The sequence below is a fragment of the Pseudomonas ekonensis genome (assembly GCF_019145435.1).
In the GTDB taxonomy this organism is placed as follows: Bacteria; Pseudomonadota; Gammaproteobacteria; order Pseudomonadales; family Pseudomonadaceae; genus Aquipseudomonas; species Aquipseudomonas ekonensis.
On sequence record NZ_JAHSTS010000002.1, the window covers coordinates 1,068,233 to 1,289,248 of the forward strand.

General features: G+C 64.9%; 230 protein-coding genes and 3 tRNA genes (2 of these 233 only partly in view). 94 read left to right on the forward strand and 139 right to left on the reverse strand.

What is annotated here, in order from left to right; all coding sequences use genetic code 11:
* Positions 1-321, forward strand: partial view of an HDOD domain-containing protein gene (locus tag KVG96_RS17855; protein WP_085585139.1) — the end only. Its footprint begins 501 nt before the window's first position; 321 of the gene's 822 nt are visible here — the last part of the coding sequence; the start codon falls outside the window, past its left edge; it ends in the stop codon at positions 319-321.
* Positions 322-389: 68 nt separating this feature from the next.
* On the opposite strand, the gene KVG96_RS17860 is transcribed toward KVG96_RS17855, so the two are convergent.
* Positions 390-1,775: a sensor histidine kinase gene (locus KVG96_RS17860; protein ID WP_217893271.1), complete on the reverse strand. Its 1,386-nt coding sequence runs from the start codon at positions 1,773-1,775 to the stop codon at positions 390-392.
* Positions 1,768-2,439, reverse strand: coding sequence for a response regulator (locus KVG96_RS17865; protein WP_217893272.1), 672 nt, complete (start codon positions 2,437-2,439; stop codon positions 1,768-1,770). Before KVG96_RS17865 ends, KVG96_RS17860 begins: the two co-directional genes overlap by 8 nt.
* A gap of 237 nt (positions 2,440-2,676) precedes the next feature.
* Here KVG96_RS17865 and KVG96_RS17870 point away from each other — a divergent pair, with 237 nt between their 5' ends.
* Genes KVG96_RS17870 through KVG96_RS17890 form a run of 5 tightly spaced genes read left to right on the forward strand, consistent with a single transcriptional unit; the run spans position 2,677 to position 8,047 of the window.
* Positions 2,677-3,969: an OprD family porin gene (locus KVG96_RS17870; RefSeq protein WP_217893273.1), complete on the forward strand. Its 1,293-nt coding sequence runs from the start codon at positions 2,677-2,679 to the stop codon at positions 3,967-3,969.
* Between the two features lie 39 nt (positions 3,970-4,008).
* Positions 4,009-4,986 (forward strand): Bug family tripartite tricarboxylate transporter substrate binding protein, encoded by a 978-nt coding sequence (locus KVG96_RS17875; protein WP_217893274.1) that lies wholly within the window; start codon positions 4,009-4,011, stop codon positions 4,984-4,986.
* Positions 4,987-5,045: 59 nt separating this feature from the next.
* Complete coding sequence (locus KVG96_RS17880; RefSeq protein WP_217893275.1) at positions 5,046-5,504, forward strand: tripartite tricarboxylate transporter TctB family protein; 459 nt, start codon at positions 5,046-5,048, stop codon at positions 5,502-5,504.
* Between the two features lies 1 nt (position 5,505).
* Complete coding sequence (locus tag KVG96_RS17885) at positions 5,506-7,020, forward strand: tripartite tricarboxylate transporter permease (protein WP_217893276.1); 1,515 nt, start codon at positions 5,506-5,508, stop codon at positions 7,018-7,020.
* A complete protein-coding gene (locus tag KVG96_RS17890) occupies positions 7,013-8,047 on the forward strand; it encodes an AbrB family transcriptional regulator (RefSeq protein ID WP_217893277.1) in 1,035 nt (344 codons plus the stop codon). The genes KVG96_RS17885 and KVG96_RS17890 overlap by 8 nt, the downstream gene beginning before the upstream one ends.
* Positions 8,048-8,062: 15 nt before the next feature.
* On the opposite strand, the gene ung is transcribed toward KVG96_RS17890, so the two are convergent.
* Complete coding sequence (ung, locus tag KVG96_RS17895; RefSeq protein ID WP_217893278.1) at positions 8,063-8,755, reverse strand: uracil-DNA glycosylase; 693 nt, start codon at positions 8,753-8,755, stop codon at positions 8,063-8,065.
* 132 nt (positions 8,756-8,887) lie between these two features.
* Between ung and dspII the strand changes: the two genes are divergently transcribed.
* Positions 8,888-10,000, forward strand: coding sequence for an enoyl-CoA hydratase/isomerase DspII (dspII, locus tag KVG96_RS17900; RefSeq protein WP_217893279.1), 1,113 nt, complete (start codon positions 8,888-8,890; stop codon positions 9,998-10,000).
* A gap of 65 nt (positions 10,001-10,065) precedes the next feature.
* Here the strand turns inward: dspII and KVG96_RS17905 are convergent, their stop codons facing one another.
* Both KVG96_RS17905 and KVG96_RS17910 read right to left on the reverse strand, forming a co-directional pair.
* Positions 10,066-10,476: a hypothetical protein gene (locus KVG96_RS17905; RefSeq protein WP_217893280.1), complete on the reverse strand. Its 411-nt coding sequence runs from the start codon at positions 10,474-10,476 to the stop codon at positions 10,066-10,068.
* Positions 10,477-10,654: 178 nt separating this feature from the next.
* Positions 10,655-10,888: a hypothetical protein gene (locus KVG96_RS17910; protein WP_085633022.1), complete on the reverse strand. Its 234-nt coding sequence runs from the start codon at positions 10,886-10,888 to the stop codon at positions 10,655-10,657.
* Positions 10,889-11,129: 241 nt separating this feature from the next.
* On the opposite strand from KVG96_RS17910, the gene KVG96_RS17915 reads away from it, so the two are divergent.
* The 7 genes from KVG96_RS17915 to KVG96_RS17945 all read left to right on the forward strand — a co-directional run bounded on the left by KVG96_RS17915 (position 11,130) and on the right by KVG96_RS17945 (position 16,826).
* Positions 11,130-12,617 (forward strand): sensor domain-containing diguanylate cyclase, encoded by a 1,488-nt coding sequence (locus KVG96_RS17915; protein WP_217893281.1) that lies wholly within the window; start codon positions 11,130-11,132, stop codon positions 12,615-12,617.
* A complete protein-coding gene (locus tag KVG96_RS17920; protein WP_217893282.1) occupies positions 12,610-12,837 on the forward strand; it encodes a cysteine-rich CWC family protein in 228 nt (75 codons plus the stop codon). The genes KVG96_RS17915 and KVG96_RS17920 overlap by 8 nt, the downstream gene beginning before the upstream one ends.
* 33 nt (positions 12,838-12,870) lie before the next feature.
* Complete coding sequence (locus tag KVG96_RS17925; protein WP_217893283.1) at positions 12,871-13,563, forward strand: pseudouridine synthase; 693 nt, start codon at positions 12,871-12,873, stop codon at positions 13,561-13,563.
* Positions 13,564-13,872: 309 nt separating this feature from the next.
* The gene (locus KVG96_RS17930) at positions 13,873-14,757 is read left to right on the forward strand and encodes an alpha/beta fold hydrolase (RefSeq protein WP_217893284.1); all 885 of its coding nucleotides are present in this window, start codon (positions 13,873-13,875) and stop codon (positions 14,755-14,757) included.
* A 171-nt stretch (positions 14,758-14,928) separates the two neighbouring features.
* A tRNA-Gly gene (locus KVG96_RS17935) sits at positions 14,929-15,002 on the forward strand.
* Between the two features lie 254 nt (positions 15,003-15,256).
* Positions 15,257-15,574, forward strand: coding sequence for a helix-turn-helix domain-containing protein (locus tag KVG96_RS17940; RefSeq protein WP_085585184.1), 318 nt, complete (start codon positions 15,257-15,259; stop codon positions 15,572-15,574).
* Positions 15,567-16,826: a type II toxin-antitoxin system HipA family toxin gene (locus KVG96_RS17945; protein WP_217893285.1), complete on the forward strand. Its 1,260-nt coding sequence runs from the start codon at positions 15,567-15,569 to the stop codon at positions 16,824-16,826. Before KVG96_RS17940 ends, KVG96_RS17945 begins: the two co-directional genes overlap by 8 nt.
* A gap of 85 nt (positions 16,827-16,911) precedes the next feature.
* Here KVG96_RS17945 and KVG96_RS17950 read toward each other — a convergent pair whose 3' ends face one another.
* Together KVG96_RS17950 and tam are read right to left on the reverse strand one after the other, a co-directional pair.
* Positions 16,912-17,280, reverse strand: coding sequence for a DUF6124 family protein (locus tag KVG96_RS17950; RefSeq protein WP_085585190.1), 369 nt, complete (start codon positions 17,278-17,280; stop codon positions 16,912-16,914).
* A 391-nt stretch (positions 17,281-17,671) separates the two neighbouring features.
* The gene (tam, locus tag KVG96_RS17955; protein ID WP_217893286.1) at positions 17,672-18,442 is read right to left on the reverse strand and encodes a trans-aconitate 2-methyltransferase; all 771 of its coding nucleotides are present in this window, start codon (positions 18,440-18,442) and stop codon (positions 17,672-17,674) included.
* A gap of 394 nt (positions 18,443-18,836) precedes the next feature.
* Here tam and KVG96_RS17960 point away from each other — a divergent pair, with 394 nt between their 5' ends.
* From KVG96_RS17960 to KVG96_RS17970, 3 genes are all read left to right on the forward strand, one after another.
* Positions 18,837-19,340, forward strand: coding sequence for an inclusion body family protein (locus tag KVG96_RS17960; protein ID WP_217893287.1), 504 nt, complete (start codon positions 18,837-18,839; stop codon positions 19,338-19,340).
* A gap of 121 nt (positions 19,341-19,461) precedes the next feature.
* On the forward strand, positions 19,462-20,001 hold the full coding sequence (locus KVG96_RS17965; RefSeq protein ID WP_217893288.1) for an AidA/PixA family protein: 540 nt from the start codon (positions 19,462-19,464) through the stop codon (positions 19,999-20,001).
* 112 nt (positions 20,002-20,113) lie between these two features.
* Entirely contained in the window at positions 20,114-20,524 is a 411-nt protein-coding gene (locus KVG96_RS17970; protein WP_217893289.1) for a low affinity iron permease family protein, read from the forward strand.
* 95 nt (positions 20,525-20,619) lie between these two features.
* On the opposite strand, the gene KVG96_RS17975 is transcribed toward KVG96_RS17970, so the two are convergent.
* The 7 genes from KVG96_RS17975 to KVG96_RS18005 form a co-directional block, all read right to left on the reverse strand.
* Complete coding sequence (locus KVG96_RS17975) at positions 20,620-21,123, reverse strand: DUF4142 domain-containing protein (protein WP_217893290.1); 504 nt, start codon at positions 21,121-21,123, stop codon at positions 20,620-20,622.
* A gap of 65 nt (positions 21,124-21,188) precedes the next feature.
* The gene (locus KVG96_RS17980; RefSeq protein ID WP_085585200.1) at positions 21,189-21,347 is read right to left on the reverse strand and encodes a KGG domain-containing protein; all 159 of its coding nucleotides are present in this window, start codon (positions 21,345-21,347) and stop codon (positions 21,189-21,191) included.
* Between the two features lie 116 nt (positions 21,348-21,463).
* A complete protein-coding gene (locus KVG96_RS17985) occupies positions 21,464-22,813 on the reverse strand; it encodes a sensor domain-containing protein (protein WP_217893291.1) in 1,350 nt (449 codons plus the stop codon).
* Between the two features lie 79 nt (positions 22,814-22,892).
* Positions 22,893-23,531 carry a LysE family translocator gene (locus tag KVG96_RS17990; RefSeq protein ID WP_085585204.1) on the reverse strand — a complete coding sequence of 213 codons (639 nt, stop codon included), beginning with the start codon at positions 23,529-23,531 and terminating at the stop codon, positions 22,893-22,895.
* Between the two features lie 60 nt (positions 23,532-23,591).
* Positions 23,592-24,008: a fosfomycin resistance glutathione transferase gene (fos, locus tag KVG96_RS17995; protein WP_217893292.1), complete on the reverse strand. Its 417-nt coding sequence runs from the start codon at positions 24,006-24,008 to the stop codon at positions 23,592-23,594.
* Between the two features lie 4 nt (positions 24,009-24,012).
* Positions 24,013-24,729 carry a PA3715 family protein gene (locus tag KVG96_RS18000; protein ID WP_217893293.1) on the reverse strand — a complete coding sequence of 239 codons (717 nt, stop codon included), beginning with the start codon at positions 24,727-24,729 and terminating at the stop codon, positions 24,013-24,015.
* Positions 24,730-24,915: 186 nt separating this feature from the next.
* On the reverse strand, positions 24,916-25,845 hold the full coding sequence (locus KVG96_RS18005) for a LysR family transcriptional regulator (RefSeq protein ID WP_217893294.1): 930 nt from the start codon (positions 25,843-25,845) through the stop codon (positions 24,916-24,918).
* Between the two features lie 78 nt (positions 25,846-25,923).
* On the opposite strand from KVG96_RS18005, the gene KVG96_RS18010 reads away from it, so the two are divergent.
* Positions 25,924-26,412: a DMT family transporter gene (locus tag KVG96_RS18010; protein WP_217893295.1), complete on the forward strand. Its 489-nt coding sequence runs from the start codon at positions 25,924-25,926 to the stop codon at positions 26,410-26,412.
* Positions 26,413-26,607: 195 nt separating this feature from the next.
* Here KVG96_RS18010 and yiaY read toward each other — a convergent pair whose 3' ends face one another.
* The gene (gene yiaY / locus KVG96_RS18015) at positions 26,608-27,756 is read right to left on the reverse strand and encodes an L-threonine dehydrogenase (RefSeq protein ID WP_217893296.1); all 1,149 of its coding nucleotides are present in this window, start codon (positions 27,754-27,756) and stop codon (positions 26,608-26,610) included.
* 155 nt (positions 27,757-27,911) lie between these two features.
* On the opposite strand from yiaY, the gene KVG96_RS18020 reads away from it, so the two are divergent.
* Positions 27,912-28,931: a DUF4917 family protein gene (locus tag KVG96_RS18020; protein WP_217893297.1), complete on the forward strand. Its 1,020-nt coding sequence runs from the start codon at positions 27,912-27,914 to the stop codon at positions 28,929-28,931.
* A gap of 39 nt (positions 28,932-28,970) precedes the next feature.
* On the opposite strand, the gene KVG96_RS18025 is transcribed toward KVG96_RS18020, so the two are convergent.
* Positions 28,971-29,513 (reverse strand): helix-turn-helix domain-containing protein, encoded by a 543-nt coding sequence (locus KVG96_RS18025; protein ID WP_217893298.1) that lies wholly within the window; start codon positions 29,511-29,513, stop codon positions 28,971-28,973.
* Between the two features lie 159 nt (positions 29,514-29,672).
* Between KVG96_RS18025 and KVG96_RS18030 the strand changes: the two genes are divergently transcribed.
* Together KVG96_RS18030 and KVG96_RS18035 are read left to right on the forward strand one after the other, a co-directional pair.
* The gene (locus KVG96_RS18030; RefSeq protein WP_217893299.1) at positions 29,673-30,455 is read left to right on the forward strand and encodes an aldolase; all 783 of its coding nucleotides are present in this window, start codon (positions 29,673-29,675) and stop codon (positions 30,453-30,455) included.
* Positions 30,456-30,481: 26 nt separating this feature from the next.
* Complete coding sequence (locus KVG96_RS18035) at positions 30,482-31,369, forward strand: dihydrodipicolinate synthase family protein (protein WP_217893300.1); 888 nt, start codon at positions 30,482-30,484, stop codon at positions 31,367-31,369.
* A gap of 97 nt (positions 31,370-31,466) precedes the next feature.
* Here the strand turns inward: KVG96_RS18035 and KVG96_RS18040 are convergent, their stop codons facing one another.
* Positions 31,467-31,811: a YegP family protein gene (locus tag KVG96_RS18040; RefSeq protein WP_217893301.1), complete on the reverse strand. Its 345-nt coding sequence runs from the start codon at positions 31,809-31,811 to the stop codon at positions 31,467-31,469.
* Between the two features lie 155 nt (positions 31,812-31,966).
* Between KVG96_RS18040 and KVG96_RS18045 the strand changes: the two genes are divergently transcribed.
* The 3 genes from KVG96_RS18045 (at position 31,967) to KVG96_RS18055 (ending at position 36,140) form a co-directional block, all read left to right on the forward strand.
* Positions 31,967-32,503, forward strand: a complete 537-nt coding sequence (locus KVG96_RS18045) for an RNA polymerase sigma factor (protein WP_217893302.1) — start codon at positions 31,967-31,969, stop codon at positions 32,501-32,503.
* Positions 32,500-33,459 carry a FecR family protein gene (locus tag KVG96_RS18050; protein WP_217893303.1) on the forward strand — a complete coding sequence of 320 codons (960 nt, stop codon included), beginning with the start codon at positions 32,500-32,502 and terminating at the stop codon, positions 33,457-33,459. Before KVG96_RS18045 ends, KVG96_RS18050 begins: the two co-directional genes overlap by 4 nt.
* A gap of 122 nt (positions 33,460-33,581) precedes the next feature.
* Positions 33,582-36,140 (forward strand): TonB-dependent receptor, encoded by a 2,559-nt coding sequence (locus KVG96_RS18055; RefSeq protein ID WP_217893304.1) that lies wholly within the window; start codon positions 33,582-33,584, stop codon positions 36,138-36,140.
* Positions 36,141-36,203: 63 nt separating this feature from the next.
* Here the strand turns inward: KVG96_RS18055 and KVG96_RS18060 are convergent, their stop codons facing one another.
* A complete protein-coding gene (locus tag KVG96_RS18060; RefSeq protein ID WP_217893305.1) occupies positions 36,204-36,785 on the reverse strand; it encodes a DJ-1/PfpI family protein in 582 nt (193 codons plus the stop codon).
* A 260-nt stretch (positions 36,786-37,045) separates the two neighbouring features.
* Here KVG96_RS18060 and KVG96_RS18065 point away from each other — a divergent pair, with 260 nt between their 5' ends.
* Entirely contained in the window at positions 37,046-37,936 is an 891-nt protein-coding gene (locus KVG96_RS18065) for a DMT family transporter (protein ID WP_217893306.1), read from the forward strand.
* A gap of 79 nt (positions 37,937-38,015) precedes the next feature.
* On the opposite strand, the gene KVG96_RS18070 is transcribed toward KVG96_RS18065, so the two are convergent.
* The 4 genes from KVG96_RS18070 to KVG96_RS18085 form a co-directional block, all read right to left on the reverse strand.
* Positions 38,016-39,224, reverse strand: a complete 1,209-nt coding sequence (locus tag KVG96_RS18070) for a class I SAM-dependent methyltransferase (protein ID WP_217893307.1) — start codon at positions 39,222-39,224, stop codon at positions 38,016-38,018.
* 124 nt (positions 39,225-39,348) lie between these two features.
* Positions 39,349-39,966: a TPM domain-containing protein gene (locus tag KVG96_RS18075; protein WP_217893308.1), complete on the reverse strand. Its 618-nt coding sequence runs from the start codon at positions 39,964-39,966 to the stop codon at positions 39,349-39,351.
* A gap of 29 nt (positions 39,967-39,995) precedes the next feature.
* On the reverse strand, positions 39,996-40,748 hold the full coding sequence (locus tag KVG96_RS18080) for a TPM domain-containing protein (RefSeq protein WP_217893309.1): 753 nt from the start codon (positions 40,746-40,748) through the stop codon (positions 39,996-39,998).
* Positions 40,749-40,761: 13 nt separating this feature from the next.
* Positions 40,762-41,370, reverse strand: coding sequence for a LemA family protein (locus tag KVG96_RS18085; RefSeq protein ID WP_217893310.1), 609 nt, complete (start codon positions 41,368-41,370; stop codon positions 40,762-40,764).
* Positions 41,371-41,631: 261 nt separating this feature from the next.
* Between KVG96_RS18085 and bglX the strand changes: the two genes are divergently transcribed.
* Entirely contained in the window at positions 41,632-43,923 is a 2,292-nt protein-coding gene (gene bglX, locus KVG96_RS18090; RefSeq protein ID WP_217893311.1) for a beta-glucosidase BglX, read from the forward strand.
* An 82-nt stretch (positions 43,924-44,005) separates the two neighbouring features.
* Here bglX and KVG96_RS18095 read toward each other — a convergent pair whose 3' ends face one another.
* The 5 genes from KVG96_RS18095 to KVG96_RS18115 form a co-directional block, all read right to left on the reverse strand.
* Entirely contained in the window at positions 44,006-45,163 is a 1,158-nt protein-coding gene (locus tag KVG96_RS18095) for a phospholipase D-like domain-containing protein (RefSeq protein ID WP_217893312.1), read from the reverse strand.
* Between the two features lies 1 nt (position 45,164).
* A complete protein-coding gene (locus KVG96_RS18100; RefSeq protein ID WP_217893313.1) occupies positions 45,165-45,752 on the reverse strand; it encodes a YceI family protein in 588 nt (195 codons plus the stop codon).
* Between the two features lie 259 nt (positions 45,753-46,011).
* The gene (locus tag KVG96_RS18105; RefSeq protein WP_217893314.1) at positions 46,012-46,317 is read right to left on the reverse strand and encodes an amidase; all 306 of its coding nucleotides are present in this window, start codon (positions 46,315-46,317) and stop codon (positions 46,012-46,014) included.
* Positions 46,314-47,390 (reverse strand): serine hydrolase domain-containing protein, encoded by a 1,077-nt coding sequence (locus KVG96_RS18110; RefSeq protein ID WP_217893315.1) that lies wholly within the window; start codon positions 47,388-47,390, stop codon positions 46,314-46,316. Before KVG96_RS18110 ends, KVG96_RS18105 begins: the two co-directional genes overlap by 4 nt.
* Before the next feature lie 210 nt (positions 47,391-47,600).
* Positions 47,601-48,479, reverse strand: coding sequence for an acyl-CoA dehydrogenase family protein (locus KVG96_RS18115; protein WP_217893316.1), 879 nt, complete (start codon positions 48,477-48,479; stop codon positions 47,601-47,603).
* A gap of 153 nt (positions 48,480-48,632) precedes the next feature.
* Here KVG96_RS18115 and olsB point away from each other — a divergent pair, with 153 nt between their 5' ends.
* On the forward strand, positions 48,633-49,388 hold the full coding sequence (gene olsB, locus KVG96_RS18120; protein WP_217893317.1) for an L-ornithine N(alpha)-acyltransferase: 756 nt from the start codon (positions 48,633-48,635) through the stop codon (positions 49,386-49,388).
* The gene (locus KVG96_RS18125; RefSeq protein WP_217893318.1) at positions 49,388-50,182 is read left to right on the forward strand and encodes a lysophospholipid acyltransferase family protein; all 795 of its coding nucleotides are present in this window, start codon (positions 49,388-49,390) and stop codon (positions 50,180-50,182) included. The genes olsB and KVG96_RS18125 overlap by 1 nt, the downstream gene beginning before the upstream one ends.
* A 108-nt stretch (positions 50,183-50,290) precedes the next feature.
* Here the strand turns inward: KVG96_RS18125 and KVG96_RS18130 are convergent, their stop codons facing one another.
* Positions 50,291-50,869, reverse strand: coding sequence for an acyl carrier protein phosphodiesterase (locus KVG96_RS18130; RefSeq protein ID WP_217893319.1), 579 nt, complete (start codon positions 50,867-50,869; stop codon positions 50,291-50,293).
* A 169-nt stretch (positions 50,870-51,038) separates the two neighbouring features.
* On the opposite strand from KVG96_RS18130, the gene KVG96_RS18135 reads away from it, so the two are divergent.
* The 3 genes from KVG96_RS18135 to KVG96_RS18145 are packed head-to-tail and all read left to right on the forward strand — an operon-like array spanning position 51,039 to position 53,623.
* A complete protein-coding gene (locus KVG96_RS18135) occupies positions 51,039-51,341 on the forward strand; it encodes an ArsR/SmtB family transcription factor (RefSeq protein ID WP_085581727.1) in 303 nt (100 codons plus the stop codon).
* Between the two features lie 34 nt (positions 51,342-51,375).
* A complete protein-coding gene (locus KVG96_RS18140; protein WP_217893320.1) occupies positions 51,376-52,542 on the forward strand; it encodes an MFS transporter in 1,167 nt (388 codons plus the stop codon).
* Positions 52,543-52,573: 31 nt separating this feature from the next.
* Positions 52,574-53,623 carry an alkene reductase gene (locus KVG96_RS18145; protein WP_085581723.1) on the forward strand — a complete coding sequence of 350 codons (1,050 nt, stop codon included), beginning with the start codon at positions 52,574-52,576 and terminating at the stop codon, positions 53,621-53,623.
* A gap of 243 nt (positions 53,624-53,866) precedes the next feature.
* Here KVG96_RS18145 and KVG96_RS18150 read toward each other — a convergent pair whose 3' ends face one another.
* Entirely contained in the window at positions 53,867-54,499 is a 633-nt protein-coding gene (locus KVG96_RS18150; protein WP_217893321.1) for a TetR family transcriptional regulator, read from the reverse strand.
* 267 nt (positions 54,500-54,766) lie between these two features.
* On the opposite strand from KVG96_RS18150, the gene emhA reads away from it, so the two are divergent.
* Genes emhA through emhC form a run of 3 tightly spaced genes read left to right on the forward strand, consistent with a single transcriptional unit; the run spans position 54,767 to position 60,549 of the window.
* Entirely contained in the window at positions 54,767-55,924 is a 1,158-nt protein-coding gene (gene emhA / locus KVG96_RS18155; RefSeq protein ID WP_085581719.1) for an efflux RND transporter periplasmic adaptor subunit EmhA, read from the forward strand.
* Between the two features lie 3 nt (positions 55,925-55,927).
* Entirely contained in the window at positions 55,928-59,092 is a 3,165-nt protein-coding gene (emhB, locus tag KVG96_RS18160) for an efflux RND transporter permease subunit EmhB (RefSeq protein WP_085581717.1), read from the forward strand.
* Entirely contained in the window at positions 59,089-60,549 is a 1,461-nt protein-coding gene (emhC, locus tag KVG96_RS18165; protein ID WP_085581715.1) for an efflux RND transporter outer membrane subunit EmhC, read from the forward strand. Before emhB ends, emhC begins: the two co-directional genes overlap by 4 nt.
* A 60-nt stretch (positions 60,550-60,609) precedes the next feature.
* On the opposite strand, the gene KVG96_RS18170 is transcribed toward emhC, so the two are convergent.
* The 4 genes from KVG96_RS18170 to KVG96_RS18185 all read right to left on the reverse strand — a co-directional run bounded on the left by KVG96_RS18170 (position 60,610) and on the right by KVG96_RS18185 (position 64,587).
* Entirely contained in the window at positions 60,610-62,559 is a 1,950-nt protein-coding gene (locus KVG96_RS18170) for a multinuclear nonheme iron-dependent oxidase (RefSeq protein ID WP_217893322.1), read from the reverse strand.
* 16 nt (positions 62,560-62,575) lie between these two features.
* Complete coding sequence (locus KVG96_RS18175; protein WP_367617492.1) at positions 62,576-63,559, reverse strand: aKG-HExxH-type peptide beta-hydroxylase; 984 nt, start codon at positions 63,557-63,559, stop codon at positions 62,576-62,578.
* Positions 63,560-63,751: 192 nt separating this feature from the next.
* The gene (locus KVG96_RS18180; protein ID WP_217893324.1) at positions 63,752-64,228 is read right to left on the reverse strand and encodes a GNAT family N-acetyltransferase; all 477 of its coding nucleotides are present in this window, start codon (positions 64,226-64,228) and stop codon (positions 63,752-63,754) included.
* Between the two features lie 98 nt (positions 64,229-64,326).
* A complete protein-coding gene (locus tag KVG96_RS18185) occupies positions 64,327-64,587 on the reverse strand; it encodes an Os1348 family RiPP precursor (RefSeq protein ID WP_085581707.1) in 261 nt (86 codons plus the stop codon).
* A 585-nt stretch (positions 64,588-65,172) separates the two neighbouring features.
* Here KVG96_RS18185 and KVG96_RS18190 point away from each other — a divergent pair.
* Positions 65,173-66,432: an OprD family porin gene (locus KVG96_RS18190; RefSeq protein ID WP_217893325.1), complete on the forward strand. Its 1,260-nt coding sequence runs from the start codon at positions 65,173-65,175 to the stop codon at positions 66,430-66,432.
* Positions 66,433-66,606: 174 nt separating this feature from the next.
* Positions 66,607-67,413 (forward strand): methyltransferase domain-containing protein, encoded by an 807-nt coding sequence (locus KVG96_RS18195; RefSeq protein ID WP_217893326.1) that lies wholly within the window; start codon positions 66,607-66,609, stop codon positions 67,411-67,413.
* Positions 67,414-67,522: 109 nt separating this feature from the next.
* Here KVG96_RS18195 and pcaC read toward each other — a convergent pair whose 3' ends face one another.
* The 11 genes from pcaC to pcaR all read right to left on the reverse strand — a co-directional run bounded on the left by pcaC (position 67,523) and on the right by pcaR (position 78,493).
* Positions 67,523-67,915: a 4-carboxymuconolactone decarboxylase gene (gene pcaC / locus KVG96_RS18200; RefSeq protein WP_085581700.1), complete on the reverse strand. Its 393-nt coding sequence runs from the start codon at positions 67,913-67,915 to the stop codon at positions 67,523-67,525.
* Between the two features lie 10 nt (positions 67,916-67,925).
* Positions 67,926-68,717 (reverse strand): 3-oxoadipate enol-lactonase, encoded by a 792-nt coding sequence (gene pcaD / locus KVG96_RS18205; protein WP_217893327.1) that lies wholly within the window; start codon positions 68,715-68,717, stop codon positions 67,926-67,928.
* An 11-nt stretch (positions 68,718-68,728) separates the two neighbouring features.
* Positions 68,729-70,093 carry a 3-carboxy-cis,cis-muconate cycloisomerase gene (locus tag KVG96_RS18210; protein WP_217893328.1) on the reverse strand — a complete coding sequence of 455 codons (1,365 nt, stop codon included), beginning with the start codon at positions 70,091-70,093 and terminating at the stop codon, positions 68,729-68,731.
* 46 nt (positions 70,094-70,139) lie between these two features.
* Positions 70,140-71,435 carry an MFS family transporter gene (locus tag KVG96_RS18215; RefSeq protein ID WP_217893329.1) on the reverse strand — a complete coding sequence of 432 codons (1,296 nt, stop codon included), beginning with the start codon at positions 71,433-71,435 and terminating at the stop codon, positions 70,140-70,142.
* Positions 71,436-71,606: 171 nt separating this feature from the next.
* Complete coding sequence (gene pcaG, locus KVG96_RS18220) at positions 71,607-72,173, reverse strand: protocatechuate 3,4-dioxygenase subunit alpha (protein ID WP_217893330.1); 567 nt, start codon at positions 72,171-72,173, stop codon at positions 71,607-71,609.
* 1 nt (position 72,174) lies between these two features.
* The gene (pcaH, locus tag KVG96_RS18225) at positions 72,175-72,879 is read right to left on the reverse strand and encodes a protocatechuate 3,4-dioxygenase subunit beta (RefSeq protein ID WP_217893331.1); all 705 of its coding nucleotides are present in this window, start codon (positions 72,877-72,879) and stop codon (positions 72,175-72,177) included.
* Between the two features lie 37 nt (positions 72,880-72,916).
* Entirely contained in the window at positions 72,917-74,122 is a 1,206-nt protein-coding gene (pcaF, locus tag KVG96_RS18230) for a 3-oxoadipyl-CoA thiolase (protein WP_217893332.1), read from the reverse strand.
* Positions 74,119-74,898 carry a CoA-transferase subunit beta gene (locus tag KVG96_RS18235; RefSeq protein WP_217893333.1) on the reverse strand — a complete coding sequence of 260 codons (780 nt, stop codon included), beginning with the start codon at positions 74,896-74,898 and terminating at the stop codon, positions 74,119-74,121. The genes pcaF and KVG96_RS18235 overlap by 4 nt, the downstream gene beginning before the upstream one ends.
* On the reverse strand, positions 74,895-75,755 hold the full coding sequence (locus tag KVG96_RS18240; RefSeq protein WP_217893334.1) for a CoA transferase subunit A: 861 nt from the start codon (positions 75,753-75,755) through the stop codon (positions 74,895-74,897). Before KVG96_RS18240 ends, KVG96_RS18235 begins: the two co-directional genes overlap by 4 nt.
* Positions 75,756-76,009: 254 nt before the next feature.
* Positions 76,010-77,356 carry a 4-hydroxybenzoate transporter PcaK gene (gene pcaK, locus KVG96_RS18245; protein ID WP_217893335.1) on the reverse strand — a complete coding sequence of 449 codons (1,347 nt, stop codon included), beginning with the start codon at positions 77,354-77,356 and terminating at the stop codon, positions 76,010-76,012.
* A gap of 294 nt (positions 77,357-77,650) precedes the next feature.
* Positions 77,651-78,493, reverse strand: a complete 843-nt coding sequence (gene pcaR / locus KVG96_RS18250) for a pca regulon transcriptional regulator PcaR (RefSeq protein WP_217893336.1) — start codon at positions 78,491-78,493, stop codon at positions 77,651-77,653.
* A gap of 640 nt (positions 78,494-79,133) precedes the next feature.
* On the opposite strand from pcaR, the gene KVG96_RS18255 reads away from it, so the two are divergent.
* Both KVG96_RS18255 and KVG96_RS18260 read left to right on the forward strand, forming a co-directional pair.
* Positions 79,134-79,334 carry a hypothetical protein gene (locus KVG96_RS18255; RefSeq protein ID WP_007986337.1) on the forward strand — a complete coding sequence of 67 codons (201 nt, stop codon included), beginning with the start codon at positions 79,134-79,136 and terminating at the stop codon, positions 79,332-79,334.
* Positions 79,335-79,709: 375 nt separating this feature from the next.
* Positions 79,710-81,185 carry an inorganic phosphate transporter gene (locus KVG96_RS18260; protein ID WP_217893337.1) on the forward strand — a complete coding sequence of 492 codons (1,476 nt, stop codon included), beginning with the start codon at positions 79,710-79,712 and terminating at the stop codon, positions 81,183-81,185.
* A 245-nt stretch (positions 81,186-81,430) separates the two neighbouring features.
* On the opposite strand, the gene ccoM is transcribed toward KVG96_RS18260, so the two are convergent.
* The 3 genes from ccoM to KVG96_RS18270 all read right to left on the reverse strand — a co-directional run bounded on the left by ccoM (position 81,431) and on the right by KVG96_RS18270 (position 82,329).
* Positions 81,431-81,547 carry a cytochrome c oxidase subunit CcoM gene (gene ccoM, locus KVG96_RS27685; RefSeq protein WP_302471303.1) on the reverse strand — a complete coding sequence of 39 codons (117 nt, stop codon included), beginning with the start codon at positions 81,545-81,547 and terminating at the stop codon, positions 81,431-81,433.
* A gap of 147 nt (positions 81,548-81,694) precedes the next feature.
* Positions 81,695-81,856, reverse strand: coding sequence for a hypothetical protein (locus KVG96_RS18265; protein WP_008016476.1), 162 nt, complete (start codon positions 81,854-81,856; stop codon positions 81,695-81,697).
* 131 nt (positions 81,857-81,987) lie between these two features.
* A complete protein-coding gene (locus KVG96_RS18270; RefSeq protein WP_085581675.1) occupies positions 81,988-82,329 on the reverse strand; it encodes an aspartate-semialdehyde dehydrogenase in 342 nt (113 codons plus the stop codon).
* 241 nt (positions 82,330-82,570) lie between these two features.
* On the opposite strand from KVG96_RS18270, the gene rapA reads away from it, so the two are divergent.
* Positions 82,571-85,417: an RNA polymerase-associated protein RapA gene (gene rapA / locus KVG96_RS18275; protein WP_217893338.1), complete on the forward strand. Its 2,847-nt coding sequence runs from the start codon at positions 82,571-82,573 to the stop codon at positions 85,415-85,417.
* A 108-nt stretch (positions 85,418-85,525) separates the two neighbouring features.
* Here rapA and KVG96_RS18280 read toward each other — a convergent pair whose 3' ends face one another.
* Positions 85,526-86,875, reverse strand: a complete 1,350-nt coding sequence (locus KVG96_RS18280) for a spinster family MFS transporter (RefSeq protein WP_217893339.1) — start codon at positions 86,873-86,875, stop codon at positions 85,526-85,528.
* 301 nt (positions 86,876-87,176) lie between these two features.
* Here KVG96_RS18280 and KVG96_RS18285 point away from each other — a divergent pair, with 301 nt between their 5' ends.
* Together KVG96_RS18285 and KVG96_RS18290 are read left to right on the forward strand one after the other, a co-directional pair.
* Positions 87,177-87,545: a YkgJ family cysteine cluster protein gene (locus KVG96_RS18285; protein ID WP_085581668.1), complete on the forward strand. Its 369-nt coding sequence runs from the start codon at positions 87,177-87,179 to the stop codon at positions 87,543-87,545.
* A 204-nt stretch (positions 87,546-87,749) separates the two neighbouring features.
* A complete protein-coding gene (locus KVG96_RS18290; protein WP_217893340.1) occupies positions 87,750-90,032 on the forward strand; it encodes a putative bifunctional diguanylate cyclase/phosphodiesterase in 2,283 nt (760 codons plus the stop codon).
* Here the strand turns inward: KVG96_RS18290 and KVG96_RS18295 are convergent.
* Positions 89,923-90,819, reverse strand: a complete 897-nt coding sequence (locus KVG96_RS18295) for an NAD(P)-dependent oxidoreductase (protein ID WP_217893341.1) — start codon at positions 90,817-90,819, stop codon at positions 89,923-89,925. The two genes, KVG96_RS18290 and KVG96_RS18295, sit on opposite strands and share 110 nt — an antisense overlap.
* A gap of 196 nt (positions 90,820-91,015) precedes the next feature.
* Here KVG96_RS18295 and KVG96_RS18300 point away from each other — a divergent pair, with 196 nt between their 5' ends.
* A complete protein-coding gene (locus KVG96_RS18300) occupies positions 91,016-93,220 on the forward strand; it encodes a hypothetical protein (RefSeq protein WP_217893342.1) in 2,205 nt (734 codons plus the stop codon).
* A gap of 318 nt (positions 93,221-93,538) precedes the next feature.
* Here KVG96_RS18300 and KVG96_RS18305 read toward each other — a convergent pair whose 3' ends face one another.
* Positions 93,539-93,844 carry a DUF2288 domain-containing protein gene (locus KVG96_RS18305; RefSeq protein WP_217893343.1) on the reverse strand — a complete coding sequence of 102 codons (306 nt, stop codon included), beginning with the start codon at positions 93,842-93,844 and terminating at the stop codon, positions 93,539-93,541.
* Between the two features lie 351 nt (positions 93,845-94,195).
* Here KVG96_RS18305 and KVG96_RS18310 point away from each other — a divergent pair, with 351 nt between their 5' ends.
* The 5 genes from KVG96_RS18310 (at position 94,196) to KVG96_RS18330 (ending at position 99,191) form a co-directional block, all read left to right on the forward strand.
* On the forward strand, positions 94,196-95,323 hold the full coding sequence (locus tag KVG96_RS18310; RefSeq protein ID WP_217834657.1) for a branched-chain amino acid ABC transporter substrate-binding protein: 1,128 nt from the start codon (positions 94,196-94,198) through the stop codon (positions 95,321-95,323).
* 228 nt (positions 95,324-95,551) lie between these two features.
* Positions 95,552-96,475 carry a high-affinity branched-chain amino acid ABC transporter permease LivH gene (gene livH / locus KVG96_RS18315; protein WP_085581658.1) on the forward strand — a complete coding sequence of 308 codons (924 nt, stop codon included), beginning with the start codon at positions 95,552-95,554 and terminating at the stop codon, positions 96,473-96,475.
* Positions 96,472-97,725, forward strand: coding sequence for a high-affinity branched-chain amino acid ABC transporter permease LivM (locus tag KVG96_RS18320; RefSeq protein ID WP_217893344.1), 1,254 nt, complete (start codon positions 96,472-96,474; stop codon positions 97,723-97,725). The genes livH and KVG96_RS18320 overlap by 4 nt, the downstream gene beginning before the upstream one ends.
* A complete protein-coding gene (livG, locus tag KVG96_RS18325; protein WP_217893345.1) occupies positions 97,722-98,489 on the forward strand; it encodes a high-affinity branched-chain amino acid ABC transporter ATP-binding protein LivG in 768 nt (255 codons plus the stop codon). Before KVG96_RS18320 ends, livG begins: the two co-directional genes overlap by 4 nt.
* Positions 98,490-99,191, forward strand: coding sequence for an ABC transporter ATP-binding protein (locus KVG96_RS18330; RefSeq protein WP_085581652.1), 702 nt, complete (start codon positions 98,490-98,492; stop codon positions 99,189-99,191).
* A 51-nt stretch (positions 99,192-99,242) separates the two neighbouring features.
* Here KVG96_RS18330 and acpP read toward each other — a convergent pair whose 3' ends face one another.
* Positions 99,243-99,482 carry an acyl carrier protein gene (acpP, locus tag KVG96_RS18335; RefSeq protein ID WP_217893346.1) on the reverse strand — a complete coding sequence of 80 codons (240 nt, stop codon included), beginning with the start codon at positions 99,480-99,482 and terminating at the stop codon, positions 99,243-99,245.
* A 10-nt stretch (positions 99,483-99,492) separates the two neighbouring features.
* Positions 99,493-99,774 carry a hypothetical protein gene (locus KVG96_RS18340; protein WP_217893347.1) on the reverse strand — a complete coding sequence of 94 codons (282 nt, stop codon included), beginning with the start codon at positions 99,772-99,774 and terminating at the stop codon, positions 99,493-99,495.
* Between the two features lie 359 nt (positions 99,775-100,133).
* Here KVG96_RS18340 and KVG96_RS18345 point away from each other — a divergent pair, with 359 nt between their 5' ends.
* The 4 genes from KVG96_RS18345 to KVG96_RS18360 are packed head-to-tail and all read left to right on the forward strand — an operon-like array spanning position 100,134 to position 102,577.
* Entirely contained in the window at positions 100,134-100,439 is a 306-nt protein-coding gene (locus KVG96_RS18345) for a BufA1 family periplasmic bufferin-type metallophore (RefSeq protein WP_217893348.1), read from the forward strand.
* A 25-nt stretch (positions 100,440-100,464) separates the two neighbouring features.
* Positions 100,465-101,352 (forward strand): MNIO family bufferin maturase, encoded by an 888-nt coding sequence (bufB, locus tag KVG96_RS18350; RefSeq protein WP_217893349.1) that lies wholly within the window; start codon positions 100,465-100,467, stop codon positions 101,350-101,352.
* Positions 101,349-102,107, forward strand: coding sequence for an HvfC/BufC N-terminal domain-containing protein (locus KVG96_RS18355; protein ID WP_217893350.1), 759 nt, complete (start codon positions 101,349-101,351; stop codon positions 102,105-102,107). The genes bufB and KVG96_RS18355 overlap by 4 nt, the downstream gene beginning before the upstream one ends.
* On the forward strand, positions 102,104-102,577 hold the full coding sequence (locus tag KVG96_RS18360) for a DoxX family protein (protein WP_217893351.1): 474 nt from the start codon (positions 102,104-102,106) through the stop codon (positions 102,575-102,577). The genes KVG96_RS18355 and KVG96_RS18360 overlap by 4 nt, the downstream gene beginning before the upstream one ends.
* 38 nt (positions 102,578-102,615) lie before the next feature.
* Here KVG96_RS18360 and KVG96_RS18365 read toward each other — a convergent pair whose 3' ends face one another.
* Positions 102,616-103,524 (reverse strand): LysR family transcriptional regulator, encoded by a 909-nt coding sequence (locus tag KVG96_RS18365; RefSeq protein WP_217893352.1) that lies wholly within the window; start codon positions 103,522-103,524, stop codon positions 102,616-102,618.
* Between the two features lie 104 nt (positions 103,525-103,628).
* Between KVG96_RS18365 and KVG96_RS18370 the strand changes: the two genes are divergently transcribed.
* From KVG96_RS18370 to KVG96_RS18380, 3 genes are all read left to right on the forward strand, one after another.
* Positions 103,629-104,228, forward strand: a complete 600-nt coding sequence (locus tag KVG96_RS18370; protein WP_217893353.1) for a short chain dehydrogenase — start codon at positions 103,629-103,631, stop codon at positions 104,226-104,228.
* Positions 104,229-104,287: 59 nt separating this feature from the next.
* Positions 104,288-104,941, forward strand: coding sequence for a COG3650 family protein (locus KVG96_RS18375; RefSeq protein ID WP_217893354.1), 654 nt, complete (start codon positions 104,288-104,290; stop codon positions 104,939-104,941).
* 94 nt (positions 104,942-105,035) lie between these two features.
* Complete coding sequence (locus tag KVG96_RS18380) at positions 105,036-106,649, forward strand: NAD(P)/FAD-dependent oxidoreductase (RefSeq protein ID WP_217893355.1); 1,614 nt, start codon at positions 105,036-105,038, stop codon at positions 106,647-106,649.
* 64 nt (positions 106,650-106,713) lie between these two features.
* Here KVG96_RS18380 and KVG96_RS18385 read toward each other — a convergent pair whose 3' ends face one another.
* Positions 106,714-107,808 carry a PLP-dependent cysteine synthase family protein gene (locus KVG96_RS18385; RefSeq protein ID WP_217893356.1) on the reverse strand — a complete coding sequence of 365 codons (1,095 nt, stop codon included), beginning with the start codon at positions 107,806-107,808 and terminating at the stop codon, positions 106,714-106,716.
* Between the two features lie 247 nt (positions 107,809-108,055).
* Here KVG96_RS18385 and nhaA point away from each other — a divergent pair, with 247 nt between their 5' ends.
* The 3 genes from nhaA (at position 108,056) to KVG96_RS18400 (ending at position 110,851) form a co-directional block, all read left to right on the forward strand.
* Positions 108,056-109,237, forward strand: a complete 1,182-nt coding sequence (gene nhaA / locus KVG96_RS18390; protein ID WP_217893357.1) for a Na+/H+ antiporter NhaA — start codon at positions 108,056-108,058, stop codon at positions 109,235-109,237.
* Between the two features lie 158 nt (positions 109,238-109,395).
* Positions 109,396-110,589 carry an S-type pyocin domain-containing protein gene (locus KVG96_RS18395; RefSeq protein ID WP_217893358.1) on the forward strand — a complete coding sequence of 398 codons (1,194 nt, stop codon included), beginning with the start codon at positions 109,396-109,398 and terminating at the stop codon, positions 110,587-110,589.
* Positions 110,590-110,599: 10 nt separating this feature from the next.
* Positions 110,600-110,851, forward strand: a complete 252-nt coding sequence (locus KVG96_RS18400; protein ID WP_217893359.1) for a pyocin S6 family toxin immunity protein — start codon at positions 110,600-110,602, stop codon at positions 110,849-110,851.
* 72 nt (positions 110,852-110,923) lie between these two features.
* Here KVG96_RS18400 and KVG96_RS18405 read toward each other — a convergent pair whose 3' ends face one another.
* Positions 110,924-111,388 (reverse strand): outer membrane lipoprotein, encoded by a 465-nt coding sequence (locus KVG96_RS18405; RefSeq protein WP_085581628.1) that lies wholly within the window; start codon positions 111,386-111,388, stop codon positions 110,924-110,926.
* 168 nt (positions 111,389-111,556) lie between these two features.
* On the opposite strand from KVG96_RS18405, the gene KVG96_RS18410 reads away from it, so the two are divergent.
* Entirely contained in the window at positions 111,557-111,793 is a 237-nt protein-coding gene (locus tag KVG96_RS18410; protein ID WP_085581626.1) for a hypothetical protein, read from the forward strand.
* A 5-nt stretch (positions 111,794-111,798) separates the two neighbouring features.
* Here the strand turns inward: KVG96_RS18410 and pdxH are convergent, their stop codons facing one another.
* The 5 genes from pdxH to dinG form a co-directional block, all read right to left on the reverse strand.
* Positions 111,799-112,446 carry a pyridoxamine 5'-phosphate oxidase gene (gene pdxH / locus KVG96_RS18415; RefSeq protein WP_217893360.1) on the reverse strand — a complete coding sequence of 216 codons (648 nt, stop codon included), beginning with the start codon at positions 112,444-112,446 and terminating at the stop codon, positions 111,799-111,801.
* A 24-nt stretch (positions 112,447-112,470) separates the two neighbouring features.
* Positions 112,471-113,571, reverse strand: a complete 1,101-nt coding sequence (locus KVG96_RS18420; RefSeq protein ID WP_217893361.1) for an OmpA family protein — start codon at positions 113,569-113,571, stop codon at positions 112,471-112,473.
* Between the two features lie 113 nt (positions 113,572-113,684).
* The gene (locus KVG96_RS18425; RefSeq protein WP_217893362.1) at positions 113,685-114,830 is read right to left on the reverse strand and encodes a serine hydrolase domain-containing protein; all 1,146 of its coding nucleotides are present in this window, start codon (positions 114,828-114,830) and stop codon (positions 113,685-113,687) included.
* Between the two features lie 145 nt (positions 114,831-114,975).
* Positions 114,976-117,330 carry a beta-galactosidase gene (locus tag KVG96_RS18430; protein ID WP_217893363.1) on the reverse strand — a complete coding sequence of 785 codons (2,355 nt, stop codon included), beginning with the start codon at positions 117,328-117,330 and terminating at the stop codon, positions 114,976-114,978.
* Between the two features lie 95 nt (positions 117,331-117,425).
* On the reverse strand, positions 117,426-119,570 hold the full coding sequence (gene dinG / locus KVG96_RS18435) for an ATP-dependent DNA helicase DinG (RefSeq protein WP_217893364.1): 2,145 nt from the start codon (positions 119,568-119,570) through the stop codon (positions 117,426-117,428).
* A gap of 99 nt (positions 119,571-119,669) precedes the next feature.
* Between dinG and KVG96_RS18440 the strand changes: the two genes are divergently transcribed.
* Positions 119,670-120,134, forward strand: a complete 465-nt coding sequence (locus KVG96_RS18440; RefSeq protein ID WP_217893365.1) for a CopD family protein — start codon at positions 119,670-119,672, stop codon at positions 120,132-120,134.
* A gap of 57 nt (positions 120,135-120,191) precedes the next feature.
* Here the strand turns inward: KVG96_RS18440 and KVG96_RS18445 are convergent, their stop codons facing one another.
* From KVG96_RS18445 to KVG96_RS18460, 4 genes are all read right to left on the reverse strand, one after another.
* On the reverse strand, positions 120,192-120,950 hold the full coding sequence (locus KVG96_RS18445; RefSeq protein WP_217893366.1) for a collagen-like domain-containing protein: 759 nt from the start codon (positions 120,948-120,950) through the stop codon (positions 120,192-120,194).
* Positions 120,943-121,221 (reverse strand): DUF1145 domain-containing protein, encoded by a 279-nt coding sequence (locus tag KVG96_RS18450; protein WP_085581610.1) that lies wholly within the window; start codon positions 121,219-121,221, stop codon positions 120,943-120,945. Before KVG96_RS18450 ends, KVG96_RS18445 begins: the two co-directional genes overlap by 8 nt.
* A gap of 161 nt (positions 121,222-121,382) precedes the next feature.
* The gene (locus KVG96_RS18455; protein WP_217893367.1) at positions 121,383-122,096 is read right to left on the reverse strand and encodes a PA1041 family peptidoglycan-binding anchor lipoprotein; all 714 of its coding nucleotides are present in this window, start codon (positions 122,094-122,096) and stop codon (positions 121,383-121,385) included.
* 90 nt (positions 122,097-122,186) lie between these two features.
* On the reverse strand, positions 122,187-122,882 hold the full coding sequence (locus KVG96_RS18460) for a PA1041 family peptidoglycan-binding anchor lipoprotein (protein ID WP_085581606.1): 696 nt from the start codon (positions 122,880-122,882) through the stop codon (positions 122,187-122,189).
* A gap of 199 nt (positions 122,883-123,081) precedes the next feature.
* Between KVG96_RS18460 and KVG96_RS18465 the strand changes: the two genes are divergently transcribed.
* The 5 genes from KVG96_RS18465 (at position 123,082) to KVG96_RS18485 (ending at position 125,932) form a co-directional block, all read left to right on the forward strand.
* Entirely contained in the window at positions 123,082-123,579 is a 498-nt protein-coding gene (locus tag KVG96_RS18465) for a DUF6231 family protein (protein ID WP_217893368.1), read from the forward strand.
* Between the two features lie 4 nt (positions 123,580-123,583).
* Positions 123,584-124,057 (forward strand): YchJ family protein, encoded by a 474-nt coding sequence (locus KVG96_RS18470; protein ID WP_217893369.1) that lies wholly within the window; start codon positions 123,584-123,586, stop codon positions 124,055-124,057.
* 19 nt (positions 124,058-124,076) lie between these two features.
* Positions 124,077-125,156 (forward strand): GTP pyrophosphokinase, encoded by a 1,080-nt coding sequence (locus KVG96_RS18475; protein ID WP_217893370.1) that lies wholly within the window; start codon positions 124,077-124,079, stop codon positions 125,154-125,156.
* 84 nt (positions 125,157-125,240) lie between these two features.
* Positions 125,241-125,726, forward strand: a complete 486-nt coding sequence (locus KVG96_RS18480; protein ID WP_217893371.1) for an LEA/WHy family protein — start codon at positions 125,241-125,243, stop codon at positions 125,724-125,726.
* A 5-nt stretch (positions 125,727-125,731) separates the two neighbouring features.
* Positions 125,732-125,932, forward strand: a complete 201-nt coding sequence (locus KVG96_RS18485) for an SEC-C metal-binding domain-containing protein (RefSeq protein WP_085581598.1) — start codon at positions 125,732-125,734, stop codon at positions 125,930-125,932.
* 254 nt (positions 125,933-126,186) lie between these two features.
* Here KVG96_RS18485 and KVG96_RS18490 read toward each other — a convergent pair whose 3' ends face one another.
* Positions 126,187-126,744, reverse strand: coding sequence for a cysteine hydrolase family protein (locus KVG96_RS18490; RefSeq protein ID WP_217893372.1), 558 nt, complete (start codon positions 126,742-126,744; stop codon positions 126,187-126,189).
* Between the two features lie 189 nt (positions 126,745-126,933).
* On the opposite strand from KVG96_RS18490, the gene KVG96_RS18495 reads away from it, so the two are divergent.
* The 8 genes from KVG96_RS18495 (at position 126,934) to KVG96_RS18530 (ending at position 136,680) form a co-directional block, all read left to right on the forward strand.
* On the forward strand, positions 126,934-129,384 hold the full coding sequence (locus KVG96_RS18495) for a penicillin acylase family protein (RefSeq protein ID WP_217893373.1): 2,451 nt from the start codon (positions 126,934-126,936) through the stop codon (positions 129,382-129,384).
* A 222-nt stretch (positions 129,385-129,606) separates the two neighbouring features.
* Positions 129,607-130,629 carry a ligase-associated DNA damage response exonuclease gene (locus KVG96_RS18500; protein WP_217893374.1) on the forward strand — a complete coding sequence of 341 codons (1,023 nt, stop codon included), beginning with the start codon at positions 129,607-129,609 and terminating at the stop codon, positions 130,627-130,629.
* Positions 130,626-132,278, forward strand: a complete 1,653-nt coding sequence (locus KVG96_RS18505) for an ATP-dependent DNA ligase (protein ID WP_217893375.1) — start codon at positions 130,626-130,628, stop codon at positions 132,276-132,278. The genes KVG96_RS18500 and KVG96_RS18505 overlap by 4 nt, the downstream gene beginning before the upstream one ends.
* A 218-nt stretch (positions 132,279-132,496) precedes the next feature.
* Complete coding sequence (locus KVG96_RS18510; protein ID WP_217893376.1) at positions 132,497-133,279, forward strand: transporter substrate-binding domain-containing protein; 783 nt, start codon at positions 132,497-132,499, stop codon at positions 133,277-133,279.
* Between the two features lie 56 nt (positions 133,280-133,335).
* A complete protein-coding gene (locus KVG96_RS18515) occupies positions 133,336-134,064 on the forward strand; it encodes an ABC transporter permease (protein WP_217893377.1) in 729 nt (242 codons plus the stop codon).
* Positions 134,061-134,771 (forward strand): ABC transporter permease, encoded by a 711-nt coding sequence (locus KVG96_RS18520; protein WP_217893378.1) that lies wholly within the window; start codon positions 134,061-134,063, stop codon positions 134,769-134,771. Before KVG96_RS18515 ends, KVG96_RS18520 begins: the two co-directional genes overlap by 4 nt.
* A gap of 12 nt (positions 134,772-134,783) precedes the next feature.
* The gene (locus tag KVG96_RS18525) at positions 134,784-135,902 is read left to right on the forward strand and encodes a succinylglutamate desuccinylase/aspartoacylase family protein (protein ID WP_217893379.1); all 1,119 of its coding nucleotides are present in this window, start codon (positions 134,784-134,786) and stop codon (positions 135,900-135,902) included.
* Between the two features lie 13 nt (positions 135,903-135,915).
* Positions 135,916-136,680, forward strand: coding sequence for an ABC transporter ATP-binding protein (locus KVG96_RS18530; protein ID WP_217893380.1), 765 nt, complete (start codon positions 135,916-135,918; stop codon positions 136,678-136,680).
* Between the two features lie 79 nt (positions 136,681-136,759).
* On the opposite strand, the gene KVG96_RS18535 is transcribed toward KVG96_RS18530, so the two are convergent.
* Positions 136,760-136,969, reverse strand: coding sequence for a hypothetical protein (locus KVG96_RS18535; protein ID WP_217893381.1), 210 nt, complete (start codon positions 136,967-136,969; stop codon positions 136,760-136,762).
* Positions 136,970-137,074: 105 nt separating this feature from the next.
* The gene (dcd, locus tag KVG96_RS18540) at positions 137,075-137,641 is read right to left on the reverse strand and encodes a dCTP deaminase (protein ID WP_085581574.1); all 567 of its coding nucleotides are present in this window, start codon (positions 137,639-137,641) and stop codon (positions 137,075-137,077) included.
* A 353-nt stretch (positions 137,642-137,994) separates the two neighbouring features.
* On the opposite strand from dcd, the gene KVG96_RS18545 reads away from it, so the two are divergent.
* Positions 137,995-138,204: a cold-shock protein gene (locus tag KVG96_RS18545; protein ID WP_017902777.1), complete on the forward strand. Its 210-nt coding sequence runs from the start codon at positions 137,995-137,997 to the stop codon at positions 138,202-138,204.
* A gap of 116 nt (positions 138,205-138,320) precedes the next feature.
* Here the strand turns inward: KVG96_RS18545 and KVG96_RS18550 are convergent, their stop codons facing one another.
* Entirely contained in the window at positions 138,321-139,328 is a 1,008-nt protein-coding gene (locus tag KVG96_RS18550; protein WP_217893382.1) for a DUF481 domain-containing protein, read from the reverse strand.
* Positions 139,329-139,473: 145 nt separating this feature from the next.
* Between KVG96_RS18550 and KVG96_RS18555 the strand changes: the two genes are divergently transcribed.
* From KVG96_RS18555 to KVG96_RS18570, 4 genes are all read left to right on the forward strand, one after another.
* Positions 139,474-139,860 carry an MGMT family protein gene (locus KVG96_RS18555; RefSeq protein WP_437180522.1) on the forward strand — a complete coding sequence of 129 codons (387 nt, stop codon included), beginning with the start codon at positions 139,474-139,476 and terminating at the stop codon, positions 139,858-139,860.
* A 43-nt stretch (positions 139,861-139,903) separates the two neighbouring features.
* Complete coding sequence (locus KVG96_RS18560) at positions 139,904-141,463, forward strand: AmpG family muropeptide MFS transporter (protein ID WP_217893384.1); 1,560 nt, start codon at positions 139,904-139,906, stop codon at positions 141,461-141,463.
* 130 nt (positions 141,464-141,593) lie between these two features.
* Positions 141,594-143,309 carry a proline--tRNA ligase gene (locus KVG96_RS18565; RefSeq protein ID WP_085581566.1) on the forward strand — a complete coding sequence of 572 codons (1,716 nt, stop codon included), beginning with the start codon at positions 141,594-141,596 and terminating at the stop codon, positions 143,307-143,309.
* Between the two features lie 17 nt (positions 143,310-143,326).
* Positions 143,327-144,280 carry a hypothetical protein gene (locus KVG96_RS18570; RefSeq protein ID WP_217893385.1) on the forward strand — a complete coding sequence of 318 codons (954 nt, stop codon included), beginning with the start codon at positions 143,327-143,329 and terminating at the stop codon, positions 144,278-144,280.
* A 67-nt stretch (positions 144,281-144,347) separates the two neighbouring features.
* On the opposite strand, the gene dinB is transcribed toward KVG96_RS18570, so the two are convergent.
* The gene (dinB, locus tag KVG96_RS18575; protein ID WP_217893386.1) at positions 144,348-145,409 is read right to left on the reverse strand and encodes a DNA polymerase IV; all 1,062 of its coding nucleotides are present in this window, start codon (positions 145,407-145,409) and stop codon (positions 144,348-144,350) included.
* A 281-nt stretch (positions 145,410-145,690) separates the two neighbouring features.
* Here dinB and KVG96_RS18580 point away from each other — a divergent pair.
* The 4 genes from KVG96_RS18580 (at position 145,691) to KVG96_RS18595 (ending at position 150,251) form a co-directional block, all read left to right on the forward strand.
* A tRNA-Met gene (locus tag KVG96_RS18580) sits at positions 145,691-145,767 on the forward strand.
* A 194-nt stretch (positions 145,768-145,961) separates the two neighbouring features.
* Positions 145,962-146,038 (forward strand) — tRNA-Met (locus tag KVG96_RS18585).
* 278 nt (positions 146,039-146,316) lie between these two features.
* Positions 146,317-148,956: a bifunctional lysylphosphatidylglycerol flippase/synthetase MprF gene (gene mprF / locus KVG96_RS18590; protein WP_217893387.1), complete on the forward strand. Its 2,640-nt coding sequence runs from the start codon at positions 146,317-146,319 to the stop codon at positions 148,954-148,956.
* The gene (locus KVG96_RS18595) at positions 148,956-150,251 is read left to right on the forward strand and encodes a virulence factor family protein (protein WP_217893388.1); all 1,296 of its coding nucleotides are present in this window, start codon (positions 148,956-148,958) and stop codon (positions 150,249-150,251) included. The genes mprF and KVG96_RS18595 overlap by 1 nt, the downstream gene beginning before the upstream one ends.
* Positions 150,252-150,510: 259 nt before the next feature.
* On the opposite strand, the gene KVG96_RS18600 is transcribed toward KVG96_RS18595, so the two are convergent.
* On the reverse strand, positions 150,511-152,352 hold the full coding sequence (locus KVG96_RS18600) for a potassium transporter Kup (RefSeq protein WP_437180523.1): 1,842 nt from the start codon (positions 152,350-152,352) through the stop codon (positions 150,511-150,513).
* Between the two features lie 347 nt (positions 152,353-152,699).
* On the opposite strand from KVG96_RS18600, the gene rimO reads away from it, so the two are divergent.
* From rimO to tsaA, 5 genes are all read left to right on the forward strand, one after another.
* Positions 152,700-154,037, forward strand: coding sequence for a 30S ribosomal protein S12 methylthiotransferase RimO (gene rimO, locus KVG96_RS18605; RefSeq protein WP_085632127.1), 1,338 nt, complete (start codon positions 152,700-152,702; stop codon positions 154,035-154,037).
* Between the two features lie 208 nt (positions 154,038-154,245).
* Positions 154,246-154,719, forward strand: coding sequence for a GNAT family N-acetyltransferase (locus KVG96_RS18610; protein ID WP_217893390.1), 474 nt, complete (start codon positions 154,246-154,248; stop codon positions 154,717-154,719).
* Positions 154,720-154,910: 191 nt separating this feature from the next.
* Positions 154,911-155,621, forward strand: a complete 711-nt coding sequence (locus KVG96_RS18615; RefSeq protein WP_217893391.1) for an rRNA pseudouridine synthase — start codon at positions 154,911-154,913, stop codon at positions 155,619-155,621.
* Between the two features lie 70 nt (positions 155,622-155,691).
* Positions 155,692-156,159 (forward strand): YehS family protein, encoded by a 468-nt coding sequence (locus KVG96_RS18620; protein WP_217893392.1) that lies wholly within the window; start codon positions 155,692-155,694, stop codon positions 156,157-156,159.
* A 3-nt stretch (positions 156,160-156,162) separates the two neighbouring features.
* Positions 156,163-156,861 carry a tRNA (N6-threonylcarbamoyladenosine(37)-N6)-methyltransferase TrmO gene (tsaA, locus tag KVG96_RS18625; protein ID WP_217893393.1) on the forward strand — a complete coding sequence of 233 codons (699 nt, stop codon included), beginning with the start codon at positions 156,163-156,165 and terminating at the stop codon, positions 156,859-156,861.
* A gap of 92 nt (positions 156,862-156,953) precedes the next feature.
* Here tsaA and fpr read toward each other — a convergent pair whose 3' ends face one another.
* Positions 156,954-157,733: a ferredoxin-NADP reductase gene (gene fpr / locus KVG96_RS18630; protein ID WP_217893394.1), complete on the reverse strand. Its 780-nt coding sequence runs from the start codon at positions 157,731-157,733 to the stop codon at positions 156,954-156,956.
* 147 nt (positions 157,734-157,880) lie between these two features.
* Between fpr and KVG96_RS18635 the strand changes: the two genes are divergently transcribed.
* Positions 157,881-158,807, forward strand: a complete 927-nt coding sequence (locus tag KVG96_RS18635; RefSeq protein WP_217893395.1) for a LysR family transcriptional regulator — start codon at positions 157,881-157,883, stop codon at positions 158,805-158,807.
* Here KVG96_RS18635 and KVG96_RS18640 read toward each other — a convergent pair.
* From KVG96_RS18640 to KVG96_RS18650, 3 genes are all read right to left on the reverse strand, one after another.
* Complete coding sequence (locus KVG96_RS18640; RefSeq protein ID WP_085581538.1) at positions 158,804-159,166, reverse strand: diacylglycerol kinase; 363 nt, start codon at positions 159,164-159,166, stop codon at positions 158,804-158,806. The two genes, KVG96_RS18635 and KVG96_RS18640, sit on opposite strands and share 4 nt — an antisense overlap.
* Before the next feature lie 75 nt (positions 159,167-159,241).
* Positions 159,242-159,892, reverse strand: a complete 651-nt coding sequence (gene erdR, locus KVG96_RS18645) for a response regulator transcription factor ErdR (protein WP_217893396.1) — start codon at positions 159,890-159,892, stop codon at positions 159,242-159,244.
* Positions 159,893-160,116: 224 nt separating this feature from the next.
* Positions 160,117-160,860: a tRNA-uridine aminocarboxypropyltransferase gene (locus tag KVG96_RS18650; protein ID WP_217893397.1), complete on the reverse strand. Its 744-nt coding sequence runs from the start codon at positions 160,858-160,860 to the stop codon at positions 160,117-160,119.
* 190 nt (positions 160,861-161,050) lie between these two features.
* On the opposite strand from KVG96_RS18650, the gene KVG96_RS18655 reads away from it, so the two are divergent.
* The gene (locus tag KVG96_RS18655) at positions 161,051-161,476 is read left to right on the forward strand and encodes a PA3611 family quorum-sensing-regulated virulence factor (protein ID WP_217893398.1); all 426 of its coding nucleotides are present in this window, start codon (positions 161,051-161,053) and stop codon (positions 161,474-161,476) included.
* Here the strand turns inward: KVG96_RS18655 and KVG96_RS18660 are convergent, their stop codons facing one another.
* Positions 161,477-161,671 carry a hypothetical protein gene (locus tag KVG96_RS18660; protein WP_085581529.1) on the reverse strand — a complete coding sequence of 65 codons (195 nt, stop codon included), beginning with the start codon at positions 161,669-161,671 and terminating at the stop codon, positions 161,477-161,479.
* Positions 161,672-162,021: 350 nt separating this feature from the next.
* Here KVG96_RS18660 and KVG96_RS18665 point away from each other — a divergent pair, with 350 nt between their 5' ends.
* On the forward strand, positions 162,022-163,140 hold the full coding sequence (locus tag KVG96_RS18665; RefSeq protein ID WP_217893399.1) for an LOG family protein: 1,119 nt from the start codon (positions 162,022-162,024) through the stop codon (positions 163,138-163,140).
* 46 nt (positions 163,141-163,186) lie between these two features.
* On the opposite strand, the gene recX is transcribed toward KVG96_RS18665, so the two are convergent.
* The 48 genes from recX to KVG96_RS18905 all read right to left on the reverse strand — a co-directional run bounded on the left by recX (position 163,187) and on the right by KVG96_RS18905 (position 198,214).
* The gene (gene recX, locus KVG96_RS18670; protein WP_217893400.1) at positions 163,187-163,657 is read right to left on the reverse strand and encodes a recombination regulator RecX; all 471 of its coding nucleotides are present in this window, start codon (positions 163,655-163,657) and stop codon (positions 163,187-163,189) included.
* A gap of 8 nt (positions 163,658-163,665) precedes the next feature.
* Complete coding sequence (gene recA, locus KVG96_RS18675) at positions 163,666-164,727, reverse strand: recombinase RecA (RefSeq protein WP_085581524.1); 1,062 nt, start codon at positions 164,725-164,727, stop codon at positions 163,666-163,668.
* Between the two features lie 83 nt (positions 164,728-164,810).
* Positions 164,811-165,311, reverse strand: coding sequence for a CinA family protein (locus KVG96_RS18680; protein ID WP_496197699.1), 501 nt, complete (start codon positions 165,309-165,311; stop codon positions 164,811-164,813).
* Between the two features lie 68 nt (positions 165,312-165,379).
* A complete protein-coding gene (locus tag KVG96_RS18685; protein ID WP_217893402.1) occupies positions 165,380-165,916 on the reverse strand; it encodes a lysis system spanin subunit in 537 nt (178 codons plus the stop codon).
* On the reverse strand, positions 165,898-166,461 hold the full coding sequence (locus tag KVG96_RS18690; RefSeq protein ID WP_217893403.1) for a glycoside hydrolase family 19 protein: 564 nt from the start codon (positions 166,459-166,461) through the stop codon (positions 165,898-165,900). The genes KVG96_RS18685 and KVG96_RS18690 overlap by 19 nt, the downstream gene beginning before the upstream one ends.
* 104 nt (positions 166,462-166,565) lie before the next feature.
* The gene (locus KVG96_RS18695; protein WP_217893404.1) at positions 166,566-166,763 is read right to left on the reverse strand and encodes a hypothetical protein; all 198 of its coding nucleotides are present in this window, start codon (positions 166,761-166,763) and stop codon (positions 166,566-166,568) included.
* Positions 166,764-166,771: 8 nt separating this feature from the next.
* Complete coding sequence (locus KVG96_RS18700) at positions 166,772-167,974, reverse strand: carbohydrate binding domain-containing protein (RefSeq protein ID WP_217893405.1); 1,203 nt, start codon at positions 167,972-167,974, stop codon at positions 166,772-166,774.
* Between the two features lie 14 nt (positions 167,975-167,988).
* Entirely contained in the window at positions 167,989-168,435 is a 447-nt protein-coding gene (locus KVG96_RS18705; protein ID WP_217893406.1) for a phage tail assembly chaperone, read from the reverse strand.
* On the reverse strand, positions 168,436-169,332 hold the full coding sequence (locus KVG96_RS18710) for a gp53-like domain-containing protein (RefSeq protein WP_217893407.1): 897 nt from the start codon (positions 169,330-169,332) through the stop codon (positions 168,436-168,438).
* Positions 169,333-169,373: 41 nt separating this feature from the next.
* Positions 169,374-169,826, reverse strand: coding sequence for a hypothetical protein (locus tag KVG96_RS18715; protein WP_217893408.1), 453 nt, complete (start codon positions 169,824-169,826; stop codon positions 169,374-169,376).
* The gene (locus KVG96_RS18720) at positions 169,826-170,752 is read right to left on the reverse strand and encodes a glycine-rich domain-containing protein (protein WP_217893409.1); all 927 of its coding nucleotides are present in this window, start codon (positions 170,750-170,752) and stop codon (positions 169,826-169,828) included. Before KVG96_RS18720 ends, KVG96_RS18715 begins: the two co-directional genes overlap by 1 nt.
* 82 nt (positions 170,753-170,834) lie before the next feature.
* Positions 170,835-171,416 (reverse strand): tail fiber assembly protein, encoded by a 582-nt coding sequence (locus KVG96_RS18725; protein WP_217893410.1) that lies wholly within the window; start codon positions 171,414-171,416, stop codon positions 170,835-170,837.
* Between the two features lie 7 nt (positions 171,417-171,423).
* Complete coding sequence (locus KVG96_RS18730) at positions 171,424-172,464, reverse strand: phage tail protein (protein WP_217893411.1); 1,041 nt, start codon at positions 172,462-172,464, stop codon at positions 171,424-171,426.
* Between the two features lie 114 nt (positions 172,465-172,578).
* Positions 172,579-172,971 carry a tail fiber assembly protein gene (locus KVG96_RS18735; protein WP_217893412.1) on the reverse strand — a complete coding sequence of 131 codons (393 nt, stop codon included), beginning with the start codon at positions 172,969-172,971 and terminating at the stop codon, positions 172,579-172,581.
* Positions 172,972-172,973: 2 nt separating this feature from the next.
* Entirely contained in the window at positions 172,974-173,909 is a 936-nt protein-coding gene (locus KVG96_RS27575) for a P1/P2 acidic ribosomal protein (protein ID WP_225927425.1), read from the reverse strand.
* 14 nt (positions 173,910-173,923) lie between these two features.
* Complete coding sequence (locus KVG96_RS18745) at positions 173,924-174,523, reverse strand: YmfQ family protein (protein ID WP_217893413.1); 600 nt, start codon at positions 174,521-174,523, stop codon at positions 173,924-173,926.
* Complete coding sequence (locus KVG96_RS18750) at positions 174,514-175,554, reverse strand: baseplate J/gp47 family protein (protein ID WP_217893414.1); 1,041 nt, start codon at positions 175,552-175,554, stop codon at positions 174,514-174,516. The genes KVG96_RS18745 and KVG96_RS18750 overlap by 10 nt, the downstream gene beginning before the upstream one ends.
* The gene (locus KVG96_RS18755) at positions 175,544-175,942 is read right to left on the reverse strand and encodes a phage GP46 family protein (protein ID WP_217893415.1); all 399 of its coding nucleotides are present in this window, start codon (positions 175,940-175,942) and stop codon (positions 175,544-175,546) included. The genes KVG96_RS18750 and KVG96_RS18755 overlap by 11 nt, the downstream gene beginning before the upstream one ends.
* Positions 175,942-176,451, reverse strand: coding sequence for a phage baseplate assembly protein V (locus KVG96_RS18760; protein WP_217893416.1), 510 nt, complete (start codon positions 176,449-176,451; stop codon positions 175,942-175,944). Before KVG96_RS18760 ends, KVG96_RS18755 begins: the two co-directional genes overlap by 1 nt.
* Before the next feature lie 154 nt (positions 176,452-176,605).
* Positions 176,606-177,649: a phage baseplate assembly protein gene (locus KVG96_RS18765; RefSeq protein ID WP_217893417.1), complete on the reverse strand. Its 1,044-nt coding sequence runs from the start codon at positions 177,647-177,649 to the stop codon at positions 176,606-176,608.
* Between the two features lie 3 nt (positions 177,650-177,652).
* The gene (locus tag KVG96_RS18770) at positions 177,653-178,888 is read right to left on the reverse strand and encodes a DNA circularization protein (RefSeq protein WP_217893418.1); all 1,236 of its coding nucleotides are present in this window, start codon (positions 178,886-178,888) and stop codon (positions 177,653-177,655) included.
* Positions 178,875-180,647, reverse strand: coding sequence for a phage tail protein (locus tag KVG96_RS18775; protein ID WP_217893419.1), 1,773 nt, complete (start codon positions 180,645-180,647; stop codon positions 178,875-178,877). Before KVG96_RS18775 ends, KVG96_RS18770 begins: the two co-directional genes overlap by 14 nt.
* A 130-nt stretch (positions 180,648-180,777) precedes the next feature.
* Positions 180,778-181,074 (reverse strand): phage tail assembly protein, encoded by a 297-nt coding sequence (locus tag KVG96_RS18780; protein WP_003222226.1) that lies wholly within the window; start codon positions 181,072-181,074, stop codon positions 180,778-180,780.
* Positions 181,071-181,418, reverse strand: a complete 348-nt coding sequence (locus tag KVG96_RS18785) for a phage tail tube protein (RefSeq protein ID WP_085581482.1) — start codon at positions 181,416-181,418, stop codon at positions 181,071-181,073. Before KVG96_RS18785 ends, KVG96_RS18780 begins: the two co-directional genes overlap by 4 nt.
* 66 nt (positions 181,419-181,484) lie before the next feature.
* Positions 181,485-182,984: a phage tail sheath subtilisin-like domain-containing protein gene (locus KVG96_RS18790; protein ID WP_217893420.1), complete on the reverse strand. Its 1,500-nt coding sequence runs from the start codon at positions 182,982-182,984 to the stop codon at positions 181,485-181,487.
* A complete protein-coding gene (locus tag KVG96_RS18795; protein ID WP_085581478.1) occupies positions 182,984-183,166 on the reverse strand; it encodes a DUF2635 domain-containing protein in 183 nt (60 codons plus the stop codon). Before KVG96_RS18795 ends, KVG96_RS18790 begins: the two co-directional genes overlap by 1 nt.
* On the reverse strand, positions 183,163-183,735 hold the full coding sequence (locus KVG96_RS18800) for a phage tail terminator protein (protein ID WP_217893421.1): 573 nt from the start codon (positions 183,733-183,735) through the stop codon (positions 183,163-183,165). Before KVG96_RS18800 ends, KVG96_RS18795 begins: the two co-directional genes overlap by 4 nt.
* 131 nt (positions 183,736-183,866) lie before the next feature.
* Entirely contained in the window at positions 183,867-184,895 is a 1,029-nt protein-coding gene (locus KVG96_RS18805; protein WP_217893422.1) for a phage late control D family protein, read from the reverse strand.
* 9 nt (positions 184,896-184,904) lie between these two features.
* A complete protein-coding gene (locus KVG96_RS18810; protein ID WP_217893423.1) occupies positions 184,905-185,117 on the reverse strand; it encodes a tail protein X in 213 nt (70 codons plus the stop codon).
* Positions 185,110-185,493, reverse strand: coding sequence for a phage tail protein (locus KVG96_RS18815; protein ID WP_217893424.1), 384 nt, complete (start codon positions 185,491-185,493; stop codon positions 185,110-185,112). The genes KVG96_RS18810 and KVG96_RS18815 overlap by 8 nt, the downstream gene beginning before the upstream one ends.
* A complete protein-coding gene (locus tag KVG96_RS18820; protein ID WP_217893425.1) occupies positions 185,490-187,700 on the reverse strand; it encodes a phage tail tape measure protein in 2,211 nt (736 codons plus the stop codon). The genes KVG96_RS18815 and KVG96_RS18820 overlap by 4 nt, the downstream gene beginning before the upstream one ends.
* Before the next feature lie 128 nt (positions 187,701-187,828).
* Complete coding sequence (locus KVG96_RS18825; protein WP_217893426.1) at positions 187,829-188,410, reverse strand: phage tail assembly protein; 582 nt, start codon at positions 188,408-188,410, stop codon at positions 187,829-187,831.
* Positions 188,411-188,587: 177 nt separating this feature from the next.
* On the reverse strand, positions 188,588-189,094 hold the full coding sequence (locus KVG96_RS18830; protein ID WP_217893427.1) for a phage major tail tube protein: 507 nt from the start codon (positions 189,092-189,094) through the stop codon (positions 188,588-188,590).
* Positions 189,094-190,260: a phage tail sheath protein gene (locus KVG96_RS18835; RefSeq protein ID WP_085581461.1), complete on the reverse strand. Its 1,167-nt coding sequence runs from the start codon at positions 190,258-190,260 to the stop codon at positions 189,094-189,096. The genes KVG96_RS18830 and KVG96_RS18835 overlap by 1 nt, the downstream gene beginning before the upstream one ends.
* Before the next feature lie 2 nt (positions 190,261-190,262).
* A complete protein-coding gene (locus KVG96_RS18840; protein ID WP_217893428.1) occupies positions 190,263-190,448 on the reverse strand; it encodes a hypothetical protein in 186 nt (61 codons plus the stop codon).
* Between the two features lie 82 nt (positions 190,449-190,530).
* Positions 190,531-190,788, reverse strand: coding sequence for a tail fiber assembly protein (locus KVG96_RS18845; RefSeq protein ID WP_225927426.1), 258 nt, complete (start codon positions 190,786-190,788; stop codon positions 190,531-190,533).
* A gap of 9 nt (positions 190,789-190,797) precedes the next feature.
* Positions 190,798-191,418: a hypothetical protein gene (locus KVG96_RS18850; protein WP_217893429.1), complete on the reverse strand. Its 621-nt coding sequence runs from the start codon at positions 191,416-191,418 to the stop codon at positions 190,798-190,800.
* A gap of 49 nt (positions 191,419-191,467) precedes the next feature.
* Positions 191,468-192,001: a phage tail protein gene (locus KVG96_RS18855; protein ID WP_217893430.1), complete on the reverse strand. Its 534-nt coding sequence runs from the start codon at positions 191,999-192,001 to the stop codon at positions 191,468-191,470.
* Positions 191,998-192,732 carry a phage tail protein I gene (locus tag KVG96_RS18860; RefSeq protein WP_217893431.1) on the reverse strand — a complete coding sequence of 245 codons (735 nt, stop codon included), beginning with the start codon at positions 192,730-192,732 and terminating at the stop codon, positions 191,998-192,000. Before KVG96_RS18860 ends, KVG96_RS18855 begins: the two co-directional genes overlap by 4 nt.
* Positions 192,729-193,724 carry a baseplate J/gp47 family protein gene (locus KVG96_RS18865; protein WP_217893432.1) on the reverse strand — a complete coding sequence of 332 codons (996 nt, stop codon included), beginning with the start codon at positions 193,722-193,724 and terminating at the stop codon, positions 192,729-192,731. Before KVG96_RS18865 ends, KVG96_RS18860 begins: the two co-directional genes overlap by 4 nt.
* The gene (locus KVG96_RS18870) at positions 193,721-194,053 is read right to left on the reverse strand and encodes a phage baseplate protein (RefSeq protein WP_085581448.1); all 333 of its coding nucleotides are present in this window, start codon (positions 194,051-194,053) and stop codon (positions 193,721-193,723) included. Before KVG96_RS18870 ends, KVG96_RS18865 begins: the two co-directional genes overlap by 4 nt.
* 14 nt (positions 194,054-194,067) lie before the next feature.
* On the reverse strand, positions 194,068-194,676 hold the full coding sequence (locus KVG96_RS18875) for a phage baseplate assembly protein V (RefSeq protein WP_217893433.1): 609 nt from the start codon (positions 194,674-194,676) through the stop codon (positions 194,068-194,070).
* Positions 194,677-194,679: 3 nt separating this feature from the next.
* A complete protein-coding gene (locus KVG96_RS18880; RefSeq protein WP_217893434.1) occupies positions 194,680-195,201 on the reverse strand; it encodes a hypothetical protein in 522 nt (173 codons plus the stop codon).
* Positions 195,202-195,272: 71 nt separating this feature from the next.
* Positions 195,273-195,611 carry a phage holin family protein gene (locus tag KVG96_RS18885; RefSeq protein ID WP_085632075.1) on the reverse strand — a complete coding sequence of 113 codons (339 nt, stop codon included), beginning with the start codon at positions 195,609-195,611 and terminating at the stop codon, positions 195,273-195,275.
* An 83-nt stretch (positions 195,612-195,694) separates the two neighbouring features.
* Positions 195,695-196,276, reverse strand: coding sequence for a DUF642 domain-containing protein (locus KVG96_RS18890; protein WP_217893435.1), 582 nt, complete (start codon positions 196,274-196,276; stop codon positions 195,695-195,697).
* Entirely contained in the window at positions 196,273-196,473 is a 201-nt protein-coding gene (locus KVG96_RS18895; RefSeq protein ID WP_217894247.1) for a Com family DNA-binding transcriptional regulator, read from the reverse strand. The genes KVG96_RS18890 and KVG96_RS18895 overlap by 4 nt, the downstream gene beginning before the upstream one ends.
* Positions 196,474-196,532: 59 nt before the next feature.
* Positions 196,533-196,958 carry a tail fiber assembly protein gene (locus KVG96_RS18900; RefSeq protein ID WP_225927427.1) on the reverse strand — a complete coding sequence of 142 codons (426 nt, stop codon included), beginning with the start codon at positions 196,956-196,958 and terminating at the stop codon, positions 196,533-196,535.
* 521 nt (positions 196,959-197,479) lie between these two features.
* Positions 197,480-198,214, reverse strand: coding sequence for a LexA family transcriptional regulator (locus KVG96_RS18905; RefSeq protein WP_217893436.1), 735 nt, complete (start codon positions 198,212-198,214; stop codon positions 197,480-197,482).
* 207 nt (positions 198,215-198,421) lie between these two features.
* Here KVG96_RS18905 and KVG96_RS18910 point away from each other — a divergent pair, with 207 nt between their 5' ends.
* The 4 genes from KVG96_RS18910 to fdxA all read left to right on the forward strand — a co-directional run bounded on the left by KVG96_RS18910 (position 198,422) and on the right by fdxA (position 202,570).
* A complete protein-coding gene (locus KVG96_RS18910; RefSeq protein ID WP_217894249.1) occupies positions 198,422-199,126 on the forward strand; it encodes a zeta toxin family protein in 705 nt (234 codons plus the stop codon).
* A gap of 17 nt (positions 199,127-199,143) precedes the next feature.
* Positions 199,144-199,311, forward strand: coding sequence for a hypothetical protein (locus tag KVG96_RS18915; protein WP_217893437.1), 168 nt, complete (start codon positions 199,144-199,146; stop codon positions 199,309-199,311).
* Between the two features lie 192 nt (positions 199,312-199,503).
* Positions 199,504-202,083, forward strand: coding sequence for a DNA mismatch repair protein MutS (gene mutS / locus KVG96_RS18920; RefSeq protein ID WP_085581434.1), 2,580 nt, complete (start codon positions 199,504-199,506; stop codon positions 202,081-202,083).
* A 163-nt stretch (positions 202,084-202,246) separates the two neighbouring features.
* A complete protein-coding gene (gene fdxA, locus KVG96_RS18925) occupies positions 202,247-202,570 on the forward strand; it encodes a ferredoxin FdxA (protein ID WP_007924025.1) in 324 nt (107 codons plus the stop codon).
* 489 nt (positions 202,571-203,059) lie between these two features.
* On the opposite strand, the gene rpoS is transcribed toward fdxA, so the two are convergent.
* The 8 genes from rpoS to KVG96_RS18965 all read right to left on the reverse strand — a co-directional run bounded on the left by rpoS (position 203,060) and on the right by KVG96_RS18965 (position 210,304).
* Positions 203,060-204,067, reverse strand: coding sequence for an RNA polymerase sigma factor RpoS (gene rpoS, locus KVG96_RS18930; protein WP_085581432.1), 1,008 nt, complete (start codon positions 204,065-204,067; stop codon positions 203,060-203,062).
* 105 nt (positions 204,068-204,172) lie between these two features.
* A complete protein-coding gene (locus KVG96_RS18935; protein ID WP_085581430.1) occupies positions 204,173-205,054 on the reverse strand; it encodes a peptidoglycan DD-metalloendopeptidase family protein in 882 nt (293 codons plus the stop codon).
* A gap of 211 nt (positions 205,055-205,265) precedes the next feature.
* Complete coding sequence (locus KVG96_RS18940) at positions 205,266-205,901, reverse strand: protein-L-isoaspartate(D-aspartate) O-methyltransferase (RefSeq protein WP_217894250.1); 636 nt, start codon at positions 205,899-205,901, stop codon at positions 205,266-205,268.
* 41 nt (positions 205,902-205,942) lie between these two features.
* The gene (gene surE / locus KVG96_RS18945) at positions 205,943-206,692 is read right to left on the reverse strand and encodes a 5'/3'-nucleotidase SurE (protein WP_217893438.1); all 750 of its coding nucleotides are present in this window, start codon (positions 206,690-206,692) and stop codon (positions 205,943-205,945) included.
* Positions 206,680-207,738, reverse strand: a complete 1,059-nt coding sequence (truD, locus tag KVG96_RS18950; protein ID WP_217893439.1) for a tRNA pseudouridine(13) synthase TruD — start codon at positions 207,736-207,738, stop codon at positions 206,680-206,682. The genes surE and truD overlap by 13 nt, the downstream gene beginning before the upstream one ends.
* Complete coding sequence (gene ispF / locus KVG96_RS18955) at positions 207,735-208,208, reverse strand: 2-C-methyl-D-erythritol 2,4-cyclodiphosphate synthase (RefSeq protein ID WP_217893440.1); 474 nt, start codon at positions 208,206-208,208, stop codon at positions 207,735-207,737. Before ispF ends, truD begins: the two co-directional genes overlap by 4 nt.
* 53 nt (positions 208,209-208,261) lie before the next feature.
* Positions 208,262-209,107: an S-formylglutathione hydrolase gene (gene fghA, locus KVG96_RS18960; RefSeq protein ID WP_217893441.1), complete on the reverse strand. Its 846-nt coding sequence runs from the start codon at positions 209,105-209,107 to the stop codon at positions 208,262-208,264.
* An 84-nt stretch (positions 209,108-209,191) separates the two neighbouring features.
* Complete coding sequence (locus KVG96_RS18965; RefSeq protein ID WP_217893442.1) at positions 209,192-210,304, reverse strand: S-(hydroxymethyl)glutathione dehydrogenase/class III alcohol dehydrogenase; 1,113 nt, start codon at positions 210,302-210,304, stop codon at positions 209,192-209,194.
* A 106-nt stretch (positions 210,305-210,410) separates the two neighbouring features.
* Here KVG96_RS18965 and KVG96_RS18970 point away from each other — a divergent pair, with 106 nt between their 5' ends.
* Complete coding sequence (locus KVG96_RS18970) at positions 210,411-211,307, forward strand: LysR substrate-binding domain-containing protein (RefSeq protein WP_217893443.1); 897 nt, start codon at positions 210,411-210,413, stop codon at positions 211,305-211,307.
* A 142-nt stretch (positions 211,308-211,449) separates the two neighbouring features.
* Here KVG96_RS18970 and ispD read toward each other — a convergent pair whose 3' ends face one another.
* The 8 genes from ispD to dnaE all read right to left on the reverse strand — a co-directional run.
* A complete protein-coding gene (gene ispD / locus KVG96_RS18975; RefSeq protein ID WP_217893444.1) occupies positions 211,450-212,157 on the reverse strand; it encodes a 2-C-methyl-D-erythritol 4-phosphate cytidylyltransferase in 708 nt (235 codons plus the stop codon).
* The gene (gene ftsB / locus KVG96_RS18980) at positions 212,154-212,432 is read right to left on the reverse strand and encodes a cell division protein FtsB (RefSeq protein ID WP_085581413.1); all 279 of its coding nucleotides are present in this window, start codon (positions 212,430-212,432) and stop codon (positions 212,154-212,156) included. The genes ispD and ftsB overlap by 4 nt, the downstream gene beginning before the upstream one ends.
* Positions 212,433-212,601: 169 nt before the next feature.
* The gene (gene eno / locus KVG96_RS18985; protein WP_085581411.1) at positions 212,602-213,891 is read right to left on the reverse strand and encodes a phosphopyruvate hydratase; all 1,290 of its coding nucleotides are present in this window, start codon (positions 213,889-213,891) and stop codon (positions 212,602-212,604) included.
* 156 nt (positions 213,892-214,047) lie between these two features.
* Entirely contained in the window at positions 214,048-214,893 is an 846-nt protein-coding gene (gene kdsA, locus KVG96_RS18990) for a 3-deoxy-8-phosphooctulonate synthase (protein WP_217893445.1), read from the reverse strand.
* 4 nt (positions 214,894-214,897) lie between these two features.
* A complete protein-coding gene (gene pyrG, locus KVG96_RS18995) occupies positions 214,898-216,529 on the reverse strand; it encodes a CTP synthase (RefSeq protein WP_217893446.1) in 1,632 nt (543 codons plus the stop codon).
* A gap of 274 nt (positions 216,530-216,803) precedes the next feature.
* Positions 216,804-218,126: a tRNA lysidine(34) synthetase TilS gene (gene tilS / locus KVG96_RS19000; RefSeq protein ID WP_217893447.1), complete on the reverse strand. Its 1,323-nt coding sequence runs from the start codon at positions 218,124-218,126 to the stop codon at positions 216,804-216,806.
* A gap of 131 nt (positions 218,127-218,257) precedes the next feature.
* Positions 218,258-219,205, reverse strand: coding sequence for an acetyl-CoA carboxylase carboxyltransferase subunit alpha (locus KVG96_RS19005; protein WP_217893448.1), 948 nt, complete (start codon positions 219,203-219,205; stop codon positions 218,258-218,260).
* A gap of 138 nt (positions 219,206-219,343) precedes the next feature.
* A protein-coding gene (gene dnaE, locus KVG96_RS19010) for a DNA polymerase III subunit alpha (protein ID WP_085581401.1) crosses the window boundary here: on the reverse strand, positions 219,344-221,016 show its final stretch. Its footprint extends 1,849 nt past the window's final position; the window shows 1,673 of its 3,522 coding nt (coding positions 1,850-3,522); its start codon lies beyond the right edge, outside the window; the stop codon is at positions 219,344-219,346.

Genomic DNA, 221,016 nt, shown 5'->3' on the forward strand with positions numbered 1-221,016 from the left:
CTGCTGTCGGATCCGGTCAGCCTCAACCACGTGATCGACCACATTCACCCGCTGCTCGGCGACAAGCTGTTGCGTGTCTGGGAGTTTCCGGAACGCTTGGTGGAACTGCCGGGGCTGTACCAAGACTTCAAGCGGGAGTCGGCCGAGATCGACTACGTCGATCTGGTGCAGGTGGCCAGCCTGTACTGCCACAAGGACACCGAGCACCCGTTCGCGCGCATCGACCCGTTCAGCGTTCCGGCGTTCCGCAAACTGGGGATCGACACGGAGAACAAAGAGATGTGCGCGGATCTGGAAGAATCACGCTCGATGTTCTACTGACGCCCTGTGGCGCGGGAGCTTGCTCCCGCCGGGTTGCGAAGCAGCTCCGATGCCATGCCACAACAGCCTTATCCGGCGATGAAGCTGACCCTGACCTTCAACCCCCCGTGCTCGCCATCATGCAGCGAGATCTGCGCCAGGTGCGCCCGGCAGATCTCGCCGACGATCGCCAGCCCCAAGCCCGATCCTGCCACCTGCTGGTTGCGCCGGTAGAAACGCTCGAACACCCGGTCGCGCTCGTGCAGCGGAATCCCCGGACCGTCGTCCTCGACCTCCAGCACCGCCGGCGCCGTGACCCGCAGGATCACGTTGCCGCCCGGCGGCGTGTGCGCCAGCGCGTTGTCCACCAGGTTGCTCAGCAGTTCGTTGAGCAGCGTCGGCTCGCCACGCAGCCACACCGGCTGATCCGCCTCCAGCGCCAGCGCGACGCCTCTGGCGTGGGCCAGCGGCGCCATGGCCATGCCCAGCTCCCGGGCCAACTGGCTCAGGTCGAGCAGCTCGGCGCCGCCCTCGGCGATGGCCCGGGCGCCGTTTTCCACCCGTGCCAGCGACAGCAGTTGGTTGGCCAGGTGGGTCAACCGGTCGGTGCTTTGCGCCGAGGACTGCAAGGTGTCGTGCCAGACCTGCGGCTCGTTCGAGCGCAGGCCCAGCTCGAGCCGCGCCTTGAGCGCCGCCAGCGGCGTGCGCAATTCGTGCGCCGCGTCGGCGATGAACTGCGCCTGTCGCTCGAACTGCCCGCGCAAGCGCTCGGTGAAATGGTTGAGCGCCCGCACCAGCGGCCACAGCTCACGCTGCACCTGCACCAACGGCAGGGGCCGCAGGTCGTCGGGCTGACGTTCCTCCACCGCCGTACGCAAGCGCTCCAGCGGCCGCAACGCGGCGCTCACCGCGAACCACACCAGCAGCAACGCGCCGCCGGCCAGCATGCCCAGGCGCAGCAGCGTGTCGGCCGCCAGGCTCTGGGCCATGCTGACCCGCGCTTCGTCGGTCTCGGCGACGCGGATTTCCGCCATGCCGTTCATGTTCGGTTCGCTGACCGCCTTGAGCAGGCTCACCACCCGCACGTTCTGCCCGCGGTAGGTGGCGTCGTAGAACCGCGCCAGGGCCGGGTAGCTGTCGGTGCGCGGCGTGCCGGGCGGCGGACCGGGGAGGTTCTCGTAGCCGGAGATCAGCTTTTGGTGGATGTCGTTGACCTGGTAGTAGATGCGCCCGGCGCTGTCGTAGGCGAAGGTGTCGAGGGCCACGTAAGGCACGTCGGCGCTGAGGCTGCCGTCACGCTGCGAAAGGCCGGCGGCGATGGTGCGGGCCGACGCCAGCAGCGTGCGGTCGTAGGCGGTGTCGGCCGCTTCACGCCCGTTCCAGTAGGCGCTCAGACCGCTGGCGAGCATCAGTACCACCAGCAGCAGCGCCAGGTTCCACAGCAACCGCCAGCGCAGACTGCCGGGCTTATGCATCACGGCTTTCCAAGAGGTAACCCAGCCCACGGAAGGTCACGATCGCCACCGCTTGCCCGTCGAGCTTCTTGCGCAGGCGGTGCACGTAGATTTCGATGGCGTCAGGGCTCGCCTCCTCGTCCAGGCCGAACACCTGCGCCGCCAGTTGCTCCTTGCTCATCACCCGCCCCGGCCGCGCAATCAGCGCTTCGAGCACGGCTTGTTCGCGGGAGGTCAGCGTGAGCAGCTCTTCGCCGAGGGTGAAACGCCGGGTGTCGAGATCGTAGGCCAGCACGCCGCAGCGCTGTTGGCGTTCGCCGCCGAGCACGCTGCGGCGCAGCAGGGCCTTGACCCGCGCCTCCAGCTCGGTGAGTTCGAACGGCTTGGCCAGGTAATCGTCGGCGCCGAGATTGAGGCCGTGCACCCGATCCTTGACGTCGCTGCGGGCCGTCAGCATCAGCACCGGCAGGTTCTTGCCGCGTGCGCGCAGGCGCGCCAGCACCTCGAAACCGTCCATGCGCGGCAAGCCCACGTCGAGGATCGCCATGGCGTATTCCTCGCTGCCCAGCGCCAGGTCGGCGGCCACGCCGTCGTGCAGCACATCCACGGTCAGACCGGTGCCCTTGAGCGCCTGCGCCACGCTTTCGGCGAGCGGCAAATGGTCTTCGACGAGCAGAACACGCATGGAACCTCACCTCATTCAGGGGGTGGCCGACGCCACTCTTTGGCGCGGAGTTTACCGCCGCCACCGCCGCTGTGAAGCCCGAAAACCGTGAAAGTCAACTGAAAGGTTAGCGAAAGGTTGGGCCGTTAGAGTCGGGCAACGGAATGTTTCGACTTCCGTCGCTGCCGCACACAGCGCTGCGAAAAACGCCACGAAGCGTTTTCGACCAATAAGAACAATAAACGGAGTACAGCACCCATGCAGTCCTTGCAGAGCCGGGCCTTCGCGCCTGTCCGCCCTTCCCGCTTCAGCCGCACCGCCCTCGCCGGCGCCGCCGCCCTTGCCGGTTTTTCCCCGCTGAGCCATGCCGACTTCATCAAAGACAGCAGCGCCACCTTCGAAACCCGCAACATGTATTTCAACCGCGACTTCCGCGACGGCACCAGCGCCCAGCAATCCAAGCGGGACGAATGGGCCCAGGGCTTCATGCTCAATCTGCAGTCGGGCTACACCGACGGCACCGTGGGGTTCGGTGTCGATGCGCTGGGCATGCTGGGGGTCAAGCTCGACTCGAGCCCGGACCGCACCGGCACCGGCCTGCTGCCGACCCACGATGACGGACGCGCGGCGGACGAGTACGCCAAGCTCGGCCTGACCGGCAAGGTCAAGATCTCCGCCACCGAACTTAAGATCGGCAGCCTGATCCCGGAACTGCCGGTCCTCAAGCCCAACGACGGGCGCATCCTGCCGCAGACCTTCGAAGGCGGCCTGCTGACCTCCAAGGAGATCAAGAACCTGACCTTCACCGGCGGGCGCCTGGAGAAGGCCAAGGACCGCGACAGCACCGATTTCGAGGACATCGCCCTCAACAACAAGAACGGCCGTTTCGCCGGCACCGTCGCCGGCAAGCACTTCGACTTCGGCGGCCTGGACTACAAGTTCACCGACAAGATCACCGGCAGCTACCACTTCGCCCAGCTCGCCGAGGTCTACAACCAGCACTTCCTCGGCCTGGTCGCCTCGCAGCCGATGGGCCCCGGCACCTTCGCCACCGACCTGCGGTTCGCCCTCAGCGACGACCAGGGCGCGGCCCGCGGCGGCAAGATCGACAACCGCTCGCTCAACGGCCTGGTCAGCTACGCCCTGAGCGGCCACAAGTTCACCGCCGGCTACCAGCACATGTCCGGCGACAGCGCGTTCCCTTACGTCGACGGCAGCGACCCGTACCTGGTCAACTTCGTGCAGATCAACGACTTCGCCGGCGCCGAAGAACGCTCCTGGCAAGCCCGCTACGACTTCGACTTCGCCAGGCTCGGCATCCCCGGCCTGAGCTTCATGACCCGTTACCTGAGCGGCGACAACATCCAGCTCAAGAACGGCGACGAAGGCAAGGAGTGGGAGCGCAACACCGAGATCAAATATGTAGTACAAAGCGGCGCCCTCAAGGACGTCGCCGTGCGCCTGCGCAATGCCACCTACCGTTCCGACTACTCCGCCCGCGACGCCGATGAAGTGCGTCTGCTGGTGAGCTACAGCGTTGCCCTTTGGTAATTCAGTACGTCCATAACAACAACTCCCAAGGAGACATAGATGAACTTATCACTGCGTAAAATCGCTCTGGCCGCCGGCCTCATGGTGTTCGCCGGCCAGTTGATGGCCGAACCCAAACGCCCGGAATGCATCGCGCCGGCCTCCCCCGGCGGCGGTTTCGACCTGACCTGCAAACTGGCGCAGAGCGCGCTGGTGAACGAAAAGCTGCTGACCAAACCGATGCGCGTGACCTACATGCCCGGCGGCGTCGGCGCGGTGGCGTACAACGCGGTGGTCGCCCAGCGTCCGGCCGATGCCGGCACGCTGGTGGCCTGGTCGAGCGGTTCGCTGCTGAACCTGGCCCAGGGCAAGTTCGGCCGTTTCGATGAGACCAACGTGCGCTGGCTGGCGGCGGTCGGCACCAGCTACGGCGCCATCGCGGTGAAAAGCGATTCGCCCTACAAGACCCTCGACGACCTGGTCAAGGCGCTGAAGAAAGACCCGAGCGCCGTGGTGATCGGCTCCGGCGGCACCGTCGGCAGCCAGGACTGGATGCAGACCGCCCTGATCGCCAAGGCCGCCGGGATCAACCCGCGCGACCTGCGCTATGTCGCCCTCGAAGGCGGCGGCGAGATCGCCACCGCCCTGCTCGGCGGCCACATCCAGGTCGGCAGCACCGACATCTCCGACTCCATGCCGCACATCCTCAGCGGCGACATGCGCCTGCTGGCGGTGTTCGCCGAGAACCGCCTCGACGAGCCGGAAATGAAAGACATCCCGACCGCCCGCGAGCAAGGCTACGACATCGTCTGGCCGGTGGTGCGCGGCTTCTACCTGGGGCCGAAGGTCAGCGACGAAGACTACGCCTGGTGGAAAGCCTCCTTCGACAAGCTGCTGGCCTCGGACGAGTTCGCCAAGCTGCGCGATCAGCGCGAGCTGTTCCCGTTCGCCATGACCGGCCCGGAACTGGACACCTACGTGAAGAAGCAAGTCGCGGACTACAAGGTGCTGGCCAAAGAGTTCGGCCTGATCCAGTGATCGTCTCTGTCTAGCGTCCATGGCCCCGCCCGGCGGGGTCATGGCATAGGAGTTCCCTCATGCTCATTCAACGCATCTTTGCGTCGGTGCTGTTGCTGGCCTGTGCCGGCCTGGCGCTGATGGCCTGGCCGTACCAGGCGGCGTTTTCCTACGAACCCGTGGGCCCGCGGGCGTTTCCGTTGCTGATGCTCGGCCTGATGGGGTCGGCCCTGCTGTACATGCTGTTCCGTCCCGCGCCGATCAAGCACAGCGAGGACGAGCCGCCGCTGGACCGCGAAACGCTGACCAAGATCGGCCTCTGCACCGTGTTGCTGCTGGTGTTCGCCGGCGCGTTCGAACCGTTGGGCTTCATCCTCGCCAGCATCGTCACCGGTGTGCCGATGGCCCGTCTCTACGGCGGCCGCTGGCTGCCGAGCACTGTGATCATCAGCTTGATGGCCGTCGGCCTTTACCTGCTGTTCGACCGTTTGATGGACGTTCCCCTGCCCCTGGGCCTGCTCGACGTACTGGAGAACTGATATGGATACCCTCGGCTACTTGGGTCAGGGCTTCGGCGTCGCGCTGAGCCCCTACAACCTGGCGACCGCCCTGTGCGGCACGCTTATCGGCACCGTGGTCGGCCTGCTGCCGGGCCTGGGCCCGATCAACGGCGTGGCGCTGCTCATCCCGATCGCCTTCGCCCTCGGCCTCCCGCCGGAGTCAGCGCTGATCCTGCTGGCGGCGGTGTACCTGGGCTGCGAATACGGCGGGCGGATCAGCTCGATCCTGCTGAACATCCCCGGCGAGGCCTCCACCGTGATGACCACCCTGGACGGCTACCCGATGGCCCGCCAGGGCCTGGCCGGGGTGGCGCTGTCGCTGTCGGCGTGGAGTTCGTTCATCGGCGCGTTCATCGCCACCTGCGGCATGGTGCTGTTCGCCCCGTTGCTGGCGAAGTGGGCGATCGCGTTCGGGCCGGCCGAATACTTCGTGCTGATGGTGTTCGCGATCGTCTGCCTGGGCGGCATGGCCGGCGACCGGCCGTTGAAGACCTTCATCGCGGCGCTGATCGGCCTGTTCCTGTCCACGGTCGGCATCGACGCCAACAGCGGTGTGTACCGCTTCACCGGCGACAACATCCACCTGACCGACGGCATCCAGTTCGTGGTGCTGGTGCTGGGCCTGTTCTCCATCAGCGAAATCCTGCTGTTGCTGGAGAAGACCCATCACGGCCAGGAAGCGGTGAAAGCCACCGGCCGCATGCTGTTCAACTTCAAGGAAGCGGCTTCGGTGTTCGTGGTGAACATCCGCTGCGGCGTGCTGGGCTTCATCATGGGCGTACTGCCGGGGGCCGGGGCGACCCTGGCCAGTGCCGTGGCCTACATGACGGAGAAACGCATCGCCGGCACCGGCGGCACGTTCGGCCAAGGCGACAAGCGCGGGCTCGCCGCACCGGAAACCGCCATCGGCGGCGCCGCCTGCGGTGCGCTGGTGCCGATGCTGACCCTCGGCGTTCCGGGCTCGGGCACCACGGCGGTGATGATCGGCGCCCTGTCGCTGTACAACATCACGCCGGGCCCGCTGCTGTTCCAGGAGCAGCCGGACATCGTCTGGGGCCTGATCGCGTCGTTGTTCATCGCCAACGTGATGCTGGTGATCCTCAACATCCCGATGATCCGCGTCTTCACCCGCATCCTCGCCGTGCCGAACTGGGCGCTGGTGCCGGTGATCGCCATCATCACGGGGATCGGCGTCTACGCCGTGCACGCCACCACCTTCGACCTGTTCCTGATGATCGGCATCGGCATCTTCGGCTACATCCTGCGCAAGCTGGATTTCCCGCTGTCGCCGCTGTTGCTGGGCTTCATCCTCGGCGGCCTGATGGAACAGAACCTGCGCCGCGCCCTGTCGATCTCCAACGGCGCGCTGGACATCCTCTGGTCGAGCCCGATCACTTTCGCCGTCTGGGTGCTGACCGCCGTCATGCTGGCCGTGCCGCTGCTGCGCATCTGGCGCAAGCGCTCGGCCGCGCAGCGCACCATCGCCGATGTCTGACCGGACATCGCTCAAAGGCTGGTGGGGAACACCGCTGGTCGGTCTGCTCGGCGGCTATGCCGCCAGCCAGATCGGCTGGCCGCTGCCGTGGATGGTCGGCTCGCTGCTGGCGATCATCCTCGTGCGCTGCCTGACGCCCTGGCAACTGACTGAAATCCCCGGCGGCCGCAAATGCGGCCAATGGATCGTCGGCATCGGCATCGGCCTGCACTTCACTCCGCTGGTGATGGAACAGGTCCTGAGCCACTTCGGCCTGATCTTCTTCGGCGCGCTGGTCACCAGCCTGTCGGCGGTGGTCGGCGTGTGGCTGATGCGGCGCACCGGCGAGGACCGCGCCACCGCCTTCTTCTCCAGCATGCCCGGCGGCTCGGGCGAGATGGTCAACCTCGGCGCCCGCAACGGCGCGATGCTCAGCCATGTGGCGGCGGGGCAGAGCCTGCGGGTGCTGGTGGTGGTTTTGTGCGTGCCGGCAGCGTTCAAGTACCTGCTCGGCGACGGCATGCCGATTTCCCACGCCGGCAGCGTCGATTGGCGCTGGCTGGCGTTGCTGTTTCCGGCGGGCGCCCTGCTCGCCTGGCTCTGGCAGCGCCTGCGCCAGCCCAACCCGTGGCTGTTCGGGCCGTTGCTGGTGAGCGCGGCGGTCAGCATCGGCTGGGACCTGCACATCGGCCTGCCCAACGGCGGCAGCCAGATCGGCCAATGGCTGATCGGCAGCGGCCTGGGCTGTCACTTCAACCGGCAGTTCTTCCGCCGCGCGCCGTCGTTCATGGGCCGCACCCTGATCGGCACGGCGCTGACCATGCTGATCGCCACGCTGGCGGCGCTGGGGTTGAGTGCGCTGACCCACCTGGACCTGCGCTCGCTGACCCTGGGGATGATGCCCGGCGGCATCGCCGAGATGAGCCTGACGGCGGAAACCCTGCAGCTGTCGGTGCCGCTGGTCACGGCGATGCAGGTGATGCGCTTGCTGTTCGTGCTGTTTCTGGCGGAGCCGTTGTTCCGGTACTGGAACCGCAGCCCCGAATGACAATGAGTCCAGGCTTCAGATCGGCGGCAATTGCCACCGGATCGGTGTCTCGCCGTTCTGCTCAAGGAACTTGTTGGTGCGGCTGAAGTGCCCGCAACCCAGAAAGCCCCGGTAGGCCGACAGCGGCGACGGATGCACCGAGGTCAGCACCAGATGCTTGGTCGCGTCGATCAGCTTCTGTTTGCTCTGGGCGTGGGAGCCCCACAGCATGAACACCAGGTGCGGCTGCCGCTGGCTGACCACTTCGATGATCCGGTCGGTGAAGAACTGCCAGCCCTTGTCCTTGTGCGCATTGGCGTTGGCGCGCTCGACGGTCATGGTGGTGTTGAGCATCAGCACGCCCTGATCGGCCCAGCTCTGCAGGTAGCCGTGGTTGGGGATGTCGATGTTCAGGTCGCGCTTGAGCTCTTTGTAGATGTTGACCAGCGACGGCGGCGCCGGCACGCCCGGCTGCACCGAGAAGCACAGGCCATGGGCCTGGCCCGGGCCGTGGTACGGGTCCTGGCCGAGGATGACCACTTTCACCTTGTCCAGCGGCGTCGAGTTCAGCGCGTTGAAGATCAGCGGCCCCGGCGGATAGATCTCCTTGCCGGCCGCCCGCTCCTGCTGCAGGAAAGTGCGCAACTCCGCCATGTAGGGCTGGTCGAACTCGGCACGCAGTGCCTCCTTCCAGCTCGGTTCGAGTTTGATACGGTCGTCAGCAGTCATGGTCATACCCGGCAAAAACAATGGGGCGAACCCTAGGAAAGCCGACAACGCTTGTCAATTGATCTGACACGGAACCGGCACTTTCCCGTACAGCGATCATACTGAACGCTCAAATTCCCGATCGAGGTCACGATGAACCTGCACTTCGAAGAACGCACCGGCACCGACGGCGCCCGCCTGGGCATCGCCACCCTGGATGCCGAAAAGTCGCTCAACGCGCTGTCCCTGCCGATGATCCATGCCCTGAGCGACAAACTGAGCGCCTGGGCCAAGGATCCGCAAATCGTCTGCGTACTGTTGCGCGGCAACGGCGCCAAGGCGTTCTGCGCCGGCGGCGAAGTGCGCAGCCTGGTGGAGGCCTGCCGCGCCCACCCCGGTGAAGTGCCGCCCTTGGCCGCGCAGTTCTTCAACGCCGAATACCGGCTCGACCACAGCCTGCACACCTACCCCAAGCCGCTGATCTGCTGGGGCCACGGCTACGTGCTCGGCGGCGGCATGGGCCTGCTGCAAGGCGCCAGCACCCGCATCGTCACGCCGAGCAGCCGCCTGGCCATGCCGGAGATCAGCATCGGCCTGTACCCGGACGTCGGCGCCAGTTGGTTCCTGTCGCGGCTGCCGGGCAAGCTCGGCCTGTTCCTCGGCCTCACCGGCGCGCAGATGAACGGGCGCGATGCGCTGGATCTGGACCTGGCCGACCGGTTCCTGCTCGACGAACAGCAGCCGGAACTGATCGAGCGCCTGCTGCAGCTCAACTGGCAGGAACAGACCGCCATGCAGCTCAACAGCCTGCTCAAGGCCCTGCAGCAGGAAGCGGCGGCGCAGATGCCCGACGCGCAGTGGCTGCCGCGGCGCCGGCAGATCGACGAATGGCTGGACGTCAGCGACGTGGCCTGCGCCTGGAAAGCCATCACCCTGCAACGCGACAGCGCCGACCTGCTGATCGCCCGCGCGGCGAAGACCCTGAGCGAAGGCGCGCCGCTGACGGCGCACCTGGTCTGGGAACAGATCATCCGCGCCCGCCACTTGTCGCTGGCGGAGGTCTTTCAGATGGAATACACCTTGAGCCTCAATTGCTGCCGCCACCCGGAATTCAGCGAAGGGGTACGGGCGCGGCTGATCGACAAGGATCAGAAGCCGCACTGGCACTGGCCGGATGTCAGCCGCGTGCCGGAGGCGGTGGTGGAGGCGCATTTTCATAAGGTCTGGGAGGGGCGGCATCCGTTGGCGGATCTGTCGGCTTACTGAGGCCTGCGGTCAATCGCGGACACAAAAAAAGCGGCGCTCGATGCGCCGCTTTTTGCTGCGGTGAATTACCAGCGACCGTTGTGGTCACCCCGGTCGCCGTGACGGTCATGGTCGCCCCGTCCCCGGTGGTCACCCCAGCCACCGCGGTGGCCGTCCCAGCGTCCGCGGTCATTGTCGTGCCAGCGCCGGCTCTCGTAGTAGCGCGGGGCTGCCTGGTAGTAGCGCGGCGCCGAATAGTAGCGCGGGGCCGGTTGGTAATAGCGCGGCGCCGAGTAATAGCGGGGAGCCGGCTGGTAGTAGCGCGGAGCAGAGTAATAGGTGCTGCCCCCGCTGTAGTAAGTGCCACCACTGGTGTAGTACGACGGCGACTGGGACGTGTAGACCTCCGAACTGTAGTAGCCATCTCCGTAGGAGTAAGGGACGCATCCGCCAATGGAAAACAGCATCACGGCAAGCAGAAGAATTCGGCGATACATGGCGGCCTCCTGGACCGCGGGTGAGCCACGCCAGCGACGCTGGCAGGCGTCAGTCGTTTATTCGGTGACTGACGAATGATCTGACAGCGTTTTCGGAATCTGGTGCGCTTCGGTAACAACTTGAAACACGTAGCCGATGAAAGGTTGTTCATCTGCCTAGGCCCGATTCACAGGGTGATTAATGGTGCCAGCGGTGGTATCCGCCACGGTAATAACCGGGGCCGTGACCGCCGTAATAGTAGTAGCGGGCGCCGCCGTAGTAGCGCGGGCCGTAATAGCCGCCGTAGGAGTAAGGCGAGTAGTAGCCGGGATAGTAGTAAGGGGCGGAATAGGCATCGTAGGTGCCGGCGTAGTAATAGCATCCCGACAAACCAAGACCGAGCACCAGACCCAGCAGGATTCGACGAAACATGATGGCCTCCTGAAAGACCTGCGACCGACGACGAAGGAATCCGGCCGACACTCTTTTGACTCATTGGCGCCCCTCAAGTGCCGATGCCGCTCGGGGTTCGGATCAGTGGCGCAGACGCCTGGCGGGAGGCCAAAACGGACGAAGGTTCCTGCGAATCGGATTCGCTCCGCACAGGGGCAACCATTTCCCCCGCCGTGCCACTAGAATGCCTGCCATCAGGTCACCGCCAAGGGAATCGCCCATGCCGCTCAGATCCGCGCTGTACTCCCAACGCTCGCTGGTGATGACCGTGGTCATCCTGCTCGGCGCCGGTTTCCTGGCCACCTCGCTGCTCAGCTATTACGCCTCGCGCACCTCGATCCGCGACAACATCGTCAACACCGAACTGCCGTTGACGTCCGACACCGTTTACTCGGAAATCCAGAAAGACCTCGTCAGACCGATCCTGATTTCGTCGATGATGTCCCGCGATACCTTCATGCGCGACTGGGTGGTGAACGGTGAAAAGGACACCGACCAGATGACCCGTTACCTCGACGAGGTCATGACCCATTACGGCGCCTACACCGCGTTCTTCGTCTCCAACAGCACCCACACCTACTACCACGCCAAAGGCGTGCTCAAGCAGGTGAGGATCGACGAGCCGCGCGATGCCTGGTACTTCCGTGTCCGCGACATGAAGGATCCGTACGAGATCAACGTCGACCCGGACCTGGCGAACAAGGACAACATGACCTTCTTCATCAACTACAAGGTCTACGACTACCACGGCCGCTTCATCGGCGCGGCCGGCGTGGGGCTGACGGTGGACGCGGTGATCAAGCTGATCGACAAGTACCAGCAGCGCTACCAGCGCAGCGTGTATTTCGTCGACACCTTCGGCCGGCTGGTGCTCACCGGTGCCGAAGGCGGCCCGGAAGGCGCCCGAGCCGGCAAGAGCCTGAACGACCTGGACAGCATGAGGAACCTGGTCAGCCAGTTGCCCAAGCCCCACAGCGGCAGCTACGAATATTCCGCCCACGGTCAGGGACATTTCCTCAACGTGCGGTTCATCCCGGAGCTCAACTGGTACTTGTTCGTCGACAAGCGCGAAGACGGCGCCCTGAGCGAAATCCGCCAGTCGCTGTACCTCAACCTGCTGATCTGCCTGCTGGTGACGCTGATCGTGCTGGCCTTGCTCAACCGGGTGATCCGCCGCTTCCAGGAAAAGATCCACGCCCAGGCCACCCTCGACAGCCTCACCGAACTGCCGAACCGACGCGGCTTCGACCTGCTCGCCGTGCAGGCCCTGCATGAGGCGCAGCGGGAACCGAAACCGCTGACCGCGCTGCTGCTGGACCTGGATCACTTCAAGGCGCTGAACGACACCTACGGCCACATGGCCGGCGACCAGGTGCTGATCGGCTTCGCCCGCGACCTGCAAAGCTGCCTGCGCCATTCCGACATCGTCTGCCGCTGGGGCGGTGAGGAATTCATCGTCTTGCTGAAGGACACCGACGGCGCCACCGGTCAGAAAATTGCCGAGAAGATCCGCCGACACGTCGAACAGCACGAATATGCCTACAACGGCCACGCCCTGAATCTGACCGTCAGCATCGGTGCCACCACCCTGCAACGGGACGATACCTTGCACAGCCTGCTGTCCCGGGCCGATCATGCGATGTACCGGGCCAAGCAAACCGGCCGCAACCGCACCTGCATGGAAATGCCGCACTCGACCTATGCCTGACTTCCCTCGCCCCGACCTCTGCCCGGCCTGCGGTGCCCGCAACGACTGCACCCTGGCCGACCCGCGCACCGCCGACCGCGCCTGCTGGTGCTACGGCGTGACCATCGATGCGGCGGTGCTCCAGGCCCTGCCGCCCGAACTGCGCGACCGCGCCTGCCTGTGCCCGCGCTGCGCGCAGGTCGAAGCGCAACTGCAAGCGTCCGGGCCGCCGATCCCGTAAGATGCGCGCCCCTTTGCCCACCGATTCCTGACCATGCGCGTCGACCGTTTCCTCAGCAACCTGCCCCGCTACAACCGTCAGCAAGTTCGCCTGCTGCTGGTGGAAAAGCGCGTGTGCATCGACGGAAAAGTCGTCAGCGACCCGCACAGCGACGTGCTGGAATTCAGCCGCGTCGAGGTGGACGGCGAAGTGCTGCAGGCCGGCAAACCGGCGCGCTACTTCATGCTGCACAAACCGCCGGGGTGCGTCAGCGCCACCCGCGACCCGCAGCACCCGACCGTACTCGACCTGATCCTGGAAGCGGACAAGGACGACCTGCACATCGCCGGCCGGCTGGATTTCAACACCACCGGGCTGATGCTGATCACCAACGACGGCGCCTGGTCGCGGCGCCTCACCCAGCCGCAGACCAAACTGCCGAAGGTCTACTACGTGGAGACCGAACAGGAAATCGGCCCGGAATATGCGAGCACATTCGCCCAGGGGATCTACTTCGCCTTCGAAGACCTGACCACGCAGCCGGCGGTGCTGGACGTGATCGGCCCGAAAACGGCGCGGTTGAGCATCGTCGAGGGCCGCTACCATCAGGTGAAGCGCATGTTCGGCCATTTCAACAACAAAGTGCTGCGCCTGCACCGCGAATCCATGGGCCCGCTGCACCTGGACGATGCGCTAAAACCGGGCGAGTACCGGGCTTTGCGCACCGAAGAGATCCATTTGTTCTAAGCCTGCGACCGCTCAGCAGAAGTTGTCGAACAAATTACCGACGGCACTTGCGCGATCCTGATCCCCCTGCTTGAATCAGGACGTCGGCCAAAATGTGACCGATGAGTCACAACATACTTCTAAGAAACCTTTTGCCGGCAGAGAGCCTCCAGGCTCCGCCTCCCCCGGCAAATCGCCCGCCAATAACAACACCCGTCGACCTGCCGTAACGGATCGACATGGGCCCGCAAAATTCCAGGCGTATGCCTACCTGTCACAAAGCTCGTGCAATCTTTTGCGCGCATACCCGCTTGCCAGGAGTCTTATGACATGAGGCCAGAAATCGCTGTGCTGGATATACAGGGTCAGTATCGGGTTTACACGGAGTTCTATCGCGCAGACGCCGCAGAGAAGACCATCATCTTGGTCAACGGCTCGATGGCCACGACTGCGTCGTTTGCGCAAACCGTCAAGAACCTGCACCCGCAATTCAACGTGGTCTGCTACGACCAGCCCTACGCTGGCCGCTCCAAGGCGCACAACCGCCACGACAGGATGCTGACCAAGGAAGTCGAGGCTCAGATCCTGCTGGAGCTGATCGACCACTTCGCCGCCGAGCATGTGCTGTCGTTCTCCTGGGGCGGCGCCGCCACCATGATGGCCCTGGCGCATCGTCCCCGGCGCATCGAAAGGGCCGTGATCAGTTCGTTCTCGCCGGTGATCAACGAACCGATGCGCGACTACCTCGAACGCGGCGTCGAACACCTCGGCAACCTGGACCGCGACCGCGTCGGCCATCTGGTGAACAACACCATCGGCAAGCACCTGCCGTCGCTGTTCAAGCGCTTCAACTACCGCCACGTCAGCAGCCTGGCCGAGCACGAATACGGGCAGATGCACTTTCACATCAACGAAGTGCTGAACAACGACCGCGACTGCTACCTGCGCGCCGCCAAGCAAATCGACGTGCCGGTGCTGTTCATGAACGGCGAATGGGACGAGTACACCTCGGCCGTGGACGCCAAGCTGTTCGGCAACCATGTGCAGCTGAGCACCTTCACCACGCTGCAGGCCACCGGCCACTTCCTCGACATGGAACACAAGGCCGCCTGCGAAGGCAGCCGCAAGGCATTGCTGGGTTTCCTGAAACCTGCGCAGCACAGCAGCCGCGCGCGCAACGCGTTCGCCCAGGACTACCATGCATTGGCCATCTGAAAAAGCGTCACCGCGAGCAAGCCTGCGCCACTGAAGTGTCGACCGACTTCACACCCGCAGCGCTTGCCCGCGACTGACCGACGGCACGTCTGTTTCAGGACTTTCAGAGCTCCGCGCGCAAAGAAAACTTCAATTCCGCGCCCGAGTCTGGTACAAAGTCAGCCGTTCCGAGCGGGTGTCGTATAATGGCATTACTCCAGCTTCCCAAGCTGATAACGAGGGTTCGATTCCCTTCACCCGCTCCAATCAGATTTCAGTCCTGCGTCGTTTGACGGGGATGAAAAAAACCGGCCTATAGCGCCGGTTTTTTTGTGTCTGGAATCTGGCATCCCATTCATGCAGAGCATCAGCTCACCTGAATGATAAATCCATAAAACAATATCTTAAGCCGTAAATTGCTAGTTAATAACCACAATATGAGAATTGTGCGCTTTGACAAAACCAAGGCCAACTCTATACTTTTGAGCACCCACGCACTCAGTCCCGCCTTAGGCCCATCATGCTGGAATTAAGCCTCAGCACCCCCAGTGAAATCGTCAAACGGCTTTGCGAACGCCTTCGCACCGAACGGTTGGCCCGGCAAATGACGCAGGCCGAAGTGGCGGCGCGCGCCGGCATCGGCACCAACACCGTGTCCAATCTGGAATCCGGGCGCAATGTCGGGTTCGAAAACGTGATTCGCGTGGCCATGGTGCTCGGGCGCGCCCATGAGCTCGAAAACCTGTTCATGCCGAAGCTGGACAGCCTGGACGATATCCTTCGCTACGAAAACAGCTCCACACGTCATCGTGTCAGGAGGAAGTCCGGCGATGCTTGAGCAAGTCGATGTCTACTACGACGGCTGGGGCGAACACTGGCAGTGGGGCACGCTGGTTTCCACGACGGCCCTCACGGGGCGCCCGTTGATCGTGTTCGAGTACAGCGACGAAGCGAAGCGCAGAGGGCTGGAGCTGTCCTCCCTCAAGCTTCCCTTGGAAGGCCCCAAGCTAAGCCGCGACTTCCCGCGCCATCAGTTGGGGCTTCCAGGCCCGGTCTACGATTCATTGCCCGACGGATGGGGCATGCTGTTGATGGATCGTCTCTTCAAGCGCCGCCGTCTGAACCCGGCTCGCATCGGGCCGCTGGAGCGGCTGGCCTACATCGGCAACAACGCCATGGGCGCGATGTCCTTCAAACCCGTGGCGCCCGAAGGGCTGGAGCCGCAAGAACACATTCCACTCGACCTGCTCGCGGCCGAGGTACGGGAGGTGCTCAATGGCGAAGGCGGCGAATTCCTGGAGAGGTTGCTGCTGGTCGGCGGCTCTCCCCAAGGCGCCAGGCCGAAGGCTTTGGTCTATCGCGATCCTCTGACACAAGCCTTTACGACGATTGCCACGCCGGGCTTCGAGGCTTGGTTGGTCAAGTTTCCGGCCAGGCAAGAACACCCTGAAGTCTGTGCCATCGAAATGGTCTACGCCGAATGCTTGCGCAAATGCGGCATCCGCACACCCGACACCCAGTACTTCAGCCTGCCGAACGGACTGGCAGCCTTCGCCACGCGGCGCTTTGACCGACAAGGCGAGCTCCGCGTACCCATGCAAAGTCTTGCGGCCTTCACCGGAGCCGATTTCCAGACCGCGGGCACGCTGGATTACGTCAGTTTCCTGCGGGCGACCCATCGCTGCACCAATGACATTCGGGAAAAGGCGCTGGCGTTCGAACGTGCAGCCTTCAACGTTGTGTTCAACAACCGGGACGATCACCCCAAGAACTTTGCCTACCTGATGTTACCTTCGGGCCAATGGACATTGGCGCCGGCCTACGACGTGACCTTCTGCGAAGGCCCCGGCGGATACCATCAAATGGATGTGATGGGCGAAGCACTGCAGATCGACCGGAAATCCCTGCTCAGACTTGCTGAGGAAGCCGAGATCCCGGCCGGCGCGGCAGGCGACATCCTTGACCGGATGTGCAACGTGGCCAGTCAGTTCGCGGCCATGGCCGAGCATGGATACCCCGGTGTGATCACCCGGGAAACGTTGCTGGCCATTCAGGACCGGATCGACGAAAACATTGCCCTGCTTCGCTGAGGCCTGCGTCGCCAGGAAGCGAATGCGTTGAAATGAAAAAACCGGTCGTGATGACCGGTTTTTTTTGTGCCTGCCCAACGGGCCGTCACCCCTTCGGTTCGACGTTATCCAACGCCTGGTTCACCGCCGCTTCCCCCAGCGCCACCAATTGCGCGATGCCCAGCGCGGTCCGGCGGTGGCCGGCGTCCAGCACGGCGGCGAAGTTGTTGAGCATTTCCGAGGCCGAGCCGAGGTTCTCGCTGGCGTTGGCCAGCAGGGATTCGGTGTCGTAGACGGGGTTGGGGAGGTACATGGGTTCGGCGTCGAGGGACGTGGCCATGATCCCGGCGGCCGGGTTCAAGTAATGGTCGAGCGCACGTTCTGCGGCTTCGTGAAGTTTTCGCGAGTCGATCGAGGTGTAGGGGGAAGTTGGATCGGTGGGGATTTCGGGCGGGTTCGGTGTTGGTTTTTTCATGATTTTTTACTCAGCGTGATGGTCAGAGCTGCCGCCTTCGGTTCCACGCGAAGGGTGGCAGCTGTACGCAGGTTGGAACCCGGGCCACTGAGCAAAACCCGGCAGACTCGAAGTCTCCCGCGCACAGCCGCCATAGCGGAGCGCACACCATCAAGATGCGCAGCATACGTCATGAAAGGTGCGTTTGCTTTCAGTGTTGTTCGGGGTTCCAATCCCGGCCGCCGACTCGTCAGCGACCCGCTCAGGCTAAAGAGCTGGCTTCCGACGGACAACCTGAAAACCGTGTGGGAAGGTTCGGCAAATCATGAACATGGATTAAACATCCCGGATCAAGTTATCGCCCTTGGAGAGCGCCTTCGCCCGGCAGCGACGGGCGCCCACCACAATGTCCTCAACGCGTAGCGACAATGAACAGCCGCGGAAACGGCAACAGCACCGAACCGTCAGGCAACGCCGGATAGGCCTGGGCCACGGCCGCCAGATAGTGCTCCAGGTACTGCGCCCGCTCCGCTTCCGTGAGGGGGCTGAGGAACGGAATCAGACCGCTGCCCTTGAACCATTCCACCACCCCCGCCGCACCGCCCGGCAACGGATGGTGATAGGTGGTGCGCCACACATCGACCCGTGAGCAGTGCGGGCGCAGCATCGAGAAGTAACCGCTGGCATCCGCCATTTCGGTGCGCTGCCCGGCGGCGCCCGCCAGTTTGCCGGCCCACGACCCGTTGGCGGCGACTTCGCGCATCAGCCGGTGGGACGGTTCATTGAGGTTGTCCGGCATCTGGATCGCCAGGCTCCCGCCGGGCGCAAGCTTGCCCGCCAGCGCCGGCAGCAACGTCGCGTGGTCGGGCACCCACTGCAACACCGCGTTGGCGAAGATCACATCGAACGGGCCTTCATCGGCCCATGCATCGATGTCTGCCACATCGAACCGCAATTGCGGCAGGCGCTTGCGGGCGGCCTCGATCATGTCCGGCGAACTGTCCAGCCCGCGCACCTGCGCCCCCGGGAAGCGCGACACCAGCAGCTCGGTCGAATTGCCGGGGCCGCAACCGATGTCGACCACCGTGCGCGCCTCGGGCGTGGGGATCGCCGCCAACAGATCACGGGCCGGACGGGTGCGTTCATCTTCGAAAGCGACATATTGCTTGGCGGACCAGCTCATTGCGTACTCCTGTCGGTGGGCATTGCAGCGGTTCGCTACGATACCGCCTCCCTTGCGCTCAGCTCCAGAGCGACACGTTGCAATCCGTGTCCGCAGCCGAACCGTCGAACCGCTCCGAAGCGTCGCTATGCCGGGCTTCAGGCCCATGACGGCAAAGCGACCGTTCGTCGAACCGCCAATGAGTCAGTTTTGACAGCTAAAAAAAGCTACCTATAGTCAATGGGCAGCAGTCGGAAGGAACCCGACGCATTCGATTTCGTGCAGGGAGCACGGCCAGCTCAATCCCCATGACCGGTGGGTTCCGTCCGTAGTGTGCTAGCAACGGCCAAGCGACAGGCAAGCGTTGCCGGGCTCGTCAACAGCCAGGCATTCACTATGAACAAGGAGCTTTACCATGTCTCGAGTCACGGATGTGCTGGTCTCTATCGACACCGAAACCATTCTGAAAAACTACCCCGGCATCAGCAAGAACCCGGCCTCGCCGACGATGATCGACTGGAAACACGTCTACATGGTCACCAACCAGGACAACGTGGTCAGCGGTCAGGCCGGGGGCGAACTGGACATCAAGGCCCAGGTCGGCGACCTGATCCGCTGGCGTGAGACCAGCCTGTCGCAGAGCTTCGAAAACGCGGTGATCTTCTACAAGTTCATCGGCAACCAGGGCAACGACCTGATCTCGCCGCCCTCGCCGCGCAAGGCCACGGCGTGCGTCGCCGTGCCGAACACCAGCAATCCGTCGGTGCCTAGCTGCCAGAAGGTCGACAACCACTACTGGTCGTCCGAAACCCTGGCATGCGGCCGCGTGACCTACCACTTCCATTTCCTGATCGTCGACCGCAATTGCCAGATCGTCGGTTGCTGCTCCTGGGATCCGTTCATCTCCATCCACAACTGACGAGGCTCCGGGCCTCCCGGCGACGGGGGGCCTGCCGGATCCGCCGCCGCCCTGCACGGAACAGGATGCCTGCCACGGCCGGGGCGGTCGCATTTCGCCCACATCATGAAAGGAATCCATGATGACTTCCGAACCGATCCCACCGCCGTCGACCCGCCCCGCCAAGGCGCTCAGCGCACTGTTGATCGTCGATGCCGAGTCCCTGCTGGCGAGATACCCGGATCCCAGCCTGGATCCCGACAACCCCACGGCCATCGATGCAGGTTTCGTTCTTCCGCTCAGCGGGAACGCCACAGGCAAAAAAAGCGGAAATGACAGCAAAGTGACACTCCCGATGGACATCGGCGACGAATGTCACCTGCGCGGAAGATCCATCAGCCTGATCGCCGAACATAGCGTGGTGTTCTATGCCATGGACATCGGCGACAGCGCCGTTCTTTCCACGCCCAAGCTGGTCGTCAAACCCGGCCTGACCGTTCCCGCCCCCGATCCCGACAACCCGACCGAACCCGCCAGCCACCGGGCCGACGACCACTACTGGCATTGCTCGGCAACGGCAAAGGGCTCGACGCCCTGCCGGTTCGATTTCATGTTGGTCAATCAGCGTTGCGAGGTGGCGGGGTGTTTCAGTTGGTCGGTCGAGGTGGAGATCAGGCCATGACAGGCGCCAAAGCCCAAGCCGCCGCTTCATGGTCGGCCAGCTCTGTTTGAAGTCGAATTTTCACTGATTGGCGGATGTCAGAACTTCAGGCCCCTTGCTGAGGATCACCGCCATGAAATTCGCCAAGATTTCCCAGACGCTCGCCCTGTGGGCGGGCAGTCCCAAGACGTTCATGGGCGCGTTGATCCTGATCGGGCTGTGGGGATTGAGCGGGCCGCTTTTCGGTTACAACGACACCTGGCAACTGATCATCAATACCTCGACCACCATCATCACGTTCCTGATGGTGTTCCTGATCCAGAACACCCAGAACCGTGACACGGACATCCTGCACCTGAAGCTGGACGAACTGCTGCGGGTCACCCAGGAGGCGCAGAACGCGATGCTCGGGCTGGAGTCGCTGGACCTGAAGCAGTTGGAGACGCTGCGCAAGCATTACCGGTCGCTGGGTGAGAACGAGGTGTTCAACCTGGAAGGGTTGGGGGACAAGAGCAAGCCGAAGCAGGATCTGAACGATTGTTGAGGGTTGCGGTGTTTGCTCCGCGAGTGACGGAGGGGCCTGCTGCGCAGGCCAGCGGGAGCAAGCTCCCTCGCCACGGTGGGATTGCGTGGTGGCCGTCAGCGGCTGGCCTGCAGGGCCCGGGCCATCTCCAGGTGGTTCTGCAGTTTGGGCAGGGTCTCGGCGGCGAAGGCCTTGATCTCAGGCACGTCGGTGGTCTGCGCTTCCTGCTCGATCTGCTGGATGGCCTCCTCCGTCGCCTTGACCTGACTGGCGGCGTAGGCCTGGTCGAAAGTCTCGCCCTCCAGGGCTTCGGGCATGAGCGTCTTGGCCTTGTCGGCCATGTCGTCGCGGGACGCTACTGGCAAGTCGAGTTTCTTGGCGATCTTCGCCAGGTGCTGGTTGGCGGTGGTGCGGTCGTTGATGACCACGATGGTGTAGTCCTTGACCTCTTTGGATTCCGACTTCTGGTGCGCCAGGCGGCTGGCTTCGATGTCGGCCATGCCTTTGGCCGAGGCATCGTTGATGAAGTCGGCGGGCGACTGGGCGAACGCGCTGCCGGCGCCCAGCGCCAGCAGGGTGAAGAAACTGATGTTGCGGACTCGGCTGGCCTTGCGGCTCATGGTCGCGCCCTCCTTCTCTGAAGCATTCAAGCGGGAGCTTGCGCCCCCGCCTCTCAATCAAACGGCTACTTCGACTTCTGCGCAGGCTTGCGGCCCATTTCGGCCTTGCCCGGATCCTTGTCGACGGTCGTGGTGGTGGTTTTACCACCCTTGCGGCCGGCCTCGGACGCCTTGGTCCGGTCGTTGGCGAAGTTTCCCGAGTTCGAGTTTCTTGAATTAGGCATGATTCTCTACCTCTTGGCGTTGATCGTGGCGAGCAGGTGCCCGCCTAGGTTGAGAATTTCCTGACCGCCAAAGGTTTAGAAAAGTTGCCCGCGCCGCGACGAACGGCGAGCGCGGTTCAGCTGTCCAGGGCGCGGTGGTTCAGGCGTTTGGCAGCGTACATGGCCTGGTCGGCGTGGCGGAACAGTTGCTGTTCTTCGCTGCCGTGCTCGGGATAGCGGGCGACGCCGATGCTCGGCTGGATGTGCAGGTTGTGGCCGTCCAGGCGCATGGGCTGCACCAGCACCTGTCGGATCTTTTCCGCAACGCCGTCGGCATCGTCTGCGGCGTGGACGCTGTGCAGCAGCACGATGAACTCGTCGCCGCCGATCCGCGCCACCGTGTCGGTCTCGCGCACGCAGCCCTTGAGCCGGTTGGCCACGGTCTGCAGGAGCATGTCGCCGACGGCATGGCCCAGCGAGTCGTTGACCTGCTTGAAGCGGTCCAGGTCGACGTACAGCAGCGCCAAGTACCCCGACTGCTCCCGGGCAAAGGCCAGGGCAGCCTTGAGCCGCTCGCGCAGCAGTTCTCGGTTGGGCAGTTGGGTGAGCTGGTCGTACTGCGCCATGTGCCGCAGGCGGGCGTGCAGTTGCTGGCGCTCGATGGCGGTGGCGATCTGCGCGCAGACGTACTGCAGCAGTTCCTTGTCCCGCTCGGTGTAGCGCTCGCCGCCGGGCAGGCTTTTGACGATCAGCGCGCCGATGGTGCCGTTCTTCGAGTTCAGCGGCACGCCCAGCCAGCAAGGGCCGTGCTGCCCGGCCACCAGTTCCTCGAACCCCGCAGGCGCGTCGGCGCTGTCGGGCGTCAACAGAATCGGCTGCCCGGTGCGGATCACTTCCGCGCACAGGCGTCCGGTCACGGTGCCTGGCTGCTCCGGCCGGCGCTCATCGTCGACGACGTGATAGGGAAAGTTCAGCTGCGCGCAGTGCTCGTCATACAGCGCCACGGAAAAATTCAGCGCCGGCAGCCATTCGCCGATGATCAAGTGGATGCGCTTGAACAGCGCCAGCAGGCCTTCGGCCGCGTGGGCCGCTTCGGAGATAGCGTAGAGCGCCGCCTGCCGGGATTCGGCCTGCTTGCGTTCGGTGATGTCCCGCGCCACGGCGATGCGCAGTTGGTCGACCTCCGACCAGCGCGCCGACCACAGGATGTGCACCACGCTGCCGTCCTTGCGCACGTAGCGGTTCTCGAAGTTGTGCTTGGGCTCGCCGCCCATGATCTCCCGGGCCGCCGCCAGGGTGCGCTCGCGGTCGGCCGGGTGGACGAAGTCGATCATCGCCTGGCCGATCAGCTCATCTGGCAGATAGCCGAGGATCCGCTCGCAGGCGGCGCTGACAAAAACGAAACGGCCCTGTTTATCCACCGCGCAGACGGCGTCCAGCAACAGATCGATGTAACTCGCCAGCGGCGCGGAGTTTCGGCTTTCCATGGTTCGGCGTAGGTGTCCGGACAATACAGCACTGATCAACCGTCCCTGACCTGGCTACTGCGCATCCTTGCGTTCGGTTTCAAGCCTTGTTCGGCATCAGCCCCGGCAACGCATGCACCAACGCGTTGACGGCGAAACCGATGAACATCACCCCGCACAGCCGGGTGATCGCCAGCTCATGGCGTTGATACAGCGTGCGCACCTGACGGGCGCCGACGATGCCGATGAGGATAGCGTAGGCCAGCAGGCCGCCCAGGAAACTCAAGGCGATGAGCATCGGCAGCATCGACCAGTTGAGCAGCTCGGCGCGGCTCGACAGCAGCGCAGTGAAGGTCGCCACCGCCACCGGGTAGGCCTTGGGGTTGGTCAGGCCGAACAGGATGCCGTGCCAGAACGGCTGGCGCGCCGCGCCCTGGGGCTGGTCGCCGTTGCTGCGCCGGGCCCGCACCGCACGCCAGCCGAGCCAGAACAGGTACAGGCCGCTGAGCACGCCGAGCACGTCGAACGCCGTGCTGCCGATTTCCCGGGCGCCGACGATGGCGATCAGCGCGGTGCTGCACCACACCACGTCGCCCAACAGGTGCCCGCACAGGAACCCGGCCCCGGCCCGCCGCCCGCGCGCCGCGCCGATGCCGAACACCGCCAGCACGCCAGGACCTGGCGTGATGCCGTAGATGAACCCCGAGGCCAGCACGGCCATCAGCAACGATGAAGTCATGGAAAACCTGCAAGCGCCGGAAAACGTGGCCGCCAGTCTATCCCAGCGTTTGGCGAATATTCACGGTTCGTTGAAAAAACGCATGCCCGCGTAGGGCTTTTGCCGACATGCGGCCAACCGCGAAGCCAGATCACCGACATGGGCCTCAAGCTTGTGGCCGTCCGGATCGAGAAAGTAGAACGACGCACCTTCGCTGCGGTTGTCCCGCCATTCCCGCACGTTCGCGGCACGGAGCCTCTGCACGAACGGCAGGAAACCGGCTTCGCCGAGGCTGAAGGCGTAATGGGTGTAGTCGGCGGCGGCCTCGGAGCTGCGCCCGGGATCCAGCGACAGGCACAACCACAGGCCCGGCAGCGACAGATAGGCTCCGGCGTCCCAAGTAGCCTCGACGCGCAGGCCCAGCACATCGCGGTAGAACGCCAGGCTGCGCGCAAGATCGGTGACCGCGAGGGTCAGGTGATTGAGCCCGGTGAGCATCGGTTCAGTAGCCTCGCAGGTCTTCGGGGACAACGTATTGCCGGCCGTCGTAGCTCAGGGTGATTTGGGTGGCGCCCAGTTCCGTGGTGCTGGACACGCACGCCTGGCCCGACTTGACGGTCTTCAGTCGCGTGCCTTTGGTGGTCACGATCAGGTCGGAAAACCCGTGATGGGTCTGCGGCCCGACCTCAAGGGTGCGGCGAAGCGTCTTGCCCTCGCCTTCGCAATTGGCCATCCACTCGCCGCTGTTCTTGTAGACCACCAGGCCCTCAAGCACCGGCCGCAACTTGTCGCCTTCGCGGACATACAGCGCCAGATCGGTTTTCTCGTAGGGGTTGGCCCGGGAACTGTGGTCGAAACTCGAACGCAGCCCGAACGCCCGCACATCCGTCGCCAGGCGGTAACGGGCGGTATCGATCTTGAGGTCGTCGAAACGGATGGCATCGGAGTTGAAGGCGCCGGGTTTGACGTAGGTGACCAACGGCTTGAGGCTGGAGGCGTTGACGACCGACAGTTCCAGGTCGAACACGCCGTCCTCGCTGCCGTCGGCATCCGGCACGAACGAGGATTTGGCGGAAATCGCCTGATTCGCGAAGGCCGGCCAGATCTTGCAGCGGGACAGGGAATGGCCGTTGAAGGGCTTGGTTTCGCAGGCGGCCTGGGCTTGGGCGGAGAGGGCCAGAAGGCCCAGGGCGATGAGAAATCGGGAACGGGTGAGCATTGTTCTTCCTTGATGACAGCCGTGGAGGCACTGCCTGCGGCCCAATCTGACACGGTAATAAGCTGCGCACTATAAACCACACGACAGAAATCCCACGCCTTTCATGCACTCGCCTGAACCACCATTTGTCCCGCCCTGCTCAACGCCCCACGCAGAACGAGTCTGGAGACATGAAAGTAACAGCCCTCATGAGACTGGCACTCGCCCTCCACCCTCGACCCCTTCCTGAATTCGCCGATTCAACCAGTTCAACGCCTGATCCCCACCCCGCCGCCCATGCCACGCCAGCACAAAGGTGAACGGCGCGATCTCGAACGGCGGCGGCACGACGGCCAGCGATGTCCGGTCGATCCCGTCCAGCGCCCGCGAAGCCACGGTCAGGATCAGGTCGGTGCCGGCGATCAGCTGCGGGGCGACGCTCCAGTGCGGCAGGCTGACGGCGACGCGGCGGCGTTCGCGCAGGGCGGTCAGGGTGCGTTCGATTTCCGGAGTGCCGCTGCCGCGCATCTCCAGCAGGACGTGGGGGCGGGCGAGGTAGGTCGGCAGGTCGAGCGCGCCGTCGGCGGGCAGGCTCTGGCGATCCAGCAGGCAGGCGTAGCGTTCTTCGAACAAGGGCGTGCTGCGCAGCTCGCCGGGCAGGTCGGGGAAGACGCCGGCGGCGACGTCGATGTCCCCGTTGAGCACGCCTTCGAGCATGCCTTCGCGGCTGGCGTGGCAGATCTGCAGGTCAATGCCCGGCGCTTCGTGACGCAGGGTGCGGATCAGCCCCGGCAGGATGATCGCGGCGCCGTAGTCGGACATGGCCACGCGGAAGGTGCGCCGGGCGCTGGCCGGGGCGAACGCGTTCGGCGCCAGCAGGGCCTGCACCTGCGCCAGGGTTTCGGCCAGCGGCGCCGCCAGTTCCAGGGCCCGGGCCGTGGGCGCCAGGCCGGCGCCGGCCCGCACCAGCAGCGGATCGCCGAGCAGGTCGCGCAGACGGGCCAGCGCATGGCTGACCGCCGGCTGGCTCAGGTGCAGGCGCTCGGCGGCACGGGTCACGTGACGCTCGAGGAGCAAGGCGTCGAGGATCACCAGCAGGTTGAGATCGACGCGGCGCAGAGCATTCATCCGATGCATGTTCCCGATAGCAAAACGGAATTTAAATCTGCGCGACGAATGCCCTAGAGTCCAGCGAAACCTTGCCGGAGACGATCCATGGGAACCTTGCAGTGGGCTGGACTGTTGCTGTTGGCGGCGCTTGCCGGCGCCGTGGTGCCGTTTCAGAGTGCGCTCAACCTCAACCTGGCGCGGGGCCTGGGGCATCCGCTGTGGGCGACGATGGTCTCGCTGGTGGTGAGCGTGCTGGTGTTGCTGCCGGTGATTGTCGCGCTGCGCCTGCCGCTGCCGTCGCTGACGCAGACGGGAATGCCGCCGTTGTGGATGTGGACCGGCGGGGCGTTCGGGGTGTGTTTCGTCGGGCTGGCGGTGGTGCTGCTGCCCAGGCTCGGCGCCTCGGGTTTTGTGGCCCTGGCGCTGGCCGGGCAGGTCATGTCCTCGATGGTGCTCGATCACTTCGGGTGGTTCGGGCTGGCGGAGAAACACCTGACGATGCCTCGGTTGGCGGGGGCGGCGCTGCTGATTGCCGGTGTGGTGCTGATCCAGTTCGGGGAGGGAGCCGGCAAGCCGGTGGCGGCTGCCGGTTGAGTGTCTTGGCCTGGACCGTTCCCGTGCCGTTCCGTCAGTCTTCGCGGGCAAGTCGAATCGTCGCACCGCCGCTCAATGCTGAGCATCCCGCGATCACTGTGGGAGACAGCCTGCTGGCGATGGCGTCAGTCAAGTCGCCGCAGTGCTGGCCACATTGTCCTGCGTTCCGCCAGGAACCCGGCGGGAGCGGCCGCCTCAGAACGCATTGCGGAAAATCTCCTCGATCTGCCGCTGATCCGCCGCCCGCGGGTTGGTGAAGCCGCACGCGTCTTTCAGGGCGTTGGCGGCGAGCACCGGGATGTCGGTGCATTTGGCGCCCAGGTCGCGCAGGCCGCCGGGGATCTCGACGTCCTTGGCCAGGCAGCGGATCGCGGCGATGGCCGCTTGCGCGCCCTCCTCCGGGCTGAAGCCGCGGATGTCCGCGCCCATGGCGTGGGCCACGTCGGTGAGGCGGTCGGCGCACACCAGCGCGTTGAAGGTCTGCACATGGGGCAGCAGCACTGCGTTGCAGACGCCGTGGGGCAGATCGTAGAAGCCGCCCAACTGGTGCGCCATCGCGTGCACGTAACCCAACGACGCATTGTTGAACGCCATGCCGGCCAGGAATTGCGCGTAGGCCATGTTCTCCCGCGCCGCCAGGTCGCTGCCGTCGCGCACCGCCAGGCGCAGGTTGTTGCTGATCAGGGTCATGGCCTTGAGTGCGCAGGCGTCGGTGATCGGGTTGGCGGCGGTGGACACATAGGCCTCGATGGCGTGGGTCAGCGCGTCCATGCCGGTGGCGGCGGTGAGGCCCTTGGGCATCGCCACCATCAGCGCCGGGTCGTTGACCGACAGCAGCGGCGTGACGTTGCGGTCGACGATGGCCATTTTCACGTGGCGCGACTCGTCGGTGATGATGCAGAAACGGGTCATCTCGCTGGCGGTGCCGGCCGTGGTGTTGATCGCGATCAGCGGCAGCTGCGGCTTGACGGAGCGGTCGACGCCTTCGTAGTCGCTGATGTGCCCGCCGTTGGTTGCGCACAGGGCGATGCCCTTGGCGCAGTCGTGGGGCGAGCCGCCGCCCAGGGACACCACGAAATCGCAGCGGCCGGCCTTGAGCATCTCCAGCCCCGCTTCGACGTTGGCGATGCTCGGGTTGGGCTTGGCGCCGTCGAAGGTCACCGAGTCGATGTCCTGCATCGCCAGTTTCTCGGCGATCATCTGCGCCACGCCGGCCTTGGCCAGGCCCGCGTCGGTGACGATCAGCGCCTTGCGCAGGCCGTAGTTGCGGATCGCGCCCATGGCGTCGTCCAGGCAGCCGCTGCCCATGATGTTGACGGCGGGAATGAAGAACGTGCTGCTCATGAACGGGTCTCCTGACAGGGGGCGAACCGGCTGCTCCGATCCGGCGGATGCGCACAGGATCGACCGAACGGTCACGGCCGTTGTTGATCTGGCTCAATGCCCGCTCGTGATAAAGTCGCCGCCCATCTGCCCCTTTGTTTGAGACCTGCCCTGCAATGACCGATTTTCTGGATGTCGACGACCGCCTCGAAGACTGGAACGCCCTGCGCGACACCGTGGCCTTCGGCGGCCTGCTCACGGGCAACGGCGCCAGCCGCGCGGTGTGGGACGACTTCGGCTACGACTCGCTGTTCGAGAATGCCCGCACGGTGGAGGAAAAACCGCTGGGCGCGTCCGAGCTGGCGGTCTTCGACGCCCTGCAGACGCGCAGCTTCGAACAGGTGCTGGGCGCGCTGAAGACCACCAGCCGGGTGAACAAGGCCCTGGCGGTCAGCTCGGCGGCACCGCGCAACCGCTACTACGCGATCAAGGAAGCGCTGATCAACACGGTGCACGCGGCGCACATCCCCTGGCGCCTGGTCGAGGCGTCGACCCTGGCGACGCTGGGCGAGGAACTGGCCCGCTACCGCACGGTGTTCACCACCAACTACGACCTGCTCAACCACTGGGCGATCCAGCACGGCGGCGACGCCGTCGACGACCTGTTCAACGGCCCCGACGCCGGTTTCGACCTGTGCGCGAACGCCACGCACAAGCCGCGCCTGCTGTACCTGCACGGCGGCCTGCACCTGGTGCGCAACCAGGACGGCACGGCGCGCCGGCTGGCTTCGACCGAAGGCACGCTGCTGGGCCAGTTCGCCATCAACAACACGATCAAGACCCTCGACGACGTGCCTCTGATCGTCAACGAAGGGCCGGTGGCGGACAAGCTCAAGACCATCCGCAGTTCTGACTACCTGTCGTTCTGCCTGAACCAGTTGCAGCGGCACGGCGACAACCTGTGCCTGTTCGGCCATGCCCTGGGCGAGCAGGACGCGCACATCGTCCGCGCCTTGCGCCTGGCCCAACCCAAGGTCCTGGCGATCTCGGTCTACCCGCGCAGCAGCGCGTTCATTCAGCACCAGAAACGCCATTACGCCAGGCTGTTCGAGGGAACCGCGACCGAACTGCGCTTCTTCGACGCCAAGAGCCATGCGCTGGGGAATCCGAAGCTGTCGGTGCCCGTCGAGCTCTGATCTGTGGCGAGGGAGCTTGCTCCCTCGCCACAGGGGCTATCACTCTTCGGCGCTGTGCACCACCACCAGCAACTGCGCCTGCTCCTCGCCCACCGAGCGGATCCGGTGCGGCTTCTGCGCGTTGAAGTGCAGCGCGTCGCCCTTCTCCAGCAGCACCCGTTCGGTCATGAAGTCCACTTCCACCCGGCCTTCGTGGACGAACAGGAATTCCTCGCCCAAATGTTCCTTGAACGTCTTGTCGGTGAACTCGGCGGGCGGGTAGATGATGAACGGCAGCAGGCTGCGCTCGCTCACCTGACGGGCCAGCACCGCGTAGCCGTGGCTGTGGTCGTTGGCGGCCAGCGACTGGCGCTCGTGGCTGCGCACCAGGCTGTAGCTGTCGAGGCTGACGTTGTCCTCGGAGAACAGTTCCTCGACCTTCACGTTCAGCGCCTTGGCCAGTTTCAGCGCGGCGGCGATCGATGGCGTGTTGAGCCCGCGCTCGACCTTGGACAGGTAACTCTTGGTCATGCCGGATTTCTCGGCCAAGGCCTCGAGTGTCACGCCAAGTTTTTTTCTCAATAATTTCAAACGGATAGACATGCGAAGCGATTAATCCATCAAGGAAGCGACGATTATTCCTTGCCAATGACACAAAGTGTCATATAGCCTCTTTAGTGTCATTTGCAGTCACCCACGACCTTGCGAGCAGCGGAGCGACAGCAAACCCGACGTCCGTTGAACCCCCCAAAGGACACCGATATGGCCAAGACATTAGCACTACCCAAAGAGCAACTGGTCAAGCAGGCGCTGACGCAGATGCAGAACACCCTGGCGGATAATACGTGGACAGACCGGCAAAAGCTGGCCCTGACCTGCCGCATCCTGTTCGAGAACGGCCACGACGCCGGCCTCGCCGGGCAGATCACCGCCCGCGGGCCGCGGCCCGGCACTTACTGGACCCAGCAACTGGGCCTGGGTTTCGACGAGATCACCGCAAGCAACCTGCTGCTGGTCAACGAAGACCTGGAAGTGCTCGAAGGCCACGGCATGGCCAACCCGGCCAACCGCTTCCACAGCTGGGTGTACCGCGCCCGGCCGGACGTGAACTGCATCATCCACACGCACCCGACGCACATCGCCGCCCTGTCGATGCTGGAAGTGCCGCTGGAGATTTCCCACATGGACCTGTGCCCGCTGTACGACGACTGCGCCTTCCTCGAAGGCTGGCCGGGCGTGCCGGTGGGCAACGAAGAAGGCGAGCTGATCGCCGGCGCCCTGGGCGACAAGCGGGCGATCCTGCTGTCGCACCACGGACAGCTGTCCACCGGCGCCACCATCGAGGAGGCCTGCGTGATCGCGCAATTGATCGAGCGCGCCGCCAAACTGCAACTGCTGGCGATGGCGGCGGGCACCGTCAAGCCGATCATCCCGGCGCTGGGCCGCGAAGCCCATGACTGGGTGTCCAAGCCCAAGCGCCATGCCGCCGCCTTCAACTACTACGCCCGGCAGAATCTGCGCCAGCACGCCGATTGCCTGAACTGAAGCCCCTTTTCCACGGAGTCACTCCCATGTCCAAGACCGACATTCACGGCATCATCGGCTACACCGTCACCCCGTTCGGCGCCCACGGCGAAGGCCTCGACCTGCCGGCCCTCGGCCGCTCCATCGACCGGATGATCGACAGCGGCGTCCACGCCATCGCCCCGCTGGGCAGCACAGGCGAAGGCGCCTACCTGAGCGACGCCGAGTGGGATCAGGTCGCCGAGTTCAGCATTCGCCACGTGGCCAAGCGGGTGCCGACCATCGTCAGCGTGTCCGACCTGACCACCGCCAAGGCCGTCCGTCGTGCCCGTTTCGCCGAAGCCCACGGCGCCGACGTGGTGATGGTGCTGCCGGCCTCCTACTGGAAGCTCAGCGAAGCGGAGATCCTCGCCCACTACCGCGCCATCGGCGACAGCATCGGCGTGCCGATCATGCTCTACAACAACCCGGCCACCAGCGGCACCGACATGTCGGTGGAGCTGATCCTGCGCATCGTCAACGGCGTGGAGAACGTGACCATGGTCAAGGAGAGCACCGGCGACATCCAGCGCATGCACAAGCTGCAACTGCTCGGCGAAGGCCGGGTGCCGTTCTACAACGGCTGCAACCCGCTGGCCCTGGAAGCGTTCGCCGCCGGGGCCCGAGGTTGGTGCACGGCGGCGCCGAACCTGATCGCGCCACTCAACCTGGACCTGTACGCCGCCACGCTGGCGGGCGACCTGGCCAAGGCGCGGGAGCTGTTCTACCGCCAGTTGCCGCTGCTGGACTTCATCCTCAAGGGCGGCCTGCCGGCGACGATCAAGGCCGGCCTGCGCGAGACCGGGCTGGAGGCCGGCGACCCGCGCCTGCCGGTGTTCCCGCTGAGCGAGGCCGGACGCACGCAACTCAAGGCGCTGCTCAAGCTCCTGCGCTGATTCCGCCCTCCTGCAGGAGCGGGCCCGCTCGCGATGAGGCCGGCACAATCGAATGCCAGGCCGCCATCGCGAGCGGGCCCGCGCCCGCATCGGCGGTTCAGAGGACCGGCCGCGCCTTGTCCTTGACCGTCTTCGAAGGCCCGTTGGCCTTGACGCTGGCGATGCCCTTGTCGCAGGCGGCATCGGACGAATAGGCCTCGCTGCTGCCGATGACCTGGTGATTGGCAGCCTTGAGGTTGAAGTACGGGTGGCCGTCCTTCGTCGATTTTCGCTCGTAGCGTTCATCCAGCGGACTGTTGGCCTGCACCGCCGCGATGCCGGCCAGGGCCGCCGCGTGGGTGGTGTAAAGCTCGCCGGTCAAAATGGTCTCGGCGTTGGCGGCCTTCAGGACGAACCTGAACTGGCCGTTGCTGCTTTTGCTCAATTCGTACCATCCGGACATGTTCCTGCTCCCGTCGATTGGACTTCCGACAGTAAAGACCCTTTGCGCGGTTCGGCCACCGCATGACCTGTCGTTTGCCAACATGACAAATAGCAATCATTCTCGATATCATTCGCGCCTTTCTGCGCCCCCCCGCTCCGTCGAGAAGGATATCCATGTCCCGCCCAACGCCCGATCCTCTGCCGGTGGATTCATTTCGCCGGTTCTACAGGGACATCCTGCATTACCTGCACAAACGCACGGACAACCCCAGCGACGCGGCGGACATGACCCAGGACGTCTTCACCCAGTGGCTCGACTACCGCGACCGGGCCCAGGTCGAGCAGCCACGGGCCTTCCTGTTCCAGATGGCGCGCAATCTGCTGCGCGACCACTGGCGGCGACAGAAAGTGCGACATATCATCCAGCCCGCCCACGAGGCGGACCCGGAGCCTATGGCCGACGAACGCCAGGATCCGCTGGCCGCAGCGCAACGCCAGCAGCGCCTGGAACAGCTCAAGGCGGTGCTGGGCGAACTGTCGCCGCGCCGGCGCGAGGCACTGATGCTGCACCGCTTCGAAGGCCTGAGCCAGGCGCAGATCGCCGAGCGCATGGGCATCTCGCTGAGCATGGTGGAAAAGCACATCGCCTGTGCGCTGTTGCACTGCAAGCAACGCCTGGATCACGACAACGGCACGGAGCAGCCTCAATGAACGTCCCTCACGATTTGACCGTTGGCCCGGCGGGCGACAGCGTCGACGCGCAAGCCGCCGCCTGGTTCACGCGCAACCGCCGGCAACCGGGCCCCGCCACGCGCCGGGCATTCGAGTGGTGGCTGCGCGAGCCCGAACACGCCAAGGCCTATCAGGCGTTCGAAGCGCTGTGGGCCGACCTGGAAGGATTGCGGCCCTCGCAACGGCCGGCGGCCGTGGCGCCGCGAAAACCCGTCAGCCGTTGGCGCCCGGCGCTGGCGACGGCGGCGGCGTTGCTCTGCGCCGTGCTGGCCTTGCCGTTGGGCACGTCCCACGCGGTGCATCACCAACAGATCGCCACGCAGTCCAGGGACATGCGCACTCTCGAACTGCCGGACGGCAGCACGTTGTCGGTCAACGCCAACACGCAGCTGCGCATCGAGTTCGACAGCCAGCAGCGCCGGCTCATCCTCGAGCGCGGCCAGTTCTATGTGGACGTGGCGCCGGACAAGGAACGGCCGCTGTGGGTGCAGGCCGGCGACGCGACCGTGCGGGTGGTCGGCACCGGCTTCGATGTGCGGCGCAGCGATGCGCAACTGGTGGTGAGCGTCGCCCATGGCCAGGTGGCTTTCGCGCCGGCCAACCGGGCGCCGCTGCTGCTCGGTGCGCAGCAGCAAGCCGCGGTCGATCTGGCCGACGGCGCCGTGCGCCAGCAGACCCTGGCCGACGGCCAGGTGGCCGACTGGCGCACCGGGCATCTGTCGTTCCGCAACCGCGACCTCGCCAGCCTGGTGGACGAGCTGAACCTCTACCGCCCTCACCCTGTGCTGCTGGCCAACGCCAGACTGGGGCAGATCAAGGTTTCCGGCCATCTCGACACCCAGGACCCGGACGCCCTGGTCAACGCCCTGCCCGCCCTGATTCCGGTGAAGGCCGTGCCCCTGGCCGACGGCCGCATCCGCCTGGAAAACCGCTGACGGCACCTCACATGAGAATATTTTGCATTCGCATGTGAGGTTTTTTTCGCCTGTCCCGTCTTCCTCCGGTCTGCGTTCCGAACGCAGGCCTTTCCGGCCCTTTTGCCGCTTTGGGGGATTCCATGTTTCGCGTGCTTTCGCCGTACCCGCTCACCTGCCTTCGACCGACCCTGCTCGCCGCCTGCCTGGCGTTCAGCGTTCAGGCCCATGCCGACAACCTCAGCCTGCATCTGCCGGCGCAGCCGCTGGCCGCCTCGCTGAGCCAGATCGCGCAGCAGGCCGGGATCCAGCTGCTGTTCGATGAAGCGCAGCTGCGCGACCTCAAGGCCCCGGCCCTCGACGGCGAATACAGCGCGGAAGCCGCCATCCGGCAATTGCTGGAAAACAGCCCGTTCGGCCTGATCAAGGTCAACCAGACCTATGTGGTGCGCCCTCAAGAACCCGTGGCCAGCAGCGGCGACGGGATCCAGCTCGACGCCCTGAGCGTGATCGGCAGCGGCACCGAGGTCGATTCCGGCACCGTGGGCCGCTCGACCCTGACCCAGGCCGACATCGACCGCCGCCAGCCCGCCAACATCCCCAGCCTGCTCGCCACCCTGCCGGGCGTGAGCATGGGCGGATCGATGAAGCCCGGCGGCCAGACCATCAACATCTGGGGCCTGGGCGACGCCGAGGACGTACCGCTGACCGTCGACGGCGCCACCAAGAGCGGCTTCGAGCGCTATCAGCAGGGCACGATTTTCATCGAGCCGGAACTGATCAAACGCATCGAGGTGGAAAAAGGCCCGCACTCGGTGCTCACTGGCAACGGCGGCTTCGGCGGCACCGTCCACATGGAAACCAAGGACGCGCCGGACCTGCTGCAAGAAGGTCGCAACAGCGGCGCGATGGTCAAGTACGGCTACGCCAGCAACGACCATCAGCAGACCTACAGCGGCGCCGCGTTCGGCCGCACCGAAGACGGCCGCGCCGACGCGCTGGTGTACCTGACCCGACGCGACGGCGGCGACATGAAGCTGGCCGGTACCCCGCCGGATCCGGACAACCAGTTCCCGATCAACCCCAAGCGCCTGCCCAACAGCGCCCAGGACCTGGACGGCCAGTTGCTCAAGTTCAACCTGCACCTGGACGACGAGCACAGCGTGGGCCTGTCCTACTCGCGTTCGCAAAGCGAGCGCTGGACACCGTTCTCGTCCGCCAGCTACCCGACGCCGCCGACCTGGTCCAACATCAAGCAGTACGGCTACGACAAGGCGCTCAAGCGCTTCCTGGCCAACCGCGAAACCGTCGACACCACCTGGTCGGCCAAGTACCAGTACCAGCCGCTGGACAACCGCCTGATCGACTTCAAGCTCAGCTATTCGGAGTCCAACACCGACCAGACCGACGAGCGCGACGCCACGGCGTTCTTCCAGACCTCCACCGGCGGACGCAAGATGGACACCGCCTACAAGGACCGCATCGTCGAGGCCAGCAACGTCAGCCTGTTCGAGACCGGCCCGCTGGCCCACGCGTTCACCACCGGCGTGCAACTGCGCCGCCACAGCCGCGACACCGAAATGTGGATGCCGGGCAAGGCCTACGAGGTGCCCAAGTACAACGGCGGCCGCTTCCAGCCCAGCTTCATGCCCCAGGGCAAGGTCGACACCAACAGCGTCTACTTCCAGGATGCCATCACCCTGGGCGACTTCACCCTGACCCCGTCCCTGCGCTACGACCACGTGCGCAACCGCGGCGAAGCCAACGAAGCGCCGTACTACAACAACCCGGATCCGGCCTTCGGCCATGACTACAGCGACCGCACCTACACCGGCTGGTCGCCGCGCCTGTCGGCCTTCTGGCGGATGACCCCGGACGTCGGCTTCTTCGTCGACTACAGCAAGACCTGGCGCGCGCCGGTGATCGACGAACAGTACGAAGTCCAGGGCCTGGGCAGCCGCACCGCCACCAGCGTCGACCTCGACCCGGAACGCATCACCGGCTGGCGCGCCGGCAACATCAGCCACTTCGCCGGCGTGTTCACCGACCACGACAACGTGCAGGTGCGCACCACCCTGTTCCGCAACAAGATCGACGACGAGATCTTCAAGGCCACCGGCATCGGCTGCGAAAACCAGGCGATCAAGGGCGGCAGCATCGCCACCGACTGCAAAGGCATGGGCCCGATGGGCAACTACCGCAACATCGGCGGGGTGACCATCAAGGGCTTCGAGGTCGAGAGCTTCTATGACTCGACGTACCTGTTCGGCTCGCTGTCCTACTCGTGGATGACCGGCAAGCACGAGGGGGCCTACACCAACCCGTGGGGGCCGGACGTCTGGGCCCGGGACATTCCGCCGGCCAAGTGGGTGGCGGTGCTCGGCGTGAAGATCCCGTCCTGGGACGCTCAGGTCGGCTGGCAAGGCGAGTTCGTGCGCCAGACCGACCGCCTGCCGAGCGACAAGTACGGCTCCGGCAAGAACACCGTAGGCGATGTGTTCTACGACCAGTACGACAACGACCGCTACAACGTGCAGGGCCTGTTCGCCAACTGGAAACCGCAGCAGCCTTACCTCAAGGGCACCGAGGTGAACCTGACCGTCGACAACCTGTTCAACGAGGACTACCGCCCGGCCCTCAGCGGTGACCGCGCCTACAGCCAGGGGCGCAACGCCAAAGTGAGCGTGACGCGGTTCTTCTGACCCGTCCGGCGGCGCCCTTGCGGGCGCCGGCCTGCTGGCTCCCGCAAGGGCGCCGCCGGTCGGCTACAGGGTGATCTTGGTGCCCAGCAGCCCGAGGAACCCGGCCAGCCAGTGCGGATGCGCCGGCCAGGCCGGGGCGGTGGCCAGGTTGCCCTGGACATGGCCCTCGGTCACCGGGATGTCGATGTAGGTACCGCCGGCCAGACGCACCTCCGGCGCACAGGCCGGGTAGGCGCTGCACTCGCGCCCCTCCAGAACGCCCGCCGCCGCCAGCAGCTGCGCCCCGTGGCACACCGCCGCGATCGGCTTGCCGGCCTGGTCGAAGGCGCGCACCAGCTCCAGCACCTTCTCGTTCAACCGCAGGTATTCCGGCGCACGGCCGCCGGGGATCAGCAAGGCGTCGTAGTCCTTGGCCTGGACCTTGGCGAAATCGAAGTTCAGGGCGAACAGGTGACCGGGTTTCTCGCTGTAGGTCTGGTCGCCTTCGAAATCATGGATCGCCGTGCGCACCGTCTTGCCCGCCGCCTTGTCCGGGCACACGGCATGCACGGTGTGACCGACCATCTGCAGGGCCTGGAACGGCACCATCACTTCATAGTCTTCGACATAGTCGCCGACCAGCATCAGGATTTTCTTTGCGGCCATGGCCCAGGCTCCTCAGGTAAATGCACAGGAACCTACAAGGTAGACCGGATTCGCCGCCTCTGCGGACTTGTGGCTTGCACCTTGCCGCTTACCGCTTACCGCTTACCGCTTACCGCTTACCGCTTACCGCTTGCCGCTTGCCGCTTGCCGCTTGCAACCAAACTGTACCGACCATTCTGCGGCCAGCTGTAAGCGCCAAACCCGGCGGTTTATGGCTAGATGAACCCACCTCCCTGCCACCTTCCTTACCGGTCGCCAACATGTCCTCCCGCGAAAACACCGGCATGGCCCTGGGCCTGCTCGGCGTTGTGATCTTCAGCCTCACCCTGCCCTTCACCCGGATCGTGGTGCAGGAACTGCACCCGCTGCTCAACGGCCTGGGCCGTGCCTTGTTCGCGGCGGTGCCGGCGGCATTGTTGCTGTTGTGGCGACGGGAAAAGTGGCCGACCTGGCATCAGGTCAAAGGCCTGAGCCTGGTGATCGCCGGCGTGATCCTGGGCTTTCCGGTGCTGTCGGCCTGGGCCATGCAGACCTTGCCGGCGTCCCATGGCGCACTGGTCAACGGCCTGCAACCGCTGTGCGTGGCGCTGTACGCCGCGTGGCTGTCCCACGAGCGGCCGTCGAAGGCCTTCTGGGCCTGCGCAGCCCTGGGCAGCGCGCTGGTGCTCGGCTACGCGCTGCTCAGCGGCGCCGGCAGCATCCAGGCCGGCGACCTGCTGATGCTCGCCGCCATTGCGGTGGGTGGACTGGGCTACGCCGAGGGCGGCCGGCTGGCCAAGGAGATGGGCGGCTGGCAGGTGATCTGCTGGGCGCTGGTGCTGTCGACGCCGCTGCTGGTCGGCCCGGTGCTGTACCTGGCGCTGCAGCATCAGGGCGCGGTGTCGGCGAAGACCTGGTGGGCGTTCGGCTACGTCGCGCTGTTCTCGCAGTTCATCGGCTTCTTCGCCTGGTACGCCGGCCTGGCCATGGGCGGCATCGCCCGGGTCAGCCAGATCCAGCTGCTGCAGATCTTCTTCACCATCGCGTTTTCGGCGCTGTTCTTCGGCGAGCACGTGGAGCCGGTCACCTGGGTGTTTGCCTGCGGGGTGATCGCGACGGTGATGCTCGGGCGCAAGACCGCGGTGCAATCGAAGGTGAGAGCCACCGCCTAGGTTTTGCCCGGCGGTGATTTGACTGACGCCATCGCCAGCCTGCTGGCGATGGCGTCCGCCCAGCCCCCCGCAACTCAGGTCAGGCCAGGTAACCGTCGGCCCGCAGCAGGGTTTCCAGGCAGTGCTCGCTGATGTGGTAGAACGCCTTCAGTTCCTGGATCTTCTCCAGCAGCCGGGCCGGATCCACCGGTTCGGCGCGCTTGACCGCCAGGATCATCTTGTTCTTGTTGGTGTGCTCCAGCGAAATGAACTCGAACACCTTGGTCTCGTAGCCGCAGGCCTCCAGGAACAGCGCGCGCAGGCTGTCGGTGACCATTTCCGCCTGCTGCCCCAGGTGCAGGCCGTATTGCAGCATCGGCTTGAGCAGCGCCGGGCTCTGGATCTGCAGGCGGATCTGCTTGTGGCAGCACGGCGAGCACAGGATGATCGACGCCCCGGAGCGGATGCCGGTGTGGATCGCGTAATCGGTGGCGATGTCGCAGGCATGCAGGGCGATCATCACGTCCAGCTCGCTCGGCGCCACGCTGCGCACGTCGCCGCACTTGAACGCCAGGCCCGGGTGCGCCAGCTTCTGCGCGGCGGCGTTGCACAGGTCGACCATCTCTTGGCGCAGCTCGACGCCGGTGACTTCGCCCTCGGCCTTGAGGGTGTTGCGCAGGTAGTCATGGATGGCGAAGGTCAGGTAGCCCTTGCCCGAGCCGAAGTCCGCCACCCGCACCGGTTTGTCCAGCGCCAGCGGCGACGAGGTCAGCGCATGGCTGAACACTTCGATGAACTTGTTGATCTGCTTCCACTTGCGCGACATCGCCGGGATCAGCTCGCCCTGGGCGTTGGTCACGCCCAGGTCCGTGAGGAACGGCCGGTTCAGTTCGAGGAAGCGGTGCTTCTCGCGGTTGTGGCCGGCGGTCGGCGCTTCGCGCAGTTGCTGGGGTTTGCTCATGAACAGCGAAGGCTTGCCCTTCTTGCTGTATTCGAGCTGGGCTTCGTCGGTCAGCGTCAGCAGGTGCGCGTTCCTGAACGACCCGGGCAACAGACCGGCGACCGCCGCCACACCGTCGGCCAGGGCCAGGTTCTTGGTGATGTCGCGGGTCTTGTAGCGGTAGACGAAGGACAGGCTCGGCTGGCCCTTGACCGTCACCGGTTTGATGATGACCCGCTGCAGGTCCGCCTCGTCGCCGACGTACCGGGCCAGCACCAGTTTGATGAAGCCGTTCTGATCGAGGCTGGTTTGCAGCAGGCCGATGAACCTGGCGTGCTGATCGGGGGTGGAAGCGGCGGTGACGGACATGCGGAAAACGGCCTCGGACGGGGCAAATCGGGAATGGCGCACAGTTTAGGGGGGATGGGCGTCGGGGACACGCAGTTATTTGCCCAACGGCGCAGATTCCCCCTGTGCCGGATCGCCACAGGCCTCAGCCCAGCACCACCAGGCGGTTCGGCAACTCGTTGCGCACCTGGGTCACCGGCACATGCACCTTGAGCAGTTCGCCGCAGGCCTCGATGCACGCGACGAAGCCCTGCAATGTCTGCCCCTGGCGCACCTGCTCGGTGAACGTTGCGACGATCGCATCCCAGCTGCGGTTGTCCAGTCGGCGGGAGATGCCTTCGTCCACCAGGATCTCCACGTAGCGCTCGGCCTCGCAGACGAAGATCAGCATCCCGGTGCCGCCCACCGTGTGGTGCAGGTTCTGCTCCAGGAACTGCCGGCGCGCCAGGTTCGACGCCCGCCAGTGGCGCACCCGGCGCGGCACCAGGTGGGTGGTGACCTTGGGCAGGCGGAACACCAGGCACAGCACGATGAACACACCCCACTGCACCACCAGCAGGCTGCGCAGGGTCAGCCAGCCGGTGAAGTAATGCACGACGCCCGGCAGCACCAGCGCCAGCAGGCTGGCCCACAGCAGCGGGACGTAGGCGTAGTCGTCGGCGCGGGCGGCCAGCACCGTCACCAGTTCGGCGTCGGTCTCGCGCTCGACCCGGGCGATCGCCTCGGCGACCTTGCGTTGTTCGTGTTCGGTCAGTAATGCCATGTCGTGAAATGCCCAGTCTTATTGTTGTGTCACCAGCCGCCGGACGATCCGCCGCCGCCGAAACTGCCCCCGCCGCCGCTGAAGCCTCCGCCCCCGCCGCCACCGAAGCCGCCACCGCCGAAACCGCCGCCCGATCCCCCGGAACCGCCCCGGCCGGCGGGAAGGATACCGAGCATCTGGCAGACAAAGACAGTCAGGATGAACAACATGACGAGAAACACGAACAGGGTCGGATGGCGGGAGACGAAATCGTCCGCCGGATCGCCCGCCGGTTCGTACACCGTCGACGGCTCGTCCAGCGGATTGCCGCCCAGCACCACCAGCATCGCCGCCACGCCGTCGCTGATGCCCTTGCTGAAGTTGCCGGCCTTGAAGGCCGGCGTGATGACCTGATGGATGATCACCGAACCCTGGGCGTCGGTCAGCCGATCCTCCAGGCCGTAGCCGACTTCGATGCGCAACTTGCGCTCGGCGCGGGCGACGATCAGCAGCGCGCCGTTGTCCTTGTCTTTCTGGCCGATGCCCCAATGCCGGCCGAGCTGGACGCCGAAGTCCTCGATGGTGTCGCCCTGCAGGTCCGGCAACGTGACCACGACCACCTGCTCGCCGGTGGCCTGCTCGTGGGCCTGCAGTTGCTGGCTCAACTGGGCGCGCACCGACGGCTCGATCATCTGCGCCTGATCCACCACCCGCCCGGTCAGGGCCGGGAACGTCAGTTCGGCCAACGCGCTGCCGGCCAACAGCCACAGCGTCAGCGCCAGACCCGCCCTCAACATGCGCATGGCCGGCACCGGATCAGAACTTCACTTGCGGCGCCTTGTCCGCGCCGGGGCTGGTGGCCTCGAAGGTCTCGCGCACCGGCAGGTCGCTGTACATCACCTTGTGCCAGAGCAGGCCGGGGAAGGTGCGGATCTCGGTGTTGTACTTCTGCACCGCCAGGATGAAGTCGCGCCGGGCCACGCTGATGCGGTTCTCCGTGCCTTCGAGCTGGGACTGCAAGGCGAGGAAGTTCTGGTTGGCCTTAAGGTCCGGGTAGCGCTCGGACACCACCATCAGCCGGCTCAAGGCGCCGCTGAGCTGATCCTGGGCCTGCTGGAACTGCTTGAGCCTTTCCGGGTTGTCGAGGGTGCTGGCGTCGACCTGGATCGAGGTGGCCTTGGCCCGCGCCTCGACCACGGCGGTCAGGGTCGCTTCCTCATGCTTGGCGTAGCCCTTGACCGTCTCCACCAGGTTGGGGATCAGGTCGGCGCGCCGCTGGTACTGGTTCTGCACCTGGCCCCAGGCGGCCTTGGCCTGCTCGTCGAGGGTCGGGATGTTGTTGATGCCGCAGGCGGTCAACAGCGTGGCCAGCACCAGCAAGGTGGCGACCTGCAAACGCGAACGGTGGGCGGGACTGACATTCATCGCACGGGTGCTCCCTGGCGCATTCCATTAAAAGGCGATCGCGAAACATTCTCGGCGGGCTCTTGGGGCATAATCGCCCGCGCCACTGGATTGCCGCAGGCCGATGGGCTACAAAGAGGCCCTGCGCGATCGCGTCGCCGAACACCGGCGACGTTTTTTCGGCTGTCGTTTTTTCAATCAGCACCCGAACAACAATAGTCGCTCCCTAAATTTTGGCTGGCCGGCATCGCATTGCCGTTTAGGCCCTTGAGAAAACCATTCATGAAGAAGCTGTGTTTGCTGGGCCTGTTCGTCAGCCTGGCCAGTCATCAGGCATTGGCCGCCACGACCCAGGTCCCTCTGGAAAACAAGGACGCGTTCATCAGCAACCTGATGAAGCAAATGACCCTCGACGAGAAGATCGGCCAGCTGCGCCTGATCAGCATCGGCCCGGAAATGCCCCGCGAGCTGATCCGCAAGGAGATCGCCGCCGGCAACATCGGCGGCACCTTCAACTCGATCACCCGTGCGGAAAACCGTCCGATGCAGGACGCCGCGATGCGCAGCCGGCTGAAGATCCCGATGTTTTTCGCGTACGACGTGATCCACGGCCACCGTACGATTTTCCCGATTCCCCTGGCCCTGGCCTCCAGCTGGGACATGGACGCCATCGGCCGCTCCGGCCGCGTGGCCGCCAACGAGGCGGCGGCCGACAGCCTCGACATCACCTTCGCGCCGATGGTCGACATCTCCCGTGACCCGCGCTGGGGCCGCAGCTCCGAAGGCTTCGGCGAAGACACCTACCTGACCTCGCGCATCGCCAAGGTGATGGTCAAGGCCTACCAGGGCGAGTCGCCGAGCGCGGCGGACAGCATCATGGCCAGCGTCAAGCACTTCGCCCTGTACGGCGCCGTCGAGGGCGGCCGCGACTACAACACCGTGGACATGAGCCCGGTGAAGATGTACCAGGACTACCTGCCGCCGTACCGCGCGGCCATCGACGCCGGCGCAGGCGGGGTGATGGTGGCGCTGAACTCGGTCAACGGCATCCCGGCCACCGCCAACACCTGGCTGATGAACGACCTGCTGCGCAAGGACTGGGGCTTCAAGGGCCTGGCGGTCAGCGACCACGGCGCGATCTTCGAACTGATCAAGCACGGCGTGGCCCGTGACGGCCGCGAGGCGGCGAAGCTGGCGATCAAGGCCGGCATCGACATGAGCATGAACGACACCCTCTACGGCAAGGAGCTGCCGGGGCTGCTCAAGTCCGGCGAGATCGAGCAGAAGGACATCGACAACGCCGTGCGCGAAGTGCTCGCGGCCAAGTACGACATGGGCCTGTTCAAGGATCCGTACCTGCGCATCGGCAAGGCCGAGGACGATCCGGCCGACACCTACGCCGACAGCCGCCTGCACCGCAGCGAGGCCCGCGACGTGGCCCGCCGCAGCCTGGTGCTGCTGACCAACCGCAACCAGACCCTGCCGTTGAAGAAGTCCGCGAAGGTCGCCGTGGTCGGCCCGCTGGCCAAGGCGCCGATCGACATGATGGGCAGCTGGGCCGCCGCCGGCCGCCCGGCCCAGTCGGTCACCCTGTTCGACGGCATGAGCGCGGTCATCGGCGACAAGGCGAACCTGACCTACGCCCGCGGCGCCAACATCACCAGCGACAAGAAGGTGCTCGACTACCTCAACTTCCTCAACTTCGATGCGCCGGAAGTGGTCGATGACCCGCGTCCGGCCAACGTGCTGATCGACGAAGCCGTGAAGGCCGCCAAGGACGCCGACGTGGTCGTGGCCGCCGTGGGCGAGTCCCGCGGCATGTCCCACGAGTCGTCCAGCCGCACCGACCTGAACATCCCGGAAAACCAGCGCGAACTGATCCGTGCCCTGAAGGCCACCGGCAAGCCGCTGGTGCTGGTGCTGATGAACGGCCGTCCGCTGACGCTTCTGGACGAGAAGGAACAGGCCGACGCGATCCTGGAGACCTGGTTCAGCGGCACCGAGGGCGGCAACGCCATCGCCGACGTGCTGTTCGGCGACTACAACCCGTCGGGCAAGCTTGCGGTGACCTTCCCGCGTTCCGTGGGCCAGATCCCGACCTACTACAACCACCTGAGCATCGGCCGGCCGTTCACCCCGGGCAAACCGGGCAACTACACCTCGCAGTACTTCGATGACACCACAGGTCCCCTGTTCCCGTTCGGCTACGGCCTGAGCTACACCGACTTCAGCCTGAGCGACATGGCGCTGTCGTCCACCACCCTGAACGCCACCGGCAAGCTCGACGCCAGCGTCGTGGTGAAGAACACCGGCCAGCGTGACGGCGAAACCGTGGTGCAGCTGTACATCCAGGACGTCACCGGCTCGATGATCCGTCCGGTGAAGGAGCTGAAGAACTTCCAGAAGATCCTGCTCAAGGCCGGCGAACAGAAAGTCGTGCACTTCACCATCACCGAAGACGACCTGAAGTTCTACAACGCCCAGCTCAAGTACGCGGCCGAGCCCGGCAAGTTCAACGTGCAGATCGGCCTGGACTCCCAGGACGTGACGCAGCAGAGCTTCGAGCTGCTGTAAGGCAAAGCAACGCAATACCTGTGGGAGCTGCGGTGCGACGACTCGACTTGCCCGCTCCCACAAGGGTTTCAGGGGGCGGCAGTCATCCCCGCCGATCCAGCAGATTGACCACCAACCGGTCCACCCATCCCCACAGCCGCTGCTTGATGCGCCGCCACAACGGCCGGCGCCGCCATTCCTCCAGGCTCACTTGCTGGCTCAGGCCGAAATCCCGCTCGAAGCTCGAAGCCACCGCCGCCGTCAACGGCGGATCCAGCGCCTCCAGGTTCGCTTCCAGGTTGAAGCGCAGGTTCCAGTGGTCGAAGTTGCACGAACCGATGCTCACCCAATCGTCCACCAGCACCATTTTCAGGTGCAGGAAACACGGCTGATACTCGAAGATCTTCACCCCGGCCTTGAGCAGGCGCGGGTAGTAGCGGTGCCCGGCGTAGCGCACGGAAGGGTGATCGGTGCGCGGCCCGGTCAGCAGCAGGCGCACATCGAGGCCACGGGCGGCGGCCTTGCGCAGGGAGCGGCGGATCTTCCAGGTCGGCAGGAAATACGGTGTGGCCAGCCAGATGCGGCGCTGGCCGCTGTTCAGCGCGCGGAACAGCGACTGCAGGATGTCCCGGTGCTGACGGGCGTCGGCATAGGCCACCCGGCCCATGCCCTCCCCCGCGTCCGGCACCCGGGGCAGGCGCGGCAGGCCGAAATGCGCATTGGGCCGCCAGGCGCGGCGATGGCGGTTGGCGATCCACTGGCGGTCGAACAGCAGTTGCCAGTCGAGCACCAAGGGGCCTGTGATCTGCACCATCACCTCGTGCCATTCGCTGGTGTCGTGGCCCGGCGTCCAGAACTCGTCGGTGACCCCGGTGCCGCCCACCACCGCCAGGCATTGATCCACCAGCAGCAGCTTGCGGTGGTCGCGATAGAAATTGCCGACCCAGCGCCGCCAGTTCAGGCGGTTGTAGAAACGCAGTTCGACCCCGGCGCCGGTCAGCCGCTGACGCAGGTTCAGGGTGAAGGCCAGGCTGCCGTAATCGTCGAACAGGCAGCGCACCCGCACGCCCCGCTCCGCCGCCAGCACCAGCGCCTGCACCACGGTTTCGGCGCAGGCGCCGGCCTCCACCAGGTACAGTTCCAGCTCGATCTGCTCGCGGGCGCCGGCGATGGCGTCGAGCATGCGCGGGAAGAACTGCGGCCCGTCGATCAACAGCTCGAAGCGGTTGCCGTCGCGCCAGGGGAACACCGCGCCGCGCATGTCAGCGCGCCGCGAAGATCAGCACCGCACCCACCGGCACCGACAGGCTGATGGCCGACAGGCCGGCCAGGCCGCGCAGGGTTTCCAGCCCCGGCGCCAGGTCGAAGTCCTCGGCGTTGATCACCAGCGGTTCCAGGGTCACCACCTGAAAGCGCCGGTCGTCGAGACGGGTGGCGAGCAGTTCGGCGGGGTATTCGCGCTGTTTGCCGTGCAGGCTGACGGCCAGCGGCAGGCGCAGTTCCAGTTGCGCGCCGGGCGCCAGGTCGTTGATCGGGCGCAGGTCGATCCGGGTGGAGATGGTGGCATCGGGGAATTGATCAATCTGGAACAGCTCCTTGCGCATGCGCTCGTCGCGCAGCGGGATGCCGCTGTTGATCGAGTCCAGCTCGACCTCGACCTCGGCCCGGCCGTCCGGGTCGACCTTGCCGTGCAGCACCAGGAAGCGCTGCACTTCGGCGATGTTGGCGTTTTTCGTGCTGACGAACGACAGCCGCGAGGATTCGCCGTCCAGGTACCAGTTGGCCTGGGCCGGCAGGGCGGTCGCGGCCAGCAGCAGGCCGGCGGCGGTGCAGAGAGAACGGTTGAGCATTGAAGACCCGTGGGGCAGAAAAACCTGCACGAACCTTAACCGGCCCGGGCCGTTCCGGCAAAGCCCAATCCTGTGGCGAGGGAGCTTGCTCCCTCGCCTCAAGCTACAAGCTCCAAGCTTCAAGCTTGGAGCTTGTAGCTTGTAGCTTGTAGCTTGTAGCTTGTAGCTTGTAGCTTGTAGCTTGTAGCTTGTAGCTTGTAGCTTGTAGCTTGTAGCTTGTAGCTTGTAGCTTGTAGCTTGTAGCTTGGAGCTCACATCATCAGGGCGCCAAGCGACAGCCCTGGCGCTCGCCCATCCACCGGGCGCTGTTGCTGCGGCCCAGGCCGCTTGCGGTGACGGTCTTGCTCGACGGCTCGTCGGCAAAGGCGCTGGTGGCCAGCCACTGCTTCACATACCCGCGGCAGTACGCGGCGTCGTTGTTCATCACGTACCGGCACGAGCAGTATTCCTTGGCGGTGTAGGCGCTGATGATGTCCGGGAAGGCCCACAGCGCTTGGCGCTCGAGCCAGCCCCAGCCCAGCAGCGCGACGCACGCCAGCAGCAACACACGCTTGAGCAGCTTCATGGCCGCACCGTCCCGGCGAATGCCGCGAGGGTCCGCTTGAGCAGTTCGTTGTGCCGGTAGCGGCCGTCGCGGTCGTCGCCGTAACGCACGATCACCAGGTTCGCGCTCGGGATCACATACAAGGCCTGCCCCCAATGGCCGAGGGCGGCGAAAGTGTCGGGCGGCGCGTCCGGCCAAGGCGACGGCGCGCCGTCCGCCGCAAGGTTGAGCCACCAGTGGCCGCCGGGCACGGCCTCGTCCTGGCCGGCCTTGTAGCCGGCGAACGGGGTGCGGTTGAAGGCGACCCATTCGGCGGGCAGCAATTGCCGTTCGCCCCAGCGCCCGTCCCGGGCCATCAGCAGGCCGATCCGCGCCAGGTCGCGGGCGGTCAGGTAGACATACGACGAAGCGACGAAAGTGCCGGCGGCATCGGTCTCCCACACGGCACGGCGGATGCCCAGCGGCTCGAACAGGGCGGTCCAGGGATAGTCCGCATAGCGCTGCGGACCGACGATGCCCTTGAGCGCCGCCGCCAGCAGGTTGCTGTCGCCGCTGGAATAACGGAACGCCTTGCCCGGTGCGGCATAGGCTTCATGACTTGCCGCGAACGCGGCCATGTCTCGATGGCCGCGGGTGTAGAGCATCGCCACCACCGAGGACTTGAGCGGCGCGTATTCGTAGTCTTCCTGCCAGTCCAGGCCTGAGGCCCAGTGCAGCAGGTCGCGCAGGGTGAGGGCCGGGTGCCGCTCCAGCGCCGGGTAGTATTTCGACACCGGGTCTTCGAGGCGGAACCGGCCTTCGCCGTAGGCCACCCCCAGCAGCGTGGCCATCAGGCTCTTGCTGATCGACCAGGTCAGGTGCGGGGTGTCGGCGGTGGTCGGGCCGGCGTAGCGCTCATAGACCAATCGACCGTCACGGATCACCAGCAAGGCATCGGTGCGGACGCCCTGGCGGGTGCCGTCGTCACGGGGCGGGAAGGCGTAGGCCTCCAGGGCCTCGACGGCCGGGCCGGTCGCTTGCGGGTCGGTCGGCCACTCCTCGGCGCGCACCGCAAGGCTGATCAGCAGCAGACACAAGAACAGGCCTTTGAACATGGCAGGGGCTCTGGGGATGAACCCGACGAGGGTAGCCGGCATTGATGACAGATTGGCGATGGACGGTGGCCTGATGCAGAGCCAGCGGTCACCGCAGAAAACTGTAGGAGCCAGCCTGCTGGCGATGACGGCGACACATCGCATTGAGGTGTCTGCCAGACCGCTATCGCCAGCAGGCTGGCTCCTGCAGGGTGTCTGGTTTAAGGCCGGTCAGCCCGCCGCCCAGGCCTTGGCCAAGCGCTTGGCCCGTGCCTCTGCCGCCAGTTGCATGACAGACCGGTCCCGCGCCCACATCGCCGCCCACTCCGGCGCCCCTTGGGCAAGCGCATGATCCAGCTCAGGCTTGAGCGCGTCGAACTGGGCGAACAGTCCGCCCAGCACCACATGCGCCGCCGGGCTGTCCGGCGGTAGCCGGCTGGCTTCGGCGCATCCGGCCAGCAGCGCCACCCAGCGCAGTTGCAGCACCTGCGGCCAGCCGCAGTCCTGGCCGACGCCGTACAGCCACGCGGTCATCGCGCTCAGCACGTAGATGTCCTCCAGGGTGCGGAACGGTTTCACGTAAGCGTCCCAGCCATCCCCGGCAAGCAATTCGCAGCCTGCGTTCTCCAGATGCAGGCGACCGTGGCTGACGTCCGGCATCAGCGGCAGGGCCGGCAGCGCTTCCACCCGCACACCGGGCTCGTCCGGATACACCACCGCCAGGCTCAGGCTCGGCGCCTCACCCGGCGCCTCGCTGCGCGCAGCGACCAGCAGCCAGTCGGCGGCGGCGCCGGCGGTGACGAAATCCTTGCGCCCGTCCAGGCGCAGGTCCGTGAGCCGGGTCTGCATGTCCGCCGGGCGCAGGCTGCGCCGTTCGGTCGCACACAGGGCGCCCAGGCCGGGCGGCGCGCTCGGCCAGAGCATGCGCAGGGCCGCCTGGTAGCCCACCAGGAACGCCAGCCCCGGCGTGGCCATCCGCCGCCCGCCGGCCACCGCCAGTTCGAACGGGGTCACGCTGCCCAACTGATGCAGCAGCATCGCGAAACCTTCCCTCAGGTCAGGGACGGCGGGCATTCGTTCACGGCATTCAAGCAGGGTCGGCCAGGGCATAGGAGGCTCCTTGAGGGCTGTCATACAAGCATCACCAAACATTCATGGCGATGACACCGGGGCTACATAGCCTGACTTTGCCCAACACGGCGGCATAAAGAAAGTCGATCGGCTGCAACCCTTGACGGGTGAACGGCCCGTACGGAGATTCACATGACTCAGATCGCCCGCATCAGCGAAACCGGCAATGAACGCCGCCTGCAAGCCGAACGCCTGATCGGCGCCGAGGCTTTGCAGCAAGCCCAGGCCTTGCGCTTCAACGTGTTCAGCGGCGAATTCAACGCCAAGCTGAAGGGCGCGGAGCTGGGTCTGGACATGGATGACTATGATGTCCACTGCAGCCACATCGGCGTGCGTGACCTGAACACCGGACGCCTGGTGGCGACCACCCGCCTGCTCGACCACACCGCCGCCAGCAGCCTGGGCCGCTTCTACAGCGAAGAAGAATTCAGCCTCCACGGCCTCGCCGGCCTGCAGGGCCCGATCCTGGAGATCGGCCGCACCTGCGTCGATCCGGCCTACCGCAACGGCGGCACCATCGCCGTGCTCTGGGGCGAACTGGCCGAAGTGCTGAACCAGGGCGGCTACAGCTACCTGATGGGCTGCGCCAGCATCCCGATGCAGGACGGCGGCGTGCAGGCCCACGCGATCATGCAGCGCCTGCGCGAACGCTACCTGTGCACCGAGCACCTGCGCGCCGAACCGAAAAATCCGCTGCCGTCGCTGGACATCCCCTCCAACGTGATCGCCGAGATGCCGCCGCTGCTCAAGGCCTACATGCGCCTGGGCGCGAAGATCTGCGGCGAGCCGTGCTGGGACGAAGACTTCCAGGTGGCCGACGTGTTCATCCTGCTCAAGCGCGACGAACTCTGCCCGCGCTACGCCAAGCACTTCAAGGCGGCCGTGTGATGGGCCGCCTGCGGGTGTACGCGCGGATCGCGCGGGTGCTGCTGGTGGTCGCGCTGGGCCTGTGCATGGCCAGCGTGTTCGGGGTGTTCGAGCGGCTGGGCCTGGCCCATTCGATGGTGCGCCGGCAGCGCTGGTCGCGGTTTTTCATGGCGCGCCTGAGCAACGCCCTGCCCTTTCGCGTGACCGTCCTCGGCGAGCTGCCCAAGCAGCCGATGCTGTGGGTCAGCAACCATGTGTCGTGGACCGACATTCCGCTGCTGGGCATGCTCACGCCGCTGTCGTTCCTGTCCAAGGCCGAAGTGCGCACCTGGCCGGTGGCCGGCTGGCTGGCCGCCAAGGCCGGCAGCCTGTTCATCCGCCGCGGTTCGGGCGACAGCCAGTTGATCCGCAAACAGATGACCCGTCACCTGCATTCCGAACATCCGCTGCTGATGTTCCCGGAAGGCACCACCACCGACGGCCGTTCGCTGCGCACCTTCCACGGGCGCCTGCTGTCGGCGGCCATCGACTCCGAGGTGAAGCTGCAACCGGTGGCGATCCGTTACCTGCGCGATGGCCACATCGACCCGCTGGCGCCGTTCATCGGTGACGATGACCTGCTGTCGCACCTGATGCGCCTGTTCAGCCATGACTGCGGCGAGGTGGAGATCCACCTGCTCAAGCCGATCGCCTGCCAGGGGCGCGAGCGCGCGGCGCTGGCGTTCGAGGCGCAGCAGGCGGTGCAGAAGGCGTTGTTCGGCGATGTGTCCAAGCCGGTCGAACCGAGTCGTGCCGGCGACCTGATTGCCGCTTGAGGCCACTCGCCCCTGTAGGAGCCAGCCTGCTGGCGATGGAGGCCCGTCAGTCGATGCCTATGTGACTGATCCGGCCCTATCGCCAGCAGGCTGGCTCCTACAGAGTGATCAAGATGCCGGCGGGGTCTGCGCGAAGTCCTGGAGCCTTGGATAGAACCGCGCGAAATCCTCGCTCAACGGCTCGTACAGCCGCCGCAGCTCGTCCATCGCCCCCGCCAGTTCCTCCGGCCGGCTCAGCCGCCGGGAAATCCCCCGCAGCACCTGCTCCAGCACCTCGAACTCCCGGTACGACCCCAGCCAGTCGTCGGCCACCATGTACGGCGCGATCTTCGCCAGGCGCTCGGGCAAGTGCCGTTCGCCGGACAGCGTGCGGTAGACATCCGACGTGAAGTGCTCCAACGGCCGATCCGCGTACAGCGTCCAGTCACGGGCCAGGCAATGGTCGAAGAACACGTCGAGGACGATGCCCGCGTAGCGCCGCCGTGTCGTGGCGAAGCGGTCCAGCGCCGTCCCCACCAGCGGGTGCCGGTCGGTGAACACGTCGATTTGCCGGTGCAGCCGGATGGCGGCCTCGATCTCCGGCGCGTACTGCCCTTGCAGCGGCCCTTTGACGAAATCGCCGTACAGGCTGCCGAGCAATTGTCCGGGGCGCTGGCCTCCGAGGTGCAAATGTGCGAGATAGTTCATGGGCGCAGCTTAGCACTGCTCCTTTGCTGGATCACAACCACAATATCGTTATAACCCGATATACCGATTTATGCGGTCGTCAGATCGAAATCATATTGGTATATCGCGAAATTCCGATTTAAAGTTCGCCTCATCGCGATATAACGCTACACGTCACGAGCACCCGACCATGAACCTCAACCTCGACGAAATCATAAAAGCCCTGGCGCACCCGGTACGCAGAGACATCCTGCACTGGCTGAAAGACCCGACCGTCGAATTTCCCGACCAGTCCCACAGCAACGAGCACGGCGTCTGCGCCGGGCAGATCGACCAACGCTGCGGCCTGTCGCAGTCGACCGTATCCGCCCACTTGGCGACCCTGCAGCGCGCCGGCCTGGTCAGCAGCCGCAAGGTCGGCCAGTGGCACTTCTTCAAACGCAACGAGGACGTGATCCAGGCGTTCCTCGAAACACTCGGCAAAGAGCTCTGACCCTTAACGTCAGCCGGCCCAAAAGGAAATCACGATGCCCATCCCGCTTCTCATACTCGCCTTGAGCGCCTTCGCCATCGGCACCACCGAGTTCGTCATCATGGGGCTGCTGCCCGATGTGGCGGCCGACCTGGGCGTGTCGATCCCCGGCGCCGGCTGGCTGGTGACCGGCTACGCCCTGGGCGTGGCCATCGGCGCGCCGTTCATGGCGCTGGCCACCGCCCGCCTGCCGCGCAAGGCCGCGCTGATCGCGCTGATGGGCATCTTCATCGTCGGCAACCTGCTGTGTGCGGTGGCCAGCGACTACAACGTGCTGATGCTGGCACGGGTCATCACCGCCCTGTGCCACGGCGCCTTCTTCGGCATCGGCTCGGTGGTGGCGGCCAACCTGGTGCCGGCCAACAAGCGCGCTTCGGCCGTGGCCCTGATGTTCACCGGCCTGACCCTGGCCAACGTCCTCGGCGTGCCGCTGGGCACCGCCCTCGGCCAGGAAGCCGGCTGGCGCTCGACCTTCTGGGCCGTGACCTTGATCGGCGTCGTCGCCCTGCTCGGCCTGATCCGCTTCCTGCCGGCCAAGCGCGACGAGGAAAAGCTCGACATGCGCGCCGAACTCGCCGCCCTCAAGGGCGCCGGCATCTGGCTGTCGCTGAGCATGACCGCGCTGTTCGCCGCCTCGGTGTTCACCCTGTTCACCTACGTCGCGCCGCTGCTGGGCGAAGTCACCGGCGTCTCGCCCCGCGGCGTGACCTGGACGCTGATGCTCATCGGCCTGGGCCTGACCGTCGGCAACATCATCGGCGGCAAGCTGGCCGACAAGGGCCTGGCCGCCACGCTGATCGGCGTGTTCGTCGCCATGGCCGCGGCCTCCACCGTGCTGACCTGGACCAGCGTCGCGCTGATCCCCACCGAAATCACCCTGTTCCTCTGGGCCACCGCCTGCTTCGCGGCCGTACCGGCACTGCAAGTCAACGTGGTGACCTTCGGCAAGGCGGCCCCGAACCTGGTCTCGACCCTGAACATCGGCGCCTTCAACGTCGGCAACGCCCTGGGCGCCTGGGTCGGCGGCAGCGTCATCGCCCACGGCTACGGCCTGACCAGCGTGCCCCTGGCCGCCGCAGCGCTGGCCGTGCTCGCCTTGCTGGCGACCCTGATCACTTTCCGCCAGAACGGCAATCCCGAACTGGCACCGGCTGCAAACTGACTCACTTTTCACCTCACGAGGGTTGTATCTCATGGCAACGATTTTCGATCCGATCAAACTGGGCGACCTGGAACTGTCCAACCGCATCATCATGGCGCCGCTGACCCGCTGCCGCGCCGACGAAGGCCGCGTGCCCAACGCGCTGATGGCCGAGTACTACGTGCAGCGCGCTTCCGCCGGCCTGATCCTCAGCGAAGCCACCTCGGTGACCCCGATGGGCGTCGGCTATCCGGACACCCCCGGCATCTGGTCCAACGACCAGGTGCGCGGCTGGACCAACGTGACCAAAGCGGTGCACGCCGCCGGCGGCAAGATCGTCCTGCAGCTGTGGCACGTCGGCCGGATCTCCCACCCGTCGTACCTGAACGGCGAAACGCCGGTCGCCCCGAGCGCCCTGCAGCCAAAAGGCCATGTCAGCCTGGTGCGTCCGCTGTCCGACTACGTCACCCCGCGCGCCCTGGAAACCGATGAGATCGCCGAGATCGTCGAGGCCTACCGCACCGGTGCCGAGAACGCCAAGGCCGCCGGCTTCGACGGCGTGGAGATCCACGGCGCCAACGGCTACCTGCTCGACCAGTTCCTGCAGAGCAGCACCAACCAGCGCACCGACCAGTACGGCGGTTCCCTGGAGAACCGTGCCCGCCTGCTGCTGGAAGTGACCGACGCCGCCATCGACGTCTGGGGCGCCGGCCGCGTCGGCGTGCACCTGGCGCCGCGCGCCGACTCCCACGACATGGGCGACGACAACCTCGCCGAAACCTTCACCTACGTGGCGCGTGAACTGGGCAAGCGCGGCATCGCGTTCATCTGCTCCCGCGAGAAGGAAGGCGCCGACAGCCTCGGCCCGCAGCTCAAGGAAGCCTTCGGCGGCGCCTACATCGCCAACGAGCGCTTCACCAAGGACAGCGCCAACCAGTGGCTGGCCAGCGGCAAGGCCGACGCGGTGGCCTTCGGCGTCCCGTTCATCGCCAACCCGGACCTGCCGGCCCGCCTGAAGGCTGACGCGCCGCTGAACGAGCCGCGTCCGGAACTGTTCTACGGCAAGGGCGCGGTCGGCTACCTCGACTACCCGACCCTGTAAGCCGCACCGCAGAAACGCAAAAGCCCCGACTCTGACGAGTCGGGGCTTTTTCTTGCGCGTTCGCCACGCGCCTCACACACCTTCACAGGTGCACAACAAAATCCCTACAAAATACGTAGCCCGCTATGTATCAACCCCCGCCGCAGGCGTATATAAAGGCACTCCATGGCAGCGGGGCCCGTGAACAGGGATCTTCATCGGCCTCCTTGATTGACACACGCTGATCCAAATACGCATTTTGTTTCATTTGCGCAGGGCGGGGCTCAGGCGCAGCATGTCCAACCCTGCATCGACCCAGCGTTCGGCTTCGGCCTGCAGCTCGAAGCTGTCCGGCGCCAGCAGCCACTGATACAGCAGACCGTCGATGTAGGCATGGATCGCGATGGCGGCCCGGGCGGTGTCGAGGTCGGCCGGCAACTGCCCGCGCTTGACCGCATTGCTCAGGGTCAGCCCGATGCCTACGTTGCATTCGAGGCTGGCCGCCCGACGCTGCTGGCGCAGGTCGCACATTTCATCGGTGAACTCGCACTTATGAAAGAGAATCTCGTTGATGCGCCGGGTCTTGGGATCCAGCGCGATCTGATGGAACAAATGAACCAGCAGCTGGCGCATGCAGCCAAGCGGGTCGACCTCGTCCTCGCTTTCGCTGGCCCTGGCCAGCTCGTCCAGCGGCTCGCGCAACGTGTCGAGCATGGCCTGGAGCAGATCGGCCTTGTTGCTGAAATGCCAGTAGATGGCGCCGCGGGTGACACCGGCCAGCGTCGCGATGTCGGCCAGCGTCGTGCGGGCCACGCCGCGCTCGTAGAACGCGTGCTCGGCCGCTTCGAGTATCCGGCTCCGGGTCTCTTGAGCTTCCTCTTTGGTGCGACGGACCATGGCAGTAAAACCTCAAACAGGATGTTTCAGGGATGGCTGAATATCCGCTGAATAAAAAGGGGGTGATCTCTCGTGGATCGACTGCCCCGGCCTACAATTTCGAACCTTGCGACGACTTTTGTAACAGGGTGGGTACGCAGTCAAGGTGTTTACAAACAACCATGAACGTAAGTATATTCCTTAGCAAGCTACTTATCCACCCGGCATCCCTTTTTTACCCTTCCACCTTTCTTGTGCGCTTTTTGCGCGCCTGACCCGAGGATCTTCATGCAATTCAAGCCAGCTGTTACCGCTCTGGTCACTGCCGTCGCCCTGGCATCGCTGCTCAGCGGATGCAAAAAGGAAGAGGCGGCGCCCGCCGCCCCTCCTCCTCAGGTCGGCGTCGTCACCCTGCAACCCCAGACCTTCACCCTGACCTCGGAACTGCCGGGGCGCACCAGTGCGTTCCGCATCGCCGAAGTCCGCCCGCAGGTCAACGGCATCATTCTCAAACGTCTGTTCAAGGAAGGCGGCGACGTCAAGGCCGGCCAGCAGCTGTATCAGATCGATCCGTCGGTCTATGAGGCGACCCTGAAAAGCGCCGAAGCCAACCTGCGTTCGACCAAGTCGATCTCCGACCGCTACAAGCAGCTGGTCGACGAACAAGCCGTCAGCCGCCAGGAATACGACACCGCCGTGGCCAACCGCCTGCAATCGGAAGCCGCCTTGCAGAGCGCGCAGATCAACGTGCGCTACACCAAGGTCTACGCGCCGATCTCCGGCCGCATCGGCCGCTCTTCGGTGACCGAAGGCGCGCTGGTGAGCAACGCCCAGGCCGACGCGATGGCGACGATCCAGCAGCTGGATCCGATCTACGTCGATGTGACGCAGTCTTCCGTCGAACTGCTGGAACTGCGCCGCGAACTGGAAAGCGGTCGCCTGCAGAAGGCCGGCGACAACGCCGCCGCGGTCAAGCTGACCCTGGAAGACGGCAGCCAGTACAAGCTCGACGGTAAGCTGGAATTCTCCGAAGTGTCGGTGGACCAGACCACCGGTTCGGTGACCCTGCGCGCCGTGTTCCCGAACCCGGAACACACCCTGCTGCCGGGCATGTTCGTCCACGCCCAGTTGCAGGCCGGCGTGAACAGCGCCGCGATCCTCGCGCCGCAGCAAGGCGTGACCCGCGACCTCAAGGGTACCCCGACCGCCCTGGTCGTCGGCGCCGACAACAAGGTCGAGCTGCGCCAGCTCAAGGCCAGCCGCACCGTCGGCAGCCAGTGGCTGGTCGAAGACGGCCTGAAGGCCGGCGACCGCCTGATCACCGAAGGCCTGCAGTTCGTGCGTCCGGGCGCGGTGGTCAACCCGACCGAAGCGACCAACGTCGGCGCGAAGAACCCGGCCCCCGCTCAGGCAGCCGACAAGGCCGCCGGCGGCAAAGGGGAGTAATCCATGTCAAGATTCTTTATCGACCGCCCGATCTTCGCCTGGGTGATCGCCCTGGTGATCATGCTGGTCGGCGCCCTTTCGATCCTCAAGCTGCCGATCAACCAGTACCCGAGCATCGCGCCGCCCGCCATCGCGATCCAGGTGACCTACCCGGGTGCGTCCGCGCAGACCGTGCAGGACACCGTGGTGCAGGTGATCGAGCAACAGCTCAACGGCATCGACAACCTGCGTTACGTGTCGTCGGAAAGCAACTCCGACGGCAGCATGACCATCACCGCGACCTTCGAGCAAGGCACCAACTCCGACACCGCGCAAGTGCAGGTCCAGAACAAGCTGAACCTGGCCACCCCGCTGTTGCCGCAGGAAGTGCAGCAACAGGGCATCCGCGTCACCAAGGCCGTGAAGAACTTCCTGCTGGTGATCGGTGTGGTGTCGCGCGACGGCAGCATGACCAAGGACGACCTGTCCAACTACATCGTGTCGAACATGCAGGACCCCATCTCGCGGACCGCCGGCGTAGGTGACTTCCAGGTCTTCGGCGCCCAGTACGCGATGCGCATCTGGCTCGACCCGGCCAAGCTGAACAACTTCAACCTGACCCCGGTCGACGTGAAGACCGCCATCGCGGCGCAGAACGTCCAGGTGTCGTCCGGTCAGCTGGGCGGCCTGCCGGCCGTGCAAGGCCAGCAACTGAACGCCACGATCATCGGCAAGACCCGTCTGCAGACCGCCGAGCAGTTCAAGGAAATCCTGCTCAAGGTCAACAAGGACGGCTCCCAGGTTCGCCTCAAAGACGTCGCCGACGTCGGCCTGGGCGGCGAGAACTACTCGATCAGCGCCCAGTTCAACGGCAGCCCGGCCTCTGGCCTTGCGGTCAAGCTGGCCAACGGCGCCAACGCCCTGGACACCGCCAAGGCCCTGCGCAAGACGATCGACGACCTCAAGCCGTTCTTCCCGCAAGGCATGGAAGTGGTGTTCCCGTACGACACCACCCCGGTGGTGACCGAATCGATCAAGGGTGTGGTTGAAACCCTGGTCGAGGCGATCGTGCTGGTGTTCCTGGTGATGTTCCTGTTCCTGCAGAACTTCCGCGCCACCGTCATCACCACGATGACCGTGCCGGTGGTGCTGCTCGGCACGTTCGGCATCCTCGCCGCCGCCGGCTTCAGCATCAACACCCTGACCATGTTCGGCATGGTGCTGGCCATCGGCTTGCTGGTGGACGACGCCATCGTCGTGGTGGAGAACGTCGAGCGGGTGATGAGCGAAGAAGGCCTGTCACCGAAGGAAGCGACCAAGAAGTCCATGGGCCAGATCCAGGGCGCCCTGGTCGGCATCGCCCTGGTGCTGTCGGCGGTGCTGCTGCCGATGGCGTTCTTCAGCGGCTCCACCGGTGTGATCTACAAGCAGTTCTCGATCACCATCGTCTCGGCCATGGCCCTGTCGGTGATGGTCGCCCTGATCTTCACCCCGGCGCTCTGCGCCACCATGCTCAAGGCGATTCCGCACGGTGAGCACGGCGCGCCGAAGAAAGGCTTCTTCGGCTGGTTCAACCGCAACTTCGACCGCGGCGTGCGCAGCTACGAGCGCGGCGTCGGTAACATCCTGCAGCGCAAGGCGCCGTACCTGCTGGCGTACCTGCTGATCGTGGTCGGCATGATCTGGCTGTTCTCGCGCATTCCGACCGCGTTCCTGCCGGAAGAAGACCAGGGCGTCCTGTTCGCCCAGGTGCAGACCCCGGCCGGCTCGACCGCCCAGCGCACCCAGGTGGTGGTGGACGAAATGCGTGAGTTCCTGCTGCGTCCGAGCAAGGACGGCGGCGAAGGCGACGCCGTGGCGTCGGTGTTCACCGTGACCGGCTTCAACTTCGCCGGCCGTGGCCAGAGCTCGGGCATGGCGTTCATCATGCTCAAGCCGTGGCACGAACGTAACGCCGACAACAGCGTATTCAAGCTCGCCGCCCGCGCCCAGCAGCACTTCTTCACCTTCCGCGATGCGATGGTGTTCGCCTTCGCCCCGCCGGCGGTGCTGGAGCTGGGCAACGCCACCGGTTTCGACGTGTTCCTGCAGGACCGCGCCGGCATCGGCCACGAAAAACTGATGGAAGCGCGCAACCAGTTCCTCGGCATGGCGGCGCAGAGCAAGGTGCTGACCCAGGTGCGTCCGAACGGCCTGAACGACGAGCCGCAGTTCCAGCTCGAGATCGACGACGAGAAGGCCAGTGCGCTGGGCATCACCATCGCCGACATCAACAACACCCTGTCGATCGCGTTGGGCAGTAGCTACGTCAACGACTTCATCGACCGCGGCCGGGTGAAGAAGGTGTACGTGCAGGGCCGTCCCGACTCGCGCATGAACCCCGAAGACCTGAAGAAGTGGTACGTGCGCAACGCCGCCGGCACCATGGTTCCGTTCTCCGCGTTCGCCAAGGGCCAGTGGATCTACGGTTCGCCGAAGCTGGCGCGCTACAACGGCGTGGAAGCGATCGAAGTCCTCGGTGCCCCGGCGCCGGGCTACTCCACCGGTGAAGCCATGGCCGAAGTCGAAGCCATCGCCAAGAAACTGCCGGCCGGCGTGGGCATCTCCTGGACCGGCCTGTCCTACGAGGAACGCCTGTCGGGTTCCCAGGCGCCGGCGCTGTACGCCCTGTCGCTGCTGATGGTGTTCCTGTGCCTGGCGGCGCTGTACGAGAGCTGGTCGATCCCGATCGCCGTTATGCTCGTGGTGCCGCTGGGGATCATCGGTGCGCTGATGGCCACCAGCCTGCGCGGCCTGTCCAACGACGTGTACTTCCAGGTGGGTCTGTTGACGACCATCGGTCTTGCGGCTAAAAACGCCATTCTGATCGTCGAGTTCGCCAAGGAGCTGCACGAGCAAGGGCGCAGTCTGCGCGACGCGGCCATCGAGGCCTGCCGCATGCGTCTGCGGCCGATCATCATGACGTCGCTGGCCTTCGTGCTCGGCGTGGTGCCGCTGGCGATCTCCACCGGCGCCGGCTCCGGCAGTCAACATGCGATCGGTACCGGCGTGATCGGCGGTATGCTCACCGCAACGATCCTGGCGATCTTCTGGGTACCGCTGTTCTTCGTCACCGTGTCGTCCATGGGCCAGCGCAAAAACGCCGGCAAGGATGACGCCACAGAAACCCCTAAAGAGGCTGGCCAATGAGCAAGTCGCTACTCTCCATCGCAGTCGCCGCCTTCGTGCTGAGCGGTTGCTCGCTGATACCGGACTATCAGCAACCCGAAGCGCCGATTGCCGGCCAGTACCCGCAGGGCCCGGCGTATTCGCCGGCCCAGGCGCCGGCCCAGGCCGCCGCCGAGCAGGGCTGGAAGCAGTTTTTCCATGACCCGGCCCTGCAGCAGCTGATCCAGGTCTCGCTGGAGAACAACCGCGACCTGCGCGTCGCGGCGCTGAACATCGACGCCTATGCGGCCCAGTACCGCATCCAGCGCGCCGACCTGTTCCCGGCGGTCTCGGCCAACGCCAGCGGCAGCCGCCAGCGCGTCCCGGCCCGGGCCTCGCAGACCGGCGAAGCGTCCATCAACAGTTCCTACTCGGCCACCGTCGGCATCAGCGCCTACGAACTCGACCTGTTCGGCCGGGTGCGCAGCCTGAGCGAACAGGCGCTGCAGCAGTACTTCGCCACCGAAGAGGCGCGCCGCAGCACCCAGATCAGCCTGGTGGCCAGCGTGGCCAACGCCTACCTGACCTGGCAGGCCGACAAGGAACTGCTCAAGCTGACCCAGGAGACGCTCGCCGCCTTCGAAGAAAGCTACAAGCTGACCAGCCGCAGCAACGAAGTCGGCGTGGCCTCGGCGCTGGACCTGGCCCAGTCGCGCACCTCGGTGGAAAACGCCCGTGCGCAACTGGCCCGCTACACCCGCCAGGTGGCCCAGGACGAAAACAGCCTGACCCTGCTGCTCGGCACCGGCATCCCGGCCAACCTGCAGGCGGCCCGGCCGCTGTCGGATGACCTGCTCAGCGACGTGCCGGCCGGCCTGCCGTCGGACCTGCTGCAACGCCGTCCGGACATCCTTCAGGCCGAGTACAACCTGAAGGCGGCCAACGCCAACATCGGCGCGGCCCGTGCGGCGTTCTTCCCGAGCATCAGCCTGACCGCCAACGCGGGCACGCTGAGCCCGGACCTGTCCGGCCTGTTCAAGGGCGGTTCGGGCACCTGGCTGTTCCAGCCGCAGATCAACCTGCCGATCTTCAACGCCGGCAGCCTGCGCGCCAGCCTCGACGCCGCCAAGATCCAGAAGGACATCGGCGTGGCGAACTACGAGAAGTCCATCCAGACGGCCTTCCAGGAAGTCGCCGATGGCCTGGCCGCCCGCCAGACCTACACCGAGCAGTTGCAGGCCCAGCGTGACTTCGTCGCCGCCAACCAGGACTACTACCGCCTGGCCGAGCGTCGCTACCGCATCGGCGTCGACAGCAACCTGACCTTCCTCGACGCCCAGCGTCAGCTGTTCAGCGCGCAGCAGGCGCTGATCACCGACCGCCTCGCGCAGTTGACCAGTGCGGTCAACCTGTACAAGGCCCTGGGCGGCGGCTGGAATGCGCAGACCGCGCAGAACGAGCCGCTCAAGGAAGAAGCGCCGAAGATGAAGCTGTTCTGACCGCGCTGCGATAAACGAAAAGCCCACCATTCGGTGGGCTTTTCGCTGTACGGGCCTTGTTCAACCACCCACGCCGTTGAGCAGGAACACCGGCTCTTCCAGATAGTCGAGCCCCAGGCGGTTCTCGAACATCTCGTCGCGCAACGCGGCGGTGGTGAAGCAGCCCAGGTTCAGGGCCGTGGCCACCAGGGAGAAGGTCTGGCTCAGGTGCCCGGCGTCCATCATCGCCACCCTGAGCGCCCGGCTGAACTCGTATTTCCAGGCCAGCCGCTCGACCCGCGCCGTGGACACGAACACCGCCGCCGCGTCCCTGACCCAGGGCTGCCCGCCGCAGGCTTCGCTGATCCAGGTGCGCGGATCCTCCCGCGAAATCAGCTCCAGCCCGTGACGGCGCACCGAATAGTGATAAAGCCCCCGTTCGAACCCCTGCACGTTCATCAGCACGGCGTACACCTCGGTGACTTGCAGCGAGCCGCCGGAAGGCGAGGTCTTCTTGAGGAAGAAATCGCCCATGCCGTTGGGCTCCATCGCCGTCATACCCCAGGTGTAATAGAGCAGCAGGGACAATTGCGTCGGCGTCAGCGGTGCGTCGCTGAAGGCCCGGGCCGTGCGCCGGGCGCACAGCGAATCCAGCAGCGTGGCGCCGGCGATGGCCTCGGCGGGCGCCAGCAGCGGGTTCTCCAGGGCGATGAACGGGTGCGAGTGATAGTCCTTGAAGGACGAAGGCTGGCGTTGCTGCGAAGCTTTCTGCTCAAGCTCGGCCTCCAGTTCGACGACGCTGACGTAAGGCGTCTGCAACCCCGTGCGGGTGCTCAGGTAGAACTCCAGCGCCGCCTCCCAGCGCGACCACAGCCGGTGCGCCTGCCTGCGCCCCGAGTCGGCCAGGCGCCCCACCGGCTGCACGATGCCCTGGCTGACCAGGGCGCCGAGGAACGCCAGGCTGTTGTCCTGCGCCGGACTGCGCAGCACCCCCGGCAGCATCAGGGCGCTCTCCAGCGTGCGCGGGGTCATGAAATGGTTCAGCAGCGGCAGCAAGGTCAGGCAGAACTCCAGGCTCAGGCCGGTGCGCCGGTCATGCACGACGAACGTCGACGCGCCGACGCTGAACCATACGCTGTCGCGCAGCTTGAGCAGATCACCGGGCTCCGGGGCCGGCACCGGCGGCTCGGCCGGCCGCTCCCGTCCCTGCCAGAACAGCGCCTTGGGCTTGAGTCGCTTGAGGTCGCGCACCAGCGTCTCCAGTTGCGCATCCCCGGCCTTGTCGTCGATGTCCCACTCCAGAGTCACCGCCCTGACCGGAGACCGCGCAAACAGCTCCTTGAGCAGATCCCAGTCCCGTCGCGGATGGCCGGTGTGGATCTCGATCAACCGGTCCAGCGGCAGCGAACGCAGGTAATCCTTGAAGTCGTAGCCCTGGGCCCGGGCCGTGGCCAGGGCGCTGTCCAGATCCAGCAGGAACCCCGCGCCGCTGCGCGCCACCACGCCCGAAATGAACTCGCCTTCGGACTGCTCCGCCGCGTCGGCCAGCGCGAACAGACGCGGCGCGTTCTCCAGCACCAGCGGCGTGGCGGTCAGCGCCTGCAGTTCAAGGGCATTGGCCACCACGGTGTCGGCCACCTCCTTGGCCAAGGTCGGCAAGATGAAATGCCGGGTGTCGCCGCCATGAAAGCGCGACCAGGAAATGTGCTCGGCCAGCCACGGCGAGCGGGTCGCGTCGCACAGGCGCCGGGTCATGCGCAGGAACTCACGGTCCATCGCGATCCCCACGCTGCCCAGCGACAGGCTGGAGGAATGCAGCAGGCTCGGCGTCTGCGCCCCGACGTCAAGCAGGCGCGGCTGCAGGATGCTGTGGGTCGGCTGGAACTCCAGGTAATCGAAATGCGGCAGCCCTTCGGCGAGGATCCGCTCAAGCACCGGATCGAGGCCGTGATCCGCATCCTGCCGCTTGGGCAAGTGGTACTCCAGCCCCACCCCTGCCTCGGGAAACCGCGAAGCATCGAATAGCGTCATGGTCGCCTCCCTGGCGTCAAGCGGTGGCGCCCAGCACCGGCAGCGCGGCGGACAACGGGGCGGTGATGGCGAGCAGTCCGGCGTGGCGGCTTTCCATGGCCCGCACTTCCGCCGCCAGGTTGTCCAGCAACTGGCGCCCGTGGCGGGTGAAGTCGGGGCTGCCTTCCAGGTCCGGCAAGGCCCGGATCAGCCCGCGCACGATGAACAGCATGCGGTTCTGCGCGCGCTTGAGTTCCTCGGCGGAGCGCGAGCGCACCCGCTCCATGTACTTGACCAGCGCGACGTACACGTAGAACGCGTGGAAGTAGCCGTACAGGTCACGCTTCTGCCCCGACCACGGCAGGCTGAACGTGGCCTCCTGCGAAGCCTGCGGCTCGACCACCGGGGCCACCTCGACGACGTGGTAGAGCAACTGATGGGTGGCCTCGTGCACCAGCGATTCCTCCAGGTCGAGGATCGACTCGTCCCGGCTCGCCAGCAGGACCACCCCGGTGTAGCGCGAGGCCGAACAACTGCGGAAGGTGCCGTCGGGCAGGAAGCAGATGGATTTGACCAGATGCCTGATCTGTTCCCGGCAGTCCGGCCAGGTGTGTTCGATCCGCAGCAGGGCGATTTTCACCACATCGGCAAAGAACCGGCTGGAAAACACGCCGCGCTCCAGACGCTTGCGGGCCGCGTCGTCCTCCGGGAACTCGTAGCTGGGCGGCGTGGCCTGCATGATCAACGGGTCGGCATCGAACCGGTACACCGGCGGTTCCACCGGTATGACGCCTGACGCATGCCGGGCCTTGACCCGGCTCAACATGCCGGTGAATCCGGACACGGTCTTTTCAAGTTCCGCCGTGCCTTCGACCTTCGCGGTCAAGATATGGTTGGTGTCACGGAAAGCCTGACCGACCCAGATCTGAAAGACCGGATCATTGACGATCGGATACTGTTCACGTTTCGGCAGGACGATAAGTTCGACCGCCTGATCAAAGAAGTCCGACAAGCGTTCCACCTCGGCAAACAACTTGTATAGCTCAGCATATAAAACAGTGAATGTCGTAAATCGGTTCCGGCTGACATGTTCGAGCAATGTTTCAAACCGGGACATATCGGTGTCCGGAAGAAAGGTAGTGCCCTTGAACAGTTCATCGACAGCCGCATCAAGTTGGCCGTGGTGTGCAATATCCATGTTCAACCATCCTTTTCAGGCAGGCGGCAATGGCTTCGCCATGCTCAGGCTGGCGATGTCATACCCCAATTGTTCATAAAGGCGACGGGCCGGCGCATTGCGGCCGAACACGTGCAGGCGCATTTCTTCGCACCCGTGCCGGCGGGCCCAGTCCTCGGCGGCCAGCATCGATTGCCGGGCATAGCCTTGGCGGCGCTCGCCGGGCTCGATGTAGACATCCAGGATGAAGGCGACCGACCGGGCGCCGACATGCCGCTGGGCGATCCACAACTCGCCGATGCGCCGCTCCCCGTCCTCGATCACCCAGAGCCGGTGGCCGGCGGTCTGCCGCCCGTGCTCGAGCAGTTGCGTGAACGCCGCGCCGGAGCGCTGCGGCGCCTCTTGCTCGCTCCACTCTCCCGACGCGGCCATGCCCTGGGCGTACTCCTCGACCGCCCGTTCGGTGAACACCGCGAAATCCGCATCGTCCATGGGAACCAAGGTGACTGGCATGAGCGGCTCACTCCTTGTCCAAGCGCTGTCGATCAGGCCGTTTGGCGTGCTTCGGAACCGGATCGCCGCTCCGGAGCGCGCCAAACGGCCCCCGGGCGTCAGTCCATCCGCGCCTGGACCTGCTGTTGCTGGTCAAAGATCGCGGCAGTGCCCAGCTTGTCGCGAATGCCCGCCCCTGCACTGACCAGTTTGGCGGAGTCGATGTTCTTCACCGCCGTGAGTTCGGTGGCACTCAAGTGCACGCCGATCCTCTTGGCGGCGCCTTCGGCGTCCTTATGCAACTGTTCCGCAAACTCCTTATCAATAAGGGCACGACCCACCACTGTCGCGAGACGTTCCTGATTCACTTTTGCAGACATGCTTTCTCTCCTTGTCATCAATAAAGAAACATCCCGGGCGAAACATTAAACTCTCTGCCCCTCCGGGAATCCTGAATATAGCAACGCCGCTTTCCTTTGCCAGTTACAAGCACGGATATCATTAAATCTTTTCACGATAAGCGACAACACCAAATATTAAGTTTATCCGGCGATTATCCAGGGGCCTTTAATTGCCATATTTACTGTAAGAACTTTCCTACTACCAAAGAACTAAACAGTTCAAACTCCGTCATTAATTCAGCGGCACAAAAACAATGGGCGAACACGCAACATAAGCACGGGATTTGATTGGGAATGGCGCCCGAGGGGCAAAGGCAACCGCCGCCGATTTTCGTTCGATAATCGCCCACAACCCGGCTCACCCCGATTGAATCCCCGCGCCGATCCCCTTCACCATTGCCCGCACCGACAAAACCAATAAAAACAGGTTCATCCCCATGACGACACGCCCTCCCCGCTCGGGCTGATCCCCCCCTCCGCCACGACGACCGCTTCTTTTTGTCTGCAACCCAAGGTTGCGGCGGTGCCCTGCCTCATCCCCAATAATCAGAGAGACCCGAGCCCATGACACGTTCCCCTGCGCCCTACGCAATTCCCGGCCTGATCGCCTTGACCCTGGCCGGCACGGCCCTACCCGCCGCCGCCGAAGAGCCGGGTTTCATCGAAGGCGCCAAGGCCGGCCTGAACCTGCGCAACTTCTACATCAACCGCAACTTCACCGACCCGACCAAGGCCCAGGGCAAGGCCGAGGAATGGACGCAGAACTTCATTCTCGACGCCAAGTCCGGCTTCACCCAGGGCACCGTCGGCTTCGGCGTGGACGTGCTGGGGCTGTACTCGGTGAAGCTCGACGGCGGCAAGGGCACCGGCGGCACGCAACTGCTGCCGCTGGACCATGACGGCCGCCCGGCGGACACCTTCGGCCGCACCAACGTCGCGCTCAAGGCCCGGCTGTCGCAGACCGAGATCAAGGTCGGCGAATGGATGCCGGTGCTGCCGATCCTGCGTTCGGACGACGGCCGCTCGCTGCCGCAGACCTTTCGCGGCGGGCAGCTCACCTCGAAGGAAATCGACGGCCTGACCCTCTACGGCGGCCAGTTCCGCGCCAACAGCCCCCGCGACGACAGCAGCATGGGCGACCTGTCGATGACCGGCAAACCGGCGTTCACCTCCGACCGCTTCAACTTCCAGGGCGGCGAATACGCGTTCAACGGCAAGCGCACCCAGATCGGCGTGTGGAACGCCCAGCTCAAGGACATCTACCGCCAGCAATACGTCAACCTGATCCACAGCCAGCCCTTGGGCGACTGGACGCTGGGGGCCAACCTCGGCTTCTTCTACGGCAAGGACGACGGCAGCGCCCGGGCCGGCGACCTCGACAACAAGACCTGGTCCGGCCTGTTCTCGGCGAGGTACGGCGCCAGCACCTTCTACGTCGGCCTGCAGAAGCTCACCGGCGACAGCGCCTGGATGCGGGTCAACGGCACCAGCGGCGGCACCCTGGCCAACGACAGCTACAACTCAAGCTACGACAATGCCCGGGAACGCTCCTGGCAGGTGCGCCACGACTACAATTTCGCCGCCCTCGGCATCCCCGGCCTGACCCTGATGAACCGCTACATCAAAGGCGACAACGTGCACACCGCCACCACCTCCGACGGCAAGGAATGGGGCCGCGAGTCGGAGCTGGGCTACACCGTGCAGAGCGGCACGCTCAAGGACCTGAGCGTGCGCTGGCGCAACTCGACCATGCGCCGGGACTACAGCAACAACGCGTTCGACGAGAACCGCCTGATCGTCAGCTATCCGATCAGCCTGCTGTGATCGCTTGCGCCGGGGCGACGCCATCCGTCCGGACGCCCTGCGCGGCGTCCGGGATCCAGTAAAGTGAGAGCACCTGAAAAACTCAGGTGACTCCCCTTTTCCGCTTCCGTTATCTGTTGAAGTTCGAGCCAGGCTGTCATCGGAAGACACCACCGATCACCGGAGGACACCCTCATGGTCGCCCGACTCGACGCAACACCCGACTGGGACGCCAAGGCTTACCAGCGCTTTGCGCTGCACCGGCAAAGACCGGTCAACGAACTGCTCGGCCGCATCACGCTGAAAAAGCCCCAGTGTCTCTACGACCTGGGCTGCGGCACCGGCATCGCCACCCGATTGCTCGCCCGGCGCTGGCCCCGTGCGTACCTGTGCGGCATCGACAGCTCCGCGCAGATGCTCGAGGAGGCCCGGCGCCTGCCGATCACGGCGCACTGGCAACAGTGCGACCTGCTGCACTGGCGACCCGAGCGGCCGGCGGACCTGCTGTTCGCGGCGGCGGTGCTGCACTTTCTCGACGACCACGAACAGTTGCTGCCGCGTCTGCTGGGCCATCTCAACCCCGGCGGCTGCCTGGCCGCGCACCTGCCGGACTGGCGCGACGCGCTGTGGTACCGGCTGATGCTCGACACCCTCGACGACGCCGGCCCCGGCGGCAAACCGTTGGGCTCGGCGCAGTTGCGCCAGCGCATGGCGGCACGGCCGCTGCTGTCGCTGGAGGACTACTACCGCTTGCTGGCGCCGCTGACCCGCTCGCTGGACATCTGGGAAACCGAGCAGCTGCAGGCGGTGCAAGGCCAGTCGCCGGTCTACGACTGGGTCAAGGTCTCGGCGCTGCGGCCGGTGCTGCAAGGGCTGGACGCCGGGGAGCAGGCGCGGTTCATCTACCACTACCTGCTCAGGCTGCATGCGCACTACCCGCCGGAGGACGACGGGCTGACGCTGTTTCCGTTCAAGCGGATTTTCATTGTGGCCAGGGTGTGAAACCGCCATCGCGAGCAGGCTCGCTCCTGCAGTGGATTGCATTCTGTCAGCTGGAATGCGGCCACTGGCAGGAGCGAGCCTGCTCGCGATGGGTCAGCTCAAGCGCCGCTCAACCACGGGATTCGACCCCCAGTTCATCCCACACCGACTCGGCCAGGTGGAACGTCGCGTTGGCCGCCGGGATCCCGCAGTAGATCGCGCTCTGCATGATCACTTCCTTGATCTCGCCCCGGCTCACGCCGTTGTTGGCGGCGGCGCGCAGGTGCAGCTTGAGTTCGCCCTCGCGGTTCATGCCGATCAGCATGGCGATGGTGATCAGGCTGCGGGTGTGGCGCGGCAGGCCCGGGCGGGTCCAGATGTCGCCCCAGGCGTGGCGGGTGATCATCTCCTGGAACTCGGCGTTGAACTCGGTCAGGGCGTTCAGGCTGCGGTCGACGTGGGCATCGCCCAGCACCGCGCGGCGCACCTGCATGCCGTCGTCGTAACGTTGCTTCTCGTCCACGGTGTCTTCCTCAATCGGCCTTCAGGAACGCCAGTACCCGGTCGCTGAACGCGTGGCCGGCCTGGACGTTGGACAGGTGCGCGGCATGGAACTCGGCGTACTCGGCGCCCTGCACACGCTCCTGGATGTAATGCCCGCCGGACGGCGGCGTCACCGCGTCGTCGCTGCCGGCGATCACCAGCAGCGGCACCTTGATCTCACCCAGCCGGTCACGGAAATCGGCATCGCGCACCGCCGCGCAGTTGGCCGCGTAGCCTTCGGGCGACGTGGCCGCGAGCATGTCGGTGATCTGCTTCGCGGCCGCCGGGTTGGCCGCCGAAAAGTCCGGGGTGAACCAACGGGCGATGGACGCATCGCGCAGGGCGACCATCGCCGCCGGACCGTCGCGCAGCACGGTATCGATGCGCGGGTTCCACACCGACGGATCGCCGATCTTCGCCGCCGTGTTGCAGACGATCAGCTTGTTCAGCCGTTGGCCGGCATTGATCCCCAGCCACTGGCCGATCAGCCCGCCCATCGACAGCCCGCAGAAGTGCGCGCGTTCGATGTGCAGCGCATCGAGCAGCGCCAACACGTCGCGGCCCAGCTGTTCGATGCTGTACGGCCCCGGGGTCACCAGCGAGCGGCCGTGGCCGCGGGTGTCGAAGCGCAGCACCCGGAAATGCCGGGTGAACGCCGGCATCTGTACGTCCCACATGTGCAGGTCGGTGCCCAGCGAGTTGGACAGCACCAGCACCGGCGCATCGACCGGGCCTTCAATCTGGTAATGCAGTTCGCCATCGGCGAGTGGTACGAAAGCCACAGCTCTCTCCTTCAGACAGACAACGCGTGATGTTCGGCCACCGCCCGCTCGACCCAGACGCGTGCCTGGCCGAGGTAATGGGCGGGGTCCAGCAGGTGATCCAGTTCCGCGCCGCTCATCTGGGCGGTGATCTGGGGCTCGTCGCCGAGCACGGCGCGCAGGTGGCGCCGCTCGGCCACCGCCCGTTTGCAGCACTGCTCCAGCAGATGATGGGCGGCGTCGCGGCCGACCCGTTGCGACAGGACGATGCTCACCGCTTCGGCCAGCACCAGCCCTTGGGTCAGCTCAAGATTGCGGCCCATGCGCTCGGCATCGACTTCCATGCCCTCCGCCAGCAGCCGCGCCTGTTGCAGGGCGCCGGACACCAGGCAGCAGATTTCCGGCAGGGTTTCCCATTCGGCGTGCCACAGCCCCAGGCTGCGCTCGTGCTCCTGGGGCATGGCGCTGAACAGCGTCGAGACCAGCCCCGGCACCCGCGTCGCGGCGCCGATCAGCACCGCCGCCCCCACCGGGTTGCGCTTGTGCGGCATGGTCGAGGAACCGCCCTTGCCCGGCGCCGACGGTTCGAACACTTCGGCGGCTTCGGTCTGCATCAGCAGGCTGATGTCGCGGCCAAGCTTGCCCAAGCCGCCGGCGATCAAGCCGAGCACGGCGCCGAACTCGACGATGCGGTCGCGCTGGGTGTGCCAGGGCTGTTCGGGCAGCGTCAGTTGCAGCTCCTCGGCCAGCGCCCGGGCGACCGGCAGCGCCTGCTCGCCCAGCGCCGCGAGGGTGCCGGAGGCGCCGCCGAACTGCAGCGCCAGCAGGCGCGGCTTCAGCTCACGCAGGCGCTGGCGGCTGCGGGTCAAGGCGCCGAGGCATCCGGCGATCTTCATGCCCAGCGTGACCGGCGTCGCGTGCTGCAGCCAGGTGCGCCCGGCCAGCGGCGTCGCGGCATAGCGCTGCGCTTGCGTGGCCAACGCATCGGCCAGCTGCGCCAGCTCGCCCTCGATCAACGCCAGGGCCTGGCGCAGTTGCAGCACCAGCCCGGAGTCCATCACGTCCTGGCTGGTGGCGCCCAGGTGCACATGGCGTTCGGCCTCGGCGTCGGTCGCGGCGATCCGCTTGCCCAGCGCCTTGACCAGCGGAATCGCCGAGTTGCCGGCGCTGGCGATCGCCTCGCCCAGCGCCTCGAAGTCGTACAGGTCCGCACGGCACGCGGCTTCGATGGCCGGCACCGCGCTCGCCGGGATCACCCCGACCCGCGCCTGGACCCTGGCCAGCGCGGCCTCGACGTCGAGCATCGCCTGCACCCGGCCCCGGTCGCAGAACACCTCGCGCATGTCGCGGGCGGTGAAGTAGGCATCGAACAATTGATTGCCCGGTCGTTGCGTCATAAACAGTCCTTGCCGGCGCGGGCCGCTTGGGCCCGCGCACGGGGTTTCAGAGATCGTGGTGCAGGTACGCCGCCTGTTTCGGCAGGCGCAGGCTGAACAGGAACGCCACCGCCATCATCACCGTGACGTACCAGTAGAACGAGTTTTCCATGCCCGCCGACTTCAGGCTCAGGGCCACGTATTCGGCCGAACCGCCGAAGATCGCGTTGGCCACCGCATACGCCAGGCCGACGCCGAGGGCGCGGACTTCGGGCGGGAACATTTCGGCCTTCACCAGGCCGCTGATCGAGGTGTAGAAACTGACGATGGCCAGCGCCACGGTGATCAGCACGAAAGCCAGGAACGGGCTGCTGACGCTTTTCAGGCTCAGCAGGATCGGCACCGTGAACAGCGTACCGAGGGCGCCGAACCAGAGCATCGAATTGCGTCGGCCGATCCTGTCCGCGAGCATGCCGAACAGCGGCTGCATGCACATATAAAGGAAGAGCGCGCCGGTCATGATGTAACTGGCGGTCTTGGCGTGCATGCCGGCGGTGTTCACCAGGTACTTCTGCATGTAGGTGGTGAAGGTGTAGAAGATCAGCGAGCCGCCGGCGGTGTAGCCGAGCACGGTGATGAACGCGGCCTTGTGGTCGCGGAACAGCGCGCGCAGGCTGCCGGCGTCCTTGTTCTCGCGGCCCTCCTTGCTGGTGGTCTCCTTCAGGGAGCGACGCAGGAACAGCGAGATCAGCGCCGCCGCCGCGCCGACCACGAACGGGATCCGCCAGCCGTAGGCGCGCAGTTCATCTTCGCTGAGGAACTGCTGCAGGATCACCACCAGCAGCACCGCCAGCAGTTGCCCGCCGATCAGGGTCACGTACTGGAACGAGGCGAAGAACCCGCGCTGGCCCTTGAGCGCCACTTCGCTCATGTAGGTGGCGGTGGTGCCGTACTCGCCGCCCACCGACAGGCCTTGCAGCAGACGGGCGAACAGCAGCAGCACCGGCGCCCAGACCCCGATGCTGTTGTAGGTGGGCAGGCAGGCGATGAGCAGCGAGCCGAAGCACATCATCAGCACCGAGATCATCATCGAGTTCTTGCGCCCGTGCTTGTCCGCCACACGGCCGAAGATCCAGCCGCCGATGGGCCGCATCAGGAAGCCGGCGGCGAACACGCCGGCCGTGTTGACCAGCTGCACCGTGGGGTTGTCGGAGGGGAAGAACGCCGGAGCGAAATAGATCGCGCAGAAGGCGTAGACATAGAAGTCGAACCATTCGACGAGGTTGCCGGACGACGCGCCGACAATGGCGAAGATGCGCTTGCTGCGCTCTTCGCCGGTGTAAGGGGAGGTCAATGTTGTCATTGTTGTTTACTCTGAGGGGACAGGTGAAAGTCTAGACACACTTCGTAACAGCCCCGTTCCACACCTACATCCGTCACCGGGTTTCCCTGATGGGAAATCTCAGTGATGGATCAGTCATGCCCTATCCATGCAGGAGCCAGCCTGCTGGCTCCTGCAGAAGCTGCGGCGGGTTCAGTAGTCGAAGAACACCGTCTCGGCCTCGGTGCCCTGCAGGATCACGTTCCATTGGTAAACGCCGGTCGCGTCCTGCCTGGCCAGCAGCGTCGCACGGCGTTCGGCGGGCACGCATTCGAGCAGCGGATCGTTCACGTTCGCCGGATCGCCCTCGAAGTAGATCCGGGTCAGCAGGTGCTTGACCAGGCCGCGGGCGAACACCAGCACCACCAGGTGCGGCGCCTGGGTCGTGCCCTTGAGGCCCGGCACGGTGCCCGGCTTGATGGTGGTGAAGCGAAAGCGCCCCTCGGCGTCCACCGGCACCCGGCCGAAGCCTTCGAAGTGCGGATCCAGCGGTTTGTCCTGCTCGTCCTCCGGATGGGCGTACTTGCCGGCGGCGTTGGCCTGCCAGACTTCGAGCATGGCGTCGTTGACGGTGTCGCCGTTGCCGTCGACGACTTGCCCGGTGATCGCCACGCGTTCGCCCAGGGCAAGTTCGTCGGCGAGTTGCTCGCGGTTCAGCCAGGTCAGGCCGATGTGGTAGTACGGCCCGACGGTGTGGGACGTGGTCGCGGTCAGGGTCATCTCATTTCTCCATCGGCGTGGCTTCGCGGCCGCGCAGCACGATGTCCCAGCGGTAAGCGAGGGCGTAGGACGGAATGGTTTTTTCCAGATCGAATGCGGCGATCAGGCGCTCCTTGGCGCTCGTGTCCGGCACGCAGTTGTAGATCGGGTCGTAGGCCAGCAGCGGGTCGCCGGGGAAGTACATCTGGGTGACCAGGCGCGTGAGGATGCTCGGCCCGAACAGCGAGAAATGCACGTGCGCCGGGCGCCAGGCATTGTGGTGGTTGCCCCACGGGTAGGCGCCGGGCTTGATGGTCCGGAACTCGTAGCGGCCGTCGGCGTCGGTCACGGTGCGGCCGGTGCCGGTGAAGTTCGGGTCCAGCGGCGCGTCGTGCAGGTCGCGGGCATGGTGGTAGCGGCCGGCGGCGTTGGCCTGCCAGATCTCCACCAGGATGCCCGGCACCGGCAGGCCGTCTTCGTCCAGCACCCGGCCGTGAATGATGATCCGCTCGCCCAGCGGCTCGCCGGCGTGCTGCGCGGTCAGGTCGTGATCGTTGTCGCCGACCCGCTCGGCGCCGATGGTCGGGCCGGTGATCTCCGACAGCGAATGCGGCAGGAACACCAACGGCCTGGACGGCGCACGCAGGTTGGTGGATCGGTAGGTCGGGTGCAGGTACGGCGGCTGGGTGCCTTCCTGCGGACGGCGGTAGCCAGGCTTGTCAGTCATTTCGCTTTCCTCGGTTCTTGTTCGTCAGGGCGCAGGGTCAGACGCGTTCGATGGCCAGGGCCAGACCCTGGCCGACGCCGACGCACATGGTCGCCAGGCCCTTCTTGCCGCCGCTCTTCTCCAACTGATGCAGCGCCGTCAGCACCAGCCGGGCGCCGCTCATGCCCAGCGGATGGCCGAGGGCGATCGCGCCGCCGTTCGGGTTGACCTGCGGCGCGTCGTCCGCCAGCCCCAGTTCGCGCAGCACCGCCAGGCCCTGGCTGGCGAACGCTTCGTTGAGCTCGATCACATCGAAATCGCTGACCGCCAGCCCCAGGCGCTCGGTGAGCTTGCGCACCGCCGGCACCGGGCCGATGCCCATCACCCGCGGCGCCACCCCGGCGCTGGCCATGCCCAGCACCTTGGCGCGGGCGGTCAGGCCATGTTTTTTCACCGCCTCGGCCGAGGCCAGGATCAGGGCCGCCGCACCGTCGTTGACGCCCGAGGCGTTGCCGGCGGTGACGGTCTTGTCCGGGCCGTTGACCGGTTTCAGTCTGGCCAGGGCTTCGAGGGTGGTGTCGGCGCGGGGATGCTCGTCCTCGCTGACCACGGTCTCGCCTTTCTTGTGGGCGATGCGCACCTCGACGATCTCTTCGGCGAAGTAGCCGGCGGCCTGGGCCGCCGCGGTGCGCTGTTGGCTGCGCAGGGCGAACGCGTCCTGGTCGGCGCGGGACACCTGATAGTCGTCGGCCACGTTGTCGGCGGTCTGCGGCATCGCATCCACGCCGTACCGGGCCTTCATCAGCGGGTTGACGAAGCGCCAGCCGATGGTGGTGTCTTCCAGTTTCAGGTTGCGCGAGAAGGCCGCGTCGGCCTTGCCCATCACGAACGGCGCACGGGACATCGACTCGACGCCGCCGGCGATGGCCAGTTCCATCTCGCCGCTGGCGATGGCGCGGAACGCGGTGCCGATGGCGTCCATGCCCGAGGCGCAGAGACGGTTGAGGGTCACCCCCGGCACGCTGTCCGGCAGGCCCGCCAGCAGCAGCGCCATGCGCGCCACGTTGCGGTTGTCTTCACCGGCCTGGTTGGCGCAGCCGAGGAACACCTCGTCCAGCGCCGTCCAGTCCACCGACGGGTTGCGTTCCATCAGGGCCTTGATCGGCACGGCGGCCAGGTCGTCGGCACGCACGGCGGACAGGCCGCCGCCGAACCGGCCGATGGGGGTGCGGATCGCATCGCAGATGTACACGTCGCGCATCATGCTTCTCCCGGGGCTTGGCCGTGGGCCACGGCGGTGCGGGCTTCCAGCTCGCGCAGGGCGGTCAGCTCGACGGCGGTCGGCTCGGCGGTGGTGGCCACCTGCTCGGCGAAACGGATCGGCCAGCCGGTGGCGGCGCTCACCTGCTCCCGGGTCACGCCCGGATGCAGCGCGGTCACCACGAACTCATGGGTGCCCGCCTCCGGTTCCATGATGCACAGGTCGGTGATGATGCCCACCGGCCCGGCGCCCGGCAGCCCCAGACGCTGACGCGAATCGCCGCCTTCGCCGTGGCCGACCGAGGTGATGAAGTCGAGCTTGTCGACAAACGAACGCGCCGACTGTTTAAGGATGATCAGCACGCTCTTGGCGGAGCCGGCGATTTCCGGCGCACCGCCGGCACCCGGCAAGCGCACTTTCGGCTGGTGGTAATCGCCCACCACCGTGGTGTTGATGTTGCCGAAGCGGTCGACCTGGGCCGCGCCGAGGAAGCCGACGTCGATGCGCCCGCCCTGCAGCCAGTAGCGGAAAATCTCGCCGGTCGGCACCACCGTATCGGCGGTCTCCGCCAGTTCGCCGTCGCCGATGGACAGCGGCAGCACGCTCGGCTTGGCGCCGATCGGGCCGGATTCGTAGATCAGCACCACGTCCGGTGACGAGGTCAGGCGCGCCAGGTTGGCGGCTTTCGACGGCAGGCCGATGCCGACGAAGCACACCGAGCCGTTCTTCAGACGACGGGCCGCGGCCACGGTCATCATTTCATGGGTGGTGTAAGTCATTGCTGGGCCTCCGAAGCCGCGGCCAACTTGGCCTGGAACGCGCCGAAGTCAGCGCAGCCATGGATGTATTCGTCGATCCACGCGGTAAACGTCGCACGGTCGCGGGCGATCGGATCCCACGCCTGGTAGAAGCGGTTGTCGCGCTCGGTGTAACCGTGGGCGTAGGACGGGTGCGCGCCGCCCGGCACATGGCAGACCGCGCTCAGGGCCCAGGTCGGCAGGACGCAGGCATTCATCGGTGCGTTGAGGTCATCGACGATTTCCTCGACGGTGACGATGCAGCGCTTGGCCGCCAACGCCGCTTCCTTCTGCACCCCGAGGATCCCCCACAGCAGCACGTTGCCCTTGCGGTCGGCCTTCTGCGCGTGGATCACGGTCACGTCCGGGCGCACCGACGGCACCGCCGCCAGCACTTCACCGGTGAACGGGCAAGTCACGCTCTTGATCAGCGGGTTGACCTTGGGCAGGTCGGAACCGGCGTAGGCGCGCAGCACCGCGAACGGCAGGCCGGATGCGCCGGCCACATAGGCGTTGGCCAGGTCGGCGTGGCTGTGCTCCTCGATTTCAATCGCATGCGGCCACTGCTTCTCGACCGCGTCGCGCAGACGGTGCAGCGAGCCCACGCCCGGGTTGCCGCCCCAGGAGAAGATCAGCTTGCGGGCACAACCGGCACCGATCAGTTGGTCGTAGATCAGGTCAGGCGTCATCCGCACCAGGGTCAGGTCTTTCTTGCCCTGGCGGATGATTTCATGACCCGCCGCCGTCGGGATCAGGTGGGTGAAGCCTTCGAGCGCGACGGTGTCGCCATCGTTGACGAATTGCTTCACCGCGTCGTGCAGCGAAAGGATCTCGGCCATGGAGCTGGCTCCCGTTCTGTAGTGAATCGCCAGTGATAAAAAGGCGCGAGGTTCGGCGCCGGAGTCACTGAAGATTAAGCCCGTGAAAAACGCCAAACAATCCGATAATCGAGTGAGTGTTCGTTTATCGAACAGATTGTTGTCTCACTAACGATCACTGCCAAAAGCATCGCGAGCAGGCTCGCGCCTACAGAGAAATGCGTTTTCCTGTAGGCGCGAGCCTGCTCGCGAAAGCCGGATCATTCAGTCCTGACTCAAGTCGCATCCGCGTGGCTGACCAACCCTTTGATCAACACGGCCGTGGTGGCCAGCGCCGCCGGAATCACCAGCGCCGTCAGCACCTGTTCGAAGTTCCAGCCCAGCCCCAACAGGGTGGCGCCCATCCAGGCCCCGAGAATCGCGCCGAACCGGCCGATCCCCAGCATCCACGACACCCCGGTCGCCCGCCCTTGGGTCGGGTAGAACCGCGCCGCCAGCGACGGCATCGCCGATTGCGCGCCGTTCACGCACATGCCGGCCACCAGCACCAGGGTCGCCAGCAGTGTGATGTGGCCCAGGCTCTGCCCCACCGCGTAGGCGAACACCCCGGCCAGCAGGTAGAACGTGCCGATGACCTTGTGCGGATTGAACCGATCCATCGCCCAGCCGACGGCCACCGCGCTCAGCACCCCGCCGAACTGGAACAGCGCGCCGATGAACGCGGCCTGCTCCATGCTCGCGCCGCTGTCGCGCATCAGGGTCGGCAGCCAGCTGGTCAACAGGTACACGATCACCAGGCCCATGAAGTAGGTCAGCCACAGCAGCAGCGTGCCGGTGCTGTAGGTGCCGGAGAAGATCACCGCGAACACGTTGCGCGCCTTGACGGTCTTCTGCTCCGGCACGCTGAAGGCCGATGCCTGGGCGACCCGGGCCGGATCGATCGGCGCCAGGGCCTTGCGCACCTTGTCGGTGCCGCGGTTGCGCACCACCAGATACCGCGCCGATTCCGGCAGCCAGGCCATCAGCACCAGCGCGAGGAGCAGCGGCAGGATCCCGCCGATCAGCAGCAGGCTGTGCCAGCCGAACGCCGGGATCAGCTTGGCCGAAATGAACCCGCCGCCGGCCATGCCGAGGTTGAAGCCGCAGAACATGCTGGTCACCAGCAACGACTTCTTGCGTTCAGGGGTGTATTCGGACAGCAGCGTGGTGGCGTTCGGCATGCCCGCCCCCAGTCCCAGGCCCGTGAGGAAGCGCAGCACCAGCAGCTGTTCGACGTTGGTGCTGTAGGCCGACGCCAGGCTGAAGGCGCCGAACAGCGCCACCGCCCCCACCAGCACGACCTTGCGCCCGAAGCGGTCGGCCAAAGGGCCCGAACCCAGGGCGCCGAACACCATGCCGATCAGCGCGGCGCTCATCACAGGCCCCAGGCTGGCGCGGTCGATGCCCCAGTCCTGGGACAGGGCCGGGGCGATGAAGCCCATGGCCGCCGTGTCGAGGCCATCGAGGAACACGATCAGGAAACACAGGATCACCACCCGCCACTGATAGCGCGAGATCGGTTGGGCATTGATGAAGGACTGCACGTCGAGGCAGTGCCCCACAGCGGACTGAGGCTGATTCATTGTTTTTATTCCACGCAAAAAACGCAGTCGAACGGAGGCCGGCCCAAGAGCGGCACGGTCATGAGAATAGAAGGCTGGAATCGGAGCGTTGGTTCAGGCCCGGCGACACGGGCGGGAACGGCGACAGTCGGGGAACGTGCGCATGGGGAGGTTGCCTCTTGTCATTATTATCAGAGGCGTCATCGGCCGGCCGGAGGTAGCCGGTGCCGGATGACGCTGCCGCGACATTAATGATCCGGAGGAATGAGCGTCAATTCGATAAACGCAACTCTGTGCGTTTATCGAACAGCTTCCTCAGGCGAACAATTGCGCACTGAGGTCGCGGCTGGCGCTCAGCAGGCCGGGCAAGAAGCGCTGCTCAAGCTCGGTGCGGCTGACGCGGCCCGCGTGGGTGCTGACGTTGAGCGCCGCCACCACCTGGCCCGAGGCGTCGTACACCGGCACCGCGATCGAACGCAGGCCCTGCTCCAGTTCCTGATCGACGATGCACCAGCCTTGGCGCCGTACCTCTTGCAGGCATTCGAGCAGGGTTTCGGGGGTGTGCAGCGTGCGGCTGGTCTTGGCCACCAGCTCCGCGTGGTCGAGGTATTCGCGCAGCGACGTGTCGTCGAGCGCCGCCAGCAGGATCCGCCCCATGGACGTGCAATACGCCGGCAGCCGCCCGCCCACCGACAGGTCCACCGAAATCAGCCGCTGGGTGGTGGCCGACCGGGCGATGTAGAGGATGTCGTCGCCCTCCAGCGTGGCCATGTTGCAGGCCTCGTGCAGTTGCTCGCTCATGCGGTCGAGGTACGGCTGCGCCGAGACCGCCAGCGGCGTGGAGGACAGATAGGCGTGGCCGAGGGTCAGCACCTTGGGCAGCAGCGAGTAGGTGCGGCCGTCGGTGGTGGCGTAGCCGAGCTTGATCAACGTGTGCAGGCAACGGCGCACGGCGGCGCGGGGGATTTCCGTGCGGTGGCTGATCTGGGCGATGGTCAGGTGGCGCTTGCGCTCCTGGAACGCCTGCACCACCGCCAGGCCCCGGGCCAGGGACGTCATGAAATCCCGATCGCCGGTCATGGCCTGGATGCGCTTGGCCGGCGAGGCGACGATCGGCGGTGCCACCGAGGTGAAGGAGTTGCGCATTTGATCGTTCATGTCCGGTTCTCTTTATTCTGCGGGCCAACGGCCATACAAGCGGCCCGCCGACCGATGCACAAGCGGCGGGCCTTCAATGTTGGGCGATTATCGAACCGGCGACCGATAATCGCAATCGCCGCCCGCCCTCTCCGGATCGGCCGCAGCGCTCGCCTTGAACTTGGAAGGCTTGTTGAGTGCGAGCCTTAGTTGTCCGGCTTAATGACGCCAAAATCACACCGCCGGCCATCGCCGCGACAACTACCGATAAAAAATGTCAGTCACAAAACGATCATGCCGGCGCAACCGTTTTTAACTTGGTGAAGATAGTCAATCCCGAATCGGCCGCTATAATGCAACTCAGTGACGCCGCGCCCTTAGTTGCCGACGGCGTCGCCCGCCGACGCGATGTCCATCGCCGTCGGCCCCGGCCAGCGCCTGATGCCCGTTATCCATACATCGCCAGCGCGCTCGCTGAAACCGGAAACTGATGCTGCGTCAGTTTTAATCTGGTGCCGTAGCCGCCTGCAACATGGAAGTCCCGAGCGTTCCTTCGACAACACCGCCAGCTGTTCAGGCCGGTGCCGTCGGCGGACTCGCTTGAGCGATTCGTTGCAGTGCGTTTCACCAGACATTTATCTCAACTCAAACAGGTAGCACTGTGACGAAAGACGAACTGCGCGCGGAACTTGAGCGCCAGGAACAACGTTACAAGGAAGTTTACGGCGGGGAAGTCACCACCTACGCCGCCCAGCCCGAACCGGAACGCAAACCCTGGCGCAAACGCGCCACCGTTCAGGATCAGGTCTTCCAGCAAGAACTGCAGAAAATGGAAAAGGAACTCAAAGCCGAAGAGCCATGAGCCTCTGGCTTTGACTTGTCCAAGGGTTTGCGTCGACACCGGTTACAAGCGCGGTGCCACGACGATGCCTTGCGCGCCCGCTACCCGCGGGCAGCGGCCGATCCTTACCGTCCTACAGCAAAAACGGCGTGTCTGACCCGTTTCAGAGATATTTCACACAAGCGTTCGAAGCCTCTGCGCCTTGGGCCAGGCGCTGGCTGTTCAGCCATTTCCCCAATCAAATCAAACGCTTGCAAAACCCTGCGAAACACTCGGGCTTTGCCGCCTGATACAAATTAATTCGTTGAAGAATGTTACCGATGAGCAGGTAGGGGATCGATTTCCGGTCTTTTCTGGCATAATCGCGCCCCCTTATGACCGGGCCAGAAAACCTTCATGATCGATTTATTCAGCGGACTGGATGCCTGGGTGCTTGTGAGCCTCTTGCTCGCCCTGACATTTGTCCTCGCCTTCGAGTTCATCAATGGATTTCATGACACCGCCAACGCGGTAGCCACTGTGATCTACACCAAAGCGATGCCGCCGCACCTGGCGGTGTTCTTCTCGGGGGTGTTCAACTTCCTCGGCGTGCTGCTGGGCGGGGTCGGCGTGGCGTATGCCATCGTCCACCTGCTGCCGGTGGAACTGCTGATCAACGTCAACACCGGCCACGGCCTGGCCATGGTGTTCTCGCTGCTCGCCGCCGCCATCGCCTGGAACCTGGGCACCTGGTACTTCGGTATCCCGGCCTCCAGCTCCCACACCCTGATCGGTTCGATCCTCGGCGTCGGCCTGGCCAATGCCCTGATCAACGACATTCCGCTGGCGGACGGGGTGAACTGGCAGAAGGCGGTCGACATCGCCGCCTCGCTGGTGTTCTCGCCGATGGCCGGTTTCCTGGTCGCGGCCCTGGTGCTGATCGGCCTGAAATGGTGGCGCCCGCTGTCGAAGATGCACAAGACGCCGGAACAGCGCCGCAAGATCGACGACAAGAAGCACCCGCCGTTCTGGAACCGCCTGGTGCTGGTGATGTCGGCCATGGCCATGAGTTTCGTGCACGGCTCCAACGACGGTCAGAAAGGCATCGGCCTGATCATGCTGGTGCTGATCGGCATCGTCCCGGCGCAGTTCGTGCTCGACCTGAACAGCACCACCTACCAGATCGAACGCACCCGCGACGCCACCCTGCACCTGAGCCAGTTCTACCAGCGCAACGCCGATTCCCTCGGCGAGTTCCTGGCCCTGGGCAAGAGCGTGGAAGGCGACCTGCCGGAGAAATTCCGTTGCAACCCGCAACAGACCGAACCGACCATCGCCGCCCTGCTCCACACCCTCAAAGGCGTGGCGGACTACCATTCGCTGCCGTCGGAAAGCCGCATCGAAGTGCGCCGCTACCTGCTCTGCCTGGACGACACCGCGAAGAAGGTCGCCAAGCTGCCAGGCCTGCCGGCCCGCGAAAAGGCTGACCTGGACAAGCTGCGCAAGGACCTGACCACCACCACCGAATACGCCCCGTTCTGGGTGATCCTGGCGGTCGCACTGGCCCTGGGCCTGGGCACCATGATCGGCTGGAAACGCGTGGTGCTGACCATCGGCGAGAAGATCGGCAAGCAAGGCATGACCTATGCCCAGGGCATGTCGGCCCAGATCACCGCCGCCAGCATGATCGGCCTGGCCAACATCTTCAGCCTGCCGGTGTCCACCACCCACGTGCTGTCCTCGGGCGTGGCCGGCACCATGGTCGCCAACAAGAGCGGCCTGCAGAGCGGTACCGTGCGCACCATCCTGCTGGCCTGGGTACTGACCCTGCCGGCCACCGTGGCCCTGTCGGCCGGACTGTTCTGGCTGGCGTCCAAGGCGCTGGGCAGCTGATCGTCACAGGTGTTGAAGAAGGCGTGGTCCGAGAGGATCACGCCTTTTTTGTTGCCTGAGGAGCGGTCAGGTGGAAGGGGTTGGCTGGCAGTGCGTCATCGCCAGCAGGCTGGCTCCTACAGTGGGATCGGGGTGTTCAGGCAGGCCCAGAGGCCGCCAAGGCCCCCCCCCAAAAACCGCAGGCAAAAAAAAAGGGCAACCGAAGTTGCCCAAAATGCCTTGCGTGCTCATCAATCCAAAAGGACCTACGGTTTTTTGCGCTTATTCGCATCCTTCCAGATAAAAATTCCAAACCCTGCAAAAAACACAACCATGAGGCCAACGGTCAGGACGCCGGCGAACACCACGTTATCGAAAAACATGACACTGGCCTCCTGGCCCCTGCTCTGTTGCGATGGAGCTAAGTTAACCAATCGGGCGGAGGGAGAAATTGACCGGGATCAATGCCGGTCGATGCGCGGGGAAGAGGAAGGGGAATAAATGACCTGCATCAACGGATGCAGGGGAGATCAACGCTTTTTCGGTTTGTTTTTCGGCTTTTTCTTGGCTTTGCCCAACGGCATCGCCTGTTCGAAAGCCTGGCGCACTTCGTTCAGGCGCTTGTCGTTGAGGTCGTGAACCCGCTTGGCGCGTTCGGCGTTGAGGTCGATCAGCTTGTCGTCTTGGCTCATGGCGTTCGGTGCATGGGTGGAGGAATCGCAACTGCCGCGTCAACGACAGGACTGCGCCCATGATGCGGCCTGACGCCGGCGCTGACCAGAGCCCGGAGCGCATGAACCTCGACAATTGATGTGCCGCCAGGTCAAATCTCGATGTCAACCCACAGCCCCTGGCGCGGCTGGTCTTCCATCAGCGGCACCACCGGCACGGTGTTGTCGGCGTTGAGTTCGGTGCCGGGCACGGCCAGGTGTTCTTCCGGATCCTCGTCGGCCTCGCGCCGGCGGCGGTCGCGCTCCTGCTGGCGGCGCTGCTCCTCGCGCAGCAGCAGGCCGTCCTCTTCCGGATCGCGCTTTTGCAGGTCGATGGTGCTTTCGTTGGAGCTTTCCTGCACCGGCACCACCGGAGGGATGTCCGGCCGCTGGCGGATCGGATCCTGCTGGGAAGTGATCGGCACGGCGCTCAGGGGGAGCATCGGTGGCAGCATATGAAGGGTCTCCTGTCGGCAAGCTATCGGCGGCGCCGGTCGCGCCTTGAGCCACCGGTCGAAAACTTGTGACCGGATCGGCATTAATCGGTGCCGCCGGCGTCCGCGCATCCGATGCGTGACCTACGCTTCCTTCAGTTCGCCGCAGGCAGTCAAAAGCCGGGCGCGGCTCCTAATCCTTTGGCCTCGGAGCCTCATTCCGTTAAGATAGCCCGCTTTTTCAAGGTGGGAGTCAGGCAGCATGGCGCAGCAGTATCAACCGGGGCAACGCTGGATCAGTGACAGCGAAGCAGAGCTTGGTTTAGGCACCGTTCTGGCACAGGACGGCCGCTTGTTGACCGTGCTCTACCCGGCCACTGGCGACACCCGCCAGTACGCGCTAAGGAATGCGCCCCTGACCCGCGTGCGTTTCTCGCCGGGCGACACCATCACCCACTTCGAAGGGTGGAAGATGACCGTGCGCGAAGTCGAGGACGCCAACGGCCTGCTCGTCTACCACGGCCTCAACGGGCAGAACGAAGCGGTCACCCTGCCGGAGACCCAGCTGTCGAACTTCATCCAGTTCCGTCTGGCCAGCGACCGTCTGTTCGCCGGGCAGATCGACCCGCTGTCGTGGTTCTCCCTGCGCTACAACACCCTGGAACACACCAGCCGCCAGCTGCAGTCCACCCTTTGGGGCCTGGGCGGCTCCCGGGCGCAACCGATCGCCCACCAGCTGCACATCGCCCGTGAAGTCGCCGACCGCATCGCGCCGCGGGTACTGCTGGCGGACGAAGTGGGCCTGGGCAAGACCATCGAAGCCGGCTTGGTGATCCACCGCCAGCTGCTGTCGGGCCGCGCCAACCGCGTGCTGATCCTGGTGCCGGAAAACCTCCAGCACCAGTGGCTGGTGGAGATGCGCCGCCGCTTCAACCTGCAGGTCGCGCTGTTCGATGAAGAGCGCTTCATCGAGAGCGATGCCGCCAACCCGTTCGAAGACACCCAACTGGCGCTGGTGGCGCTGGAATGGCTGGTCGACGACGAAAAGGCCCAGGACGCCCTGTTCGCCGCCGGCTGGGACCTGATGGTGGTCGACGAAGCGCACCACCTGGTCTGGCACGAAGACAAGGTCAGCCCGGAGTACGCGCTGGTCGAGCAACTGGCCGAAGTGATTCCCGGCGTGCTGCTGCTCACCGCCACCCCCGAGCAACTGGGACAGGACAGCCACTTCGCCCGTCTGCGCCTGCTCGACCCGAACCGTTTCCACGATCTGGCCGCGTTCCGCGCCGAGAGCGACAACTATCGCCCGGTGGCCGAAGCCGTGCAGGAGTTGCTCGACAAGGGCCGCCTCTCGCCCGCCGCGCACAAGACCATCCATGACTTCCTCGGTGCCGAAGGCGAAGCGCTGCTCGCCGCCGTCAACGACGGCGACAGCGAAGCCAGCGCCCGCCTGGTGCGTGAGCTGCTCGACCGCCACGGCACCGGCCGCGTGCTGTTTCGCAACACCCGCGCCGCCGTGCAGGGCTTCCCGGAGCGCAAGCTGCACCCGTATCCGCTGCCGTGCCCGGACCAATACCTCGAACTGCCGCTGGGCGAACACGCCGAGCTGTACCCGGAAGTCAGCTTCCAGGCCCAGCCGGACGCCGGCGAAGAAGAACGCTGGTGGAAATTCGACCCGCGCGTCGAGTGGCTGATCGACCAGCTGAAGATGCTCAAGCGCACCAAAGTGCTGGTGATCTGCGCCCACGCCGAAACCGCGATGGACCTGGAAGACGCCCTGCGCGTACGTTCCGGCATCCCGGCCACGGTGTTCCATGAAGGCATGAGCATCCTGGAACGCGACCGCGCCGCCGCCTACTTCGCCGACGAAGAGTTCGGCGCCCAGGTGCTGATCTGCTCCGAGATCGGCAGCGAAGGCCGCAACTTCCAGTTCTCCCACCACCTGGTGCTGTTCGACCTGCCGTCGCACCCGGACCTGCTGGAACAGCGCATCGGGCGCCTGGACCGGATCGGCCAGAAGCACGTCATCGAGCTGCACGTGCCGTACCTGGAGACCAGCCCGCAGGAACGCCTGTTCCAGTGGTATCACGAAGCGCTGAACGCCTTCCTCAACACCTGCCCGACCGGCAACGCCCTGCAGCATCAGTTCGGCCCGCGCCTGCTGCCGCTGCTGGAAGAGGCCGACGACGGCCAGTGGCAGGCCCTGATCGACGAGGCGCGCACCGAGCGCCAGCGCCTGGAGGCCGAACTGCACACCGGCCGCGACCGTCTGCTGGAGCTCAACTCCGGCGGCGCCGGCGAAGGCGAGGCGCTGGTCGAGGCGATCCTGGAGCAGGACGACCAGTTCACCCTGCCGATCTACATGGAAACCCTGTTCGACGCCTTCGGCATCGACAGCGAAGACCATTCGGAAAACGCCCTGATCCTCAAGCCGAGCGAGAAAATGCTCGACGCCAGTTTCCCGTTGGGCGACGACGAAGGCGTGACCATCACCTACGACCGCAACCAGGCGCTGTCGCGCGAGGACATGCAGTTCATCACCTGGGAACACCCGATGGTGCAGGGCGGCATGGACCTGGTGCTGTCCGGCTCGATGGGCAACACCGCCGTGGCGCTGATCAAGAACAAGGCGCTCAAGCCGGGCACCGTGCTGCTGGAACTGCTCTACGTCAGCGAAGTGGTCGCCCCCCGCGCCCTGCAATTGGGCCGTTACCTGCCGCCGGCCGCCCTGCGCTGCCTGCTGGACGCCAACGGCAACGACCTGGCCGCACGGGTGTCGTTCAACACCCTCAACGACCAGCTGGAAAGCGTGCCCCGCGCCAGCGCCAACAAGTTCATCCAGGCCCAGCGCGACCAACTGACGCCACGGATCAACGCCGGTGAAGACAAGATCGCCCCGCGCCACGCCGAGCGCGTGGCCGAGGCCCGCCGCCGTCTGGCGGCCGACACCGACGAAGAACTGGCGCGCCTGACCGCGTTGCAGGCGGTCAACCCGAGCGTGCGCGACAGCGAACTGGTCGCCCTGCGCAAACAGCGCGAGGAAGGCCTGGCGATGCTGGACAAGGCTGCCCTGCGCCTGGAAGCGATCCGGGTGCTGGTGGCGGGCTGATCCGCCCTGCCCTCCGGCAAAAAACGAAAAGGCCCGCAGCGATGCGGGCCTTTTTGTTTGCCTGTCGGATTTTCAGGCGCTGCGCACGGCCGCATCGCCAGCAGGCTTTCACGCCGTCGCCGCCTCAGCCTGCGGCACCACCACCGCCGCCAGCCCCGCCTTCATCCGCTGGGCGTCGCGCACAAAGCACCGCGACGCCAGGAACAGGAACACCATCGTCAGGAACAGCGCCACCGGAATCAGGTACATCGCGTCATGCAGGCCGACGGCCTTGAACGCTTCGCTCATTTCCCCGGCGCCCGCCGCCAGCATCGCCGACTGCGCAAAGTGATCCGACAGGCCGCCCACCACCACCGGCCCGAGGCCCCCGCCCAACAGGTACAGCCCGGCGAAGAACAGCGCCATCGCCGTGGCCCGCAGGCGCGGTTCGATCACGTCCTGGATCGCCGTGTAGACGCAGGTGTAGAAGTTGTAGGCAAACAGCCAGCCGACACTGAACACCGCCACGAACACGCCGATTTCGATGCGCCCGGCATGCAGCGCCCAGGCCGTGCACAGGGTCGAGACGATCAGGCTGAACCCGGCGAACAGCAGCCGCCCGTTGGCCACCCGCTGATGGACCTTGTCGGCGACCCAACCGCCGAGGGTCAGGCCGATGAGCCCGGTGACGCCGACGATCAACCCGGTGGCGACCGCCGCCTCCTGCAACGGCATCAGGAAATAGCGCTGCAGCATCGGCACCAGAAACGAGTTGCAGGCATAGGTGGCGAAGTTGAAGCACAGCCCGGCCATCACCAGCCACAGGAAGGTCGGCACCGCCAGCACCCGCCGGATCGGCCTGTCGACGGGCGCCTGGGACACCTGCACGGTCTCCGCCGCGCCGCGCTTGGGTTCCTTGATGAAGAACATGAACACCGCCAGCACCAGCCCCGGCACCGCCGCGATGAAGAACGGCGCGCGCCAGCTGTCGAAGGCCTTGACCATCGCGCCGATGGTGAAGAACGCCAGCAGCAGCCCCAGCGGCAGGCCCAGCATGAAAATGCCCATGGCCCGCGCCCGGCGGTGGGCCGGGAACAGATCGCCGATCAGCGAGTTGGCGGCCGGCGCATAGCTGGCCTCGCCGATGCCGATGCCCATGCGCACCAGCAGGAAGCTCCAGAAGCTGCCGACCATGCCGTTGACCGCCGTCAGCGCGCTCCAGGCCGCCAGGCCCCAGCCCATCAGCTTGCTGCGCGAACCGGTGTCGGCCATGCGCCCCAGCGGCAGGCCGGCGATGGCGTAAACGATGGTGAAGGCCGTGCCGACGATCCCCAGCTGAAAGTCGCTGAGGTGCCATTCCATACGGATCGGCTCGATGATGATCGCCGGAATGGTGCGGTCGAAGAAATTGAACAGGTTGGCCAGGAACAGCAGGAACAGAATGCGCCAGGCATTCGCCGCTTGGGTCGAGTGCTGCATGGGTCCGCCTCTTTTCTTGTTATGTGGGCTTCACGGCCGACGCGTTCGAGCCCGGAACCTGCAATCTAGTCAGCCGTTCGGCGGATGTCTGTGATCATTCGCCGGCCTGATACCGGGCCATGGCCATGTTACGAAACGTAAGCCCTTGAATTGCCTGAAATCCCCCGAAAACCGGGGCTTTCCCGGCAAAATCCGGCAACGAAAAAATACTTTTGCGCCCCCCTTCCCAAGCCTGCGGCGAAGCCTAGAATAGCCGCCGGATCCGTCCGGATCCTCCCCTTCCCTCCTTTGATGCCTGACCATGTCCGAAGCCAGTCCGTGTCTGAATTGCGGTGCCTGCTGTTCCCATTTCCGCGTGTCCTTTTTCTGGGGCGAGTGCGCCTCTGCCGGCGGAACGGTGCCTGACGAGCTGGTGACGCAGATCAGCCCCAGCCGGGTGGCGATGAACGGCACCGACTGCAAGTCGCCCCGCTGCACCGCGCTGGTCGGCGAGGTGGGCAGCACGGTGCACTGCTCGATCTACGAGCAGCGCTCCAGCCCTTGCCGGGAGTTCGAGTCGTCCTGGGAAAACGGCGAACAGAACACCGACTGCGACAAGGCCCGCGCCCGCTTCGGCCTGCCGCCGCTGGAGCCGCACTGGGCGCAGACGCCTTACGAACAGAGCGCCTGAGCCCTGGTCCTGATGGCTATAGTCCTGGTGGCTATAGCCCCGCTCGCTATAGTTCAAATCGCTATGACGCTAATGCCGAAATCATTAGCGCCAATGTGCCACTACCGCAAACGCCCCACATTCGGCCTCTATACTCCAGTCATTCGTCTGCGTTCATGACGCGGCCGGAACGCACTCGGAACGCACTCAGAGACGGGGCATGCTATGGAGTGGCTTGGTTTACAGTTCGTTGCCGAGTTGCCGCAGAGCGGGCAGGTCATCCTCAATTGCACCTATGACGCCTTGCTGGTGCTGGTGGCCTACCTGGTCGCCTGCGCGGCGAGCTTCGCCACCCTCGACATGGCCGAACGGGTCGGGCACGCCGAAGACCCGGCCTCGCAGCGGTTCTGGCGCTGGATCGGCGCCCTGTGCCTGGCCGGCGGCATCTGGGCCATGCACTTCATCGGCATGCTGGCGTTCCAGGCGCCGATCGACATCCAGTACGACCTGCCCGTCACGCTGTTTTCCCTGCTGATCGCGCTCTTCGCCTCGTGGCTGGCGATGCACACCCTGAGCGAGGCGCAGCCGAGCCTGCTGCAATACCTCAAGACCGCCGTCGTCATCGGCCTGGGCATCGCCGGCATGCATTACGTCGGCATGGCGGCCATGCGTTCCGCCGCCACGGCCTGGTACGACCCCACCCTGTTCACGGTGTCGATCCTGATCGCCGTCGGCGCCAGCTTCGCCGCGCTGTGGGTGGCCGGCCGCCTGCGCGACGGCGCCGGCCTGTACCTGCAACTGCTCAAGTACGCGGCGGCGCTGATCCTCGGCGCCGGCATCCTGAGCATGCACTTCACCGGCATGGCCGCGCTGCGGCTGGTGCTGCCGGAGAACAGCCTGCCGGCGCTGCCGCCGGAATCCGGGCACATGCAACTGGGCCTCACGGTGGCGCTGATCACCCTGCTGATCCTCGGCAGCGCCATCAGCGCGGCGCTGGCCGACAAGAAGCTGCAGCACAAGGAAAACGACCTGCGCCGGGTCAACACCCTGCTCACCCAACTGGATCAGGCGCGCATGTCATTGCAGCAGGTGGCCAACTACGACGCACTGACCAACCTGATCAACCGACGCGGCTTCAATCAGATCTTCGCCGAAAAGCTCAGCCAGAAAACCAAGGAAGGCGGGATGCTGGCGGTGATGTTCCTCGACATCGACCATTTCAAGCGCATCAACGACAGCCTCGGCCACGACGCCGGCGACGAACTGCTCAAGGTCATCGCCCGGCACATAAAAGGCTCGGTGCGCAGCCATGAGGACGTGGTCGCCCGCTTCGGCGGCGACGAGTTCTGCATCCTCATCGGCCTGCGCGACCGTGAAGAGGCGCGCAACCTGGCCCAGCGCATCATGCACAAGATGAAGGAGCCGATCGAACTGGCCGGGCGGCGGATGGTGATGACCACCAGCATCGGCATCAGCCTGTTCCCGGAGGACGGCACCACCTGCGAAGAGCTGCTCAAGCACGCGGACCTGGCGCTGTACCAATCCAAGGGCGCCGGGCGCAACGGCCTGCACTTCTTCAACGCCAACCTCAAGAACCGCGCCACCCTGGAGCTGCAGCTGGAGGAGGAACTGCGCCTGGCCCTGCGCGAAGAGAACGGCCTGACGCTGCATTACCAGCCGATCTTCGAGCTGCGCAGCGGCCGGGTCACCAAGCTTGAGGCGCTGGTGCGCTGGCAGCATCCGGTGCACGGCCTGCTGACCCCGGACCGGTTCATCGCCATCGCCGAGACCAACGGCCTGATCGCCGAGCTGGACAACTGGGTGCTGCGCAAGGCCTGCGAAGACCTGGGCGAGCTGTCCCGCCACGGCTGCGACGAGCTGAAGATCGCCTGGAACTGCTCGCCGCTGAACCTGGCGCGGGAGGAACTGGCCGACGAGATCGAAACCGCCCTGCGCACCGCCGGGGTCTCCCCCGAACGGCTGGAGCTGGAAGTCACCGAAAACGCCTTGATGGGCAACATCGCCAACACCCTGGTGCTGCTGCGCCAGATCCGCGCCCTCGGCGTGTCGCTGTCGATCGACGACTTCGGCACCGGCTACTCGTCGCTGGCCTACCTCAAGCGCCTGCCGCTGAACACCTTGAAGGTCGACCGCTCGTTCATCCTCGACATTCCCAAGGCCACCGCCGACATGGAGATCGTCCAGGCGATCATCGTCATGGCCCACACCCTTCACTTGCAGGTGGTCACCGAAGGCGTGGAAAGCCTGGAGCAATACGAATTCCTGGAGCGCTCGGGCTGCGATTTCATCCAGGGCTACCTGCTCAGCCGCCCGGTGCCGCTGAGCGAACTGCGGCCGGTGCTGGAAGAAATCGACCAGCGCAAGCACGCCCACGCGGTCAATCCGTTGAGCCGGGCCCGCGGTACATCTGCACCAGTGTCGCTGGATCCTGCTGCAAAAAGCCCTGGCTCCCATGCAGGCGCATCAGTTGTGCGGCCAATCCGCTGAGCGGCGTGGCCGAACCGGTCTCCCGGGAAAACTTCACCGCCGTGTCCAGATCCTTGAGCAACGTGCGCACGTGCCACTTCACCGGCTCGAAGCGGCTTGCGGCCATCTGCGGGGCGAGGATCTGCAGCGGTCTGGAATCGGCGAATCCGCCGGCCAGGGCTTCGGCGATCAGGCCCGCGTCGACCCCGGCGCTTTCGGCCAGCGCCACTACTTCGGCGATCACCAGGGCATTGCAGGCCACGATCATCTGGTTGCAGGCCTTGGTCACCTGGCCTGCGCCGACGCCGCCCATGTGGGTCACACGCTGGCCCAGGCTCATCAGCACCGGACGCACCCGTTCAAGGTCCGCCGCCTCGCCGCCGACCATGATCGCCAGGCTGCCGGCCTCGGCACCGGCCACTCCGCCGGACACCGGGGAATCGAGCCAGCCCATGCCGGTGCGGCCAAGGAGTTCGGCGGCCATCTCGCGGGTGGCGGCGGGCTCCAGGCTGGAGAAGTCCACCAGCAGCTGACCGCGCCCGGCGCCTTCGGCGATGCCCGCCGGGCCGAACACCACCTCGCGCACCACCGCCGTGTCGGCCAGGCACAGCATCACCACGTCGGCCTGAGCGCACAGTTCGGCGGGGCTCGCCACTTGCCGGGCGCCCGCCGCCACCAGCGGCGCGCACTTGGCCGGGTTGCGGTTCCACACCGTCAGCCGATAGCCCGCGGCCAAGAGCCGCCGGCACATCGGCAGGCCCATCAGGCCGATTCCGGCGAACCCCAACGAAGGTAGCGTTGACATCATTTAGCCTCCTTTTTATTAAAGATCGCCGAATCATGGCCGATCCATCATCAATCAGGAAAGGATTCCCCCGGACGACACCCAGGCCAACGGCCCGGAACCCGGGTCAAACACGCGCAGCAAACAGACGCGAGATTCCATTCCGTGAGATCCGGCGACAGCGGTCGCCGGGCCAACCAGTCCAGGTAAATGGCGCCCAATGACTTCCAAGAACAATCCGGCCACTGCGGTATCCGATCTGACCCTCAGCCCGGCGGCGAACAGCCCGTCGCCATCGCCGTCGAAGCCATTGCCACCCTCGCGTCCGCTGGGCACCCAGCAGTACCTGTACTTCACCGAAACCAACACCGACCGCATCCTCGACAACCTCGACGGCCTGCGTGACCTGGTGTTCCCGCGCCCGCCGCACCTGGAAGGCGACAACGAACAGCACAACGACCAGGAATTCCCGTCGGTGTGCCTGATCGGCCTGGGCCGCTGCGGCTCCAACATCGCCCTGGACGTGGCGGAGCTGGTGTACAACGCGCGCAAGTTCTACCTCAACGAATTCAACAACGAGGACCGGGCCGCCGACCGCCGCCTGGCCGACAAGGGCTACAGCCCGGCCCAGTGGATCCGCACCAACCTGCGGATCGGCCCGAACAAGGCCAGCAAGCCGGTGTTCCTGGTCGAGCCGCTGGTGATGCTCGGCGACCTGGACAAGGACATCGCCGGGCGCATCCGCTTCTCGCGCAAGGGCGAGAAGACCGGGTTCCTGCGCGACTACAGCAAGATGAAGATCATGGACCTGTCCGAAGTCCACGCCGGCGGCGCGGGCAACGCACCGATCCTGGGCCAGTACCTGGCCAAGATCATCCTGAACAAGGACACCCAGCGCTTCTCCAGCCCCGACTGGAAAATGATCCACTCGTACCTGATCGACAGCTGCGGCATCAAGGCCAACCAGTCGCGCCTGTACTTCTCGATCTTCAGCGCCGGCGGCGGCACCGGCTCCGGCATGGCCTCGGAGTTCGGCCTGGCCCAGCAGCACTCGTACATGAACAAGACGTTCGACACCAAGCCGATGGACGAGCATGACGGCAAGAGCGGCCATTCGTTCGTGTTCGAACCGATCTTCACCAGCGGCATCTGCGTGCTGCCGAACATTTCCGACCACCGCAGCGAAATGTCCGAAGCGTTGCACATCAACGCCGGCCGCCTGCTGTGCAAATACCTGTCGGAAGAATGGGATTTCTCGTACAACTTCGCCAACGAAGACAGCAGCGAAGCCAGCGTCATGGGCCGCATCCGCCCGTGGAACGCCATGATGCTGATCTCCAACGACATCATGCGTTACGCCGAAGAGAACGATGACGGCAACATCCAGAACATTGACGTCAATGCGATGGAGAAGCACGCCAACCAGTACATCTCGCAGCAGATCTTCAACATCCTGACGGCGCAGGCGGTGACCACCGACTACGACCAGAACTACTTCCGCCGCGCCGGCATCGACATCGGCGAGACCATCCGCCTGGACGCCAACGACCTGTTCATGAGCCTGGCGGGCCCGGTGGCCATCGCCTACGCCGAGTCCGTGGTGCCGGAGACCCCGCCGCCGAGCAGCGACAAGTTCAAGGTGTTCGACAAGGAGCCGCAGCGCCTGAACATCGACGACCTGTTCTTCCGCTCCATCGACCTGCCGCACTTCAACAAGGTCACCCAGGCCATCGAAGGCATCAGCCTGCTGCCGATCGAGTCCAAGCGCTACCGCGCCTCGCTGGAGCAGTACAAGAACTCCGGCTACGACGCGGCGGCCCTGCACGACCTGCACTTCTTCAAGAACTGCTCGTCGGTGGTCTCGATCGTCTCGCTGCCCAAGGACTACAAGCTGTCGTACATGGACCTGAACCGGTTGAAGACCCACCTCAACAGCCTGTTCCCCAACACCACGCTCAAGCGCTACGCGCTGGTGATCGGCGCCTCGGCCAACCTGTCGCTGACCACCCTGATCGCCAAGAGCCCGTGCCTGTCGGACGACTTCCTGACCCTGATCGTGGCGTTCATCAAGCGCTGCTTCGCCAAGAACCCTTACCGCTTCGACGAGACCCTGGACAACTCGATCCTGGACTTCATCATCCACGAGGACTTCGACGAAGACCGCATCGACGACCTGCTCAACGAATTCGAGAACCCGGCGAAGATCCTCGACACCAACTGGTACGCGATCAAGCCGATGTACGAGAAGAAGTACCGCGAGCTGATCAACGACAAAGAGAAGTTCGTCTCGATCAACGACATCCGCCTGTCCCGCGATTGCGTGAAGAAGGCCATCAAGTACCTGCGCGAGATCTACCGTCACCGGATCGGCAAGACCAAGGTCATCTCGCTCAACAGCCACACCGGCAAGACTTACTCGGTCTGACTGCAGACCGCGTCGCCCCCTTCGCCGGCAAGCCAGCTCCCACAGGTTTTATGGTGTTCACGATAATTGTGCTCACCAGGATCGTGCGGGAACTGGCTCGCCAGCGAAGAGGCCAGGGCATTCCCTGAAGGTTTCAGGTCTTCCAACATCCAGAAACAATTGAACAGCCCGCAGGCTGCCCTATCAACTGTTCCCGTTACGTTTACGTCACCGTTATGCCACCCACGCTTGTGGCATTTCTCCACGGCAACGTGCCATCACGCTACTCGGCTACACACTTTTCGCTGACAACTCAACGCACCAATCAGGTGCGCGCATTCAACCTTGCGCCCTGTCCTGGATCAGAATCCACGGCCGCACCACAACCGACCAAAGCTCGGGATCGCGCTCGTGAAAGTCCCGCGCCCGCGTCGCAGACAGCTTGGCGACCTTCTCTTCGGCCAGCCAGGCAGCCACTTTCTTGCCATCATCGGATGCCACAGCCTCGGCGACGGCGATCAAATCCAGCTCGGCACTGACCCATAACAGGTCACCCTTGGCAAAGAAGGGTTCCAGCTCTTTCCACGCAATAGTTGCGGTTTCACCAAGCAGCTTGGCATAGAGGGTGCTAGGTTCTTGATTCATGGGACTGTCCGGAAAAGAAATCGGCGCGAATGATAACGTCGGTGGTCCGGCAGAAAAACCCGGTAGGAAACGGCTGTACCGAACGAAAAGAGCAGGAGCGCCAAGGAATGCCGATGATTGGGGCATAAGCCCCCTGAACGCCCCGCCGCAATTCTGTCTTTTTCTTTCATCAAAGCGACACCCTCAGGATTTGCCCCCTGGCGCCAGCTTCCCAGGCCAACGACCGGCGCTCTACACTGTACCGGTACAGTTGCCGGGGGCATTTCCGGAAGGTATCGCAAAGATATCGGACCCGGTTCTGCTGCTACGGCGCCAGGACTCTAAAAAATACAACAGCAAGAGTGGAGCACTATGACTAAGGCTACTAAGCAGATTTCCAAACTGTTTGCCGCTATGGTTCTGGCCGGGGTGGCCAGCCATTCGTTCGCCGCCGACACCATCAAGATCGGTATCGCAGGTCCCAAGACCGGCCCGGTGACCCAGTACGGCGACATGCAGTTCGTCGGCGCCAAGCAAGCCATCAAGGACATCAACGCCAAGGGCGGCGTCGACGGCAAGATGCTCGAAGCCAAGGAATACGACGACGCCTGCGACCCTAAACAAGCCGTAGCCGTAGCCAACAAAGTGGTCAACGACGGCGTCAAGTTCGTGGTCGGCCACCTGTGCTCCAGCTCCACTCAGCCTGCTTCGGACATCTACGAAGACGAAGGCGTGATCATGATCACCCCGGCGGCCACCAGCCCCGACATCACCACCCGTGGCTACAAGCTGGTGTTCCGCACCATCGGCCTGGACAGCGCACAGGGCCCTGCGGCCGGCAACTACATCGCCGACCACGTCAAGCCGAAGGTCGTCGCGGTTCTGCACGACAAGCAGCAGTACGGTGAAGGCATCGCCACCGCCGTCAAGAAGACCCTCGAAGGCAAAGGCGTGAAAGTGGCCGTGTTCGAAGGCCTGAACGCCGGCGACAAGGACTTCTCCTCGATCATCCAGAAACTCAAGCAAGCCAACGTCGACTTCGTCTACTACGGCGGCTACCACCCTGAGCTGGGCCTGATCCTGCGCCAGTCCAAGGAAAAAGGCCTGAACGCCAAGTTCATGGGTCCGGAAGGCGTCGGCAACGACTCCATCTCGCAGATCGCCCAGGACGCCTCCGAAGGCCTGCTGGTGACCCTGCCGAAGTCCTTCGACGCCGACCCTGCGAACAAGGCCATCGTCGACGCCATCAAGGCTGACGGCAAGGATCCGAGCGGTCCGTTCGTGTTCCCGGCCTACTCCGCCGTCGAGCTGATCGCCGAAGGCATCAAGGCCGCCAAGTCCGAAGACACCGCCAAGGTGGCCGAAGCCATCCACGCCGGCACCTTCAAGACGCCGACCGGCGACCTGTCCTACGACGCCAAGGGCGACCTGAAGGACTTCAAGTTCGTGGTCTACCAGTGGCACTTCGGCAAGCCCAAGACCGAAGTTTCCCCTCAGTAAGCCTGGCATTACTGGTCAGTGAGCCCACTGTGCGAGCAGTGGGCTTTGTTTTACGAGGTTTATGGGCCGGTCGCCCGCGATCCGGGCGCTGGTTCACCTGAAAATCTTAAAACCGTCACCAGCGGTTCGCTGGCAAACGCTCCGTGCAAATGTGGCCACAGAACACAGCACAGGGCCGGAACATGACTCCACCAGTGAAATGCGTATCGGGTTTTTAGGAGCGCTGTAATGCCTGAGATCTATCATTTTTTCCAACAGCTGGTTAATGGACTGACCATTGGCAGCACGTATGCGTTGATAGCCATTGGCTACACAATGGTTTACGGCATCATTGGAATGATTAACTTCGCCCATGGCGAGGTCTACATGATTGGTTCCTACGTGGCCTTCATCGCCCTTGCCGGGCTGGCCATGATGGGCATCCACTCACTGCCGCTGCTCATGACCGCCGCGTTCATCGCGTCGATCGTCGTCACCAGTGCCTACGGCTACAGCATCGAACGCGTCGCTTACCGCCCCCTGCGCGGCAGCAACCGTCTGATCCCGCTGATCTCCGCCATCGGCATGTCGATTTTCCTGCAGAACACTGTGCTGCTGTCCCAGGACTCCAAGGACAAATCCATCCCCAACCTGATTCCGGGGAGCTTCTCCTTCGGACCGGGCGGCGCCGAGGAAGTCCTGATTTCCTACATGCAGATCCTGGTCTTCGTCGTGACGCTGATCGCGATGCTCGGCCTGACCACGTTCATCTCCCGTTCCCGCCTGGGCCGCGCCTGCCGCGCCTGCGCCGAGGACATCAAGATGGCCAACCTGCTGGGCATCAACACCAACAACATCATCGCCCTGACCTTCGTCATCGGTGCCGCGCTGGCCGCGGTCGCCGCCGTGCTGCTGAGCATGCAGTACGGCGTGATCAACCCCAACGCCGGCTTCCTGGTGGGCCTGAAGGCCTTCACCGCGGCGGTCCTGGGCGGCATCGGCAGCATTCCGGGCGCGATGCTCGGCGGGCTGGTGCTGGGTGTGGCCGAAGCGTTCGGCGCCGACATCTTCGGCGACCAATACAAGGACGTGGTGGCGTTCGGTCTCCTGGTCCTGGTCCTGTTGTTCCGGCCGACCGGCATCCTGGGCCGTCCGGAGGTTGAGAAAGTATGAGCAAACATCTTAAACAAGCGCTGTTCAGCGCCCTGCTGGTCTGGGCCGTCGCCTTCCCTGTCCTCGGCCTCAAGCTGAGCATCGTCGGCATCAACCTCGAAGTGCACGGCACCGGCCCGCTGACGCTGACCGTCATCGCCCTGTGCTCGGTGCTGATGTTCCTGCGGGTGCTGTTCAGCGAACAGTTCAGTGCGCTGATGCGCACCGACCGCGGCCCGCTGGTCTCGCCCAAGGTCAGTCAGTTCCTGACCCTGCCGCGCACCCAGCGCTGGATCATCATCGGCCTGATCGTGGTCGCGCTGATCTGGCCGTTCTTCGGCTCGCGCGGCGCGGTGGACATCGCCACCCTGATCCTGATCTACGTGCTGCTGGGCCTGGGCCTGAACATCGTGGTGGGCCTGGCCGGCCTGCTCGACCTGGGCTACGTGGGCTTCTACGCCGTGGGCGCCTACAGCTACGCGCTGCTGTCGCACTACTTCGGCTGGAGCTTCTGGCTGTGCCTGCCGATCGCCGGCCTGATGGCGGCCTCCTTCGGCTTCCTGCTGGGCTTCCCGGTGCTGCGCCTGCGCGGTGACTACCTGGCCATCGTGACCCTGGGCTTCGGTGAGATCATCCGTCTGTTCCTGCGTAACCTCACCGACCTCACCGGCGGCCCGAACGGCATCAGCAACATCCCCAAGCCGACCTTCTTCGGCCTGAGCTTCGAACGCTCGGCCAGCGAAGGCATGCAGACGTTCCACGAGTTCTTCGGGCTGACCTACAACCCGGTGAGCAAAGTGGTGTTCCTGTACCTGGTGGCCCTGCTGCTGGCCCTGGGCGCGCTGTTCATCATCAACCGCCTGCTGCGCATGCCGATCGGCCGCGCATGGGAAGCGCTGCGCGAAGACGAGATCGCCTGCCGCGCGCTGGGCCTGAACCCGACCGTGATCAAGCTCTCGGCCTTCACCCTGGGCGCCAGCTTCGCCGGTTTCGCCGGCAGCTTCTTCGCCGCGCGCCAAGGCCTGGTGACCCCGGAGTCGTTCACCTTCATCGAGTCGGCGATCATCCTCGCCATCGTGGTGCTGGGCGGCATGGGCTCGCAGTTGGGCGTGATCCTGGCCGCCGTGGTGATGATCCTGCTGCCGGAAATGATGCGTGAGTTCAGCGAGTACCGGATGCTGATGTTCGGTGCCCTGATGGTGCTGATGATGATCTGGCGTCCACAAGGTCTGCTGCCGATGCAACGCCCACACATGGAGTTGCGCAAATGAGCCGCGAGATCCTGAAAGTCGAAAACCTGAGCATGCGCTTCGGCGGCCTGCTGGCGGTCAATGGCGTGGCCCTGACCGTGAAAGAGAAACAAGTGGTGGCGCTGATCGGGCCGAACGGCGCGGGCAAGACCACCGTGTTCAACTGCCTGACCGGCTTCTACCAGCCCACCGGCGGCAGCATCCTGCTGGACGGCGAGCCGATCCAGGGCCTGCCGGGCCACAAGATCGCGCTCAAGGGCGTGGTGCGCACCTTCCAGAACGTGCGCCTGTTCAAGGAAATGACGGCGCTGGAAAACCTGCTGATCGCCCAGCACCGCCACCTGAACACCAACTTCCTGTCCGGTCTGTTCAAGACCCCGTCGTTCCGCAAGAGCGAGCAGCAAGCCATGGAGTACGCCGGCTACTGGCTGGACAAGGTCAACCTCAAGGAGTTCGCCAACCGTCCCGCCGGCACCCTGGCCTACGGTCAGCAGCGCCGCCTGGAGATCGCCCGCTGCATGATGACCCGCCCGCGGATCCTCATGCTCGACGAACCGGCGGCCGGCCTGAACCCCAAGGAGACCGAAGACCTCAAGGCGCTGATCAGCGTGCTGCGCGAGGAGCACAACGTCACCGTGCTGCTGATCGAGCACGACATGAAGCTGGTCATGAGCATTTCCGACCACATCGTCGTGATCAACCAGGGCACGCCCCTGGCCAACGGCACGCCGGAACAGATCCGCGACAATCCCGAAGTGATCAAAGCCTACCTGGGGGAAGCGTAAATGCTGCAGTTCGAAAACGTTTCCACCTTCTACGGCAAGATCCAGGCCCTGCACAGCGTCAACGTCGAAGTCCGCCAGGGCGAGATCGTGACCCTGATCGGCGCCAACGGCGCCGGCAAGTCCACCCTGCTGATGACCCTGTGCGGCTCGCCCCGGGCCCACAGCGGCAGCATCCGCTACATGGGCGAGGAACTGGTCGGCCTGGACTCGTCGCAGATCATGCGCAAGAGCATCGCCGTGGTGCCGGAAGGCCGTCGGGTGTTTGCCCGCCTGACCGTGGAAGAGAACCTGTCCATGGGCGGATTCTTCACCGACAAGGGTGACTATCAGGAACAGATGGACAAGGTCCTCGGACTTTTCCCGCGCCTGAAAGAGCGTTTCACCCAACGCGGCGGCACCATGTCCGGCGGCGAACAGCAAATGCTCGCCATCGGCCGCGCGCTGATGAGCAAGCCCAAGCTGCTGCTGCTCGACGAGCCGTCGCTGGGCCTGGCGCCGATCATCATCCAGCAGATCTTCGACATCATCGAACAACTGCGCAAGGACGGGGTGACGGTGTTCCTGGTCGAGCAGAACGCCAACCAGGCGCTGAAGATCGCCGACCGGGCCTACGTGCTGGAGAACGGCCGGGTGGTGATGCAAGGCACCGGCGAGGCGCTGCTGACCGATCCCAAGGTGCGCGAGGCGTACCTGGGGGGTTAAGCGGTTGCGGTGAACGGAAAACGGCCCTTCGGGGCCGTTTTTTTGTGTCTGTCATGCTTTGAGGCGCTTTGTGGCGTAATCGATCGCTTGTTGAACCGTTGTGATCTTTTCGGCCTCTTCGTCCGGGATTTCGATCTCGAACTCTTCTTCCAGCCCCATGACCAGTTCCACAGTGTCCAGCGAGTCGGCACCCAGATCATCGACAAAGCTGGTGCCATTTGTGACGTCCTCTGCTTTAACACCCAGTTGCTCGCTGACTACTTTCTTCACCCGTTGCTCGACATCGCTCATACCCACCTCCTCATTCCTTGTTGAGCCAAGGGCCGCAAAGCTCGGGCCTGAGCCTGGAACCAAGCGACTCATTGGGAGCGATCACACCCATGGCCTTCATCAGATCGTTGACGGCATGCAGCACACCGATGTCCTCCATGTTTGCGTTGCCGTTGAGGATCCGCCGCAGACAGAAATAGATCTTCAGCTCGCCGAATGCGGCATCGTCGTGCCTCACCCGCTCGTCCAGAATGATGTTGGCCTTTTCATCGATTCTGGCCTGCACAAATTTCTTCAGTTCAGCCTTGGTCATGATCGCGCTCCTTTGTGAGCCGTACGCTCGACCTTGAATCTACTGAGCCGGGTGAATCTCGCCCACTGTCAGAAATTACAGGTGCCTAGATCCGTTCACGATGACCGCCCTGCGCTTATGCCCTGGCGCTCTATATGACCCGATGCCGCTGTGGAACCGCCCCGGCGGTGGGCCAGCCAATGGTTCACCGACTGACTCGCCGCCATCGCGAGCAGGCTCGCTCCTACAGGAAATGTCGGGGGCCGAAGATTTCTCAAAAAAATTTCGGGATCGCGTGTAACGCATCGCGAAGTCGTTTCTCTAGTGGGGCAAGCAAGCGCACTTCGCTTGCAGAACCCAGACCCAACCGGAGAAACACCATGACCGCTACCACCCGCACCCTGTCCGCCACCGCCCTCGTCCTGGCCCTCGGTTCCGCCCTGAGCCTGGCCGCCGTCTCCACCGCCCACGCCGCCGACGACAACATGGAGAAATGCTTCGGCGTGGCCATGAAAGGCAAGAACAACTGCGCCGCCGGCCCTGGCACCACCTGCGCCGGCACCGCAAAAACGGACTACCAGCCCAACGCCTGGAAACTGGTGCCGAAGGGCACCTGCACCACCACCGAGAGCAAGACCTCGCCGACCGGCTTCGGCCAGCTCGAAGCGTTCAAGGCCAAGGCCTGATCCGACGGTTGCCCGAGTGTCGATCATGATCACATCCTGCGACCATGCCCTCCCCCGCACTCGGGCAGCCCTCACCGGGCTCCCGGCCCGTGCCGGGCTGGGGCTAAAGACCGGGCACTTCGACGAAGTGCTCGACACCCGCCCGGACATCGGCTTCTTCGAGGTCCACGCCGAAAACCACATGGTGGCCGGCGGCCCGTTCCATCACTTCCTGGGGCTGATCCGCGAACGCCATCCGCTGTCGCTGCACGGCGTCGGACTGTCCATCGGCGGCGAAGGCCCATTGGACACCCGGCACCTCCAGCGTCTCGCGGCGCTGATCGAACGCTACCAACCCCACGCTTTTTCCGAACACCTGGCCTGGTCGAGCCACGGCCCGGTGTTCCTCAACGACCTGCTGCCCCTGGCCTACGACACGCCGACGCTGAACCGCGTCTGCGACCACATCGACCAGGTGCAGAACACCCTCAAGCGGCCGATGCTGCTGGAAAACCCCGCCACCTACCTGGCTTTCCGGCGCTCGACCTTCGACGAGGCGGACTTCCTCCACGAAATCATCCGGCGCAGCGGCTGCGGCCTGCTGCTGGACGTCAACAACGTCTACGTTTCCTGCATCAACCACCGGCGCGACCCGCTGGCCTACCTTGAGGCGCTGCCGCTGCACGCCGTGGGCGAGATTCATCTGGCCGGGTTCGCCGAAGATGCCGACAGCCTCGGCGACCGCCTGCTGATCGACGACCATGGCGCCCCCGTCGACCAGGCGGTCTGGGCCCTGTACCGGCAAGCGCTGCAACGCACCGGCCCGGTGGCGACCCTCATCGAACGCGACAACCATGTGCCGGCCTTCAGCGTATTGATGGCCGAGGCGCGGCAAGCCGATGAGATGCTGCTGGCCGCAGGGAGCCGCCCATGAGCGATCAAGCCGTGTTCAGCGCAGCCCTGCTCGATAGCCGCCTGCCCTGCCCCAAAGGCCTGTGCTGCGCCAACGGCGCCGACCCGGCGAGCCGTTTCGCGGTGTACCGCAACAACGTACAGAGCTCGTTGATCAATGCCCTGGCCGACAGCTATCCGGTGGTGGCCGAGCTGGTCGGCGACGATTTCTTCCGGGCCATGGCCGCGCTGTTCCTGCAGGACCAACCACCTTGCAGCCCGGTCATGAGCGAGTACGGCGAAGGCCTGGCGGACTTCATCGAAGGTTTCGAACCTGCCGCCGGCGTGCCTTATCTGGCGGATGTCGCCCGGCTGGAACGCCTGCGCACCGTCGCCTACCACGCCGCCGATGCCCCGCCGCTGCCCCATGAGCGGATCGCCGACGCCTTCGCCGATGCCGGCATCGTCGACGATCTGCGCATCGGCCTGCACCCGTCGCTGCACCTGCTCGACTCGGCCTTCGCTGTGGTGGACATCTGGGCTGCGCACCAGCAGGACGCGACGCTGGCCGGTATCGACCTGGCCTGTGCACAGCACGCGCTGATCCTGCGCCACGGCCTCGACGTCGAGGTGTTCGCCCTCGAGCCCGGCGCAAGCCGGTTCATCCGCGCCCTGCTTCGCGGCCAGCCGCTGGGGCAGGCCCTGGCAGACCTCCCGGCCTTCGACCTCAGCCAGACCCTGGCCCTGCTGATCAGCCGAAACGCCATCACCCACTTGAACCCCAAGGTGTCGCCATGAGCCACTTGATCGCCCGCGCCATCGCGCTGCTGGAACGGATCCCCCACAGCCTGATCGCCTTCATCGCGCGTTTTTCCATTGCCGCGGTGTTCTGGAAATCCGGACAGACCAAGGTCGAAGGCCTGGCCATCGACCTGGTCGACGGCACCTTCGAACCCGGCTGGCCGCACCTGGCGGACTCGACGGTGCCGCTGTTCCAGAGCGAATACCACGTGCCGCTGTTGTCGCCGGAACTCGCCGCGCACCTAGCGGCGTTCGCCGAGCACTTCTTCCCGGTTCTGATCCTGCTCGGTTTCGCCACGCGCTTTTCGGCGTTGGCCTTGCTGGGCATGACCCTGACCATTCAACTGTTCGTGTACCCGGACGCCTATCCGACCCACGGCACCTGGGCAGCGCTGTTGCTGTACCTGATGGCGACCGGGCCGGGCAGATTGTCGGTCGATCACCTGATCGCCCGGCTGAACAAATGACACTGCAGGCTCGCGCCTGCAGAATGACCGCCCGGCGGTCAAAGCCTGTCCAGCGCCTCGCCGCTGCGCTTGAACCAGCCCACCAGGTAGTCCGCCAGCACTTGGGTGCGCTTGGGCAGCCCGCCCTGATACGGATGCACCAGGTACATGGGCATGCGCCGGGTCTGAAAATCCCGCAGGAGCCATCGCAACCGGCCGTCAGCCAATTCCGTCGGCAACAGGTACGACGGCAGCCGGGCGATGCCGGCGCCGGCCAGCGCCGCCTTCTTCAGCAGGTTGTAGTGGTTGCTGGCGAACGGCCCGGACACCTTTACCCGCAGCAGTTCGTGCCGCTGGTGGTACAGCCATTCCTCGCGGCCGCTGTAGTGGCTGTTGAGCAGGCAGCGGTGCCCGGCCAGCGCCTGCGGGGTCGCCGGCTCGCCGTAGCGCTCAAGGTAGGCCGGGCTGGCGCAGGTCATTTCCTGCCAGGCCAACAGTGGCCTGGCCACCAGACGCTCGTCGTTGGCCACGTCGGTGCGCACGGCCAGGTCAAAGCTGTCCCGGGCCAGGTCACGGAAGTTGTTGTTCAGCTCCAGTTCGATCTGCACGTCGGGGTACTTCTGCGAAAACTCCAGGAGCAGGCCGTCGAAGAAGGTTTCTCCCAAAGACACCGGCACCGTCATGCGCACCGGTCCGGCCATGTCGTCCTTCAGCCGCGCCAGCGCCTGACGCGCGCGCTCCGCCTGGGCGACCAGCGCCTGGGCCTGCGGCAACAGCGCCGCGCCCGCTGCCGTCAGGCTCAGGCGCCGGGTCGTGCGCTGCAGCAAGACCACGGAAAACTGCGCCTCCAACTGGCTGATGCGCTTGGACAGCTGCCCCTTGCTGCAGCCCAGCCGCTGCGCCGCCAGGGTGAAACTGCCGGCCTCGATCAACACGGCGAACGCCGCCAGATCATCCATCTCGCTCATGGATTGTTTCCACCTGAAAACCAAAGGTTGCCCATTAGTGCGCTTATCTGCGGAAAAAACCACTCTAGACTCAAGCCTCGTTCAATCACTCGAGGCAACCCACAATGAAAATCCTGTTGATCGGCGCCGGCGGCACCATCGGTTCGGCCGTGGACAAAGAACTGTCGCAACGCCATGAAATCATCCGCATCGGCCGCAGCAGCGGCGATTTCCAGGTCGACATCAGCGACAGCGCATCGATCCGCAAGCTGTTCGAAAAGACCGGCAAGTTCGACGCGCTGGTGTGCGCAGCCGGCAACGTCACCTTCGCTCCGCTGAACGAAATGAGTGAAGACAGCTTCGCCCTGGGCCTCAAAGACAAGCTGATGGGCCAGGTGAACCTGCTGCTGATCGGCCGCGAGTTCGCCAACGACGGCGCGTCGTTCACCTTCACCTCCGGCGTGCTCAGCCATGACCCGATCCGCACCGGCGCTTCGGCGGCGCTGGTCAACGGCGCCCTCGACAGTTTCGTGCGCGCCGCCGCCATCGAACTGCCGCGCGGCCTGCGGGTGAACTCGGTGAGCCCGACCGTGCTGGTGGAAGCCATGGGCAGCTACGCCCCGTACTTCAGGGGCTACAAGCCGGTTCCTGCGGTGGATGTGGCATTGGCCTACGCCAAAAGCGTCGAGGGCTTGCAGACAGGTCAGACCTTTCACGTGGGCTGACCCCTTGTGATGAACGGTCAGGCTGCGTAACGTGGCGGCACTTGTCTGGAGAGCCGAAGATGCGTGTCGCCCGTTCGTTGATCGTTGTTGCCTTGCTGCCGTTGTTTGCCGCGTGCCAGTTGTTCGACGGGGCGCGGCAAAGCGCCTCGCACGTCGGCCAGAGCCGGATGCAGGGCCAACTGATCGCCGCCGACGGCAAGCTGGTGTTCGAGTCCTGCCAGGACCGGCGCCGCTATGAGGTCAACGACGTCGGCGGCACCAGCGTCCTGCAGGAGGCCGCCACCCTCGCCGACGAACAGGGCAAACTGTTCGCCGACGTGCGCGGCAAGGTCGCCGGCGACCGGCTCGACCTGACCCGGCTGTACCGCGTCGAACGCTCGGGCACCGCCTGCGACGACCCGAACTTCAAGCTGCTGATCCTGCGCGCGGCCGGCCATGGCCCGGAGTGGAGCGTGAAGGTCAGCGGCAAGGGCATGGCCATCGACCGCGAAGGCCAACCGCCCCTGGCCGTGCCTTACGTCGAGGAGCAACTGGGCGACGGGCGCTTCAACCTCAGCAGCGAGGCCGACAACCGCCGGATCGAGCTGTGGGTGGCGCCGCAGCGCTGCGTCGACGGCCGCACCGGCAGCGTGCAGCCCATGAGCGCCGAACTGCGCATCGACGGCAAGGCCGAACGCGGTTGCGCGTATTTCGGCGGTTCCCGCGACGACTGATCGTTTAACCTCACGGGATCCGGCCGATGCGGCGTATAATCGCCGCCTTCAAACGCCCTGGCGCAGTTGTGCGCCCCGCGAACCGGATCCTGCCATGTTACGAATCACCGAACTCAAGCTGCCGCTCGACCATCCCGACGAAGACCTGCGCACCGCCATCGTGCAGCGCCTGGGGGTCGCCAGCGATGACCTGCTCGACTTCACCCTGTTCAAGCGCAGCTACGATGCGCGCAAGAAATCCTCCGAACTGAGCTTCATCTACACCATCGACCTCAACGTGCGCGACGAGGCCAAGGTATTGGCGCGCTTTGCCGACGACCGCAACGTCAACGAGGCCCCGGATGTCAGCTACAAGTTCGTCGGCCAGGCGCCGGCCGATCTGGGCGAACGGCCGATCGTGGTCGGCTTCGGCCCGTGCGGCATCTTCGCCGGCCTGCTGCTGGCGCAGATGGGCTTCAAGCCGATCATCCTCGAACGCGGCACCGAAGTGCGCCAGCGCACCAAGGACACCTGGGGCCTGTGGCGCAAGAGCGTGCTCAACCCCGAGTCCAACGTGCAGTTCGGCGAAGGCGGCGCAGGCACGTTCTCCGACGGCAAGCTGTACAGCCAGATCAAGGATCCGAAGTTCCTCGGCCGCAAGGTGCTGCACGAGTTCGTCAAGGCCGGCGCGCCGGAAGAGATCCTCTACGTCAGCAAGCCGCACATCGGCACCTTCCGCCTGACCGGCATGGTCGAGACCATGCGTGAAGAGATCCGTGCCCTGGGCGGCGAAGTGCGCTTCCAGCAACGCGTCACCGACGTGCTGATCGAAGACGGCCAACTGGTCGGCGTCGAACTGGCCAGCGGCGAAACCCTGCATTCGAAACACGTGGTCCTGGCCCTGGGCCACAGCGCCCGCGACACCTTCCGCATGCTCCACAGCCGTGGCGTGTTCATGGAGGCCAAGCCGTTCTCGGTGGGCTTCCGCATCGAGCACCCGCAGTCGCTGATCGACCGCGCGCGGCTGGGCAAGTACGCCGGCCACCCGAAACTCGGCGCCGCCGACTACAAACTGGTGCACCACGCCAAGAACGGCCGTTCGGTCTACAGCTTCTGCATGTGCCCGGGCGGCACCGTGGTGGCGGCGACCTCCGAGCCGAACCGGGTGGTCACCAACGGCATGAGCCAATACTCGCGCAACGAGCGCAACGCCAACTCCGGCATCGTCGTCGGCATCACCCCTGAGGTCGACTATCCGGGCGGCCCGCTGGCGGGGATCGAGCTGCAGGAACGCCTGGAGTCCCACGCCTTCATCCTCGGCGGCAGCGACTACAAGGCGCCGGCGCAACTGGTCGGCGACTTCATCGCCGGCAAGCCGTCCACCGAGCTGGGCGAGGTCGAGCCGTCCTACAAGCCGGGCATTGCGCTGGGCGACCTGGCCCTGGCCCTGCCGGACTTCGCCATCGAGGCGATCCGCGAAGCCCTGCCGGCGTTCGAGAAGCAGATCCGCGGCTACTCGCTGCACGACGCGGTGCTGACCGGGATCGAGACCCGCACCTCGTCGCCGCTGCGCATCACCCGCAACGAGTCGCTGCAGAGCCTGAACGTGAAAGGGCTGTTCCCGGCCGGCGAAGGCGCGGGCTATGCGGGCGGGATCCTGTCGGCAGGTGTCGACGGCATCCGCATCGCCGAAGCCGTGGCCCGCGACATCCTGGGCCTGGAGGCCTGACACAACCACCGCAAAACCTGTGGGAGCGGGCCTGCTCGCCCCCACATGGGTTGGTGCGGCGGCCTCAGATGTTGGCGCGCAGCACCGATTCCGGCAGCGCCTCGCCCCGCTCGGCGCTTGCCGCCACCGCCGCGACCAGCCCGTCCAGTTCATATCCTTGGGCCTTGAGCCAGGCCGGGTCGTAATAGGTGTCGGCATAGCGCTCGCCGCCGTCGCACAGAATCGCCACGATCGACCCCGTCTCCCCCGCCGCCTTCATCTGCTGGGCCGCCATCAGCGCGCCGATCAGGTTGGTGCCGCTCGAACCGCCCACATGCCGTCCCAGACGCTTGGCCAGGTAATGCATGGCCGCCAGCGACAGGGCGTCCGGCACCTTGACCATCGCATCGATCACCTTGGGCAGGAACGACGCCTCGACCCGTGGCCGGCCGATGCCCTCGATCCGCGAACCGTGGCTCAGGCGCAGACTCGCGTCGCCGGTCCGGTAGAAATCGAAGAACACCGAACGCTCGGCATCGGCGCACAGCACGCGGGTGCAATGCTGGCGGTAGCGCACGTAACGGCCCAGGGTCGCGGTGGTGCCGCCGGTGCCGGGGCTGGAGATCAGCCAGGCCGGCGTCGGGTGCTGCTCGTAGCGCATCTGCTGGAAGATCGACTCGGCGATGTTGTTGTTCGCCCGCCAGTCGGTGGCGCGCTCGGCGTAGGTGAACTGATCGATGAAGTGGCCGTCATGCTCGCGGGCCAGACGCTCGGACTCGGCGTAGATCTGCGTCGGATCGTCCACCAGATGGCTCTGGCCGCCGTAGAAGGCGATCTGGGCGATCTTTTCCTTCGACGTGGTCGCCGGCATCACTGCGATGAACGGCAGGCCCAGCATGCGGGCGAAATACGCCTCCGAAATCGCCGTCGAACCGCTGGACGCCTCGATCACCGGCGCCCCGGGCTTCAGCCAGCCGTTACACAACGCGTAAAGGAACAGCGAACGGGCCAGACGGTGCTTGAGGCTGCCGGTGGGGTGGCTCGACTCGTCCTTGAAGTACAGCTCGATGCCCGCAAACCCCGGCAGCGGCAAGGGAATCAGGTGGGTGTCGGCACTGCGCTGGAAGTCCGCTTCGATGATCCGGATGGCTTCGCGGGCCCACTGTCGGTTGTCGCTCATGGCTGTCGTTCTCGTTGAATCGGGCAGGAATCGCCTTCGCAGGCTCAGTCCGCAAGCTTAGGAAAAATCCCTCACGATCAACAGATACAGCTGACCGCCAATACCTTTGGCAACTGCTAGGCTCAGCCCGCATCCACATCCCGCTCTGTAACGACATATAACAAAAAAGAATATAACTTTTGTTTTAACAACTAACCGTACGGGTTAGGGTGTCCCACCTTTTTGACGAATCCGATGGAGAGCGACCTTGCCTCTGCGTAGCACTTTCACGCGTTTCTTTCAGTTGGAAGCTGCCAGCGGTCTGTTATTGATCGCCGCAGCCGTCCTTGCCCTGATCATCAACAACTCGCCGCTGTCGTGGCTGTACGCCGGCCTGCTCGACACCCCGGTGGTGGCGCAGATCGGCGCGCTGAAGATCGCCAAACCCCTGCTCCTGTGGATCAACGACGGCCTGATGGCGCTGTTCTTCCTGCTGATCGGCCTGGAGGTGAAGCGAGAGGTGCTCGACGGCCAGCTGTCGAAGCCTTCGCAGATCGTCCTGCCCGGCGCGGCGGCCATCGGCGGCATGGTGGTGCCGGCGCTGATCTACTGGTTCCTCAACCGCGACAACCCGGCGGCCCTCGGCGGCTGGGCGATCCCGACCGCCACCGACATCGCCTTCGCCCTCGGCGTGCTGGCCCTTTTGGGCAAGCGGGTGCCGGTGTCGCTGAAGCTGTTCTTGATGACCCTGGCGATCATCGACGACCTGGGCGCCATCGTGATCATCGCGATCTTCTACTCCGGCGCGCTGTCGACCCTGTCCCTGGCCCTGGCGGCCGCGTGCATCGCGGCGCTGGTGGCGATGAACCGGCTCGGTGTGGTCAAGCTGGGGCCGTACATGATCGTCGGGCTGATCCTGTGGGTGTGCGTACTGAAGAGCGGCGTCCATGCGACGCTGGCCGGCGTGACCCTGGCCTTCTGCATTCCGCTGCGCACCCGGAACGCCGAACCGTCGCCGCTGCTGAGCCTTGAACACGCCCTGCATCCCTGGGTGGCCTACGGCATCCTGCCGCTGTTCGCCTTCGCCAACGCCGGCCTGTCCCTGAGCGGCGTCACCCTCGAGAGCTTCACCCACCACGTGCCGATGGGCATCGCGGTCGGCCTGCTGCTGGGCAAGACCGTCGGCGTGTTCGGCCTGACCTGGCTGGCGGTCAAGACCGGCCTCGCGGCCCTGCCCCAGGGCGCCAACTGGGGCCAGGTGCTGGGCGTGGCGATCCTCTGCGGCATCGGCTTCACCATGAGCCTGTTCGTCGGCTCCCTGGCCTTCGTGCCGGGCGCCAGCGACTACGTCGGCATGGACCGGATGGGCATCCTGACCGGCTCGATCCTCGCGGCGCTGATCGGCTACGCCGTGACGGCTGCGGCGAGCAGAAAGACAGCCATCAGCTGAGTCCTCTTTGGCGAGGGAGCTTGCGCCCTCGCCATACCTTCGCGACGAACAATCCCCACGTCATCACAGACGCGTCCTACAGCCACGCCGTTCCCACTTCGTTAACGTCGTGCAGCCCCTTCTCCGGGGCTGTCGATGCATGAACGAAAGGACGATCAGTGGCTGGCAGAAAGGACACCCCCAAGATTTCCAACCCGCCGTCGGGCGACGGCCATCTCGTCACCCACCGCTACATGACGGCCGCCGAACTGGCTGAACGCGAAGCCCGGCAGAACGCCTACGACGCCATGCTCGCAAGGCAGGAAGCTTTCGAACGCAGCCGCGAGGCAGCCGCCAACAAACCTGAACCGGTTCGCGCCGGTTGTGTGTTCGCCGAGTCCTGCAAATTGCCGGACGCGGTCATCGACTACGCCAATCCCTCCGGCATGGTGCCGACCGACAGCCTGAAGGACTACGGCGACCTGATCCTGCTCGGCGCCCGTGAGGCCGATGCCAGCGGCGGCGTGCCCCTCAGGAAAATCAGCGGCACGGCCATCCCTGCAGGCCTGGGCACGTTCGCCCTCGCCGGCTCCCTGTTCGAAGCCCTGCCGACCGTGGCCGCCGGCACCGCTGCGGCCACGCTGACGGGACTGGTGGCATTGCTGATGCCGTCGAGCCTCGGCGACAGCGCGCTCTACACCGACGACCAACTGCGCGCCCTCAAACAGGCCCGCACCCGCGTGCGTCTGCGCGTCGAACAGCAGGAGGACGGCAGCCTCACGGGTTACGGCTTCTACACCGGCAAGCACCGCGACTGGGAAATGGTCGAGGTCGTGCAGTTCGCCCCGCGTGGCAGCCAGTACACCGCGGACCTTGGCGAAGGCATTGAACTGATCTGGACACCGGCCGACGACGGCGCCGTCACCCTCGGCATCCCGCCCCTGGAAGCCGCCCCGCAGGCGCCGCACATCTGGGTGTACCCGCCGACGGAAGCGGCAGACAGCACTCTGGTGAACCCGGTCTATCCGCCGGAGTACCGGGATTTCATTCTGGTGTTTCCTGCAGAGTCGGGAGTTCGGCCGTTATACATCGTTCTCAGCCAGCCCCCCGACCATGCTTATTACGGCCATCCAAAAACGCTACCAGCGTTCCCTGATGCAATCAGGGTGAAATCGAAGTCATCGGTTCGAGGCGGAGGAAAGCGGCGAGCACGTTGGGTAGACCGTAAAGGCCGGATTTATGAGTGGGATTACAAAAGTAATGCAGTAGAAAAATACGACAAACTAGGAACCACACATTTGGGGGAGTTCAATCACCTCACAGGCGAGCAAATCGGCCCCGCAGAGCCAGATAGAAGAACCACTAAAAACTAAGGATCAAACCATGCTCTTCCTTTCAATAACCGGCTTTTACCCAGATGACGTCCAAGACGACACGCTGCAGTTCGAATTAGATATCGACGGTAGTGAAATGAATGAAAAAGTTGCCCAGCTCATTGAGTCCAAGTCTCTGAGCGAACTGGAGCCTGGTGAATTGTTACTGAGCGAAGATCAGGTAACGGCACTGGAAGCCCTTCTAAATGTCAGCTTCCCGAATGGTCTGGAGTATTTTATGGGCACCTGTGCCAAGTACTGATACTGCCGACCGGAAACAAACAAAAAACCCCGACCAGTCACCCGGTCGGGGTTTTCTTCAACTGCAATCCGCTTAGTGCGAAACGCGGCTGGTGCCACCCACGGTGGAGATGCGCACGCGCTCACCCACGCGGAACACTTCGTTCGGCTGCACTTCCTGCACGTAGGCGCGCATGCTGCCGTCGTCTTCGCGAACGGTGATCTCGACGCCCTGGGTACGGGTCAGGCCTTCTTCGGCGGCGGAGCCGACCAGGCCGCCGGCCACGGCACCGATGACCGCCGCCACGATGCTGCCTTTGCCGCCGCCGATGGCGCTGCCGCCGACGCCGCCCACCGCTGCACCGGCGAGGCCGCCGATCGGGGTCTTGGTGCCTTCGATCTTCACCGGACGCAGGGATTCGATGGTGCCCATGCGAATCGTCTGCACGCGACGCGCTTCGTCACGGGAGTAGGTGTCGCCGGTCAGGCTCGACTGGCAGCCGGTGAGCAGCATCGCCATCGTGGAAAAGGAAGCAACCAGCAGGACAGACTTACGCATAGGATCAACTCCAAAGGACAGGTATTCATTAAACTCCGCAGCTTGACGCCTGTCACGGCGCCGCCCGGATAAAATTGGTTTCATTCAGGCCCGGTACAGGCGCCTCAAACGATTCACCCAACAGTAGCGCCAAATTCGGAAAACCGCGCCACAGCCCCAAGGATTCTCATGGATTACTTCATCATCGTCGCCACAACCGTTGCCGGTCTGTACTTCCATGGGTGGCTGTACGTGCGAATCAAACGCTGGATGGATCGCGATCTGGCATTGTCGCTGGCCGGCAAGGATGAAAGCAAACGCGCCTTCATGCTTGAACGCTTGGCACAGGCCCAAAAACAGAAGATCAAGCGTCGGGACCTGCCGCAGTGGCTCAAGGCCGCCGCGGCAGACTATCCCGAGCGGTAGACTGCCTACGGCGCCAGACGTTCCAGAATCCAGCCGGCGCCCTGCACGCGGTAGTTGAGGCGATCGTGCAGGCGGCTCGGACGGCCCTGCCAGAACTCGATGCGCTCGGGAAGCAGACGGTAACCGCCCCAATGCTCAGGGCAGTCCGGCTGGGTGTCGCTGAAGCGCTGCTCGGTGGCCTTGAGCAAATCCTCCAGTTCCCCCCGCCCGTCGATCACCCGGCTCTGCGGCGACGCCCAGGCGCCCAGGCGACTGCCCAGCGGCCGCACCTGATAATACGCATCGGACTCGGCCGGCGTGACCTTGACCACCCGGCCTTCGATCCGCACCTGACGCTCCAGGGTCGGCCAGAAGAACGTCATGGCGGCGAACGGGTTCGCCGCCAGGTGCTGGCCCTTGGCGCTGTCGTAATTGGTGAAGAAGGTGAAGCCCTGCTCGTCCAGGCCCTTGAGCAGCAGAATGCGGCAATGCGGACGGCCGTCCGCATCGACCGTCGCCAGGGTCATGGCGTTGGCCTCGACAGGTGCCTGTTCGGTTTTCACCGCGTCCGCGAACCATTGGTGAAACAACGCGAACGGCTCGGCCGGGGCTTGCGCCTCGGTCAGGCCGTCACGGGTGTAATCACGACGCATATCTGCCAGAGCCTGGGTCATGGCGCATTCCTTTTCGTTAACGGATCACTTCTTTGAAGTATCGGCCGCGGCGACTTTCTTGTCGGCCGTGGCGGCTTTGGCCGGTGCGGTCTTCTTCACCGGGGTTTTCTTGGCCGGAGCCTTGGCGGCGGCTTTCTTGGCCGGGGCCTTTTTGGTGGCCGGTACGGCGGCTTTCTTGGCGGCCGGGGCCGGCGTCACCGGTTTGGCGGCTGGCTTGACGTCTTGTGCGGCCACCATGGTCACCGGTTTCGGCGCCGGCATGTTGTACTTGCTCAGCAGCGCGACCATGGTGTTCTGCGGGGTCACCAGCAGTTCGACGCGACGGTTCAGGGCACGGCCTTCGGCGCTGTCGTTGGCCGCCCGCGGCGCTTCGGAACCCATGCCGCGCAGCATCAGGCGGTCACGCTGCAGGCCGCTGAGGCGGAAAATCGCCGCCACGGCCTGGGCGCGTTCCTGGCTCAGCTTGATGTTGGCCGGGGCGGCACCGGTGGTATCGCTGTGGCCGAGCACCAGCACGGCGGTCTTAGGGTCGGCTTCGAGGATCTTCGCCACGCGGGTGAACGGGCCGAGGGTGACCGGCAGCAGCATCGCCGGACGGTCCGGGTTGAACGAGCCCTCCACCGGCGCCGTCACCACCAGCACGTTTTCGCGGCGCTCCAGCTGCAGGTTGCTTTCCTTGATCGCCTCGCGCAGGCGCGGCTCGTAGTCGTCCAGCCAGGCCTGGGTGACTTTCGGGTCAGGCATCGGCGCAGCCTTGGCGCCGGTGTCCTGGTCCTTGCCGCCGAACGGCCACCACCACTTGCCGCCCTTGTCGGCGTCGGCCTTGGCCACGGCGACCGGTTTGGCTTCGGGTTTCGCTTCAGGCTTGGCCTCGGCCTTGCTGTCGGCCTTGGCGTCGTCGGAACCGAACGGCCAGTACCAATGGCTGCCGCTTTCGGACTTGGCCACCGGCGCGGTGACCGCGGGCTTCAGCGGTGCCGGGGCCGGCGCCGGCTCTTTCGCCGCGACCTTGTCGGAGGAGCCGAACGGCCACCAGCTGCCGCCGTCGGCGTCGCTTTTCGGGGTCTGGGCGCAACCGGTGATCGCAAAACACAGGGCCAGGGCGAGAGTTGGTTTGGAAGACATTGGAAACCCACAAAATGAAGTGATGAACAACCGGAGCTGGTCGGCCCGGATAAACAGACGCTTTGAATCGAAAAAACGGGTGAGGTTCCGGCCCTGGAACCTCCGGCAACGCTTTACAGACAAGTGGCAAGCACCCGCGCCAGCTTCTGCGCGCGCGGATCCATCAAGACGTACGGCCCCAAGGTATTTGTCACAAAACCGAACGCGACATCGTGCTCCGGATCAGCAAAACCGACGGAGCCGCCCGCCCCCGGATGGCCGAAGGCGCGCGGGCCGAGGCCGTAGGTGGCGTTCGGCACGTCGGGCTGGTCGAGCATGCAGCCCAGGCCGAAGCGGGTGCGGGTCAGCAGCGTCTTGTCCTCGCCGAGGCTGTGTTCGCGGGTCAGCTCGTCGAGCATTTCGCTTTCCAGCAGGCTGCCGTCGAGCAGGCCGGCGTAGAACCCGGCCAGGCTGCGCGCATTGCCGTGGCCGTTGGCCGCCGGCTGCTGCATGCGCCGCCACTCAGGCTTGTTGGTGCTGGTGAGCACCGACGGCGGGTTGGTGAAGGCGCGGGTGGTCATGGCGGTCGGCTCCCGCATCGTCACTTGCAGCAGGCGCTGGGCGGCGGCGTCACCGGCGTTGCCCTTGCCCCGGGCGATGTGGGCCACGCGATGGAATTCCTCATCGGCGAGGCCGACATGGAAGTCCAGCCCCAGCGGCTTGGCGACCCGGGCCACGATGGATTCGCCCGGCCCGCGCCCGTCGGCCCGGCGCAACAGTTCGCCCACCAGCCAACCGTAGGTGATCGCGGCGTAGCCGTGGCCGGTGCCCGGCGTCCACCACGGCGCCTCCGCCGCGAGGGCGTCGACCATGGTCTGCCATTCGTACAGGGCTTGCGGTGCCATCAGCTCGCGCAGGGCCGGCAGGCCGGCCTGGTGGCAGAGCAATTGGCGCAGGGTGACGGATTCCTTGCCGGCAGCGGCGAATTCAGGCCAGTAGCGGGCGACGGGAACGTCCAGTTGCAACTTGCCTTCGGCCACCAGTTGCAGCGCCGTGACGGCGGCGAACGGCTTGGTGCAGGAGAACAGGTTGGCGATGGTGTCGCTGTGCCAGGCTTCGCTGCCGTCCTTGTCGGCGGTGCCGGCCCAGAGGTCGAGGACGGTCTCTCCACCGACCCGGATGCACAGCGCCCCGCCGCGCTCCTGGGGATCGTCGAACAGTGCCGCAAAGGCGTCGCGCACCGCTTCGAATTGAAGCTCGTAATGTCCCTGAATCTGCACCCGCAACTCCCCCGCCCAAACGCTCTACAAAGTGGCCGGCATTGTTCCAGCCCGTGAGGGTTTTGGGAACTGCTGCGAGCCGGGCGGTTGTGCGGCCGAAAAGAGGATCGGAGGTTCCCGGCGTTGCGGCCCGCTGACGATGGCGTCAGTGGCCGTTGCCCGAGTGCCCCCCGGCATGGCCGGCGTCCGGCCCCTTGCCGGCCTCGCCTTTGCGCCCGCCTTCGGCTTCGTGACCGGTGTCGCCCAGCGGCCGCGATGCCTCTTTGCCGATCTGCCCGACGGTCGCCAGGTTGCTCTTGCGCACCGCCTCGACAAAGCCCTGGAACGGCAGGTCGGTCACGCCCACCAGGCCGAAGTGGCCGTTTTCGCCGTCCAGCAAACGCCCGGTCACCGGCTGGTCCAGGTATTGGAACCAGTGCACGCCGACGATCGACGGCTCGCTTAGGGCCTGCTTGAGGAAGTTGGCGTAGGCCGGGCCGCGGTCTTCTTCCTTGGCCAGCGGCGTCACGCCGCCCCAGAACGGGCCGCGGTCGGTGGAGCCGAAGTTGAACTCGGTGATCAGCACCGGTTTGTCCAGCTCGCGCAACGCGGCGAAGTCGTAGCCGTCCTGCGGCTTGAGGGTGTACAGGTTGAAGCTCAGCACATCGCAGAACTGCGCGCAGGAGGCCACGGCTTCCGGGGTGCTGACGGCAAAGCGGCCACCGAGCAGCATCTGGTTCGGCGCATGCCATTTGAGCGAGTCGGAAATGGTCTTGAAGTAGGTGTCGGCGAACACTTTCTGGAAGTACTTGAAGTCGGCTTCGATCTCCGGGTGCTCGGCGCTCGGCAGCGGCGGCACGAAACCCGGATCCTCCATCAGTTCCCAGGCCGGCAGGTCGATGCCCCAGGCCTTGGACAGGCCCTCCTGGTTGCGGTACTTGTCCCGCAGTTGCTTGAGGAAGGCGCGTTTGGCCGGCACGTCGGTGGTCATTTTCAAGGTGCCGTAGGCCAGGGCGTAGCGCGATTTCGGGTCGTCGCCGGGGCCGGCCCAGGCCAGTTCGTTGTCGGCGTAGTAGCCGATCAGCCACGGATCGTCGCGGTGGTCGCGGGCGGCGATGGCCACGGCGCGCTCGGTGGCCATGGCGAAACGCGGGTCGAACGGGTCGGGCATGCCGCCCCACCAGTCGTTGCCGGTGCTGATGCTGGCGTAGTCGCCGACGATGGACAGCGGCAGGGTGTAGGGCATGCGCTGGGCGTTGCCCAAGGGCGACGCGCTCCAGTTGCCGACGGTGTTGAAGCCCCAGGCCAGCAGACGGTCGAGGGTGTGGGCGGTCCAGCGCTTCTCGTCGACCGTGGCTTTGCACGGCGCGGCAGCGGCCGCCTCGGCGCCGGGTTGGCTGTGGATCTGCGCGGCGCAAGGGTCGCCGTTCAAGCGTTGCAGGTTGGCGCCGTAGAAGTCGTACCAGCGCCCGACGTTATAGCCGCGCCCCTGATCGGCGCCGTTGCCGCCGCGGTTGTCGCCTTCGCCGTAGTGGCTGGCCAGCGGCTCGTCGGGCTTGGGCAGGGATTCGAACATCCATTCGCGGCCGGCCACGTAGGTCGGGTTCACGTCCGGGCTGACGGTGTTCACCCCCAGCGAGTAGAACGGATGGCCCTGCGGCGTCACCAGATACCAGCGTCCGTCACGCTTTTCGCTGCGGAAGAATCCGCTGGCCTTGAACGCCGGGCCGCCGATCCAGCCACCGAACTTGTCCAGCGGCGCCTTCTCGCGCTCCGCCAGCCAGCCTTTCAGTTGCTGCTGTTCCTTGGCGGCGGCGGCCTTGAGCTGCTCGTCATTGGCGACCTTCTCCGGCCACTTGCCCCGGGTGGATTGGCCATAGGCATCCACCAGGTTGCCGTAGGCGGCCTTGACCGCCTCGTCGCCGTCCTGCACGCCGAAGCGCTCAAGCAGCAGGCTCTGCGCCGCCTTGGGCCGGTCCAGCGACAGACTGACCGACACCACCTGGCTGCGATCCAGCTCGCCGCTGCTGCCGGCCAGCAGGATCCGCTGGCCGTCGACGGTGATCGGCATCGGCGGCGCGGCCTTCATGCCCTGGCTCAGGGGCGAGCTCGCGGTCAACGGCACCAGCAGGGTCTGGGCAGGGCCCGCCGGCAGGTCGACGCGGCTGGTCAGGGTCTTGCCGTCGTTGCTCTGGATCTGCACGTAGACGGTGACGGCCCAGTCCATGGCGCTCTGCAGGCGCAAGCTCATCATGCCGGACTGCGACCAGTCCCAGGCGCCGGTCTGCGGGGCCAGGCGCAGGGTCGGACGGGCGACCGGGCTGAACGTCACCCGGCGCAGCACTTCGCCTTCCGGCGTCTGCTCGGCGTTGGCCTGGGGCAAGTCGGCGTTTTCGGTGGTCACCTTCACCACGTCGGCGGGACGGACGAAATTGAACAGGGTCTGCTGGCCGGCGGGCGCCGCCAGCAACGGGGCGGCGAACATCAGGGCAAAAGCGGCAGGCAACGAACGGCGAATCATAAGAAAGGAATTCTCCCTAGCGACCCGTAGAGGCCGGTGGACAGGCGATGGCAGAGAGATAGACAACGCGGCGGGCGAAACCGCCCACCGGTGCCTCAGGAAATTTCACGCCGGAACGGCGGCAATGCATTGAGGATGGCCTTGCCGTAGCGCTGGGTGACCAGCCGCCGGTCCAGCAAGGTGATGATGCCGCGGTCCTCTTCGGTGCGCAGCAGGCGGCCGCAGGCCTGGACCAGCTTGAGCGAGGCGTCCGGCACGGCGATTTCCATGAACGGATTGCCGCCCCGGGCCTCGATCCACTCCGACAACGCGGCCTCGACCGGATCGTCGGGCACCGAGAACGGGATCTTGGCGATCACCACGTGCTCGCAGTACGCGCCCGGCAAGTCCACGCCCTCGGCGAAGCTGGCGAGGCCGAACAGCACGCTGGAATCGCCGCCGTCGACCCGCGCCTTGTGCTTGTTCAGGGTTTCCTGCTTCGACAGGTTGCCCTGGATGAACACCTGCTTGCGCCAGTCGCGGTCGAGGCCGTCGAACACGTCCTGCATCTGCTTGCGCGAGGAGAACAGCACCAGGCTGCCCCGCGAGCCTTCGACCAGGTCCGGCAGGTCGCGGATGATCGCGGCGGTGTGGCCGGCGGCGTCCCGCGGATCGGCGTTGAGGTCCGGTACCCGCAGCACGCCGGCGTCGCAATGGTGGAACGGGCTCGGCACCACGGCGGTGACGGCTTTTTTCGGCAGGCCGGCGCGCATGCGGAAACGGTCGAAGGTGCCGAGCGCCGTCAGGGTCGCCGAGGTCACCAGGCAGCCGTGCGCCACGTTCCACAGGCTGCGGCGCAGGGTCTCCGCCGCCAGGATCGGGCTGGCGTTGACCTCGATGTCGAACAGCGAACCGCTTTCGGCCAGGGTCAGCCAGCGGGCCATGGGCGGGTTGTCTTGCGGATCCTCGGCGGTGAACGCGGTCCACAGCTCCCAGTTGCCGGAGGCCCGGGACAGCAGGCTGCCGAACAGCGGATACCATTCTTCGGCCTGGGTGCTGGCGATGCCGATGTTGACCTCGCCGTCCATGCCCTCCTTGAGCAGGTCGGTCAGGCGGGTGAACAGGTCGTTGAGCCGGGCGAAGCCCTTCTTCAGCTCGATGCCCATTTCGCGCATGTGCTCGGGGATCACCCCGCCGACGAAGCGGTGGCGCGGCCGCTCGCGGCCTTCGGTGTCTTCGCCGGGGCGGAAGTCGGCGATCTGCTCGCAGGCGCTGAACATGAACTGCTGCTGGGCCTTGATCTCCCGCGCCAGCTCCGGCACCTGTTCGATCAGCTTGCCGAGGTCGCCGGGCAACGGGTGCTGGGCCAGCAGTTTGGTGAGGTTCTTGGCGGTGGTCTCCAGCCAGTCGGCGGTGGAGCGCAGGCGCGTGTAATGGGCGAAGTGGCCGATGGCCTTGTCCGGCAGGTGATGCCCTTCGTCGAACACGTAGATCGTGTCGCGCGGGTCCGGCAGCACCGCGCCGCCGCCCAGCGCGAGGTCGGCCAGCACCATGTCGTGGTTGGTGACGATCACATCGACCTTGCCCATCCCTTCGCGCGCCTTGTAGAAGGCGCACTGGCCGAAGTTGGGGCAATGGCGGTTGGTGCACTGGCTGTGGTCGGTGGTCAGGCGCGCCCAGTCGGCGTCCTCCAGGGCGTTGGGCCAGCTGTCGCGGTCGCCGTCCCACTTATTGCCGGCGAGCTTCTCGATCATGCTGGTGAACAGCTTCTGGCTGGCCTCGTCGACCTCGATCTTGAAGCCTTCCTCTTCGAACAGCTGGGCGGTGGCGGTCTGCGCGTGGCCTTCCTGCAGCAGCATGTCGAGCTTGGACAGGCACAGATAGCGGCCGCGGCCCTTGGCCAGGGCGAAGCTGAAGTTCAGCCCGCTGTTGCGCATCAGGTCCGGCAGGTCCTTGTAGACGATCTGCTCCTGCAGGGCCACGGTGGCGGTGGCGATCACCAGCCGCTTGCCGGCGGCCTTGGCGGTCGGGATCGCCGCCAGGCTGTAGGCCACCGTCTTGCCCGTACCGGTGCCGGCCTCCACCGCGACCACCGCGGGGTCGCCGCTGCGCTTGCCTTCGTCGTCGGTGTCGATGTCGCCGAGGACCTTGGCGACTTCAGCGATCATCAGGCGCTGGCCGTAGCGCGGCTTGAGGCTCTTGGCCTCGAGGAAACGCGAGTAGGCGCCCTGGATCGTGGTTTTGAGTTCGGTGCTGATCATGGGGTGTCGGGCGCAAAAAGCGCTGGATAAATTTTCAGTGGTTCGGATCGGCCGCTATCATACCCCGCTAATCAGTCCCGCGCAGAACGGAGTGCCCCAATGACACCTTTTAGCCTCGTTTACCCCTTGCATGTGCTCGCCGCCCTGGTCTGGGTCGGCGGCATGTTCTTCGCCTGGATGGTGCTGCGCCCCGCCGCGGTCAAGGCGCTGGACGGCCCCGGCCGGCTGACCCTGTGGGTGGAAGTGTTTCAAGGTTTTTTCCGCTGGGTGTGGGGCGCGGTGATCCTGCTGCCGGTCACCGGCGTGGGCATGCTGCACCTGCAGCAGATCGGCTTCGACAACGCGCCGCGGTACGTGCAGGTGATGATGGGGCTGTTCGTGGTGATGACGGCGCTGTTCATCCGGATTCAGGCACTGATGCTGCCGGAACTGCGCACGGCGGTGGAGGCGAAGGACTGGCCGGCGGGTGCGGCGGTCTTGGGACGGATCCGTCGGGTGGTGGGGATCAACCTGCTGGTCGGCATTGCCCTGGTGGCGGTGGCGGCGGCGCGGCCGACGTTCTGAGCCGCACGCGACACCGCTCAGGCCGGGGCGCCGGCTCCCCGGCCTGAGCGCAATGGCTTACAGGTGCTGCACGGTCACGGAACCTGCCGCGCCCACAGGCCCCGGCTGGCCATCGGCGCCCGGACGGCCGCTCTTGCCGCCGTCGGCGCGGTACACCAGGCAGCCCTTGGACTTGCCGCCCGCCCCAGGCTTGCCGCCAGGCCCCGCCGGGCCGCCGGCGCCGCCGGCCACATCGACCTTGATCAACTGCGCCGGGAAATCCCGCGGCACTTCGAGACGCACCAGGCCGCCCGGCGCGCCCGGCTGGCCGTCGCTGCCGTCGCTGCCGTCAAAACCGCGGCCGGCCTGGCCCCAGGTGCAGCCCGGATCCTGGCCGTTGGCGCCGTCCAGGCCGACGAACCCCGGCGCCCCGGTGCCGCCGCGGGCATCGACCGACAGCTGCGGTGCGTTCAGCGCCTTGAACTGCAGGTTCAGGTTGCGTCCGGCGCGGGCCGCCTTTTCGTAGGTGCCCGGCGCCCCGCGCGCGGTGATCCGGCTTCCTTCGGCCAGGTCCGCACGGCTGACCTTCATGTCCAGCGCCTGTTCGCCCGGCACGATGGCGATCCGCGCTTCGTGGCCCAGGCGCAGTTCCTTGACGGTCAGCTCGGTGACGTTGGACGGCACCAGCAAGGTGCCGTAGTCGGCGACCTCCAGCCGTTCCAGCTGCAGTGTGCTGGTGGTGTTGGGCAGGCGCATCAGGGAGTTGGTTTCGACGCTGACCACCTGGGCGCAGGCCAGTGGACTGATGAATGCAGCGAGCAGGCAGAGTTTACGCATGGGAAGCCTCCGGGGCGGCCGGGGCCGGGATGGTTTGCAGGTGGAAAACGCCGAACAGCAGGATGCGGCCACGGTCGCGCCAAGGGTGCGGACGCCCTTTGAGGCTGCGGTTGCACAGCAGCGCCTCGAGGACGTGGATCAGCAGCCAGAGACCGCCGGCCAGGTTGACCAGCAGGTGCAGCGGACGGACAAACGGCACCAACTGATTGGCCAGCACCACGCAAACGAACAGCAGGGTCAACAACCGCCCCAGCCCCCATAACAGCTTCATACGCTCCCCCGTGTCGGAATTATTCTTTGGGCGCACAGTAACGGCTTCGGTGATGGATTAGCCAGAGGGGAAAATGAAAAAAATCCGTCACCCGCCGGACGGCCGCCGGCACACCCAGGAGCGGCGGCCGACGGCTCTAGCCTGCGGACTACAGACATTTCCTAACGATTGATGTGAAGTTCCACGCGACGGTTCTGCGCGCGGCCCTCGTCGGTGTTGTTGTCCGCCACCGGTTCGCGCTCGCCGCGTCCTTCGCTGGTGAGCTTGCCGGGCTCCAGCCCTTGGCTCAGCAAGTACGCCGCCACGCTGCTGGCGCGCCGTTCCGACAGGGCCTGGTTGTAGGCGTCGGTGCCTTTGCTGTCGGTGTGGCCGATGACCTTGATGCTCACCACGTCGGCGTTGCGCAGCTTGTCCATCAACGCATCCAGTTGGCTTTTCGCCGCCGGGGTCAGGTCGGACTTGTCGAAATCGAACAGCACGTTGCCGGCATCGCTCAGGGTGATGACTTCGGTCTGCGGGGCCGGTTTCTCGGTGGCCGGGTACTGCGGCAGCGGGCAGCCGCGGTGGTCGACCGGCGTGTTGGCCGGTGTGTCGGGGCAACGGTCGCGGCGGTCGAACACGCCGTCGCCGTCTTCATCGCCGTCCTGGGCGTAACAGATCAGTCCGCCGGTGAGGATCCCCAACGCCGCGCCGCCGCCCGCCCAACCACCGTTTTCGAGCGCGCCGAGACCGCCGCCGACCAGCCCGCCGATGAGGCTGCAGATCGGCCATGTGCGTTGATTGAGGGGAGCGGTGCCATCGCTGTGGGTGGCGCAACCGGTCAGCAGGCTGCCCAGCAGCAGAACCGGCAAGACGGACCTTGTGAGAACACTCATCGTGAAAGCTCCTGTGTCACCGGCCCATACCGGTTACACAGGAGTAAAGACCCGCATCCGCGACTGCACAAGCCGCGGATGCGAGGGGGCTCAACGCACGATTTTGATTTCCGTGCGACGGTTCAGCGCGCGGCCGTCCGCAGTCTTGTTGTCCGCCACCGGCTGGCTTTCGCCGGCACCGGTCACCGACACGAAGCTTGCGCGAGGCACGCCTTGCTGGATCAGGTACTCGACCACCGAGTGCGCACGGCGGTCCGACAGTTTCTTGTTGTAGGCATCGCTGCCCACGCTGTCGGTGTGACCGGTCACGGTCAGCTGCGCGGTGGAGGATTCCTGTTTCAGGCGCGAGGCGACCTTGTCCAGGACCTGTTTATCGGATGGCGTCAGCGTGGCCTTGTCGAACTGGAAGTGCACATCGCGGATCACGATGGTTTCTTCCTTGACCACGACCGCTTCTTCCACCACTGGCGCAGGTGCCGGTGGAGGGCAGCCGTCGGCGTCGACCTTCACGCCGCGAGGCGTGTGGGGGCACTTGTCGCGGCTGTCCGGCACACCGTCGCCGTCCTCGTCGCCGTCACCGTGCACCCAGCAGTAGGCCGCTGCCGTGCCGCCGACCAACAGCGCGCCGTAACCGGCCCAGGACGAACTTTCCGTCGCCCCGAGACCTGCGCCGACGACACCGCCGACTGCCGCACAGGTCGGCCAGTCGGTTTTCTGCAAACCTGCACAACCAGTCAACACACTGGTTAGCAGAACCAAGGGCAATGCTGTCCGAACTATGCTCATCTAGTTTTCTCCTGAGGGATCGGCTTGCAACCGATTCAGGGAGTAAAGACCGGAGTTTTAATCTCCGCCAGCAATAGGTCACGGCTGTTTGCGCGCCTGTTCACGGGACTTCGGCGCACTTGCCGCAAACCCGCGAAACAGGGCGCTAGGCTCCGGCGCCCCGGCACGCTAGTCTTGACGGCCTGACCGAGGACTTTCCATGACCGTCGCCCTTTCCACCCGTACGCCGCAGCAGGCGCTGGCCGCCCTGCTTGACCGCTACGCGCCCGCCCGCCTGCTGCTGATCGGCGCCAGCGAGTTCCCGGCCCTGGCCGCCTTCAAAGAGGCCCACCCGGACACCCGCGTCGCCCACGCCGCCCCCGGCGCCCTGCCCGATGAACTCGCCTCGCAGCGGTTCGACCTGGCGCTGGTGGTCGATTGCCTGGAGCACCTGCCCAAGCGCGACGGCCTGAACCTGCTGGGCGGCATCCGCAACCTCAACGCCAGCCGCATCGCCGTGCTGGCGGACCTTTCGGCCAGCGGCTGGCAAGAGACGGACTTCTACTCCCTGGCCCTGCAGGCCAGCGAGCGCTTTGCCCGCGACGAGCAAGTGCTGACCCTCTTCACCTACGATCTGCTTGACTACAAGCAAGTCCCCGACTGGCTCAATTCGAAGTTCTGGGCCAACCCGGAAAACTTCGGGAAATACTGGTGGTAATCCGATGAGTACAGCCATTTGCCCCTGCGGCAGCGGCAACCTGCTGGACGCCTGCTGCGGCCATTATCATGCCGGCCATCCGGCCCCCTGCGCCGAAGCCCTGATGCGCTCGCGCTACAGCGCCTACGTGCTGGGCCTGGTCGACTACCTGGTGGCGACCACCCTGCCCGCCCAGCAAGCGGGGCTGGACCGCCAGTCGATCAGCGACTGGAGCGCCCAGAGCACCTGGCTCGGCCTTGAGGTGGAAAGCTCCGAAGTGCTCGGCGGCCAGCCGGAACACGCCTTCGTCACCTTCACCGCCCGCTGGCACGACAGCCAGGGCGAACACAGCCACCGCGAACGCTCCTCGTTCGTGCAGAACGCCGGCCGCTGGTACTTCATCGACCCGACCGTAGCGATGAAGACCGGCCGCAACGACGCCTGCCCCTGCGCCAGCGGGCAGAAGTTCAAGAAGTGCTGCGCCGGTTATTTTCAGTAGTCGAACAAGGAAGGCAGACATGAATGAAGCGAACCAATCTCTGGAAAGGCAACACGCTGAAAAACTCCCTCTATACGAAAGATACGCTGCGTCCCTAGAGCAACTCCTGAGCAAAAAACTGACAGAAAACAACGTCAAGCATCACCTGATCGAGTCAAGGGCAAAAGACACCAAAAGCTTCCTGAAGAAAGTAAGCAACCCCGTAAAGGATTACCGGAAGCCTTTCGAAGACATCACCGATCTTGTCGGCCTGCGGGTGATCACCTTCTACGAAGACGACATAGACGAAGTGGAAAAACAGCTGGTGGGCCTGTTCAAGCAGGTTCAACCCAAAGAGGTCAAAAAACCGGCAGACGAGTCGACTTTTGGTTACCGCTCCGTTCACTTCATTGTTCAGATCGAACCCGGCACCGAGATTCCCGACGAGCTCACATCACTGACCGGGCTGAAGTTTGAGATTCAGGTCAGAACCGTGCTTCAACATGCCTGGGCGGCGATATCGCACAAGCTCGAATACAAGCGCGACTCCGATGTGCCAGAAAACCTGAAAAGGAAGCTCTTTCGACTTGCGGCCCTGTTTGAGATCGCCGACGACGAGTTCGAGTCGTTGAGGGCGCTGTCTCAACAGGAGGATGTAAACATTGGCAAAAAGCTGGAACAGGAGGAGACGGACATACCGATAGACCTCGCGTCCCTGAAGCAACATTTGAACTTGCTTTCAGGCTCGGCATTTCTCCAGGACGCCCGAAACGCCGGATTTGCTGTCGATCGGCCCAATACCGTCGCACGCGACGACAACGAGACGTTTTCGAAACTGATCCAAATCTGCAAATTGGCCGGGCTGACGACGATCCGCCAACTTGACGAGACGCTCGAATCGGCCTCCGTCTTCGCGCATGAATTTTTCCGCGAACTCATCAGACGCAACAAGGAACGAGGCAGCAGCAGTTGGTCCGCGAGCGTCGCCTTCATCTGCCAACTCCTGATCCTGCGGGAAAAATCGTCGCAGCTCTCCGAGGACCACCTGATAGCACTCGATTGGGACCGCGGTATGGCGGAGCAAGTGCTTTCCGTCGCGAAGAAATTTGCCCGAGACTGACCCGCCCCTTTGCAAGTGAGTGCGGATGCATTGGCATGCATCACATCGACCGGTTGCTAGACTCAGTCCAAAAAGGAGTTTGGCATGGGCTTTCAACGCATGGCACGGGGCGCACTCACCCTGATGGTTCTATTGGGAGTGAGCGGCTGCGCCTCGTGGTTCGCCGACGACTTGCCGGATCCGGCGGTGCATCTGGTGAAGGTGGAAGTGGTGCGGGCCAAGCTGCTGGAGCAGAAGTTCGTCCTGCACTTTCGCATCGACAACCCCAACGACAGCGACCTGACCGTGCGCGGCCTCGAATACCGCGTGCACCTGGCCGGCCTGCTGCTGACCGAGGGCGAGCACGAACACTGGATCACGGTGGGGCCCAAGCGCAGCGCGTTCTATAAGGTGCCGGTGCGCACCAACCTGTGGCCTCAGGTGAAAGAGGTGGTGAAACTGCTCAAGAACCCCAACCAGCAGATCCCCTACCGGCTGCAGGGCGAGATGGAAACCGGTTTATTCATCGCGCACTACGTGCACCTGGAGCGCAATGGCGTGATAATCCCCGCCGAATTGATTCCGGAGTGACCCCGATGACCCAGCAACCTCATGTCCATGGCCCTGACTGCAACCACGATCATGACCATCACCACCACGACCATGGCCATGTCCACGGCCCGAACTGCGGCCACGCCCACCAGGAGCCGGTGCGCAACGCCCTGAAGGACGTCGGCCGCAACGACCCTTGCCCGTGCGGCAACGGCAAGAAATTCAAGAAGTGCCACGGCGCGTGATGCCTGGGGCGAAGACCGGCTTCGCCTGACCGACCGCCATCGCCGGCAGGCTGGCTCCCGCCTTGTGATGCAGTGACCGCAAATGCTGCATTCGACCAAGACGCCTGTGGAAACCAGCCTGCCAGCGATGGCGTCAGCCCAAACGCCGCAGGGCCGGCAGAAGACTGTTGCTCTCAGACTGAATCCGCATCGCGCACATTTCCTGTGGGAGCTGGCTTGCCAGCGATGGCGTCAGCCCATTCACCACCACACCCTCAGACCGCCGCCAGAATCTCTCCACTGCCGACCACCGTCGCATACTCGCCGTGCAGGTTCCCCAGCGACATCGCATGCACATCCTCGGCCGAACGCAGCGCGCCGAAGAAATCGGCCTTGTCGAAGGTGAAGCACGCATCCTCCGCCACCCAGGCCTCGAACCCCAGATTGCCTGCCGTGCGCGCCGTGGACTCCACGGAGTTGTGGGTCGCCACGCCGACGATGACCAGTTGCCCGATCCCCGCCCCGCGCAACATCGCTTCAAGTCCCGTCGCGCAGAACGCATCCGGCACCTGCTTCTGGATCAGCCGCTCGCCGGCCTGCGGCGCGAAGCGCTCCTGAAACTCCACCCCCGATTGCCCGGGCCAGAACACCGACTCCGGTGAACACGACAGATGCTGGACATGGATCACCGGCCGGCCGCTGCGGCGCCACCTCTCCAGCAGCTCGAGGATCCGTGCCTCAGCCTGCGGATTGTTCCGCCGCCCCAGGCGCGGCTGCAGGATGCCTTTCTGCTGGTCGATGATGATCAGGGCGGCGTTGGCCTGGAGTTCCATGGCGGTGTTTCTCCCCAAAGGTCAGTTGATCGACCACTTCAACATCTGCGTTCACTGCGGGGCAAGCCCCCTGTTTCATCGCACGCAGCGCCCCGCCCCGGAAATAACTGTGCCCCCCGCTTGCGCGGCCCCTTCGCGCTCACTAACGTAGCGCCTTTACTGACGCTACCCCCCCGCAGGAGCCTTGCCATGGCCTCGCCAGCCCTCACACAATTTCTTCCCCGGTTCGGCGTTGCCGCAGCAGTGGCCGGTGTCTTGAGCCTGGCCGGTTGCCAGACCTGGAACGCTCAGGATTCGCTCCCCCCCGTCTCCGGCGTGCAGCCGCTCAAGGGCCTGGCGCAGAACGTCTCGGTGCGGCGCAACGCCATGGGCATGCCGCTGATCGAGAGCAACAGCTTCCACGATGCGCTCTTCGCGTTGGGCTATGTCCATGCCGGCGACCGCATCAGCCAGATGGTGACCCTGCGACTGCTGGCCCAGGGCCGTCTGGCGGAAATGTCCGGGCCGTCCCTGCTGGATGCCGACCGCTACATGCGCGCGGTCAACCTGAAGAAAAGCGCCGACGAGCTGTACAAGGCCTCGTCGCCACGGCTCAAGCGCTTCTTCGAAGTCTATGCGCGGGGCGTCAACGCTTACCTGTTCCGCTACGCCGACAAGCTGCCGGGGGATCTGGCCGCCAGCGGCTACAAGCCGGAATACTGGAAGCCTGAGGATTCGGCGCTGATCTTCTGCCTGCTCAACTTCAGCCAGTCGGCCAACCTGCCGCAAGAGATCGCCTCGCTGGTGCTCGCGCAGACCGTCACCACCGACAAACTGGCCTGGCTGACCCCGTCGGCCCCCGACGAGAACCTGCCGCTGGCCGAGGCCGACAAGCTGCAAGGCATCAAGCTCAACGGCCAGGTGCCGGGCCTGAGCGAACTGAGCGACGCCAGCCAGCAACTGGCGGCGCTGAACCTGCTCGGTGCCGCGTCGTCGAGCAACTGGGCCATCGCCCCGCAACGCAGCCGCAGCGGCAAGAGCCTGCTGGCCAGCGACAGCCACGGCCCGCTCGCGGCCCCGTCGCTGTGGAGCTTCGTGCAGATCCGCGCCCCCAAATACCAGGCCGCCGGGGTGACTGTGGCCGGCTTGCCGATGGTGCTCGGCGGCTTCAACGGCAAAGTGGCCTGGAGCATCAGCGGCGTGCAGGGCGACAACCAGGACCTGTTCCTGGAGAAGATCCGCCGTCAGGGCAGCAGCCTGGCCTACGAGGTCAACGGCAAATGGCAGCCGCTGGCGGTGCGCCAGGAAACCTATTTCGTCAAAGGCCAGCGTCCGATCCGTGAAGCGGTGTACGAAACCCGCCACGGTGCGCTGCTCAACAGCGCCCAGGCGGCGGCCCAGGGCTCGGGTTTCGGGCTTGCGCTGCAAGTGCCGAGCTTCACCGACGACAAGTCCCTCGATGCGCTGTTCGACCTGAGCCGCGCCCAGAGCGCCGAGCGCGCCTCGGACGCCAGCCGGGAAATCCGCGCCATCGGGCTGAACCTGGTGTTCGCCGACGCCAGCGACATCGGCTGGCAGGTCACCGGCCGCTTCCCGAACCGCCGCGAAGGCGAAGGCCTGTTGCCGTCGCCGGGCTGGGAGAGCCGCTACGACTGGGACGGCTACGCCGACCCGATGCTGCACCCCTACGATCAGGCCCCGGCCCAGGGTTGGCTCGGCACCGCCAACCAGCGGGTCATCCCCCATGGCTACGGCATGCAGCTGTCCAACTCCTGGGCGGCGCCGGAGCGCGGCGAGCGCCTGGCCGAACTGGCCGGCAGCGGCAAGCACGACAGCCGCAGCGTGATCGCCATGCAGTACGACCAGACCACCCTGTTCGCCGCCAAACTGAAGAAGATGTTCGAAGCGCCGGGCATGGCCCAGCCGCTCAAGCGGGCGATCGAAGCCCTGCCGGAGACTGACCGCGCCAAGGCCCGCGAAGCCTACACGCGCCTGATGGCGTTCGACGGCAAGCTCAGCCCGACCTCGGCCGATGCGGCGATCTACGAGCTGTTCCTGCAGGAAAGCATGAAGCAGATCTTCCTCGACGAACTGGGCCCGCAGAGCAGCCCGGCGTGGAAAGCCTTCGTCGCCGACGGCGACCTGTCCTACGCCGCCCAGGCCGACCACTTGCTGGGCCGCGAGGACAGTCCGTTCTGGGACGATGTCCGCACCCCGCAGAAAGAAGACAAACCGGCGATCCTGGCCCGCAGCCTGGCCGCCGCCATCAGCGCCGGCGACAGCCAGCTGGGCGGCGACCGCAGAGCCTGGCAGTGGGGCAAGCTGCACCGCTACGAGTGGAAAAACGCCAACGGCCAGACGGTCCGCGGCCCGCTCGCCGCCGGCGGCGACCACACCACGCTCAACCTGGCGGCCTTCGCCTGGGGCCAGGACTTCGCCGTCAGCCGCGCGCCGTCGATGCGCTTCATCGTCGATTTCGGCCAAAGCGAACCGCTGTCGGCCCAGAACGGCACCGGCCAATCCGGCAACCCGGCCAGCCCGAACTACCTGAACGGGATCGATCCGTGGCTCAAGGGGCAGTACATCGGCCTGCCGATGCAGCCGCAGAACTTCGACCGGGTCTACGGCAAGACCCGCCTGACCCTCACCCCGGGCAAGTGAACGCCGCCCGCCGCCGCATCATCCCGGCGGCGGGCACAGATCCTGTAGGAGCCAGCCTGCTGGCGATGGCGTGCGCCAAGGCGCCGCAAGGCCGATCTGCCACACCCGCAGCCATTGCGCACCACCCTCCCGCAGCGGCCTTTTCGGCGCCCGCAAAATCAATAGAACTTTCGGACCCGCGCCCACCTCATAGCTGACAGGCCCCTCTTTCGAGGTAACGACATGGAGCTTGTCATCGCGCGTCCGGAAGGCTTGTACTGCCCCGTCGGGGATTTCTACATCGACCCGTGGCGGCCGGTCGAACGCTCGGTGATCACCCATGCCCACGGCGACCACGCCCGCACCGGCAACCGGCATTACCTGGCCAGCAGCGCCAGCGCCGCGATCCTGCGCGCGCGCCTGGGCCCGGACATCAACCTGCAGACCCTGCCCTACGGCCAGCGCCTGCCCCACCACGGCGTCACCCTAAGCTTCCATCCCGCCGGGCATGTGCTGGGATCGGCGCAGATCCGGCTGGAACACGGCGGCGAAGTCTGGGTCGCGTCCGGCGACTACAAGATCGAAGCCGACGGCACTTGCGCCCCGTTCGAACCGGTGCGTTGCCACACCTTCATCACCGAATCGACCTTCGGCCTGCCGATCTACCGCTGGCAACCGCAGGCCAAGGTGTTCGCCGACATCAACCGTTGGTGGCAGGCGAACGCCCGCGCCGGCAAGGCCAGCGTGCTGTTCTGCTATGCGTTCGGCAAGGCGCAGCGGATTCTGCACGGCATCGACCCGTCGCTCGGGCCGATCCTCTGCCACGGCGCGGTCGAGCCGCTGAACCGGGTCTACCGCGAGGCCGGCGTGGATCTGCCGCCCACGCGCTACGCCGCAGACGTACAGAAGAACGACCCGCTGCTGCGTCAGGCCCTGATCATCGCCCCGCCCCAGGCGGGCGGCAGCAGCTGGATGCGTCGTTTCGGCGACTACAGCGACGGTTTCGCCAGCGGCTGGATGCGCCTGCGGGGCCCCCGGCGGAGGCGCGGCGTGGACCGCGGTTTTGTGCTGTCGGATCACGCCGACTGGCCCGGCCTGCTCTGGGCCATCGGCCAGACCGGCGCCGAGCGCGTGAAAGTCACCCACGGCGCGGTCGGCACGCTGGTGCGGCACCTGCGCGAACAAGGGCTGGACGCCCAAGCCTTCAGCACGGAATACGGCGACGACGAAGACGGCAGCCCGGCCATAGCCCAGGTGCAGCCATGAAAGACTTCGCCCGCCTGTATGCCGAGCTCGACACCAGCACTTCGAGCAACGCCAAGCTCGCCGCCATGCAAACGTACTTCGCCCAGGCGGCGCCGCAGGATGCGGCGTGGGCGGTGTATTTCCTCGCCGGCGGACATCCCCGGCAACTGGTGCCGGTGCGGATCCTGCGGGATCTGGCGGTGGAACGGTCGGGGTTGGCGCCGTGGCTGTTCGAGGAGTGCTATCAGGCGGTCGGCGACCTGGCGGAAACCATTTCGCTGGTGCTGCCGGAGAACCCGGACACCTCTGACGACGGCCTGGCCGAGTGGATCGAACGCAAGCTCTTGCCGCTGCGCGGCGAAACCCCGGAGTACCTGGCCCGGCAACTGCCTGCCCTGTGGGCGCAACTGGACCGGCCGGGCCTGATGCTGTGCATCAAGCTGATCACCGGCAGTTTCCGGGTCGGGGTCTCGAAACTGTTGGTGACCCGGGCCCTGGCCGCCATGGCCGGGCTCGACAGCAAACGCGTGGCGCAGCGGCTGGTGGGCTACACCGACCTCGCCAACCGGCCCGACGCGGCGCGCTACCTGCAACTGATCGCCCCCGAATCCAGCGAAGAGCACGCCCGGCGCGGCGGCCAGCCCTATCCGTTCTTCCTCGCCCACGCCCTGTCGCAGCCGCCGGAACAGTTCGAGGCGCTCTTGGGCCCGCCCGAAGGTTGGCAAGCGGAATGGAAGTGGGACGGTATCCGCGCCCAAGCGGTGCGGCGCGACGGCCGGCTGTGGATCTGGTCGCGGGGCGAAGAACTGGTGACCGAACGCTTCCCGGAGCTGGGCGGCCTGCTCCGCGGCTTGCCCGACGGCACCGTGATCGACGGCGAGATCGTGGTCTGGAAAGACACGCCGGGTTCGCCGTCGGTGCAACCGTTCGCCCTCCTCCAGCAACGGATCGGCCGTAAGCGCCTGGACAAGAAAGTCCTCGAGGACGCCCCGGTGGCGATGCTCGCCTATGACCTGCTGGAGTGGCAGGGCGAGGATTGGCGCAACCGGCCGCAAAGCCAACGGCGCGAACGGCTGGAGCAGGTCGTCGCAGGTTGCGCCGATCCGGTCCTGCGGCTCTCGCCGGTTCTTACCGCGGACGACTGGGCAGACCTGGCCCGCCAGCGCGAGGCGTCGCGGCGCCTGGGGGTGGAAGGCATGATGCTCAAGGCCCGCGACGCGCTGTACGGCGTGGGCCGCACCAAGGACATGGGCGTGTGGTGGAAGTGGAAAGTCGATCCGTTCAGCGTCGATGCGGTGCTGATCTACGCCCAGCGCGGCCAGGGCCGGCGCGCCAGCCTCTACAGCGACTACACCTTCGCGGTGTGGGACGGCCCGTCCGGCTCCGGCCAGCGCTCGCTGGTGCCGTTCGCCAAGGCCTATTCGGGGCTCACCGACGAAGAAATGCGCCAGGTCGACATCATCGTGCGCAAGACCACCGTGGAGAAGTTCGGGCCGGTCAGCAGCGTCACGCCCAGCCTGGTGTTCGAACTGGGCTTCGAAGGCATCGCCCTCTCGCGCCGGCACAAGAGCGGCATCGCCGTGCGCTTCCCGCGCATGCTGCGCTGGCGCCAGGACAAGCACGTGGACGAGGCCGACGACCTGGCCACCTTGCAGAACCTGCTGACCTGATCCCCTGTGGCGCACACCAAGGCTGTCACATAACGGTGCGGCGCATTTCCCCTGCCCGTTTCCGTGCATCGATCCCTTGCGCCATTCCTTCCTACACCTTTTAAAACGCTTGTTCGGGACTCTGGTTCGGAAATTGCTACTTTCTATAGGTCGTAAGCGTTCCAGTAACAATACTTCTGCGCCCACAAGCGCTCATATTGGTTCTTAGGGATTGAATAATGAAAAAAGCATTGCTGACCCTTTCTGCACTGGCGTTGTGCATGGCTGCCGGTTCCACGCTGGCCAAGGAGTACAAGGAGCTGCGGTTTGGCGTTGACCCTTCCTACGCGCCGTTCGAGTCGAAAGCGGCCGACGGCAGCCTGGTGGGCTTCGACATCGACCTGGGCAACGCGATCTGCGCCGAGCTCAAGGTCAAGTGCAAGTGGGTCGAAAGCGACTTCGACGGCATGATCCCGGGCCTCAAGGCCAACAAGTTCGACGGCGTGATCTCGTCGATGACCGTGACCCCGGCCCGCGAGAAGGTCATCGACTTCTCCAGCGAGCTGTTCTCGGGCCCGACCGCCTACGTGTCGAAAAAAGGCTCCGGCATCACCGCCGACGTGGCCTCCCTGAAGGGCAAGACCGTCGGCTACGAGCAAGGCACCATTCAGGAAGCCTATGCCAAAGCCATTCTGGACAAGGCCGGCGTGAAGACCCAGGCCTACCAGAACCAGGATCAGGTGTATTCCGACCTGGTCTCCGGTCGTCTCGACGCCGGCATCCAGGACATGCTGCAAGCCGAACTGGGCTTTTTGAAGTCGCCGCAAGGCGCCGACTATGACGTCAGCAAGCCGGTCGACAACGAATTGCTGCCAGCCAAGACCGCTGTCGGTATTAAGAAAGGTAACACCGAGCTGAAAGCGCTTTTGGATAAAGGTATCAAAGCGTTACACGATGATGGCAAATATGCAGAGATTCAAAAGAAACACTTCGGTGATCTGAATCTGTACAGCGGCAAGTAAGGCCACGGCGCCCATCCCCGATGGGCGCCTTTCTCATCCGTTCAGGTTGCTGATTCATGTTCGAAAACCTATTACAGAATCTGGGGCTTTCCGCCTTCAGCCTCAAGGGCTTCGGCCCGTTGCTGTGGGAAGGCACCTGGATGACCGTCAAGCTGTCGGCGCTGTCGCTGCTGGTGGCCGTGCTGCTCGGCCTGATCGGCGCCAGCGCCAAACTGTCGAAGGTCAAGCTGGTGCGCCTGCCCGCCCAGCTCTACACCACGCTGATCCGCGGGGTGCCGGACCTGGTGCTGATGCTGCTGATCTTCTACAGCCTGCAGACTTGGCTGACCTCGCTCACCGACTACATGGAATGGGAATACATCGAGATCGACCCGTTCAGCGCCGGCGTGCTGACCCTGGGCTTCATCTACGGCGCGTATTTCACCGAAACCTTCCGCGGCGCGATCCTCGCGGTGCCCCGGGGCCAGGTCGAAGCCGCCACCGCCTACGGCCTCAAGCGCGGCCAGCGTTTCCGCTTCGTGGTGTTCCCGCAAATGATGCGCTTCGCCCTGCCGGGCATCGGCAACAACTGGATGGTGATGCTCAAGGCCACCGCGCTGGTGTCGATCATCGGCCTGGCCGACCTGGTCAAGGCCGCGCAGGACGCCGGCAAGAGCACCTATCAACTGTTCTACTTCCTGGTGCTCGCCGCCCTGATCTACCTTTTGATCACCAGCGCCTCCAACGTCATCCTGCGCCGGCTTGAACGCCGCTACGCCGCCGGGGCCCGGGAGGCCATCCGATGATCGAACTCCTGCAGGACTACTGGAAAGCCTTCCTTTATACCGACGGCAACAACATCACCGGGCTGGCCATGACCCTCTGGCTGCTCAGCGCCTCGATCTTCATCGGCTTCATCACCTCGATCCCGCTGTCCATCGCCCGGGTCTCGCCGCGCTTCTACATCCGTTGGCCGGTGCAGTTCTACACCTACCTGTTCCGCGGCACGCCACTCTACATCCAGCTGCTGATCTGCTACACCGGGATCTACAGCCTGGCTGCCGTGCGCGCCCAGCCGGTGCTCGACAGTTTCTTCCGCGATGCGATGAACTGCACGATCCTGGCCTTCGCCCTGAACACCTGCGCCTACACCACGGAGATCTTCGCCGGGGCGATCCGCAGCATGAACCACGGCGAAGTCGAAGCGGCCAAGGCCTACGGCCTGACCGGCTGGAAACTGTACGCCTACGTGATCATGCCGTCGGCCCTGCGCCGCTCGTTGCCGTACTACAGCAACGAAGTGATCCTGATGCTGCACTCGACCACCGTGGCCTTCACCGCGACCATCCCGGACATCCTGAAAGTCGCGCGGGACGCCAACTCGGCGACCTTCCTGACCTTCCAGTCGTTCGGCATCGCCGCCCTGATCTACCTAACCGTCACCTTTGCGCTGGTCGGCCTGTTCCGCCTCGCCGAACGCCGATGGCTGGCCTTCCTCGGGCCGACCCACTAGGACACCTTTGCAATGCGCCATCAGATGCATGACCTGCTGGCCCCGCTGCCGGGGACCGCACGCCAGATCCACAGCTTCCACTTCGGCCTGCAGAAGGGCCAAGGCAAGATCTACATCCAGTCCTCGCTGCACGCCGACGAACTGCCCGGCATGCTGGTGGCCTGGCACCTCAAGCAACGGCTGACGGAGCTGGAGGCCGCCGGCCGCCTGCGCAGCGAAATCGTGCTGGTGCCGGTGGCCAACCCGGTCGGCCTCGAACAAGTGCTGATGGACGTGCCGCTGGGCCGCTACGAGCTGGAGAGCGGGCAGAACTTCAACCGCTGGTTCGTCGACCTCAGCGAAGAGATCGGCAACGACGTCGCCGAGCGGCTGGGCGACGATCCCAGGCAAAACCTCGAACTGATCCGCGCCAGCCTGCGTACCGCCTTAGGCCGCCAGACACCCGCCACCCAACTGCAGTCCCAGCGACTGACCCTGCAGCGGCTGGCCTGCGATGCGGACATGGTGCTGGACCTGCACTGCGACTTCGAGGCCGTCACCCACCTCTACACCACGCCCGAGGCCTGGCCGCAGGTCGAACCGCTGGCGCGCTGCATCGGCTCGCAAGCCAGCCTGCTGGCCACCGACTCCGGCGGCCAGTCGTTCGACGAATGCTTCACGCTGCTCTGGTGGCAGTTGCAGGAGCGCTTCGGCGAACGCTTCGACATTCCGCCCGGCAGCTTTTCGGTGACCGTCGAACTGCGCGGTCAGGGCGACGTCAGCCATCCGCTGGCCGAACAGGACAGCCAGGCGCTGATCGATTACCTGACGCACTTCGGCGCAATCGCCGGCGAACCGGCGCCGCTGCCGCCGCTGCCCTTCCCCGCCACGCCGCTGGCCGGGGTCGAGCCGGTCGCCACGCCGGTCGGCGGGCTGCTGGTGTTCACCGCCACGCCGGGCCAATACCTGGAGGCCGGCCAACGCATCGCCGACATCATCGACCCGATCACCGACCGCGTGACGCCCGTCCACTGCACCGTCGCCGGCCTGCTGTACGCGCGCTCGCTGCGCCGCATGGCCACCGCCGGCATGGTCATCGCCCATGTGGCCGGCGCCGAAGCCTACCGCAGCGGCTATCTGCTTTCGCCTTGAGGATGCCTGTTCCATGTACAAACTGACTGTTGAAGACCTGCACAAGAGCTACGGCGACCATCAGGTGCTCAAAGGCGTCTCGCTCAAGGCCAAGACCGGCGACGTGATCAGCCTGATCGGCGCCAGCGGCTCGGGCAAGAGCACGTTCCTGCGCTGCATCAATTTCCTCGAACAGCCCAACAGCGGCGCGATGAGCCTCGACGGCCAGTCGATCCGCATGGCCAGCGACCGCCACGGCATGCACGTCGCCGATCCGGATGAGCTGCAGCGCCTGCGCACCCGCCTGGCCATGGTGTTCCAGCACTTCAACCTGTGGAGCCACATGACCGTGCTGGAGAACATCACCATGGCCCCCCGCCGGGTGCTGGGCTGCGCCAAGGCCGAGGCCGAAGACCGCGCCCGCCGCTACCTGGACAAGGTCGGCCTGCCGGCGCGGGTGGCCGACCAGTACCCGGCGTTCCTGTCCGGCGGCCAGCAGCAGCGGGTGGCCATCGCCCGCGCGCTGGCGATGGAGCCGGAGGTCATGCTGTTCGACGAACCGACCTCGGCCCTCGACCCGGAACTGGTCGGCGAGGTGCTCAAGGTGATCCAGGGCCTGGCCGACGAAGGCCGCACCATGATCATGGTGACCCACGAGATGAGCTTTGCGCGCAAGGTGTCCAGCCAGGTGCTGTTCCTGCACCAGGGGCTGGTGGAGGAAGAAGGCGCGCCGGAGGAGGTGCTGGGCAACCCCAAGAGCGAGCGGCTCAAGCAGTTCCTCAGCGGCAACCTCAAGTGAACCGTCCCTGAAAACGCAACGGCCGGTCAGCGGAGACCTTTTCGGCTTCCGTTGACCGGCCGTTCATGCGGGCGACGGTTCAAGCGACAGGCGCTGGCGGCGGCTCGTCCGGCAAGGTGGGCTCGCCGGGCTCGGTCGGCTGTTCGTTGGGCGTGTCGGGGTCGGGTTGACCGGGAATGCCCCCGGCCATGCCGACGGGCGGATGCGCCAGTAACGACCAGGCCAGTACCCCGACCTGATTGGGCTCGAGCCTTGCCAGTTCGGCGGTGATTCGCGGATCGATCTTCATGGGGCCTCCTCGGCGAAGGCCCGCTCTGCACGGGGCAAAACGGGCGGTACACCCCATAGAGTGTCCACCCGCCGAAGAATTCCCGGCAAATGCCGGACGGACGGATCAGGTGCGCGGTAGGGTCACGCCGCGTTGGCCCTGGTACTTGCCGCCGCGATCCTTGTAGGAGACTTCGCATTGCTCGTCGGATTCCAGGAACAGCATCTGCGCCACGCCTTCGTTGGCGTAGATCTTCGCCGGCAGGTTGGTGGTGTTCGAGAACTCCAGGGTCACGTGGCCTTCCCACTCGGGTTCCAGCGGCGTGACGTTGACGATGATGCCGCAGCGGGCGTAGGTGCTCTTGCCCAGGCAGATGGTCAGCACGTTGCGCGGAATGCGGAAGTACTCGACGGTGCTGGCCAGGGCGAAGGAGTTCGGCGGAATGATGCACACGTCGCTGTGGATGTCGACGAAGCTGCCGGCGTCGAAGTTCTTCGGGTCGACGATGGCCGAGTTGATGTTGGTGAACACCTTGAAATGATTGGTGCAACGCACGTCGTAGCCGTAGCTCGACACACCGTAGGAAATCACGCGGCTGTCGTCGCTGCCGCGCATCTGTCGCTCGACGAACGGTTCGATCATGCCGTGTTCCTGCGCCATGCGGCGAATCCACTTGTCCGATTTGATGCTCATGGCGGGTGTCCTGAATAGCGAGGTGGAAAAAATCTGTCCGGCATCTTACCGGGCGCGTCGCCGGGTTCAAAGTCCGGGGCGCGATTATCCCCGCACAGCCAGGTTTCACGGGGCCTGGCGACGAACCGTCACACCGCCGGTCCCGAAAACGGAGAAACCTTCGCAAGAAGCATTGGCACGTTCATGAAAAAGGGTTAAGGTGGCGCCACTGTGCTGCTTGTGTCACTGAGAATCTCTCCACGATATGTTGAATTTCGATCCAACCGTCTACAAGAATTTTTCCTGCTCTTTGCACTCAGTCTCGGCCAGGGTTCTTCCTGAGTCGCAGTAATCTTTGTCCAAGGAGTTTCACCATGTCCAATCGCCAAACCGGTACCGTTAAGTGGTTCAACGATGAGAAAGGCTTCGGCTTCATCACCCCACAATCCGGTGACGATCTGTTCGTACACTTCAAAGCCATCCAGGCTGACGGTTTCAAAACCCTGAAAGAAGGCCAGCAGGTTTCTTTCATCGCTACCCGCGGTCAGAAAGGCATGCAAGCTGAAGAAGTACAAGTTATCTAACTTGTCGCTTTAGCGAAAAAAGAGCCCCGCCCTCAAAGCGGGGCTTTTTTGTGGGCGCCGTTCAGGGCCCAGGCAAAAAAACGCAGCCCGACGGCTGCGTTCTTTTGTGGGCGGCGTTACCAGGCCACGCCGAACCCGGCGGTGTAGCGGGTCTTGTTCAGGTCCGCGTCGTTGGTGCCGCTGATGATGTCGCGCTCGGCCTTGACGTTCAGCGAGGCCCAGTCGGTGACCTTGTAGCGCAGGCCCATTTCCGCATCCAGGGCGTAGTTCGCGACATCGGACAACGGCTTGCCGACTTCGCCGTTGGTGAAGAACTCCACCTTCTTGCCGATCAGGTAGCGGTTGTAGTCCCACTTCACCGCCACCGAGTAGAAATTGTCCTTGCTGCCGTCGCGGTACTCATAGTCGGTACGGTTGAACAGCGAGCCCAGGGAGAACGCCCCCAACTCGTCGTCCCAGAACTGGTAACCGGGACCGGTACCGACCACCCGCTGGCGCGACAGCTCTTCGATATGGTCGCGCTTGTAGTTCAGGCGGCCTCGCCAGAACCACTGGTCGGTGAGGAAGCGGTCGAGGGAATACTCGGCGCGCCAGTTGTCGGTGGTGGTTACGTCGTCCTGCACCTCGCGGTTGTATTCGCCTTCGCCGGTGTGCCGCCAGCGTCCGTGGCGCGCAGAGGTCTTGAAGCCGATGTCGTAGTCGTCGGTGTCCTTCTCGGCCCGCTGGTAATCCAGGGCCAGGTCGACGTTGCCCTTCCACACCAGATCCTCGATCACAGGCTTGGGCTTGAGGATCTGCTGGATGCTCGCAAGCTCGACGGTCTTCGGCGCCTCGCCGTTGGCCAGGGTGACCTTGCCGTCGCCGGCGGCGCTCAGCGACTTGGCCTTTTCGCCGCTGTAGGCGTCCTGCTTGACCAGCAGTTCCTGATCGCTCTCCAGAGTCTTGACCTGCTTCCAGTCAATCGTGACGGCACCGGCGTACGGGGTCTGGATCAACAGCTTGCCGCCGTCGAACAGCGTGATCTTGCCGCTCAGCTTGTCGCCGTTGTTCAACCAGACGGTATCGGCAAGCAGGGGGGTGGATGCGCTGAAGACAGCGAGGCACAGCAGGGTTCTGGACAACATAAGCGAATCGGGGGCTCGAGTTTGCGGGAAAAAAGGTCGGCATTATCCGTAGGAATAAGACCCTGACAACGACTGACATGACTATTTCTGTTGAGTTCATTTCTCAATTGGCCCTGCACCGATTACGCTTAAAGGCATCAAGGCGATTGTTTTGCACAACCGCGCAGGAACCGCAGACGTGACAGAGCCGAACCCAACCGACGAAAGCCAGGCGCAAATCCGACGCACGGCGCTCTACTCGACTCTGGCCCAGGTGCCCGAAGGCAAGGTCGTCAGCTATGGTCAATTGGCCGAGCTGGCCGGGTTGGGGCGCGCCGCCCGCTGGGTCGGCCGCACCCTGAGCCAACTGCCCGGCGACACCCGGCTGCCGTGGCACCGCGTGCTCGGCGCCGGCGGCCGCATCAGCCTGCCGGCAGGCAGTCCGTCGGGGGACGAACAACGGGCGCGGTTGCGCATGGAGGGGGTCACCATCCTGAACAATCGTGTGGATATTCGGCGCCATGGCTGGCGTCCGGTAGAGCACAGCGGTTAGAGTGCGCGCTTTGTTTTCGCAATCTTGAGGCAGACTTCAGCCCATGCCCCGTAAAACCTGGCGCGCCGCGCTCGCCGCCTATGCCAGTCCTTCGACGCTCGTGCTGTTGTTGCTGGGTTTCGCCGCCGGCCTGCCGTACATGCTGGTGTTTTCAACGCTGTCGGTCTGGCTGCGCGAAGCCGGCGTGGCCCGCGAAACCATCGGCTACGCGAGCCTGATCGGCCTGGCCTATGCGTTCAAGTGGGTCTGGTCGCCGCTGCTCGACCAATGGCGCCTGCCGCTGCTGGGCAAACTGGGGCGTCGCCGCTCCTGGCTGGTGCTGTCGCAGTCACTGGTGATCCTCGGCCTGGTCGGCATGGGTTTCTGCGACCCGCAGAAGCACCTGTCCTGGCTGATCGCCATCGCCGTCCTCGTCGCGTTCGCCTCCGCCACCCAGGACATCGCCGTGGACGCCTATCGCCTGGAGATCGCGGACGACAACCGCCAGGCCGCGCTCGCCGCCAGCTACATGTCCGGCTACCGGGTCGCGGCCCTGCTGGCGACCGCCGGCGCGCTGTTCTTCGCCGAGGGCTTCGGCTCCACCGGCTTCAACTACCAGCATTCGGCCTGGACCGGCACCTACGTCCTGTTCGGCGTCCTGATGGTGCCGGCGCTGCTGACCTCCCTGCTGATGCGCGAGCCGCCCGTGCCGCTGCGCACCCAGTTGCAGGCCGGCCGCTACACGTTCATGCACCAGTTGATGTCGGTGTTCGTGCTGATCATCCTGCTGGTGTCCGTGCCGGCGATGTTCACCCAGCTCTACAACACCGACTTCGCCAGCGTGCTGTTCGAGGGCGTCAGCCTGCTCGACCTGCTGCTCGAGGACCGCGCGTTCCTGCGGGCGATCCTCTACACCATCCTCACCTGCCTGTGCCTGTCGGCCATGGGCCGCCGGGGCCTGGCGCCGGTGCTGACGCCGGTCAACGACTTCATCCTGCGCTACCGCTGGCAGGCCCTGCTGCTGCTCGGGCTGATCGCCACCTACCGGATGTCCGACACGGTGATGGGCGTGATGGCCAACGTGTTCTACATCGACCAGGGCTTCACCAAGGACCAGATCGCCAGCGTCAGCAAGATCTTCGGCCTGATCATGACCCTCGTCGGCGCCGGCATGGGCGGCCTGCTGATCGTGCGTTTCGGCATCCTGCCGATCCTGTTCATCGGCGGCGCGGCCTCGGCCGCCACCAACCTGCTGTTCCTGATGCTGGCCGACATGGGCCCGAACCTGAAGATGCTGGTGCTGACCATCTCCCTGGACAACTTCAGCTCGGGCATGGCCACCTCGGCGTTCGTCGCATACCTGTCGAGCCTGACCAACCTCAAGTTCTCCGCCACCCAGTACGCCCTGCTCAGCTCGATCATGCTCCTGCTGCCGCGCCTGATCGGCGGCTACTCCGGGGTGATGGTCGAGAAGTTCGGCTATCACAACTTCTTCCTGATCACCGCGATGCTCGGGGTGCCGACCCTGGTGCTGATCGCCCTGCACTGGTTCCAGGAAAGCCGCCGCGAAGGCCCGACGCCGACGCCCGAGCCGGTGCAGGCGCCGGTCGCGGAAGAGTCGTAGGGCATTTCGCCAACGGCGGGAGGATTCCCGCCGTTGTGCCCCGCCGCCGGCCGCACGCCTGTACGTCTGCAAATCTCGCCCGTACAATGCTCCGTCTATTTCCAGTCTCAGCAACCGACAACGGCCAATCATGCGCACCAGTCAATTTTTGCTCGCCACACAGAAAGAAACGCCTTCCGACGCGGTCGTGATCAGCCATCAGCTGATGCTGCGCGCCGGCATGATCCGCAAACTCGCTTCGGGCCTGTACACCTGGCTGCCGATGGGCCTGCGGGTAATGCGCAAGGTGGAAGCCATCGTCCGCGAAGAAATGGACGCCGCCGGCTCTCTGGAAGTGTTGATGCCGGGCACCCAGCCGGCCGAACTGTGGCAGGAGTCGGGACGCTGGGAAGAATACGGCCCTGAACTGCTGCGCATCAAAGACCGTCACGGCCGCGACTTCTGCGCAGGCCCGACCCACGAAGAGGTCATCACCGACCTGATGCGCAACGAGTTGAGCAGCTACAAGCAGCTGCCGATCAACCTGTACCAGATCCAGACCAAGTTCCGTGATGAGATCCGCCCACGCTTCGGCCTGATGCGCGGCCGCGAATTCATCATGAAGGACGCCTACTCGTTCCACGCCGACCTGGCCTCGCTGCAGGTCACCTACGACCGCATGCACCAGGCGTACTGCAACGTGTTCACCCGTCTGGGCCTGAAGTTCCGCCCTGTGGAGGCCGACAACGGTTCCATCGGCGGCGCCGGCTCCCATGAGTTCCACGTGCTGGCCGAGTCCGGCGAAGACGACATCGTCTTCAGCAACGGCTCCGACTACGCCGCCAACATCGAGAAGGCCGAAGCCGTGCCGCGCGAAACCTCGCGCCCTGCACCGACCGAAGAACTGCGCCTGGTCGACACCCCGGACACCAAGACCATCGCGGCCCTGGTGGAAAAGTTCGGCCTGCCGATCGAAAAGACCGTCAAGACCCTGATCGTGCACGCCGAAGAAAAAGGCAAGCTGATTGCCCTGATCATCCGCGGCGACCACGAACTCAACGAAATCAAGGCCGCCAACCAGCCTGGCGTGGCCAGCCCGCTGGTCATGGCCAGCGACGCGGAGCTGCGTGACGCCATCGGCGCCGGCGCCGGCTCCCTCGGCCCGCTGAACCTGCCGCTGCCGATCATCATCGACCGTTCGGTCGAGCTGATGAGCGACTTCGGCGTCGGCGCCAACATCGACGACAAGCACTACTTCGGCCTGAACTGGGAACGCGACCTGCCGGTCCCGACCGTGGCCGACCTGCGCAACGTCGTGTCCGGCGACCCGAGCCCGGACGGCAAGGGCACCCTGGAGATCAAGCGCGGCATCGAAGTCGGGCACATCTTCCAGCTGGGCAACAAGTACAGCAAGGCGATGAAGTGCGAAGTGCTGGGCGAGAACGGCAAGCCGGTCACCCTGGAAATGGGTTGCTACGGCATCGGCGTTTCCCGCGTGGTGGCCGCGGCCATCGAGCAGAACAACGACGAGAACGGCATCATCTGGAGCGACGCCCTGGCACCGTTCCAGATCGCCCTGGTGCCGCTGCGCTACGAGACTGACCTGGTGCGCGAAGCCACCGACAAGCTGTACGCGGAACTGACCGCCGCCGGCTTCGAAGTGCTGCTGGACGACCGCGACAAGAAGACCAGCCCGGGCATCAAGTTCGCGGACATGGAACTGATCGGCATCCCTCACCGGATCGTGGTCAGCGACCGTGGCCTCGCCGACGGCAACCTGGAGTACAAGAGCCGTTCCGAGGCCGAGGCGCAAGCGCTGCCGGTCGCCGACGCGCTGTCCTTCCTGCAGGCCCGCATCCGCCGCTGAAACCAGATAGAGACGTCATGTTCAAGCGAAACACCTTAGGCCTCGGTGGCGCCGCCCTGTGCGGCGCCCTGCTGGTCAGCGGCTGTGCCAACCACATGTCGCAACGCAGCGAGCACGAGGAGCGGGTCGAGCGCAAACTGCTCGATCACAGCCTGCAGATCGATGTCGGCGAGCCCAAGGTGCTTGAGCTGCCGCAGCGGCGCGTGAAGATCCACGAGCAGAAGACCTTCGAGGTCACCGAGTTCGAGGTCACCCGCCACTACGACCGCTACACGCCTTACCAACCCTGGCGGGAGATCTACGAGATCCCGCTGGGTGCGGTGGCGGTGGTGGCCGGCGTCGGCGCCAACGTGGTCAATGTGTTCGCCCTGGGCAACCTGCCGGACAGCGTGACCAAGGACTGGCTGAGCTACGGTTTCGCCGGGCTCAACCCGTTCATGAACGTGCAGTCCCACGGCCGTGCGCAACAGAACCTGGCCGGCATCGACGAAGTCCAGCGCGACAAGCGTACGGAATACTCGAGCCTGCCGTGGAGCGAGCGCCCGGTTCAGGTCAAGGCCGGCAAGCAGACCTTCGACATGACCACCGACCGCAACGGCGTGCTGCGCCTGAACCTGCTGGACAGCCCGTTCGCCGAGCATGACCTCAATCACTTGGGCAAACTGCAGATCAGCGTCGAAGACGCCAAGGACGACGTGCACACCGATTCGTCGCTGGCGATCAGCAGCCAACTGCGCGGCAAGCTGCTGGAGGCCCACGCGCTGATCTACGACGATCTGGAAGACGACGAAGTGAGCCAGTGGGTGCACCGGGTCAAGCGCCTGTCGGAGCTGGGCCTGGAAGAGGAAGCCAGCGAGCTGGAACAAAGCCTGATCGAGCTGACCCGCAACGATCCGGAACTGCAGACCGAATTCCTCAAGTCCCTGACCAAGGATGCCGGACGGCTGGTGGCGGATCCGGGGCCGAACTGAGAACAAAGCGGTGGAAGGGTGCCTGCTGGCGAAGGCGGTACCCTCCCACATCGGCGCCAGCACCGGATCACCGCTCAAACAGCTCCATCTGTTCGAACCCGCCCCGCAAATCCTCCAGCCTCACCCCCACACCCAACAACCGCACCGGTTTGCCGCCCCGATTGAACGCCTGGGTCAGCATCAGCTGATAACTGCCCAGATCCCGCCCCGCCCCAGTCTGCTCCAATGTGGTCTGGGTGAAGTCATGGAACTTCACTTTGACGAACGGCTTGCCCGGCCGGTAGCTGCTGTCGATCCGCGCCATGCGGGTCTTGAGGGTTTCCAGCAGTTCCGGAAGCTTGTCCAGGCAACTGCGCAAGTCCGGGAGATCGACGTCGTAGGTGTTTTCGACGCTGATCGACTGACGGCGGCTGTCATTGTGCACCTGCCGCTCATCGATCCCACGGGCCAGGCTCCACAAGCGCTCGCCGAAGCTGCCGAACTCGCGCACCAGCGTCAACTTGTCCCATTCGCGCAACTGCCGGCAGTCGTCGATGCCCAGTTTGTGCAGTTTGTCGGCGGTGACCTTGCCCACGCCATGCAGCTTGCCGACCGGCAAGCCGGCGACGAAGTCCTCGACCTGGTCCGGCGTGACAACGAACAGGCCATTGGGCTTTTTCCAGTCGCTGGCGATCTTGGCCAGAAACTTGTTCGGCGCCACCCCGGCGGACACCGTGATGTGCAGCTGGTTGGACACCCGCCGGCGGATGTCCTGGGCGATCCGCGTGGCGCTGCCGCTGAAATGCGCGCTGTCCGACACATCAAGGTAAGCCTCGTCCAGCGACAGCGGTTCGATCAGGTCGGTGTAATCGCGAAAGATCGTGTGGATTTCCTTCGACGCCTCGCGGTAGGCGTCCATCCGGGGCTTGACGATGGTCAGGTCCGGGCACAGCTTCAGCGCATGTCCTGAAGACATCGCCGAACGCACGCCATACGCACGCGCCTCGTAGTTGCACGTAGCGATCACCCCGCGACGATCCGGCGAGCCGCCCACGGCCAGAGGCTTGCCGGCCAGGCTCGGGTCGTCACGCATCTCAATGGCGGCGTAGAAACAGTCACAGTCGATGTGGATGATTTTTCGCTGGGTCATGACAGAAAGGAAAACATGGCAAGCCGGATCGGCAGTATCTCACTGACACCTGTATATAGCACCAGTAGTCCGAAGGTTCTTTTTAACCCGTAGGAAATCCCAACCGAATTTATTTCTTCAATCGAAATCAGCCGGGCAATAGAGCTGAAACCCTTGCCCTGCCTGCCCCGCAGCCTTTCCGATCACCCTGAAATTCCGCTAAGCAGTTGAAGCTCAACAGATTTTTTCCACGTTGCAGGTTGACACCCCGGCAATCCTCTGTAGAATGCCGCCACATCAGACGCGGGATGGAGCAGCCTGGTAGCTCGTCGGGCTCATAACCCGAAGGTCGTCGGTTCAAATCCGGCTCCCGCAACCAAACATCAGAAAAGGCCACTCGAAAGAGTGGCCTTTTTTGTGCGCGCGTGTTTTGCAGGCGCAGCACAAACCCTTGCGACTGAGCCACTTAGCGCTTCCCCGCAGGCCGTCCGCCCGAAATCCACATTAATTTGACCCTTATCCGGATTAGCGGTTGACACTGCGCTGCCGGTCTGTAGAATGCCGCCTCACAGACGCGGGATGGAGCAGCCTGGTAGCTCGTCGGGCTCATAACCCGAAGGTCGTCGGTTCAAATCCGGCTCCCGCAACCAAACATCAAAGAAGGCTACTCGAAAGAGTGGCCTTTTTTGTATCTGTGGAAAAAGTCCTTTCGCAACAATGATCTGTCATCGTGCAGTGAACCCTTCAGGATCCTCAGACCCGCCGCACAGCGACTATGCTTGAGTCGCGGGCCGGTGCCTGCGATCCGGAAACCGCCCTCGCCGCCATCCGGCGGGAGGCGTAGTATTTTGTGATTATTTTTTTCTACAGGGATTGGTAACTTGGCTGGATACCCCCATCCTGTCGCGCACAATCCACGAGGTGATTGATGCGCGCCAACTCGTCTGATCCACAAGACACCGTCACAGCGACCCAACCGATCAAGACCGAGCGCCTGCGCTTGCTGGATCGCTTGAGCAAGTACCGCCAGCCGATCGGCCTGGCGGTCACGCTGCTGCTGTTCGCCATCGCGCTGATCGCGTGCCGCCACCTGTTGAGCGAGCTCGATCTCGACGCCCTGCACGACTCGATCCTGGACGTACCGAAACCGGCCCTGCTCGGCGCCTTCGGCGCGACGGTCGCCGGCTTCATCATCCTGTTGGGCTACGAGTGGTCCGCCAGCCGCTACGCCGGCGTGACGCTCGCGCCGCGCACCCTCGCCCTCGGCGGCTTCACTGCGTTCGCCATCGGCAATGCCATCGGCTTGTCGCTGCTGTCCGGCGGTTCGGTGCGCTACCGTCTGTATGCGCGCCATGGCCTCGGGGCGACGGAAGTCGCGCACATGACACTGTTCGCCAGCCTGTCGCTGGGTTGCGCCCTGCCGCCGCTGGCCGCCCTCGCCACCCTGAGCGACCTGCCCGCCGCTTCGCAGGCCCTGGGTCTGTCCGAAGGCCTGCTGGGCACGATCGCCGGCGCCGTGCTGCTGCTGGGCTCGGTCCTGGCCATCGGCATCTACCGCCGGCGCCTGCCGGAGCAGCCCTATCCGGACAACCTGCTGGTCAAGGCCGGCCGCCGCACCCTGCGCCTGCCGGGCCGGCGCCTGACCGTCCTGCAACTGGTCATCACTGCCCTCGACGTGGCTGCGGCCGCCACCGTGCTGTACCTGCTGCTGCCGGAAGCCCCGCCGTTCGGTGCCTTCCTGCTGGTGTACCTGTTGGCCCTGGCCGCCGGCGTGCTCAGCCATGTGCCCGGCGGCGTCGGCGTGTTCGAAGCCATCCTGCTGGCCGCCTTCGCCGACAAGCTCGGCGCCGCGCCGCTGGCCGCCGCGCTGCTGCTGTACCGCCTGATCTACGTGGTGCTGCCGATGCTGATGGCGTGCGTGCTGCTGCTGATCAACGAAGGCCAGCGCCTGTTCCAGTCCCAGACCCTGCGCGCGGCCTCCGGCCTGGCGGCGCCGATCCTGGCGGTGCTGGTGTTCCTGTCCGGCGTGGTGCTGCTGTTTTCCGGCGCCACCCCGGAGATCGACACGCGCCTGGAGCACATCGGCTTCCTGATTCCCCATCGCCTGGTCGATGCCTCGCACTTCGGCGCCAGCCTGATCGGCGTGCTGTGCCTGATGCTTGCCCAGGGCCTGCGCCGCCGGCTGTCGGCGGCGTGGATGCTGACCACCATCCTGTTGCTGGTGGGCGCCCTGCTCTCCTTGCTCAAGGGGTTCGACTGGGAAGAAGCCACCCTGATGACCCTCACCGCCGCGCTGCTGGGGGTGTTCCGCCGCTCGTTCTACCGCCCGAGCCGCCTGACCGAGCTGCCGTTCTCGCCGCTGTACCTGGTGGCCAGCCTCTGCGTGCTGGGCGCTTCGACCTGGCTGCTGCTGTTCGCCTACCAGGACGTGCCGTACAGCCATCAGCTGTGGTGGCAGTTCACCCTCGACGCCGACGCCCCGCGCGGCCTGCGCTCGCTGCTCGGCGCCGCCGTCCTGCTGCTGGTGATCGCCCTGACCTGGCTGCTGCGCACCGCGCGCCCGGTGATCCACCTGCCGACCGCCGACGAACTCGACCGCGCCGCGAAAATCCTCATGGCCTCGTCGCAACCCGACGGCGGCCTGTCGCTGACCGGCGACAAGGCGCTGCTGTTTCACCCCAACGATGAAGCCTTCCTGATGTACGCCCGCCGCGGCCGCAGCCTGGTGGCGCTCTACGACCCGATCGGCCCCGGCCAGCAGCGGGCGGAAATGATCTGGCAGTTCCGCGACCTGTGCGACATCCATCACGCCCGTCCGGTGTTCTACCAGGTGCGCGCGGAAAACCTGCCGTACTACATGGACATCGGCCTGACCGCGATCAAGCTCGGCGAAGAGGCCCGGGTCGATCTGCATCGCTTTGACCTGGACGCCAAGGGCAAAGAGATGAAGGACCTGCGCTACACCTGGAACCGCGGCACCCGCGACGGCCTGTCGCTGGAGATCCATGAGCCGGGCCAGGCGCCGATGGACGAGCTCAAGGTCATTTCCGATGCCTGGCTGACCGGCAAGAACGTGCGCGAGAAAGGCTTCTCCCTCGGCCGTTTCAGCGACGATTACCTGAAGCATTTCCGCATTGCGGTGATCCGCTTCGAAGGCCGCCCGGTGGCGTTCGCCAACCTGCTCGAGACCTACAGCCATGACCTGGCCAGCCTCGACCTGATGCGCTCGCATCCGGACGCGCCGAAGCTGACCATGGAGTTTCTGATGATCGGCCTGATTCAACACTATAAGAGTCACGGATACGCGCGTTTCAGCCTGGGCATGGTGCCGCTGTCGGGGTTGCAGCCCCGGCGCGGGGCGCCGCTGACCCAGCGCCTGGGCTCGATGGTATTCCGCCGTGGTGAGCAGCTGTACAACTTCCAAGGCTTGCGCCGTTTCAAAGACAAGTTCCAGCCTGATTGGGAACCCCGTTACATGGCCGTGCCCGCCGGACTCGATCCGCTGGTGGCGCTGGCCGACACTGCTGCCCTGATCGCGGGCGGCTTGACTGGATTGGTGAAACGCTGATGATTCAACGCTCCCTGAAGTACATCCTGGCCACGCTGATCGTACTGGCCGTGATTGCCGGCGGCGGATTCTGGTACCTCAAACGCCCGGCACCGGAACCGACCCTCGAACAACTGACGCCCGCCGACGGCCCGGCCATGACCCGGGTCATTCCCGGCACCAAGCCCAAGGCCCAGGTGCTGGTGGCGGTCAACGACGACCAGAAGCTCAGCGACAAGCAGCTGAGCACCCTGAGCCGCAGCGCTTCGGCGCAGATCGTTCAGGTGATCCTGCCCAAGGATTGCCTGCAGCAAAGCCGTGCCCTGCAGACCGGCCTGCGCGAGCTGAACGGGCCGGCCACCCTGGTCAGCGGCATCGGCCCGGGCGCGGTGCTGGCCTGGCGCTGGCTGTCCGAGCAGAAGGACGACAAGGCTCAGGCCGTGTCCGTCGACCTGGCCCTGGAAAAGGGCGGCTGCACCCACCTGCTGCCCAAGTCCGCCGCCCACGGCCACTGGCTGGTGGCGTGGAACGACAACCCGGACGACACCAGCGCCGGCTTCGTGCGCGACCAGCCGAACGCCGAAACCAGCATCAGCGACTACGACATCAACCTGCCGCAGGTGCTGAACAACGAACTGCGCAAGCTCCTCGTCGGCGGCGACAAGGCCAACGGCGGCCTGCAGATCCCGGTGGTGGAAGTCCCGGCCGGCCAGGCCCGCGACACCGTCACCCTGTTCCTGTCCGGCGACGGCGGCTGGCGTGACCTGGACCGCGACGTGGCCGGGGAAATGGCCAAGATCGGCTACCCGGTGGTGGGCATCGACACCCTGCGCTACTACTGGCAGCACAAGAGCCCCGAGCAGAGCGCACTGGACCTGACCGAACTGATGCAGCACTACCGGCAGAAGTGGGGCACCAAGCGCTTCATCCTTACCGGCTACTCGTTCGGCGCCGACGTCCTGCCGGCGATCTACAACCGCTTGCCGGAGACCGAGCAGCAACGGGTCGACGCCATCATCCTGCTGGCCTTCGCCCGCACCGGCAGCTTCGAGATCGAAGTCGAAGGCTGGCTCGGCAACGCCGGCAAGGAAGCCGCCACCGGCCCGGAAATGGCCAAGCTGCCGGCCGCCAAGGTGGTGTGCATCTACGGCGAGGAAGAGACCGACGAAAGCGGCTGCACCGACAAGACCGCCGTGGGCGAAGCGGTGAAGCTGCCCGGCGGCCACCACTTCGACGAGAACTACCCGGCGCTGGCCAAGCGCTTGGTGGATCTGATCGAGAAGCGCCAGGCGAGCGAGCAGACCGCTGCCGAGTGATCTGAGTCGCCTTCAATGAAAAGCCCCCGCAGCCGCAAGGCTCCGGGGGCTTTTCACATTTAAGGGAGCACCACGGCTCCATGAGGGAGCCAGCCTGCTGGCGATGGCTGCGTGTCAGACACCGTATCTCGGGTAGATCCACCGCTATCGCTGGCAAGCTAGCCCCCACAGGGGATCCGCAGCGAATTCAGGAGATGCACAGGCACAAAAAAGCCCCCGCCAGCCACAAGGCCGACGGGGGCTTTCCTTTACGCGGGGATTACATCTCCACCTGCGTCCCCAGCTCGATCACCCGGTTCAGCGGCAGGTTGAAGAAGCGCAGGTTGCCGTTGGCGTTCTTCAGCATGAAGGCGAACAGCGCCTCGCGCCAACGGGCCATGCCTTCGAGCTTGGAGGCGATCACCGTTTCGCGGCTGAGGAAGTAGGTGGTGCGCATCGGGCTGAAGTCCAGGTCGTCCAGATGGCACAGTTTCAGCGCCTGGGGCACGTCCGGCTCGTCGGTGAAGCCGAAGTGCAGGATCACCCGGAAGAAGCCTTCGCCGTGGGCCTCGACCTCGAAACGACGGGACGGCGGCACGCGCGGAATGTCTTCGTAGACCACGGTCAGCAGCACCACTTGCTCATGCAGCACCTGGTTGTGCAGCAGGTTGTGCAACAGGGCGTGGGGCACGGCGTCGGAGCGGGCCGTCAGGAACACGGCGGTGCCCTGCACGCGGTGCGGCGGCTGCACGCGGATGCTGCTGATGAAGATCGGCAGCGGCAACGCGCCCTCGTCCAGACGCTCGACCAGCAGTTGCTTGCCGCGCTTCCAGGTGGTCATCAGGACGAACAGCGCAAGGCCGGCGATCACCGGGAACGCGCCGCCCTGGACGATCTTCGGCACGTTGGCGGCGAAGTACAGGCCGTCCACCAGCAGGAAGCCGACCAGCACCGGCACCGCCAGCACCGGCGGCCACTTCCACAGCAGCAGCATCACCGCCGACACCAGGATGGTGGTCATCAGCATGGTGCCGGTCACGGCCACGCCGTAGGCCGAGGCCAGGGCGCCGGAAGACTCGAAGCCGATCACCAGCAGCACCACGCCGACCATCAGCGACCAGTTCACCGCACCGATGTAGATCTGCCCCTGCTCGTCGCTGGAGGTGTGCTGGATGTACATGCGCGGGATGTAGCCGAGCTGGATCGCCTGACGCGTCAGGGAGAACGCGCCGGAGATCACCGCCTGGGACGCGATCACCGTGGCCAGGGTCGACAGGCCCACCAGCGGGATCAGGGCCCAACCGGGCGCCAGCAGGTAGAACGGGTTGCGCGCGGCGTCCGGGTTCTCCAGCAGCAGCGCGCCCTGGCCGAAGTAGTTGAGCACCAGGGCCGGCAGCACCAGCAGGAACCAGGCGCGGGCGATCGGCTTGCGGCCGAAGTGGCCCATGTCGGCGTACAGCGCTTCGGCGCCGGTCAGCGCCAGCACCACCGCGCCGAGGATCGCCACGCCCATGCCGGCGTGCACCATGAAGAAACGCACGGCCCAGAGCGGGTTCAGCGCATGCAGCACTTCCGGGTAATGGCTGATGCCGTAGATGCCGAGGGCGCCCAGCACCAGGAACCAGGTGACCATGATCGGCCCGAAGAGAATGCCGATCCGCGCCGTGCCGTGCTTCTGGATCAGGAACAGGCCCACCAGCACCACCAGCGACAGCGGCACCACCCAATGGTCGATGCCCTCGAACGCCAGCCCCAGGCCTTCGATCGCCGAGAGCACGGAAATCGCCGGGGTGATCATGCTGTCGCCGTAGAACAGCGCCGCCCCGATCAGCCCGCAGACCACCAGCAGCGTGCGCAGCCTGGCGCGTTGTCCCGCCGCCCGCCGCGCCAGCGCGGTGAGGGCCATGATTCCGCCTTCGCCCTGGTTGTCGGCGCGCAGCACGAACATCATGTACTTGATCGACACGACCCAGATCAGCGACCAGAAAATCAGCGACAGGATGCCCAGCACCCCGTCGTGATTGACGGGCACGCCATAGGCGCCGGAAAACACTTCTTTCAGGGTGTACAGCGGACTTGTGCCGATGTCGCCGTAAACCACCCCGACCGCCGCGACCAGCATGCTCAGCGGCTTGGTTGCCGAACCTTCGGCGCCCGCCGCATGACTACTTGCGTGACCCATCCAACACTCCTGATTCCCAGACCGGCTTCTGAACGAAGCACTTTGCTTTTTGATGCAGCCTGCGCCCTTTTTACCTGTTGTTACAGTCGATTGGTTGACTGTAAAAAAGCGGTAAAGCGCATTGGCGCGAAGCATAGCGCAGCACTCGTCGCATTTCCCCGTATAAAGCTGGTCAAGTGCGCTGCTCGTCGCTAGAATTGCGCACTTTTTGATCAGAGGCGCAGTTCAAGCGCCCGTCCGTCGGCTCATGCATCAGGCAAGCGACGTCACAGACACCGAGGTTAGACATGTCCACCACTCCTGCGCCGGCCAATCCCAAGGTTGGCTTCGTATCCCTGGGTTGCCCGAAAGCACTGGTCGACTCCGAGCGCATCCTGACCCAGCTGCGCATGGAAGGCTATGACGTGGTGTCCACCTATCAGGACGCCGATGTCGTGGTGGTCAACACCTGCGGCTTCATCGACTCGGCCAAGGCCGAATCGCTGGAGGTCATCGGCGAAGCGATCAAGGAAAACGGCAAGGTGATCGTCACCGGCTGCATGGGCGTGGAAGAAGGCAACATCCGCGACGTGCACCCGAGCGTGCTGGCCGTGACCGGTCCGCAGCAGTACGAGCAAGTGGTCAGCGCCGTGCACGAAGTCGTGCCGCCCAAGCAGGACCACAACCCGCTGATCGACCTGGTGCCGCCGCAGGGCGTCAAGCTGACCCCGCGCCACTACGCCTACCTGAAGATTTCCGAAGGCTGCAACCACAGCTGCAGCTTCTGCATCATCCCGTCGATGCGCGGCAAGCTGGTCAGCCGTCCGGTGGGCGATGTGCTCGACGAGGCCCAGCGCCTGGTCAAGTCCGGCGTCAAGGAACTGCTGGTGATCTCCCAGGACACCAGCGCCTACGGCGTCGACGTGAAGTACCGCACCGGTTTCTGGAACGGCGCGCCGGTGAAGACCCGCATGACCGAGCTGTGCGAAGCCCTCAGCACCTTGGGCGTCTGGGTGCGCCTGCACTACGTCTACCCGTACCCGCACGTCGACGAGCTGATCCCGCTGATGGCCGCCGGCAAGATCCTGCCGTACCTGGACATCCCGTTCCAGCACGCCAGCCCCAAGGTCCTCAAGTCGATGAAACGCCCGGCGTTCGAAGACAAGACCCTGGCGCGGATCAAGAACTGGCGCGAGATCTGCCCCGACCTGATCATCCGCTCGACCTTCATCGTCGGCTTCCCCGGCGAAACCGAAGAAGACTTCCAGTACCTGCTGGACTGGCTGACCGAAGCCCAGCTCGACCGCGTCGGCTGCTTCCAGTACTCGCCGGTCGAAGGCGCCCCGGCCAACGACCTGGGCCTGGACATCGTGCCGGACGACGTCAAGCAAGACCGCTGGGAGCGCTTCATGGCGCACCAGCAGGCCATCAGCTCGGCGCGCCTGCAACTGCGCATCGGCCGCGAGATCGAAGTGCTGGTGGACGAAGTCGACGAGCAAGGCGCGGTCGGCCGCTGCTTCTTCGATGCCCCGGAAATCGACGGCAACGTGTTCATCGACAACGGCAGCAACCTCAAGCCGGGCGACAAGGTCTGGTGCAAGGTGACCGACGCCGACGAGTACGACCTCTGGGCCGAACAGATCTGACACCCTGCAGGAGCGAGCCTGCTCGCGATGGCGTCGGAACAATCGTCGGAACAATCGACGCAACCGTCGCCTGACACGCCGTGATCGCGAGCAGGCTCGCTCCTGCAAGGAATTGTTCGCTGAAAGCCAAGCCCCGCTCTCTTTGCCGAGATGCGGGGCTTTTTTACGGCTATCGTTGGTGAATCCACTGATGAGGAGGCAAACGGACATGCGTCACCCTTCGGTCATCCACACGCCGAAACTGAGCGACTACCCGGAACTGACCCGGGTCTGGGAGGCTTCGGTACGCGCCACCCATGACTTTCTGCCGGACAGCTACATCCTGCTGCTCAAGGATCTGGTGCTGACCCGCTACCTGGATGCCGTGATGCTGATCTGCACCAAGGACCACCGCCAGCGCATCACCGGCTTCGCGGGCGTGGCGGCGGGCAAGGTGGAAATGCTGTTCATCGATCCGGACCATCGCGGGCAAGGCCTGGGCAAGCAATTGCTGCGCTACGCGCTGGAGCGCCTGAACGCCGACGAACTGGACGTCAACGAACAGAATCCCCAGGCCTTGGGCTTCTACTTCAAGCAAGGCTTCGAGGTGATCGGCCGTTCGGAAGTCGACGGCATGGGCCAGCCCTACCCGTTGCTGCACATGCGGCTGCGCCAGAACCGCCAGCGTTCGAGCACAGGCTGAACGACACAGGAGGCGACTGCCTTGCCCAGGCTATGCGGCGCCCACCGTTTGGCCGCACCACAGAACCCGTGCGGGAGCAGGCTCGCTCCCGCGTCAAATCCGCACAGGGAACGCAGCGAACCGAAATGGATCCGGGCCTTGGCGCCCCCATGGAGGTACAATGCCGACCCCATTTTTATTGCGACCCTGCCATGACTGACCCGATCCGCCTTTCCAAACGCCTCATCGAACTGGTCGGCTGCTCCCGCCGTGAGGCCGAACTGTTCATCGAGGGCGGCTGGGTCACCGTGGACGGCGAAGTCGTCGACGAACCGCAGTTCAAGGTCGGCGACCAGAAAGTCGAGCTCGACAAGGACGCCAAGGCCACCGCGCCGGAGCCGGTGACCCTGCTGCTCAACATGCCGGCCGGCATGGACACCGAGACCGCCATGCGCTCGCTCGGCGCCGACACCCTCAGCGAAGAGCACCGCTTCGGCAAACGGCCGCTGCGCGGGCACTTCCTGCGCCTGACCGCCGGCGCCGACCTGCAACCGGGCGCCAGCGGCCTGCTGGTGTTCACCCAGGACTGGAAGGTGCTGCGCAAGCTCACCGCCGACGCCGCGAAGATCGAGCAGGAGTATGTGGTCGAGGTCGAGGGCGAAATGACCGAACACGGCCTGAACCGCATGCAGCACGGCCTGCGCGTCAAGGGCACCGAACTGCCGCCGGTCAAGGCCAGCTGGCAGAGCGAGAACCGCCTGCGCTTCGCCATGAAGAACCCGCAGCCCGGGCTCCTCACCCGGCTGTGCGAAGCGGTCGGGCTGAAGGTGCTGGGCATGCGCCGCATCCGCATCGGCGGCGTGTCCATCGGCAAGGTGCCGGCGGGCCAGTGGCGCTACCTGTCCGGCAAAGAGAAGTTCTGACGCCCGGCCACCTCCCGATACTCCGGCATCGCCTGCGCGGTGCCCACAACGAACCCTCAGGATTGCACACATGATTCACAACGACGTATTGCGCAGCGTGCGCTACATGCTCGACATCAGCGACAAGAAAGTCGTCGAGATCACCCAGATGGGCGGCATGGACGTGGCGCTGAAAGACGTGGTGGCCTACCTCGACAAGAAGGAAGAGGACGAAGAAGGCTTCGTGCGCTGCCCGGACGACGTCATGGCCCACTTCCTCGACGGCCTGGTGATCCTCAAGCGCGGCAAGGACGACAGCCGCCCGCCCCTGCCGGTCGAACTGCCGGTGACCAACAACATCATCCTGAAGAAACTGCGCGTCGCTTTCGAACTGAAGGAAGACGACCTGCACGTCATCCTCAAGTCCGTCGATTTCCCCGTGTCCAAGCCTGAGCTGAGCGCGCTGTTCCGCAAGGTCGGCCACAACAACTACCGCCCGTGCGGCGACCAGTTGCTGCGCAACTTCCTCAAGGGCCTGACCCTGCGCGTGCGCGGCTGAGACATGGCCTACAGCGTCTCCCCCATCGGCTTCGTGCGCTCCTGCTTCAAGGAGAAGTTCGCCATTCCCCGCCAGCCGCAGTTGGCCCCGGCCGCCCGCGGCGTGCTGGAACTGGTGGCGCCGTTCGACCAGGGCGATGCGGTGCAGGGCCTGGAGCAGGTCAGCCACGTGTGGCTTTTGTTCCTGTTCCATCAGGCGCTGGAGGACACGCCACGGCTCAAGGTGCGCCCGCCCCGCCTGGGCGGCAACAAGTCCATGGGGGTGTTCGCCACCCGCGCCACCCACCGGCCCAACGGCATCGGTCAGTCCGTGGTGAAACTGGACAAGGTCGAGGCCGGCAGGCTGTTCATCTCCGGCATCGATCTGCTGGACGGCACGCCGATCCTCGACATCAAGCCTTACGTGCCCTACGCCGACATCGTCCCCGAAGCCTGCAACGGCATCGCCAGCGCCGCGCCGGTGCTGATTGACGTCGAATGGGCGGAGGCGGCGCTGCAACAGGCCCACGGACATGCTCAGCGCCTCGGCGAACCGCTGGTCGAGCTGATCGTGCAATGCCTGGCCCAGGATCCGCGCCCGGCCTACCAGACGCCCCAGCCCGAGCGCGAGTACGGTGCGCAGTTCTGGGACCTGGACGTGCGCTGGCACTACCCGACGCCGAAGCGGATCCGCGTCCTGGAAGTGGTTCCCGCCGGCGCCTGAGGCCCGGAAACGAAAAAGCCCGCGCTGCCGGTGAAGGCAACGCGGGCTTTTTCATGTCTGCGGGAGCGGGCTCGCTCCTGCAGGGGGCAGGCTTACTTCTCGACGAACGCGCGCTCGATCAGGTAGTCGCCAGGCTCGCGCATGCGGGCCGAGATCTTCAGGCCGAAGCTGTCGAGCACTTCGCTGGTCTCGTCGAGCATGCTCGGGCTGCCGCAGATCATGGCGCGGTCGTCCTGCGGGTTGATCGGCGGCAAGCCGATGTCGCTGAACAGTTTGCCGCTGCGCATCAGGTCCGTCAGGCGGCCCTGGTTCTCGAACGGCTCGCGGGTCACGGTCGGGTAGTAGATCAGCTTTTCACGCAGCGCTTCGCCGAAGAACTCGTTCTGCGGCAGGTGCTCGGTGATGAACTCACGGTAGGCGACTTCGTTCACGTAACGCACGCCGTGGACCAGGATCACTTTCTCGAAGCGCTCGTAGGTTTCCGGGTCCTGGATCACGCTCATGAACGGCGCCAGGCCAGTGCCGGTGCTCAGCAGGTACAGGTGCTTGCCCGGGTTCAGGTCGTCCAGCACCAAGGTGCCGGTCGGCTTCTTGCTGATGATGATCTCGTCGCCTTCCTTCAGGTGCTGCAGCTGGGAAGTCAACGGGCCATCCGGCACCTTGATGCTGAAGAACTCCAGATGCTCTTCCCAGTTCGGGCTGGCGATGGAGTAGGCGCGCATAAGCGGGCGGCCGTTGGGCTGTTGCAGGCCGATCATCACGAACTGACCGTTCTCGAAGCGCAGGCCCGGATCGCGGGTGCACTTGAAGCTGAACAGAGTGTCGTTCCAGTGGTGAACACTGAGGACACGCTCGTGGTTCATGTTGCTCATGTACGGGGGACTCCTGGAGATTGATCTGCGCCTTGCTCTGCACTGCTCTCGAAGAGCGCCGACGGTGCGCAATTGCATCGCATTCTAATAGCGCCGACAATATCTGTTAACTGGATTATCAAGATAACGGTTATCGGTTATATCGATATGCGATTTACACTCCGTCAACTGCAAGTCTTCGTCGCCGTGGCCCAGCAGGAAAGCGTTTCCCGGGCTGCCGGGCTGCTCAACCTGTCGCAATCGGCGGCCAGCACCTCGATCACTGAACTGGAGCGTCAGTCCAGCTGCCAGCTGTTCGACCGCGCCGGCAAGCGCCTGAGCCTCAACGCCCTGGGCAAGCAACTGCTGCCGCAGGCAGTGGCGATGCTCGACCAGGCCAAGGAAATCGAGGACCTGCTCAACGGCAAGTCCGGTTTCGGCTCGCTGTCGGTGGGCGCGACGCTCACCATCGGCAATTACCTGGCGACCCTGCTGATCGGCGGCTTCATGCAGCGCCACCCGGAAAGCCAGGTCAAGCTGCATGTGCAGAACACCGCCAACATCGTGCAACAGGTCGCCCACTACGAAATTGATCTGGGTCTAATCGAAGGCGATTGCAGCCACCCGGACATCGAAGTGCAGAGTTGGGTCGAGGATGAGCTGGTGGTGTTCTGCGCGCCGCAGCACCCGCTGGCCAAGCGCGGCAGCGTGACCATGGACGAACTGACCCACGAGGCGTGGATCCTGCGCGAACAAGGCTCCGGCACGCGCCTGACCTTCGATCAGGCCATGCGCCATCACCGCAGCGCGCTGAACATCCGGCTGGAGCTGGAGCACACCGAAGCGATCAAGCGCGCGGTGGAGTCGGGGTTGGGGATCGGCTGCATCTCGCGCCTGGCGCTGCGCGACGCCTTCCGGCGCGGCAGCCTGGTGCCGGTGGAGACGCCGGACCTGGACCTGGCCCGGCAGTTCTACTTCATCTGGCACAAGCAGAAGTACCAGACTTCCGCCATGCGCGAATTCCTCGAACTGTGCCGCGCCTTCACCGCCGGGGTGCAGCGCAGCGACGAGATCGTGCTGCCCAGCATCGCCTAGAGCAGGATCACCGCCCAGACCAGGGCGATCATGCTCAGGGCCACGAACTGCGCGGCGCTGCCCATGTCCTTGGCATTCTTGGACAGCGGGTGCAGTTCCAGGGAGATGCGGTCGATGGCCGCCTCCACCGCCGAGTTCAGCAGCTCGACGATCAGCGCCAGCAGGCATACGGCGATCAGCAGCGCCTGTTCGACCCGGCTGACGTCCAGGAAGAACGACAGCGGAATCAGCACCACATTGAGCAGCACCAGTTGACGGAACGCCGCTTCGCCGTTGAAGGCTGCGCGCAAGCCGTCCAGCGAATAGCCGGAGGCGTTGAGGATGCGTTTGAGGCCCGTCTGGCCCTTGAAAGGTGACATAAAGTAGATAACCGACCAAAAAGAAGTGGGAAAGCTAGATCAACGAAAGTCAAAAAAGCGTGAAGGCGCCAGCCCTCATTGGCTGGGAATTGACTCAAGTTGTTGCAGCAGCAACGCCGCCTGGGTGCGGGTGCGCACGTCCAGCTTGCGGAAGATCGCCGTGACGTGGGCTTTGATGGTCGCCTCCGACACGTTCAGCTCATAGGCGATCTGCTTGTTCAGCAGCCCTTCGCAGACCATGGTCAGCACCCGGAACTGCTGAGGCGTCAGGCTGGCCAGGCCATCGCTGGCGGCCTTGGCTTCCCTGGAGACGCTGACGGCCTCGAACGCCTGGGGCGGCCAGAACACATCGCCGTCCAGCACCTTGCGCACCGCTTCCTGGATCACGTCGAGGTCGCTGGACTTGGGAATGAAGCCGCTGGCGCCGAACTCCCGGGACTTGACCATCACCGAGGCCTCCTCCTGGGCGGACACCATGACCACCGGAATCTGCGGGTACTGTCCACGCAGCAGCACCAGCCCGGAGAATCCGTAGGCGCCCGGCATGTTCAGGTCCAGCAGCACCAGGTCCCAATCGGCCTTTTCGGTCAGGCGAGCCTCCAGTTCGGCGATGCTCGCCACCTCCACCAGCCGCACACCCGGGCCGAGGCCCAGGGTCAGCGCCTGATGCAGCGCGCTGCGAAACAACGGGTGGTCATCGGCAATCAGGATGTCGTATGTGGCCATTTTTCAAATGATCCTGTTCTTGATGGCTGGCCCGATGCATTCGGACCATGCCAAGGCAACTCGCGATAACGCCGCAAAGCGCTATCCACAGGGGCACGTTCAACGCCAATCACGGAAAAAACGGCGTTTCAGACCTTGGCCGCCCCCGAACCGGCGCCAAGCATGCCCAGCGAAGACAGGGTGGTCAAGCGCAACGCCCCCTGCTTTAGCAGTATGGGCCAGTATCAGGCCGGCACCGCTGGCGCGGCGTCAATGAACGGCAGCAGTTCGGCGTGGGCCGGGGTGGACACATTCACCTCCCGCTGCTGCTTGGCGCCCAGGTAATGCTGGCTGAACACGTCGAAATAGGCGTCCAGCGCCGAAGCGGCGTCCGAATCGCCCGCCAGTTCCAGGCACAGCGCCGCGACTTCGGCGGTGCACAGGTGCTCGCTGCGGGTGGAGCGGCGCAGACGGTAGCGCGACAGCCGGTCGGGCAGCAGGCTGAGGATCGGCAACCGGTCGAAGTACGGACTCTTGCGGAAAATCTTGCGGGCCTCGGTCCAGGTCGCGTCCAGCAAGATGAACAGCGGCCGCTTGCCGCCGTCGGGCGTCACGGTGTGGGTCACCCGGGACGGCTCGACGTACTCGCCGGGGAACACCAGGTACGGTTGCCGCTGCGGATCGTTGAGCAGCGCCAGCAGCCGTTCGTCGGTGTCGGTGCGCGACCAGATGAACGCATGGTTGTCGCGCACCACGTCGGCGATCAGCCAACCGGTGTTGCTGGGCTTGAACACTTCCTTGCCGGTCATGATCAGGCAGACCCCGGAACGGGATTCGACCTTGGGGCGCCAGGCGCACAGGCAATGGCTCTGGATCACCCGGCAATCGCGGCAACGGGGGGCGCGCCAGCCACGGGCCTGGATCGGCTTGATGCCTTCGTCTTCGCGCTGGTCGCGCAGGCGGGCCACGGCGTTGGGGGCATGGATCATTGCGGGCGACGCCGGCAGACAGGGGAACTCGACACGAACAGCACTCGGCAAGGCGATAAAAGGCCGGCAGTCTACCAGAGCGGCGGGCGCAAGCCTGTACCCTCCCGACCGGCTCCCCTATAATTCGCCGCCACTGAACGCACAGCCCCGTGGCGGGTCGAACCACCAGTCACTGAACCAGGAGAGTTTCATGCTGCGCCTTACCGTTCCCGTCGCTGCCATTGCGCTGGCGTCTTCCCTCAGCGCCCAGGCCGCCTCCCTGAGTGAGCAGAACCTGAACAGAGAGCTGCGCAACGTCGCCACGCAGAGCAGCGTCGGCACGCCTCGGGCGATCAACGAAGACATTCTCGATCAGGGCTACACCGTCGAGGGCACCACGCTGATCAACCACCTGAGCGTGCAGAAGAGCCACGCCGACCAGATGCGCGCCGACCCCAAGGCCGTGTATTTCCAGCTGGGCGCCTCGGTGTGCAACAACCCGTCCTACCGCAAGCTGATGGCCAAGGGCGCGGTCATGCGCTACGACTTCACCGAAGTGAAGACCAACCGTCCGGTCGGTTCCGCCAGCTACCAAGAGTCGGACTGCCCGAAAGCCGGCCCTGCCAAGAAGAAGTAATCACCTGGAATTGGCGCGCCGCTGCTCATCCTCGGCGCGCAGTTCGGCCAGCAAGGCCTGCAGGTAGCGCGATCGGCGCTCCCCTCCCGCCAGGCGTCGGCAGCACTCCTCCTCGAGACTCACATGATTGGTCTCGGCCGACGCCTTGAGCAACCGATACAGCTGCGTATCGATCTCCAGAATGACTCTGGCCATGTTTCGCCTCCTTGCCACCCGCAAATCCTTGAATTGCCTGCGCCTGCTGTACGGCCTTTGACGCAAAGCTGTCGTACGGCGCCTGTAATCTAGTAAATCAGAGCGCCGCCCGCCCGACAGGGCTTCGGACGAGCGGCGAATGCTCCTGGCAAAGCGACAACCCGCGGTTGCCGGCAAGGTTTCACGGCGCAAAGATGAAGTCGGCGAAATGCCTTGCGACGGTCTAGATTCAAAGTGATCCCGTTCACTTTTCCGTGGCAGGAAGGAGCTGCCCGCCGGACATTGTTTTGCAGCGCGGCACTGACGCCGCTCGTCAGGGCACAAGGGCTCTGTGCAGAAGGAGACGTTGAATGCCTTACCAACCGAATGACCTGCTCAGCCGGCATTTTCAGGAAAGCGGCCACGACCTCGTCGGCAAGGTCGAAGAACAACTCAACCTGGTTTCACCCGACAGCCCCAACCTCCCCATCTACCGCGACATGATCCTGACCGTGCTGCGCATGGCCCAGGACGACCACAACCGCTGGAACGCCAAGATCACCCTGCAGGCCCTGCGCGAACTGGAGCAGGCGTTCCGCACCCTCGAGCAGTTCAAGGGGCGGCGCAAGGTCACGGTGTTCGGCTCGGCCCGCACGCCGGTGGAGCACCCACTGTATGCCCTGGCCCGCGAACTGGGCGCCGGGCTCGCCCGCTCGGGCATGATGGTCATCACCGGCGCCGGCGGCGGGATCATGGCCGCCGCCCATGAAGGCGCCGGCCGCGACCACAGCCTGGGGTTCAACATCACCCTGCCCTTCGAGCAGCATGCCAATCCGACCGTGGGCGGCACCGGCAACCTGCTGCCGTTCCACTTTTTCTTCACCCGCAAGCTGTTCTTCGTCAAGGAAGCCGACGCGCTGGTGCTGTGCCCGGGGGGCTTCGGCACCCTGGACGAAGCGCTCGAAGTGCTGACCCTGATCCAGACCGGCAAAAGCCCCCTGGTGCCGGTAGTGCTGCTGGACGCGCCGGGCGGCACGTTCTGGCAAGGCGCACTGGACTTCATCCGCCAACAACTGGAGGACAACCGCTACATCCTGCCGACCGACCTGAAACTGATGCGCCTGGTGCACAGCGCCGAAGAAGCGGTGGAACAGATCCAGCAGTTCTACGGCAACTTCCACTCCAGCCGCTGGCTCAAGCGCCAGTTCCTGATCCGCATGAACCACAGGCTCAGCGACCAGGCCCTCGCCCACATGCAGGACGCCTTCGCCGACCTGTGCCTGAGCGACGGGTTCCACCAACACACCTACAACAGCGAAGAGCACGACGAGGCCCAGTTCAGCCACCTCGCGCGGCTGACGTTCGCGTTCAACGCCCGGAACCACGGGCGGCTGCGTGAGCTGGTGGACTACATCAACCTGCCGGAAAACTGGGCCCGATCCAGACCGCAAACCCCACAACGCAGCCGGGAGCCCTCGAAGGCAACGTGAGAGCAAAAAAAAACGGCCCGCTATCGAAATAGCGGGCCGTTTTCATTTAGTCGTCCATCCCTCGACCGCTGAACAAGCGGTTGATCATCTCCATCGAGAATCCCCTGTAGGCCAGGAAGCGGCCTTGCCTGGCCCGTTCCTTGGCGTCTACAGGCAGTTGCCCGGAGAACTTGCGTCGCCACGTATCCTCCAGTTGCGCCTGCCAAGGGATGCCGCTTTCGCGCAAGGCGAGATCGATATCGGCACGTTGCAAACCACGTTGGCTCAACTCTTCGCGAATCCGCATCGGGCCGTAGCCGGCGCGGGCGCGGTAGGAGACAAAGCTTTCGAGGTAACGTGCTTCGCTGAGCAGTCCCTCTTCCGTCAAACGGTCGAGGGCGGATTCGATCATTTCATCTGGGGCGCCGCGCTGACGCAGCTTGCGCGTCAGCTCGACCCGACCGTGCTCGCGCCGTGCGAGCAGGTCCATGGCGGTTCGCCGCACCGCGACGAGGGTATCGAGTACGGCGGTCGTCATCGCTGCAATCAGATGTCGGCGTCAGCCATGTCGTCTTCGGTCTCGGTGACCGAAGCACCAGCCTTGGCATCTGCAACGGCCGACGAAGACAGCAGCTTGTCGCGCAGTTGTTTCTCGAGCGCGGCGGCGACGTCCGGGTTGTCCGCCAGGTACTTGGCCGAGTTGGCCTTGCCCTGACCGATCTTGGTGCCGTTGTAGGCATACCAGGCGCCGGACTTCTCGACGAAGCCGTGCAGCACGCCCAGGTCGATCATCTCGCCGTTGAGGTAGATGCCCTTGCCGTAAAGGATCTGGAACTCGGCCTGACGGAACGGCGAAGCGACCTTGTTCTTCACGACCTTGACGCGGGTTTCGCTGCCGACCACTTCGTCGCCTTCCTTCACCGCGCCGGTGCGGCGGATGTCGAGACGGACCGAAGCGTAGAACTTGAGCGCGTTACCGCCGGTGGTGGTTTCCGGGCTGCCGAACATCACGCCGATCTTCATGCGGATCTGGTTGATGAAGATCACCAGGCAGTTGGCGTTCTTGATGTTGCCGGTGATCTTGCGCAGCGCCTGGGACATCAGACGGGCTTGCAGGCCCACGTGCATGTCGCCCATTTCGCCTTCGATTTCAGCCTTCGGCACCAGCGCGGCCACGGAGTCGACGATGATCACGTCAACGGCGTTGGAGCGCACCAGCATGTCGGTGATTTCCAGGGCCTGTTCGCCGGTGTCCGGCTGCGACACCAGCAGGTCGTCGACGTTGACGCCCAGCTTGCCGGCGTACTCGGGATCCAGGGCGTGTTCGGCGTCGACGAAGGCGCAGGTCGCGCCGGCCTTTTGGGCCTGGGCGATCACGGACAGCGTCAAGGTGGTCTTACCGGACGATTCAGGGCCGTAGATCTCGATGATCCGGCCTTTTGGCAGGCCGCCGATGCCCAGTGCGATGTCCAGACCCAGAGAGCCGGTGGAAATGGCCGGGATCGCCTGACGGTCCTGATCGCCCATACGCATTACGGCACCCTTGCCGAATTGACGTTCGATCTGACCCAGGGCCGCAGCCAAGGCTTTCTTCTTGTTGTCGTCCATTAAAGTCCTCACGTAATCAATAAGGCCTGACGGCCAACACCTGTATAAGTAGCCAGTATTATTCCACAGCGTTCGAGGATCGCCTACCCCTGATTTTCGATTTCTCGTGCCGTCAGTCGCAGCAACCCCTCTAGCGCGGCCTTCACCGTTTGTCGGCGGACGTCGTCACGGGTGCCGGGGAAGTGCTGCACCTCGCTGGACACCGCGTCGCCCGCGCCCCAGGCCAGCCACACCGTGCCCACCGGCTTGTTCGGCGAACCGCCGTCCGGCCCGGCCACGCCGCTGACCGCCACGGCGAAGCGCGCCCGGCTGTGGGCCTGGGCGCCGCGCACCATGGCCTCGACCACTTCGCGGCTGACCGCGCCCACGGTCGGGAACAGCTCCGCCGGCACGTCGAGCTGCAAGGTCTTCTGCCGGTTGGAATACGTCACGTAGCCGGCCTCGAACCACGCCGAGCTGCCGGGAATGCGGGTGATCGCCTCGGCGATCCCGCCGCCGGTGCAGGACTCGGCGGTGGTGACGTGGGCATTGAGCAACTGCAGGCGCCGGCCAAGTTCGGCGGCCAGTTGGGTGATTTCTTTCACGGCGCACTCCGGATCGGATGGGATGTGCACCACCGTACACGAGCCCATGGCGCATGCAAGGCGCAGGCTCATTCAAGATGTGAAGGCGCAGGGGCCAGCGCCCGGACATAGGCCTGGCAGGCCTGCAGGGCGATCAGTGCGCGGTCGCCTTCGTCGGTGATGGCGACAATTCGTTGAGCATGCGCCGGGTCAAGTCGGGCGCGTAGGGCTGCATGATCCACGCCGCCGGCGCCGGGGGCGGCGGGCAGGTCGCAGCCACGGGCAACGTCGCCGGCATCGACGAGGACTGACAGGCGCAGATCAGCAGTGGCAAGGCGGTCGCGCAGGCGAGCCTGATCACGTTGGGCATCATTGAGCGCTCGGTAGTGGGTCTGTTCGCTGGCCTGGAGCCGTTGCTCCAGGGCCAGGCGCTGGTCCTGCGCGGCCTGTTGCGCGGCGGCGGCCGTCAGGGTCAGCTGATTGAGGGCCTGGGCATGTTCAAGGGCCTGCTCGGCCAGTTGCCGGCCGTAGCGCCAGTCCTGGAACCGCCAGGCCAGCGCCGCCGCCGCGACGGCCAGCAGCGCGGTGCCGGCCAGCCGCCAGAGGTTCAGGCCGAGACCGGGCATAGCACCGCCCTCGCCCGTCCCCAGAGCTCCAGGCGGTCCTGCAGGCCGTTCAGCCCGCCGTTGATGCGCCGGGTGATGGTGTTGAACTGGTCGCGGTCGGCCAGTTCGTTCAAGCCGTTCTGCGCCCAGAACCACGCGGCGGATTCAGCCGCCCATTGCGGCTGCTCCAGCAGTTCCGGCAAGGCCAGCAGACGTTCGTCGCCGAACAGGCCGAGGCTGCATTGCCGGTAGTTGGCGCGGCCGGTGATCTGGATGAGCCCTCGGCCGCAGTACTTCTGCCCGTCGCCGTCGGCTTCGGGGGTGTTGCCCAACCGGGCCGCGAGGGCGCCGGTGTCGTATTTGCTCAGGTATTGCTGGCTGCCCAGTTCGCGCACGTAGCGCAACTGGCCCGACTCATGGCCGACCTGGGCCAGGAACGCGGCGACGCGCTTGGGCGTGTCGATGCGCTGGCGGGCCATGGCGGCGTTGAGCGCCGGAACGAAAACGCCCGCTTGGGAGCGGGCGTTCGGCATGATGCTGACAAGCTGGTTTTCGGTGATTGGCATGATGTTCGATCCTCCCTGGATGCTGCGATTGAATCACGGTTGGCGGGAGAAACCCGCCAACCAGTTGTTTTCCAGAGTTTTCACGCTTGATCCTTATGAAGGGTTTAAATGATGCGCTTGAAAAAGCCCAGGACGCCGCGCCGCGGTTCCTCTGCGTCGGGATCGTCAAGCCGGGGCAGCACCTGCCCCCCCGCCGCCAGCCACGCCTGATATTCAAGCCAGTCGCGGTTGCCCGGATCCTGCGGAACGTACGCCGCGTCGCTCAGGCGCATCACGCCCTGTGGGGTCAGTCGATAGTCCATCGTTGCTCCTAGATTTCGGCATCGGCCGTCCATTCGATCTGCAGGGTCTGCCCGGGGGCGCTGCCGACGGGCGTGACGGTGGCGAACGAGATCGCACGATCCGTCAGGCCCTGCAGGAACGTTCCGGTGCAGGGCTTGCCGATCGACTGGTTCCAGACCTGAGCGCTGTTGTCGCCCGGGCAGTAGGCCACGACCGTCGGCAGGACGCGCTTCTGCACCAGCATGCCGATCGTCATGCCGTACTGGCCGGTGTTGCCGGCCGGGACTTGAGTGAATGTCGAGATGCAGGTGCCGGAGCCGTTGTTCGCCCGGATCGGCAATCCGCCGGTGAACGAGCGCTCGAAATAGCGTTGGCAGTCGCTCAGTTCCTGCGCTTCGGTGCGGCGTTCGAAAGGCGTCGGCCCCGGCCCCTCCTCCAACTGGATCCGGGCCAGGTCCACGGTCTGCAGCACATTGAGCGCAAGATCGAAGGCCAGCCTCAGGTGATGGTTCGCACCCAGCATCTTTCCGGCGATGCCCGGCACCTGAAACGAAACGCTGTACTGGGCCCAGGCGGTGCCGACCTGAAAGTCGCCGACCGCCCTCTCGACCGTTTCCGAACCGGACGCCCCGAAGTTCTGGAAGATCATGACCCGCAGTTGCCGCGCCGCATCGGACCGGGCCCAGAACGAAACGGTCGCCGTCCTGCCTGCCAGCGTCCTGACCGATTCGACGTTCTGGGAAATCCGGTGCACGGTCGAGCCGGTGCCGGCCGCCGTTTGCTGCCAGCGCAGGAAGGCCTGGGGCTCGCCGGCGACTTCGCCTTGACCGGGAGCGAAGCTTTGCCGGCTGATCGCGACACCGGCATTGCCGTTCCAGTCGCAGCGGAAACGGTCGGCCACGAAGCCGCCGATGTTCGGGGCCTGATTGGCGGTGCCGCGCTGCCAGATATCGAAGCCGCCGTTGATCAGCACGTTCTTGCGGTACACCTGCACCGGGAACTGCTGCAGCGGATCGGGCTTGGCCAGTTGCCGGATGGCCCTGGCCAACTGGTCGGTCTGTTCCTCGTCCGGCGTCAGGCCGGCGGCGGTGATCGCATTGAGGATTTCTTCAGTGACGCTGTTGCCCCAACTGGCCGGAATCAGCGAGCCCGGTGTTCCGGCGATCGCGTCTTCATCGACGAACCGGCCGTTCACCAGCCCTGAACCGGGAATGCGCTTGGGATAATCCATGAGTGGCTCCTGGGTCAGACCGACGATGCCAGCCAGCGCGGCGCCGCAGGACGATGCTCGCTGAACGGAAAGAACGAGCCTTGCGGCCAGTCCCGCAGCGCACGCCGGTAGGTTTGCAGTTCGGTGTATTGCTCGGTGGTCAGGGTGGTGCCGCCACCGTCCTCCAGCTCGTCACGGTCGCGGGCCACCAGGCCGTCGGTGGCGGCCAGTTGCGCATCGCGCCAGCGGCGTTCGGCGTCGGCGGCCTCCTCGGGCGTCGGCGGCGGCGGATCGGTCAGCACCGGAAAGCCGTTGTTGGGATTGACGCCGATGACCTTCGCCACGACCGCCTGCTGCTGCAGCAGGGAAATCCAGTAGTCCTGGGGAATTTCGATGACGTCGCCGGGAATGTCCGACGCGTTGATGCCCGGTACATAGACGCCCCGGGTGCTGGCGCTGAACAAAACAGTGAATGCGTTCATTCAATAGCCCTTCGCAAAGTAGTTCACGCTCCAGCCCTGCTGCACTTGCGCGGCGGCGTTGCGGATTCTCAGCGTGCAGCCCTGCTGGGTGACGCTGCCGCCGACCAGGGCGACCATCGCCGCATCGCCGCCCGAATGGGTGGCCACGAGGGACGAAAACGCCGTCGGGAACGAAATGGGAAAGGTGACGAAAACGTTGCCGTCGGCATTTGACGTGCCGACTCCCCATTGCTCGATGTTGCCGCTGGGATAGCGCTGATACCCGACGTTGCCGTAGACGCCGGAATGGGCCGAGGCGTACCGGTCGCTGACTGAACCGCCGTACAGGCGCCACTGGCCGCTCAGCTTGATGAACTGGGCGCTGTCGCCGATGCCGAGCTTCAGCGCGCCGAAGGTGCCGTTGCAGGTTTCGATGGTTTCGCCGGCGGCGGGATTGACCGTCAGGACGCCGTTGCCGGCGTTGATGACATGCAGGGTGCTGGCATGGGCAAGCCCGGCGATGGACGGCAAGGTCGCCGTGATCGGCGCCGCGCTGGCGAAACTGGCCACGCCGCCCACGCTCGATGCGCTGAGGGCGGTGCTCACCGCATAGGACGAGAAACCGGAAAACTGCAGGCCGCTGCGGGTCACGAACCCGGTGGTCGCGACCGACTGGCCGTTGTCGAACTGCGGCGGGGTGACAAACAGCTTACTGCTGCGCAAGGCCTTGAGCAGTTGGTCATTGGCCGCTTCGCTCGGCGTGATGCCGGCCGTGCGGATGACATTCAACAGCTCCTGGGTGACGCCGTTGCCCCAACTGGCCGGAATCAACGACCCCGGCTTGCCCGAGACCGGATCCTCATCGACGAATCGGCCGTCCACCAGGCCGGCGCTGGGTACATTGTTCGGATAATCCACTGTTCTTCTCCTGAATTGAAATGACAGGCGCCGCGATGGCGTCAAATGCCGTCGGCACCTAGCCAGGGCGGAGCCGCCGGCCGCAGGGTTGCGCCGGAGCCGGGCCAATCGCGCAGGGCCTGGCGGTACTGGAGCAGCGCCAGGTATTGCGGCGCGGCCAGGGTCGGCGCACGGCCGAGCTCCTGCTCGTCGCGGTGGCGCGCCATCAGCCATTGGGTGTCCGTCAGCACGGACTCGCGCCAGGCCTTTTCCTGCGCCCGTGACGGTTCTTGCGCAACGGCCGGTGCTGCAGGCACCGACGCGACCGGCGCGGGCACCGGTTCGACGGCCTGCCGGATATCGCCCACCGGCGCACCGATCTCGACCTCGGCACCCTCAGGCACCCGCACCATCGACTCGACGAAAGACGGGGCATACAGCTGTGTGATCGCGTAGTCCCCGGTATCGATCAGTTCGACGGCAATGCCGTTTTCCACCCGTGCATACAGGGCCATTACGCGTACTCCCAGATTTCACAGAAAGCGTTACCGCCCGCACCGCTCACGAAAGAGGTGGAGGCACTGTTCGAGCAGGCACCGCTGCCGCCCGATCCACGGACGCCGGGCCAACCGTTTCCGTTCACGCCGGTGAACGGGCCGCCGCCGTCGAACGGGCCTGGGCCACCGCCGCCGGAGAGCATTCCCCAATTGTTGTTGAACATCGCAAAGCTCCCGGTGTTGCCGCGGGCATTGGCCAGATTGCCGCCGGTGACGGTCAGGCCGCCCACGCCGCCCTGCACGAACCCGGAAGCCGTCGCTGTCACCGCGACGGTCAGAACCTGCCCGCCCCCGCCGCCTGCCGCACTCATGTAAGCGCCGAAGGAAGCGCCGCCGCCCGCCTGCCCGGCCGCGTTGCGCGCGGCACCTCCCGCGCCCAGCGAAACCGGCACGCCGGCGAGCATCTGCGCTGTGACGTCATAGAAACTCTCGCCGTAGGCGCCCGATCCGCCGCCTCCGCCGATAGCCAGGGAGTTGGCCGGCACCGGCCCGCATCCGCCCCCGGAGCCGCCAGCCCCGATCAATCTCACGCGGATTCGCTTGGCCCTGGGATCAGGCCGGTACACCGTGATCCCGACCGTGTCGAACTGCTTGACCGCCAGTAACCGTCCGGTCGCATCGGTGATGCCGTAGCCACTCAGCGTGGTCGGGGTGTTCCTGAGCTTGTTGAAGTCGACCAGGGCGCCGATGGCCGTCGCCAGCTGGTCGGTCTTGGCCTCATCGGGCGTCAGCCCGGCGGCCTTGATGGCGTTGAGGATCTCTTGTGTCACGCCGTTGCCCCAGGCGGCGGGGATCAACGAACCGGGAGTTCCAGCAACGGGGTTTTCATCGATGAACCCGCCGTTGACCAGGCCGACGCCGGGGATGCTTTTGGGATAGTCCATTGCACAAACTTCGAGTGGGTTTCTACGGGCAGCCGAATGCCGGCGGCACTGAACCGCCCGTAGAGGGATGAGGGAATGTCAGTCAGGCGGAGGGCGGCACCGCGATTCGGCCCGGCGCAACCGGCCAGATGATGTTGCGCGGATAGTCCGCCTGCTGCTCGATCTGCGACAGGTGGATGGCGTAGCGTTTCCAGGCCTGCATCATCGCGACCTGCTCGCTGCCCGCTTCGCCCAGTTCATAGGCGTACTGCAGCGGCGCCACGCGGATGACCGCTTCACGCAGACGGTTGTCCCGATCGGTGTCGGCCTGTGCCGCCAGACCTGCACGCTCGGCCTCTGTATCCAGCACCCAGTCACCTTCCTTCCAGAAGCAATAGGCGTTGGGCCGGGGTTTGACGGTCAAGTGATCGGGCAACGGCCCCAATTGGGTCCAATACAGGGCGTTGCCGTTTTCCTTGAAGTAAACCATTCGGTTGCGCAGATCGATCAGTTGCACCGCTTGCTGATCGCGCCAGACCCAGACATGGCCCGGTTCGGCGGCAGGCAACGCTTCAGGCAACCCGATGGCATTGCCCGGCACCACGACCCCCAAACCCGGATATTCCGGCAGTTCGACGGGCCCGGTCATTTCCTGGGTCTGTTCGTTGACGTAGTAATAAACCATAAGCACCTCAAATGAGCTTAAGACGGCCCGGATAGGCGATGTTCCGGGGCCGGGCCATTCCCCAGTACGGGGAGCCGAAGTTTTCGGCGGACGTCGCGGTGACGTAGTAGGTCAGCCCGGTATAGGGCGTCGGATCCGCTCCGATCGTCGCCAGGTTGCCGATCCCGTGGACCGCCGGGGCGGCACCGTTGTCGCCGGCGATGTTGGTGCCGGTCTGCCAGGAACCGGCCACCCGTGAGGCGTCGATGTTGCGCTGCTCATCCAGCGTCCGGATGAATTCGCCGCGCACTTCCGGCCCCCGGAAGGTCTTGACGCCGTCGCCGCTGCTCCAGCCGCCCGCGCGGTCGACCTCGGCGCGCAGCATCCCGGACTGAACGGCGTGATCCCACAGCCATGGCCATTCGGCGCGCTGGAACTCTCTGCCGTTGAGTGCGCCGTAACCGCCGGGACTGAGTGCGGTCGAACTCTCGTACACGATCCGTCCCAGCGCCGTACCGTCAAACCGCCCTACCGGCCACCAGTTGCCCGAGCCGTCGCTGCGCAGGTGCCACCAGTCGCCCGCCCCCATCAACACGAAAAACGGATAGCCGCCGGCGGACAGGTGAGTGTGAAACCTGATCCGGTCGTTGCCGCCGGCCTGCACGACCAGCCGGTTGGCGCTGTTGTCGGTGCGGCGGACAATCACGTCCCGCACGCCTGACAACGCGTTCACCGCCGGCAGGGTGACAGTCGTGTCCGCAGTGCCGGCGCTGATCAGGACCAGCCCGAGCTCGTCGGCGCCCAGTACCCTCGATCCGGACACCTCGACGACTTTTGATGACATGGGGCTGGCCAGGCTAAGCAGCTTCTTGACGGCCGTCAGCAACTGATCGTTCACCCCTTCGGCCGGCGCGATTCCGGCCGCCTTGATGACGGTCAGCAGCTCTTCGGTCACACCGTTGCCCCACACCGCCGGAATCAACGAGCCCGGCGTGCCTGCCACCGGGTTTTCATCGACGAACCGGCCGTCGACCAGGCCGACGCTGGGGACGCTTTTTGGATAATCCACTGTTTTGATCCTATAGGTAGTCGCTGCTGTTCCAGCGATGGACGAGGCCGCTTCGCAGAAATGCAAAACGCCCGCGCAGGGCGGGCGTCAGGCTCGCGGCGAAACGGATGCCTGTCAGGTTGTGGGTCGGGACAAACGCGCCAGCCACTTGGGCGGTTCAGGACGCGACGCGCCATCGTCGGCGACAGGCCAATCACGCAGCGCCTGGCGATAGGCCTGCAGCTTCGAAAACTGTTTGGCGCTCAGGGTCTGTGGCGCCCCGACGTCCAGTTCGTCGCGGTGGCGGATCACCAACCAGTCGGTCTCGGTGAGCCTCGCCGTACGCCATCGACGCTCCGCATCCGGGCGGGTGTCCCGGGCCGGCGCGGACGCCGGTGGCGCACTGAAGGTGTCGTCGGCGAAGCCCCAGCCGACCGACACCGGCAAGCCCTCGGGCAGCGCGACGCCGCCCTCTACATCGCCGCTGGCCAAGGCAGTCACCACGCCGTTTTCGATCATGGCTTTCATATTCAAACCTCCCATCTGACGCGGGCGTTCATGAGACCGGAGGCGGACAGGTTCTGCGCCCACGCGATAATGGCCACCCGCCCCATGTACCGGTCGGTGAACCCGCCTTCCGGCATGATTTGCTTACCGGTGATATTGACCCCAATGGGCTCGCTGATCACGCCGTAGTCCGTCTTCACGTTGTCGTCGAAATCGCAGATGCCTGCGACATACGCACGCGGCTTGCGGGCCCAGTTCAGGGGCATCGAATAGTTGCCGTTGGCGCCGGACCAGACGCCGACCGCCTCCAGGCGTGCCTTGTTCGCCAGCAGCGTGAGCTTGGGCACCGTCCCGGCGCCCTCGGTCACCACCTTGGCCATCAGCATGTCGATGCAAGTCGAGTCGAAACCGCCGCCGCTGGCGCCGGTTCCGCCTTTCATCGCTGCGGGGACCGCATCGGCATCGGTGCCTTTTTGCACGTAGCAAACCAGCGCTCCGCCACGCACCTGCATGCGTAGAAAGTAAGTGCTGTTGATGTCCAGGGCGGTTGAGTTCCAGGCGTTCGTCAGCAAGGTGCGCGGCCGGGCCGTCGTCCCTGCGGACACTTCTTCGCAGAGGCTGACCAACACGCCGCCCGGCACCGACACCGTTCCGCCCGCCGACGCGCCCGCAGCGGTCACTGCGATGCGTCCGTCGGCCGTAGCCACCGTCGGGAACGCCAGGGCCGACAGAGGCATGGCATCCTGGGTCAGCACATTCCTGAGCGCCCTGAGCAACTGATCCGATTCGCTTTCGGAAGGCTCCATCCCCGCCGCACGGATCACGGTCAACAGTTCCTCCGTGACACTGTTGCCCCACACCGCCGGGATCAGCGACCCCGGGGTTCCGGTCAACGGGTTCTCATCGACGAACCGACCGTTCACCAGCCCGGAACTGGGGACACTTTTCGGGTAATCCATTGCGTCTATCCTTCCTAGTCATAGTTGATGTGCACCTTGGTGTGCGCCGGCGCCGCGCGGTGGATCAGGCATTCGAGCGCCGAGCCCGGGTTGACGCCGAAGCGCTCGCCCCAGTAGCTCGCACCGTAGCGCCGGCCCAGCAGCAGGCGGCCGCCGGTGTTGAGCGTCCACATGAACTGCGCCTCCCAGGTGCCGAAGTGCGCCGCGCCGAACCGCGAGCGGCCCATGCGCGGGGCTTCGAGCTCGGTGATGGTGGCGTTGGGGTAGCCCTGGCTCTTGGCGATCTCAAGGTAGTAACCGACGGCCTGGCTGCCGACCGCCAGCAGGCGGCGGCGCACGGCCAGGCGGCGGTCGTCGAACAGCGGCGTGGCGCCCAGGCACGGGTCGGGCAGGCTCATCACCTTTTCCCAGTCAGGCACCAGTTCGCTGACGCCGGCCGGATCCATTTCGTTGAGCAGGTCGGCGGCGCGGGCGTCGAGGCGCGCCAGTTCCACGGCGACGCCGTGCAGCACCTCTTCCAGCTCCGGCACCCGCTCCGGATCCCAGGCGGGGCCTGCGGGCAGCAGCGCGCGCAATTGCGCCTGGTATTGCGCGGCGGTTCTGATCACCCCCATACGCAACCTCCGAAGGTGAGCAGTTCGCTTTGCCCGGCGGGCACGTTGGCGACCGGCGCGGTGAGCGTGTGGTCGTACTCGCCGCCGGCGCTGCTGATGGCTTCGCGGATGTGGCTGATCAGCAGCGACTGGCCGAGGTCGGCCTCGCGGTTGTGCAGGTCGCGCAGCTGCGCCTCGACCGCCGCCCGCACCGCCGTGGTGTCCGGGCTGACGCTCAGGCGATAGGTGACCGGCACCTGCACCGGCCGCTGCACGTGCACCTCGGCGGTGACCGGACGCAGCGGTTCGATGTGGGCCTGGACCTCGGCCAGCTGTTCGTCGTTGGGCACCGGCTGCGGGTCGTCGTCGCGCATGATGAACACCGTCACCGTGCCCGGACCGAGCAGGCCGCCGCGGCACCAGGCGCGGGTCACGCCGGGGCACTCCAGCGCCCAGGTCTCGTAGTCCTGGGCCGAGCCGCCGTGGGGGATCACGCGGTAGGAACGGATCACCCGCGAACGCAGGGACTCCAGGCTTTCCCGCGCCACGCCGCCGCTGAGGCCCGGCGCCGCGACCACGAAACTGTTGCCGACGATGCCGGCGACCGGCTGCACCGGGGTCAGCGCCAGGCCCGCGTCGGCGTTGCCCAGGTTGCCGGCGTCGAGCGCGGCGACGGTGGTGGTGTTGGTGCCGCTGACCGTGGTACGCGCGGCGGTGACCTTGTAGGTGCGACCGTCGCTGGCCTGCAGCAGCGTGTCCACGTCCAGCACCGCGCCGGCCGCGGCGCTGAAGCTCACGCTGCCGGTGGCGGCCTGGGCGGCCTTGCGCGGCTGGTTCAGGCGCAGCGCGGCGATCCGCTCCAGGGTCGATTCGTCGGCGGTGTCGGGCAGGATCTGCTCGGCGATCCAGTCAAGGTAGCCGTACAGGCCGAACGCCGCGCCGCCGAGGGTGCGGGCCAGGACTTGCGCATCGGACTGGCGCAGCGAATCGCCGGCCAGGTCGCTTTGGGTGCGCTTGATCAGCACCGGCAGCGAAGGGGTTTCAAACGGCATAGATCACCTGCCAACTGTTATCGGGGTTGATGTCCAGGCGCTCGCCGTCGGCCAGGGTCAGGACCGTGCGCAGGTTCAGGCGCTGGGCGTCGAGGCGTTCGCTGATGAGGTCGATGGCGCTGCAGTGGCCGTCGTCGATCAGCCATTGCAAGGCTTCGCGGGCGTAGAACTCGGCGTCCATCTGAGTCTGGCGGGTCAGCTTGACCCGCCGCAGCAGCCACAGCCGCGAACCGATGCGGTCGTCGGCCACGGTGGGAAAGCTGTCGCCCCACCAGCCGAAGCGTTCCTCGTCGTCGACGGCGTCGTCATCGGCGGCGCGCCGCCAGGTGAACAGGCTGATGAGCACCGCGCGGGTCAGCGCGGCGTGGAGGTTCTGGCCGATGAGCATCAGGCACCTCCCGCGGGGGCGGCGGTCTGGCCGTTGCCGCCCTGCACGCCGCCGTGCACGTGCTTGATCTGGCTGATGGCGCCGGCGACCTGGTCGCCCTTGGACACGATCTTGCCGGTCTGGTTGATCACCGGCGTGTCGAAGTTCACCGCGCTGCTGGCGCGGATGTTGAGCGTGGCGGTCTCGATGTCGATGATCCGCCCGCGCTTGAAATGAATCTTGTCGCCTTCGTCGGTGTAGATCGCCACCTCGCCCGCCGCCAGCGATTGCAGGCGGTAGCGGCGGTCGGCGACCACCAAAGCGATGGCGTGGGAACGGTCGCCGCCCAGAAAGGCGACGACGCCCTCGGCGCCGGCCTGCGGATGGCTGGTGAAACCGTAGGGTTCGAAATGCTCCAGGTCGTCGTTCACCTCGCCGGCGGTGAGGCGCATCTGCAGCGATTGCAGCTTGGAGGCCGAACTGGCGAGCACGACAGTGCCGCGCGCCAGCAGGCGTGTCAGTAGGCTCATGAATTGTCCTCAGGATGCAGCCCCACCACTTTCCCCTGTGGGAGCGGGCTTGCCCGCGATAGCGGTGGGTCAGGCAAAAAATGGTTGCAGTGACCACCGCCAATCGCGGGCAAGCCCGCTCCCACAGGGTTCAGGGGTGTGCGCTCAATCGGGCTCAGGTTTTCTTCGGGGGTACGGGGTTGGCATCGAAGGTGTGTACCGGCGCCACCTGCAAGGTGGTGACCGAACCCTGTGCCGACAGCGAATAGGTCACTTTGGAAATCAGCATGTCTTCATCGAAATTGAGCACCGGATCCTTCACCTTGACCAGGGTGTTGTGCCGCCACAGGTCGCCGTTGGACTGGCGCCAGCCCTGCACCTGGTAAGTGGTGGATTGCGCCCGGCCCATGCGGGTGGCGCTTTCCCACTGGGCGCGCTGCTGGGCGAGCTCGAAGGTCAGTTGCGTGCCTTCGTTGATCACCGTCGTGCGCCGGCGCTTGAAGGTCAGGTCGGCGGCCACCGATTCCACTTCGCTGGCCGCCGCCCCGCTCTTGGCGTCGGTGCCCTTCTGCTGGCCGATCACCCGGTATTCGGAGAACACCTGGCTGTAGTCCATCGGCGCGCTGGCCGAAAGGATGTTCTTGCCCAGTTCCAGCGCATCGCTGGCGCGCCCGCTGCTGCCGGGCTTGGCCAGCACCAGCCGGCCCTGCTCGTCATCGGTGGAGTACACCCGGAACAGCGAGAGCAGGCGGTCGATGGACTGGAACACCGTCTCGCCCGGCACGATGGTGTGCTTGGCCAGCCGCGAGGTCTCGGGGATTTCGTTGACCACCGTCTGCGAGTACTCCATCGCCAGGGCCTGGACGATGCTCAGCAGCGGTTGCTCCTGCCACTGGCTCGGCCGGTTGGTCGCGGCGCAATCGACCAGGTCCTGGGTCTTGGAACTGCCTTCGACCGTCAGGCTGATCTGCCGCCCGTCGTAGCGGATGGGGGCCTTGAACACGTACCCGGTCAGCACCAGGTCCTTGCCGATCCTCACCTCGCAGGGGTCGCCGGGCTTGATCCGGCTGTCGGTGGTCTGCCCCGGCCACTGCCAGGTGATGTCGAGCTTGAAGGTGCGGAACTGCCGCTCAAGGTCGGCGGTGATTTCCACACTCTTCCAGCCGCCGTATTCCACATCGTTGACCGTCAGCGTGACGCGGTTGTCTATCTCGCTCATGGCTCACTCCCCGGTGACTTTCACATCGTTGGGCGAGAAGCCGGGATGCGTGATGCCGTTGCGCTGGATCACTTCGGTGACCCGGGTGGCGTCGGCGAACTGCTTGTACGCCACGACCACGGCCGGAAAGCTTTCCTGGAACGACTTGCTGACCTGGCGCACGCCGGAGGTGGCCACGGCCTGAAGGTGCGCCTTGAGCGCATCCTTCACGTCGCTGATGGCCTGGTAGTGCGCGGGGCTGGCCTTGTCGAGCATCGGGTTGATCGCCTCGACCAGCGCGTTGCGCAGGGCTTGCAGGTCGTCGGTCACCGGCACTTCCTGACGGGTGACCGGCAGTTTGGCCTGGTGCTCCAGCGACGGCACGGCCGGCAGCTTCACCGGGGCGGTCGCCACCGGCATCGACGCCACCCACTGCGCCACCTTGACCAGTACGGTGTCCTGCACCAGGTCGGTCATGGCCTGCGCCGCGGCGGTGGTGTCCTTGCCGGTGGTGAGCTTGGGCGCGTCGGCCTTGCGGATGGCTTCGAGCTGTTGGGACACGTCGGCGATCACGCCACGGTAGCCCTCCTTCGCGAACGCCTTGAGCTCCTTGATGTCGCCGAGCAGCCCCTTGAACTCCGCCGCCACTTCCTTGGGCAGCTCCTTCACCGCCTTCACCAGCTCGGTGATCTGCCGGTACTGATCGATCAGCGGCTTGAGCTGTTCCTTGATCACGTCATACACCCCGGTGAGGCTGTTGCGCAGGTTGGCGATGCCGATCCGCGCGGCCTTGATCAGGGTCATGGCCTGTTCGAAGCGCGCCACCGCCGAGCCCAGCAGCGTGTCGGCCTTGGCCAGCAGCACCTTTTGGGTGCTGACGGTCACGGTCGGGAACGGCAGCGGCACGTCGGGGTAGAACTTCAGGGTGAAGGTCACCAGCCCGCCGTCCTGGCGGGTGTGGGTCATGTCGCACTCGCCGACCTTGACCTGCAGGCGCCCCAGCCACGGGTGCACCAGCTCGCCGCTGCCCTGCTCCAGCGCCTTGAGCAGCTTGTCGCGCTGCTCCAGGCAATCGGGGCCGACGATGAGCGCCGTCACGTCATGGGTCTTGGCCTGCTGGCCCAGGTCCTCGAAGAACGGCAGGTCGCGCTGCGGGTATTCGTGCAACTGCCCCTTGCGGCCGACCGGGGTTTTCGCCTGGTCGATCCAGAAGCCGACGCCGCGAAAGGACGCCGGCAACAAACGGTCACGCCAGCTCATTGGAACCTCCCATGGACAGCGAGCGATAGCCGATGCGCGAACTGAGCGCCAGCCCCGGCTGATTGGTTTGCGGTTGATCGGTGCGCAGCCCCGCCGGCGCATTTTCGAAGCGGACCGTCAGGCCGCCTTCCAGTTGCGTACGGTTGTTGGCGGCGCTTTGCTGGATCAGGGCACCGGAACTCTGCGGCAGCGAACCGCCCTTCAACGCGGCGGCGCCTTCAGGCTTCGAACCGCCGAAAAATGCCGGCGCCAGTTCACCCTTGCCTTCGGCGTTGGTGCGGCGCTGCGCGTCGGTCAGGCCTTCGACCTTGCCGGTGACCTTGGCGATCAGACCGGCGAAACCGCCGTCGAACAGTTCCTTGATCGGTGCGATCACGGTCTGCAGCTTCTGCCACAGCTCGCCGAACCACTCGGTGATCGGCCCCCAGTTCTTGATGATCTGCCCCAGGGGCGACCACTCGAACATCGTGTGCAGGAACTCCATCACCGGTGCGGCCAACGCTTTCACCACATCCCACAACGCGGCGAACACTTGGCTGACCGGTTGCCAGTACTGGGCGATCTGCTCCAGCGGCGACCATTCGAACAGGGCCGCGAAGAAGCTCTTGACCTGCTGCGCAGACGCCAGCAGCGCCGCCCAGACCGGCTCGAAGAAGGTGACGATGCTGCCCCAGTTGTTGATGATCAGCCCCAGCGGGGAATAGTCGAACAGCGTGACGAAGAAGCCCTTCACCGCCTGCGCCGCCGGCAGCAGCGAGGCCCAGAGCGACGCGAAGTACCCGGTGATCGCGCCCCAGTGGTTGATGACCATCCCCAGCGGTGTCCAGTCGAACAGCCCTTTGAGGAACGCCGTCACCGGCACGCTCAAGGCCTTGAGCAGTTCCCAGATCGCCGAGAACAGCCCGGTCAACGGCCCCCAGTTCTCGATGATCATGCCCGCCGGCGACCAGGAGAACAGCGTCCTGAAGAAGGCGAACACCGGCGCGGTGACCGCCTTGACCTTGTCCCAGACGCTCGCGAAGAAACCGCTGACCGGCTCCCACAGCGCCGCCAGCGCCTGAAGCGGCCGCCAGTCGAGCACCGACCGCAGCAACGCCATGGCGTTGGCCGCGGCGTTTTTCACCCCGTCCCACAGCCCGCTGAAGAAGGCTGAGATCGGTGTCCAGTTGGCCACGATCAGGCCGGCCGCCACGGCAATGCCCATGGCGATCAGCATGATCGGGTTGGTCTTGAGCACCATGCTCATCAGGTCGAAGACCTGGGTCGCGCCGGTCACGGCGGTCTGCATGGCCGAGAACGCGATGGCCCCCGCCGCCAGGCCTTCGACCAGTTTCGGGTTGTCGTTGAGCAGGCTGCCGACCTGGGTCAGCATCGGCTCCAGCGCCACCACCAGCGTACCCACCGCCGGCAGCAGCGCGGCATCCACGGCAGCCGACACTTTCTCCATCGACGCGCTGAACACATTGAGGTTCTGCGTGGCGACCTTCGGCGCGGCGGGCATGTCGACGGTTTTCGCCGCATCGCCGACCTCGGTCAGCTTGCCCTGGAACGCCGCCGCCGACTTGATGCCGTCCACGAACGGCGTGATCACGCTGCCGCCCTTGAACAGGCCGCTGATGTCCAGCTTGCCGAGGCCGGTCTGCTCGAGGTTTTTCTTGAAACTGTCGACCTTCGCCCGCAAGGCACCGAGCTTGGGCGACAGCTCGTCGATGCCCGTGAGCAGCACCGACGCCTTTTCCTTGGTTTCTGTCTCTGCCATCACTGCACCTGCTGCATCGCATTGATCCGTTGCGCGTGCTCCAGCGATTCGCGAAGCACATCCAGTGGCCTGGCCATCATCTGTTCGGGGTCAACCTTCCAGAACCAGGCCAGGTCATAGGCGACCGAAATCAGGTCGGTGATGGCTCCGACGCCGCACTCATGAAAAAACTCGCGACGGCCCAGCTCAGCGCGTTGAGGTCGGCCAGGTCCAACTGGTTGACCGACGACGGCGGAATGCCGGCGCACACGGCGATGTATTTGGCCGCGACGTCCATGTCGAGACTGACTTCTTCGCTCTTGTCGATCTTGTACGGCAGCGCCTTGATCGCCCGCACTTCCTGCACCGTCGGACGGCGCAGGACGAGTTCGGTCAGGGGCTCGCCGTGAGCTTCGATCGCAACTTGAAGCTTCACGGCGCCGCTCATTGCCAGGTCCCCTTGATGCCTTCGAACTTCAGTTCGATGGTGGCGTCATCGCCCTTGGAGACCGGTTCTTCGACCAGGTAGGCGCCGGCCAGCACGTAGACCTTGCCGTTGCTGAATTCGCAGGTGACGGTGATGTCGGTGCCTTCGACCAGCTTCTTCAGCGGGAAGTCGGCGGTGTGCAGCGCGGTCACCTTGAACGATGGCGCGATGTCGGTTTCCTTGTAGAAGCCCGGCACGACGGTCTCGCGCTTGACGGCCATCAGCGGGGCTTCGCAGCCGCCGTTGATGGTCAGTTGCGCGCCGTCCACTTTCACGTAGCAGGTGCCTGCAATCAGTTGACCCATGGTGTTACTCCCTTCAAAAAAAAGCCCACGCGGGGTGGGCTGGATTCACAGAACCGAACGTGCCGCTCAGGCGACGTCGTCGTACTGCAGGCGGAATTGGTTGAGCAGCGCGAACACGCGCAGGCCGTTGATGTAGTCCGGCGGGAACAGCACGTTCACGCGGCTCGGGTCCTGCACGTCGCGCTCGACGATCAGGTGCTCGGCGAACAGCTCGGCGTTCTCCACATGGCCTTCCAGTTCCAGCTTGGCGTACTGGGCGATCAGCTCGCCGCGGATAGTCGCCGGGGTGACGATCGGCTGGCCGGCGCCGAAGCGGGTGCCGTCGGAGGCCAGCTTGTGGCGGCCGTACTTGCTGGTGATCACGCTTTGCAGGCGACGCACGATGTACGCCGACTGGTGCATGGTCTCGCTGTCCAGGTAGGAGTTGTCGGCCTGGCCGAACGCGTTCTTCTGGTAGGTGGTGATCGAGCGCTGGATGCGCACGTAGCCGCCTTCGTAGTAGGCGGTGGCGATGCCGTAGTTGAGCAGCGACTGACGCTCGGTCAGGGTGAAGCGTTCGCTGGCCGGCGCCGGATCCAGGCCCGGCAGGCTGCCGCTCTGGGTCGGACGGCTGGCGTCGGCGGAGATGAACACCGAGGTGCGCGCGGCGAGCGCGGCGGCCTGCACCCAGACCGGCTGCGGAACGCCCGGCTCCAGGGCCTGGATGGTCATGTGCTGGTCGTTGCGGGCCTGACCGGCCGCCACCAGGGTGCCGACGGTGCCGCGCTTGGCGCTGTATACGTGGCCGAACAGTTGCTTGGCCCAGGACCAGCGGCCGGTGCTGTCGTCCATCACCGCTTGCCAGGTGTTGAGGGTGGCCAGGTCCGACCACGGCAGGCAGATGAACTCGAACGGCTCGTCGCCCAGTGCGGCGACCGCTGCGACCTGGTCCGGCACGCCGGTGCCGCCGCCCATGACGGTGGTGACCGCAACGGTCAGGCCGGCCGGGGTCTCTTCGCCGTTGCTCTTGCCCAGGCGGTTGAACTGCAGGCTGATGTCGTTGCCGCTGGCGCCGGTCCATTTGGCGCTCAGGGTGATCACGCCATCGGCGGCGGCCGCGCTCACCGGCAGGTCGGCCGTGGCGTTGATCTTCTGCACCAGGGCCGTGGCGGCCTGGGCGGCGGTGGCGCCGTTGACCACGGTGGCCTGCACACGCACACCGCCGACGTACAGGTTGAGCTGGCCGGCCTGGGTGGCGGTGCCGGTCAGGGTCAGCACGCCCTTGGCGACGCTGCCGTCGGTGCTGTGCAGCGGCAGGCACCAGATCTCGCCGACCGGGTCGGTCTTGCGAAAGGTCTCGTACATCGAGGCCAGCATCGAGCCTTGGCCGCCGATGCTCTTGGCCAGCGCCACGCTGGACACCAGCACCAGTTTGCCGACGTCGGCCGGGGCGATGTTGTCGTTGACCTGCGCCACGATCAGACGGCGCATGGCCGACGTCGCGCTATTGGCGGCCGAGTTGTCCATTTCGGCATAGAACAGCGGTACACGAATGTCCGCGGGGATGTTGCTGAATCCGATCGCCATTATTTGGCTCCCTGTGGTTTAGCCGCTTTCGCGGTTTTGATGGTGATGTCGCCGTCGGCCAGGCGCCGGCGCCACCAGGCGCTGTCCGTCACTTCGCGGCCCTCCTGGGGCAGCAGGTCGCCCGCTTCCGGGTCAGGCACGGCACGGCCGGCGGCCGGCAGCACGGTGATGCGATTGCTCATGGGGTTACGTCTCCAGAGAAAGTCATTTCCAGGCGCCCGTCGGGCCCCGGGCGTTTGAGGTTGGGGTCGGCCGGGTCGATCGCATCGACCCGCACGGTGACCCCGGTGAAGGACGACAAGCCGTCCAGTTCGCGTTCGTGCCAACTCTCCGCAGGCTGACTCGCCAGATTGCGGCCGAGCTGGAACTCGGCAAAAAAGCGCAGCCGGTACAGGACGCGGCTGCCGTTGATCGAAACCAGTTCGCCGCCGTCGTAGGCGATGGCGCTGTAGTCGCCGCCGGGCTTGAAGCCCACCAGCGCGCGCCACAGTTCGGCGCGCAGTTCGTGCAGCCGGTCCAGCGCTTTTGCGGCGTCCGTGGCGTCCAGCACGAGGACGACGTCGAAGCGGTCGCGCACCGGTTGCCGGGCGGCGTTCTGCGCGGTGCTGGCGCCGGCCAGGTCGGATTGCGGTGTGACCCGGGCCGACGGCAGCGGCAGGTTCGGATCGTTCAGGTCGCCCCCGGCCGCCACGTGGTTGGACAGGCCGGGGCATTGCTCACGCAACTGCGTGAGGATCGGGGTGATCTTCATGGGTGCGTTCCAAAGTCGGGGGATGAGGAGCTGCAGAACCCTGCTCGCGATGGCGATGCCACAGGGGAAAACGATGTCGAATGCCCCACCGCTATCGCGAGCAGGCTCGCGCCCACAGGGGGGATGCGAAGTCAGGCTTTGGCGTCGGCCTTGGGATCCAGGCCGCTCGCCTCGATGAGGCAGCGGTAGCTGTCCTCGCGCTTGCCGCTGGCGGTGACCTTGTCGATCGACCAGCGTCCGCGCATGAAATCCGGCCAGGTGTCGTCAAGCACCAGCAGGCCTTCGGCGGACAGCCTCGGGTCGCCGGGGCAACTGACCTTCACCTTGTACTTTTCCCGCAGCATCTTGCGCACTTCGCCCTCGCCCACCGCTTTGGCCTCTTCCTCGCTGGGCTGGGTCTGGCGAAGGGTCTTGTACGGCGCAAGGCCGGTCTTGACCTCCCGCATCACGCAGGCGGCGGCGTCCCAGAACGTGGTCTTGCAGCCTTGGTTCTGCGTGCGGGCGGTCTCTTCCAGGACGGCGCTGATGAACGCGTGGTCGCCGGGGCGGTTGTCGCTTGTCACCGACAGCCGGACGTCCGGCAACACCTTGCCGGACAAGGACTTGACCTGCCCCGGCCGCGCCAGCACATACAGTTCGTTCACCGGTTTGGCGATCACCTTGTACTTGCCGGCCAGCCGCGTGATGAAGCCCATGTCGGTCTCGTTCGACTGGTCGACGTGGGCGATCCGGATCATCGCCAAGGCGGGATCGACCCGCGGCGAAAAACCGTGCCGCGCCACCAGCTCGCGAAACAGCGCGCCGAGGGTGGTGGGGCCATGGCTGGCGGTGCGGCGCTGCTTGAAGCCGGTCTCGTCCTTGGCGCTGAAGGGCGCCGCCGTGGCCACCAGTGTGAGGCGCAGCGGAAACAGGGTCGGCGTGAGACGGGTGACCTTGAACTGGCCCTTGTCGACCAGGCCGGATTCCAGGTAACCCACCCGCAGGCCGATGTTCCCCCCCAGGGTCGGCAACCCGGCGAGGCCTTCCAGGTCGAGCACCAGCGTCAGCTGGTCGGACTCAAGCCCGGCGGCATCGATGTGTTCCCAACTGATCAGGCGTTGGTTGAGCAGGGCCGCGTTGGCCCCGTAGATCTCGACCGACGGCGTGAATCCCAGTGCCATGCCGCCTCCTTAGTCCCAGGCCGTGACCGGTTTGATCGCGGCGGGTTTCGTGTCGAGTTCGGGCAGCGTCACCCAGACATCCGCCGGCAGGACCGGGCCCTGCTCGGCCAACTGCGGATTGAGCGCCCACAAGGCCTCCTCGGCCTGATCGTCGCTGCGGCCCGACTCGCGGTAGAGCAGCAGGTTGACCGAGTCGCCGGCCACGCTCCGTACCTTACGCATTGTTGAACTCCGCCAGTTCGAGGGTCCAGTCGACGACCATCGCCGTGCCATCGTCGATGACCTGGCTCTGGTTCTCCTGGATGTTGTTGATCCGCCACAGGCCCCAGTTGCGGCCGATGCCGTCGATCAACGGCAGCGGCGTGCGCAGGGCCTGCAACGCCCGCAGCTCATCGAGCCGCTCCATGGCCACGGCGTGCATCGATTTGCCGGTGACGGTCAGGGTCTCCGGTTTCTGCCCGCTCTGATGGGCCTTGGGTTTGCTGGTGAGGATCGGCAGTTCGCTCCAGCCGCCGTCGGACTTGCGCGCCAGCGTGCTGTAGGCGAAGCCGCGGGACAGGCCGAAGATGAAACTGCCCAGTGCCATTTGCTGTTTCATCCGGTGACTCCATCGGTCAGGGCCGCATCACGGCGGGTGGCGAGCGGGTTGTGGGTGAGCATCGGCAGGAACTGGCCATGGAACTGCCCGCTCAGCTGCTGACCGATGATCGTGCGGATCTGCTCGGCCGTGTCCGGCGCGGGGCACGTGACCTGGATCGACGGCGAAAAGGTGACCTGCTGGGTCTGGCTCGGGGCGTTGACGAGGTTCTTGGCGACGTCTGCCGGCGGCGCGAGTTTGTCGACCGCCGGGGCGGCCAGTTTCTCTCCCAGCCAGGCACCCGCCGTCCCGCCGAGGACACCACCGATGGCCGTGCCGATGCCCGGCAGCAAGAAGGAGCCGATGGTGGCGCCGATGGCCGTCCCGGCCAATTGGCCGGCCGCTCCGCCCACCGCCTGGTCATCGCCTTCACGCCAGCCTTTCAGGCCTTTGTAGGCGGCGCCGGCCAGCATCAGCGGCGTCGCGGCCTTGCTGACGAAAGGCATCGCCCTGGCCATCAGCGGCAGGACCCTGGCCCCGGCACTGCCCAGCGCGGGCATGACGCGGGCGGCGGCGCCCCTGATCGACGGCATGACCTTGAGCGCCGCACTGCGCAGACGGGCATGCGGGCTTTGGCGCACGGCGCCTGCCCGGGGCTGGGCGGGCTTGGCGGGAGCCTTGGCCCCCTTGCCTTGGCCCGTTTTGCGACCGGGCCGCTTCTTTTTGCGACCGCCGCCGTCGTCATCGCCGGTGATCATGTCGCCGATGTCGGGCGGCAAGCGCGCCGCCGCCAGGCGCAGCAGCCTCGCGGAGACCGCATCGAGCACCGAGGACACGCCGGTCTTCAGCGCGCCCGCCACGAACGGCGTGGCGGCCACCCCCAGCAACGTCAGCGCCGCCGTGACGAACGGGAACGTCTCGGCCGCTGCGCTCAGCCCGTTGACCAGCGCCGTGAGCCCTACGGCAATGCCATCGGTCACCGGCGCCAGCGCCGTGCCGACGGACGTGGACAGCCTGTTGAGGCTCGCGTCCAGCGCATTCCAACGCCCTTGGGAGGTGTTGCCGTAGGCCTCGGCGGTCGCGGCCGCGGATCCTGCGCCCTCACCGCGTTTCGATGTCGCGTACAGCGACTTGTCGGCCACCAGCCTGAAGGCTGTGCTGACATCCTCCGGCTTCTTCAGCAGCTCAAGCACCGCATCGTTGTTGCCGAACAGCGTCTTGGTCAGCGCAGCCTGTTTCTCTTCAGGCTGTTTCTTGAGTTCTTCAAGCACCAGCTTGATCGTCTGCGGCGCATCGCTGCTCATGCCGCGGGCCAGCGACTCAGGGTTCAGGCCCATCTGCGCCCAGGCTTCGCGTTGCGCCGAGGACGCGGTCTCGCCCTTGCCCAACGTCGCCGTGAAGCTCTTCAGCGCCGCCCCGGCGTCGGCCTTGCCGGCGCCGCTGTTGAGGAACGCGGCCGCCAATGCGGCCACTTGCTCGGGGGTCATGCCCGTCGCTTTCGCGCTCTCGCCGGCACTCTGAACGACAGCGCCGATGTCGGCGGCCTTGACGTTCAGGCCGCTGTTGCCCAGATGGCTGGTCGCGTCGGCCAGGTCCTGGCTCTGCAACCGGTCGAGCTTCAGCGTCGTGCGCCAGCCGGCCAGCATCTCGCCGGCCGCCTTGACGTCGATCTTGAACGCCGACGCATTGAGGGCGGCATCGCTGGAGAACGTCTGCAACGCGTCCCGCTTCTGATCGCCCTTCAAGCCGTCGCTGATGCCGGACCTGAGGGCGGCCAACTGCACCTGCAGCAAGTCCGTACCCGTGGCCCCGCTGGGGGCGATCCGTTTGTCGCTGGCGGTTTCCAGGTTCTTTTCCGAGAGGGCCTGAAGCGATTGCTTGCTCAGGTGCAGCACCTGGTTCAGCTCGACCAGCGCCGTCTCGTTGGCCATGGCCGACTGAAGGCCTTTGGGCGGCGGGCGCTGCTCGATCTCGGCCTTGAGTTTCGACTTCGGCTCAGGGGCCGCCGCCGGGGCTGCGGCCCCTGCCTTGAACAGCGATTGCTGGCTGACCAGCTGCTCGCGCAGCTTGATCTGTTCCTGGGTCAGCAAGCGGATGTCCACGCTCGCCAGGGCCAGCGTCAGATTGAGGTCCTGCAGCGGCTTGCCCAGGCCCTCGGGCAGCGCCGGTCCGCCTGCGCTGGTGCCGCCCTCGCCGGCGTACGTGAGCGCGTATCTGTTTTCTGCCATGCCGCCCTACTCCTGTTTCACGCCAAGGCGAGTGATCGCTATGTCGTAGCGGCGCAACGCCTTTTCGGCGTCCCATTCCAGAATCTCCGCCTCACTTACCGGGTAAATGAGCGGCACGACATCGAGGATCACTTCGATGTCGCGCTCCGAAAGTAGGCCGCCGGCTGGTTTAAAAAATCGTCGATGCGCACCTGCAGCTGCGTCCAGTCCGGAACGCTCATATGGGCCAGATCGGGGATCATCAGGCCGGTGCAATGGGCGGTGATGAATTCGGCGCGTTCCTTGGCCGTCTTCAGTTTCTTCATCACTTTGGTGGCGCGCAGCGCCGGCATTTCCAGGCTCAGCGAGGTCACGGTGCGGCCGGTCACGGCGAGCGGCAGCAGCAGCTGCACCTCGTCCGGGTCGTCCGAACGCCTGGCGTCTTCGGCCTGGGCGAGAAAGTGCGACGCCGGTTGGGTCGACATCTCGTGCACGTACTGGGCGATGCTCACGTAGTCCGGGCGCTTGAGCTGGTCGAGTTCCTTGGCCGACAGCCCGGTGGCCAGCAGCGCCAGCTCGAAGAACTGATCGTCCTCGTCGTCGCCGGCGCGCTCCAGCGCTTCTTTCTGCGCGGCGTAGAACAACGGCTTGAGCTGGATCTGCGCGATCTCGGCCCCGTCGTCGCCGGTGATCGGCGACAGCAGGTCATGCTGGGGTGGCATCCACGACATGAATGAATTCCTTGGTGATTCTTGAGGGGGTGTTGCAGTCCCTTGTGGGAGCGGCGGTGCGACGATTCGACTTGCCCGCGATGAGGTCGGCACATCCAACATTGATGTTGTTTGACCCACCGCCATCGCGGGCAAGCCCGCTCCCACAGGGTTTTGTGATTGCCTTTAGCCGGGGGCTTACGGCATCAGCACCGCGCGGCGGGCATCGCCGAGGATGTCCACGCCGTTGAGCACGAACTTCTGGGTGCGCACGTCGATGTCGATCACCGGCACGCCGTTTTCCAGGCGGTTGTAGGTGCGGCAGGACAGCTCCAGGGTGGTCTTGGGTTTCTCGCCCATTTTCACGGTGGCTTCCTCAAGGGTTTTCAGCTTGCCGCCGACGGTGTGGTAGGTGAACCAGGTGTTGCCGTCCTGGTCCTGGCCGGCCTCGCGCACGTTCAGCAGGATGTCGTCGCCCAGCTTCACGCCCAGGGCCAGCATGACTTCGGGACCGGCGCCCTGAAGGATCAGCTTGGCGCCCAGGGCCTTGGCGCCCTTGGCCATTTCCTCGACGATGAAGCGGCCGCCCGTCATGTTTTCCATGTCGAACTCGATCTTCGGCGCCGTGAACTCTTCCACGGTCGCCGACAGCGGCAGGCCTTGCAGGGTGGCCGCGATGGCCTGGCGGTTGCGGTTGGTAAACATTAGAGAACGTCCTCCAGGAACTGCTCGATGATTTCATCGCGGGCGTTGAGTTGGTAAACCATGTGTTCGTTCGGCGCGTAGCGGCCGTAGTCGATGACCACGTACCAGGTGCCGTTCTTGTACTTCTCGACGCTGTTGAGTTCCGGGTGCAGGTACACGCTGCCGCCGGGAATGGTTTCGTCGGCGACCAGGGTCTGCAGCCAGTCGTTGATGCGCTTGACCTCCTGGTCCATGAAGGACTTGGTCAGGTTCTTGGCCATGGCCTTCTGGCCGGCCTTCACCAGCTTGCGGCTGATGGCGTCTTCCAGGCCCACGTAGCTGATGAACTTGCCGGTGATCGAGCGGTTGCCCAAAAGCGAGAAGCCGCCGAGGATGGTGCGGGCGTAGTAGCTCACGCCGTAGCGGTTGAGCAGGTCGCCTTCGGTGGAGGTGTCGAGGATGTTGTATTCCACGACGCGGGACACGTCCTCGGCGTAGGTCACCTGGTTGCCCGGGCTTTCCCACTGCTTGACCTTGGCCAGCGCGGCGATCGCCAGGCTCGATGGTGCCAGGAAGACGTTCTTCTTCGCCGCCTTCGAGTACACCGCCGGCATGTTGTGCACCACCAGGCAACGGTCGAAGCCCAGGTCCGCGCCGCCCAGCTCCTGGCTGTACAGCACCTGGTCCGCCACCGAGGCGTCCTTGCCGTCCAGCACCACGCGGGCCTTGATGCGCTTGCCGAACGAGGCGAACTCGCCGGCCACCGCCTTGGTGCCGGTGAAGCCCGGCGCGCCGATGATGGTCAGGTCTTCCGGCACGCTGCCCAGCGCCGCCAGGCCCAGCTTGCGGCCGGTGGCCGGCTCGATGCCGCCGATCACGTTGTTGACGGTGTCGGCCGGGGTCGCGCCCGCCTCGACGATCACCACGTACACCGGCACCTTGACCACTTTGAGGATCTGGTAGACCGCGTGGTACAGGGTGCCCTCTTCGGCGCCGGTCGGATCCAGCAGCGCGTGGGTGGTGAAGCTGTTGATGCGAAACGGCGCGTTGCGCGGAATCAGCGGATCGGCCTTCGGCGCGGTGCCGACCAGGCCGATGACGTTGTCGCCCAGGCCGCCCATGGCCTCGGGGGATTCGGTGGCATTGACGGTGATGCCGTTGTGCTCGAAGTTCAGGACTTCAGCCATGTTCAGTCAGCCTTCTTGGCAGCGGCCTTCTTGGCCTGGGTGGTTGGGGTCTTCAGCTCAAGCCGGCCGGCGGTGTGCAGCGCGCTGGCCTCGACGTCGAGCAGGTCGAACTCTTGGCCGACGCTCGACCAGTGACCGCCCCCGGTGGGGAACGGGACGAGCACGGTGTAGGTTTGGCGGGTTGCCATTTTTCGTTTCTCCATAAACGGGAAAGCCCCTGCGGGGAGGGGCTTGAGGCAGGCGAAAAAAAACCGCTTTCGCGGTCGGGACTCAACTGATGAAGGACGGCTTTTCGGGCCAGAGCACCTGCGAAGGCTGCTCTATGGCTTGCGGAATGTCCCGCAGCGCCTTGCGGTAAGCCGTCACTTGCGCCAATTGGTCGGCGCTGATCGGAAAGTCCGGCAACTGGGTGAAATCGGTTGCCTGCAGAAGTTGATCACGACGGGTGCGAATGGCCGCCCACTCGATTTCGGGCATGGGGGCCGCCAGGCCCACTTCGGAATTGTTGCTTACAGATGCGTCAGACATGTCGGTTCCTTAACTGAAGACTACGGTTTCGGCCAAAGACAGCTTGGGCTTCAGGTCGCCCAGATTGAACAGCCGTCCGTTACCTACCCGCATGGTGTCGATGCGGACCGTGGTGTAGTAGATGCTGGGAAGCAGGATCCGCATGACGATGTTGCCGTTCGTGTCGACATAGACCGAAGGCGTCATGTTGCCGAACGTCGAAACGTTCTGGAGGGTGCGGGTCGGTTGGTAGCAGTAGCCGACCAGCGTCTCCTCGATGATCTTGGCGGTTCCGTAGCTGTAGCCCTTGATGTTGAACCAGAACATTTCCGAGTTGACGTTGATGTTCAACGGCGTCTTGAAATGCATGTAGACGTTGGCGGTGGTGCCCAGATCCGTCGAGGTGAAACTGCCTACGGCGCCGACGCCCTGCAGTCCGCCGGTGCCGGAGACGAACCCTTGCAGGACATTCCGACGGATGGTGCCCAATGCCGCCGGATCCCCTTCCACATCCTTCTGGTTGCGCCACTCATTGAACTGGTTCAATGCGTCGGCCATGGTGCTGTTGATGCTGCCGATCTTGCCGTTGACCACAGTGGTCAAGTTGTTGGCCGCTGTGACCAACGCTGCAACAGTGGTTTCTAGACTCACGATTCAAATCCCTGTGTTTTCAAAATGTACTGACTGCGCATCCGCACAATCACTTGGCGGACTCAAGCGCCATCACGCGGAACATCAAGTCGACATGGCGCACCATGTTGTCGATGTCAGCGCACGCCAGAGCCGTGAACTCTTCGCTGAGCAGGATGTTGAGGTTCTCGGCGCCGACCACCACGGTCACGCTGTTGGCCGGCAACGGAGAGATGTCGAGCGTGAATTTCTGCAGTACGCGGGCGGCTCCCGCCTTGTAGGTCAGCAGCTTGCCCGCGACGGAATAGACCGCCAGGAGCGTGCCGCTGGCGAGATAGAAACCGAATTCTCCGATCTCGTATTCGTCCGGGCCGCTGAACAGTGCCCCCATTCTGAGCTGTCCGGATCCCAGATCCTCGTAATCGACAATCTCCACCCGTTGGCGCTCGTCACGAAGCGCGGTTTCCGAGCCGTTCGGGTCATAACGGCCCGTACCGGCGCCGATGTGGGTGATTTGGCCCTTCAAGCCTTGGTTCTTCGCCTGCAACACTTCATTCAGTCCGGCCGATGTGAAGTGAACCAGGCGCGTTAGGTTGTCTGTCATGGCTGCGCCTTGAGGTCGTAATCATTGATGGTGTAGCGCCGGGTCGCCCCGGCGCCGGCTAAATTGGCTCCCAGCACCAGCGTCGGCAGGGTCGCGCCAAGACGCAGTTCCGCGTCGGACAACGGCGCCCACGCCGCCCCGCTGGAGACCAGGAAAGCGGCCAGCGGCACATCCGGCAACGTGGCGGGCCGACTGTCTTCGCTGACGCTAAGGCCGGGATCGGCCCCCGCCGCTGTCCGCAGGCCGCCCGCGGTGGCATGGACAATGGTGATGGTGGCCCCGTCACGCTCGCTTTTGGCCGCGTTGATCCGCTGGATCAGGCGATTGTGGTCACCGCTCGACCAGTCCCTGCCGACGATGGCCTGCACGTCGAAGGTGTAAGGCACGCCCGTCGGCCGCTGCTGATGCCAGGCCGTGACATTGGGCGTGAAACCCAATGACTCCACGGCATGGCTCAAGGCCTGACCGGTTCCTGCCTGACGCTGTATCTGCCAGGACAAAGAGATCGTCAGGCGCTTCTCGGCTTCGTTGGCCTGAGGGCTCCATTCACTCACCCCGCGATCCGCCGCCAGATACGGCAGAAACGCCACTGGCGTCTGCGTCGGATCCATCAGCTCGGGAAACGGCGGCGCGATGCGGTCGAGCAAGGCGCCGAAGCCCAGGTCCAGCCCGCGCTCAAGCGGCGAAGCGTTGGCCGGCAGCAGCGTCGGGCGCTGCGTTTGATCGCTCATAGCGTCTGCACCTCGACCTCGACCGCCGTGCAGTACGGTGCCTGGAACGCGGTGGTGACGATGGGCGCCAGCGGTTCGAGGATCTGCAGTTGCACGGCGCCGGCGCTGTGCAGCGTGTAGTCGATCCAGCTCGGATCGACCCGCCCTTCCAGGCGGTGACAACTGTCGGCGTAGGCTTGCAGGTGCTGCTCGGCGGCGACCTGGGTCAGGCCCGAATCGGGGCCTGAGTTGATCTTGGCCACCACGCGGATTTTGTAGCGCTGGATGTCGGCGCCGCGCACGGTGACCTTATCGGTCTCCGGGCAAACGTCAGGCCGGGCGAAGTGCTTGCGCACCCCGTCGAGCAACGCGGCGGACGGCGTGCCGTCGCCCTCCCGCGCCAGCACGGTGACCTGCACTTCGCCGGGCGCGGTGCGCCGGCCGTTGCCGTCCTTGACCTGGGCGGCGAGGCCGTCCGGGGCAAAGGTGTAGGTGACGTTCACCACGCCGGCGTCGGTGGACGCCACCTTCACCGTCGGCCGCTCGCCGAGGGTGAACACTTCGCGGCGGTACTGCATCCGCGAACCCGCCGCCGGCGCATGGGGCGCCAGGTAGTAGCGCAGGCGGGCGTCGTCGTCGCTTTCGTACACCGGTGGCACCGGCGGGAACGCCGCCGGATCGCCCGGATCGAGCAGCTGGCGCTCCAGGCCCATGTCGGCCAGCCGCGCGTCCAGGTTGCTGCCGGTGGCCCACCACGCCAGCATCTGCTTGATGCGGGCGTTGTACTTGCGCTCATGGGTCTGCAGGCGCACGCAAAAGGCTTCGAGGGCCAGGGTCAGCAGCTCGCTTTCGTTCTCCAGGCTGGCCTTGAGTTTCTCTATGCTTTGCGGGGCGCGGGCGCCGACGTAGTCGACGACGAACGCCTTGAACTCGGCGAGCAAATCCTCGAACGCGTCGATGGCGATCAGCGCAGGTTCAGCCAACTGGTTCTGGCCGGGGATCAGCATGCTCATGTCACGACCTCGAAAGTCTGTTGGCGGTTTTTCCAGGTGCCGGCGAAACGCAGCAGCAGCCCCGCGCCCTGGCGTGTGGCGACGATCACCTGCGGCTGGAAGTCGCCGATGCCGTTCTGCGGGTTGTAGAACGCCTGGGCCGCATGGCTCTGGGCCAGGAGCAGGACGTCGTCGCCCAGGTTCCGGCCCAGCAAGGTGGGGATCAGGGAGCCGTACAAGGGCCGTTTCTGCCGTGTGCCCAGCGGCGTGGTCAGGGCCCGGGTCGCGCGCTGCACGAACTGCAGCCAGTCGTCGACCGTGGCCCCGGTGTCTCTATCGATTCCGATCATGGAAGGCTCTCGGGTCAGGGGCTGATGACGCGGCCCTGGTGATCCACCAGCGGGCCGCTGAAGTGCACGCCCGCCGCATCGATCGTCAGGCCGGTGGCGCCCAGTTGCAGGTTGATCGCCTGCGTGGTCATCGCCAGGCGCGCCGGGCCGATGCTCAGCTCCAGCGCTTCGCGGGAGCCTTTGAACGCGGCCGGGCCGTTCTGCCAATGCAGGGTGTGGGTGGCGTCGTCATAGCCGCTTTCGCTGCCGTCCCCGTGCACCCGACGGGTCAGCGTCGGCACCGTGGAGGCAGGCGGAAACCGGTCGCTGTTCAAGCCGAACAGCGCCACGCTCTGCGCGCCGCTTTCGCCGCTGCCGTAGTTCAACAGCAGGCATTGCTCGCCCGGCGTCGGGATCCGCGACTCGCTCTGCGCCCCGGCGCTGGGGTTGAAGAACTTGATGGACGGCGTCAGCAATCCGCCGTGGCTGACCCGGCAGGTGTTGCCGGCGGCATCCACTTCCTGGCACACGCCGATGCGGCAGAAGCTTTCGGCGCGGCGGTGCAGGTCTTCGACTTCCGCTTCCATCTCGGCCAGCCGCTCGATGATCGGCCCCAGTTGCATGCGTATCAGCGCATCGAACACGGCTCAAGCCTCCAGCGAGGTGTATTGGTCAGGGTCGTCGATGTCGCTGACTTCCCAGGTGCGGGCGAATTTCGGGGTGCCGAGCGGATCGTCGAGCAAGGTCGGGCCGAGGTAGAGGGTCTGGATGAACGACAGCGTCCAGGCCTTGTGGGACTGCCCGTCCCGCACCAGCAGCGACGGCACGCCGTCGAGGTTCGAGGGCCGGTCGCATTGGTCGCCGGGCAAGCCCCAGCGGTTGTCGGTGGCCAGGTTCTTCAGCGCGGCGATCAGGTCGCAAGCGGCGAACGCACTGGCGGAAAGCGCCGGGACGACTTGCAGCGACAGCGTCAGCACATGGGCGATGCGCCCGTCGGCCGCCCGCTCGCCCGGGCCGTTGCGTTCGATGTCGATCAGCACCCAGGCCTTGTCGCCCGGGGTGGTGAATTCGGGGTGGGCGCCGACCTGCACATCGAGGCCGGCGGCGTTGCGCAAGGTTGTCGCCATCGCCGTGAACAGCTGCGAAGGCTGCTGGATCGGTGCAGGCATGCATGACCTCCTTTTCGAATGTCCACACCCAACCCCGCCGCCCGACGGCAGCGAGGACAGAATGTGAAGGGTTACTGCGGATCGTGCGGCGGCGCTTCGCTCAGGCCCATGCGCTTGGCGGCCCAGCGTTCGTACAGGCCGATGGCGACGTCCGCGCCGGCCATGGCCGTCAGGCAGCCGAACGCGCCGGCGGCCCAGATCGACAGGCCGGCGGCGTACAGCAGCATGATCGCGGAGACCCCGCAGATCATGCACGCGCCGGAGCGCAAGGCCAGCCGGCGCAGCAGCGCCCAGCCCCGGGCGCCTTCCTTGTCGGCGCGCCACATCTCGCCGGACACCCCGCCGACGACGGCCAGGAGGATGACCAGCCAGATCGGCATGTCCGCCAACGCTTGTTGCTCGTTCGTCATGTCACGCCTCCAGGGTGCGTTGATGGATGGGGGGGAAACCGCCGGTGCCGGGCACGGCCTCGGGTGGATGCGCCGATCCGGGATTACAGGCGTTCAACGATGACGTTGTCGATGAAGGCATAGTTGGCGTAAGGGTTCTGCTCGTTGAAGAAGGCCAGCGTCGTTTGCGCGGTGGTGGCGGTGAAGTCGTAGGTGACGGTGTTCCATTCGACCGCGACGCCTTTGGCGACCGGCGTGTCGAAGCTGACGGTCTGCCCGGCCACCTTGACCTGCACGACGCCGCTGCCGGAGCGGCTGGCGAAGCGAGAGTTGCCGGCGCTGAAGGTCAGGCGGTACTTGGCGCCGGGGGTGGTGGCGAAGTTCTGCTGAATGCCGCCGCCGTTGCCGTAGACATAGTTGGCCAGGTCGACGATCACCACGCCGTCCGCCGCAGCGGAACCGCCGATGGAGGCCGGCATGTTGAAGTACTCGGCGCCGGACAGGAACGTGGTCCAGCCGGTGATGAAGTTGGCCTTTGCCGGAGTGTCCAGAATGCAGCTGCCGCTGCAGCCCGGCTGTTCGAAGCTGCCGTTGACCAGAAGGTTGGCCGCCGCCACGTTACCTGCGGCGCCGAACAGCGCGGCGGTGACGATCAGCGGTGCGATGTATTTTTTCAGAACGTTCATGTGTTCACCTGTCGAGTGGGATGAGGGGGTTGAGCTGCCTGGGCAGCCTTCATGTCGCTCACGGGCGATGGCTCGGGGCTCGCGGCCCTCACATGATTCAGCGTCCCGCATCGGGAACATTTGATCTGGAGCTCGGCACACTGGCCCATGCGGGCAAGCAGCCTGTTGCAGTGTCCGCATCTGCAATCTTTCAACATCTGCAACGGGCCTTATTCATGGGCTGGATCCTTCCTTGTCGCCGGTGCGGCGCCACGCCTTACGGCAGTTGCGGCCAAGCGATGGTCACCGGAAAGCCCGGCTGCTTGTTGACCTGGCCGAACGCGACGCAGTATTCCTTGAAGGCCGTCAGGTAGGCCTGTTCGGCCGCGGTGGCCACGCCCAGGTCGACCTTGAACTGCAAGCCCGAGGAGGCGACGCTGGCCATGACGTTGTCGAGCCGGCGGACTTTCTCGTTGCGCATTTGCTCGCCCAGCACCGATTGCGGCCACGGGAACCCCGAGTTGAAGCTCCAGACCCCGTCGGTGTTGACGGCGTTGTAGCCGTAATCGACCTGCGAGTTCACGGTGCCGGTGATGTCGACCCAGAGCTGGCCGGCCGGAAACTCTTCGGTGATCGGGTTGACGGTCTCAAAAATGTTGTCGACCTTGCCCTCGACCACCCGGGCATACTTTTTCAGGCTCATCGCTCACTTCCTTGATGGATTGCCGACACTTCGGCGTTCGTCTTTCTATCTGCACAAGGCAGGCATTCCAAAAGGCCCGGCGCCAGGCCGGGCCTTTCAGCAATGCACTCCTTTGCCTTCCTTTCATTCCCTTGAACCGAAAGGAAGCTGACTTTTCGGCGCTGCTGGCGCGGTACGAGTCCGTTCAAATTGTTCCTCCGGCCGCGGTCCCTGCCCGCCGGATAACTGCTCTTGGTGCTTTACGCTGCACACCCGGGTCAGTTGCCAACCCTCTGAACCGTTGAGGCCGGTTCATCGCTGCCTGTTCTTGTGGAACTAAAGAGCGGTCTTGCCAGCCGCTTTGTCGAGCGGCTTGGTGGCAAGAATATGCACTCGTGCATATCCAGTCAATGCAAAAGTGCATTTATTTATGCACGGCAAATGCACGAACGCATGAAAGCCCCGCCGCTCAAGGCTTCGGTCGTTTTCGACAGGCGAAAAAAAACCCGCCGAGGGGCGGGTTCTGTCTGACAGGGGTGGGGCTATCGGGCGTACATGCCCCACCAGAATACGTGACCGATGATGACGATCTGCTCTTCCTGGATCTCCTGGAAGCTGTAGTCCTCGTCCGGATGCTCGTCACGGTTGAAGCTGCGCAGGCGGATGCCGGTGGGCAGGCGATAGAGCTGCTTCACCCGCAGCTGGCCATTGTGGTTGATGGCGTAGAGATCGCCGTCGACGATGTCGCCGATACCGCACTTGCCGGCGTTGACGCCGACGGTGGCGCCGTCGCGCAGCACCGGCAACATGCTGTTGCCGCGCACCGTCACGCATTTGGCCTGGTCGAACTGCACACCGTTGTGACGCAGGCTGCGCTTGCCGAAGCGCAGGCTTGAGCGTTCGCTCTCTTCCACGACGAATCTTCCTGATCCTGCAGCCAATTCAACCTCACGAAGAAAGGGCACCGACACCTCGTCGTCATCGACGGGGGTGTCGTCGTCCCACAGGCTTATGTCCTTGAGTTCCGCATGCACGTCATGGCGCGCGCCGGCAGCCGCCGGCGCAATGTCGGCGCGCCCGCGCAACTGATCGGTGCTCACGGCGAAGTATTCGGCGATCTTCGAGATGTGCTTGTCCGAAGGATCGACGATCTTCCCGCTGAGGATCCGCGAGAGAGTGGATTGAGGCACGCCGGTGCGACGGTGAAGCTCCGTGGGGGAGATCCCGTGCCGGTCGAGCAGTGCTCTTAATACGGTAGATACGTTGCGTTTTTGCATAACGCGCATAGTGCTTGAAGAATTCGGCGAAGACAAATGCTGATTTGCATATTTCGTGCATGGCGCACAATTCTAGACCAAACATCTCGTCTCATTTCTCTTGGCGCGGATCCCGGATGAGCACGACATGAACGGCTAGCCTGAACGGCATGACACCCTCCAGAAAGGAGTCTTATGGTGAATGTTCCTGATCCGGCGCAATACCCGATGACGCCTGATGAGCAAAGGATTTCAGTTCAAGCGCTGAGTTTTGCCCGTTCAAACAAAAAGGCGATCGCTAAACGCCTCACTGACAAAACCGTGTTTCTGCCGGAGGAAGCGCCTGTATCGGTATTCATGGCGGGCTCCCCCGGCGCAGGCAAAACCGAAGCGTCCATCGCACTCATCAACCTGTTCGCAGACACGAAAATCTTGAGAGTCGATCCGGATGAGCTACGCAACGAATTCTCAGGTTACACGGGAGGAAACGCCTGGCTGTTCCAACGCGGAGTATCGGTTCTGGTCGAAAAGGTTCTCGATTTCGCCATTGATCAACGACAGTCGTTCCTGCTCGACGGCACGTTCTCCAACCTCGATGTAGCCAGGAAAAACGTCTCGAGATCATTGAGAAGGGAGCGGTTTGTGCAGATTCTGTATGTTTATCAAAATCCGTTCCTGGCTTGGGAATTTGTGAAGGCACGCGAGGAGGCCGAAGGAAGAAGGATCCGCAAGGAGCATTTCATCGATCAGTATTTTGCGGCGCGTGACGTAGTGAACGCACTTAAGCTAGAGTTCGGATCCGATATCCACGTCGACCTGCTGCTCAAGCACATCGACAACTCGGGGCGGCTTTACAAGGCTGGTGTCGATAAAATTGACTACCATATCCCTGAGCGATACACACGAACCGATCTTGAGGCCAAGCTCGGGTGACCTTCAGGAGCGCATTCATGACGTCCATCAGGCCAGGCGCCGCCAAAGGGGCCAAAAGCGCGTTTGCCGACTTTATCCGCAATGCGAAGTCCGAACAGAAAAAACGCGTCTATGGTGAAGTTCTCACCGAAGCGACCAAACAGCAGAACCTTGTGATGATGCAAGCCGAGACCAACAGAGCCTGAATCGTCAGCACCCCGCCGATTGAAGCCCGACCCAGTGTCGGGCTTTTCATTTTCCATCGGTGCGAAGATTGCCGGTCGACCGTTCTCCTGCGCCCGACGGACCGCCCATGGTAACCTTGCGCCCATCGCGGAAAAGCCTGGCCGACGCCCCGCTTTTGCCCCACTCCTTTGAACGAGTTGCCTGACAATCCGATGAATAAAGCCGTCTCCGACCTGTCCTCCCATACCCCGATGATGCAGCAGTACTGGCGCCTGAAGAACCAGCACCCGGATCAGCTGATGTTCTACCGCATGGGCGACTTCTACGAGATCTTCTACGAGGACGCGAAGAAGGCGGCCAAGCTGCTGGACATCACCCTGACCGCCCGCGGGCAGTCGGCGGGGCAGGCGATTCCGATGTGCGGGATCCCGTTCCACGCGGCGGAAGGCTACCTGGCGAAGCTGGTGAAGCTGGGCGAATCGGTGGTGATCTGCGAACAGATCGGCGATCCGGCCACCAGCAAGGGCCCGGTGGAACGTCAGGTGGTGCGGATCATCACCCCCGGCACGGTCAGCGACGAAGCGCTGCTGGACGAGCGCCGCGACAACCTGATCGCGGCCGTGCTGGGCGACGAGCGTCTGTTCGGCCTGGCGGTGCTGGACATCACCAGCGGCAACTTCAGCGTGCTGGAGATCAAGGGCTGGGAAAACCTGCTGGCGGAACTGGAGCGGGTCAACCCGGTGGAGCTGTTGATCCCGGATGACTGGCCGAAGGACCTGCCGGCGGAAAAACGCCGTGGCGTGCGCCGTCGCGCCCCGTGGGATTTCGAACGTGACTCGGCGCTCAAAAGCCTCTGCCAGCAATTCTCCACCCAGGACCTGAAAGGCTTCGGCTGCGAAAACCTGACCCTGGCCATCGGCGCCGCCGGCTGCCTGCTGGCCTACGCCAAGGAAACCCAGCGCACCGCCCTGCCCCACCTGCGCAGCCTGCGCCATGAGCGCCTGGACGACACCGTGGTGCTGGACGGCGCAAGCCGGCGCAACCTGGAACTGGACACCAACCTGGCCGGCGGTCGCGACAACACCCTGCAATCGGTGGTCGACCGTTGCCAGACCGCCATGGGCAGCCGCCTGCTGACCCGCTGGCTGAACCGTCCATTGCGCGACCTCACCGTCCTGCTGGCGCGCCAGACCTCCATCAGTTGCCTGCTCGACCGCTACCGCTTCGAACGCCTGCAACCGCAGCTCAAGGAAATCGGCGACATCGAACGGATCCTGGCGCGGATCGGCCTGCGCAACGCGCGGCCCCGTGACCTCGCCCGCCTGCGCGACGCCTTGGGGGCCCTGCCGGAACTGCAGACCGCGATGGCCGATCTGGAAGCCCCGCACCTGGCGCGCCTGGCCGCCACCGCCGGCACCTACCCGGAACTGGCGGCGCTGCTGGAGAAAGCCATCATCGACAACCCGCCGGCGGTGATCCGCGACGGCGGCGTGCTCAAGACCGGCTACGACAGCGAACTGGACGAGCTGCAATCGCTGAGCGAAAACGCCGGCCAGTTCCTCATCGACCTGGAAGCCCGGGAAAAGGCCCGCACCGGCCTTGCCAACCTGAAGGTCGGCTACAACCGCATCCACGGCTACTTCATCGAGCTGCCGAGCAAGCAGGCCGAATCCGCGCCGGCCGACTACATCCGGCGCCAGACCCTCAAGGGCGCCGAGCGTTTCATCACGCCTGAGCTCAAAGCGTTCGAAGACAAGGCGCTGTCGGCCAAGAGCCGGGCCCTGGCCCGGGAAAAAATGCTCTACGAGGCGCTGCTGGAAGACCTGATCGGCCGGCTGCCGCCGCTGCAGGACACCGCTTCGGCGCTGGCCGAACTCGATGTGCTGAGCAACCTTGCCGAGCGCGCGCTCAACCTGGACCTGAACTGCCCGACGTTCGTCAGCGAACCGTGCATGCGCATCGTCCAGGGCCGTCACCCGGTGGTCGAGCAGGTGCTGACCACGCCGTTCGTGGCCAACGACCTGAGCCTGGACGACAACACCCGGATGCTGGTGATCACCGGCCCGAACATGGGCGGTAAATCCACCTATATGCGGCAAACGGCATTGATCGTGCTGCTGGCGCACATCGGCAGCTTCGTGCCGGCGGCCAGCTGCGAACTGTCGCTGGTGGACCGGATCTTCACCCGGATCGGCTCCAGCGACGACCTGGCGGGCGGGCGCTCGACCTTCATGGTGGAAATGAGCGAAACCGCCAACATCCTGCACAACGCCACCGACCGCAGCCTGGTGCTGATGGACGAAGTCGGCCGCGGCACCAGCACCTTCGACGGCCTGTCCCTGGCCTGGGCGGCGGCCGAGCGCCTGGCGCACCTGCGCGCCTACACGCTGTTCGCCACCCACTACTTCGAACTGACCGTGCTGCCGGAGGCCCAGCCGCTGGTGGCCAACGTGCACCTCAACGCCACCGAGCACAACGAACGCATCGTGTTCCTGCACCACGTGCTGCCGGGGCCGGCGAGCCAGAGCTACGGCCTGGCCGTTGCGCAACTGGCCGGGGTGCCGAGCGAAGTGATCGCCCGCGCCCGCGAACACCTGGGCCGCCTGGAGACCACCAGCCTGCCCCACGAGCAACCGGCACCGGTCAAGGGCAAGCCGGCCGCACCGATGCAGAGCGACCTGTTCGCCAGCCTGCCGCACCCGGTGCTGGACGAATTGGCCAAACTGGACCTGGACGACCTGACCCCGCGCCGTGCGCTCGAAATGCTCTATACCTTAAAGAACCGGATATAAGCACTGAAGAAGCGGATATAACGCAAACGGCTTCAAGCTGGTAGAATCTCGCGCGGTTCGGGATGCTGCTGGCTAATAGCCTGGCCGGCAGACATCGCTCCCGAACCTGGCGACCCCAACCGTGAAGGGGCAACGCTGCCGCCGCCTGAGGAGAAAATTAGAAATGACCTTCGTCGTCACCGACAACTGCATCAAGTGCAAGTACACCGACTGCGTAGAAGTCTGTCCGGTGGACTGCTTCTACGAAGGCCCGAACTTCCTGGTGATCCACCCGGACGAGTGCATCGACTGCGCCCTGTGCGAACCGGAATGCCCGGCCGTGGCCATTTTCTCCGAGGACGAAGTGCCGGAAGAGATGCAAGAGTTCATTCAGCTGAACGTCGAGCTGGCCGAGATCTGGCCGAACATCACCGAGAAGAAGGATTCGCTGCCGGACGCCGAAGAGTGGGATGGCGTCAAAGGCAAGATCAAAGACCTCGAACGCTGATCCGTTCCGCGCTCGACGGAAAAGGCCCCTTGCGGGCCTTTTTGCTTTTCTGCAGGCGAAAAAAAGGGGCGGTTTGACCCGCCCACATTTTTTCCCTATTCCCTGTGATCCTTTTCATCGTCCTGATGAATCGCGTCCTGCGATGTCCATTCCCCTCTTCCCTGAAGGGCGTGTCTATCCGTCGACACAACCCAGATACTAAAGAGTTCCCCGGCGAGAGCAATCGGCACTCGACCGCAAAACGGTTTGTCATAAGGCCTTCATCTTTATAAATAACCAATAAAATCAAACAGTTATGAAATTGCATTGCGCCGAATGGACGTCTACGGAAGTGTAAAAATAGTGAACACTTACGAAACTGTCAGCCAAGGCTTACAACGCGAGACTACAAACTTCGGAGCGAAGAGCCTGGTGGTGAGGGAGCTTCACGGCAGACAACAAAAAGCCCCGATCCAGTCGGGGCTTTTTGTGGGCGGTCAGGCAAGGCGCTTATTGAAACAGCGACTCGCTCGACAGGCCGTTCTTCTCGAGGATCTCCCGAAGGCGCTTGAGGCCTTCCACCTGGATTTGCCTCACCCGTTCCCGGGTCAGGCCGATCTCCAGGCCTACATCCTCCAGCGTGCTGCTCTCGTGGCCGCGAAGCCCGAAGCGGCGCACCACCACCTCGCGCTGCTTGTCGGTCAGTTCCGAGAGCCATTGATCGATGCTCTGCGACAGGTCATCGTCCTGCAGCAGTTCGCACGGATCGGTCGGACGGTCGTCCGTCAGGGTGTCCAGCAGGGTTTTGTCCGAATCCGGCCCCAGCGAGACGTCGACCGAAGAAACCCGCTCGTTCAGGCCCAGCATGCGCTTGACCTCGCCCACCGGTTTTTCCAGCAGGTTGGCGATTTCTTCGGGTGAGGGTTCGTGGTCGAGCTTTTGCGTCAGCTCCCGTGCGGCCCGCAGGTACACGTTGAGCTCCTTGACCACATGAATCGGCAGCCGGATGGTCCGGGTCTGGTTCATGATCGCGCGTTCGATGGTCTGGCGGATCCACCAGGTCGCGTAGGTCGAGAAGCGGAAGCCGCGCTCGGGATCGAACTTTTCCACCGCCCGGATCAGCCCGAGGTTGCCCTCTTCGATCAGATCCAGCAGCGACAGCCCCCGATTGACGTAACGCCGGGCGATCTTCACCACCAGCCGCAGGTTACTTTCAATCATGCGCTTGCGCCCGGCCGGATCGCCACTTTGCGACAGGCGCGCAAAATGAACTTCTTCTTCCGGGGAGAGCAAGGGGGAAAAGCCGATTTCGTTGAGATACAGCTGCGTGGCATCGAGCGCCCGCGTGTAGTCGATGTACTTGTGTTGCTTAAGTGAAGCGGAGTGTTTGGATTTGGCACGAACGGAAGGTGGAGCTGCCCCTTCATCATTCGACATCGAATCCGTATCGATGGCGGCCTCCATCAGGAGAACCTCATCGTCGATGTCAAACTCCGGCACTTCTTTACTGAGAGCCATTGTTATAGTCCTTTGGTGAGTTCGACCCCAAGCTCAAGCGACGCCTCTATCCTTGGCAGCGCTGGAGCCTGTCCCCTCTACGCGACGGAACAGGCTGGCTTCAAATCAACGTCGTGGCAGGAACTGCAGCGGATCCACAGGTTTACCTTGTCGGCGAATCTCAAAATGCAGTTTCACCCGGTCTGTACCCGTTGACCCCATTTCGGCAATTGTCTGTCCGACCTTGACCTGCTGCCCCTCCCGTACCAAAAGCCTGCGGTTGTGGCCGTAGGCGCTGACGTAGGTTTCGCTGTGTTTGATGATGACCAGTTCGCCGTAGCCCCTTAAGCCACTCCCGGCGTAAACCACCGTCCCATCAGACGCAGCTAAAACAGGCTGTCCCAAATCTCCGGCGATATCAATTCCTTTATTCAAACTACCGTTTGAAGAGAATTTGCCAATGAGAATGCCATTAGATGGCCATCCCCAGCCGGTCGGGGCCGGGCCCGGAGGCGGCAGCGGAGCGGGTGCGGATTTGCTGGCGACGGACGGTACGACCGCCGTGGAAGCGGCCCCGGAACCCGTGGTTGTGGTGGTCGTCGTGCCATTCGCCTGGCGCCGGATTACCGTGGTTTTGCTCGACGAGGAAGGCGTTGAACCGCTGCCGGCCACGACGGCGGCCGGCGTTGAACCGGTGCGGCCGTCGAAGCGAATCGTCTGACCCGGATGGATCGTGTAAGGCGTAGGAATGTTGTTCCGGGCGGCGAGGGCTTTGTAGTCCCAGCCGTAGCGGAAAGCGATCGAAAACAGGGTATCGCCCGGACGGACCACATACTGCCCGGTCGTGACGACAGGACGCTGGGGCGCGGCGCCGTTGCGGTCGACGACCCGCACATTGTTCGATTTGGTGCTGGAGCAACCGACCAGCAAGGTGCTCAAGACAAGGCCAGTCACCAGGCGCTGAAAGCTCGTGTTACCCATACGCTGCGCAATGACTGTGAGACTCACCCGCCGCTCCCTTCTTGGTGGCTGAAAAAATGAAATGCCGGACTCCGGCGTGAAGTGTCGCAAGTATAACGGGCCGCAGCCGCTTTACCTTTAATGAAGCGAACTGCCGTCGCGCACACGTTTGCCCGATGGCGATCGGCAGCGTTTACGCAATCGCCGCCGGTGTAAGACCGGGCCGGACGACAGGAATTCAGCGCCTCGAAAAAGATGCTCAGGCCAACGGTCCATTGAGCAAAGGCACGAAACGGACCGCCCCCAGGACGTGCCGGGAAAAGCCGTGCTCTTCACGCACGATCAGCATCAGTTGCTGCACTTCCCCCGAACCGACCGGTATCACCATCCGACCGCCCGGCGCCAATTGGTCGAGCAAGGCCTGGGGCACATCGGTGGCCACCGCCGTGACGATGATGCCGTTGTACGGTGCCAGCGCCGACCAGCCTTCCCAGCCATCGCCCCAACGGAACACCACGTTGCGCAGGTTCAGCTCGACCAGACGCTCCTTGGCCCGGTCCTGCAGGACCTTGATCCGCTCGACCGAGAACACCCGCTCCACCAGCTGCGACAGCACCGCCGTCTGGTAGCCGGAACCGGTTCCGATCTCCAGCACCTTGTCCAGCGGCCCCGCCTCCAGCAGCAGCTCGCTCATGCGCGCCACCATATAAGGCTGGGAAATGGTCTGGTTGTTGCCGATCGGCAACGCGGTGTCTTCGTAGGCGCGGTGCGCCAGCGCCTCATCGACGAACAGGTGGCGCGGCGTGCGGCGGATCACTTCCAGCACGCTGGCGTTGGACACCCCTTCTTCGTACAGGCGCTGGATCAGGCGCTCACGGGTGCGCTGGGAGGTCATGCCGATGCCGCTGCGCAGCCTGTCGTCTTGTTCGCGAGCCATCAGTTCAGCCCCTCCAGCCAGCCGTCCAGGCTTCTGAATGCATCGTTGAACGTGCGATCGAGCTGCAGCGGCGTGATGGACACATAACCCTGCATCACCGCATGGAAGTCGGTGCCCGGGCCGCCGTCCTCGGCGTCGCCGGCGGCGGCGATCCAGTAGCCGGCCCGGCCGCGCGGATCGACCACCTTCATCGGCGCCGCCGCACGGGCGCGATGCCCCAGGCGCGTCAACTGGACGCCGCGGATGCGCTCGATCGGAAGGTTAGGGATGTTCACGTTCAGCACCGTGCGCGGCGGCAGGTCGAGCCCGGCATGGGCCTCCACCAGTTTGCGCGCGAAATGGGCGGCCGTGGGCAGGTTTTCCACCTGCCGCGACACCAGCGAGAAGGCAAACGAAGGGCGGTCGAGGAAACGCCCCTCGAGGGCCGCCGCCACCGTCCCGGAATACAGCACGTCATCGCCCAGGTTGGCGCCCAGGTTGATGCCCGAGACCACCATGTCCGGCTCGCGCTCCAGCAAACCGTTGAGCCCCAGGTGCACGCAATCGGTCGGCGTGCCGTTGAGGCCGATGAAGCCGTTGGCCAGGTATTGCGGATGCAGCGGACGGTCGAGCGTCAGCGAACTGCTGGCGCCGCTCTTGTCCTGCTCCGGGGCGATAACCACGCATTCGGTGTAATCCGCCAGCGCACCATACAGCGCGGCGAGACCGGGTGCGGTTACCCCATCGTCGTTAGAAATCAGAATACGCATGGGCTGTCCGTCTGCCCCACCGGCACCAGATCAACGAGTTCGCGCACCAATGCGGTGGCGAAGCATCCGGCCGGGAGGACGAATTCCAGTTGCAGAATGTCAGGCTCGGGATAATGCCACGTCAACCCGCCAATGGGCAGTCGCAGGATGCGACGTTCGTGGCTCATGCCGGCGTGAATCAACCAATCGCGCAGGTCCGCTTCGCGCGCGGCGATCCCCTGCTCCAGATCATGGACTGCGCCGGCCGCCGGCGAGTCACCTTCGCCCCACTGGGGGCCGGTCGGATGCAGGTCGAGAATCGCCAGGCGCGGATCGCTGCATTCGGCTTCACCGGCCGGGAAAAAGCTGCGGCTGTCGGTGAACGCCAAAAGGTCGCCGACCTGGGCGCGCTGCCAGGAGCCGTCGGCGACCCGCGCCGCCAGCACCTGGTTGAACAGGAAGCTGCGCGCCGCCGACAGCAGCCGCGAGCGCACGTTGCGCTGCTCCGGCAATGCCTTGCGCGCAGCCCAGGAACGGGCATCGGCCACATTGCCGCCGTCATGGCCGAAACGCTGGGCGCCGAAGTAGTTCGGGATGCCCTGTGCGGCGATGCGTTGCAGGCGCTCCTCAAGGGCCGCCTTGTCGCCGGCGAGCTGCGTCAGGCGCAGGGTGAAGCCGTTGGCCGAGTGCGCGCCGCGCTGCAGCTTGCGCTTGTGGCGGGTGGTCTTGAGGATCTTCAGCGTGTCGTTTTCCGCCGCCGACAGGTCCGGATCGGCCTTGCCCGGCAACTGCACGCTGAACCACTGGCGGGTCAGGGCCTGACGGTCCTTGAGCCCGGCATAGCTCACCGTGCGCAACGGCACGCCGGCGGCCTTGGCAATCCGGCGCGCGGCCTCTTCGGTGTTCAGGCCGCGCTTTTCCACCCAGATCCACAGGTGCTCGCCGTCGCCGGTGAACGGGATGTCGAGCACTTCATCGACCTGGAAGTCTTCGGCGACGGCCTTGAGCACCGCGGTGCCGAGCGCGTCGCCGTGGGCCCGCGGGCCGAGCAATTGCAGTTCGTTCATGCGCGCAGCAACAACGCGACGGAATGGACGGCGATGCCTTCTTCACGACCGACGAAGCCGAGCTTCTCGGTGGTGGTGGCCTTCACGTTGACCTGGTCGGGCTCCACCTGGAGGTCGGCGGCGATCAGGGCGCGCATCGTTTCGATGTGGGGTGCCATTTTCGGGGCCTGGGCCACGATGGTGTTGTCGACGTTGCCGACCTTCCAGCCCTTGGCATGGATCAGGCCGACCACGTGGCGCAGCAGCGCGCGGCTGTCGGCGCCCTTGAACTGCGGGTCGGTGTCGGGGAAATGCTTGCCGATGTCGCCCAGCGCCGCAGCGCCGAGCAAGGCGTCGCTCAAGGCGTGCAGCAGGACGTCACCGTCGGAGTGGGCGAGCAGCCCGAAGCCGTGTGCGATCCGCACGCCGCCCAGAGTAATGAAATCGCCTTCAGCGAAACGGTGAACATCGTAGCCGTGGCCAATACGCATAAAAAAACGCCCCGATTTTGGTCAGGGCGTGATTCTACCTGCTTTGACGGGCATTAGGCGCTTAGCGCGCGTGCGTGATGTCGCAAGTGGTCGTCGATGAAGCTTGAGATGAAGAAATAGCTGTGGTCGTAACCCGGTTGCAGGCGCAACGTCAGCGGATGTCCCGCTTGTTTTGCCGCCTGCTGCAGGGCCTCCGGCTTGAGCTGGTTGGCCAGGAAATCATCGCGGTCGCCCTGGTCGACCAGCAACGGCAGCTGTTCTTCGGCCTCGGCGATCAGCGCACAGGCATCCCACTCGCGCCACTTCGAACGGTCTTCCCCGAGGTAGCGGGAGAACGCCTTCTGGCCCCACGGGCAGTCCATCGGATTGCTGATCGGCGAAAACGCCGACACCGAGCGGTAACGCCCCGGATTGCGCAAGGCACACACCAGCGCACCGTGACCGCCCATGGAGTGGCCACTGAGGCTGCGCTTGTCCGACGCCGGGAAATGCGCCTCGACCAGCGAAGGCAATTCCTGCACGACGTAGTCATGCATCCGATAGTGTCGGGACCAAGGCTCCTGGGTGGCATTGACGTAGAACCCGGCGCCGAGGCCGAAATCCCACGCCCCGTCCGGATCGCCCGGCACCTCGGCGCCGCGCGGGCTGGTGTCCGGCGCCACGATGATCAGGCCGAGCTCGGCGGCCATGCGCATCGCGCCGGCCTTCTGCATGAAGTTCTCGTCGGTGCAGGTCAGCCCCGACAACCAGTACAGCACTGGCAGCTTGCCGCCCTGCTCCGCCTGCGGCGGCAGGTAGACGGCGAACACCATGTCGCAGCCCAGCACGTCGGAGCGGTGCCGGTAGCGCTTGTGCCAGCCGCCGAAACTTTTCTGACAGGAGATGTTTTCCAAAGTCATGGGAGGCTCCCAGTCCCAAGCCGCAAGTTTCAAGCAGCAAGCATTCAGGTGCTTGCCGCTTGAGGCTTGAGGCTTGCGGCTGCTTCAAAAATGAATGACGGTGCGGATGCTCTTGCCTTCGTGCATCAGGTCGAAGGCCTTGTTGATGTCTTCCAGGCCCATGGTGTGGGTGATGAAGGTGTCCAGCGGGATTTCGCCGCTCTGGGCCATGTCGACGTAGCTCGGCAGCTCGCTGCGCCCGCGCACGCCGCCGAACGCCGAACCGCGCCAGACGCGGCCGGTCACCAGCTGGAACGGACGGGTGGCGATTTCCTGGCCGGCACCGGCCACGCCGATGATCACCGACTCGCCCCAGCCCTTGTGGCAGCACTCCAGCGCGGCGCGCATCAGTTGCACGTTGCCGATGCATTCGAAGGAGAAGTCCACGCCGCCGTCGGTCATGTCGACGATCACTTCCTGGATCGGACGATCGAAGTCTTTCGGGTTCACGCAATCGGTGGCGCCCAGTTGCTTGGCGATCTCGAACTTGGCCGGGTTGATGTCGATGGCGATGATCCGCGAAGCCTTGGCCTTCACCGCGCCGATCACCGCCGACAGGCCGATGCCACCCAGGCCGAAGATGGCCACGGTGTCGCCCGGCCGGACCTTGGCGGTGTTGATCACCGCACCGATCCCGGTGGTGACGCCGCAACCGAGCAGGCAGACCTTCTCCAGCGGCGCGTCCTTGGAGATCTTGGCCACGGAGATTTCCGGCAGCACGGTGTACTCGGAGAACGTCGAGGTGCCCATGTAGTGGAAAATCGTTTCGCCCTTGTAGGAAAAGCGCGAAGTGCCGTCCGGCATCAGGCCTTTGCCCTGGGTGGCGCGAATGGCCTGACACAGGTTGGTCTTGCCCGACTTGCAGAATTTGCATTGGCCGCATTCCGGGGTGTACAGCGGAATCACGTGGTCGCCCACCGCCACCGACGTCACGCCTTCGCCGACGGCTTCGACGATCGCGCCGCCTTCGTGGCCGAGGATCGACGGGAAGATCCCTTCCGGGTCGGCACCGGACAGGGTGTAGGCGTCGGTGTGGCACACCCCGGTGGCCACCACGCGAAGCAGCACCTCGCCGGCCTTCGGCATGGCGACATCGACTTCAACGATTTCCAGCGGCTTCTTGGCCCCGAAGGCTACGGCGGCGCGCGACTTGATCATCCTGACTCTCCCAGTGAATTAAAACGAGACAAGGAGTGTAATCCACGACCGGGCAGTGAATAATCCGGACGAAAGCAAAACATTATTGCTGCACAGGGATAATCTGATGTCCGAAAACCGCTGGGAAGGCATCGACGAATTCGTCGCCGTGGCCGAATGCAGCCAGTTCACCGCCGCGGCCGAACGCCTGGGCGTTTCCTCTTCCCACATCAGCCGCCAGATCGCGCGGCTGGAAGAACGCCTGCAGACCCGCTTGCTCTACCGCAGCACGCGGCGGGTGACGCTGACCGAGGCGGGACAGACGTTCCTGCAGCATTGCCAGCGTTTGCAGGACGGCCGCGAAGAAGCGCTGCGTGCCGTCGGCGACCTGGCCAGCGAACCCAAAGGCATGCTGCGCATGACCTGCGCCGTGGCCTACGGCGAACGCTTCATCGTGCCGCTGGTGACCCGGTTCATGGGGCACTATCCGCAACTGCGGGTCGACATCGAGTTGACCAACCGCCAGCTCGACCTGGTTCACGAAGGCCTCGACCTGGCGATCCGCCTGGGCCGCCTGCAGGATTCGCGGCTGGTCGCCACCCGGCTGGCGCCACGGCGCATGTACCTGTGCGCATCGCCCTCCTACCTCGAACGGTACGGCCGCCCCCACAGCCTGTCGGAGCTGAGCCGGCACAATTGCCTGATCGGCAGTTCGGACATCTGGCAACTGGAGCAGAACGGGCGGGAGTTCTCCCAGCGGGTGCAGGGAAACTGGCGCTGCAACAGCGGGCAAGCGGTGCTGGATGCGGCGCTGCAGGGGGTGGGGCTGTGTCAGTTGCCGGATTATTACGTGCTGGAGCATCTGCACAGCGGCGCGTTGATTTCGCTGCTGGAGACCCATCAGCCGCCGAACACAGCGGTGTGGGCGCTGTACCCGCAGCAGCGGCACCTGTCGCCGAAGGTGCGCAAGCTGGTGGACTTTCTCAAGGAAGGGTTGGCGCAACGGCCGGAGTACCGCAACTGAACACGGGTGGATCACCCGAGATTCTGCGGCGCCCCCACCGACGCCATCGCGGGCAAGCCCGCTCCCACAGTGACCGTGGAGCGCACAAGACCCGTGGGAGCGGGCTTGCCCGCGATGGCTATCTAAAAGACACCACCTGCACTCAGCGCCGGTTCGCCCAACGCTGGCGCAACCACTCCAGGTCTTCCGGCCGGGTCACCTTGAGGTTGTCCGCCCGCCCTTCGATCAGGCGCGGCGCAAGGCCGGCCCACTCCATCGCCGAGGCTTCGTCGGTGATCACCGCATCCGCCACCAGGCTGTCGGCCAACGCCCGGTGCAATGCACCGAGGCGGAACATCTGCGGCGTGTAGGCCTGCCAGATCACGCTGCGGTCGACGGTTTCGACCACGCGCCCCTGTTTGTCGACGCGCTTGAGGGTGTCCCGCGCCGGGACCGCCAGCAACCCGCCGACCGGGTCGTGCGCCAGCTCGGCGAGCAGCTTGTCCAGATCATTGCGGCTCAGGTTGGGGCGCGCCGCATCGTGCACCAGCACCCAGTCGTCATCGCTGGCGCCCTGGGCATGCAGGTGCAGCAAGGCATTGAGCACCGAACCTGAACGCTCGGCGCCGCCGTCGACCCGCTGAATGCGCGTATCGCCAGCACAGGCCAGGCCCGGCCAGTAAGGATCATCGACAGCAAGACTGACCACCAGGCCCTTGAGGCTCGGGTGATCGAGGAAACAGCCGAGGCTGTGTTCGAGAATGGTGCGCCCGCCCAGTTGCAGGTACTGCTTGGGACGGTCTGCGGCCATACGGGCACCGATGCCCGCGGCAGGAATCACGGCCCAGAAGGCCGGCAGAAAATCGCTCATTGGGCCAACTGGTAAAGGGTTTCGCCGTCCTTGACCATGCCCAGCTCATGGCGGGCCCGCTCTTCAACGGTCTCCATGCCTTTCTTCAACTCGCTGACCTCGGCGTCCATCACCCGGTTGCGCTCCAGCAAGGCCTCGTTCTCGGCGCGCTGGTCGTCGATTTGCTGAGTCAGCTCGGCCACTTGCGCCAGGCTGCCGTTACCCACCCACAGGCGGTATTGCAGACCGGCCAGCAGCAGAAGCAGGACGAGAAACAACCAATAGGGACTGCGCATCGAATATCAGGTATCCAGTGAAAAAAGACAGCCACGCAAAACGTTGAAGCATCTGATAGCACGAAGCCTGGAAGATCCAGGCTTGTGCTGATAAGGCATCAGATTAGTGGCAAATCCATCGCTGTCACGACTTTTCCGACACAATCCGGTGTCCTTTTACGTTCAAGGCTCAGCCGCGGAACTCGCCGCGACCGTTGTACTTGGCCTTGCCGTTCAACTGCTCTTCGATACGCAGCAGTTGGTTGTACTTGGAGACGCGGTCGGAACGGCACAGGGAACCGGTCTTGATCTGGCCGGCCGAGGTGCCCACGGCCAGGTCGGCGATGGTCGAGTCTTCGGTTTCGCCGGAGCGGTGCGAGATCACGGCGGTGTAGCCGGCGGCCTTGGCCATCTGGATGGCTTCCAGGGTTTCGGTCAGGGTGCCGATCTGGTTGAACTTGATCAGGATCGAGTTGGCGATGTTCTTCTCGATGCCTTCCTTCAGGATCTTGGTGTTGGTCACGAACAGGTCGTCGCCGACCAGTTGCACCTTGTCGCCGATCTTGTCGGTCAGGATCTTCCAGCCAGCCCAGTCGGACTCGTCCAGGCCGTCTTCGATCGAGATGATCGGGAAGCGCTCGGTCAGGCCTTTGAGGTAGTCGGCGAAACCGGCGGCGTCGAAGGACTTGCCTTCGCCGGACAGGTTGTACTTGCCGTCTTCGAAGAACTCGCTCGCCGCGCAGTCCAGGGCCAGGGTCACGTCGGTGCCCAGCTTGTAGCCGGCGTTGGCGACGGCTTCGGCGATGGCCGACAGCGCGTCTTCGTTGGAGGCCAGGTTAGGCGCGAAACCGCCTTCGTCACCCACGGCGGTGTTCAGGCCACGGGCCTTCAGCACGGCTTTGAGGTGGTGGAAGATCTCGGTGCCCATGCGCAGGCCTTCGGAGAACGACTTGGCGCCGACCGGCTGCACCATGAATTCCTGGATGTCGACGTTGTTGTCGGCATGCTCGCCGCCGTTGATGATGTTCATCATCGGAACCGGCATCGAGTAGACGCCCGGAGTGCCGTTCAGGTTGGCGATGTGCGCGTACAGCGGCAGGTCCTGGTCCTGGGCGGCAGCCTTGGCGGCGGCCAGGGACACGGCGAGGATGGCGTTGGCGCCCAGGGTCGCCTTGTTTTCGGTGCCGTCCAGCTTGATCATCGCCAGGTCCAGGGCTTTCTGGTCGCTTGGGTCTTTGCCCAGCAGCAGCTCGCGGATCGGACCGTTGATGTTGGCAACTGCCTTGAGCACACCCTTGCCCAGGTAACGGCTCTTGTCGCCATCACGCAGCTCGAGCGCCTCACGCGAGCCAGTGGAAGCACCGGACGGCGCGCAGGCGCTGCCGATGATGCCGTTATCGAGAAGCACGTCCGCTTCCACGGTGGGGTTGCCACGGGAGTCGAGAACTTCACGACCTTTGATGTCGACGATTTTTGCCATTGTTGTAAACACTCCAAAGTTGACGAAAACGACGCAGCTAGAGGAAATCTTTGACCGTCGGCAAGGGGTGTGCAGCAGGCAGTCTTGCAGACGACAAGGCTCAAACCCGAAGGTCTGAGCCAGGAATCGTGCGGTACTTTACCGGAGAAATGAGGCTTACGCGGTCTCTACCGTCGGAAAACTCTTCACCAGTTCGTCCAGAGCCTTGAGCTGGGCCAGGAACGGCTCCAGCTTGTCCAGGCGCAGGGCGCAAGGGCCGTCGCACTTGGCGTTGTCCGGATCCGGATGCGCTTCGAGGAACAGCCCGGCCAGCGACTGGCTCATGCCGGCCTTGGCCAGGTCGGTGACCTGGGCGCGGCGCCCGCCGGCGGAGTCGGAACGACCGCCCGGCATCTGCAGCGAGTGGGTCACGTCGAAGAACACCGGGTATTCGAACTGCTTCATGATGCCGAAGCCGAGCATGTCGACCACGAGGTTGTTGTAGCCGAAGCTCGAACCGCGCTCGCAGAGGATCAACTGATCGTTGCCCGCCTCCACGCACTTGTTCAGGATGTGTTTCATCTCCTGGGGCGCGAGGAACTGGGCCTTCTTGATGTTGATCACGGCGCCTGTCCTGGCCATCGCGACCACGAGGTCGGTCTGGCGCGACAGGAAGGCCGGCAACTGGATGATGTCGCAGACCTCGGCGACAGGCAGGGCCTGCTCCGGCTCATGGACGTCGGTGATGATCGGCACGCCGAAGGCCTGTTTGATGTCCTGGAAGATGCGCAAGCCCTCTTCCAGGCCAGGACCGCGGTACGAGGTCACAGAAGACCGGTTGGCCTTGTCGAAGCTGGCCTTGAACACGTAAGGGATGCCGAGCTTTTCGGTGACCTTCACGTACTCCTCGCAAACCTGCATGGCCATGTCGCGGCTTTCCAGCACGTTCATGCCGCCGAACAGCACCATGGGCTTGTCGTTGGCAATCTCGATGTCGCCGACGCGGATGATCTTCTGTGCCATCGGGTTACGCCTTCTTCTGGTGTTGAGCCAACGCGGCCTTGACGAAACCGCTGAACAGCGGATGGCCGTCACGCGGCGTCGAGGTGAACTCAGGGTGGAACTGGCAGGCGACGAACCACGGATGGTTCGGTGCCTCGACCACTTCGACCAGCGCGCCGTCACCGGAGCGGCCGGAGATCTTCAGGCCGGCTTCCATGATCTGCGGCAGCAGGTTGTTGTTCACTTCGTAGCGGTGGCGGTGACGCTCGACGATCACGTCCTTGCCGTAGCAGTCGTGCACCTTGGAGCCGGACTCCAGCAGGCATTCCTGCGCGCCCAGGCGCATGGTGCCGCCCAGGTCGGACGCTTCGCTGCGGGTCTCGACCGCACCGGTGGCGTCAGCCCATTCGGTGATCAGGCCCACGACCGGGTGGCCGCTGGCGCGGTCGAACTCGGTGGAGTTGGCGTCCTTCCAGCCCAGCACGTTACGGGCGAACTCGATGACCGCCACTTGCATGCCGAGGCAGATGCCCAGGTACGGCACCTTGTTTTCGCGGGCGTACTGGACGGCGGTGATCTTGCCTTCCACGCCACGCAGGCCGAAGCCGCCCGGCACCAGGATCGCGTCGACGCCTTCCAGCAGCGCGGTGCCCTGGTTCTCGATGTCTTCGGAATCGATGTAGCGCAGGTTGACCTTGGTGCGGTTGGTGATGCCGGCGTGACTCATCGCTTCGATCAGCGACTTGTAGGCGTCCAGCAGCTCCATGTACTTGCCGACCATGGCGATGGTGACTTCGTGCTCAGGGTTGAGCTTGGCGTCGACGACCTTTTCCCATTCGGACAGGTCGGCGCCGTTGCACTGCAGGCCGAAGCGCTCGACGACGAAATCGTCCAGGCCCTGGGCGTGCAGCACGGCCGGGATCTTGTAGATGGTGTCGACGTCTTCCAGGGAGATCACCGCACGTTCCTCAACGTTGGTGAACAGGGCGATCTTGCGGCGCGAGGACACATCCACCGGATGGTCGGAACGGCAGATCAGCACGTCGGGCTGCAGGCCGATGGAGCGCAGTTCCTTCACGGAGTGCTGGGTCGGCTTGGTCTTGGTCTCGCCGGCGGTGGCGATGTACGGCACCAGCGTCAGGTGCATCAGCATCGCGCGCTTGGAACCGACTTCCACACGCAGCTGGCGGATGGCTTCGAGGAACGGTTGCGATTCGATGTCGCCGACGGTGCCGCCGATCTCCACCAGGGCCACGTCGGCATCGCCGGCGCCCTTGATGATGCGACGCTTGATTTCGTCGGTGATGTGCGGGATCACCTGGATGGTGGCGCCCAGGTAGTCGCCGCGGCGCTCTTTGCGCAGCACGTGCTCGTAGACGCGACCGGTGGTGAAGTTGTTGTTCTGGGTCATGGTCGTGCGGATGAACCGCTCGTAGTGGCCCAGGTCGAGGTCGGTCTCGGCGCCGTCGTGGGTGACGAACACTTCACCGTGCTGGAACGGGCTCATGGTGCCCGGATCGACGTTGATGTACGGATCCAGCTTGAGCATGGTGACCTTGAGCCCCCGCGCCTCCAGGATGGCCGCCAATGAAGCCGAGGCAATGCCTTTCCCCAATGAAGAAACAACACCGCCCGTGACGAATATGTAGCGCGTCATGAAAAACCCTAGAAGTCTGCGTTAAAGCGGTCCGAGCCGCCGGGGAAAGCGAAGGAAGGCCGAAGCCCCCGATCACCTGCATTAATCACAGTGCACCTTTCAAAAAAACCGCCGCGTTGGGACAGACCGGAAGTGAAAACACCGGTACGTAGCTCGCTACACATTTTTTGGAATCGCCCAGCAAAGACTGCTTGGTAATCGGCAACTCCTGCAATTCAGGCGAATCCACAGAAGTTGTATCAAGAAGGGAGCGTAGTCTACCGGAATGCCCCTTTCATCTCAAACCTTGATCTTCATCCGAAGGCTGCCAATGCAGTCGCCAGCCGTCCTGCGCACTGCCGTCGAGCCCCGGCAGGTCCGCCACGGCAAGCAGTTCCTCGCCGCGAAACAGCAGCGGCAATCTGCCACGGACGAACGCCGGCACACCGCGCTCGTTGAGCAGACGCTTGAGATCGCGCCCGCCGCGCCCGGGCAGGCGCATCGTCTCGCCGCCCTGCCGGTAGCCGATCCTGAGCGGCCCGGCAGGAGTCTGACCCAGCAACATGACACGCCCGTTATCGGCCAGGCGCAGCGGCCTCGAAGGATCCTGCCACGCCTCACCGGCCGCCGGCGTGCGCAGCCATTGCCCGCTGAGCCACCAGAGGCGGCCGGCGCTGCGGTGCAGCTCACCGTCGGCCAGACGCCAGACCGGCGCCGCATCGACGGCGGCTTCGCACAGATCCGACCAACCCGACCAATGGTCGGCATCCGGCAAGCGGGTCAGCGGCGTCAGCCAATGGCTGAGGGCATTGCGCTGACGGGCGGCGGACAGTCCGGCCAACGGGGCCAGCGCCAGCGAGGGCACGCCCAGCCAGTCGAAGGCGTCCGGGGTGCGCGCATCGTCCAGGTCGAGCTGCGCCAATTCATCCAGCAGGCCTTGCGCCTCCCGCGCATGGGCAGCGCTGCGCACAAGGCTGGCCGTCGCCTGCGGCCAGCGGGCGGCGAGCAGCGGCATCACTTGATGACGCAGATAGTTGCGCGAGAACTGCAGGTCCTGATTCGACGGATCCTCGATCCAGGCCAACTGATGGGCCCGAGCGTAGGCTTCCAGCTCGCCTCTTCCCACCTCGAGCAGGGGACGCACCAGACTGCCCCGCCCCAGCGGCCTGTGCGCCGGCATGGCGGATAACCCTCTCACCCCCGCCCCCCGCAGCAGACGGAACAGCAAGGTCTCGGCCTGATCGTCGCGGTGCTGCCCGGTCAGCAGCGCTTCGTTGCGGCCGATCGCTGCGTCGAACGCCGCGTAACGCGCATCGCGTGCCGCACCCTCCAGACTCGCACCGGGCCGGACCTGCACGCGGATCACCTGCAACGGCAAGCCCAGCGCATCGCAGAAGGTTCGGCAATGTTCCGGCCACGTATCCGCTGCGGCCTGAAGGCCGTGATGGACATGGAGGGCGCTCAAGGGCGGCAGGGTTTCGGTCTTCGCCAGACGGGCGAGCAGGTGCAGCAGGACGGTGGAGTCGAGTCCGCCGGAGAAGGCGATGCGCCAGACGGCAGCGGTGCGCCAGGGCGTCAGGGTGCGCAGAAGTCGGTCAGACAGATCGATCCGGGTCATGGGGGACACATTGCACAAATGAAATGTGGGAGCGAGCCTGCTCGCGATAGCGATTCAACAAACAACATGTGCGTTGAATGTTAACCCTTATCGCGAGCAGGCTCGCTCCCACATGGGTACGGCCTGTTCGATCAGAGACCGTAGCTCATCAGACGCTCGTAACGGCGGGCCAGCAGCGCGTCGTTGTCGAACTTCTTCAGCATCGCCAGTTGCGAGACCAGCTCGGCGCGGATCGAGGCGGAGGCGGCGGCGAAATCGCGGTGGGCGCCGCCCAGCGGCTCGTTGATCACCTTGTCGACGATGCCCAGGCCCTTCAGGCGCTCGGCGGTGATGCCCATGGCTTCGGCGGCGTCCGGCGCCTTCTCGGCGGTTTTCCACAGGATCGATGCGCAGCCTTCCGGCGAAATCACCGAGTAGGTCGAGTACTGCAGCATGTTCAGCTGGTCGCACACGCCGATGGCCAGTGCGCCGCCGGAACCGCCCTCACCGATCACGGTGGCGATGATCGGGGTCTTCAGGCGCGCCATGACGCGCAGGTTCCAGGCGATCGCTTCGCTCTGGTTGCGCTCTTCGGCGTCGATGCCCGGGTAGGCGCCCGGGGTGTCGATGAAGGTCAGGATCGGCATCTTGAAGCGTTCGGCCATTTCCATCAGGCGGCAGGCCTTGCGGTAGCCTTCCGGACGCGGCATGCCGAAGTTGCGGCGCACTTTCTCGCGCACTTCGCGCCCCTTCTGGTGACCGATCACCATCACCGGCTGGTCGTCCAGACGTGCCACGCCGCCCACGATGGCCGCGTCGTCGGAGAAGTGACGGTCACCGTGCAGTTCGTCGAACTCGGTGAAGATGTGGTCGATGTAGTCGAGGGTGTACGGGCGGCGCGGGTGACGCGCCAGACGTGCGATCTGCCAGCTGGTCAGCTTGCCGAAGATGTCTTCGGTCAGCGTCTTGCTCTTGTCCTGCAGGCGGGAGATCTCATCGCCGATATTCAGCGAATTGTCGTTACCGACCAAGCGCAACTCTTCGATCTTGGCTTGCAGGTCGGCGATCGGCTGTTCGAAATCTAGAAAATTCGGGTTCATAGGCGTCCGTCTGGGGTCGCGTCCAAGTGAGCTTGGGCCGGCCGGTTGTCTGTTCGCGCCCTACCTTAAGGGAGAGGCGCGTCGAGGTCGAGATTAAAAGTTCAGGTTGCGGGCAGGCGATCTGATATCACCTGCCGGTCAACGGTATTGGAGGAAGACGTTGTCTCGTCCGAACTGGTCACGCAGGGCTTGAATCAGGGCGTCCGCCGGATCGATCCGCCAGCTTTCGCCGAACTGCAGCAAGGTCTTCGCATCGGGGCTGGTGTATTCCATGGTGATCGGACAGGCCCCGCGGTGGCGCTTGAGCAACTCGCCCAACCAGCGTAGCTGATCGCCCTTCAGATCCTGGGTCTGCAGCTTCAGGCGCAGGCTCTCGGCCAGGCTGGTGCGCGCCTCCTCCATGCTCATCACGCGCTTGACCCGCAGGCGCAGGCCGCCGGAGAAGTCATCGTTGCTGACCTCGCCTTCGACCACCACCATCGCGTCGGTCTGCAGCAGCGACTGCGCCGAGTGGAACGCGTCGGCGAACAGCGAGGCCTCGATCCGCCCGGAGCGGTCGTCGAGGGTGATGAAGCCCATCTTGTCGCCCTTCTTGTTCTTCATCACCCGCAGGGCAATGATCATGCCGGCGATGGTCTGGGTATCCCGCGCAGGCTTCAGGTCGATGATGCGCTGACGGGCGAAGCGGCGGATCTCGCTTTCGTATTCGTCGATCGGGTGGCCGGTGAGGTACAGGCCCAGGGTGTCCTTCTCGCCCTTGAGGCGTTCCTTGAGGGTCAGTTCCCGGGCCTTGCGGTGGCTGGCGTAGACGTCCGCGTCCTCTTCGACGAACAGTCCGCCGAACAGGTCGGCGTGGCCGCTGTCGTGGGTGCGCGCGGTCTGTTCGGCAGCCTTGATCGCTTCTTCCATCGACGCCAGCAGCACCGCGCGGTTGCGGTCGATGTTGGCCTGGTAGGCCTTCTGCTCGTCGTGGAAGTACGGCCCCAGGCGATCCAGCGCGCCGCTGCGGATCAGGCCGTCCAGGGTGCGCTTGTTGATGCGCTTGAGGTCGACGCGGGCGCAGAAGTCGAACAGATCCTTGAACGGGCCGTCCTGACGCGCTTCGGTGATCGCCTCCACCGGGCCCTCGCCGACGCCTTTGATCGCGCCGAGCCCGTACACGATGCGGCCGTCGTCGTTCACCGTGAACTTGAACTCCGAGGTGTTCACGTCCGGCGCGTCGAGGCGCAGCTTCATCGTGCGCACTTCCTCGATCAAGGTCACGACCTTGTCGGTGTTGTGCATGTCCGCCGACAGCACCGCCGCCATGAACGGCGCCGGGTAGTGGGCCTTCAGCCACGCGGTCTGGTACGACACCAGGCCGTAGGCGGCGGAGTGGGATTTGTTGAAGCCGTAACCGGCGAACTTCTCCACCAGGTCGAAGATGTTGCCCGCCAGGTCCGCATCGATGTTGTTGGACGCGCAACCTTCGATGAAGCCGCCGCGCTGCTTGGCCATCTCCTCGGGTTTCTTCTTACCCATCGCCCGGCGCAGCATGTCCGCACCGCCGAGGGTGTAGCCGGCCATGACCTGGGCGATCTGCATCACCTGTTCCTGGTACAGGATGATGCCGTAGGTCGGCGCCAGCACCGGCTGCAGGCCTTCGTACTGGTAGTCCGGATGCGGGTACGCCAGCTCGGCGCGGCCGTGCTTGCGGTTGATGAAGTCGTCCACCATGCCCGATTGCAGAGGGCCCGGACGGAACAGGGCCACCAGTGCGATGAGGTCTTCGAGGCAGTCGGGCTTGAGCTTCTTGATCAGCTCCTTCATGC

Excerpts from the sequence above, each read along its gene's own strand:
- KVG96_RS17915 (WP_217893281.1), top strand. The coding sequence starts at position 11,130 with ATGCCGCTCAGATCCGCGCTGTACTCCCAACGCTCGCTGGTGATGACC.
- mprF (WP_217893387.1), top strand. The coding sequence starts at position 146,317 with ATGCGCGCCAACTCGTCTGATCCACAAGACACCGTCACAGCGACCCAA.
- KVG96_RS18110 (WP_217893315.1), bottom strand. The coding sequence starts at position 47,390 with ATGTTCAAAGGCCTGTTCTTGTGTCTGCTGCTGATCAGCCTTGCGGTG.
- KVG96_RS18100 (WP_217893313.1), bottom strand. The coding sequence starts at position 45,752 with ATGCTCAACCGTTCTCTCTGCACCGCCGCCGGCCTGCTGCTGGCCGCG.
- KVG96_RS18470 (WP_217893369.1), top strand. The coding sequence starts at position 123,584 with ATGAGTACAGCCATTTGCCCCTGCGGCAGCGGCAACCTGCTGGACGCC.
- rpoS (WP_085581432.1), bottom strand. The coding sequence starts at position 204,067 with ATGGCTCTCAGTAAAGAAGTGCCGGAGTTTGACATCGACGATGAGGTT.
- KVG96_RS18965 (WP_217893442.1), bottom strand. The coding sequence starts at position 210,304 with ATGATCAAGTCGCGCGCCGCCGTAGCCTTCGGGGCCAAGAAGCCGCTG.
- KVG96_RS18720 (WP_217893409.1), bottom strand. The coding sequence starts at position 170,752 with ATGGACTATCCCAAAAGCATCCCCGGCGTCGGCCTGGTCAACGGCGGG.
- KVG96_RS18020 (WP_217893297.1), top strand. The coding sequence starts at position 27,912 with ATGACCGATTTTCTGGATGTCGACGACCGCCTCGAAGACTGGAACGCC.
- KVG96_RS18830 (WP_217893427.1), bottom strand. The coding sequence starts at position 189,094 with ATGTTTACCAACCGCAACCGCCAGGCCATCGCGGCCACCCTGCAAGGC.
- KVG96_RS18800 (WP_217893421.1), bottom strand. The coding sequence starts at position 183,735 with ATGAAGATCACCCCGATCCTCACGCAGTTGCGTGAGCAATGCCCCGGC.
- KVG96_RS18105 (WP_217893314.1), bottom strand. The coding sequence starts at position 46,317 with ATGAAGCTGCTCAAGCGTGTGTTGCTGCTGGCGTGCGTCGCGCTGCTG.
- recX (WP_217893400.1), bottom strand. The coding sequence starts at position 163,657 with ATGACGACCGCCGTACTCGATACCCTCGTCGCGGTGCGGCGAACCGCC.
- KVG96_RS18600 (WP_437180523.1), bottom strand. The coding sequence starts at position 152,352 with ATGCTGGTCGCGGCGGTCGGGGTGGTTTACGGCGACATCGGCACAAGT.
- KVG96_RS17970 (WP_217893289.1), top strand. The coding sequence starts at position 20,114 with ATGAAATTCGCCAAGATTTCCCAGACGCTCGCCCTGTGGGCGGGCAGT.
- KVG96_RS18060 (WP_217893305.1), bottom strand. The coding sequence starts at position 36,785 with ATGGCCGCAAAGAAAATCCTGATGCTGGTCGGCGACTATGTCGAAGAC.
- KVG96_RS18420 (WP_217893361.1), bottom strand. The coding sequence starts at position 113,571 with ATGTCTTCCAAACCAACTCTCGCCCTGGCCCTGTGTTTTGCGATCACC.
- KVG96_RS18865 (WP_217893432.1), bottom strand. The coding sequence starts at position 193,724 with ATGAGCATGCTGATCCCCGGCCAGAACCAGTTGGCTGAACCTGCGCTG.
- KVG96_RS18745 (WP_217893413.1), bottom strand. The coding sequence starts at position 174,523 with ATGGGGGTGATCAGAACCGCCGCGCAATACCAGGCGCAATTGCGCGCG.
- KVG96_RS18900 (WP_225927427.1), bottom strand. The coding sequence starts at position 196,958 with ATGAGCCTGAAAAAGTATGCCCGGGTGGTCGAGGGCAAGGTCGACAAC.
- emhA (WP_085581719.1), top strand. The coding sequence starts at position 54,767 with ATGCAATTCAAGCCAGCTGTTACCGCTCTGGTCACTGCCGTCGCCCTG.
- pcaK (WP_217893335.1), bottom strand. The coding sequence starts at position 77,356 with ATGAATCAGCCTCAGTCCGCTGTGGGGCACTGCCTCGACGTGCAGTCC.
- KVG96_RS18660 (WP_085581529.1), bottom strand. The coding sequence starts at position 161,671 with ATGGCCAGAGTCATTCTGGAGATCGATACGCAGCTGTATCGGTTGCTC.
- KVG96_RS17860 (WP_217893271.1), bottom strand. The coding sequence starts at position 1,775 with ATGCATAAGCCCGGCAGTCTGCGCTGGCGGTTGCTGTGGAACCTGGCG.
- KVG96_RS17865 (WP_217893272.1), bottom strand. The coding sequence starts at position 2,439 with ATGCGTGTTCTGCTCGTCGAAGACCATTTGCCGCTCGCCGAAAGCGTG.
- KVG96_RS18070 (WP_217893307.1), bottom strand. The coding sequence starts at position 39,224 with ATGTCCGTCACCGCCGCTTCCACCCCCGATCAGCACGCCAGGTTCATC.
- acpP (WP_217893346.1), bottom strand. The coding sequence starts at position 99,482 with ATGAGCGATGTCGAGCAACGGGTGAAGAAAGTAGTCAGCGAGCAACTG.
- KVG96_RS18455 (WP_217893367.1), bottom strand. The coding sequence starts at position 122,096 with ATGAGTGTTCTCACAAGGTCCGTCTTGCCGGTTCTGCTGCTGGGCAGC.
- KVG96_RS18370 (WP_217893353.1), top strand. The coding sequence starts at position 103,629 with ATGAAAATCCTGTTGATCGGCGCCGGCGGCACCATCGGTTCGGCCGTG.
- KVG96_RS18890 (WP_217893435.1), bottom strand. The coding sequence starts at position 196,276 with ATGAACGTTCTGAAAAAATACATCGCACCGCTGATCGTCACCGCCGCG.
- KVG96_RS18825 (WP_217893426.1), bottom strand. The coding sequence starts at position 188,410 with ATGTCGTGGATGCCACCCCAGCATGACCTGCTGTCGCCGATCACCGGC.
- KVG96_RS18785 (WP_085581482.1), bottom strand. The coding sequence starts at position 181,418 with ATGGGTCAACTGATTGCAGGCACCTGCTACGTGAAAGTGGACGGCGCG.
- tilS (WP_217893447.1), bottom strand. The coding sequence starts at position 218,126 with ATGACCCGGATCGATCTGTCTGACCGACTTCTGCGCACCCTGACGCCC.
- KVG96_RS18765 (WP_217893417.1), bottom strand. The coding sequence starts at position 177,649 with ATGAGCGAGATAGACAACCGCGTCACGCTGACGGTCAACGATGTGGAA.
- KVG96_RS18440 (WP_217893365.1), top strand. The coding sequence starts at position 119,670 with ATGACACCTTTTAGCCTCGTTTACCCCTTGCATGTGCTCGCCGCCCTG.
- dinG (WP_217893364.1), bottom strand. The coding sequence starts at position 119,570 with ATGATCAGCACCGAACTCAAAACCACGATCCAGGGCGCCTACTCGCGT.
- KVG96_RS18705 (WP_217893406.1), bottom strand. The coding sequence starts at position 168,435 with ATGAACGCATTCACTGTTTTGTTCAGCGCCAGCACCCGGGGCGTCTAT.
- KVG96_RS18860 (WP_217893431.1), bottom strand. The coding sequence starts at position 192,732 with ATGAGCGATCAAACGCAGCGCCCGACGCTGCTGCCGGCCAACGCTTCG.
- KVG96_RS27575 (WP_225927425.1), bottom strand. The coding sequence starts at position 173,909 with ATGGATTACCCGAAAAGTGTCCCCAGTTCCGGGCTGGTGAACGGTCGG.
- KVG96_RS17920 (WP_217893282.1), top strand. The coding sequence starts at position 12,610 with ATGCCTGACTTCCCTCGCCCCGACCTCTGCCCGGCCTGCGGTGCCCGC.
- fos (WP_217893292.1), bottom strand. The coding sequence starts at position 24,008 with ATGCTCACCGGGCTCAATCACCTGACCCTCGCGGTCACCGATCTTGCG.
- KVG96_RS18300 (WP_217893342.1), top strand. The coding sequence starts at position 91,016 with ATGACTTCCAAGAACAATCCGGCCACTGCGGTATCCGATCTGACCCTC.
- KVG96_RS17990 (WP_085585204.1), bottom strand. The coding sequence starts at position 23,531 with ATGACTTCATCGTTGCTGATGGCCGTGCTGGCCTCGGGGTTCATCTAC.
- KVG96_RS18760 (WP_217893416.1), bottom strand. The coding sequence starts at position 176,451 with ATGAGCCTACTGACACGCCTGCTGGCGCGCGGCACTGTCGTGCTCGCC.
- KVG96_RS18780 (WP_003222226.1), bottom strand. The coding sequence starts at position 181,074 with ATGAGCGGCGCCGTGAAGCTTCAAGTTGCGATCGAAGCTCACGGCGAG.
- KVG96_RS18365 (WP_217893352.1), bottom strand. The coding sequence starts at position 103,524 with ATGAGCGAGATGGATGATCTGGCGGCGTTCGCCGTGTTGATCGAGGCC.
- KVG96_RS18820 (WP_217893425.1), bottom strand. The coding sequence starts at position 187,700 with ATGGCAGAAAACAGATACGCGCTCACGTACGCCGGCGAGGGCGGCACC.
- KVG96_RS18210 (WP_217893328.1), bottom strand. The coding sequence starts at position 70,093 with ATGACGCAACGACCGGGCAATCAATTGTTCGATGCCTACTTCACCGCC.
- KVG96_RS18030 (WP_217893299.1), top strand. The coding sequence starts at position 29,673 with ATGGCCAAGACATTAGCACTACCCAAAGAGCAACTGGTCAAGCAGGCG.
- KVG96_RS18145 (WP_085581723.1), top strand. The coding sequence starts at position 52,574 with ATGGCAACGATTTTCGATCCGATCAAACTGGGCGACCTGGAACTGTCC.
- KVG96_RS19005 (WP_217893448.1), bottom strand. The coding sequence starts at position 219,205 with ATGAACCCGAATTTTCTAGATTTCGAACAGCCGATCGCCGACCTGCAA.
- KVG96_RS18915 (WP_217893437.1), top strand. The coding sequence starts at position 199,144 with ATGACGTCCATCAGGCCAGGCGCCGCCAAAGGGGCCAAAAGCGCGTTT.
- ung (WP_217893278.1), bottom strand. The coding sequence starts at position 8,755 with ATGACTGCTGACGACCGTATCAAACTCGAACCGAGCTGGAAGGAGGCA.
- KVG96_RS18735 (WP_217893412.1), bottom strand. The coding sequence starts at position 172,971 with ATGAAAGCCATGATCGAAAACGGCGTGGTGACTGCCTTGGCCAGCGGC.
- pdxH (WP_217893360.1), bottom strand. The coding sequence starts at position 112,446 with ATGACCCAGGCTCTGGCAGATATGCGTCGTGATTACACCCGTGACGGC.
- KVG96_RS18270 (WP_085581675.1), bottom strand. The coding sequence starts at position 82,329 with ATGCTGCCACCGATGCTCCCCCTGAGCGCCGTGCCGATCACTTCCCAG.
- yiaY (WP_217893296.1), bottom strand. The coding sequence starts at position 27,756 with ATGAGCAGCACGTTCTTCATTCCCGCCGTCAACATCATGGGCAGCGGC.
- KVG96_RS18480 (WP_217893371.1), top strand. The coding sequence starts at position 125,241 with ATGGGCTTTCAACGCATGGCACGGGGCGCACTCACCCTGATGGTTCTA.
- KVG96_RS18535 (WP_217893381.1), bottom strand. The coding sequence starts at position 136,969 with ATGAAGATCGATCCGCGAATCACCGCCGAACTGGCAAGGCTCGAGCCC.
- KVG96_RS18135 (WP_085581727.1), top strand. The coding sequence starts at position 51,039 with ATGAACCTCAACCTCGACGAAATCATAAAAGCCCTGGCGCACCCGGTA.
- KVG96_RS18050 (WP_217893303.1), top strand. The coding sequence starts at position 32,500 with ATGAACGTCCCTCACGATTTGACCGTTGGCCCGGCGGGCGACAGCGTC.
- KVG96_RS18260 (WP_217893337.1), top strand. The coding sequence starts at position 79,710 with ATGATCGATTTATTCAGCGGACTGGATGCCTGGGTGCTTGTGAGCCTC.
- KVG96_RS18195 (WP_217893326.1), top strand. The coding sequence starts at position 66,607 with ATGGTCGCCCGACTCGACGCAACACCCGACTGGGACGCCAAGGCTTAC.
- KVG96_RS17980 (WP_085585200.1), bottom strand. The coding sequence starts at position 21,347 with ATGCCTAATTCAAGAAACTCGAACTCGGGAAACTTCGCCAACGACCGG.
- KVG96_RS18005 (WP_217893294.1), bottom strand. The coding sequence starts at position 25,845 with ATGCATCGGATGAATGCTCTGCGCCGCGTCGATCTCAACCTGCTGGTG.
- pcaF (WP_217893332.1), bottom strand. The coding sequence starts at position 74,122 with ATGATGCGCGACGTGTACATCTGCGATGCGATCCGCACCCCCATCGGC.
- KVG96_RS18310 (WP_217834657.1), top strand. The coding sequence starts at position 94,196 with ATGACTAAGGCTACTAAGCAGATTTCCAAACTGTTTGCCGCTATGGTT.
- fdxA (WP_007924025.1), top strand. The coding sequence starts at position 202,247 with ATGACCTTCGTCGTCACCGACAACTGCATCAAGTGCAAGTACACCGAC.
- KVG96_RS18855 (WP_217893430.1), bottom strand. The coding sequence starts at position 192,001 with ATGACAGACAACCTAACGCGCCTGGTTCACTTCACATCGGCCGGACTG.
- pcaH (WP_217893331.1), bottom strand. The coding sequence starts at position 72,879 with ATGACTGACAAGCCTGGCTACCGCCGTCCGCAGGAAGGCACCCAGCCG.
- KVG96_RS18410 (WP_085581626.1), top strand. The coding sequence starts at position 111,557 with ATGGATTACTTCATCATCGTCGCCACAACCGTTGCCGGTCTGTACTTC.
- KVG96_RS18615 (WP_217893391.1), top strand. The coding sequence starts at position 154,911 with ATGACTGACCCGATCCGCCTTTCCAAACGCCTCATCGAACTGGTCGGC.
- dinB (WP_217893386.1), bottom strand. The coding sequence starts at position 145,409 with ATGACCCAGCGAAAAATCATCCACATCGACTGTGACTGTTTCTACGCC.
- KVG96_RS17945 (WP_217893285.1), top strand. The coding sequence starts at position 15,567 with ATGCTTGAGCAAGTCGATGTCTACTACGACGGCTGGGGCGAACACTGG.
- KVG96_RS18185 (WP_085581707.1), bottom strand. The coding sequence starts at position 64,587 with ATGTCTGCAAAAGTGAATCAGGAACGTCTCGCGACAGTGGTGGGTCGT.
- KVG96_RS18235 (WP_217893333.1), bottom strand. The coding sequence starts at position 74,898 with ATGACTTACACCACCCATGAAATGATGACCGTGGCCGCGGCCCGTCGT.
- emhC (WP_085581715.1), top strand. The coding sequence starts at position 59,089 with ATGAGCAAGTCGCTACTCTCCATCGCAGTCGCCGCCTTCGTGCTGAGC.
- KVG96_RS18380 (WP_217893355.1), top strand. The coding sequence starts at position 105,036 with ATGTTACGAATCACCGAACTCAAGCTGCCGCTCGACCATCCCGACGAA.
- KVG96_RS17960 (WP_217893287.1), top strand. The coding sequence starts at position 18,837 with ATGTCTCGAGTCACGGATGTGCTGGTCTCTATCGACACCGAAACCATT.
- KVG96_RS18910 (WP_217894249.1), top strand. The coding sequence starts at position 198,422 with ATGACGCCTGATGAGCAAAGGATTTCAGTTCAAGCGCTGAGTTTTGCC.
- surE (WP_217893438.1), bottom strand. The coding sequence starts at position 206,692 with ATGCGTATTCTGATTTCTAACGACGATGGGGTAACCGCACCCGGTCTC.
- KVG96_RS18750 (WP_217893414.1), bottom strand. The coding sequence starts at position 175,554 with ATGCCGTTTGAAACCCCTTCGCTGCCGGTGCTGATCAAGCGCACCCAA.
- KVG96_RS18405 (WP_085581628.1), bottom strand. The coding sequence starts at position 111,388 with ATGCGTAAGTCTGTCCTGCTGGTTGCTTCCTTTTCCACGATGGCGATG.
- KVG96_RS18650 (WP_217893397.1), bottom strand. The coding sequence starts at position 160,860 with ATGATCCATGCCCCCAACGCCGTGGCCCGCCTGCGCGACCAGCGCGAA.
- KVG96_RS18715 (WP_217893408.1), bottom strand. The coding sequence starts at position 169,826 with ATGGCCCTGTATGCACGGGTGGAAAACGGCATTGCCGTCGAACTGATC.
- bglX (WP_217893311.1), top strand. The coding sequence starts at position 41,632 with ATGAAGAAGCTGTGTTTGCTGGGCCTGTTCGTCAGCCTGGCCAGTCAT.
- KVG96_RS18045 (WP_217893302.1), top strand. The coding sequence starts at position 31,967 with ATGTCCCGCCCAACGCCCGATCCTCTGCCGGTGGATTCATTTCGCCGG.
- KVG96_RS18125 (WP_217893318.1), top strand. The coding sequence starts at position 49,388 with ATGGGCCGCCTGCGGGTGTACGCGCGGATCGCGCGGGTGCTGCTGGTG.
- fghA (WP_217893441.1), bottom strand. The coding sequence starts at position 209,107 with ATGACTTTGGAAAACATCTCCTGTCAGAAAAGTTTCGGCGGCTGGCAC.
- KVG96_RS18550 (WP_217893382.1), bottom strand. The coding sequence starts at position 139,328 with ATGTTGTCCAGAACCCTGCTGTGCCTCGCTGTCTTCAGCGCATCCACC.
- KVG96_RS17985 (WP_217893291.1), bottom strand. The coding sequence starts at position 22,813 with ATGGAAAGCCGAAACTCCGCGCCGCTGGCGAGTTACATCGATCTGTTG.
- dspII (WP_217893279.1), top strand. The coding sequence starts at position 8,888 with ATGAACCTGCACTTCGAAGAACGCACCGGCACCGACGGCGCCCGCCTG.
- KVG96_RS18170 (WP_217893322.1), bottom strand. The coding sequence starts at position 62,559 with ATGACGCTATTCGATGCTTCGCGGTTTCCCGAGGCAGGGGTGGGGCTG.
- KVG96_RS18305 (WP_217893343.1), bottom strand. The coding sequence starts at position 93,844 with ATGAATCAAGAACCTAGCACCCTCTATGCCAAGCTGCTTGGTGAAACC.
- KVG96_RS18700 (WP_217893405.1), bottom strand. The coding sequence starts at position 167,974 with ATGGATTATCCCAAGCGCATTCCCGGTTCAGGGCTGGTGAACGGCCGG.
- KVG96_RS18475 (WP_217893370.1), top strand. The coding sequence starts at position 124,077 with ATGAATGAAGCGAACCAATCTCTGGAAAGGCAACACGCTGAAAAACTC.
- KVG96_RS17925 (WP_217893283.1), top strand. The coding sequence starts at position 12,871 with ATGCGCGTCGACCGTTTCCTCAGCAACCTGCCCCGCTACAACCGTCAG.
- KVG96_RS18320 (WP_217893344.1), top strand. The coding sequence starts at position 96,472 with ATGAGCAAACATCTTAAACAAGCGCTGTTCAGCGCCCTGCTGGTCTGG.
- KVG96_RS18545 (WP_017902777.1), top strand. The coding sequence starts at position 137,995 with ATGTCCAATCGCCAAACCGGTACCGTTAAGTGGTTCAACGATGAGAAA.
- KVG96_RS17870 (WP_217893273.1), top strand. The coding sequence starts at position 2,677 with ATGCAGTCCTTGCAGAGCCGGGCCTTCGCGCCTGTCCGCCCTTCCCGC.
- KVG96_RS18565 (WP_085581566.1), top strand. The coding sequence starts at position 141,594 with ATGCGCACCAGTCAATTTTTGCTCGCCACACAGAAAGAAACGCCTTCC.
- KVG96_RS18150 (WP_217893321.1), bottom strand. The coding sequence starts at position 54,499 with ATGGTCCGTCGCACCAAAGAGGAAGCTCAAGAGACCCGGAGCCGGATA.
- KVG96_RS18460 (WP_085581606.1), bottom strand. The coding sequence starts at position 122,882 with ATGAGCATAGTTCGGACAGCATTGCCCTTGGTTCTGCTAACCAGTGTG.
- KVG96_RS18400 (WP_217893359.1), top strand. The coding sequence starts at position 110,600 with ATGCTCTTCCTTTCAATAACCGGCTTTTACCCAGATGACGTCCAAGAC.
- KVG96_RS18775 (WP_217893419.1), bottom strand. The coding sequence starts at position 180,647 with ATGGCAGAGACAGAAACCAAGGAAAAGGCGTCGGTGCTGCTCACGGGC.
- KVG96_RS18940 (WP_217894250.1), bottom strand. The coding sequence starts at position 205,901 with ATGACCTCCCAGCGCACCCGTGAGCGCCTGATCCAGCGCCTGTACGAA.
- emhB (WP_085581717.1), top strand. The coding sequence starts at position 55,928 with ATGTCAAGATTCTTTATCGACCGCCCGATCTTCGCCTGGGTGATCGCC.
- KVG96_RS18095 (WP_217893312.1), bottom strand. The coding sequence starts at position 45,163 with ATGCGCGGCGCGGTGTTCCCCTGGCGCGACGGCAACCGCTTCGAGCTG.
- pyrG (WP_217893446.1), bottom strand. The coding sequence starts at position 216,529 with ATGACGCGCTACATATTCGTCACGGGCGGTGTTGTTTCTTCATTGGGG.
- KVG96_RS18695 (WP_217893404.1), bottom strand. The coding sequence starts at position 166,763 with ATGGACTATCGACTGACCCCACAGGGCGTGATGCGCCTGAGCGACGCG.
- KVG96_RS17940 (WP_085585184.1), top strand. The coding sequence starts at position 15,257 with ATGCTGGAATTAAGCCTCAGCACCCCCAGTGAAATCGTCAAACGGCTT.
- KVG96_RS18215 (WP_217893329.1), bottom strand. The coding sequence starts at position 71,435 with ATGACAACATTGACCTCCCCTTACACCGGCGAAGAGCGCAGCAAGCGC.
- KVG96_RS18360 (WP_217893351.1), top strand. The coding sequence starts at position 102,104 with ATGAGCCACTTGATCGCCCGCGCCATCGCGCTGCTGGAACGGATCCCC.
- ccoM (WP_302471303.1), bottom strand. The coding sequence starts at position 81,547 with ATGTTTTTCGATAACGTGGTGTTCGCCGGCGTCCTGACCGTTGGCCTC.
- KVG96_RS18430 (WP_217893363.1), bottom strand. The coding sequence starts at position 117,330 with ATGATTCGCCGTTCGTTGCCTGCCGCTTTTGCCCTGATGTTCGCCGCC.
- KVG96_RS18340 (WP_217893347.1), bottom strand. The coding sequence starts at position 99,774 with ATGACCAAGGCTGAACTGAAGAAATTTGTGCAGGCCAGAATCGATGAA.
- KVG96_RS17875 (WP_217893274.1), top strand. The coding sequence starts at position 4,009 with ATGAACTTATCACTGCGTAAAATCGCTCTGGCCGCCGGCCTCATGGTG.
- KVG96_RS17975 (WP_217893290.1), bottom strand. The coding sequence starts at position 21,123 with ATGAGCCGCAAGGCCAGCCGAGTCCGCAACATCAGTTTCTTCACCCTG.
- KVG96_RS18445 (WP_217893366.1), bottom strand. The coding sequence starts at position 120,950 with ATGCGTAAACTCTGCCTGCTCGCTGCATTCATCAGTCCACTGGCCTGC.
- KVG96_RS17910 (WP_085633022.1), bottom strand. The coding sequence starts at position 10,888 with ATGTTTCGTCGAATCCTGCTGGGTCTGGTGCTCGGTCTTGGTTTGTCG.
- KVG96_RS18810 (WP_217893423.1), bottom strand. The coding sequence starts at position 185,117 with ATGCGTAAGGTACGGAGCGTGGCCGGCGACTCGGTCAACCTGCTGCTC.
- KVG96_RS18515 (WP_217893377.1), top strand. The coding sequence starts at position 133,336 with ATGTTCGAAAACCTATTACAGAATCTGGGGCTTTCCGCCTTCAGCCTC.
- KVG96_RS17930 (WP_217893284.1), top strand. The coding sequence starts at position 13,873 with ATGAGGCCAGAAATCGCTGTGCTGGATATACAGGGTCAGTATCGGGTT.
- KVG96_RS18560 (WP_217893384.1), top strand. The coding sequence starts at position 139,904 with ATGCCCCGTAAAACCTGGCGCGCCGCGCTCGCCGCCTATGCCAGTCCT.
- KVG96_RS18880 (WP_217893434.1), bottom strand. The coding sequence starts at position 195,201 with ATGCCTGCACCGATCCAGCAGCCTTCGCAGCTGTTCACGGCGATGGCG.
- KVG96_RS18345 (WP_217893348.1), top strand. The coding sequence starts at position 100,134 with ATGACCGCTACCACCCGCACCCTGTCCGCCACCGCCCTCGTCCTGGCC.
- KVG96_RS18505 (WP_217893375.1), top strand. The coding sequence starts at position 130,626 with ATGAAAGACTTCGCCCGCCTGTATGCCGAGCTCGACACCAGCACTTCG.
- KVG96_RS18520 (WP_217893378.1), top strand. The coding sequence starts at position 134,061 with ATGATCGAACTCCTGCAGGACTACTGGAAAGCCTTCCTTTATACCGAC.
- pcaG (WP_217893330.1), bottom strand. The coding sequence starts at position 72,173 with ATGACCCTGACCGCGACCACGTCCCACACCGTCGGGCCGTACTACCAC.
- rimO (WP_085632127.1), top strand. The coding sequence starts at position 152,700 with ATGTCCACCACTCCTGCGCCGGCCAATCCCAAGGTTGGCTTCGTATCC.
- KVG96_RS18280 (WP_217893339.1), bottom strand. The coding sequence starts at position 86,875 with ATGCAGCACTCGACCCAAGCGGCGAATGCCTGGCGCATTCTGTTCCTG.
- bufB (WP_217893349.1), top strand. The coding sequence starts at position 100,465 with ATGATCACATCCTGCGACCATGCCCTCCCCCGCACTCGGGCAGCCCTC.
- KVG96_RS18385 (WP_217893356.1), bottom strand. The coding sequence starts at position 107,808 with ATGAGCGACAACCGACAGTGGGCCCGCGAAGCCATCCGGATCATCGAA.
- KVG96_RS18795 (WP_085581478.1), bottom strand. The coding sequence starts at position 183,166 with ATGAGCAATCGCATCACCGTGCTGCCGGCCGCCGGCCGTGCCGTGCCT.
- KVG96_RS18885 (WP_085632075.1), bottom strand. The coding sequence starts at position 195,611 with ATGACGAACGAGCAACAAGCGTTGGCGGACATGCCGATCTGGCTGGTC.
- KVG96_RS18570 (WP_217893385.1), top strand. The coding sequence starts at position 143,327 with ATGTTCAAGCGAAACACCTTAGGCCTCGGTGGCGCCGCCCTGTGCGGC.
- KVG96_RS18035 (WP_217893300.1), top strand. The coding sequence starts at position 30,482 with ATGTCCAAGACCGACATTCACGGCATCATCGGCTACACCGTCACCCCG.
- KVG96_RS18055 (WP_217893304.1), top strand. The coding sequence starts at position 33,582 with ATGTTTCGCGTGCTTTCGCCGTACCCGCTCACCTGCCTTCGACCGACC.
- KVG96_RS18330 (WP_085581652.1), top strand. The coding sequence starts at position 98,490 with ATGCTGCAGTTCGAAAACGTTTCCACCTTCTACGGCAAGATCCAGGCC.
- KVG96_RS18490 (WP_217893372.1), bottom strand. The coding sequence starts at position 126,744 with ATGGAACTCCAGGCCAACGCCGCCCTGATCATCATCGACCAGCAGAAA.
- KVG96_RS18895 (WP_217894247.1), bottom strand. The coding sequence starts at position 196,473 with ATGTTGAAAGATTGCAGATGCGGACACTGCAACAGGCTGCTTGCCCGC.
- KVG96_RS18140 (WP_217893320.1), top strand. The coding sequence starts at position 51,376 with ATGCCCATCCCGCTTCTCATACTCGCCTTGAGCGCCTTCGCCATCGGC.
- KVG96_RS18285 (WP_085581668.1), top strand. The coding sequence starts at position 87,177 with ATGTCCGAAGCCAGTCCGTGTCTGAATTGCGGTGCCTGCTGTTCCCAT.
- truD (WP_217893439.1), bottom strand. The coding sequence starts at position 207,738 with ATGAACGAACTGCAATTGCTCGGCCCGCGGGCCCACGGCGACGCGCTC.
- KVG96_RS17965 (WP_217893288.1), top strand. The coding sequence starts at position 19,462 with ATGACTTCCGAACCGATCCCACCGCCGTCGACCCGCCCCGCCAAGGCG.
- KVG96_RS18130 (WP_217893319.1), bottom strand. The coding sequence starts at position 50,869 with ATGAACTATCTCGCACATTTGCACCTCGGAGGCCAGCGCCCCGGACAA.
- KVG96_RS18450 (WP_085581610.1), bottom strand. The coding sequence starts at position 121,221 with ATGAAGCTGTTATGGGGGCTGGGGCGGTTGTTGACCCTGCTGTTCGTT.
- fpr (WP_217893394.1), bottom strand. The coding sequence starts at position 157,733 with ATGAGCAACATGAACCACGAGCGTGTCCTCAGTGTTCACCACTGGAAC.
- ftsB (WP_085581413.1), bottom strand. The coding sequence starts at position 212,432 with ATGCGCAGTCCCTATTGGTTGTTTCTCGTCCTGCTTCTGCTGCTGGCC.
- livH (WP_085581658.1), top strand. The coding sequence starts at position 95,552 with ATGCCTGAGATCTATCATTTTTTCCAACAGCTGGTTAATGGACTGACC.
- KVG96_RS18085 (WP_217893310.1), bottom strand. The coding sequence starts at position 41,370 with ATGAATGTCAGTCCCGCCCACCGTTCGCGTTTGCAGGTCGCCACCTTG.
- KVG96_RS18725 (WP_217893410.1), bottom strand. The coding sequence starts at position 171,416 with ATGGTTTATTACTACGTCAACGAACAGACCCAGGAAATGACCGGGCCC.
- KVG96_RS18665 (WP_217893399.1), top strand. The coding sequence starts at position 162,022 with ATGCCTTACCAACCGAATGACCTGCTCAGCCGGCATTTTCAGGAAAGC.
- mutS (WP_085581434.1), top strand. The coding sequence starts at position 199,504 with ATGAATAAAGCCGTCTCCGACCTGTCCTCCCATACCCCGATGATGCAG.
- ispF (WP_217893440.1), bottom strand. The coding sequence starts at position 208,208 with ATGCGTATTGGCCACGGCTACGATGTTCACCGTTTCGCTGAAGGCGAT.
- KVG96_RS17880 (WP_217893275.1), top strand. The coding sequence starts at position 5,046 with ATGCTCATTCAACGCATCTTTGCGTCGGTGCTGTTGCTGGCCTGTGCC.
- rapA (WP_217893338.1), top strand. The coding sequence starts at position 82,571 with ATGGCGCAGCAGTATCAACCGGGGCAACGCTGGATCAGTGACAGCGAA.
- livG (WP_217893345.1), top strand. The coding sequence starts at position 97,722 with ATGAGCCGCGAGATCCTGAAAGTCGAAAACCTGAGCATGCGCTTCGGC.
- KVG96_RS18845 (WP_225927426.1), bottom strand. The coding sequence starts at position 190,788 with ATGTCTGACGCATCTGTAAGCAACAATTCCGAAGTGGGCCTGGCGGCC.
- erdR (WP_217893396.1), bottom strand. The coding sequence starts at position 159,892 with ATGGCCACATACGACATCCTGATTGCCGATGACCACCCGTTGTTTCGC.
- tsaA (WP_217893393.1), top strand. The coding sequence starts at position 156,163 with ATGGCCTACAGCGTCTCCCCCATCGGCTTCGTGCGCTCCTGCTTCAAG.
- eno (WP_085581411.1), bottom strand. The coding sequence starts at position 213,891 with ATGGCAAAAATCGTCGACATCAAAGGTCGTGAAGTTCTCGACTCCCGT.
- KVG96_RS18835 (WP_085581461.1), bottom strand. The coding sequence starts at position 190,260 with ATGGCTGAAGTCCTGAACTTCGAGCACAACGGCATCACCGTCAATGCC.
- tam (WP_217893286.1), bottom strand. The coding sequence starts at position 18,442 with ATGAGCTGGTCCGCCAAGCAATATGTCGCTTTCGAAGATGAACGCACC.
- ispD (WP_217893444.1), bottom strand. The coding sequence starts at position 212,157 with ATGAGCGATTTTCTGCCGGCCTTCTGGGCCGTGATTCCTGCCGCGGGC.
- KVG96_RS18040 (WP_217893301.1), bottom strand. The coding sequence starts at position 31,811 with ATGTCCGGATGGTACGAATTGAGCAAAAGCAGCAACGGCCAGTTCAGG.
- KVG96_RS18635 (WP_217893395.1), top strand. The coding sequence starts at position 157,881 with ATGCGATTTACACTCCGTCAACTGCAAGTCTTCGTCGCCGTGGCCCAG.
- KVG96_RS18905 (WP_217893436.1), bottom strand. The coding sequence starts at position 198,214 with ATGCAAAAACGCAACGTATCTACCGTATTAAGAGCACTGCTCGACCGG.
- KVG96_RS18970 (WP_217893443.1), top strand. The coding sequence starts at position 210,411 with ATGTCCGAAAACCGCTGGGAAGGCATCGACGAATTCGTCGCCGTGGCC.
- KVG96_RS18180 (WP_217893324.1), bottom strand. The coding sequence starts at position 64,228 with ATGCCAGTCACCTTGGTTCCCATGGACGATGCGGATTTCGCGGTGTTC.
- KVG96_RS18000 (WP_217893293.1), bottom strand. The coding sequence starts at position 24,729 with ATGCTCACCCGTTCCCGATTTCTCATCGCCCTGGGCCTTCTGGCCCTC.
- KVG96_RS18485 (WP_085581598.1), top strand. The coding sequence starts at position 125,732 with ATGACCCAGCAACCTCATGTCCATGGCCCTGACTGCAACCACGATCAT.
- dcd (WP_085581574.1), bottom strand. The coding sequence starts at position 137,641 with ATGAGCATCAAATCGGACAAGTGGATTCGCCGCATGGCGCAGGAACAC.
- KVG96_RS17890 (WP_217893277.1), top strand. The coding sequence starts at position 7,013 with ATGTCTGACCGGACATCGCTCAAAGGCTGGTGGGGAACACCGCTGGTC.
- KVG96_RS18010 (WP_217893295.1), top strand. The coding sequence starts at position 25,924 with ATGGGAACCTTGCAGTGGGCTGGACTGTTGCTGTTGGCGGCGCTTGCC.
- KVG96_RS18655 (WP_217893398.1), top strand. The coding sequence starts at position 161,051 with ATGCTGCGCCTTACCGTTCCCGTCGCTGCCATTGCGCTGGCGTCTTCC.
- KVG96_RS18610 (WP_217893390.1), top strand. The coding sequence starts at position 154,246 with ATGCGTCACCCTTCGGTCATCCACACGCCGAAACTGAGCGACTACCCG.
- KVG96_RS18075 (WP_217893308.1), bottom strand. The coding sequence starts at position 39,966 with ATGGCATTACTGACCGAACACGAACAACGCAAGGTCGCCGAGGCGATC.
- KVG96_RS18770 (WP_217893418.1), bottom strand. The coding sequence starts at position 178,888 with ATGAGCTGGCGTGACCGTTTGTTGCCGGCGTCCTTTCGCGGCGTCGGC.
- KVG96_RS18495 (WP_217893373.1), top strand. The coding sequence starts at position 126,934 with ATGGCCTCGCCAGCCCTCACACAATTTCTTCCCCGGTTCGGCGTTGCC.
- KVG96_RS18265 (WP_008016476.1), bottom strand. The coding sequence starts at position 81,856 with ATGAGCCAAGACGACAAGCTGATCGACCTCAACGCCGAACGCGCCAAG.
- KVG96_RS18690 (WP_217893403.1), bottom strand. The coding sequence starts at position 166,461 with ATGCCAATCACCGAAAACCAGCTTGTCAGCATCATGCCGAACGCCCGC.
- KVG96_RS18805 (WP_217893422.1), bottom strand. The coding sequence starts at position 184,895 with ATGGCACTGGGATTCACGCCGTCGGTCGAGATCTACGGGGCCAACGCG.
- KVG96_RS18685 (WP_217893402.1), bottom strand. The coding sequence starts at position 165,916 with ATGCCCGGTCTCGGCCTGAACCTCTGGCGGCTGGCCGGCACCGCGCTG.
- KVG96_RS18025 (WP_217893298.1), bottom strand. The coding sequence starts at position 29,513 with ATGTCTATCCGTTTGAAATTATTGAGAAAAAAACTTGGCGTGACACTC.
- KVG96_RS18870 (WP_085581448.1), bottom strand. The coding sequence starts at position 194,053 with ATGATCGGAATCGATAGAGACACCGGGGCCACGGTCGACGACTGGCTG.
- KVG96_RS17885 (WP_217893276.1), top strand. The coding sequence starts at position 5,506 with ATGGATACCCTCGGCTACTTGGGTCAGGGCTTCGGCGTCGCGCTGAGC.
- KVG96_RS18525 (WP_217893379.1), top strand. The coding sequence starts at position 134,784 with ATGCGCCATCAGATGCATGACCTGCTGGCCCCGCTGCCGGGGACCGCA.
- olsB (WP_217893317.1), top strand. The coding sequence starts at position 48,633 with ATGACTCAGATCGCCCGCATCAGCGAAACCGGCAATGAACGCCGCCTG.
- KVG96_RS18640 (WP_085581538.1), bottom strand. The coding sequence starts at position 159,166 with ATGTCACCTTTCAAGGGCCAGACGGGCCTCAAACGCATCCTCAACGCC.
- KVG96_RS18115 (WP_217893316.1), bottom strand. The coding sequence starts at position 48,479 with ATGCCCTGGCCGACCCTGCTTGAATGCCGTGAACGAATGCCCGCCGTC.
- KVG96_RS18065 (WP_217893306.1), top strand. The coding sequence starts at position 37,046 with ATGTCCTCCCGCGAAAACACCGGCATGGCCCTGGGCCTGCTCGGCGTT.
- KVG96_RS18080 (WP_217893309.1), bottom strand. The coding sequence starts at position 40,748 with ATGCGCATGTTGAGGGCGGGTCTGGCGCTGACGCTGTGGCTGTTGGCC.
- KVG96_RS18620 (WP_217893392.1), top strand. The coding sequence starts at position 155,692 with ATGATTCACAACGACGTATTGCGCAGCGTGCGCTACATGCTCGACATC.
- kdsA (WP_217893445.1), bottom strand. The coding sequence starts at position 214,893 with ATGGCACAGAAGATCATCCGCGTCGGCGACATCGAGATTGCCAACGAC.
- recA (WP_085581524.1), bottom strand. The coding sequence starts at position 164,727 with ATGGACGACAACAAGAAGAAAGCCTTGGCTGCGGCCCTGGGTCAGATC.
- KVG96_RS18500 (WP_217893374.1), top strand. The coding sequence starts at position 129,607 with ATGGAGCTTGTCATCGCGCGTCCGGAAGGCTTGTACTGCCCCGTCGGG.
- KVG96_RS18530 (WP_217893380.1), top strand. The coding sequence starts at position 135,916 with ATGTACAAACTGACTGTTGAAGACCTGCACAAGAGCTACGGCGACCAT.
- KVG96_RS18815 (WP_217893424.1), bottom strand. The coding sequence starts at position 185,493 with ATGAAACAGCAAATGGCACTGGGCAGTTTCATCTTCGGCCTGTCCCGC.
- KVG96_RS17950 (WP_085585190.1), bottom strand. The coding sequence starts at position 17,280 with ATGAAAAAACCAACACCGAACCCGCCCGAAATCCCCACCGATCCAACT.
- KVG96_RS18790 (WP_217893420.1), bottom strand. The coding sequence starts at position 182,984 with ATGGCGATCGGATTCAGCAACATCCCCGCGGACATTCGTGTACCGCTG.
- pcaR (WP_217893336.1), bottom strand. The coding sequence starts at position 78,493 with ATGAACGATCAAATGCGCAACTCCTTCACCTCGGTGGCACCGCCGATC.
- KVG96_RS18190 (WP_217893325.1), top strand. The coding sequence starts at position 65,173 with ATGACACGTTCCCCTGCGCCCTACGCAATTCCCGGCCTGATCGCCTTG.
- KVG96_RS18375 (WP_217893354.1), top strand. The coding sequence starts at position 104,288 with ATGCGTGTCGCCCGTTCGTTGATCGTTGTTGCCTTGCTGCCGTTGTTT.
- KVG96_RS18510 (WP_217893376.1), top strand. The coding sequence starts at position 132,497 with ATGAAAAAAGCATTGCTGACCCTTTCTGCACTGGCGTTGTGCATGGCT.
- KVG96_RS18465 (WP_217893368.1), top strand. The coding sequence starts at position 123,082 with ATGACCGTCGCCCTTTCCACCCGTACGCCGCAGCAGGCGCTGGCCGCC.
- KVG96_RS18595 (WP_217893388.1), top strand. The coding sequence starts at position 148,956 with ATGATTCAACGCTCCCTGAAGTACATCCTGGCCACGCTGATCGTACTG.
- KVG96_RS18840 (WP_217893428.1), bottom strand. The coding sequence starts at position 190,448 with ATGGCAACCCGCCAAACCTACACCGTGCTCGTCCCGTTCCCCACCGGG.
- KVG96_RS18290 (WP_217893340.1), top strand. The coding sequence starts at position 87,750 with ATGGAGTGGCTTGGTTTACAGTTCGTTGCCGAGTTGCCGCAGAGCGGG.
- KVG96_RS17905 (WP_217893280.1), bottom strand. The coding sequence starts at position 10,476 with ATGTATCGCCGAATTCTTCTGCTTGCCGTGATGCTGTTTTCCATTGGC.
- KVG96_RS18755 (WP_217893415.1), bottom strand. The coding sequence starts at position 175,942 with ATGCTCATCGGCCAGAACCTCCACGCCGCGCTGACCCGCGCGGTGCTC.
- KVG96_RS18355 (WP_217893350.1), top strand. The coding sequence starts at position 101,349 with ATGAGCGATCAAGCCGTGTTCAGCGCAGCCCTGCTCGATAGCCGCCTG.
- KVG96_RS18240 (WP_217893334.1), bottom strand. The coding sequence starts at position 75,755 with ATGGCCGAGATCCTTTCGCTGCACGACGCGGTGAAGCAATTCGTCAAC.
- KVG96_RS18295 (WP_217893341.1), bottom strand. The coding sequence starts at position 90,819 with ATGATGTCAACGCTACCTTCGTTGGGGTTCGCCGGAATCGGCCTGATG.